Origin of the sequence: Desulfobacula toluolica Tol2 (assembly GCF_000307105.1) — a bacterium.
GTDB lineage: Bacteria > Desulfobacterota > Desulfobacteria > Desulfobacterales > Desulfobacteraceae > Desulfobacula > Desulfobacula toluolica.
In genome coordinates, this window is sequence record NC_018645.1 from 1880489 (window position 1) to 2111174 (window position 230686).

General features: G+C 41.2%; 223 protein-coding genes, 3 tRNA genes and 3 pseudogenes (2 of these 229 cut by a window edge). 127 read left to right on the forward strand and 102 right to left on the reverse strand.

What is annotated here, in order from left to right:
* Positions 1-966 carry the 5' portion of a bifunctional aminoglycoside phosphotransferase/ATP-binding protein gene (locus TOL2_RS08565; protein ID WP_014957098.1) on the reverse strand. Its footprint begins 669 nt before the window's first position, so only the first 966 of its 1635 coding nucleotides appear in the window; the start codon lies at positions 964-966; its stop codon lies off the left edge, out of view.
* 528 nt (positions 967-1494) lie between these two features.
* Here TOL2_RS08565 and idi point away from each other — a divergent pair.
* Positions 1495-2040, forward strand: coding sequence for an isopentenyl-diphosphate Delta-isomerase (gene idi / locus TOL2_RS08570; protein ID WP_014957099.1), 546 nt, complete (start codon positions 1495-1497; stop codon positions 2038-2040).
* Between the two features lie 75 nt (positions 2041-2115).
* Here the strand turns inward: idi and TOL2_RS08575 are convergent, their stop codons facing one another.
* Both TOL2_RS08575 and TOL2_RS08580 read right to left on the reverse strand, forming a co-directional pair.
* A complete protein-coding gene (locus TOL2_RS08575) occupies positions 2116-2775 on the reverse strand; it encodes a metallophosphoesterase family protein (RefSeq protein ID WP_014957100.1) in 660 nt (219 codons plus the stop codon).
* Between the two features lie 99 nt (positions 2776-2874).
* On the reverse strand, positions 2875-3834 hold the full coding sequence (locus tag TOL2_RS08580; protein ID WP_014957101.1) for a LysR family transcriptional regulator: 960 nt from the start codon (positions 3832-3834) through the stop codon (positions 2875-2877).
* Positions 3835-4131: 297 nt separating this feature from the next.
* Between TOL2_RS08580 and TOL2_RS08585 the strand changes: the two genes are divergently transcribed.
* From TOL2_RS08585 to TOL2_RS23575, 10 genes are all read left to right on the forward strand, one after another.
* The gene (locus tag TOL2_RS08585) at positions 4132-5973 is read left to right on the forward strand and encodes a PEP-utilizing enzyme (RefSeq protein ID WP_014957102.1); all 1842 of its coding nucleotides are present in this window, start codon (positions 4132-4134) and stop codon (positions 5971-5973) included.
* A gap of 9 nt (positions 5974-5982) precedes the next feature.
* A complete protein-coding gene (locus tag TOL2_RS08590) occupies positions 5983-7065 on the forward strand; it encodes a PEP/pyruvate-binding domain-containing protein (RefSeq protein WP_014957103.1) in 1083 nt (360 codons plus the stop codon).
* A 150-nt stretch (positions 7066-7215) separates the two neighbouring features.
* Entirely contained in the window at positions 7216-8622 is a 1407-nt protein-coding gene (ppcB, locus tag TOL2_RS08595) for a phenylphosphate carboxylase subunit beta (RefSeq protein WP_014957104.1), read from the forward strand.
* 163 nt (positions 8623-8785) lie between these two features.
* Positions 8786-10441, forward strand: a complete 1656-nt coding sequence (locus TOL2_RS08600) for an AMP-binding protein (protein WP_014957105.1) — start codon at positions 8786-8788, stop codon at positions 10439-10441.
* 80 nt (positions 10442-10521) lie between these two features.
* Complete coding sequence (locus TOL2_RS08605; protein WP_014957106.1) at positions 10522-11760, forward strand: Tm-1-like ATP-binding domain-containing protein; 1239 nt, start codon at positions 10522-10524, stop codon at positions 11758-11760.
* Complete coding sequence (locus TOL2_RS08610; RefSeq protein ID WP_014957107.1) at positions 11760-12362, forward strand: HD domain-containing protein; 603 nt, start codon at positions 11760-11762, stop codon at positions 12360-12362. The genes TOL2_RS08605 and TOL2_RS08610 overlap by 1 nt, the downstream gene beginning before the upstream one ends.
* Before the next feature lie 67 nt (positions 12363-12429).
* The gene (locus tag TOL2_RS08615) at positions 12430-13080 is read left to right on the forward strand and encodes a CBS domain-containing protein (RefSeq protein ID WP_014957108.1); all 651 of its coding nucleotides are present in this window, start codon (positions 12430-12432) and stop codon (positions 13078-13080) included.
* A gap of 38 nt (positions 13081-13118) precedes the next feature.
* Positions 13119-13760 carry a UbiX family flavin prenyltransferase gene (locus tag TOL2_RS08620; protein ID WP_014957109.1) on the forward strand — a complete coding sequence of 214 codons (642 nt, stop codon included), beginning with the start codon at positions 13119-13121 and terminating at the stop codon, positions 13758-13760.
* A gap of 64 nt (positions 13761-13824) precedes the next feature.
* Positions 13825-14139 (forward strand): TIGR04076 family protein, encoded by a 315-nt coding sequence (locus tag TOL2_RS08625; protein WP_041279379.1) that lies wholly within the window; start codon positions 13825-13827, stop codon positions 14137-14139.
* 12 nt (positions 14140-14151) lie between these two features.
* Positions 14152-14826 carry an HAD family hydrolase gene (locus tag TOL2_RS23575; protein WP_051012333.1) on the forward strand — a complete coding sequence of 225 codons (675 nt, stop codon included), beginning with the start codon at positions 14152-14154 and terminating at the stop codon, positions 14824-14826.
* Here the strand turns inward: TOL2_RS23575 and TOL2_RS08635 are convergent.
* From TOL2_RS08635 to TOL2_RS08665, 7 genes are all read right to left on the reverse strand, one after another.
* Positions 14797-17106 (reverse strand): xanthine dehydrogenase family protein molybdopterin-binding subunit, encoded by a 2310-nt coding sequence (locus TOL2_RS08635; protein ID WP_014957111.1) that lies wholly within the window; start codon positions 17104-17106, stop codon positions 14797-14799. The two genes, TOL2_RS23575 and TOL2_RS08635, sit on opposite strands and share 30 nt — an antisense overlap.
* Positions 17093-17575, reverse strand: coding sequence for a (2Fe-2S)-binding protein (locus TOL2_RS08640; RefSeq protein WP_014957112.1), 483 nt, complete (start codon positions 17573-17575; stop codon positions 17093-17095). The genes TOL2_RS08635 and TOL2_RS08640 overlap by 14 nt, the downstream gene beginning before the upstream one ends.
* Complete coding sequence (locus TOL2_RS08645) at positions 17566-18354, reverse strand: FAD binding domain-containing protein (protein WP_014957113.1); 789 nt, start codon at positions 18352-18354, stop codon at positions 17566-17568. The genes TOL2_RS08640 and TOL2_RS08645 overlap by 10 nt, the downstream gene beginning before the upstream one ends.
* Positions 18355-18454: 100 nt before the next feature.
* Positions 18455-19177, reverse strand: coding sequence for a GGDEF domain-containing protein (locus TOL2_RS08650; protein ID WP_014957114.1), 723 nt, complete (start codon positions 19175-19177; stop codon positions 18455-18457).
* Positions 19174-19572 (reverse strand): DUF1987 domain-containing protein, encoded by a 399-nt coding sequence (locus tag TOL2_RS08655; RefSeq protein WP_014957115.1) that lies wholly within the window; start codon positions 19570-19572, stop codon positions 19174-19176. Before TOL2_RS08655 ends, TOL2_RS08650 begins: the two co-directional genes overlap by 4 nt.
* A gap of 10 nt (positions 19573-19582) precedes the next feature.
* Positions 19583-20140 carry a SiaB family protein kinase gene (locus TOL2_RS08660; protein ID WP_014957116.1) on the reverse strand — a complete coding sequence of 186 codons (558 nt, stop codon included), beginning with the start codon at positions 20138-20140 and terminating at the stop codon, positions 19583-19585.
* Positions 20141-20151: 11 nt separating this feature from the next.
* Positions 20152-22227, reverse strand: a complete 2076-nt coding sequence (locus TOL2_RS08665; RefSeq protein ID WP_014957117.1) for a cache domain-containing protein — start codon at positions 22225-22227, stop codon at positions 20152-20154.
* Between the two features lie 278 nt (positions 22228-22505).
* Between TOL2_RS08665 and TOL2_RS08670 the strand changes: the two genes are divergently transcribed.
* Positions 22506-23537, forward strand: a complete 1032-nt coding sequence (locus tag TOL2_RS08670; protein WP_014957118.1) for an NAD(P)H-dependent glycerol-3-phosphate dehydrogenase — start codon at positions 22506-22508, stop codon at positions 23535-23537.
* 88 nt (positions 23538-23625) lie between these two features.
* Here the strand turns inward: TOL2_RS08670 and TOL2_RS08675 are convergent, their stop codons facing one another.
* Positions 23626-24243, reverse strand: coding sequence for a GAF domain-containing protein (locus TOL2_RS08675; RefSeq protein WP_014957119.1), 618 nt, complete (start codon positions 24241-24243; stop codon positions 23626-23628).
* Between the two features lie 205 nt (positions 24244-24448).
* Positions 24449-25729, reverse strand: coding sequence for a 3-deoxy-D-manno-octulosonic acid transferase (locus TOL2_RS08680; RefSeq protein WP_014957120.1), 1281 nt, complete (start codon positions 25727-25729; stop codon positions 24449-24451).
* 109 nt (positions 25730-25838) lie between these two features.
* On the opposite strand from TOL2_RS08680, the gene TOL2_RS08685 reads away from it, so the two are divergent.
* The 8 genes from TOL2_RS08685 to TOL2_RS08715 are packed head-to-tail and all read left to right on the forward strand — an operon-like array spanning position 25839 to position 31684.
* Positions 25839-27602, forward strand: a complete 1764-nt coding sequence (locus tag TOL2_RS08685) for an ABC transporter ATP-binding protein (protein ID WP_014957121.1) — start codon at positions 25839-25841, stop codon at positions 27600-27602.
* 11 nt (positions 27603-27613) lie between these two features.
* Positions 27614-27781, forward strand: a complete 168-nt coding sequence (locus TOL2_RS24085) for a Trm112 family protein (protein WP_014957122.1) — start codon at positions 27614-27616, stop codon at positions 27779-27781.
* Between the two features lie 3 nt (positions 27782-27784).
* Positions 27785-28333, forward strand: a complete 549-nt coding sequence (locus TOL2_RS08690) for a DUF4416 family protein (protein ID WP_014957123.1) — start codon at positions 27785-27787, stop codon at positions 28331-28333.
* Positions 28326-29207 (forward strand): YicC/YloC family endoribonuclease, encoded by an 882-nt coding sequence (locus TOL2_RS08695; protein WP_014957124.1) that lies wholly within the window; start codon positions 28326-28328, stop codon positions 29205-29207. Before TOL2_RS08690 ends, TOL2_RS08695 begins: the two co-directional genes overlap by 8 nt.
* 25 nt (positions 29208-29232) lie before the next feature.
* The gene (locus TOL2_RS08700; RefSeq protein WP_014957125.1) at positions 29233-29493 is read left to right on the forward strand and encodes a DUF370 domain-containing protein; all 261 of its coding nucleotides are present in this window, start codon (positions 29233-29235) and stop codon (positions 29491-29493) included.
* Between the two features lie 4 nt (positions 29494-29497).
* Positions 29498-30061 (forward strand): guanylate kinase, encoded by a 564-nt coding sequence (gene gmk / locus TOL2_RS08705; protein WP_014957126.1) that lies wholly within the window; start codon positions 29498-29500, stop codon positions 30059-30061.
* A gap of 3 nt (positions 30062-30064) precedes the next feature.
* Positions 30065-30808 carry a 23S rRNA (guanosine(2251)-2'-O)-methyltransferase RlmB gene (gene rlmB / locus TOL2_RS08710; protein ID WP_014957127.1) on the forward strand — a complete coding sequence of 248 codons (744 nt, stop codon included), beginning with the start codon at positions 30065-30067 and terminating at the stop codon, positions 30806-30808.
* Between the two features lie 27 nt (positions 30809-30835).
* Positions 30836-31684 (forward strand): ComF family protein, encoded by an 849-nt coding sequence (locus tag TOL2_RS08715; protein WP_014957128.1) that lies wholly within the window; start codon positions 30836-30838, stop codon positions 31682-31684.
* 146 nt (positions 31685-31830) lie between these two features.
* Here TOL2_RS08715 and TOL2_RS08720 read toward each other — a convergent pair whose 3' ends face one another.
* Entirely contained in the window at positions 31831-33066 is a 1236-nt protein-coding gene (locus TOL2_RS08720) for a hypothetical protein (protein ID WP_014957129.1), read from the reverse strand.
* 329 nt (positions 33067-33395) lie between these two features.
* Here TOL2_RS08720 and TOL2_RS25445 point away from each other — a divergent pair.
* The 3 genes and pseudogenes from TOL2_RS25445 to TOL2_RS08735 form a co-directional block, all read left to right on the forward strand.
* A pseudogene (locus tag TOL2_RS25445) lies at positions 33396-33611 on the forward strand (IS1-like element ISArch17 family transposase); the annotation flags it as partial.
* Positions 33612-33695: 84 nt separating this feature from the next.
* Entirely contained in the window at positions 33696-34085 is a 390-nt protein-coding gene (locus TOL2_RS25965; RefSeq protein WP_014957131.1) for a helix-turn-helix domain-containing protein, read from the forward strand.
* Positions 34086-34759: 674 nt separating this feature from the next.
* On the forward strand, positions 34760-36013 hold the full coding sequence (locus TOL2_RS08735; RefSeq protein WP_014957132.1) for a methyl-accepting chemotaxis protein: 1254 nt from the start codon (positions 34760-34762) through the stop codon (positions 36011-36013).
* Between the two features lie 274 nt (positions 36014-36287).
* Here the strand turns inward: TOL2_RS08735 and TOL2_RS08740 are convergent.
* Positions 36288-36361, reverse strand: a tRNA-Gln gene (locus tag TOL2_RS08740).
* 151 nt (positions 36362-36512) lie between these two features.
* On the opposite strand from TOL2_RS08740, the gene TOL2_RS08745 reads away from it, so the two are divergent.
* On the forward strand, positions 36513-36797 hold the full coding sequence (locus tag TOL2_RS08745; RefSeq protein ID WP_014957133.1) for an antibiotic biosynthesis monooxygenase family protein: 285 nt from the start codon (positions 36513-36515) through the stop codon (positions 36795-36797).
* Between the two features lie 15 nt (positions 36798-36812).
* Positions 36813-37643: an ATP-dependent sacrificial sulfur transferase LarE gene (gene larE / locus TOL2_RS08750; protein ID WP_014957134.1), complete on the forward strand. Its 831-nt coding sequence runs from the start codon at positions 36813-36815 to the stop codon at positions 37641-37643.
* Between the two features lie 296 nt (positions 37644-37939).
* Here the strand turns inward: larE and ndk are convergent, their stop codons facing one another.
* Positions 37940-38359: a nucleoside-diphosphate kinase gene (gene ndk, locus TOL2_RS08755; protein WP_014957135.1), complete on the reverse strand. Its 420-nt coding sequence runs from the start codon at positions 38357-38359 to the stop codon at positions 37940-37942.
* Between the two features lie 202 nt (positions 38360-38561).
* Here ndk and coaE point away from each other — a divergent pair, with 202 nt between their 5' ends.
* The 19 genes from coaE (at position 38562) to TOL2_RS08850 (ending at position 58504) form a co-directional block, all read left to right on the forward strand.
* Positions 38562-39176, forward strand: a complete 615-nt coding sequence (gene coaE / locus TOL2_RS08760) for a dephospho-CoA kinase (protein ID WP_014957136.1) — start codon at positions 38562-38564, stop codon at positions 39174-39176.
* Positions 39177-39340: 164 nt separating this feature from the next.
* The gene (gene rho / locus TOL2_RS08765; RefSeq protein ID WP_014957137.1) at positions 39341-40588 is read left to right on the forward strand and encodes a transcription termination factor Rho; all 1248 of its coding nucleotides are present in this window, start codon (positions 39341-39343) and stop codon (positions 40586-40588) included.
* Between the two features lie 54 nt (positions 40589-40642).
* Positions 40643-40861 (forward strand): 50S ribosomal protein L31, encoded by a 219-nt coding sequence (rpmE, locus tag TOL2_RS08770; protein WP_014957138.1) that lies wholly within the window; start codon positions 40643-40645, stop codon positions 40859-40861.
* An 86-nt stretch (positions 40862-40947) separates the two neighbouring features.
* A complete protein-coding gene (gene prfA, locus TOL2_RS08775) occupies positions 40948-42012 on the forward strand; it encodes a peptide chain release factor 1 (RefSeq protein ID WP_014957139.1) in 1065 nt (354 codons plus the stop codon).
* A 17-nt stretch (positions 42013-42029) separates the two neighbouring features.
* Positions 42030-42920 (forward strand): peptide chain release factor N(5)-glutamine methyltransferase, encoded by an 891-nt coding sequence (gene prmC / locus TOL2_RS08780; protein WP_014957140.1) that lies wholly within the window; start codon positions 42030-42032, stop codon positions 42918-42920.
* Positions 42921-43055: 135 nt separating this feature from the next.
* Positions 43056-43910 (forward strand): 30S ribosomal protein S2, encoded by an 855-nt coding sequence (gene rpsB / locus TOL2_RS08785; RefSeq protein ID WP_014957141.1) that lies wholly within the window; start codon positions 43056-43058, stop codon positions 43908-43910.
* Between the two features lie 19 nt (positions 43911-43929).
* Entirely contained in the window at positions 43930-44526 is a 597-nt protein-coding gene (gene tsf, locus TOL2_RS08790) for a translation elongation factor Ts (protein ID WP_014957142.1), read from the forward strand.
* A 4-nt stretch (positions 44527-44530) separates the two neighbouring features.
* Positions 44531-45256 carry a UMP kinase gene (gene pyrH, locus TOL2_RS08795; protein ID WP_014957143.1) on the forward strand — a complete coding sequence of 242 codons (726 nt, stop codon included), beginning with the start codon at positions 44531-44533 and terminating at the stop codon, positions 45254-45256.
* Between the two features lie 26 nt (positions 45257-45282).
* The gene (frr, locus tag TOL2_RS08800) at positions 45283-45840 is read left to right on the forward strand and encodes a ribosome recycling factor (RefSeq protein ID WP_014957144.1); all 558 of its coding nucleotides are present in this window, start codon (positions 45283-45285) and stop codon (positions 45838-45840) included.
* Entirely contained in the window at positions 45830-46591 is a 762-nt protein-coding gene (locus TOL2_RS08805; protein WP_014957145.1) for an isoprenyl transferase, read from the forward strand. The genes frr and TOL2_RS08805 overlap by 11 nt, the downstream gene beginning before the upstream one ends.
* Positions 46567-47382: a phosphatidate cytidylyltransferase gene (locus TOL2_RS08810; protein WP_014957146.1), complete on the forward strand. Its 816-nt coding sequence runs from the start codon at positions 46567-46569 to the stop codon at positions 47380-47382. Before TOL2_RS08805 ends, TOL2_RS08810 begins: the two co-directional genes overlap by 25 nt.
* A complete protein-coding gene (locus tag TOL2_RS08815; protein WP_014957147.1) occupies positions 47379-48527 on the forward strand; it encodes a 1-deoxy-D-xylulose-5-phosphate reductoisomerase in 1149 nt (382 codons plus the stop codon). The genes TOL2_RS08810 and TOL2_RS08815 overlap by 4 nt, the downstream gene beginning before the upstream one ends.
* 14 nt (positions 48528-48541) lie before the next feature.
* Positions 48542-49612 carry an RIP metalloprotease RseP gene (gene rseP / locus TOL2_RS08820; protein ID WP_014957148.1) on the forward strand — a complete coding sequence of 357 codons (1071 nt, stop codon included), beginning with the start codon at positions 48542-48544 and terminating at the stop codon, positions 49610-49612.
* Between the two features lies 1 nt (position 49613).
* Complete coding sequence (locus TOL2_RS08825; protein WP_014957149.1) at positions 49614-52622, forward strand: phosphoribosylformylglycinamidine synthase subunit PurL; 3009 nt, start codon at positions 49614-49616, stop codon at positions 52620-52622.
* On the forward strand, positions 52619-53443 hold the full coding sequence (locus tag TOL2_RS08830) for a phosphoribosylformylglycinamidine synthase subunit PurQ (RefSeq protein WP_014957150.1): 825 nt from the start codon (positions 52619-52621) through the stop codon (positions 53441-53443). Before TOL2_RS08825 ends, TOL2_RS08830 begins: the two co-directional genes overlap by 4 nt.
* Positions 53444-53605: 162 nt before the next feature.
* Positions 53606-53938: a hypothetical protein gene (locus TOL2_RS08835; protein ID WP_014957151.1), complete on the forward strand. Its 333-nt coding sequence runs from the start codon at positions 53606-53608 to the stop codon at positions 53936-53938.
* A 21-nt stretch (positions 53939-53959) separates the two neighbouring features.
* On the forward strand, positions 53960-55609 hold the full coding sequence (locus TOL2_RS08840) for a ribonuclease J (RefSeq protein WP_014957152.1): 1650 nt from the start codon (positions 53960-53962) through the stop codon (positions 55607-55609).
* The gene (locus TOL2_RS08845) at positions 55606-57900 is read left to right on the forward strand and encodes a DNA translocase FtsK (protein WP_014957153.1); all 2295 of its coding nucleotides are present in this window, start codon (positions 55606-55608) and stop codon (positions 57898-57900) included. Before TOL2_RS08840 ends, TOL2_RS08845 begins: the two co-directional genes overlap by 4 nt.
* Entirely contained in the window at positions 57887-58504 is a 618-nt protein-coding gene (locus TOL2_RS08850; protein WP_332370620.1) for a class I SAM-dependent methyltransferase, read from the forward strand. Before TOL2_RS08845 ends, TOL2_RS08850 begins: the two co-directional genes overlap by 14 nt.
* Positions 58505-58649: 145 nt before the next feature.
* On the opposite strand, the gene TOL2_RS08855 is transcribed toward TOL2_RS08850, so the two are convergent.
* Both TOL2_RS08855 and TOL2_RS08860 read right to left on the reverse strand, forming a co-directional pair.
* A tRNA-Phe gene (locus tag TOL2_RS08855) sits at positions 58650-58725 on the reverse strand.
* Between the two features lie 78 nt (positions 58726-58803).
* A complete protein-coding gene (locus TOL2_RS08860) occupies positions 58804-59538 on the reverse strand; it encodes a 16S rRNA (uracil(1498)-N(3))-methyltransferase (protein ID WP_014957155.1) in 735 nt (244 codons plus the stop codon).
* A gap of 171 nt (positions 59539-59709) precedes the next feature.
* On the opposite strand from TOL2_RS08860, the gene TOL2_RS08865 reads away from it, so the two are divergent.
* From TOL2_RS08865 to nadC, 3 genes are all read left to right on the forward strand, one after another.
* Entirely contained in the window at positions 59710-60222 is a 513-nt protein-coding gene (locus TOL2_RS08865) for a hypothetical protein (RefSeq protein ID WP_014957156.1), read from the forward strand.
* Positions 60223-60311: 89 nt separating this feature from the next.
* A complete protein-coding gene (locus tag TOL2_RS08870) occupies positions 60312-62969 on the forward strand; it encodes a valine--tRNA ligase (protein WP_014957157.1) in 2658 nt (885 codons plus the stop codon).
* Positions 62970-62975: 6 nt separating this feature from the next.
* Entirely contained in the window at positions 62976-63806 is an 831-nt protein-coding gene (gene nadC / locus TOL2_RS08875; protein WP_014957158.1) for a carboxylating nicotinate-nucleotide diphosphorylase, read from the forward strand.
* 72 nt (positions 63807-63878) lie between these two features.
* Here the strand turns inward: nadC and TOL2_RS08880 are convergent, their stop codons facing one another.
* On the reverse strand, positions 63879-64796 hold the full coding sequence (locus TOL2_RS08880) for a GGDEF domain-containing response regulator (RefSeq protein ID WP_014957159.1): 918 nt from the start codon (positions 64794-64796) through the stop codon (positions 63879-63881).
* Positions 64797-64925: 129 nt separating this feature from the next.
* Between TOL2_RS08880 and lepA the strand changes: the two genes are divergently transcribed.
* The 4 genes from lepA (at position 64926) to TOL2_RS08900 (ending at position 70207) form a co-directional block, all read left to right on the forward strand.
* A complete protein-coding gene (gene lepA, locus TOL2_RS08885; protein ID WP_014957160.1) occupies positions 64926-66728 on the forward strand; it encodes a translation elongation factor 4 in 1803 nt (600 codons plus the stop codon).
* A 116-nt stretch (positions 66729-66844) separates the two neighbouring features.
* Positions 66845-67213 (forward strand): hypothetical protein, encoded by a 369-nt coding sequence (locus TOL2_RS08890; protein WP_014957161.1) that lies wholly within the window; start codon positions 66845-66847, stop codon positions 67211-67213.
* 78 nt (positions 67214-67291) lie between these two features.
* Entirely contained in the window at positions 67292-68056 is a 765-nt protein-coding gene (locus TOL2_RS08895; protein WP_014957162.1) for an enoyl-CoA hydratase/isomerase family protein, read from the forward strand.
* Between the two features lie 18 nt (positions 68057-68074).
* Positions 68075-70207: an acetate--CoA ligase family protein gene (locus tag TOL2_RS08900; RefSeq protein WP_014957163.1), complete on the forward strand. Its 2133-nt coding sequence runs from the start codon at positions 68075-68077 to the stop codon at positions 70205-70207.
* Positions 70208-70319: 112 nt separating this feature from the next.
* Here TOL2_RS08900 and TOL2_RS08905 read toward each other — a convergent pair whose 3' ends face one another.
* From TOL2_RS08905 to TOL2_RS08920, 4 genes are all read right to left on the reverse strand, one after another.
* Positions 70320-70784: a Spy/CpxP family protein refolding chaperone gene (locus tag TOL2_RS08905; protein ID WP_014957164.1), complete on the reverse strand. Its 465-nt coding sequence runs from the start codon at positions 70782-70784 to the stop codon at positions 70320-70322.
* 1 nt (position 70785) lies between these two features.
* The gene (locus tag TOL2_RS25970; protein ID WP_014957165.1) at positions 70786-71202 is read right to left on the reverse strand and encodes an anti-sigma factor family protein; all 417 of its coding nucleotides are present in this window, start codon (positions 71200-71202) and stop codon (positions 70786-70788) included.
* A 15-nt stretch (positions 71203-71217) separates the two neighbouring features.
* The gene (locus TOL2_RS08915) at positions 71218-71769 is read right to left on the reverse strand and encodes an RNA polymerase sigma factor (RefSeq protein ID WP_014957166.1); all 552 of its coding nucleotides are present in this window, start codon (positions 71767-71769) and stop codon (positions 71218-71220) included.
* A gap of 88 nt (positions 71770-71857) precedes the next feature.
* Entirely contained in the window at positions 71858-73069 is a 1212-nt protein-coding gene (locus TOL2_RS08920; RefSeq protein WP_014957167.1) for a putative sulfate/molybdate transporter, read from the reverse strand.
* Positions 73070-73294: 225 nt separating this feature from the next.
* Between TOL2_RS08920 and TOL2_RS08925 the strand changes: the two genes are divergently transcribed.
* The gene (locus TOL2_RS08925; RefSeq protein WP_014957168.1) at positions 73295-74740 is read left to right on the forward strand and encodes a sensor domain-containing diguanylate cyclase; all 1446 of its coding nucleotides are present in this window, start codon (positions 73295-73297) and stop codon (positions 74738-74740) included.
* A 238-nt stretch (positions 74741-74978) separates the two neighbouring features.
* Here TOL2_RS08925 and TOL2_RS08930 read toward each other — a convergent pair whose 3' ends face one another.
* From TOL2_RS08930 to ilvD, 5 genes are read right to left on the reverse strand one after another with little or no spacing between them, the layout of a single operon-like run.
* Positions 74979-76523, reverse strand: a complete 1545-nt coding sequence (locus TOL2_RS08930; protein ID WP_014957169.1) for a 2-isopropylmalate synthase — start codon at positions 76521-76523, stop codon at positions 74979-74981.
* Between the two features lies 1 nt (position 76524).
* A complete protein-coding gene (gene cimA / locus TOL2_RS08935; RefSeq protein ID WP_014957170.1) occupies positions 76525-78120 on the reverse strand; it encodes a citramalate synthase in 1596 nt (531 codons plus the stop codon).
* Between the two features lie 50 nt (positions 78121-78170).
* The gene (gene ilvN, locus TOL2_RS08940; RefSeq protein ID WP_014957171.1) at positions 78171-78662 is read right to left on the reverse strand and encodes an acetolactate synthase small subunit; all 492 of its coding nucleotides are present in this window, start codon (positions 78660-78662) and stop codon (positions 78171-78173) included.
* Positions 78663-78689: 27 nt separating this feature from the next.
* A complete protein-coding gene (gene ilvB / locus TOL2_RS08945) occupies positions 78690-80381 on the reverse strand; it encodes a biosynthetic-type acetolactate synthase large subunit (RefSeq protein WP_014957172.1) in 1692 nt (563 codons plus the stop codon).
* A 9-nt stretch (positions 80382-80390) separates the two neighbouring features.
* Positions 80391-82067 carry a dihydroxy-acid dehydratase gene (ilvD, locus tag TOL2_RS08950; RefSeq protein ID WP_014957173.1) on the reverse strand — a complete coding sequence of 559 codons (1677 nt, stop codon included), beginning with the start codon at positions 82065-82067 and terminating at the stop codon, positions 80391-80393.
* Between the two features lie 803 nt (positions 82068-82870).
* Between ilvD and TOL2_RS08955 the strand changes: the two genes are divergently transcribed.
* A complete protein-coding gene (locus tag TOL2_RS08955) occupies positions 82871-85174 on the forward strand; it encodes a response regulator (RefSeq protein WP_051012335.1) in 2304 nt (767 codons plus the stop codon).
* Positions 85171-86319, forward strand: coding sequence for a response regulator (locus TOL2_RS23580; RefSeq protein WP_014957175.1), 1149 nt, complete (start codon positions 85171-85173; stop codon positions 86317-86319). The genes TOL2_RS08955 and TOL2_RS23580 overlap by 4 nt, the downstream gene beginning before the upstream one ends.
* Before the next feature lie 26 nt (positions 86320-86345).
* Here TOL2_RS23580 and larB read toward each other — a convergent pair whose 3' ends face one another.
* Positions 86346-87107 (reverse strand): nickel pincer cofactor biosynthesis protein LarB, encoded by a 762-nt coding sequence (gene larB, locus TOL2_RS08965; RefSeq protein ID WP_014957176.1) that lies wholly within the window; start codon positions 87105-87107, stop codon positions 86346-86348.
* A gap of 14 nt (positions 87108-87121) precedes the next feature.
* Entirely contained in the window at positions 87122-88297 is a 1176-nt protein-coding gene (locus TOL2_RS08970) for a ParM/StbA family protein (protein WP_014957177.1), read from the reverse strand.
* 281 nt (positions 88298-88578) lie between these two features.
* On the opposite strand from TOL2_RS08970, the gene cmoA reads away from it, so the two are divergent.
* The 9 genes from cmoA (at position 88579) to TOL2_RS09015 (ending at position 98006) form a co-directional block, all read left to right on the forward strand.
* On the forward strand, positions 88579-89307 hold the full coding sequence (cmoA, locus tag TOL2_RS08975; RefSeq protein WP_014957178.1) for a carboxy-S-adenosyl-L-methionine synthase CmoA: 729 nt from the start codon (positions 88579-88581) through the stop codon (positions 89305-89307).
* Between the two features lie 87 nt (positions 89308-89394).
* Positions 89395-90366 carry a tRNA 5-methoxyuridine(34)/uridine 5-oxyacetic acid(34) synthase CmoB gene (cmoB, locus tag TOL2_RS08980; protein ID WP_014957179.1) on the forward strand — a complete coding sequence of 324 codons (972 nt, stop codon included), beginning with the start codon at positions 89395-89397 and terminating at the stop codon, positions 90364-90366.
* Between the two features lie 138 nt (positions 90367-90504).
* On the forward strand, positions 90505-91731 hold the full coding sequence (locus TOL2_RS08985) for a BREX system ATP-binding domain-containing protein (protein ID WP_083863541.1): 1227 nt from the start codon (positions 90505-90507) through the stop codon (positions 91729-91731).
* Positions 91732-91797: 66 nt separating this feature from the next.
* Positions 91798-93063, forward strand: a complete 1266-nt coding sequence (locus tag TOL2_RS08990; protein ID WP_014957181.1) for a BREX system ATP-binding domain-containing protein — start codon at positions 91798-91800, stop codon at positions 93061-93063.
* Positions 93064-93189: 126 nt separating this feature from the next.
* The gene (locus tag TOL2_RS08995) at positions 93190-94470 is read left to right on the forward strand and encodes a DEAD/DEAH box helicase (protein WP_014957182.1); all 1281 of its coding nucleotides are present in this window, start codon (positions 93190-93192) and stop codon (positions 94468-94470) included.
* Positions 94404-95051: a hypothetical protein gene (locus TOL2_RS09000; protein ID WP_041279382.1), complete on the forward strand. Its 648-nt coding sequence runs from the start codon at positions 94404-94406 to the stop codon at positions 95049-95051. The genes TOL2_RS08995 and TOL2_RS09000 overlap by 67 nt, the downstream gene beginning before the upstream one ends.
* Positions 95052-95068: 17 nt before the next feature.
* Positions 95069-95506: a hypothetical protein gene (locus TOL2_RS09005; protein WP_014957184.1), complete on the forward strand. Its 438-nt coding sequence runs from the start codon at positions 95069-95071 to the stop codon at positions 95504-95506.
* On the forward strand, positions 95506-96981 hold the full coding sequence (locus tag TOL2_RS09010) for an AAA domain-containing protein (RefSeq protein ID WP_014957185.1): 1476 nt from the start codon (positions 95506-95508) through the stop codon (positions 96979-96981). Before TOL2_RS09005 ends, TOL2_RS09010 begins: the two co-directional genes overlap by 1 nt.
* Positions 96927-98006 (forward strand): DEAD/DEAH box helicase, encoded by a 1080-nt coding sequence (locus tag TOL2_RS09015; protein ID WP_041279383.1) that lies wholly within the window; start codon positions 96927-96929, stop codon positions 98004-98006. The genes TOL2_RS09010 and TOL2_RS09015 overlap by 55 nt, the downstream gene beginning before the upstream one ends.
* A gap of 398 nt (positions 98007-98404) precedes the next feature.
* Here TOL2_RS09015 and TOL2_RS09020 read toward each other — a convergent pair whose 3' ends face one another.
* The 9 genes from TOL2_RS09020 to TOL2_RS09060 form a co-directional block, all read right to left on the reverse strand.
* Positions 98405-98785: an Hsp20/alpha crystallin family protein gene (locus TOL2_RS09020; protein ID WP_014957187.1), complete on the reverse strand. Its 381-nt coding sequence runs from the start codon at positions 98783-98785 to the stop codon at positions 98405-98407.
* Between the two features lie 34 nt (positions 98786-98819).
* Positions 98820-99239: an Hsp20/alpha crystallin family protein gene (locus tag TOL2_RS09025; RefSeq protein ID WP_014957188.1), complete on the reverse strand. Its 420-nt coding sequence runs from the start codon at positions 99237-99239 to the stop codon at positions 98820-98822.
* 281 nt (positions 99240-99520) lie between these two features.
* Positions 99521-100084: an Hsp20/alpha crystallin family protein gene (locus tag TOL2_RS09030; protein WP_014957189.1), complete on the reverse strand. Its 564-nt coding sequence runs from the start codon at positions 100082-100084 to the stop codon at positions 99521-99523.
* Positions 100085-100189: 105 nt separating this feature from the next.
* A complete protein-coding gene (locus TOL2_RS09035; RefSeq protein WP_014957190.1) occupies positions 100190-100576 on the reverse strand; it encodes an Hsp20/alpha crystallin family protein in 387 nt (128 codons plus the stop codon).
* A gap of 38 nt (positions 100577-100614) precedes the next feature.
* Entirely contained in the window at positions 100615-101061 is a 447-nt protein-coding gene (locus TOL2_RS09040; RefSeq protein WP_014957191.1) for an Hsp20/alpha crystallin family protein, read from the reverse strand.
* 355 nt (positions 101062-101416) lie between these two features.
* Complete coding sequence (gene istB, locus TOL2_RS09045; RefSeq protein ID WP_014955877.1) at positions 101417-102151, reverse strand: IS21-like element helper ATPase IstB; 735 nt, start codon at positions 102149-102151, stop codon at positions 101417-101419.
* Complete coding sequence (gene istA, locus TOL2_RS09050) at positions 102144-103619, reverse strand: IS21 family transposase (RefSeq protein WP_014955878.1); 1476 nt, start codon at positions 103617-103619, stop codon at positions 102144-102146. Before istA ends, istB begins: the two co-directional genes overlap by 8 nt.
* Positions 103612-103809 carry a hypothetical protein gene (locus TOL2_RS25460; protein ID WP_014957192.1) on the reverse strand — a complete coding sequence of 66 codons (198 nt, stop codon included), beginning with the start codon at positions 103807-103809 and terminating at the stop codon, positions 103612-103614. Before TOL2_RS25460 ends, istA begins: the two co-directional genes overlap by 8 nt.
* Positions 103810-103912: 103 nt before the next feature.
* Complete coding sequence (locus tag TOL2_RS09060; RefSeq protein WP_014955879.1) at positions 103913-104470, reverse strand: hypothetical protein; 558 nt, start codon at positions 104468-104470, stop codon at positions 103913-103915.
* 342 nt (positions 104471-104812) lie between these two features.
* Here TOL2_RS09060 and TOL2_RS24825 point away from each other — a divergent pair, with 342 nt between their 5' ends.
* Positions 104813-104986 carry a hypothetical protein gene (locus TOL2_RS24825; protein WP_158406088.1) on the forward strand — a complete coding sequence of 58 codons (174 nt, stop codon included), beginning with the start codon at positions 104813-104815 and terminating at the stop codon, positions 104984-104986.
* A 229-nt stretch (positions 104987-105215) separates the two neighbouring features.
* Here TOL2_RS24825 and TOL2_RS09065 read toward each other — a convergent pair whose 3' ends face one another.
* Complete coding sequence (locus TOL2_RS09065) at positions 105216-106046, reverse strand: cytidylate kinase family protein (RefSeq protein WP_014957193.1); 831 nt, start codon at positions 106044-106046, stop codon at positions 105216-105218.
* Positions 106047-106655: 609 nt separating this feature from the next.
* Between TOL2_RS09065 and TOL2_RS09070 the strand changes: the two genes are divergently transcribed.
* The gene (locus TOL2_RS09070; protein ID WP_014957194.1) at positions 106656-107576 is read left to right on the forward strand and encodes a glycine cleavage system protein H; all 921 of its coding nucleotides are present in this window, start codon (positions 106656-106658) and stop codon (positions 107574-107576) included.
* Between the two features lie 14 nt (positions 107577-107590).
* On the opposite strand, the gene TOL2_RS09075 is transcribed toward TOL2_RS09070, so the two are convergent.
* From TOL2_RS09075 to TOL2_RS25975, 4 genes and pseudogenes are all read right to left on the reverse strand, one after another.
* A complete protein-coding gene (locus tag TOL2_RS09075; protein ID WP_014957195.1) occupies positions 107591-108118 on the reverse strand; it encodes an archaemetzincin family Zn-dependent metalloprotease in 528 nt (175 codons plus the stop codon).
* Positions 108115-109461, reverse strand: coding sequence for a sigma-54-dependent transcriptional regulator (locus tag TOL2_RS09080; RefSeq protein WP_014957196.1), 1347 nt, complete (start codon positions 109459-109461; stop codon positions 108115-108117). The genes TOL2_RS09075 and TOL2_RS09080 overlap by 4 nt, the downstream gene beginning before the upstream one ends.
* A gap of 2 nt (positions 109462-109463) precedes the next feature.
* Positions 109464-111032 (reverse strand): PAS domain-containing sensor histidine kinase, encoded by a 1569-nt coding sequence (locus TOL2_RS09085; protein ID WP_014957197.1) that lies wholly within the window; start codon positions 111030-111032, stop codon positions 109464-109466.
* A pseudogene (locus TOL2_RS25975) lies at positions 111022-111240 on the reverse strand (hypothetical protein); the annotation flags it as partial. The pseudogene TOL2_RS25975 and the gene TOL2_RS09085, both read right to left, overlap by 11 nt.
* A gap of 825 nt (positions 111241-112065) precedes the next feature.
* On the opposite strand from TOL2_RS25975, the gene TOL2_RS09095 reads away from it, so the two are divergent.
* Entirely contained in the window at positions 112066-112323 is a 258-nt protein-coding gene (locus TOL2_RS09095; RefSeq protein WP_014957198.1) for a hypothetical protein, read from the forward strand.
* Positions 112324-112346: 23 nt separating this feature from the next.
* Positions 112347-112961, forward strand: a complete 615-nt coding sequence (locus TOL2_RS09100; protein WP_014957199.1) for a pyridoxamine 5'-phosphate oxidase family protein — start codon at positions 112347-112349, stop codon at positions 112959-112961.
* A gap of 180 nt (positions 112962-113141) precedes the next feature.
* Here TOL2_RS09100 and TOL2_RS25770 read toward each other — a convergent pair whose 3' ends face one another.
* The 6 genes from TOL2_RS25770 to TOL2_RS09130 all read right to left on the reverse strand — a co-directional run bounded on the left by TOL2_RS25770 (position 113142) and on the right by TOL2_RS09130 (position 116761).
* Positions 113142-113687 (reverse strand): rhomboid family intramembrane serine protease, encoded by a 546-nt coding sequence (locus TOL2_RS25770; protein ID WP_041279385.1) that lies wholly within the window; start codon positions 113685-113687, stop codon positions 113142-113144.
* Between the two features lie 9 nt (positions 113688-113696).
* A complete protein-coding gene (locus TOL2_RS09110) occupies positions 113697-113912 on the reverse strand; it encodes a DUF3820 family protein (RefSeq protein WP_014957201.1) in 216 nt (71 codons plus the stop codon).
* Positions 113913-113993: 81 nt separating this feature from the next.
* On the reverse strand, positions 113994-114992 hold the full coding sequence (locus TOL2_RS09115) for a potassium channel family protein (protein ID WP_014957202.1): 999 nt from the start codon (positions 114990-114992) through the stop codon (positions 113994-113996).
* Positions 114993-115078: 86 nt separating this feature from the next.
* Positions 115079-115423: an antibiotic biosynthesis monooxygenase family protein gene (locus tag TOL2_RS09120; RefSeq protein WP_014957203.1), complete on the reverse strand. Its 345-nt coding sequence runs from the start codon at positions 115421-115423 to the stop codon at positions 115079-115081.
* A gap of 189 nt (positions 115424-115612) precedes the next feature.
* Positions 115613-116257 carry a DUF3786 domain-containing protein gene (locus TOL2_RS09125; protein ID WP_014957204.1) on the reverse strand — a complete coding sequence of 215 codons (645 nt, stop codon included), beginning with the start codon at positions 116255-116257 and terminating at the stop codon, positions 115613-115615.
* A 297-nt stretch (positions 116258-116554) separates the two neighbouring features.
* Positions 116555-116761: a dodecin family protein gene (locus TOL2_RS09130; RefSeq protein ID WP_014957205.1), complete on the reverse strand. Its 207-nt coding sequence runs from the start codon at positions 116759-116761 to the stop codon at positions 116555-116557.
* A 381-nt stretch (positions 116762-117142) separates the two neighbouring features.
* Between TOL2_RS09130 and TOL2_RS09135 the strand changes: the two genes are divergently transcribed.
* Positions 117143-118189: an HDOD domain-containing protein gene (locus TOL2_RS09135; protein ID WP_014957206.1), complete on the forward strand. Its 1047-nt coding sequence runs from the start codon at positions 117143-117145 to the stop codon at positions 118187-118189.
* Positions 118190-118225: 36 nt separating this feature from the next.
* On the opposite strand, the gene TOL2_RS09140 is transcribed toward TOL2_RS09135, so the two are convergent.
* The 4 genes from TOL2_RS09140 to TOL2_RS09155 form a co-directional block, all read right to left on the reverse strand.
* Positions 118226-118954 carry a zinc ribbon domain-containing protein gene (locus TOL2_RS09140; protein ID WP_014957207.1) on the reverse strand — a complete coding sequence of 243 codons (729 nt, stop codon included), beginning with the start codon at positions 118952-118954 and terminating at the stop codon, positions 118226-118228.
* Between the two features lie 42 nt (positions 118955-118996).
* Positions 118997-120199, reverse strand: a complete 1203-nt coding sequence (locus tag TOL2_RS09145) for a type IV pilus twitching motility protein PilT (RefSeq protein WP_014957208.1) — start codon at positions 120197-120199, stop codon at positions 118997-118999.
* A gap of 88 nt (positions 120200-120287) precedes the next feature.
* A complete protein-coding gene (locus TOL2_RS09150; RefSeq protein WP_014957209.1) occupies positions 120288-120530 on the reverse strand; it encodes a YheU family protein in 243 nt (80 codons plus the stop codon).
* A complete protein-coding gene (locus TOL2_RS09155; protein ID WP_014957210.1) occupies positions 120527-120787 on the reverse strand; it encodes a GIY-YIG nuclease family protein in 261 nt (86 codons plus the stop codon). Before TOL2_RS09155 ends, TOL2_RS09150 begins: the two co-directional genes overlap by 4 nt.
* A 201-nt stretch (positions 120788-120988) precedes the next feature.
* Between TOL2_RS09155 and recD2 the strand changes: the two genes are divergently transcribed.
* Positions 120989-123532, forward strand: a complete 2544-nt coding sequence (gene recD2, locus TOL2_RS09160) for an SF1B family DNA helicase RecD2 (protein ID WP_014957211.1) — start codon at positions 120989-120991, stop codon at positions 123530-123532.
* A 108-nt stretch (positions 123533-123640) separates the two neighbouring features.
* Here recD2 and TOL2_RS09165 read toward each other — a convergent pair whose 3' ends face one another.
* From TOL2_RS09165 to TOL2_RS09210, 10 genes are all read right to left on the reverse strand, one after another.
* Positions 123641-123952: a hypothetical protein gene (locus tag TOL2_RS09165; RefSeq protein WP_014957212.1), complete on the reverse strand. Its 312-nt coding sequence runs from the start codon at positions 123950-123952 to the stop codon at positions 123641-123643.
* 26 nt (positions 123953-123978) lie between these two features.
* Entirely contained in the window at positions 123979-124500 is a 522-nt protein-coding gene (locus tag TOL2_RS09170; protein ID WP_014957213.1) for a gamma carbonic anhydrase family protein, read from the reverse strand.
* A 15-nt stretch (positions 124501-124515) separates the two neighbouring features.
* The gene (locus tag TOL2_RS09175; RefSeq protein ID WP_014957214.1) at positions 124516-124959 is read right to left on the reverse strand and encodes an iron-sulfur cluster assembly scaffold protein; all 444 of its coding nucleotides are present in this window, start codon (positions 124957-124959) and stop codon (positions 124516-124518) included.
* A gap of 2 nt (positions 124960-124961) precedes the next feature.
* Positions 124962-125216 carry an FmdB family zinc ribbon protein gene (locus TOL2_RS09180; RefSeq protein WP_014957215.1) on the reverse strand — a complete coding sequence of 85 codons (255 nt, stop codon included), beginning with the start codon at positions 125214-125216 and terminating at the stop codon, positions 124962-124964.
* Positions 125217-125335: 119 nt separating this feature from the next.
* Positions 125336-125695 carry a NifB/NifX family molybdenum-iron cluster-binding protein gene (locus tag TOL2_RS09185; RefSeq protein WP_014957216.1) on the reverse strand — a complete coding sequence of 120 codons (360 nt, stop codon included), beginning with the start codon at positions 125693-125695 and terminating at the stop codon, positions 125336-125338.
* Positions 125696-125732: 37 nt separating this feature from the next.
* Positions 125733-126119 carry a NifB/NifX family molybdenum-iron cluster-binding protein gene (locus TOL2_RS09190; RefSeq protein WP_014957217.1) on the reverse strand — a complete coding sequence of 129 codons (387 nt, stop codon included), beginning with the start codon at positions 126117-126119 and terminating at the stop codon, positions 125733-125735.
* A gap of 30 nt (positions 126120-126149) precedes the next feature.
* Entirely contained in the window at positions 126150-127049 is a 900-nt protein-coding gene (locus TOL2_RS09195; protein ID WP_014957218.1) for a 4Fe-4S binding protein, read from the reverse strand.
* Positions 127046-127900 carry an ATP-binding protein gene (locus TOL2_RS09200; protein WP_014957219.1) on the reverse strand — a complete coding sequence of 285 codons (855 nt, stop codon included), beginning with the start codon at positions 127898-127900 and terminating at the stop codon, positions 127046-127048. Before TOL2_RS09200 ends, TOL2_RS09195 begins: the two co-directional genes overlap by 4 nt.
* A gap of 5 nt (positions 127901-127905) precedes the next feature.
* Positions 127906-128304, reverse strand: a complete 399-nt coding sequence (locus tag TOL2_RS09205; RefSeq protein WP_014957220.1) for a response regulator — start codon at positions 128302-128304, stop codon at positions 127906-127908.
* Positions 128305-128501: 197 nt separating this feature from the next.
* A complete protein-coding gene (locus TOL2_RS09210; protein WP_014957221.1) occupies positions 128502-128900 on the reverse strand; it encodes an iron-sulfur cluster assembly scaffold protein in 399 nt (132 codons plus the stop codon).
* Positions 128901-129435: 535 nt separating this feature from the next.
* On the opposite strand from TOL2_RS09210, the gene TOL2_RS09215 reads away from it, so the two are divergent.
* From TOL2_RS09215 to TOL2_RS09235, 5 genes are read left to right on the forward strand one after another with little or no spacing between them, the layout of a single operon-like run.
* Complete coding sequence (locus tag TOL2_RS09215) at positions 129436-130221, forward strand: ABC transporter ATP-binding protein (RefSeq protein ID WP_014957222.1); 786 nt, start codon at positions 129436-129438, stop codon at positions 130219-130221.
* 9 nt (positions 130222-130230) lie between these two features.
* Positions 130231-131004: an MlaE family lipid ABC transporter permease subunit gene (locus TOL2_RS09220; RefSeq protein WP_198408358.1), complete on the forward strand. Its 774-nt coding sequence runs from the start codon at positions 130231-130233 to the stop codon at positions 131002-131004.
* 17 nt (positions 131005-131021) lie between these two features.
* A complete protein-coding gene (gene mlaD / locus TOL2_RS09225) occupies positions 131022-131459 on the forward strand; it encodes an outer membrane lipid asymmetry maintenance protein MlaD (RefSeq protein ID WP_014957224.1) in 438 nt (145 codons plus the stop codon).
* A gap of 7 nt (positions 131460-131466) precedes the next feature.
* Complete coding sequence (locus TOL2_RS09230; protein ID WP_014957225.1) at positions 131467-131814, forward strand: STAS domain-containing protein; 348 nt, start codon at positions 131467-131469, stop codon at positions 131812-131814.
* A gap of 28 nt (positions 131815-131842) precedes the next feature.
* Positions 131843-132442 carry an MlaC/ttg2D family ABC transporter substrate-binding protein gene (locus tag TOL2_RS09235; RefSeq protein WP_014957226.1) on the forward strand — a complete coding sequence of 200 codons (600 nt, stop codon included), beginning with the start codon at positions 131843-131845 and terminating at the stop codon, positions 132440-132442.
* Positions 132443-132463: 21 nt separating this feature from the next.
* On the opposite strand, the gene TOL2_RS09240 is transcribed toward TOL2_RS09235, so the two are convergent.
* Together TOL2_RS09240 and TOL2_RS09245 are read right to left on the reverse strand one after the other, a co-directional pair.
* Positions 132464-132817 (reverse strand): HIT family protein, encoded by a 354-nt coding sequence (locus TOL2_RS09240; protein ID WP_041279918.1) that lies wholly within the window; start codon positions 132815-132817, stop codon positions 132464-132466.
* A 59-nt stretch (positions 132818-132876) separates the two neighbouring features.
* Entirely contained in the window at positions 132877-133878 is a 1002-nt protein-coding gene (locus TOL2_RS09245) for a PAS domain S-box protein (protein ID WP_041279387.1), read from the reverse strand.
* A 254-nt stretch (positions 133879-134132) separates the two neighbouring features.
* Between TOL2_RS09245 and TOL2_RS09250 the strand changes: the two genes are divergently transcribed.
* The 5 genes from TOL2_RS09250 (at position 134133) to TOL2_RS09270 (ending at position 138866) form a co-directional block, all read left to right on the forward strand.
* Positions 134133-135050: a TIGR01777 family oxidoreductase gene (locus tag TOL2_RS09250; RefSeq protein WP_014957229.1), complete on the forward strand. Its 918-nt coding sequence runs from the start codon at positions 134133-134135 to the stop codon at positions 135048-135050.
* Between the two features lie 158 nt (positions 135051-135208).
* Positions 135209-135670, forward strand: a complete 462-nt coding sequence (locus TOL2_RS09255) for a ferritin family protein (RefSeq protein ID WP_014957230.1) — start codon at positions 135209-135211, stop codon at positions 135668-135670.
* A gap of 293 nt (positions 135671-135963) precedes the next feature.
* Positions 135964-137331: a CoA-binding protein gene (locus TOL2_RS09260; protein ID WP_014957231.1), complete on the forward strand. Its 1368-nt coding sequence runs from the start codon at positions 135964-135966 to the stop codon at positions 137329-137331.
* Positions 137325-138005, forward strand: coding sequence for an acetate--CoA ligase family protein (locus TOL2_RS09265; RefSeq protein WP_014957232.1), 681 nt, complete (start codon positions 137325-137327; stop codon positions 138003-138005). The genes TOL2_RS09260 and TOL2_RS09265 overlap by 7 nt, the downstream gene beginning before the upstream one ends.
* Positions 138006-138074: 69 nt before the next feature.
* Positions 138075-138866 (forward strand): exodeoxyribonuclease III, encoded by a 792-nt coding sequence (locus TOL2_RS09270; RefSeq protein ID WP_014957233.1) that lies wholly within the window; start codon positions 138075-138077, stop codon positions 138864-138866.
* A gap of 13 nt (positions 138867-138879) precedes the next feature.
* Here the strand turns inward: TOL2_RS09270 and TOL2_RS09275 are convergent, their stop codons facing one another.
* From TOL2_RS09275 to TOL2_RS09290, 4 genes are all read right to left on the reverse strand, one after another.
* Positions 138880-139533 carry a rubredoxin-like domain-containing protein gene (locus TOL2_RS09275; RefSeq protein ID WP_014957234.1) on the reverse strand — a complete coding sequence of 218 codons (654 nt, stop codon included), beginning with the start codon at positions 139531-139533 and terminating at the stop codon, positions 138880-138882.
* A 124-nt stretch (positions 139534-139657) separates the two neighbouring features.
* Positions 139658-140836, reverse strand: coding sequence for a citrate/2-methylcitrate synthase (locus TOL2_RS09280; RefSeq protein ID WP_014957235.1), 1179 nt, complete (start codon positions 140834-140836; stop codon positions 139658-139660).
* Positions 140837-140853: 17 nt separating this feature from the next.
* A complete protein-coding gene (locus TOL2_RS09285) occupies positions 140854-141183 on the reverse strand; it encodes a ferredoxin-thioredoxin reductase catalytic domain-containing protein (protein WP_014957236.1) in 330 nt (109 codons plus the stop codon).
* Complete coding sequence (locus tag TOL2_RS09290; RefSeq protein ID WP_014957237.1) at positions 141173-141439, reverse strand: glutaredoxin family protein; 267 nt, start codon at positions 141437-141439, stop codon at positions 141173-141175. The genes TOL2_RS09285 and TOL2_RS09290 overlap by 11 nt, the downstream gene beginning before the upstream one ends.
* Before the next feature lie 390 nt (positions 141440-141829).
* Between TOL2_RS09290 and TOL2_RS09295 the strand changes: the two genes are divergently transcribed.
* The 5 genes from TOL2_RS09295 (at position 141830) to TOL2_RS09320 (ending at position 145235) form a co-directional block, all read left to right on the forward strand.
* Complete coding sequence (locus TOL2_RS09295; protein ID WP_014957238.1) at positions 141830-143020, forward strand: alpha-hydroxy-acid oxidizing protein; 1191 nt, start codon at positions 141830-141832, stop codon at positions 143018-143020.
* Positions 143005-143436: a flavodoxin domain-containing protein gene (locus TOL2_RS09300; RefSeq protein ID WP_014957239.1), complete on the forward strand. Its 432-nt coding sequence runs from the start codon at positions 143005-143007 to the stop codon at positions 143434-143436. Before TOL2_RS09295 ends, TOL2_RS09300 begins: the two co-directional genes overlap by 16 nt.
* A gap of 9 nt (positions 143437-143445) precedes the next feature.
* The gene (gene trxC, locus TOL2_RS09305) at positions 143446-143895 is read left to right on the forward strand and encodes a thioredoxin TrxC (RefSeq protein WP_014957240.1); all 450 of its coding nucleotides are present in this window, start codon (positions 143446-143448) and stop codon (positions 143893-143895) included.
* A gap of 633 nt (positions 143896-144528) precedes the next feature.
* Positions 144529-144735, forward strand: coding sequence for a hypothetical protein (locus tag TOL2_RS09315; protein WP_014957242.1), 207 nt, complete (start codon positions 144529-144531; stop codon positions 144733-144735).
* A 119-nt stretch (positions 144736-144854) separates the two neighbouring features.
* On the forward strand, positions 144855-145235 hold the full coding sequence (locus TOL2_RS09320) for a desulfoferrodoxin (protein WP_014957243.1): 381 nt from the start codon (positions 144855-144857) through the stop codon (positions 145233-145235).
* Between the two features lie 128 nt (positions 145236-145363).
* Here TOL2_RS09320 and TOL2_RS09325 read toward each other — a convergent pair whose 3' ends face one another.
* The 3 genes from TOL2_RS09325 to rd (TOL2_RS09335) all read right to left on the reverse strand — a co-directional run bounded on the left by TOL2_RS09325 (position 145364) and on the right by rd (TOL2_RS09335) (position 147329).
* Positions 145364-145831, reverse strand: a complete 468-nt coding sequence (locus TOL2_RS09325) for a ferritin-like domain-containing protein (RefSeq protein WP_014957244.1) — start codon at positions 145829-145831, stop codon at positions 145364-145366.
* 23 nt (positions 145832-145854) lie between these two features.
* Positions 145855-147051: an FprA family A-type flavoprotein gene (locus tag TOL2_RS09330; protein ID WP_014957245.1), complete on the reverse strand. Its 1197-nt coding sequence runs from the start codon at positions 147049-147051 to the stop codon at positions 145855-145857.
* A gap of 119 nt (positions 147052-147170) precedes the next feature.
* Entirely contained in the window at positions 147171-147329 is a 159-nt protein-coding gene (rd, locus tag TOL2_RS09335) for a rubredoxin (RefSeq protein ID WP_083863890.1), read from the reverse strand.
* A 209-nt stretch (positions 147330-147538) separates the two neighbouring features.
* On the opposite strand from rd (TOL2_RS09335), the gene TOL2_RS09340 reads away from it, so the two are divergent.
* From TOL2_RS09340 to TOL2_RS09370, 7 genes are all read left to right on the forward strand, one after another.
* Entirely contained in the window at positions 147539-148930 is a 1392-nt protein-coding gene (locus TOL2_RS09340; RefSeq protein ID WP_014957247.1) for a TIGR01777 family oxidoreductase, read from the forward strand.
* Between the two features lie 56 nt (positions 148931-148986).
* On the forward strand, positions 148987-150090 hold the full coding sequence (locus TOL2_RS09345) for a hypothetical protein (RefSeq protein WP_014957248.1): 1104 nt from the start codon (positions 148987-148989) through the stop codon (positions 150088-150090).
* The gene (locus TOL2_RS09350) at positions 150083-151072 is read left to right on the forward strand and encodes a DHH family phosphoesterase (protein ID WP_014957249.1); all 990 of its coding nucleotides are present in this window, start codon (positions 150083-150085) and stop codon (positions 151070-151072) included. Before TOL2_RS09345 ends, TOL2_RS09350 begins: the two co-directional genes overlap by 8 nt.
* Before the next feature lie 16 nt (positions 151073-151088).
* Positions 151089-151967: a PAS domain S-box protein gene (locus tag TOL2_RS23585; RefSeq protein ID WP_014957250.1), complete on the forward strand. Its 879-nt coding sequence runs from the start codon at positions 151089-151091 to the stop codon at positions 151965-151967.
* Between the two features lie 298 nt (positions 151968-152265).
* On the forward strand, positions 152266-153279 hold the full coding sequence (locus TOL2_RS09360) for a TRAP transporter substrate-binding protein (protein ID WP_014957251.1): 1014 nt from the start codon (positions 152266-152268) through the stop codon (positions 153277-153279).
* Between the two features lie 150 nt (positions 153280-153429).
* Positions 153430-154752, forward strand: coding sequence for a phenylacetate--CoA ligase family protein (locus tag TOL2_RS09365; RefSeq protein ID WP_014957252.1), 1323 nt, complete (start codon positions 153430-153432; stop codon positions 154750-154752).
* A 21-nt stretch (positions 154753-154773) separates the two neighbouring features.
* A complete protein-coding gene (locus TOL2_RS09370; protein WP_041279388.1) occupies positions 154774-154956 on the forward strand; it encodes a hypothetical protein in 183 nt (60 codons plus the stop codon).
* Positions 154957-155116: 160 nt separating this feature from the next.
* Here TOL2_RS09370 and TOL2_RS09375 read toward each other — a convergent pair whose 3' ends face one another.
* From TOL2_RS09375 to TOL2_RS09385, 3 genes and pseudogenes are all read right to left on the reverse strand, one after another.
* Positions 155117-157492, reverse strand: a complete 2376-nt coding sequence (locus tag TOL2_RS09375) for an HDOD domain-containing protein (RefSeq protein ID WP_014957253.1) — start codon at positions 157490-157492, stop codon at positions 155117-155119.
* Between the two features lie 441 nt (positions 157493-157933).
* Entirely contained in the window at positions 157934-159547 is a 1614-nt protein-coding gene (locus TOL2_RS09380) for a hypothetical protein (RefSeq protein ID WP_014957254.1), read from the reverse strand.
* Between the two features lie 389 nt (positions 159548-159936).
* Positions 159937-161397, reverse strand: a pseudogene (locus tag TOL2_RS09385) (ISNCY family transposase).
* Between the two features lie 672 nt (positions 161398-162069).
* Here TOL2_RS09385 and TOL2_RS24620 point away from each other — a divergent pair.
* Positions 162070-162366 (forward strand): hypothetical protein, encoded by a 297-nt coding sequence (locus TOL2_RS24620; RefSeq protein WP_148278085.1) that lies wholly within the window; start codon positions 162070-162072, stop codon positions 162364-162366.
* A 95-nt stretch (positions 162367-162461) separates the two neighbouring features.
* On the opposite strand, the gene TOL2_RS09395 is transcribed toward TOL2_RS24620, so the two are convergent.
* The 4 genes from TOL2_RS09395 to iorA form a co-directional block, all read right to left on the reverse strand.
* The gene (locus TOL2_RS09395) at positions 162462-163232 is read right to left on the reverse strand and encodes a CoA-transferase subunit beta (protein ID WP_014957257.1); all 771 of its coding nucleotides are present in this window, start codon (positions 163230-163232) and stop codon (positions 162462-162464) included.
* 14 nt (positions 163233-163246) lie between these two features.
* Complete coding sequence (locus TOL2_RS09400) at positions 163247-164239, reverse strand: CoA transferase subunit A (RefSeq protein ID WP_014957258.1); 993 nt, start codon at positions 164237-164239, stop codon at positions 163247-163249.
* A gap of 225 nt (positions 164240-164464) precedes the next feature.
* The gene (locus TOL2_RS09405; protein WP_014957259.1) at positions 164465-165064 is read right to left on the reverse strand and encodes an indolepyruvate oxidoreductase subunit beta; all 600 of its coding nucleotides are present in this window, start codon (positions 165062-165064) and stop codon (positions 164465-164467) included.
* 26 nt (positions 165065-165090) lie between these two features.
* Complete coding sequence (iorA, locus tag TOL2_RS09410) at positions 165091-166941, reverse strand: indolepyruvate ferredoxin oxidoreductase subunit alpha (RefSeq protein ID WP_014957260.1); 1851 nt, start codon at positions 166939-166941, stop codon at positions 165091-165093.
* 554 nt (positions 166942-167495) lie between these two features.
* Here iorA and TOL2_RS09415 point away from each other — a divergent pair.
* Positions 167496-167873 carry a cyclic nucleotide-binding domain-containing protein gene (locus tag TOL2_RS09415; protein WP_041279389.1) on the forward strand — a complete coding sequence of 126 codons (378 nt, stop codon included), beginning with the start codon at positions 167496-167498 and terminating at the stop codon, positions 167871-167873.
* Here TOL2_RS09415 and TOL2_RS09420 read toward each other — a convergent pair.
* The 8 genes from TOL2_RS09420 to TOL2_RS09455 all read right to left on the reverse strand — a co-directional run bounded on the left by TOL2_RS09420 (position 167824) and on the right by TOL2_RS09455 (position 175976).
* Positions 167824-168642 (reverse strand): DUF3786 domain-containing protein, encoded by an 819-nt coding sequence (locus TOL2_RS09420; protein WP_014957261.1) that lies wholly within the window; start codon positions 168640-168642, stop codon positions 167824-167826. The two genes, TOL2_RS09415 and TOL2_RS09420, sit on opposite strands and share 50 nt — an antisense overlap.
* A 211-nt stretch (positions 168643-168853) precedes the next feature.
* Positions 168854-169012, reverse strand: coding sequence for a rubredoxin (gene rd, locus TOL2_RS24095; RefSeq protein ID WP_083863545.1), 159 nt, complete (start codon positions 169010-169012; stop codon positions 168854-168856).
* 59 nt (positions 169013-169071) lie between these two features.
* Positions 169072-170100, reverse strand: coding sequence for a cytochrome d ubiquinol oxidase subunit II (gene cydB / locus TOL2_RS09425; protein ID WP_014957262.1), 1029 nt, complete (start codon positions 170098-170100; stop codon positions 169072-169074).
* 108 nt (positions 170101-170208) lie between these two features.
* Positions 170209-171522 (reverse strand): cytochrome ubiquinol oxidase subunit I, encoded by a 1314-nt coding sequence (locus tag TOL2_RS09430; RefSeq protein ID WP_014957263.1) that lies wholly within the window; start codon positions 171520-171522, stop codon positions 170209-170211.
* Positions 171523-172007: 485 nt separating this feature from the next.
* Positions 172008-172652, reverse strand: coding sequence for a cytochrome b/b6 domain-containing protein (locus TOL2_RS09440; protein ID WP_014957264.1), 645 nt, complete (start codon positions 172650-172652; stop codon positions 172008-172010).
* A complete protein-coding gene (locus TOL2_RS09445) occupies positions 172653-174284 on the reverse strand; it encodes a tetrathionate reductase family octaheme c-type cytochrome (RefSeq protein ID WP_014957265.1) in 1632 nt (543 codons plus the stop codon). It abuts the gene before it with no gap.
* Between the two features lie 173 nt (positions 174285-174457).
* The gene (locus tag TOL2_RS09450; protein ID WP_014957266.1) at positions 174458-174808 is read right to left on the reverse strand and encodes a hypothetical protein; all 351 of its coding nucleotides are present in this window, start codon (positions 174806-174808) and stop codon (positions 174458-174460) included.
* A 43-nt stretch (positions 174809-174851) separates the two neighbouring features.
* A complete protein-coding gene (locus TOL2_RS09455; protein ID WP_014957267.1) occupies positions 174852-175976 on the reverse strand; it encodes a rhodanese-like domain-containing protein in 1125 nt (374 codons plus the stop codon).
* Positions 175977-176244: 268 nt separating this feature from the next.
* On the opposite strand from TOL2_RS09455, the gene TOL2_RS09460 reads away from it, so the two are divergent.
* A complete protein-coding gene (locus TOL2_RS09460) occupies positions 176245-177648 on the forward strand; it encodes a sigma-54 interaction domain-containing protein (RefSeq protein WP_014957268.1) in 1404 nt (467 codons plus the stop codon).
* Between the two features lie 14 nt (positions 177649-177662).
* Here TOL2_RS09460 and TOL2_RS09465 read toward each other — a convergent pair whose 3' ends face one another.
* Complete coding sequence (locus TOL2_RS09465) at positions 177663-178022, reverse strand: DsrE family protein (RefSeq protein WP_014957269.1); 360 nt, start codon at positions 178020-178022, stop codon at positions 177663-177665.
* A 470-nt stretch (positions 178023-178492) separates the two neighbouring features.
* Between TOL2_RS09465 and TOL2_RS09470 the strand changes: the two genes are divergently transcribed.
* Genes TOL2_RS09470 through TOL2_RS09480 form a run of 3 tightly spaced genes read left to right on the forward strand, consistent with a single transcriptional unit; the run spans position 178493 to position 180462 of the window.
* A complete protein-coding gene (locus TOL2_RS09470) occupies positions 178493-179026 on the forward strand; it encodes a thioredoxin family protein (protein ID WP_148278087.1) in 534 nt (177 codons plus the stop codon).
* Positions 179027-179035: 9 nt separating this feature from the next.
* Complete coding sequence (locus tag TOL2_RS09475; RefSeq protein WP_014957271.1) at positions 179036-180016, forward strand: 4Fe-4S dicluster domain-containing protein; 981 nt, start codon at positions 179036-179038, stop codon at positions 180014-180016.
* Entirely contained in the window at positions 180016-180462 is a 447-nt protein-coding gene (locus TOL2_RS09480) for a hypothetical protein (RefSeq protein ID WP_014957272.1), read from the forward strand. The genes TOL2_RS09475 and TOL2_RS09480 overlap by 1 nt, the downstream gene beginning before the upstream one ends.
* 70 nt (positions 180463-180532) lie before the next feature.
* Here the strand turns inward: TOL2_RS09480 and TOL2_RS09485 are convergent, their stop codons facing one another.
* A complete protein-coding gene (locus tag TOL2_RS09485) occupies positions 180533-181006 on the reverse strand; it encodes a CYTH domain-containing protein (protein ID WP_014957273.1) in 474 nt (157 codons plus the stop codon).
* Between the two features lie 135 nt (positions 181007-181141).
* On the opposite strand from TOL2_RS09485, the gene TOL2_RS09490 reads away from it, so the two are divergent.
* The 3 genes from TOL2_RS09490 to TOL2_RS09500 all read left to right on the forward strand — a co-directional run bounded on the left by TOL2_RS09490 (position 181142) and on the right by TOL2_RS09500 (position 183417).
* On the forward strand, positions 181142-181951 hold the full coding sequence (locus TOL2_RS09490; protein WP_014957274.1) for an SAM hydrolase/SAM-dependent halogenase family protein: 810 nt from the start codon (positions 181142-181144) through the stop codon (positions 181949-181951).
* Positions 181952-182091: 140 nt separating this feature from the next.
* Entirely contained in the window at positions 182092-182838 is a 747-nt protein-coding gene (mtnP, locus tag TOL2_RS09495; RefSeq protein ID WP_014957275.1) for an S-methyl-5'-thioadenosine phosphorylase, read from the forward strand.
* A gap of 57 nt (positions 182839-182895) precedes the next feature.
* Entirely contained in the window at positions 182896-183417 is a 522-nt protein-coding gene (locus TOL2_RS09500; protein WP_014957276.1) for an adenine phosphoribosyltransferase, read from the forward strand.
* Positions 183418-183464: 47 nt separating this feature from the next.
* On the opposite strand, the gene TOL2_RS09505 is transcribed toward TOL2_RS09500, so the two are convergent.
* The 3 genes from TOL2_RS09505 to dctP form a co-directional block, all read right to left on the reverse strand.
* On the reverse strand, positions 183465-184772 hold the full coding sequence (locus TOL2_RS09505; RefSeq protein ID WP_014957277.1) for a TRAP transporter large permease: 1308 nt from the start codon (positions 184770-184772) through the stop codon (positions 183465-183467).
* A 74-nt stretch (positions 184773-184846) separates the two neighbouring features.
* Positions 184847-185359 (reverse strand): TRAP transporter small permease subunit, encoded by a 513-nt coding sequence (locus tag TOL2_RS09510; RefSeq protein ID WP_014957278.1) that lies wholly within the window; start codon positions 185357-185359, stop codon positions 184847-184849.
* 60 nt (positions 185360-185419) lie between these two features.
* Complete coding sequence (gene dctP / locus TOL2_RS09515; protein ID WP_014957279.1) at positions 185420-186484, reverse strand: TRAP transporter substrate-binding protein DctP; 1065 nt, start codon at positions 186482-186484, stop codon at positions 185420-185422.
* Between the two features lie 786 nt (positions 186485-187270).
* On the opposite strand from dctP, the gene hpf reads away from it, so the two are divergent.
* Positions 187271-187654 (forward strand): ribosome hibernation-promoting factor, HPF/YfiA family, encoded by a 384-nt coding sequence (gene hpf / locus TOL2_RS09520; RefSeq protein ID WP_014957281.1) that lies wholly within the window; start codon positions 187271-187273, stop codon positions 187652-187654.
* Between the two features lie 128 nt (positions 187655-187782).
* Here the strand turns inward: hpf and TOL2_RS09525 are convergent, their stop codons facing one another.
* Positions 187783-189783, reverse strand: coding sequence for an oxidoreductase (locus TOL2_RS09525; protein WP_014957282.1), 2001 nt, complete (start codon positions 189781-189783; stop codon positions 187783-187785).
* A gap of 370 nt (positions 189784-190153) precedes the next feature.
* On the opposite strand from TOL2_RS09525, the gene TOL2_RS09530 reads away from it, so the two are divergent.
* From TOL2_RS09530 to TOL2_RS09645, 24 genes are all read left to right on the forward strand, one after another.
* Positions 190154-191029, forward strand: a complete 876-nt coding sequence (locus tag TOL2_RS09530) for a methylenetetrahydrofolate reductase (RefSeq protein ID WP_014957283.1) — start codon at positions 190154-190156, stop codon at positions 191027-191029.
* A 69-nt stretch (positions 191030-191098) separates the two neighbouring features.
* Positions 191099-192373: a cation diffusion facilitator family transporter gene (locus TOL2_RS09535; protein WP_014957284.1), complete on the forward strand. Its 1275-nt coding sequence runs from the start codon at positions 191099-191101 to the stop codon at positions 192371-192373.
* Positions 192374-192507: 134 nt separating this feature from the next.
* Complete coding sequence (locus TOL2_RS09540) at positions 192508-193869, forward strand: sigma-54 interaction domain-containing protein (protein WP_014957285.1); 1362 nt, start codon at positions 192508-192510, stop codon at positions 193867-193869.
* A gap of 333 nt (positions 193870-194202) precedes the next feature.
* On the forward strand, positions 194203-194745 hold the full coding sequence (locus tag TOL2_RS09545; RefSeq protein WP_014957286.1) for a NifB/NifX family molybdenum-iron cluster-binding protein: 543 nt from the start codon (positions 194203-194205) through the stop codon (positions 194743-194745).
* A 186-nt stretch (positions 194746-194931) separates the two neighbouring features.
* A complete protein-coding gene (locus tag TOL2_RS09550; protein ID WP_158406091.1) occupies positions 194932-195384 on the forward strand; it encodes a NifB/NifX family molybdenum-iron cluster-binding protein in 453 nt (150 codons plus the stop codon).
* Between the two features lie 340 nt (positions 195385-195724).
* Entirely contained in the window at positions 195725-197371 is a 1647-nt protein-coding gene (locus tag TOL2_RS23590; protein WP_014957288.1) for a hybrid sensor histidine kinase/response regulator, read from the forward strand.
* A gap of 38 nt (positions 197372-197409) precedes the next feature.
* Positions 197410-200910: an NAD(P)-binding protein gene (locus TOL2_RS09570; protein ID WP_148278089.1), complete on the forward strand. Its 3501-nt coding sequence runs from the start codon at positions 197410-197412 to the stop codon at positions 200908-200910.
* 32 nt (positions 200911-200942) lie between these two features.
* Entirely contained in the window at positions 200943-201365 is a 423-nt protein-coding gene (locus TOL2_RS09575; protein WP_014957290.1) for a hydrogenase iron-sulfur subunit, read from the forward strand.
* 20 nt (positions 201366-201385) lie between these two features.
* Positions 201386-202543: a 4Fe-4S dicluster domain-containing protein gene (locus tag TOL2_RS09580; protein ID WP_041279924.1), complete on the forward strand. Its 1158-nt coding sequence runs from the start codon at positions 201386-201388 to the stop codon at positions 202541-202543.
* Between the two features lie 29 nt (positions 202544-202572).
* Positions 202573-206073 (forward strand): response regulator, encoded by a 3501-nt coding sequence (locus TOL2_RS09585; RefSeq protein WP_014957292.1) that lies wholly within the window; start codon positions 202573-202575, stop codon positions 206071-206073.
* 113 nt (positions 206074-206186) lie between these two features.
* Complete coding sequence (locus tag TOL2_RS09590; RefSeq protein ID WP_051012548.1) at positions 206187-206732, forward strand: 4Fe-4S dicluster domain-containing protein; 546 nt, start codon at positions 206187-206189, stop codon at positions 206730-206732.
* Position 206733: 1 nt separating this feature from the next.
* The gene (locus TOL2_RS09595; RefSeq protein ID WP_014957294.1) at positions 206734-207606 is read left to right on the forward strand and encodes a CoB--CoM heterodisulfide reductase iron-sulfur subunit B family protein; all 873 of its coding nucleotides are present in this window, start codon (positions 206734-206736) and stop codon (positions 207604-207606) included.
* Positions 207603-209912, forward strand: coding sequence for an ATP-binding protein (locus tag TOL2_RS09600; protein ID WP_014957295.1), 2310 nt, complete (start codon positions 207603-207605; stop codon positions 209910-209912). The genes TOL2_RS09595 and TOL2_RS09600 overlap by 4 nt, the downstream gene beginning before the upstream one ends.
* A gap of 6 nt (positions 209913-209918) precedes the next feature.
* Entirely contained in the window at positions 209919-211049 is a 1131-nt protein-coding gene (locus tag TOL2_RS09605; RefSeq protein ID WP_014957296.1) for a hybrid sensor histidine kinase/response regulator, read from the forward strand.
* 128 nt (positions 211050-211177) lie between these two features.
* Positions 211178-211342: a hypothetical protein gene (locus TOL2_RS24840; protein WP_158406092.1), complete on the forward strand. Its 165-nt coding sequence runs from the start codon at positions 211178-211180 to the stop codon at positions 211340-211342.
* 65 nt (positions 211343-211407) lie between these two features.
* A complete protein-coding gene (locus TOL2_RS09610) occupies positions 211408-214032 on the forward strand; it encodes a chemotaxis protein CheA (RefSeq protein WP_083863550.1) in 2625 nt (874 codons plus the stop codon).
* 144 nt (positions 214033-214176) lie between these two features.
* The gene (locus tag TOL2_RS09615) at positions 214177-214656 is read left to right on the forward strand and encodes a chemotaxis protein CheD (protein WP_014957298.1); all 480 of its coding nucleotides are present in this window, start codon (positions 214177-214179) and stop codon (positions 214654-214656) included.
* On the forward strand, positions 214653-215501 hold the full coding sequence (locus TOL2_RS09620) for an HDOD domain-containing protein (protein WP_014957299.1): 849 nt from the start codon (positions 214653-214655) through the stop codon (positions 215499-215501). The genes TOL2_RS09615 and TOL2_RS09620 overlap by 4 nt, the downstream gene beginning before the upstream one ends.
* Before the next feature lie 23 nt (positions 215502-215524).
* Positions 215525-215950, forward strand: coding sequence for a response regulator (locus tag TOL2_RS09625; protein ID WP_014957300.1), 426 nt, complete (start codon positions 215525-215527; stop codon positions 215948-215950).
* Entirely contained in the window at positions 215907-216356 is a 450-nt protein-coding gene (locus TOL2_RS09630) for a chemotaxis protein CheX (protein WP_041279393.1), read from the forward strand. Before TOL2_RS09625 ends, TOL2_RS09630 begins: the two co-directional genes overlap by 44 nt.
* Before the next feature lie 23 nt (positions 216357-216379).
* Positions 216380-217426 carry a protein-glutamate methylesterase/protein-glutamine glutaminase gene (locus TOL2_RS09635; protein WP_014957302.1) on the forward strand — a complete coding sequence of 349 codons (1047 nt, stop codon included), beginning with the start codon at positions 216380-216382 and terminating at the stop codon, positions 217424-217426.
* Positions 217427-218029: 603 nt separating this feature from the next.
* Positions 218030-219298 (forward strand): DEAD/DEAH box helicase, encoded by a 1269-nt coding sequence (locus TOL2_RS09640; RefSeq protein WP_014957303.1) that lies wholly within the window; start codon positions 218030-218032, stop codon positions 219296-219298.
* 139 nt (positions 219299-219437) lie between these two features.
* Positions 219438-219581, forward strand: coding sequence for a hypothetical protein (locus TOL2_RS25140; protein ID WP_173391121.1), 144 nt, complete (start codon positions 219438-219440; stop codon positions 219579-219581).
* A 740-nt stretch (positions 219582-220321) separates the two neighbouring features.
* Positions 220322-220780 carry a ferritin family protein gene (locus TOL2_RS09645; RefSeq protein WP_014957304.1) on the forward strand — a complete coding sequence of 153 codons (459 nt, stop codon included), beginning with the start codon at positions 220322-220324 and terminating at the stop codon, positions 220778-220780.
* A gap of 99 nt (positions 220781-220879) precedes the next feature.
* Here TOL2_RS09645 and TOL2_RS09650 read toward each other — a convergent pair whose 3' ends face one another.
* Entirely contained in the window at positions 220880-221113 is a 234-nt protein-coding gene (locus TOL2_RS09650) for a hypothetical protein (protein WP_041279394.1), read from the reverse strand.
* Between the two features lie 272 nt (positions 221114-221385).
* On the opposite strand from TOL2_RS09650, the gene TOL2_RS09655 reads away from it, so the two are divergent.
* Positions 221386-222993, forward strand: coding sequence for a protein adenylyltransferase SelO (locus TOL2_RS09655; RefSeq protein ID WP_014957305.1), 1608 nt, complete (start codon positions 221386-221388; stop codon positions 222991-222993).
* A gap of 144 nt (positions 222994-223137) precedes the next feature.
* Here the strand turns inward: TOL2_RS09655 and TOL2_RS09660 are convergent, their stop codons facing one another.
* The 8 genes from TOL2_RS09660 to TOL2_RS09695 form a co-directional block, all read right to left on the reverse strand.
* Positions 223138-223401, reverse strand: coding sequence for a nickel-binding protein (locus tag TOL2_RS09660; protein ID WP_014957306.1), 264 nt, complete (start codon positions 223399-223401; stop codon positions 223138-223140).
* 167 nt (positions 223402-223568) lie between these two features.
* The gene (locus TOL2_RS09665; RefSeq protein ID WP_014957307.1) at positions 223569-224615 is read right to left on the reverse strand and encodes a ChaN family lipoprotein; all 1047 of its coding nucleotides are present in this window, start codon (positions 224613-224615) and stop codon (positions 223569-223571) included.
* A gap of 69 nt (positions 224616-224684) precedes the next feature.
* Entirely contained in the window at positions 224685-225395 is a 711-nt protein-coding gene (locus TOL2_RS09670; protein WP_014957308.1) for a class I SAM-dependent methyltransferase, read from the reverse strand.
* On the reverse strand, positions 225382-226641 hold the full coding sequence (locus TOL2_RS09675) for a glycosyltransferase family 4 protein (protein WP_014957309.1): 1260 nt from the start codon (positions 226639-226641) through the stop codon (positions 225382-225384). The genes TOL2_RS09670 and TOL2_RS09675 overlap by 14 nt, the downstream gene beginning before the upstream one ends.
* A 10-nt stretch (positions 226642-226651) precedes the next feature.
* Positions 226652-226727: transfer RNA gene (locus TOL2_RS09680), tRNA-Arg, on the reverse strand.
* A gap of 27 nt (positions 226728-226754) precedes the next feature.
* Positions 226755-228107, reverse strand: coding sequence for a bifunctional folylpolyglutamate synthase/dihydrofolate synthase (locus TOL2_RS09685; protein ID WP_041279395.1), 1353 nt, complete (start codon positions 228105-228107; stop codon positions 226755-226757).
* Between the two features lie 66 nt (positions 228108-228173).
* Positions 228174-228383 carry a 30S ribosomal protein S21 gene (gene rpsU / locus TOL2_RS09690; protein WP_014957311.1) on the reverse strand — a complete coding sequence of 70 codons (210 nt, stop codon included), beginning with the start codon at positions 228381-228383 and terminating at the stop codon, positions 228174-228176.
* A 154-nt stretch (positions 228384-228537) separates the two neighbouring features.
* Positions 228538-229212 (reverse strand): adenylate kinase, encoded by a 675-nt coding sequence (locus tag TOL2_RS09695; protein WP_014957312.1) that lies wholly within the window; start codon positions 229210-229212, stop codon positions 228538-228540.
* 480 nt (positions 229213-229692) lie between these two features.
* Here TOL2_RS09695 and hcp point away from each other — a divergent pair, with 480 nt between their 5' ends.
* Positions 229693-230686, forward strand: the 5' portion of a protein-coding gene (hcp, locus tag TOL2_RS09700; RefSeq protein WP_014957313.1) for a hydroxylamine reductase. 677 nt of this gene lie beyond the right edge of the window; 994 of the gene's 1671 nt are visible here — the first part of the coding sequence; it begins with the start codon at positions 229693-229695; its stop codon lies off the right edge, out of view.

The window sequence follows — 230686 nt, forward strand, 5'->3', positions numbered from 1 at the left end:
ATGAACAAATTTTCTTTTTGCTTTCAGAAGATCGTGGGATTGCAGGAAAATACAATTGACTTTGCACCGTACCAAAGCCCTGTAACATTTATAAAAAGCAAGGATCAAAAATCCATTCAAGTCGTTTGTATGCCGGAGAAATTCATTTAAAAGGCAGTCTCCAAAGCCGGGTTCTTCATTAAAATCCAGATCCATCAAAAGAAAAGCCAGATCATTGATAACATCTATATGGCGCAGACGGTCATTGAATTCAATGCAGTCAATGATCTGAATACCGGTATCTGTAAAATAAATATGGTCGGTTCGAAGGTCTCCATGGCAATCACGGATCTTGCCTGCCTTTAGCCGACGGTTAAAATAAGATTGATGATTTTTTAAAAAGGACAGGGTTGCTCCCCGCACTGTTTCCCATATCTCTTTGTCTATAAAGATTCCGCAGCTGTCTTTTGTCTGTCTGAAATTTTCCCGGCAGGCATCATAAATATTTTCCCATCCTTCCCCTGTATGGAGCAATTCGCTTTTAGGTGTCTGAAAGTGGAATTGAGCAAGTATCCTGCCCAGTGAAACCAAATCCATTTTGTTGATTTCTCCGGCTTTGATCATATTATGCAATGATTTTGAATCACTTAGCTGACGCATTCTGACAGCGTATTCTATTGGCTCTCCTTTTCCTCCAAGATAAATAACACCATTTTTGCGGGTAATGGCTACCACATCCAGATAAATATCATTTGTCAGCCGGCGGTTTAAAAAAAATTCCCTGCAGCAATAATAACGGCGTTTTTCAAGACTGGAAAAATCCAGGAATCCAAGATCAAGGGGCTTTTTGATTTTGTATACATAATTTCCGGTTAAAAATATTTTTGAAATATGCGTGTCTTTTTGACGTATACCGGCAACAGGATGAGGGTAGAACGATGAATCTTCCATAGCCTGGAATACACGTTTTTGAATCTGCTTGTCCATAACGGCTCCTTTGAGTCTTTAATTCTTACAATAAAAGCCTGGAGATCTGTTTATGTATAATTAAGTTATGAGAATGATGAGAAGCAAGAATCATTCAAAAAGAGCAAATTTACAAATTTCAATAGGACATTAATCTGCACAAGTTAACTCATATAAGAAAATCTAAATTACTGTTACGGGTCAAAAGAGGGGGGGGCAAATACTGTGAATGAAATATCTGATATCAATACCTCATAATACTTTCATTTATAAGGTATGTCAACAATCGCAGGACAGGCACATCCGGCAGCTTTTATAATCGTCTTGATGCCGATTGTTAGATCATTCCATGCCGGAAAATTCCAGAATGAGAGGCATCCTGACCTCATAAGCAAATCTTATAGATTGCATCAGGTTATATAAATTGACATTACGGGTATCCATCCATATCATTTATTTACATTGTTTTGCCAACTTGTCATGAGGTTGAATTGTGAATATAAGGCTGTTTTTTAAATGTGTGACTTAAAAGCCGGCAGGAGATGAAATATGGAAAACTGCGAAGAATATGTGGTTATAGTGGATGAAGAGGACAAGCAAATAGGCATTGAGAGGAAACTTACGGTACATTCAAAAAACACACCTTTGCACCGGGCTTTTTCTCTTTTTTTGTTTAACTCCACAAAGGAACTTCTATTGCAGCAAAGAGCGAAAGATAAAAAAACATGGCCCCTGGTATGGTCAAATTCCTGTTGCGGCCACCCGTTGCCGGACGAATCCTACACAAGTGCCGTTATAAGGAGGACCCTCTATGAACTCGGGATAAAATTAAATGCCGTTGAAAAAATTTCAGACTACCGGTATTGTTTTTCCCGGGACGGCATCATGGAAAATGAAATTTGTCCTGTTTTTGTGGCATTTTATGATGGCAGTGTGGTGCCTAATCCCAAAGAAGTACAGGCTGTCAAGTGGATAAAATGGGAGGATTGGCTGAAAGAAACAGGCAAACACCCGAACAGGTATTCACCCTGGTGTGTCGAGGAAACCCTTATTTTAGCTGCAGATAGCAAATTTAACAGACTGCACGTTTTATAGATCTGCAAAAAATTGACGGTTTGTTTTTTTGCAGACTTGCCTGGTATGAAACAGGTGTTTACTATATTGCAGACGTCATGTTTTTACCATCCGAACGATAATATGCTTGTTCTCCGTATCATATATGGCATATTTTGATGCGTCAAAATTATCCCTTGAAAATCCGATACTGCCAACGTTCAAAAGAATTTTTTGATTTTCTTCCAAAGGGATGGTGCAGTTTTTTGTGATTCTTCTGCGATATACGATTTGGTCTTTGTAGGTGATCAATTTTAATTTGTGGGTATGGCCGGTGAAAAAAATCTGTTCTTTGGAATTGTTAAACAAAGATTTTAAATAGTAATCTGTGACATCATAAATATAGGTGGTTAATTTATCAGGTGGTGTGCCATGGACAAAATGACAATTTGCCAATTTTAAATAATCAGGGGTGTTTTCAAGGTATCGGACGGATCTGGTTGAAATTGCCGCAATATTATCCAGCAGGGGCTGTTTGATGGACTTGGGAAAAACTTCAAGATAATCCCTGTTAAACATGGCAAGTTCATGGTTGCCCCTAACTGAGATTACGTTTTTTTCCATTAACAATTTGATGGTTTCTTCGGGCTGATCGCCATACCCGATAATATCGCCTAAGCAGACATATTGATCAATTTGATAATTTTTCATATCTTTAAAAACCGTGGCCATTTTCGAATAGCAGGAGTGGACATCGGAAAAAACAGCTATTTTCATATTTCAACCTTTTTTTAAAAAAAATATATGTTGCTAAATATAATAAAACCTTATCATGAGAAGTAAATCCCGATGTTTTTTTTCAGGCATGCTTGCCATTTATTCATTCTGGGGATGCTCGGCAAGAATTTTTGCCATTATGGATCCTATACCTCCCCGGGGCGTTCCTTCAATAAAAGAATTTTTAAAAACATCGAAGAAAGCCTTTGCAGCAGGCGAAAGCGGTGTGTTTTTAATATAAGCAAAGCTGACATTAAGAAATATTCTGGTGTTCTTCAAGCTGCGTGAAATTAGTTTTTTTTCTTTTGTTTTATGATCAATAGCGGGTTTGACCAGAAAAGATATCCCATCCCCTCTTTCCACAAGATTCATGATAAATTCGGTATTATTGGATTCCATGAAGATATTGGGTGTGGCGTTGTGCTTTTTGTAAAGATCCATTATTTTTTTTCGGGTTCCGGAACCTTGCCCCCTCATGATAACCGGTTCCAGGGCAATATCATTAAATTCAATTTCTTTTTTTCGGTTCAACGGATGGTTTACAGGAAGAATAATGACGATTTCTTCCAGGCTGAAAGGAATAAATTGAATTTTTGGATCAGTGACTTCCATTTGTGCCACCACAACCACTTCATTTTCAAATTCCAGCAGGCTTTTGATCATGGTCATGGAGCTGCCTTCTTGAAGAATGATTTTTATTTTGGGATAGGCCCTGTGAAAAACTGAAATAATGGACGGCATGATATGTTTGGCATAGGCTTTGGTACAACCCAGTTCCAAAAGTCCCTGATTCAGTTCTTTTATCTGGCTCAGAATGTTTTCAACCTTATCCTCAATCTTGAAAATGCGTTCCGCCTGTTCAAACAATAATTCCCCCAGGTGGGTGAGAATAAGCCTCCTCCCTGTTTTTTTGAATAATTTCATATCATAAAAATTTTCAAATAATTTAATCTGGGCCGTTACAGCAGGTTGGGAAATAAAAAGTTTTTCAGCGGCAATAGTATGGCTTGAGTGCTTTGCAACATAATAAAACGCCCTCAATTGATTCAAATTGATCATGTGTCTCAATCCTCAACTTAGGTTGTTGCCTGGAAAAATATACTATAAGAAAATCTTATAAATGTCATAAGTTTATATGAATTGACACTTTTTTTGTCAACACATATTACTAAATACAACATACTTGCTATTTTTATTAAATTTGACTTGTTTTTAGATGTTGACGGCTTCTATCGTCATCCCACGCATCGCGTTTTATTTTTTGTAAGTATGAATTTAAGATTTCCAGATTTTATTTTAGTCGGTTTTGTTTTAGTCGGTTCTTTTTAACACTTAAAATTTTTTATGGAGGTAAAAATGGCTGATAAGAATTTTCCTAATCCCCACGAGATAGAAGCAATACCCGGCACGGAAGGGTGGGAGAGAATGTATCCGTATCATTATGTCTTTTCAACTAAAGACAAAGAAAGGGAAGCGTATGAGAACAATACGTTCTGGTTCAATGATGCACTTCACTACCCTGAACCCTTGTATCCCTTTGATATTATCTGGGATGAGGCATGGTTTCTGGCACTGTCACAATTTAATACCCGGATTTTCAGTGTTCCACCGGTTTATGGCGTAGATCATAGAATTATCAACGGAAATGTTTATATTTCTCCGGTACCTGTAACTGATCCTGAAGAGGTTCAAAAAAGAATCCCCATGTTCATGGAAAGAGCCGGATATTATTATGAAAATTGGGATGACCTCCATAATCAATGGGAAAATAAAATGAAGGGAATCATTTCAGAAATTGAAAATCTTGAAATTGCCTCCCTGCCGGACATGGAAGATATCTCGGTGGTTAAAAACGGACTTGGAACCTCAAGCGGGTATGAGTTGCTCAAGAACTATGACAAGCTTATAGATTTGGGCATCAGGTGCTGGCAGTATCATTTTGAGTTTTTAAACCTGGGATATGCCTCCTATGTCACATTTGTTGATTTTTGTACCAAAGCCTTTCCTGATATCCCCCTCCAAAAAGTCACCCAGATGGTCGCAGGAATTGATGTTATTTTGTACAGGCCTGATGATGAATTGAGAAAATTGGCTAAATTGGCGATTGAGCTGGGCATTGATTCTCAAATCGGAGGAGATACCAAGGATATTGACGATGTTATTTCGGAACTTCAGGGTTCTGAAAATGGTAAAAAATGGGTCGCTGCATGGGATGAAGCTAAATATCCATGGTTCAATATTTCAACAGGAACCGGATGGTATCATCAGGATGTTTCATGGAACGACAACCTGAATATCCCTTTAAGTTCCGTTAGAATATACATTGGCAAACTCAATGAGGGTAAATCCATAGACAGGCCCCTTGAACAAATAAAAATCGAACGTAAAAAACTTATTGTGGAATACAGAGGCTTGTTAAAAACAGATGAAGACCGGCAGACCTTTGATCAACTTCATGGTACGGCAGAACTGGTATTTCCCTATGTCGAGAATCATATGTTTTATGTGGAGCATTGGTTTCATTCCGTATTCTGGAACAAGATGAGGGCTGTTGCCGCCATCATGGCGGATAATAATTTTCTTGAGGGGCAAGAGGACATCTGGTACATGTCCCGCAGTGAAATAAAAGAAGCATTATGGGATCTGGTCACTGCCTGGGCAAGTGGTACAAAGGGATATGGTCCCTTGCACTGGCCTGAAGAGATCCAATGGCGAAAAGGGGTTTATCAAAAATTCAAGGAAAATATTCCAATCCCAGCAGTTGGCAAACCGCCTGAAACAATTGCAGAACCGTTTACCATTGTGCTTTGGGGAATTACCAATGAAAGCATGTCAGCATGGGCGAAGTTAAAAGAAATCGGTGATCCTGATAAAGTAAACGAGATGGAAGGTTTTGCAGGATCTCCGGGTGTTGCTGAAGGCATTGCAAGGGTATGCCGGTCAGTAGAAGATATCGGCGAACTCAAAGAGGGCGAAATCCTTGTAGCACCAACGACATCACCGTCCTGGGCACCGGTATTTCAAAAAATCAAAGCAGTTGTAACGGATGTGGGCGGCATCATGTGTCATGCCGCTATTGTTTGTCGTGAATACGGCATGCCCGCAGTTGTCGGAACCGGCCAGGGAACGACAATCATAAAATCCGGCATGAAAATCAAGGTAAATGGCGATACAGGCAAAATCCATATAGAAAGGTAGGATGATATCATGGAAAAGAGATCTGATTACGTCCGCTGGTTTGAAGAATGCGACTTGGAATTGATTCCCGTTGTGGGGGGTAAAAACGCAAGTCTGGGCGAGTTGCTAAAAGCCAAAATCCCTGTTCCTCCGGGCTTTGCAATCACTACAAAAGCCTATAAGCTTTTTCTTGAACAGGGAAAGATCAAACAGAAAATATTTAAGATTATAGATGGCATCAAAGCAGATGATGTGGACTCTGGCGAAACAGCCAGTAAAACCATCCGTGATCTCATTGAAAAGACACCGGTAAGTGACGACCTTCAGGATTATATCTGCGAATTTTACAGACTGCTTTCCAAAAAAAGCAACGTCCCTGCGGTTCCGGCTGCCGTCAGATCCAGCGCAACGGCTGAAGATCTCCCCGGTGCAAGCTTTGCCGGTCAGCAGGATACTTTTCTCTGGATAAGGGGGGCGGATGATATCCTCAAGCATGTAAAAAAATGCTGGTCAAGTCTTTTTACCTCCAGGGCCATTTACTATAGAACAAAAATGGGATTTCCTCATGAACAGGTGGAGATTTCCGTTGGTGTACAGAAAATGGCCAATGCATGGACAGCCGGTGTGATGTTTACCTTAAACCCTGCCACCGGAGACAGATCCACTGTTGCCATAGATGCAAATTGGGGATTTGGAGAGAGTGTTGTAAGTGGTGAATGCACGCCGGATAATTTTATCATTAATAAAATTACGGATGAAGTGATTAAAAAATCAATTTCCCATAAAACCATTGCATATACTCGTGATCCCAAAACACATTGCGTTGTAAAAACCAATGTTCCGGTGGAAAGAGCCGATATGCAATGCGTTGTTGATAAAGACGCCGTTTCGCTTGCCATCATTGGAAAACGAATTGAAAAACATTACGGCAAGGCCATGGATATTGAATGGGCCATTGATAAAGACACGCCCGGCAAAGCCAAAATACTGATTCTTCAAAGCCGGCCGGAAACCGTATGGAGTGACAAAAAAGCAAAACCGGTCATGAAAACAAGATCATCAGCTCTTGAGCATATTTGCGCAGGACTTGTTGCCGGCAGAAAAGTCAATTAATGATTGCATAAATTAATTTTGTTCAATTCCCGGTCCTTGATGTTTAAGTACCGGCTAAAAATATAACCCAGTGCGCATCGCGCCTGTAACCCTATGGTTGCGTCATGATTATTACATCATGGGGTTGCACCTGAAAAAGGAGAAAAATTTATGAAGGACATGAGAGATTTTGTAGCTGTTTGTGAAGAAAAAGGTCTTTTGAAACGGATTACAGCTGAAGTTGACACCCACCTGGAATTGTCCCATATTGCAAAATTAAATGAGGAAGCCCAGGGTCCTGCCCTGCTTTTTGAAAACGTTAAGGGTTTTGACTCACCTGTTATTACAAGTGCCGCCACAACTGTTGAACGCCTTGCTATTATTATGGGTGAGTCGGAAAAATCAAGCCTTACCGATCTGTATGGCGCATGGGCGGAAAAAGCAAAATCGCCGATCAAGCCAAAATATGTGGATAAAAGCCAGGCACCTTGCAAGGAAAATATCCTGATGGGCGATGATGTGGACCTCAATAAATTTCCGGTCCCACATTATTATCCTCTGGACGGCGGTAAATATTTTGGGACGGCTCATTTTATAATTACCAAAGATCCCGACTCAGGATGGGTTAACCTGGGCACCTATAGGAGTCAGCTTCTGGGTAAGGATAAGATCGGCACCCAGTTTATTAAAGGTAAACATGCCGATATTATGCTGAAAAAATACCAGGCATTGGGCGAACCCATGCCGGTGGCATCCATTGTAGGTTGCGATCCCATATTGTTTATCCTTGGCGCAGCAAGGGTCGGTGCTTTCACCAGTGAATATGATGTAGCCGGTGCCTTTCGCGGTGAGCCCGTGGAAATTGTCAAAGGCGAAGTGGTTGACCTGCCCATTCCAGCCCATGCGGAAATCGTGGTGGAAGGGTTTGTGGATGCGGAAAAATTCATGGAAGAGGGCCCGTTTGGCGAATATACCGGATATTATTCTGGTGTGGGCACTGATCCCAGAAATTTTATTGATGTCAAATGTATTACCTACAGGAACAACCCGATATTCTGGGGAACCACTGTCGGGCGTGCGGTAACGGATTCTCACATGGTTATGGCCCTGTCCTATGGTGCCACCTTGTGGCAGCAGCTCAATGAAATGAATATCCCTGGCTTGAAAGCAGCTTATTGCCCGCCGGAAGGAGCCGGAAGATTCCTTGCCATTATTTCCATGAAACAAATGTATCCGGGACATGTTGATCAGGTTCTTACCGCATCAATATCAACGGAAATGGGTGCTTATGGCCTTAAGACCGTGATAGTGGTGGACGAGGATATTGATCCATGGGATATTCCCAGGGTGATGTATGCCTTGAGTTTCAGGTTCCAGCCCAACCGTTCCCAGGTGATCAAACGGGGCCGTTCAACTCCGCTTGATCCTTCATTGCCCATTGAAGCAAGGGAGATTACAGGAAGACTTCTCATGGACGCCACTATTCCTTATGAATGGAAAGACAAACCAATTCCCATCGAACTTGATTCTGACATGGTTGTACAGGTGAAAGAAAGATGGTCAGAGCTTGGGTTATAGGAAAATACCATTGACTTACAGCTTGCGATAAATCTGTTGTGGCAGGCCGGAAGGCCTCAGATAATAAATAAATATTTCGGCCTGCCACATGGTTTTGCGAGCAGCTCTGAAATCGAATGATAATTGATATTGGAAAAAAATGCTACAAAGGAAAGGATGAATTGTGAAACCAATTCGATATACCAAAGAGATGACTGATGAATTCCTGGAGGATGGATACTGGACCCGGGAAACATTTTATGATTTCTGGGAAAAGAATGCCAGGGAGATACCGGATCAGGAAGCATTGGTGGATTCAAAATACCGGCTGACATGGAAACAGGCTGTGGAACTTGTGGATGCCATGGCCATATCCTGGGTTGAAATGGGGATTGAAAAACACTCCAGGGTGATCATTCAGTCTCCTAACAGCGTATACGGCTTTCTGGCAAGAATTGCATGTGAACGGGCAGGGCTGATTTCCCTGACGGTTTATCCGTATTTGAGAAAAAAAGAACTGACCTACATGGTTGACCGAACCAAGGCCTCGGCCGTGATTATTCTTGCCAACTATAACAAGTTCAACTACCTTGAAATGTACGAAGATCTTCAAAAGGATTTTCCCCATCTGAAAAATATATTTTTGTTTGATGACATGGTTCCTCAGGATGCACCAAAAGGAACGTTTTCATTGACCTCAATGGTTGAAAAAAGAGTTCTTTTGCCGGTGGACAAGTCAGTTCTTGTAAAAAGACGCTTTGACCCTGTTGGAAATATTGCCATTCTCACCACCACCTCCGGTACTACGGGTATCCCGAAATTGGTTGAATGGCCGCCTGCTCCCAGAATATGCACCTCAAAAGGCCGGGTGGATATCTGGAATCTGACCAAAGACGATATCACCATGGCCATTGCCCCTCATGCAGGCGGGGCTGCCGGAACTCTGACCTATTTTGCAGCGCCTATTGCGGGAGCCAAAACCGTTATGCTGGAAGAGTTTTCCCCGGATGCGGCATTGGCCCTGATTGAAAAAGAAAAAGCCACTGCCATTGGCGTGGTGCCGACCCATCTGATAAGGATGCTTGAGGCGGATGTGTCAAAGTATGATTTAAGCTCGTTGAGGTTTATCCGTTCCGCAGGCGGGTATCTGGCTCCCCAGGTGGCAGAGGAGGCAGAAAAAGCCTTTGGAGCCTCCATCACAAGTGATCTGGGCACCCAGGACATGGGGTCTGTTTCAGGCTGCAGGGTTGAAGATTCCAAAGATCTGAGACGGCGGACCGTGGGCAGAATGCTGCCAGGCAATAAGGTACGGCTGGCAGACAAAGAAAACAAGGAGAAAACAGTTCCCGATGGTGAACCCGGTATTCTGTATTTCAGGGGGCCTCATGCACCGGCCGGGTATTACCGCGACGAAGAACTCACCTCCACGGTATTTGACAAAGACGGCTGGACAACTACGGAAGATATTGTCAAGTTTGACCAGGGGTGTCTCTGGATACTGGGCCGTGCAAAGGATATGATCATCCGGGGCGGTCAAAATATTTATCCTGCCGAAGTGGAAGGCCTGCTCAACGATCATCCTGCCGTGGCATCGGTTGCCATTGTTGGGTATCCTGACAGGGAAATGGGAGAAAAATGCGCAGCCTATGTTATTCCGAAAAAAGGCGAGCAATTTGATTTTAAGACTATGGTCGATTATTTGAAATCCAAAGATATCGCCATGTTCAAACTCCCTGAACATCTTGAAATCGTGGATGAATTCCCGGCTGTTGGAGATTCCGGCAAGGTGAATAAAGAGACACTTAAAAAAGATATTCGCAAGAGATTGGGTTTAAATTAGGTTTATAATATTAGAACTGCAGTAATTGCAGGTTTTAATTGTATTGCACAATTACTGCAGTTCTATCAGAGGTTAAAAAAATGACAAACTCAAAAACCGTTTTAATTATATCTACCCTTGATACCAAAAGAGAAGAAACACGGTATTTGAAGTACAAGTTTAAGGAAATTAGTGTTTTACCTCTTTTAATGGATCTTTCCATGCGGGGAAAGGAAAAGTCCCATGCTGAATTGACTCCGTCCGATGTGGCGTCGGCAGGTGGAAGCACCATAGAACAAATTAATAATTCCAAAGAGCGGTCTACCATAACCAATATTATTATTGACGGGGCAACGAAAATTGCCAAGGATCTGTATGCGGCAGGAAAAATTCACGGAGTTATGGCCCTTGGCGGGTCAACCGGATCTTTGATGGCAACAGATGTCATGCGGGCATTGCCCTTTGGGATTCCAAAGCTTATGATCTCTTCAACAGCAGCGCTTCCCGGACTTTCCACAAAGTATATCGGTACAGGTGATATTTTATTGTTCCATTCAGTCATTGAAATATCCGGTGTGACGGATATGCTAGCCAATGTTATGGACAGGGCCTGTTATGCCATGAAAGGCATGATAAAGTATGTTAACAATTCCTTTGCAGGAAGCGACAAAAAAACCATTGCCATGACCATGCTGGGTCCTTGTGAACAATGCGCCAGTTCAGTCAGACAAGCCCTGGAAAAAGAAGGATACCAGGTCACCGGGTTTTCCGCAGCCGGTGTCGGGGACAGGGCCATGGAAAAGATGATTGCCGAAGGGTTTTTCCAGGGGGTCATTGACCTGGCACCGGGCGGTGTGGGAGAACATTATTTCGGGTATATGCGCGACGGCGGTCCTGATAGGCTGGAATCCGCCGGAAATAAGGGAATTCCCCAGATTATTTCCTTTTGCTCGGTTAATCACATGACCCCGTCCAGGTCAAAATATAAAAAAGAATTCCATGAACGGCGGAAATATGATCTGGATAAGTTTCGGACCTGGCTTCGTTTGTCTCCGGATGAACTCAAAGAGGTGGCCTGTGAATTTGCAAGAAAACTCAATGGTGCAAAAGCTCCTGTGAAGCTTCTGATCCCCACCCGGGGGTGGTCGTCGGTGGATTGCAAGGGCAATCCAACCTATGATCCGGAAGAAGATAAAATTTTTGTGGAAACATTGAAAGACGGTTTGAATTTTGGAAAAGCCGGTCTGGATTCCGGGATAGAAATTATTGAAGTGGATGCTAACATGGAAGATTCAGCGTTCAGTCAACAGGTAACTATGGCGGCATTGGAGCTTTTTTAATGGATGCATTGTTTGAACAGCGGCTGGTTGAAATGATTGAGCCAATATACCAAAAGGGCCGTGACGGAGACTGGGACCATGTTCAGCGTATGGTAAAATTTTGTAAATTCCTGCTGAAACATGAAGACGCAGATGAAAATATCGTGCTGCCGGCAGCATATCTCCATGATATCGGCTGGACTGCCATTGATTTTTCCGACTTTAACATCGCAACTCCCAAGGTTAAAGCCAAGGCATCAAGCGTTGCTTTGCATATGGAACAAGGTGCGTTCATTGCCGGTAAAATTTTGACGGATCTTGAATATGATCAAGCCAAGATCAAAGAGATACAGGATATCATTAAGGTTCATGATTTGCCGGAAACGGTTTTTAAAATGAACAATATTTGTGCAACCCTGGTCGTTGAAGCAGACCGGCTGGACAGATACGGCAAAACAGGTCTTGCCAGGTTTAAAACCATGTTTGGAAAAGATAAGCTTGAGGGACAATACTGGGAAGAAGCCAGGCAATTAAGGCTTGACGGTCTTAAAAAATGGTTTAGAACACGAACGGGAGTTGCTTTGTCTGAAAAACTGGCCATGGAGATGGGGTTGTTTGATTAGCAGAAGGGCCTTGCCTGTTTTTTTTGAGCAGGGGTTTAACAAAACCAAAATATAAGGAGAGATAAGGATGATTGTTAAAAACTGGATGTCCAAAAATCCTGATACAATGTCAAGTGATCTTTCAGCAAAAGAGGCCATGGATTTATTTGAAGAAAAACGGGTTCCTTTTATGTCAGTTGTCGATAACGGCAAGTTCAGAGGGCTTATTGCCAGGCGGGATTTAAGAGCGGCTGCTGCCTGGGCCATTGCCAGTCAGGATATTTATGAAATAGAATATTTTAACGAACGATTAAAAGTAAAAGATATCATGGTCAGAAAACCGGTCACGATTACTGTGGATGATTCTGTTGAAACCGCCCTTGAAAAGGGCAAGGCTTTCGGCAGAAGTTTTTTGCCGGTCATGGATAATGATACACTTGTGGGAACCCTTTCAAACAGGGATTTTTCCAATGCTTTGGGTCAGCTTTTGGGAACCTATGAGGGGCTGCACAGTGCTTCCATCGAGATAAGCGGTAATTCAAGGGACAGCATCAGAAAAATCCTGGAAGATATTTTTGCCATGGGACTTGAAATAAAGGGGTTATTTACCTTGAAAAATCCTGATTCCGGTAAAAAAAGACTTATCCTCCGGTTTCAGGCCAAATGCTTTAAAAGAATTATCTCGTTAATTAAAGAAAAAGGTTATAATTTGATAGAAGTTGTCAAACACGAACAATAATAAATAGTTTTTAACCGACAAACCCAAAGGAGTCATGTATGGCAAAACGATTAATTGTAGGGATAGCCGGGGCAAGTGGTGTGATTTATGGGGTCAGGATGCTGGAAGTCCTTAAAAATCAAGGCATTGAAACCCATCTGATTATTTCAGAGGCTGGAAAACTCAATATCAGGATAGAAACCGATTATGATGTGGATGACGTTCTTGCCATGGCTGATTTCACCTATACCAATAAAGATATTGCCGCATCTGTTGCAAGTGGGTCTTTTTTGACCATGGGCATGGTGGTTGCGCCCTGTACGGTTAAGACTTTGTCCGGAATCGCCAATTCCTATAATGAGAATCTTCTGATCCGGGCCGCAGATGTTCAGCTCAAAGAAAAACGCAAAGTTGCGCTGCTGTTCAGAGAAACCCCTTTGCATAAAGGACATTTAAGGCTTTTAACCCAGGCTGCGGACATGGGAGCCCATATTATTCCGCCTGTACCGGCATTTTATCATCATCCCAAAACCATTGATGATATTATCAACCAATCCGTGGGAAAAGTTTTGGATTACATTGGTATCGAACATGATCTGTTTCAACGCTGGGATAATTCAGAACTGGATAAACTTATGAACAACTCTGCAGCCGGTAAAAACAAGAACACCTGTGAGAAAAAGATGGTCGCCATAAAATAAAAAAGATATCAGGAGCAATCGAACCTGAACATACAGATAAAATTTATGATGAAGAAATAATCAAATGATTCAACATCCAAAATGCAGGATCACAGTCATAAAAAGATCGCTTAACCGAGATATTATTGACGCCTATGTGAAAGAAGAAATGAAAAGAATCAGTTTGTGCAGCAAGTTCAAGGAAGGGGACCAATTTTTGGTATATTCTGAATTTGACATGCCGGATAAATTTTGTCACTGGGCCTGGGCGGATATCAGACATGATATCATGGCTGTTGTTAACAGTGTCCGATTTCCCTGGTTCAAGGAAAAGGCAATGACCATATCCGGTTGTACAGACTGGCTTAAGCCGGTTCTGTTTAAAATTGAAAAATTATAGGAGAGAACCGCCATGTTTGAAGACCGGCAATTTGAACTTATACTGTTCGATCTTGAAGGCACTTTGGTGGATTTTCAATGGCACCTGAAGGATGCGGCAACAAAGCTCCTTCAGGTTCTGTTCAATGCCGGCATTGATCCTGCCCGATACGGAGAGTCTCCGGGATATGCCGGTCTTTACAATACTACCAGGGATATTACGGGTGACTGGGATATTCAAGAGGCTGAGCAATTGTTTGGGCAACTTGCCATGATTTATGATTTTTATGATCTGGATGCTTTGAGCAGATGGACCCCATACCCGGACGTACGGCCTGTACTGGAAAAGCTTTCAGCCTGCAAGTATCGTATGGGCGTGGTGAGCAACTGCGGGTATTATGCCGCAGAGACCGTCCTGGAACGTTTCGATCTGGCCGGATATTTTGAACTGGTTGTGTCAAGAAACGATGTTTTGTATTTAAAACCTTTTCCTGACGGATTGAATCTGGCCATAGAGAAGCTTTGCATGCCCGCTGACAAAACTCTGTTTGTCGGTGATTCGATCAACGATATTCTGGCTGCAAATAAAGTTCCCGTAACATCATGTTTTCTATCCGGCGGAGAAAGCCGGGTTACCGGTGAGGACAGTCTTACGGCAGATTTCCGGATATCGTCTTTTTCAGGGCTTGCCGATATCCTGGTCCACTGATTTGGTTTGTTCCAGATCCAGCATGCCCATTAAAATGTTTTCACAGGTCATGGGAAGGGTTCTCAAGTAAATCCCGGCGGCATTATGGATGGCGTGGGCAATGGCCGGTGACGGAGTGTTGATGACCACTTCCCCGATTGATTTGGCACCAAATGGGCCTGTTGGTTCATAGCTGCTTTCAAATTCAACCCGAATTTTTCCCACGTCCTGGCGGGAGGGTATTTTATATTGCATAAAAGAACTGGTGATCATTTTCCCTTTTGTGCTGCAGGCAATATCCTCATACAAGGCCATGCCGATTCCCTGGACAATGCCGCCTTCCGCCTGTATCCTGGCAAGGTTCGGGTTTATGGGGGTGCCGCAGTCAATCACTCCCACATAATCCACCACCTTTGTTTCCCCGGTTTCAAGATCCATTTCAATTTCCGCAAACCCTGCCATGAACGGCGGCGGAGAGACAGGGCTTGAATGGGATGCCCCGGCTGTAAGGCTGGTGTGATTGCCGACTGCTGTTTTTTGCGCCAGATCATCAAGGGTAATTATAGCTTGATCATTGAATATCTTGTTTCCGTCAAACTCCAGAGTTTCTGCCGTGGTTTTCAGCAAAGCGGCCGCCCTGGAAACAATTTTTTTCTTGAGTTTTTCACAGGCTTTAACCACTGCCGTGCCGGTCAAATATGTGGTGCTGGAAGCATAGGACCCGGTATCATATGGGGAGTGATCCGTGTCGACTTGGCTGACAATGATTTGTTCCATGGGGCATCCAAGGCATTGGGCAGCCATCTGAGCTAAGATGGTATCACATCCGGTACCCATGTCTGCGGCACCGATCATCAAGGTGTAAAATCCATCATCCTGAAGCCGGATCTGAGCCGATGCAGTATCAATATTGGCGATCCCGGAACCCTGCATGGTGATGGCGGCTCCCACTGCCCGGACTTTTGTGCTGCTGATTTTTCGGCACGGGTATTTTGTATGCCACCCGATCATTTCCCTGCCTTTTTTGATACAGGCTTCAAGAGCGCAGGAGTTGAGGGGTTCGCCATAATAGGCGCTCAGAGTATCTCCTTTGCGTAACAGGTTCTTCAACCTGAGATCCAGGGGGTCCATGTCAAGTTCGTCCGCCAGTTCGTTTATGGCTGACTCAAGGGCAAAGGTTCCCTGGGTGGCGCCGTATCCTCTGAAGGCTCCTGCGGGCAGGGTGTTGGTATACACCACCTGGTAGCTGAACTTAAATGCCCGGGCCCGGTTGTACAGCGCCATGGTCTTGTGGCCGGACAGGTTGACGGTTGTGGGGGCATGCTCCCCGTAGGCACCTGTATTGGAAAGGGTGTCGATGTGAATGGCCAGGATGTTGCCGTGGCGGTCCGCTCCCGCCCTTACCCGGATGATCATTTCGTGGCGGCTGGTGGAGGCGGTAAAAGATTCATGCCGGTCAAACACCATTTTGGCGGGTTTGCCGGTTTTTAATGTTACAATGGCCGGGAAAAGTTCGCTTATAACGGTCTGCTTGGCGCCAAACCCGCCCCCGATCCTGGGTTTGATTACCCGGACCTTTGCTTTTGGAATATCCAGGGCCTTTGCCGTAATCCTACGGACATGGAAAGGAATCTGGGTTGATGTGACAAGGGTCAGTCGTCCGGCATGATCCAGGTATGAATAGGTTCTGAAGGTTTCCATCATGGCCTGGCTATTAGGCTTAGTATGATAGACACGGTCCACCACACAGTCACATCTGGCAAATTCGGTTTCCACATCTGAGCTTTCAAATCCGCCTGCACAGCACAGGTTTCTTTTTCTATCATTGCCGATGTCAACATTCACATGATAGTTTTTTTCCGGGTGTATTATACTTTCATTGTCCAGGGCCTGTTTTAGATCAATCACCGGCTCAAACTGTTTATATGAAACCTTGATGGATTTTAACGCCCGGTTTACGGTCTTTTCATCTGTGCCGGCCACTATGGCTACAGGATCACCCACATACCGGACTGTTTTATCCAGGATCAGGCGGTCATAGGGGCTGGGTTCGGGATAGGACTGGCCTGCCGTGGTAAATCGTTTGCCCGGCACATCCTGCCAGGTGAGGATACAGTCTATTCCTTCCGTTTCCCGGGCTTTTTGTACATCAATGTCCAGAATTTCGGCAAAGGCATGGGGGCTTCTCAATACTTTGACCACCAGGCAGTTTTCCGGTGCCAGGTCATCTGTGTAAACGGGTTTGCCCGTTACCAGGGCAGCTGCATCAATTTTCTCAACCCCTTTGTTAACATATTTCATCGGCTTCTCCTTTTTTTTGCCCTTGTGATTGAAGGTAGGCTTCAACAGCTCTTAACTGCCCTTCATATCCTGAGCAGCGGCAAAGGTTCCCGGAAAGATATTGCAGAATGTCTTGCCTTGAAGGATTTTCAAGTTCGTTTTTCATTGCCAGGACATTCATGATCAAACCGGGAGCGCAAAATCCGCATTGTTCAACACCCTGGGCCGCCATGAACCGTCCGAATTCCAAGGCCTGGTCTTCCAGTCCCTCCAAGGTGGTCACCTGTCTGCCGTTTACCCTGGCGGCAAGGACAGCACAGGACAATACGGATACACCGTCCACCCACAAAGTACAAAGACCGCAATTGGCCGTATCACATCCGCATTTTACGCTTTTGAATCCCAGGCTCCTTACAAAATCAATGAGGAGAAGATCCGGGGCAATATCCTTGGTGAATTTTTTGTTGTTTATGTGGCATGTTATCTGCATATGGCTTGAATCCCCCTTTTAAGCAAAACTTTTGCCAGAATTTCCCGGTATGCTTTGCTTCCCCGCAGGTCATTTCCAAACGATAATTCTTTGACAACGGCATCACAGGCAGAGTTTATCTGTGCGTCATCAGGATGCCGGGACAATAACCCGGCTGATATTTGTGCCTGTCGGGCTTTGTCTGGTCTTGCACCCAGGGAAAGCCTCCATTGTTCGTTGCACCTGCCTGCGGCAACACAAAGAATCGGAAAATCAGTGGCACTCAGCCGTTGGCTCTGGTAACATGTTTCCCATGCCTGTTTTTTTATGCAAACCTTTACCAGGATATCTTTTTTCCGGGGCATCAGCAGAAATTCAGACAGGGGAACAATCCCTCCATGATACAAGTGGACATGGGTATCCGGGATCATCATGGCGGTTAATACATCTGAGAATCCAAATCGTGAATACACACTGCCGCCAATGGTTGCACAGTTTCTAAACTGGATGCCGACAATATGTCCCAATGCGTTTGAAAAAAGGGAACCAAACCATTTATGAAGCAGGGGGCTTGTCTCCGCCTGCCTGAGACTTGTCATGCATCCGATATCAATGCTTTCATCATTTTCAACGATCTTGTTCAGTCCCAGCCCTGACAGGTCAATGCCGGTGTGATAGGTCTTTTTGCCCATTTTCATCCAGAGCAGTCCACCCAGGATGACATTGTTTTTATCTTTCATAAGCAGATCATGACCTTGTTCAAGACTTTGAACCGATACATATTCTTTTAGTTCAAACATAATGATGCCCCTCCTTTAAAAAAAACGAATTAAATTGCGGTCGGGCATGATGCGACCGTGGACCGGCCGGGAAGAATGGCATGACTGCAGGGGCAAACAGCTATGAACATACCCTGTTGCGTCCGCTGCTTTTGGCCTTGTATAGCATGTCATCTGCCACTTTGATAAGGGTTTCAGGTGTGTGGCTGCTGCGCATCGGGGTTTGAATGGAGCTTATGCCTATGCTCACGGTTACATGATCGGCCACTTTTGATTCCACATGAGCAATATCCAGGGCTTCTACCTGTTGTCTCATGTTTTTGGCAACAATTTGAGCCCCTTCAATATTCGTGTCGGGTAAAACAGCTGCAAATTCTTCTCCACCGTATCGGGCAACAATATCCATGGGGCGTTTGCTTGCTGAAGACAACGCAGATGCCACCCGTTTTAAACAGGTGTCTCCTGAGGCATGCCCGTAGGTATCGTTAAATAGTTTAAAATAATCAATATCCACCATGATAATGGATAAGGCTGTTCCGTTTCTTTGAGCCTGCTTCCATTCTTTTTCATAGGCATTATCAAAACATCTGCGGTTGGGGATTCCAGTCAGCCCATCCAGTGATGAAAGTTGTTCCAGGCGGCCATTTAGTTCATTAAGATCACTTTGCATGATGTCAGACATTTTAACAAGGCGTCTGGTCTGCTTTAGTAATTTGTTGTAGTGTTTTACCATCAGCTTATATTCCGGCAGCATGCAGTTTTCGGAATAGGTTTCATCTTGAATCAGTTGCCTGGCTTGGGTAAGAATGTTGATTTCCCTTTGAAACAGGTCACTAAAACTCATATCGTTTGGCCGCTGTTCAAAACAACCAGATTAAACGGCAGGGTTTCCAAGTCTTCTTGAAATTCTTCTCCGCATTCTTCAGCGGTTTCATTTTCTTCCATATAGATCCAGTTGACATTGATTTTTTTGCCATTATCATAGGCTTCTTCAAGCATATCGAAAAAATTCATCAATGCTTTGGAACTGCTGCTGTTGAAATAACTGATATTTAAATTAACGGTTAAAACAGGAGTGTCCAGTTTTTTTGTTTCAGTGTTCAGCCATTCAAAAACCGGGGAAAAAAATTTAACTGCGTTTTCCGGATAGCACTCGCCTGTAATTTCCAGGGTATTGGATTCAATGTTATATTTCACAAAAGGAGATGATTTGGTAGCCTCAATATATAATGTATCCATATGGTTCTCCTTATATTACAGCTTTGATTGAAATAAAATCATGTTGTTTGTCAGTGCTGCCGGTCAGTGTATATTCAATGGGACGACTTGCTTTACGGGCGGTTTCAATCATTCCAAGGCCGGCACCTTTTCCGCCTTTGCGACGTTCAAGTTTGCGCTGCTCCTTGTAAAATATTTTAAGTTCGTTTTTGTCCATTCCTTTTAATTTGTCCAGCAGATCAACAATACGCCGGGTATCATCTTTATGAATATAATTACCGCTTGAAATATAAAATTTATCCTTGCCATCTCTGCCGACAACGATGATTCCATAACTTAGACATCCTTCTGTTTCTTGCTGGTCGCTGTCATCCTTTTCAGCAGAATAGTGGACAACATTCTGCATCTGTTCCACAAAGATTGAGAAAACATGCCTGGAGGCGGTTTGTGTCATGGCCTCCAGTTCCATCTTTTGTTTCAAGGCATCTCCTATGCCTTCAACAACACTCTGGGATGTAGGGCCGCTGAAGCAAAAAATAATTCCTTCTTTTTTCATGGTCTGATAAAATGGAAACATATCATTGATCATGTGTGAACTCCTTATTTATAAGTTAAGCCGATAACAGTAATGTCATCCCGTTGTTCCTCATTTCCCTGATATTGAGTTAGAATTTTTTTAAGGGCTTTTTTCTGGTCTGAGAAGCCGGATTGATGATGCTCGGAAATGAATTTGAGAAATCGCCGTCTGCCAAAGGGCAGGCCATGGGTTCCACCGGCTTGGCCAATTAAGCCGTCCGTGGTCATGTAAAGCTGTTTTCCCCTGTTCAGTTTAATTTTGTGTTCCTTAAAGTCAAATTTAATGTTTGAAGATTTATATCCAATACTTTGCTTGTCTCCCTTTATCTGTTGTATGCCGGTCTCTTCTTGAACAAAAAGGCCTATATTGGCTCCGGCAAATGTGAGTATATCCGTAGCCGTATCCACGGAGCAAAGGGCAATGTCCAGGCCGTCATCTGATTTAGCATCCTTGGAATGCTGGCCCAATGAAAATTGGATGATCCTGTTGAGTTCTTTGAGGATCGCTCCTGGACTTGCCGTACCCAGTTCCTGGACGACATGGTGGATTGCCATGCTCGCAATCATGGTCATGATTGCTCCTGGAACCCCATGCCCGGTACAGTCGATAATCGCAAAAACAAAGCCGTTACTATTATGCTTCAGCCAGAAGATGTCTCCACCGATGATATCCTTGGGCCGCCACAGTATGAAACTATCTGAAATTTCTTTTGGTTTGGTATCAGGCTGCGGTAAAATTGCCTTCTGAATAGTTCTGGCATACCGGATACTTTCCATGACCTGGCTGTTGGCATATTCCAGTTCTTTGTAATTTTCAGCCAGTTCCCGGGTTTTTTCTTTGACTTTTTGATCAAGAACTTCAACGTGATTGTCCAGTTTTTCCACCATTGCATCGAATTCACGGGCCAAAATACCGATTTCATCATTGCTGACAATGCCGCTTCTGATTTTTAAATCACCGCCTTGGATTTTTAAAACCGTTTTTGATAATTTTTCAATGGGGCTGACAAATTTTTTCAAACAATAAATTCCAATGAACAATGAAAGCAATAGGATTATTATGGTGATAAATGCTATTCGGGAAGTCAGGAAGCGAGATTGACTGTAAAGTTCATCAGTGTAAACGGAACTTGCAATATACCATTTAAAATGGCTGTTATACCGCACCCAACTGATTTTTTCATATACATAATTCCCGGGGTCTTCCGGGTGGTCCCAGGGGTATTCCATGTGAGATTCTTTAATGTCGACTTTTTCCATAAGCTCTTTTAGAATCGGTCTGCCTGTCCTGGGATTGCGCAATTCATTGAGTTTGGCAGTAGTAAGTTTTTCATCGGGGTGAATAATCAAGTGCATATCAGCATTGAAAATATACATATATCCTGATTTTCCGATTGTGACTTCTTGCATGACCGCCCGAAGATCATCAACCAGTTCTTTTTTTTGCCGGTCAATTTCCTGTAAAATGTCATCCATATAAACACCAGTGCCATACACCCAGTTCCAGGGGGGGAACAGGGTGGAATAGGTCAGTTTTTCCGAAGGGGAATTCTTTTCCAGGCGGTTCCACCAATAAGATGTAAAGCCTTCGCCGTTTTTTCGGGCAATATCCACCATTGGTGGTACAATAAGGTTTCCATACACATCTGTGATTTTAGAAAAGTCAGCATTATGAAGTTTTGGATCAGGATGAGAAATCAGCACGGAATCAAAATTTGATATCCACATATAATCCTTATTCCCATAGCGTATGGGCTGCATCTGCTTGATTGCACGCTGTTTGGCTTCGGCTTCGGATATTTCTCCGGCTTTTGCAGCCGAATATTGATTTTTAATGATATATCCTGCTGCAGAGGTAATATCCTTCATTTGACGTTTGCGTGACGTGATGGCAAAGTTTTTGTAAGATTTTATTTCCTTATGCTTGATTTCAACAAGATTATACACATGATCAAGCAAGGCTGTAGCATGGTTTTCCGCCATTTTATAGGTAATTTCCCGGGTAAGGGGGATCGTGTATAGGGCAATGGACATGGAACTGATTAGTATAATAACCAAAATCAGCAATGTTGCTTTGAACCAGAGTCTGGATTGAATCATCAATAGAATCCTTGGGTATGGTATATCAAATGCCGCTTCTTTAATTACTTACAAAGTAAACAGATATCTATTGAAATAATAAAATTCTGTCAAGATTAAATTTATTAAATACAATCCAGTGGCATCAGGTTGAGACGTTTGGTGATTCAGCAGAATAAAAGTTGATCAGAATAGTGATATGGTGTATAAACAACCATTTGTACTCATTTGGAAGATAATATCTTTGACATCAGTACCTTGTCGGGTCTGGAAGGGAAGTTTAACGCATGAGCAGGATGATGGATACGGCAACAACTAAGATAGGGGTTGTGGGTGCCGGAAGCTGGGGGACAGCCCTTGCAAAATTGCTTGCAGATAAAGGATTTGTTCTGGACCTCTGGGTGTTTGAACAGGAAGTAAGGGAACAGATTGAAACAGACAGGGAAAACAAGGTATTTCTTCCAGATATAAAACTGCCGGATAATATCATTCCAACCAATGATCTTGACATCGCTGTAAAAGATAAAAATCTTGTACTTGTGGTGGTTCCGTCTCATTGCATGCGGGATGTTGCAGGCCGGATAAAGGATTTTATAAACCCTGGGACCATTGTTGTGACTGCATCCAAGGGGATTGAGAATAAAACTCACCTGACCATGACTCAGATTCTTGAGGAAAAAATTGATTTTCTTTCCAAAGAGAATCTTGCTGTGCTGTCAGGACCAAGTTTTGCAAAAGAAGTTGCCAATAAAGTGCCTACGGTTGTGGCTGCCGCTTCAATCAGCCGTGATACTGCTGAATATGTCCAGAAAATATTTTCCTGTCCTACTTTCAGGGTCTATATTAATGACGACCCTATAGGCACTCAGATCGGCGGTGCCGTGAAAAATGTGCTGGCAATTGCCGCCGGTATCTGTGACGGTATGAGCATGGGGCTTAATCCAAGGGCTGCCTTGATTACCCGGGGGCTTACCGAGATGAACCGGCTGGGAACAAAACTGGGGGCTGATCCGTTGACACTTTCCGGGCTTGCCGGTGTAGGGGATTTGTTATTAACCTGTACTGGTGATTTGAGCCGGAACTATACCGTGGGCAAGCAGATCGGAGAAGGCAAAAAACTCGATGAGATTATTTCCGAAATGAGAATGGTGGCAGAAGGGGTTAAAACAACCCGGTCCGTATACAACCTGTCAAAGAAACTGGGGATTGATCTTCCCATATGCAATGAAGTGTATTCCGTCCTTTTTGAAGGCCGTTCCGTTGAAGAGACGGTTGAACGTCTGATGAACCGCTCTTTAAAACATGAATTGGACGGGGTTGTGGATGGTTGATTGTTAAGCATCCATCCGTTTGAAGGTCTTCAGGCAGCTTTAGCTTATCTAAATGCTGCCTGGGAGGCGCGTTCGTTCACTTAAAAAATTAATGTTCGCGTATTGATTTGTCCACGCTTTTGGGAACTCCTTCATATGGGGTCCATTTGTTTGTGCCGTATGTATCTTTTCCCCTCATGTTTTTAAGAATCTCAATACTGGTTTTATACCCTTTGTACATCCTGCACATATCCATGGCCATGCCGCAAATTAATGCAACGGCCTGAGCAAGGTTGATATCGTTAAAGGAAAATTCCCATGGGGTTTTTGTGTAAATACGAAGCGCACCAATGATTTTATCGTGGCTGATAATGGGAACTCCCAATAAAGAAGCTATCCCCTCTTTTTTTGCCTCCTCGGGATATTCGATTCTCGGATCATCCATTACATCATAAATGGCAATGGGAATGGCATCTTTTGCTTCCCTGATGGTCTGCATAAAATGGATCGGTCCCTTGGTCAGGTATTCTGTGCTTAATCCGGATGATGCGACAAGACCAAGTTCGCGGGTCTCCCGGTCGACAAGAAATACCGAGCAGCCTTTGGCATTGAATGCTGTTTTTACGCTCTCTGCAGTTGTCAAAGCCACTTCTTCCGGGTCCTTGCACTGGGAAATGGCGGTGGTTAAGCGGGTGATTGTGTCATACTGCATGGTATGATTTTCCATAACGGCCCCCTTTTATTTCGGATTATGAAACAACAGCGCCCTGATAAAGATCAGAGTGCCTGATAAACAAAAACCGGAGCATTGAAAAACAAGCGCAAAAGCAAATGAGAGTGTAAACAAATGAGTGGAAACAAACATTTCAGAAAATACCGGATTAATAAATAAGAACGGAGTGGTCTACTAATATTTCTAAATTATATACCAATCAAAAAAAATCGTCAAAGGCTTTTAAAATTTCATCACACACCTGCCCGGCACCGCCCTGGTGTGTTTTGATAAATTTTTGTGCCATGTGTTTGCAGGTTGATTGGGAGGAGGGGTTTTCAAGGGTTTTAAGAATGGTTTCAGCCACTGTTTTCCAATGGCTTTTTTTGATGACAATTCCTTGTTTGAAGATCTCGTCCGTTACCCAGGCAAAATCATCATAATGCGGGCCAATAACTGTGACTGCACCCTGCATGGCCGGTTCAAGGAAATTTTGTCCGCCCAGTGGTTTCAGGCTGCCGCCGACAAAGACAACCGATGCACAGCTATAGGCGGTTTTAAGTTCTCCAAAAGTATCCCATAAAATGATGCCTGGTTTGGCTGGAAAATCGGTTATCTCTGACCTTAAACAAAATTTTAAACCAGATGATTTTAAGTGCCTTTTACATGCGTCTATCCTGTGCATATGACGGGGAAAGACAGCTATAACCTGGTTGGGAAAGGCCTTTAAAATTGTTTTTATAATAAGGATAACCTCTTTTTCTTCCTGTTTTCTGATTGACGCAAGGATGGTCAGGGGAACGGTTTGGGGAAAAATATTTCTTATGCGTTTTTGGGTGGCGGATTCAAGGATATCCGTATCAATGGATTCAAACTTGATGTTGGACATGGTTTTAATTCGTTTTGTTTCAAAAATTTGTCCGTATTTTTGAGCATCTTGTCTGGAGGTTGACAGGATCACATCAGGTTCCAGGTGTTTCCATAAGATTTTTGTTTTCCGGTAATGGGTATAACTTTTTTGGGAAAGCCGTGCATTGATGATAAAAATTTTTGTTTTGTTTTGTTTCAGATAATAGAGCAGGGCAGGCCAGATTTCGGTTTCAAGCAATACCATGATACAGGGATTGATTTTTTTTACGGCTTTTTTAATGTTTTGGGGCATGTCAAATGGAAACCACTCGATTTTCAGATTAATACATGAACTGATTGTCTTTCGGGTTAACCTGGTTTTTAAAATGTCCATGCCCTGGGATGTTATTGAGGTTGCTAAAATCGTCAAGGGTGTCTGAGGGGTAAGTTTTTTGATGATTTGAACGGCAAGGTAGGCTTCGCCTGCGGAAGCGGCTTGAATCCAGATGTCAGCTCTTGAGTGGTGAAACGAGGTGATCCGTTTTTGAAATCCATGCTTGAGACGTTTGTTTCTTGCAAGAAAAGGAAGGCACAGTTTCCAGAGCATATTGTAAAGTTTAAAAAAATTGAGTATAAAGGCATTCTTTGTCATGGGGCGTATGCTCTCATGTTTTTTAAATATTAACAATACCCTTTTTAGTATTTAATTTGGGGCGTATTTAGCTGGGGCATATTAAATTGGTTATAGTAAATAAAGGTCTATGAAAAAGAAAAACTCGAAACTCACCAAATCAAGGCGGAAAGAAATTATTTCACTGGTTGTTGTCTACTGGAAAAGGCTTTTACTGGCAGCTCTATGTATGGTCATTGTGGCTGGTGCCAACGGTGCCATGGCTTTTCTGGTCAAACCGGTGATGGACGATATTTTTATTCGTCAAAACCGTGATATGCTCTTGCTCATTCCTGGGCTTGCCATCCTGGTTTTTTTTTTAAAAGGCGCGGGTTCCTATGGGTCGGAATATTTTATGAACTATATCGGAGAAAATATCATTCGATTTTTCAGGGATTCTTTGTATGAAAAGATCACCGACCTTCCCATCTCTTTTATTCACAAGGAAAAAACAGGGGCATTGATGTCCCGCATTACAAATGATGTAAACATCGTTAAAGGCATGGTTTCCACGGCTGTGATCAATGTTTTCAGGGATTTTTTTTCAGTGATTGCCTTTTTGTTTGTTATTTTTTACAGGGACTGGCAACTGGCATTGGGCGCATTTATCGTTTTGCCCTTGGCCTTTTATCCCATTGTTTTGTTTGGCCGCAGGGTTAGAAAGTTTTCTACCGGCACTCAGGAAACTATGGCGGATTTGAACTCGTTTTTGCATGAAACTTTTACCGGCAGCAAGATTATCAAGATTTTTAATCTTCAGGTTTTTGAAAAGAATCGGTTCAAAGAAAAAACCCGGGAACTTTTCAGGCTTGAGATGAAAAAAGTTGTTGCTAAAGCTCTGTCTTCTCCTGTTATGGAGTTTTTAGGAGGGCTTGGTATTGCTTTTATTATCTGGTTTGGCGGTATTCGGGTGATTAACGGCACTTCAACCCCTGGAACTTTTTTTTCTTTTCTCACGGCTGTGATGATGCTGTATGATCCTGTAAAAAAATTGTCCAAGCTGAACAATACCATACAAGAAGGGATTGCCTCTGCCACAAGAATATTTGATGTGTTGGAAGAACCGTCTGTTATCATGGAAAAAGAAAACCCTGAAATCCTTGAAGGTAGCTCTTTTGACGTTGAGTTTGATAATGTTGGTTTCTCTTATAACAAAAACGAAGCCTCGGCTTTAAATGATATCAATTTAAAAGTGGCACCAGGTGAGGTTCTGGCCCTTGTGGGAATGAGCGGAGGTGGAAAAACCAGCCTTGTCAATTTGGTTCCGCGGCTGTATGATGTCACAACGGGTTCGGTATTTATTGCGGGAAAAAATGTAAAAGATCTTTCAATCAAATCATTGCGGGATCATATTTCAATTGTGACCCAAGAACCAATCCTGTTTAATGAGTCGGTAAAAGATAATATCAGGTACGGCAAAATGGATGCCACGGACCTTGAAATTGAAAACGCTGCAAAGGCAGCCTTTGCCTATGATTTTATTCAAGGGTTTCCCAACGGGTTTGATACTGTTATAGGTGAGCTTGGCTCCCGGCTTTCAGGCGGGGAAAAACAAAGAATCTGTATTGCACGGGCCCTGATCAAGGATGCACCGATCCTTATTTTGGATGAAGCCACTTCCGCACTGGATTCAGAGGCGGAACAAGTTGTGCAAAAGGCTTTGGAAAATTTGATGAGGGGCAGAACATCATTTGTGATTGCACACAGGCTGTCCACCATTAACTATGCGTCAAGGGTTATTTTATTGAAAGACGGAGCCATAAAAGAACAAGGCACCCATGAGGAATTGATGGCCCTGAAAGGGGACTATTTTAAACTTCAAATCATGCAGGCTGCTAAAGGGTTGGAAAATTAAAGGAGAATATAATGGCTGTTTCCAGAGAATTATTGGAAATACTGGTTTGCCCCAAATGCAAGGGTGAAATCAGGTTAAATGATAAACAAGACGGGCTTATCTGTGATGCATGCAAACTTTTATACGAAATAAAAGATGATATACCCATCATGCTCATTGATGAAGCAAAGCCGCTGTAAAGGATGAGTATTCCCAAAAATCCTGACCCGGCAAAACTGGTTGTCGGCTGTATCATGAATGATAAAGCATCTGTTGAAACGCTTTATCCAATGCTTGAACAGGAATTCGGACCTGTGGACATGATCAGTCGCTGGCTTGATTTTGATTATACCGATTATTATTACAAAGAGATGGGGTCTCCTTTGTTTCGAAAGGTTTTTGTGTTTAAACAATTGATTGCCCAGGATGACCTGGCCCTGATCAAAGAAAAAACCAATAAAATTGAAACCCGATTCACAAGTTCCGGGCGGCGGGCTGTGAATATTGATCCTGGATATCTTGTTTCTTCGCGGTTTATACTGGCCACGGGAAAAGAATATTCCCACAGGATATATATCGGCCGGAAAATTTATGCAGACTTGACCTTGATGTATTCGAAAAAAGAGGGTTTTAAAACCCTGGACTGGACCTATCCTGATTATGCATCAAAAAACATGATTTTATTTTTATCAAAGGTCAGGGATAAATATCTGCTGGATTTAAAGGCAGACAAAGGAAAAAAAAATGATTAAAAGCATGACCGCTTTTTCCCAGGGTTCACATACATTTGGAACCATCACGGCCGATGTTACAATTCGGTCCTATAATTCACGACATCTTGATATCGCATTTTATTGCCCGGAATCCTGCCAGGTGTTTGAAGATAGTATCAAAAAAATTATTGCCAAAACCCATGACCGGGGAAGAATTGAGATTCGGCTGTCTGTTCAGGATGATGCCCAGGATCTGGATCAGTTTGAGGTGGACGGGGCCAAAGCCACATCCTATTACCAGGCTTTAAAAACAATAAAACACGATTTGAATCTTGCAGGTGATATCTCTGTGGACAATATTTTGACTGCCCGTAATGTTATTGTCCCTTCTAAAAAGGAGCAGGATTCAAAAAATCTTTGGAATGCGATAGAACCGTCCGTGGAAATGGCCAGTAATCATCTGGACATCATGCGTAAAACAGAAGGAAAAAACCTTTTGTCGGATTTGACTGCACGAATGGATTATATTGAAAAGAATTTAGCATTGATTGAAGCAGATGCCGCTACAATTCCACCGATTTATAAGCAACGGCTCATAGAGAGAATTTCCTGTCTGACCTCTGATACGGAAGGGCTGGATCCGGTCCGTATCGCTCAGGAGGCAGCCATTTTGGCTGATAAGAGTGATGTATCAGAAGAGATTGTTCGGCTTTACAGTCATATCAAACAATTCAGGGATATTCTGGATTCAGATGAAGCAGGCGGCAGAAAACTTAATTTTTTAATCCAGGAATTTAACAGGGAATTTAACACCATCGGCTCAAAGGCTGGAAATGCGTCCTTGTCCCATAAAGTAGTTGATCTGAAATCAGAGCTTGAAAAGATCAGGGAACAAGTACAGAATATTGAATAACTGCTATAAATATAAAGGTTAAATAATGGAGCCGCTCCTTTTAAATATTGGGTTTGGAAATACGATTGTGGCGGATAAAATCGTGGCAATTTTGTCTCCCAACTCCTCTCCCATGAAACGGGTCAAGGATGAAGCCAAAGAGGAAAAACGTCTGATTGACGTGACTCATGGCAGAAAAACCAGGGCAATTATTATTATGGAAAGCAATCATGTTATTTTGTCCTCAATTCAGCCCGAGACTGTTTCTCAGCGATTCGAATCCCTGGTAAAAAAGGAAGAAGAATAGAATCATGACGGGTATTGGAAAACTTTTTGTCATCTCCGCTCCATCAGGAGCCGGGAAAACCACATTAATCAGGCAGGTATTAAACCGGTTTAACAGTCTTTCTTATTCCGTTTCTCATACTACCCGGAATCCAAGAAAAAATGAACAGGACGGACGTGATTATTTCTTTATCAGTACAGAGGCATTTGAACAAAAAATTGATCAGGGCGACTTGCTTGAATGGGCAAAGGTTCATGATAATTATTACGGCACATCTATGGAAATTGTCAAAAAGACTCTGGACAAGGGCTTAAATCTTCTTCTGGATATTGATGTCCAGGGTGCAGGACAGATTATGGCATCAGACCTGGACCCGGTGACCATATTTATTATGCCGCCTTCCTTTGAAATTTTATCTCAGCGTCTTGAGTGCAGGGGAACGGATTCCAAAAACGTGATTTCCAGACGCCTTGAAAATGCAAAGTTTGAGATGGCTCAAAAAGACCGGTATCAGCATGTGGTAATTAACGATGATCTTGATGAAGCCATAGAAGCGCTTTGCTTGATTTTTGAAAAAGAGATGGCTTGAAATATGAAAGATAAAACTGATATTTTGTTTGGATTTCATTCCGTTTATGAGGCTTTAAAGGCTGGAAAAAGAAAATTTTATTCTATACTGATTTCAAAAAAAAGATCTCAGGGCAGAACTCAAAAGATTGAGGCTCTTGCCAGGGAAAAAAATATTCCTGTTGAAGCGGTTGAACCTGAACTTCTTGACAAGATAACCCTTTTTTCAAAGCACCAGGGTATGGTTGCCAAAACTTCTTTTTTTCCTGTCAAAAAAGCCACAGAAGTGGTTACCAAAATTAGTAAAAACAAGGAATCCTGTTTTATCCTGATCCTGGAAAATATTGAGGATCCCCATAACTTAGGGGCGTTGATCAGAACTGCACTGTGTGCAGGCGTCGATCATATCCTGATTCCCAAAGACCGGTCTTCCGGGCCGTCTTCAACTGTTTCCCGAAGTTCTGCAGGTGCCATGGAGCATGCCGATATTTATATGATCACCAATACAGCAGCCATTTTAAGAACCTTGAAAGAAAACAACGTATGGGTATTCGGTCTTGATGCCGACGGGGATAAGTCTTTGTTTGGTTCTGATATGGCCGGAAATATCGCCTTGGTTATCGGTGGTGAACACAAAGGGATCAGGCCGCTTGTGAAAAAAGAGTGCGATTTTTTATTGTCCATTCCCAATAAAGGAAATATAAATTCCCTGAATGCTTCTGTTGCAGGCGGCATTGCCATGTTTGAAGCCCTTCGCCAGCGAACCTGAAACTCAATAAAACAAGGAAAAGGTAATATGTTTAAAATTTTCAAGATCTGTTACAAGACCTGTTTCAAGGTCAGTGAAAAGATCTGTTCCAGAGCATATTACATATCAGTTGTAAAAAAAAGCATTCGGCTTTTTGGGCAGCTGCTGTATCCGTTAAAGTGTTTAAAATGTGGCGCTTATATTGATTCGGATGAGTTTGACCCGTATTCAATGGAGACCTGTTTTTGTGATAAGTGTATGGCAGAGGGATTTTACCCCATGGAAACACCTTTTTGTATTAAATGCGGGGTTAAATTCCCCTGGACTTTTGATGAAAATCATCTGTGTGAAGCTTGTTTAAAAACCCCTTTAATGCTTGAACAGGTAAGGGCGGTGGCAGAATATAAAGGCATTATAAAAGATGCGGTTCCGCTTTTTAAATATCATTCAAAACTGGCGGTTTCAAAAGTGTTTGAACATCTGATGTTTCAGGCTTTTTTGCGGTATTATGAATCTGCTGGGGTTGATTTGATCATGCCGGTGCCGCTGCATAAAAAAAAGCTGAAACAAAGAGGATTTAACCAGGCATTTTTTTTGATTCGAAATTTTGTAAAACAGTATCGGCAAAATTTTGATTGCCTGCCGTCATGGAAGATTGATACAAATTCGCTTGTCAGGTTCAAGCATACACCGTCACAGACAGAACTTGACATGGAACAACGCAAAATAAATTTGAAAAATGCATTTAAGGTTGTTGCTCCAACGACTATTGATAAAAAACATATCCTGTTAATAGATGATGTGTTTACCACTGGTGCAACCTGCAATGAAGCCGCAAAGGAATTGTTGAACCACGGGGCCGGAAAAGTGACGGCACTGGTTCTTGCCCGAACCTGATTCCAAGAAATACCGACAAAATAACAGCAATAACATTATTATCCCTGCCTTGAAAGAAAAGTCCAAAAGGATTGAAAAAAGTAAGTGGTAACGATATCTTTGGAATTTTCCACAATCTTTTTGAACTTGTCAGTCTTAAAGAGGGACTAATGACGGTAAACCATGGGACGGTCTTCAGCATCAATGTCAATGGCAATGGTATCGCCGGTTTTAAATCCAAGACGCAAGAAATCCTTGACCACCTGATCGTGGCGGTCAATGTTCCAATATGCCGACCAGAGGGGATTACGAACAGAGTCAATGCCATATGCGTCATGACTGCACAGGTTGAGTCTGAATTTATCTTTTGCAATCAATGTGTCTGCTTCAGACAGAAAAATATCAATCTTGTAAATGTTGTTGTGCAGGGCTTTTGACAGGGTGTTTTGAAGATCAGGCAAATCATCCAGATAGTGGTTGGCGATCTGGTAAAGTTCCCCTGTGTCCTGTATGGAAAATCCAATAACCGCAAATCGCTGGTGCCTCAGGGCAAAGGATTCAAGTTCCTTTTCATATGCCTTTATACCAGCGAGGATGTCGTTGATATCAGGCTTTGGACCTTTGTTCACCTGAATAAGGTTTTCGCATTGGCTGATTATATTGATATAAAAGGCCTTGTTATCCATTATATAAACCGGCCGCTCTCTGTAATTTTTTCGTTTTCGCATGCGTCTGACACCATCAAGCATGATGGAGCGTTCACTCTCTTTTTCTTCCAAGGTCTCAATATTTGAAATGTCTTTGGCCTGAACAACATGGATTTCTCCATCAGTTGAGACAATATATTCGATCTCGCAACTGAACCCCAGGTTTTTTTGTATGTCTATTGAAAGCTGCAAAAGCTTTCGGTCGTGGGGCACCTTGGTGATGTAAGGTTCCCTTTGGACTTTGCGCTCACGATCCCTGCAGTAACCAAATTCCCAGTGATTAACGATCATTTTTGCCATCACGCTGGATCCGTTGATAAAGGGCATTACAATGACACCCATTTCATTGATATTGATATCCGGTGCATGGTTAAATATCTGTTGTCGCTGTATGGAAAGTCGTTTCGACGTTTCTGCTATTTTAATCATCCTCTTTCTGGCATATTTTATTCCGGCAATATCCGCATATGTTTCAAGAGAATCAAAGGTGCCTCCCTTATAATTTGATTCCATTGGGTGGGCGCTTCTTGCAATAACCTTATAGCTTTCACGGTGTTTGTCTAAAAAAGAATTCAGTTGCGTAAAATCTTCGCTGTTGAATTTGTCTGCAGGCACATAAATAAAATCCGGGACATTAAATCCATTTTTTCGGAGTTTGTCTAGTAATTTCGCTTTTTCAGGTATAGTGTTTTTCATATTTAGTCTGGGCTTTTACAGCAGAGGTTATTTTTTTGATAAATAAAACCGACCGTTTTTATAAAATCAGCCGATCAATCATTCAGTTGACTCTTTTTAGTTAGCATATGTCAAAAACAAAAGCAATACTTGCGTTTGCCATTTTGCAATAGTCTTCACCCCGCAGCATATCACATTGTATTAAATTGAAATTATAGACAAAATACGGCACTGGTTCAGTTGAATAGATATTATATATTATTGAAAATATTCAATAAATAGCCTTGATGCATCATGATGAAGAGTGTGGGTAATACCATCTTCAATATTGATCCGACAAGGAGTAAATTATGACTCTGTTTGCATGTGAATGCCCCAATTATTCGTCTGAAAATATCCGATTTGACTATGGTTACGATATATTTTGTAGTGGGTATCGGCAAATGCTTCTTTGTATGTTCTGTGGATTATCATTTTCAGAGACAAAAAACACTTTCTTGGAAGGTATCAGAACTCCTGTCAGCATTATCTGGAAAATTTTAAATACACGAAATCCTCCTGTGTCAGGATAGATGTCGCCTCAATTAAAAATTAAATTTGGGGCATTGAGGTGATAAATATGGGATATCCTATCCAAATTAAAAGAAGCTGTGTTAAAAAAGGTGTTACAGGGAAACAAACCCCACCATGAAATTGCAAAAGAATTAGGTGTCGGCCGGTCTACAATCAGCAAATGGTTAAGAGAATACAAACAAAATGGAAGCATAAAATTGAAATCAAAAGAAAAACGCCCCAAAGACTGGACAGTCGAAGAACGTATTTCAGCAATAATTAAAACTGGTTCCATGACTACTGAAGAACGAACTGCCTGGTGCCGCAAAAATGGTATTTTTATCCATAATCTGGACCAGTGGAAAAAAGATGCCATATCAGCAATAATCCCTAAGCCGAATAAAGAACAAATTGAAGAACACAAAAATCTTAAAAAAGAAATCGCTGTCAGGGTTGAAAACAAGGACTCTCAGGCACATAAGAAATGATATAAAAGATCAAAGTACCAGACAACATGACTACTGCACCCTGAAACCTCAAACAACATTTCAGGGCCTATTCAACTAAACCAGTGCCATGTCCTCGTCAATCTTATCAAAAATATTGCGAATGGCAGACAAGAGGTCTTTTGTAACGATAGGTTTTATGAGAATTTTTTTAATTCTTCGTAGGTAAGATCTGTTGTCATCTTCATTGAATATCCATGGGGGTTATCTGTGTGCAATAATATTGAGTCTTCGCTTTTTGGCAGAGACTATTGTGACGTTTCAAATTTTTAAGAAATTGAAATGAATATTATCCCAATTTGAGCGAAGTATCAAATAATTAAATAATTGATTAATGCCACCTTGTGGTGTAAATTGTTTGTATTCAGCCTGCTTGGGTAGGAAAATCGGTAATTTTTCCACCTGAGAAAAGAGTTACAAAATTTGTAAAGTAATATAGAGGATTTCAGAAGTTTTAAATATCAAAGAAAAAGAGATTGAGGACACCCCGGCATTCGGCACTCAGCTGAATGCCGACTACATCCTGGGTATGGCAAAGATGAAGGGAGGGTAAAGATTCTTTTAAATATCGATAGGGCTTTAAGTCAGGAAGAGGTGACTTCATTTGATAAAAGTTTATAATTATTTTATTTTTTTTACAGCAAAGGAGGAAAATAATGTCATTACAAAAAAAAATCGGTTTAGGTTATCTTATTGTTGCTATCTTACTTTCATTTTCGCACTGGAACAATTGGGATCTTTATTTTTTTACTGCCCTTTTATTTGTCGTTGGCTTAGGGGTTATTTCAGTCCGTATGGCAGCAAAACACCAAAAGCGGATGCTTTTCCTTGAGGGAACTCTGGATGCGGTACAATTGCCGATTACGGTTACGGATATGGATATGAATTGGGTTTTCATCAATAAAGTAACAGAAAGCCTGCTTGCTATGCAGAACCTGGATAAAAAAAGCTGTATTGGGAAACATTGTTCCAACTGGAAAGCCGCCATATGCGGTACTGAAAAATGTGGCATAGCCAGCTTGCGTAATGGACAGCCTATGACAAATTATAATCAGGAATACCCGGATCAACCCAGCACATATATGCAAGTGGATACCTCCTATATCAAGGATGGTAACGGCAATCCCATGGGTCATGTTGAGATTGTTACCAATATAGACGCCGAGCATCGACTCCAGGCCATGATAGGAAATGTCGCTGCTTCCCTGGAAGAGTCATCGGCATCCCTGGAGGAATTATCTTCTGTGACCAAAAGCACGGCGGAAATGGCCACCAATGCGGATAGTCTCATGTCCGACACAAATGGGACAATGGGTAAAGCAAAAAATAATATGGCGGGTCTTACAGAAGCCATGGAGGATATTTCTAAATCCAGTGAGGAAACTTCTAAAATTATCAAAACAATTGATGAGATCGCTTTTCAAACCAATTTGCTTGCTTTAAATGCCGCCGTGGAAGCCGCCCGTGCCGGAGAGGCCGGAGCTGGATTTGCAGTGGTCGCTGATGAAGTAAGAAATTTGGCATTGCGGGCCGCCGAGGCTGCCAAGAGTACCGCAGAACTCATCGAAGGGACGGTGAAAAAAATCCAATCGGGACATGCCCTGGTTGAAACAAATAACACGGAATTTGTAGGAATGTCCGAGAAAATGGGTCGTGTAGCAAAAATGTTTAATGATATCACAAGCTCATCCCAGGAACAGGCTACGGGGATAGAACAACTCAATCAGGCTATTCGCAATATCGAAGGCACTATGCTTGATGCAAATGGTATCGCCTCTGAAAATTCTGAAAAAGCGCTGATTGCTGAATCCAACAAGCGCCTGGCCATAAAATCTAATGTCCGGTTGGGCACAGAAATTACCCCGGAAAATGTTATTCCCATGGAAACGGATTCTTTTAGCGATTATTAATTCCACCGCAACGATAGGGGGGGGCAAATTTTGAATGAATATAAAACGAAAATAATAATGGAGCATACAGATGCTGAAAATATCTCATAAAATAAAAATGAATATTATGGGATAAATTGGTCTGTTTGAAATAATGTGTGATTTTTTTTGAGAGAGGGAAGGACTATGTATTGCCCTGTTTTGCTGCGGTTAAATTGTGTGAAAAATAACATTATAGTTACACGGGAAACAAAAAAAGCTTTCAACGGAAACGCTGAAAGCCTTGGCTGTTTAATGGCTGGGTGATAAGGATTCGAACCTTAATTGACGGAGTCAGAGTCCGTAGTCCTGCCGTTGGACGATCACCCAGCAAATTTAATGTTGGGTTTATATATACCAAGCTTGTTGCTTAGTCAAGAATTATCTTGAGGATTGGTTTGTTAAAATTAGGTGGAAATGGTATATATGACAACAGGTGTTCCGTGTGTTTCCATAATAACATAATATTGGGGAGGTAAAGATGGCCGTTACAGTATTGATCAAAAGAAAAGTCGTGCCTGAAAACGAAAGCCTGCTGATAGAGTTATACCGGGAAATGAGAGGTAGTGCGTTAAATCAGGAAGGCTATATCGGGGCTGAGACCTTAAAACGGGTAGACCAGACAGGGGAGTTTCTCATCGTCAGCAAGTGGCGGCATATTGATGACTGGTCAAAATGGCTTGTCAGCAAAGAAAGAAGAGCTTATCAGAAACGGATTGATACCCTTACCAATGCTGAAACCAAATTTGAGATTTATGTTCATTAATTCGAGTAAAACCGGTTGCAAAATAAAATCAAGAAAATTGAAAAAAGATTAAAAAGACTGTCTGCTTTTGTTGTGGCGTTTTCAGGCGGTGTTGACAGTACCTTTCTTTTGGCATTGGCAAAAAAAATTGCTCCACAAAAATTGCTTGCCATCACGGTGTCATCACAATTCGTGCCGGAAAGGGAAATTGATTTTGCAAAGCAAATTGCCCGTTCAATAGGTGTTGAACATATCTGTATTGACGTGGATATTCTTGAAAATAAAGATGTGGTTTGCAATCCGGTTGACCGTTGTTACTATTGCAAAAAGCAAATGTTTTCGCTGATCAAAAAGATGGCTGAAAAGCAGAGCATTGAGTTTTTGCTTCATGGGGTAAACCAGGATGATCTAAAAGAGTTTCGGCCGGGGTTAAAGGCTGCAGGAGAGCTTGGCTTTCTTTCTCCCCTGGCCGATGCAAAGCTTACCAAATCTGATATCAGGCTTTTTTCAAAACACATGGGGCTTGAAACCTGGGACAAGCCTTCTCAATCATGTCTTGCAACGCGGATTCCCTATCATAAACCAATAAAAGATAGACATCTTATTATGGTGGATAAGGCAGAAGCATTTTTGCAGAATTTGGGATTTGCTCAGGTGCGGGTGAGATATAATGGGAAATCGGCCAGTATTGAAGTTGAACCCGACCTCATAGACAGAATATCAAATGTGCTTATTCGACAGAAGATATCAAAGAAATTTCGAGCCATAGGATTCAAGCAGGCTAATATTGATATTAATGCTTATATGCCGGGAAAGACGGATTATGAAATGTTCAATGGGCAAATCGGGTCGGATATTTATCTTTAGATTCTACCAGGTTTTTATTTAAAGATTTTAGTGTCGTTTTGGCAAAAAATAAGAAAAAATCTTTGATTTTTGCTTGTTAAGGCTAATGTTGAAGATGATGATATCGTACATGACGAATTTGAAGGATTTGTAAGAAAAAAAAGGGGTTAAAGCTGTATCACTGATTGTTTTGTGAGGAGGGTGGGGGTGCTGATACTGAAAGTGTTCTGGTCGCCTGATAAAAAACCGCAGCCTTAAAATTAAAATACGGACTGCGGCTATGCTTTTACGCAGATAGACATTATATCAATGCCGGGTTATCTTTTCTGGATCTCAAGGTCATTGAAAAAATATCCGATTTCAAAGGCGGCAGTTTCAGGCGCATCAGAACCATGGACAACATTTTTTTCTATGTCTGTTGCATAATCTTTTCTGATGGTGCCTTCTTCTGCTTCTTCAAAATTGGTAGCACCCATGAGTTTTCTGTTTTTTGCAATCACATCTTCTCCTTCAAGAACCATAACAACAATCGGCCCTGAAGTCATGAAATCCGTCAGACTGCCAAAAAAAGGGCGTTCTTTATGAACAGCATAAAATCCTTGGGCCTGTACTTTTGTGAGCTGAATCATTTTCATAGCAGCAATTTTTATGCCAGCAGTTTCAAACCTTTTAATTACTTCACCAATTACGTTTTTGGCAACCCCATCGGGTTTGATTATTGATAATGTTCTTTCCAAAATCTAAAATCCTTTCAATTATTATTATAAAAATAGGCTTGAAAACTACCACAAAACCGTATTATAGTCAACAAAGGCGAGTGGTGAATTATGGGTAGCGGGTTATGAGAAAAGCAGAACTGATAATTTAATTTTCACTGCTCAAATAATGTTCAAGCACTGCTCAAAACTCATTTTTCCCTATATTTGGTTTTAAATTTATATGAAAATTTTAAGGATTGCGGTTACAGGGTCGGCAGGCTCCGGAAAAAGTCTTGTGTGTCGGCGGTTTAAAGAAATCGGCTTGGTCACTTTGGATTGTGATGTGATTGCAAGGCAGGTTGTTGAGCCTGGGATGCAAGGGTTTACAAAAATAACACAATTGTTTGGTCAAGAAATAGTTTTAAAAGACGGCTCTTTAGACAGACCAAGGCTGCGAAATATAATTGTGAATGATCCAAAGATGCGAAAAAAAATGGAGGATATTTTGCATCCCCAAATCATTAAAGAAATGGTTGCCCAGATGAAAAATGCTGCATATACTGATAAAAAAGCGGTTGCAGTTGAAGTGCCGTTGTTGTTTGAATTGGGTATGGAGAAACAATTTGATGTTACAATTGTTGTCACGGCAAATGATCCGGACCTTGTGAAAAGAATTTCAGATAGGGATAAGGTGACATTGAAAGATGCTCAAAAAATGCTTGATCTTCAGATGCCTCAGGAAGAAAAAACGGTCAAGGCGGATTATGTTATCATAAACAAAGGAACAAGCTCCGAACTCTTTGAATCTGTTGATAATCTCTTTGAAGAAATTCAAAAAGAATTCTTGACAACATGAGTTTTTTGCCTTAATAGTTAAATTTTAGGAAACTTAATTTCAACCATCTGTCTGTTTTTTCCATGTCATTTTTGGCTTTCAGACTTCAAAAAGGCGCACTTCAATTACAACTTTTATACAATCTTAGCCTGTAAAAGATAATAAACAAAAATTTGGGAGAGGGAATGAACCTTGTAAAATTAAATAAGATGAAGATTAGTGAGCTTTCAAAGCTTGCTAAGGACTACAAAATCCAGGGGATTGGCGGGCTTAAAAAGCAGGAATTGATATTTGCTTTGCTTCAGGCAAACATTGAAGAAAGCGGTCAGATTTATGGTGAAGGAACACTGGAAATTCTCCCTGATGGTTTTGGTTTTTTAAGGGCTCCCGGATATAACTATCTTCCCGGTCCGGATGATATTTATGTTTCTCCTTCCCAAATAAGGCGGTTTAATTTGAGGACCGGTGATACTATTTCCGGTCAGGTTCGGCAACCTAAAGATTCCGAACGGTATTTTGCATTGTTGAAAGTGGAAGCCGTTAATTTTCAAAATCCAGAACTGGCTGCGGAAACCATTCTTTTTGATAATTTATTGCCTCTTTATCCTGATCGGAAAATGAATCTTGAGGCTGAATCAGATAATTATTCCATGCGTGTGATTGATATGATGTGCCCAATCGGCTTTGGTCAGCGCGGATTGATTGTATCACCGCCAAAAGCTGGAAAGACAATGTTGCTGCAGAATATTGCCAACAGCATGATCAAGGCCCATAAAGATATCATTCCGATGATTGTGCTGATTGATGAACGCCCGGAAGAAGTTACGGATATGGCACGTTCCGTTGATGCGGAAGTCGTCAGTTCAACCTTTGATGAACCTTCGGAACGACATGTTCAGGTGGCGGAGATGGTTATTGAAAAAGCCAAAAGAATTGTAGAGCAGGGCCATGACGTTGTGATTTTGCTTGACAGCATTACAAGGCTTGCCCGGGCATATAACTCAGTAATGCCGCCATCAGGTAAAATTTTGTCCGGCGGTGTTGATTCAAACGCCCTTGACAGGCCCAAAAGATTTTTCGGGGCTGCAAGAAATATCGAAGAAGGCGGCAGTTTGACTATTATCGCAACAGCTTTGGTGGATACCGGCAGTCGTATGGATGAAGTCATATTTGAAGAGTTTAAGGGTACGGGAAACATGGAGCTTGTGTTGGATCGAAAGCTTGCTGATAAAAGAGTTTTTCCTGCCATTGACATGAATAAATCCGGGACGAGAAAAGAAGAATTACTGCTTGATCCAATGGTTTTAAATAGGGTTTGGATTTTAAGAAAATTGTTGTCCAGTTTAAATTCTGTTGACAGTATGCAGTTTTTACTTGAAAAAATGGAAGGAACAAAGGATAATAAAGAGTTTCTTGAATTGATGAATTCATAGAGTGAGAATTAAATGAATGCCTGAAATAAGGCGTGGTAAGGAGTTTAAAGAGAAATGAAAAAAGACATACATCCAAAATACACACAATCAACAGCCTCCTGTGCTTGTGGTGCAAAATTTGAAGTCGGGTCAACAAAAGAAAATATTAAAGTGGAAATTTGTTCCAAGTGTCATCCTTTTTTTACAGGAAAACAAAAGCTGGTTGACTCTGCAGGAAGGATTGACCGCTTTAAAAAGAAATATGCAGGGTTTGACGTTACAAAACTTATTTAGCATATCCTGATAATCTGCAATCAAAAAGGGGACTTGATAAAAAGTACCCCTTTTGATTTTTTAAAACCCTTTGAGTTTTTAAAATTATGATAGAGAAATTAAGAGGCATAGAAGAAAGGTTTGTTAAACTTGAGCATCTTTTGAGTGATCCGGCCGTTATTAGTGACCAGAAAAAATATCAGGAGTATTTGATAGAACATGGGGAGCTTAATAAGATTGTTCCGTTGTTCAGAGAATATGAAGGGCTTTTGGAAGAACTGAAAGAGGCAAAGGAGCTTTTAAAGGATGATGATTCTGAGATAAGGGCCATGGCAAAAGAAGAAGTTCCGGATCTTGAGGCAAGAATAGGTGCGGCACACTCTCAGATCAATCTTCTTTTGATGCCCAAGGATCCCAGGGACAGTAAAAATGTCATTCTTGAAATTCGGGCTGGAACCGGAGGAGAAGAGGCGGGTATTTTTGCGGGTGACTTGTTCAGAATGTATTCAAGGTATGTTGAATCCAAAAACTGGGCCATGGAAATTATCGAGAAAAATGTCTCCGGTTCGGGCGGGTTCAAAGAAGTTGTCGCTCTGGTGAAGGGTAAAGGTGCTTTCAGCAGTTTTAAATATGAAAGCGGTACTCATCGTGTCCAGCGAGTACCTGAGACGGAAACCCAGGGCCGGGTACATACGTCTGCTGTGACTGTGGCCGTTCTTCCTGAGGCTGAAGATATTGATATTGATATTAATCCTGCCGATCTGAAAGTTGATGTGTTTCGGTCTTCAGGTCCTGGCGGACAGTCGGTCAACACCACGGATTCTGCGGTGAGGATTACCCATCTGCCTACTGGTGTGGTGGCCACCTGTCAGGATGAGAAATCCCAACACAAAAATAAGGTCAAGGCCATGAATGTTCTCAAGTCCCGTATTCTTGATGCCAAGGTAAGAGAAGAAGAGGGTAAGCGGGCGGCTGATAGAAAAGGACAAGTCGGTTCAGGTGATCGCAGCGGCAGGATAAGAACCTATAATTTTCCTCAGGGCAGGATGACAGACCATAGAATAGGTCTGACGCTTTATAAATTGGACAGCATTATGGAAGGCAGTATTCAGGAAATTATTGATGAACTTAAAACACACAATCAGGCACAGGCATTAAAGGAAATTGTCTAAAACAATGCAAAAAAACAATGCCTGACTGGACAATCATTAAAATTCTTTCCTGGACAGAATCCTATTTCAAGGAATACTCCATCGACAGTCCGCGGCTGACGGCCGAGATTCTGTTGTCCCATTGTCTTGGCATAAAGCGACTTGATCTTTATCTTCAGCATGATCGGCCGCTTCAGAAAAATGAGTTGTCCATTTTCAAAATTTTAATCAAAAGAAGAATACAAAACGAGCCGGTTGCTTATATCACAGGGAAAAAAGGTTTCTTTGAATCTGATTTTGAGGTGGAAAAAGGTGTTTTGATTCCCAGACCTGATACGGAAACCATTGTTGAAGAAGCATTAAAAATATTACTTTCAGATCCAAAAAATATTAATCCCAAAACCGTTCTTGAACTTGGAACAGGCTCTGGTGCGATTATTGTTTCTTTGGCAAAGGCAGCTCCCGGACATTCCTATTTTGCAAGCGATATTTCTGATACAGCACTTGAAATAGCTAAAAAAAATGCTGAAAAAATTGTCAAGGGCAAAGTCAGGTTTTTGGGAAGTGCCTGGTTTTCATCTCTGAAAAAAATACCCAGGTTTGATTTGATTGTTTCAAATCCGCCTTATATTCCGTCTGGAGATATTCAATATCTCCAGCCTGAAATAAGGAAGTTTGAACCCTTGCTTGCTCTTGACGGGGGTAGTGATGGACTTGACTGTTTTAGATCTATCCTATACGAAGCGCATCATTATCTTGTTCCCGGAGGGATAGTTTTGTTTGAAATGGGATTTGACCAGAAAAATGGGATTCAGGGTGTTTTTGAACGGTATCCTCAGTATGGATCTATTGATTTTATAAGGGATCTGGCAGGTCGTGACAGGGTTGTTTTGATAAAAAAAACAATTGATAAAAATAATAATTATTGATATATAAATTAGGATTTTTGTTGGATTTTAAGAAAACTCACACTCAGGGACTTGAAAATCAGGTGCTTTTAAAAAAGTCGAATTTCAGGGATGATCTGAGTGGTGGAAAAAACCATTAATTAATTTGGAGAACAAATGGCTTATATTACAATTAGAGAACTTTTGGAGGCTGGTGTTCATTTCGGCCATCAGACAAAGCGCTGGAACCCAAAGATGAAAAAGTATATCTTTGGCGCGAGAAATGGAATTTATATTATTGATCTGCAACAGACTGTAAAATTGTTCAAGCAAGCCCATGATTTCATTAAGGATGTAGCGGCCAACGGTCAGGACGTCCTGTTCGTCGGTACAAAAAAACAGGCATCCGAAGCAATCTATGAAGAAGCAAACCGTGCTGAACAGTTTTATGTTCAAAACAGATGGCTCGGCGGCATGTTGACCAATTTTCAGACAATAAAGAATAATATCACCCGATTTCATTTTTTAAATTCAATTGAAAATGACGGAACCCTTGAAAATTATCCCAAAAAAGAGCAGGGAAAAATGCTCAAAGAGAAAGGTAAACTTGAGTTTGCCATTGGTGGTATCAGCCATATGAAAAGATTGCCCGGCGCAATTTTTGTTATTGATCCCAAAAATGAAGCAATTGCAGTAAAAGAGGGTAAGCGGCTTGGGATTCCGGTTGTTGCTGTTGTTGATACAAATTGTGATCCTGATGATATTGATTATGTGATTCCTGGAAATGATGATGCCATCAGATCCATTCGTCTTTTTGCTTCCAGTATTGCAGATGCCTGTATAGAAGGAAGAGAGCTTTATGAAGAAAAACAAAGAGCTGAATCCGATAAGGATGATATAGAGGAAAAGATTGAATTTTCCGATGAAAAAGTGGCGATTGAAGTCGTTTCCGATGGGACAGATGGCCCTGTGGTTGAAAAGATTAAAAGACGAACCACACCGGTTGAAGAGATAAAAGAAGCTACTGAGTAAAGATAAGGAGTGAAATAAAATGGTGCAAATTTCCGCAGCAATGGTAAAAGAGCTTCGTGAGGCGACAGGTTCAGGTATAATGGATTGCAAAAAAGTCCTTGGCGAAGCAGAAGGTGATATGGAAAAGGCGATTGATCTTCTGAGAACAAAAGGCTTGGCTAAAGCCGCCAAAAGAGCAGGCCGCTCTACCTCTGAAGGTGTTATTTATTCTTATATTCATACTGGTGCTAAATTAGGTGTTCTTCTTGAGGTGAATTGTGAGTCTGATTTTGTCGCTAAAACAGAAGATTTTCAGGCGTTTGCAAAAAATATTGCCATGCATATTGCCGCATCAAATCCTGCCGGTTTGAATCCTGAGGATGTTGACGCTGCAATTATTGAAAAAGAGAGAGAAATTTACCGGGCACAAATGCTTGAAGAAGGTAAACCGGAAAATATTATTGACAAAATCGTTGATGGTAAAGTGGAAAAATTTTACAAGGATGTCTGTCTGATGAGTCAGCAGTATGTAAAAGATCCCCAGAAAACCATTACGGACGTGGTAAAAGAAACCATCGGTAAAATAGGTGAAAATATTCAGATTAAAAGATTTGCACGTTTCCAGATAGGAGAATAAAATCTTGAACAAAGAGCCGGAATTTGAACGGGTTTTAATCAAGTTAAGCGGTGAGGCCCTGATGGGAAATCAGGGCTTTGGCATTACCCCTGAAATGATTCATTATGTTGCAGAAGAAATTGCAAAAGTTTACCGCCTGAATGTGCAGATTTCCATTGTTGTAGGTGGGGGCAATATATTCAGGGGGGTTGCAGGAAGTTCGGCCGGTATGGATAGAACATCTGCCGATAATATGGGAATGCTGGCAACTGTTATAAACAGTCTGGCTCTTTGTGATGCTTTGGAAAAGTGTGATGTCCCAACACGGGTGCAGTCTGCCATCCCCATGGACAGGATTGCGGAACCGTTTATTCGTCTAAAAGCCATTCGACACCTTGAAAAGGGTCGAGTGGTTATCTTTGCCGCCGGCACTGGAAATCCTTATTTTACAACGGATACAGCTGCTGTGTTGAGGGCTCATGAAACTCATGCCCAGATTCTTTTTAAAGCCACCCAGGTAGATGGCGTTTATGATAAAGATCCGGTGGTACACGATGATGCTGTCATGTTCAGAGAATTATCTTATATGAGGGTTATTGAAAAACAGCTTCATGTCATGGATATGACTGCTATTTCTTTGGCCATGGAACATGATTTGCCATTGCAGGTTTTTGATCTCCATCAGGAAGGTAATATCTATAAAGCTGTAACGGGGCAGGAGGATATAGGGACTCGAATTTATAATAAATAGCTAACCACTATTGAGGACAGGTTGTTATGATAAATGAAGTGATCCAGGAAACCAGAGAAAGAATGGGCAAATCTGAAAAAGCCTTTGAAAAAGAGTTGTCAAAGGTGCGTACCGGAAGAGCCTCCCAGGCAATACTTGATGGTGTTAAAGTCGATTACTACGGCACCCAGACGCCTTTGCCGCAAATGGCAACCGTATCCATTCCTGAAAGCAGGCTGATTACCGTGAAGCCATGGGATGTCAGTGTCATAAATCAGGTTGAAAAAGCAATATTGAAAGCCAACCTAGGTCTTACACCCTCCAATGATGGCAAGTTAATCAGAATATCCATACCCCCTTTGACTGAAGAGCGAAGAAAAGAGATTGCCAAAAGCGCTTCCAAAATTTGTGAAGATTATAAAGTGGCGATTAGAAATATCCGCAGAGATTCAAATGAAATCCTGAAAGACCTTCAAAAAGAAGGGGATATTTCAGAGGATGACAGTTTTAAGGCTCAAAAGCTGGTTCAGGAAAGTACGGATCAATTTATTAAAAAGTTAGACGAAATTTTTGCCGGAAAAGAAAAGGAAATTCTTGAAGTCTGACTCAAAACAAAATGTAACTCCTGATCTTAAAGACTTGCCGGCCCATGTGGGAATTATCATGGATGGCAACGGCAGGTGGGCTAAAAAAAGGTTTATGAATCGTGTCAAAGGGCATGAGAGAGGGTCTCAAGTTGTTCGTTCCATCGTGACTTCCTGTATGGAATTGGGGATCGGAATACTTACCCTGTACGCATTTTCCACGGAAAACTGGGCAAGGCCGAAGTCTGAAGTAAAAGCATTAATGATGCTGCTGAAAAAATTCATTGTATCGGAAAGAGAAGCATTTTTAAAAAATAATATTCGTGTTCATGTGATTGGTCAAAAAGACAAGCTCCCTTTGGATGTTCAACAAGAAATTGACACAACAATGGAGTTGACAAAACATAATAACAAACTTCTTTTGAATCTTGCACTGAGCTATGGTTCAAGAGAAGAAATTACAACTGCTGTAAGGGAAATTGCAAAAAAAATCAACTCAAATGATTTGGAATTTTCTGATATTACACAGGATCTTATTTCAAATCATCTTTATACGAAAACAATGCCTGACCCTGATTTGATTATTCGCACCAGCGGGGAATATCGCTTGAGTAATTTTTTGTTATGGCAGGCGGCATATTCTGAAATTTATATTTCCGATACATTATGGCCGGATTTTTCCAGGGCTGAGTTTGTCGAAATTTTAAAAAATTTTCAAAACAGGGATCGACGGTTCGGAAAGGTATCATGCAGCACTTCAAACGCTGGGTAACTTCACTCATACTTGTCCCTGTCTTATTATTAATTCTCATCAAGGGCAGTACTCTTTTGTTCGCTGTTGTGGTTTCAGCTATTGCTGTGTTTGCCATCAGGGAATATTTAATAATTATTTTTGGCAATGAAAAAAATCCTGTTTCAAATACCATCAAGATCATTTCCTATACCGTTTCAATGACACTGGTTATCAGTGCCTGTTTAGGATCATGGGAAGTATTGTTCTTGATCCTTGCCATGAACCTGATGGCCTTATCCATTTTTGTTCTGTCACGGTTTGCCGTTACTCCCGGCATATTCGATGCCATTTCCAGGCAGGTTCTGGGGGTTGTTTATGTCCCGGTATCCTTGTCCCTGTTGATTTTTATTAAGGAATTGGAGGGGGGAACATTATGGATCATATGGCTTTTGATAGTTATTTTTGCCAATGATACAGGTGCATTTTACACGGGTACGTTTTTTGGAAAAAGAGCGCTTTGTCCTAACATAAGTCCTAATAAAACCATTGAAGGATCATTGGGTGGTGTTGCAGCCGCTATGGTTGCAGGTTTTATTTTCTGTAGAATATTTTTCAATGATTTTTCCCTTGCATTTTTCAGTCTGCCGGGAGCTTTTCTGCTTGCCGTTGCCGGACAAATTGGCGATTTGTTTGAATCCGCCATGAAACGTGCAGCTCATATTAAAGATTCAGGCAGGATTCTTCCCGGACACGGCGGGATGCTTGATCGAATAGACGGGTTGCTGCTGGGCATACCTGTTGTATATGTTTGCCTGGTGTTTGTTTTATGAAACGTCTGTCAATTTTAGGATCAACCGGTTCCATTGGTACAAGCGCACTGGATATTGTCAGGATGCATCCTGATCGCTTCCGGGTAAAAGCATTGACAGCTGCGAATAATATAGATTGTTTTGCAAAGCAAATTGATGAATTTGAACCGGAACTGGTTTCGGTTTTTGATGAAGCCAAAGCTCTGGAACTGTCAAGAGCGCTGACAGGAAAATGCAGACCTGAAATCTTGTTTGGTGAGGCCGGATATAGTGAAGCCGCATCATATCATGGTTCAGACATGGTTCTTCTGGCCATGGTTGGTGCAGCAGGTTTAAAGCCAGCTCTTTGCGCCATTGAGGCAAAAAAACAGATTGCCCTTGCCAACAAGGAGACTCTTGTCATGGCAGGTGAAATTGTCATGGCCAAAGCCATGGAAAATGGTGTTTCAATTCTGCCTGTGGACAGCGAACACAGTGCCATTTATCAATGCCTCAAGGGCAACCAGAAAAAAGATTTAAAAACCATATTTTTGACGGCTTCAGGCGGGCCTTTCAGGGAAAAACCATTTCAAGCATTCAAGGAAATTACCTTAAAAGACGCTCTGAATCACCCCACCTGGAATATGGGACATAAAATTACTATAGACTCTGCCACACTCATGAATAAAGGTCTTGAGATTATTGAGGCGGTTCATCTGTTTGATGTTACCCCTGATCAAATCCAGGTGCTTGTTCATCCCCAGAGTATTATCCATTCCATGGTCGGGTATAAAGACGGCAGTATTCTTGCACAAATGGGATGCCCGGATATGAAGGGGGCGATTGCTTATGCCTTGTCTGAACCTGATCGAATTGAACTGCAAATGGATTTTCCTGATTTTACAGCACTTCATTGCCTGGCATTTGAAAAACCTGATACCCAAAGGTTTCCCTCCCTTTTATTCGCAATTGAGGCCTGTCGGCAAAAAGGAACTTTGCCGGCTGTCATGAATGCCGCCAATGAAGTGGCGGTCAATGCCTTTCTTCAAAAACGCATCGGTTTTTTAGATATTTTTAAATTGATTTCCAAAACAATGGAACTTCATACCCGGATTGACAATCCCGATCTTTCAGGTATTATTGAAGCCGATGGTTGGGCACGGGACAAAGTGCAATCTCTGATATAAACAGTGAGGTCTTTATGGGGCATTCGGCTATAGCATTTATTATTGTTATTGGTATTCTTGTTTTTATCCACGAATTTGGACACTTTATTGCGGCCAGGCTTTGTGGTGTAGGTGTTGAGGTGTTTTCCCTGGGTTTTGGACCTAAAATTCTTAAAAAGAGATATGGCCGCACTCAGTATTGCCTGTCTGCAATACCTCTTGGCGGATATGTTAAAATGGTGGGAGAAGAGCCTGGAAGCGAAATTGATCCGGAAGATATCAACTCTTCTTTTACTCATAAATCTTTGTTGCAAAAAAGCATCATTGTTGCAGCAGGTCCGTTCTTTAATTTTTTTCTGGCTATTTTTATTTTTTTTATCCTTTACCAGTTTTCAGGTATTTACCTGGCAGAACCGGTCGTGGGTCAAGTTTTGGAAGATACGCCGGCTTTTACGGCAGGAATAAAACCGGGGGATGTGATCAAAGAGATCAACCAGGTTAAAATCGAATCTTTTGAAGATATTCCCAGGATTATAGCTACAGGTTATGGAAAACAATTGGATTTTATTGTTGAGCGTGACGCAAGACTTATTGAGCTTGTTATATCTCCTGTTCTTTCGCCAGGTAAAAATGTATTTGGTGAAGAAATTGAAAAATATATTATTGGTATTGTCGGCAGCGGGGAATCTTATCACAAGAAACTTAATCTTTTTCAGGCTTTGCAGCATTCCATCAAGGATACTTATGGGCTTGTGAAGTTAACCCTGCTGTCTGTTGTGAAAATGATCAATGGCAGTATTTCAGCAGATAACCTGGGCGGTCCTTTAATGATTGCTCAAATGGCCGGTGAGCAGGCAAAAGCAGGTATGATGAATTTTGCCTGGTTTATTGCCTTGCTGTCAGTAAATCTTGGTATCATCAATCTTTTTCCAATTCCCGTTTTGGACGGCGGCCATCTATTGTTTTTCGGCATTGAAGCTTTGACCGGCAAAGCCGTCAGTGATAGCTTGCGGGAAAAATTGATTAAATTCGGCGCAGCAGTGCTTGTGGCACTCATGGTTTTTGTTTTTTATAATGACATTGTAAGAATGTTCAATGGTGGATAATATGATTTGCTGTATTGAAATCGCTCTTAAAAAAGAGCTCAGGGATGCTGAAGCATCTTCTCTGATAAAAAAGGCCGCTTCCTATTTTGGAATTAATATTCAAGAGGCGCGATGCATTAATATCGTGACCATTGAATCAGATTTTGATCACGGGCAGCTTGGGCGTGTAAAAGACGAGATCTTTACCAATCCGGTAACCCAGGTGTCAAGTCTTACTCCTCTTGATATTGATTTTCACTGGTGTATCTGGGTCGGATTCAGGCCAGGGGTAAAAGATAACCCGGGTTCCACGGCAATGGAAGCCATAAAAGACCACCTGGGAAAAACCTTTGGACCTGATGAAGGTATTTATACATCAAAACGGTACTGCCTGAAAGGCGATACACTGGTTCGTGAGGATGTGGAAAAACTGGCTTCCGAGCTTTTGTCCAATAGTATCATTCAGCAATTTAAAGTTTTTTCCATGGATGAATGGGATAAAAAAATCGGTGCAGATGTCAAGCCTGCCAAGGTTATCCTTGACCACACACCCTGTTTTGAAGTTATCAGCATTGACTCTGATGAACAGCTTGCAAAGATTTCCGATGAGAGAAATCTTGCATTAAATCCAAGAGATATCCCGGTGATTCGCGAGTATTTTCTGGATCCGGATGTAATGGCATCCAGAAAAAAAGCAGGGCTTTCCAAGCCAACAGATGTGGAACTGGAATATATTTCACAGGCCAGAAGCGATCATTGCAATCATAACACCTTTCAGGGAATTTTCAGGTATACGGATGCATCCAATAACGAACAAGTTGTTGAAAACAGTCTGTTTAAAACCTATATCCAGGAACCGACCTTAAAGCTTAAAGATCAAAAAGAGTGGGTGGTTTCCGTATTATGGGATAATGCAGGGGTTGGCAGGTTTGATGCTGAAAATAATTATGTGGTCACCGGTGAAACCCATAATTCACCCTCCAATATGGAAGCCTACGGCGGTGCCATAACCGGTATCGTAGGGGTTTACCGAGATCCCATGGGAACCGGGCTTGGCTCCAAGCTGTTTATGGGCAGTTTCGGGTATTGTGTGGGAGACATAAATTATAACGGCCCCTTAAGGCCTCCTCTCCATCCCCGGCGTCTTCTGGACGGCGTTATCGAAGGGGTCAAAGACGGGGGAAATAAAAGCGGTGTTCCCACCACCTTTGGCCAGACACTATTTAATCCGGGGTACATGGGCAAAAGCCTGGTGTTTGTGACGGCGTTGGGAATCATGCCCAACCAGGTCAAGGGAAAGCCCAGCCATGAAAAGAAAACATCCCCTGGGGAACTCATTATTATGAGTGGCGGTCGGGTTGGAAAAGACGGCATTCACGGCGTAACAGCCTCTTCGGAAAGTTATTCGGAAAACACGCCTGCCGGTCATGTCCAGATCGGTGATCCTTATACCCAGAAGAAAATGCATGATTTTCTGCTGATCTGCCGGGATGAAGGCTTGATCCCGTTTATTACGGATAATGGCGGCGGCGGTTTATCTTCTTCTGTTGGTGAATCCGCAATGATCTCCAACGGGTGTGTAGTATGGCTGGATAAAGTTCCCTTGAAATACGAAGGGCTGGACATGTGGGAAATCTGGATTTCAGAATCCCAGGAAAGAATGACCATTGCCGTTAAACCCGAAGATCTGGACCGGTTTATGGAACTTTCAGCCGAACATGAAGTGGAAAGCACTGTGATCGGTGAATATACTGATACCGGCAAACTGCATATCAAATATAAGGACGAAACCTGTGCTTATGTGGATATGGATCTTCTGGACAAAGGGTTTCCCTCATGGGAATTTGATGCAGTCTGGCTTTCGCCTGAAACCAGAGGCTTGACAGAACCTGTGATCAGCTCTCCTTCTGATTTTAATTCATTGCTGCTCAGCATGCTTGAGCGGCCCAATATCAGCTCCAAAGAGTGGATTATCCGTCAATATGACCATGAAGTCCAGGGTGGTTCCGTGATCAAACCCCTTGTGGGGGTTAACCATAATATTCCATCCGATGCCAGCGTGACACGTCCGGTTCTGACCTCCCAGAAAGGCTTGGCGTTTTCCCAAAGTATTCTGCCGTGGTATTCAAAAATTGATGCCTACCATATGATGACCTGTACCATTGATGAAGCGGTGCGGCGTTTGATTGCCGTGGGTGGTAATTTTGAGCATATTGGCGGGCTGGATAATTTTTGCTGGCCCAACATACAATTTGATCCAAAGAAAAATCCCGATGGAAAGTTCAAGGCAGCGCAGCTGGTCAGGGCATGCAGGGCATTAAAAGAAGCTTGCGAAAAATATGAAATCCCGCTTCTTTCGGGCAAGGACAGCATGTATGTGGACGGCCACCTTGAAGGAGAATTTGGAGAGCGCATAAAAGTGTCAGCCCTGGAAACCGTTCAGTTTTCAGGCACATCGGTTATTGAGGATATCTCAAAATGCGTGTCCATGGAACCAAAGGTTTCCGGCGACCTTGTTTATGTGCTGGGCACAACAGCCAATGAACTCGGGGCATCTGAATATTATGAGGCGTTTGATGAAATTGGTCTGAATATCCCACATGTTGATTTTAATAAATTTAAAGTGGTCTACAGGGCAATGCAAAGTGCCATTGAAAATGAACTTGTGGCGTCTTGCCACGCCGTTGCAAGGGGCGGTCTTGGAGTTCATCTGTCATACCTGACACTGGCAGGAGGAATGGGCCTTGAGGTCAATTTGTCGGATCTTCCAATGGATGTGAGCCGTGGCGGACTTTTAAATGAAACCCTGTTGTTTTCAGAATCAGCAGGCAGATTTATTGTTACTATTGCCCCGGAAAACAAATCAATTTTTGAAAAATTATTCAAAGGCATGGCGGCAAATTGTATAGGCATGGTAACAAAAGATCATGATCATTTGAAAATTTTCGGCTTTGACAGCGAAACGCTGGTAGATCTAACAACAACACAACTTGATAAAGCATTTAACAAGACCTTTGGAGACATGATATGAAAAAGGTTAACGCACTTATATTAACAGGGTTTGGATTAAACTGTGATAATGAAACCGCCCATGTGTTTGAACTTGCCGGGGCTAAGTCTCATAGAGTTCATATCAATGCCCTGGTTTCCGGAAAAATTGCATTAAAAGATTTTCATATCCTTGCCTTTGGAGGTGGATTCTCCTGGGGGGATGACCATGGTGCCGGTGTGATTCAGGCCTTAAAGCTTAAAAATCACATTGGCAAAGATCTTTTGGATTTTGTGGATCAGGGAAAACTTATGATCGGTATTTGCAACGGATTCCAGGCCCTGGTCAACCTGGGGCTGCTGCCCGGACTTAACAAGGATTACACAAAAAGAAGCGTTTCCATTACATTCAATGATTGCGGGAATTTCAGGGACCAATGGGTCCATCTGGCTGCAAACAATCAAAGCCCCTGTGTTTTTACAAAGGGCATGGATACAGCCGATTATCCGGTTCGACATGGAGAGGGTAAATTTATTGCAGACCAGAAAGTGATTGACACTCTTTTGGCAAATCATCAGGTGGTGTTTCAATATGCCGACGCTCAAGGAGTTCCTGCAAAAGGCGAATTTCCTTTGAATCCAAATGGTTCTTTAGAAGATATTGCCGGCATCTGTGATCCGTCAGGGAAAATTTTCGGGTTGATGCCTCATCCTGAAGCATATAATCATTTTACCAATCATCCGGACTGGACGCGTCAGACCCAGCTGCTTAGACGGGAAGGCAAAACTCTTGGCCAAGAGATGACAATTGGTGTCAAATTGTTTAAAAACGGGGTTGATTATATCAAAGAGTCATTTTTTTAATATCTTAACTTGAGAAATTTCTCCGGCCATTTCAGGTTTGTTTCTGAAGGCCGGGGGAATTTCTCAGCCTTGAGCAAACGGCAGGCATTTTCAGTCTGATTCCTTAATTTATTACCAATACGGGTTGCATATCCCAATAGATATATGCTAATTAGGTTCGGTATGAAACAGTATTTAATAGATGGGTTGCGGCTTGCGGATTATCAAAAATTAAAATCCTATTTTGATGAATACTTGATATCTTCGCCTCTGGGCGGGATTTATTGGCTTGAATTGGATAAAAAATTATTAACCCCCATTCAAAAAGATCATGAAGGGTGTCATCCTCATGTGTTCGCTTTAGAATTGGGAGAGACTTCCCTGTCCTGTGAATTTTTGGTGAGAATTAAAAAAAATATAAAATGCGATTGCATGGATTATGCAACAAGAAAACAGCGCAATTGGCTCATTGATCAGGCTGATGCCATTCTTGAACAACTTGATATTTGTATTTAATCAACTTCTTAGGGTATTCAGATGCTTAAAATAATTCCACTCGGCGGTCTTGGCGAAATCGGTCTTAACATGATGGTGATTGAATACGATGATGTCATATTTATCATTGATGCCGGTCTGATGTTTCCGGAAGAATACATGCTCGGCATTGATATCGTTATCCCGGCCATGGATTATATAAGAGAAAATCGTGATAAAGTACAGGCCATCATCATTACCCATGCCCATGAAGATCATATCGGGGCGTTGCCTTATCTTTTAAGGGAAATCAGGCTCCCTGTATATGGCACAGCCTTTACCCTGGGGATCGTCAGGAACAAGCTGATTGAGTTTGATCTCAATAAATACATTGATTTGAATCTTGTCAATCCCGGAGAAACCCTTTCAATTGATCCTTTTGAAATAGAATTTATCCGTGTCAGCCACAGCACGGTTGAGGGTGTTGGTCTTGCTATTAAAACCCCTGAAGGTGTTGTGGTTCATACAGGTGATTTCAGGATCAATCATGATTCCGACAAAATGAAAAACACGGATATTTCAAGTTTTGCAAGATTTGGCGAAGAAGGTGTCCTTGCCCTTATGTCGGATTCCACCAATGTTGAGGTTGAAGGTTATACCATGTCTGAACAGGAAGTGGCAAAAAATCTTGAAGACTTGATCACTGTTGCCAAAGGCAGGGTTATTGTCGCCCTGTTTGCCTCAAATGTGTTCAGAATACAGCAGCTGGTGGATATAGCTATTCGCAATAATAGAAAGGTTGTTTTTCATGGTCGGAGCATGGAACAGATAGTTGCCGTGGCCACACAGCTTGGGCATATCCATTATCCCCCAAACACCATTCTTAATATAAAGCAGATTAGCAGACAAGAGGATGACGAAGTTCTCATCATCACCACCGGCAGTCAGGGAGAACCAATGTCTGCTTTGGTAAGGATGGCTTCAGGCATGCACAAGCACATTAATATTAAAAAAGGTGACAATGTGATTTTGTCATCCAAATACATCCCGGGAAATGAAAAGGCCATTGCAAATATTATCAATAAACTCTACCGCAGAGGCGCGGATGTGGTGTATTCAAAAATTGCAAAGATTCATACCTCGGGACATGCCCACCAGGAAGAGCTCAAATTGATGTTGAATCTGACCAAACCCAAATATTTCATACCGATTCATGGGGAATATCGTCATTTGGTCGTTCATGCCAGGCTTGCCGAAGGACTTGGACTGCCAAGAGAAAATGTCATTGTTGCCGAAGACGGCAAAATCATTGCCTTTGATAAGGACGGCGGCAGGATAGAAGGCAGTGTTCATACAGGTAGAATCCTTGTTGACGGTAAAGGTATAGGTGATGTTGGAAGAAGCGTTTTAAAGGAGAGGAGGGAACTTTCCGAAGGCGGCCTTGTTGTTGTCACCATGATCATTGATGAAGAAACAGGTGTTGTTCTTTACGGGCCGGAGTTGATTTCAAAAGGATTTGTTTTTGATTCAGCCACAGGATACCTTGTTGATGATGCACAGTGTGTTATACTTGAAATCGTTGAAGAGATAGAAGCCGGGTTTGAATCCCGTGTTGAGTTGATCAGAAAAAAATTAAAAAAAGCCTTGAAACAATATTTTGCTTTTACCATAAATCGCAGGCCTCTAATTGTGCCAATTATCATTGAAGTATGAAAAAAGAACTTTATGGTATATTTCTTTTTTTTCTCATTGTACTAACAGCGGTCAGTCTTTTTTCCTATAATGTTTCCGATCCTTGTGTGGGGAATCGTTTTTTTGACATTCCAGATCATATCCACAATGCCTTTGGTTTGTTAGGGGCACATCTTGCCGGTTTTTTTGTTTTTCTGTTCGGGTTGGGTGCATTCTGGATTCCTATTGTCCTGGGACTTGTCAGTGTCTGGTTATTAAAAGGGAAACCTGCAAATATCATCTGGCTGACCCTTCTGGGTGGCCTTTTTTTAATTGTCAGTACCGGCGGTCTGCTTTTCCTTTTTAAAGACAACTATGAGCTTTTAGGCACTCATGTCTCATCAGGTGGGGTTATCGGGATTACAATCACATCCTTTTTATTAAAATATGCCAATATTATCGGCAGTATTATTATTCTGATGTTTCTTATGATACTCGGCATTATTTTTGCTACAGGGATATCCATTATTTCTCTTGGTCTGTTTTTAAATCAGAAAATTATTGACCTTTTAAACGTTATGAAGACGGATTTTTATGAGGGAATAAATTTTTTTAATGAAAGGTATGTCAAATGGCAGGAAGACAGGGCGAAGGCTGAAAAACAGATTGACATCACCCCTGTTAGGGTGAAAAAGGATGTTCTTATTAAAATTCCTGAAAAGATCCAGCAAAAAGAATTTTTTCATGAACCTGAAAATGTTTTTGAGTCTGACATATGCGAGCCTGACATATTTGAACCAACCATATGTGATCCTAACATAGTGGAACTGGAAGAACAGGATTCATATTTTAAACCGGATGCTGATTTTGTTGATATTCGGGATAAAGCTGAATTTGATTTGCCCCGTATTTCATTTCTGGATGAAAAAAAGGCGGTTGAAAAAAATATTGATACAGACCTGCTCAAAGAGAAAAGTCATATCCTGGAACGCAAGTTAAAGGATTTTAACGTGTCCGGGGAGGTTGTTGAAATTCTTCCTGGCCCGGTTATCACAACTTTTGAATACAGGCCTGCCCCGGGAATAAAAATAAGTAAGATCGCAGGATTGTCAGATGATCTTGCCCTTGCCCTGAGTGCCATAAGTATAAGGATTGTCGCTCCTATCCCGGGCCGTGATGTGGTGGGCATAGAGATTCCCAACGATGAAAGAGAAGTCGTTAATTTAAGGGAATTGATCGCGTCAAAAGATTTTGTCAGTTCCCCCTCCATTCTGACCCTGGGGCTGGGAAAAGATATTCTGGGAAGGCCCATGGTCACAAAAATGGATTCCATGCCCCATCTGTTGATCGCCGGTGCCACAGGAACCGGTAAGAGTGTGGGATTGAATGCCATGATTATCAGTCTTTTGTACAAAGGCACACCAGATGATATTAAAATGATCATGATTGATCCCAAAAGGATTGAACTTTCCGTTTATAATGATATTCCCCATTTGATTTCTCCTGTGGTTACGGATATGAAAAAAGCAACCAATGCTCTTTTATGGGCGGTACGGGAGATGGAGCGTAGGTATGAGTTGCTGGAACAAACCGGGTTAAGAAATATTCTTCAGTATAACAGCATGGTGGCATCGAAAAAAAAGGGAAAGCTTGATAATTCTGAAACCCTGGATTTGTTTGAAAAGCTTCCTTATATTGTAGTGATCGTGGATGAACTGGCGGATCTCATGATGGTAGCTTCAAAAGACGTGGAATTTGCATTGACACGGCTGGCCCAGATGGCAAGGGCTGCCGGGATTCATCTGATTGTTGCAACTCAGAGACCCTCTGTTGATGTTCTCACGGGAAGTATTAAAGCCAATTTTCCCACACGGATTTCATTTCAGGTATCTTCCAGGGTTGATGCCAGGACAATTTTTGACGGCGGCGGATCTGAAAGTCTTCTGGGAAACGGGGATATGCTTTTCTGCCCGCCCGGTGCGGGAAGGCTTGTCAGGATTCAGGGTGCCTATCTTTCCGAACAAGAGATCGCCCGGGTGACTCAATTTCTAAAAGATCAGAAAGCCCCTGATTATATTGAAGATATTACACTGGGCGGCAATGATGATGAAAAAGAGTTTGACGAATCAGACTATGATGAAAAATATGATGAGGCTGTGGCCCTGGTGACCAAAACCCGCCAGGCGTCCATTTCCTTTGTTCAGCGCCGTCTTCGCATCGGGTATAACCGTGCGGCCCGGCTGGTTGAAATGATGGAGCATGAGGGGATTGTCGGCCCTCAGATGGGTTCAAAACCCAGGGATATACTGGTAAAAAGTTATGATGACGATTGATTTTGATGTGTGGGGCAGTATCAAGGGGTTTATGGATCGCGATGAAGCAGCAAGGCTTTATTGCATTGCGTTAAAAGCTTCTGAAAGCGGCCCTGTTCTTGAAATAGGAAGCTATTGCGGTAAATCCGCCTACGTTATAGGATCTGCATGTAAAAAAAATGATTCCATTCTTTATTCCATTGATCACCATGAGGGGTCGGAAGAGCAGCAGCCAAATGAAGAATATTTTGATCCTGATCTGTTTGACCCGCAAATATCAAGAATTAATACCTTTCCTTTTTTCCGGGAGACTATCCGCAGAAACGCTCTTGAACATACAGTGGTGCCCATTGTTGCAAAGTCAAGTACGGCAGGCAAAATGTGGAATACCCCAATTTCAATGCTGTTTATAGATGGCGGTCATTGTTTTGAGGCCGTAAATACGGACTATCTGACTTGGACCCCTCATATTAAGACCAATGGATTCTTGGTGATTCATGATATTTTCAAGAACCCTGAAAAAGGGGGGCAGGCCCCCCGGAAAATATATGAAACAGCCCTTGCATCAGGAAATTATGAAGCCCTTGAAATGATAAAAACCCTGGGTGTTTTAAGAAAAAAATAATGAAAATAAGCTAAAAATAAAAAATTTCAAGTATTTGTTTGGAGTTTCATCTAAGTGGGAATAAAGATGGGACAGTCGCTGAAATGCACAAAAAAAAAGCTTTCAATGAAAAACACCGAAAGCTTATTTGAATCTTGATTTGTTGTGGTGCCCAGGGACAGAATTGAACTGCCGACACGGGGATTTTCAGTCCCCTGCTCTACCGACTGAGCTACCTGGGCTCAAACAAGAAGGGATATATTCCTTTTGGCTGATTATGTCAAGGGGAAATATTAAAAAGTGTTTATTGTTTTGGGGTATCAGATATCCCCAAGGATGTGTTGGATGAGTGTACAGCTTGAAATAGCAGCTGTTTCAGCTCTTAAAATTCTGGGTCCAAGAGAATAAGATAAAAAGCCTTTTTTTTGAGCTGTTTCTATTTCCGTTTCCGATAATCCTCCTTCCGGGCCGATCAAAATAATGACATTAAGAGGTGAAGAATTTCTTGTCAAAGTGTCAAGTCTTTGAGTTGCTTTTTCCCAGAAGGCAATTTTTAAATCATAGGCCTCAGCATGATCTAACAGATTTTCAAAACTCAATGGCTTGAATATTTGTGGAAGCCTGCTTCTCCGGCACTGTTTTAAAGATTCTACTGCAATGGTTTCCCATCGCTGATGCCGGTTTTTTATCCTTTTTGCATCCGGGGTGGGAATGGACCGTTCACAAAAAAAAGGAATCCATTGATAGATACCCAACTGTGTCACATGCTTGATCACAAGATCCATTTTTTTGTCTTTCAGCATGCCGGAACAAAGTGTAATATGAAGGGCAGATTCTGTTGACGAGTCATGTTCGTCAATGATATCAACTTTTATATTACCCGGTGAGACGCTGGAAATAAGTGCCGTATAATCTTTGCCTGCTCCATTTGTAACTTCAATGGGGTCTCCCGGGTTCAGCCTGAGAACTTTAAAGATGTGTTTTGCATCCTGGCCCTGGATATTTGTTCTGCACGGTATACTGTCAATGTCTGGAATAATGAATTTTTGCATCATGGGATTTTTTAAAACAAAGATTTGATATTGTAAATAAATTTTTTGTTCTGCTGAGGCCAAAGTTTTGAGCTGTTTTAAATAGTTGACACTTTGATCCTGCTTTGATACTTTTTGATGTTTAAAAATACTGGACAGGGTATTGTTTTTAATATCTAATAAAGTGAGGCCTTTATGACGGATTATGATGATGATATGTTGGGTGATGATAAGACAGATGACAGTATTATCGAACTGACGGATATTGTTAAGTACGGTTCAGGCCATGCAACACAGGAAGATATTATACAGGAAGATATTATTGAATTGACCGATATGATTGAAAATGACGATACCGATTTTGGTCCGCATGGTGTTAAGGAAGACAGTCTTAAGCTTGAAGAAAATTTTGAGACAGAAGATGAATTTTTTTTTGATAAAGGCCTTGAACTTGAAATGGGTGATCCAACTGATGCTGATCCAACTGGCGATGATTCGTTGGAGCTTGAAAAAATTACAGAATCCACATCTGATTTAAATGTGAGTCAGGAACAGGTGGAGGCTGCGTTGGAGAGGATAATTGAAAAAAAAATTGCCGGCAAAATTGAAACCATTTTGTTTGATGCCATGGAAAAAGTAATTGAAAAAGAAATTGCCGGGATCAAGAAAAGTTTGCAAAAAGATCTTGATCAGATTGGAAACAATTAAGTTCAGGCAATTGATATATATAAAAAAAGGTTCTGGGGATTCATCAAGTGATCCCCTTTTTCATTAATATGGGTTTTAGGAGTTGATTTATGGGTTCCGGTTCTCTGGATAAAGGCTATGAGCCATCTGGTATTGAAGAAAAATGGTATAAATACTGGATTGATAATGGATTTTTTAAAGCTGAAGATACAAGCAATAAACCTGCCTTTTCAATCGTTATACCGCCGCCGAATGTCACGGGCGTACTTCACATGGGGCACGCTTTAAATAATGTTGTTCAGGATATTATGTGCAGATATAAAAGGCTTTCAGGGTATAATGTTCTCTGGATGCCCGGAACAGACCATGCCGGGATCGCAACCCAGAATGTTGTTGAAAGAGATCTTGCAGCAAAAGGGCAGACACGCGATCAGATTGGCCGGGAGGAATTTATCAAACAGGTCTGGAAATGGCGTGAAAAATCCGGTGGTGCCATTATCAACCAGCTCAAAAGACTGGGTGCTTCCTGTGACTGGGACCGGGAGCGCTTTACCATGGATGAGGGACTTTCAGATGCTGTCCGCAAGGTGTTTGTAAGGCTTTATAAAGAGGGGTTGATTTATGAGGGCCATTATATTATCAACTGGTGTCCTAGGTGCAAAACAGCTCTTGCAGATCTTGAAGTTGAGCATGAAGAAAAAGATTCTTACCTGTATTATATCAGATATCCTTTTGTGAATAAAAAACAAGGGCTTACAGTTGCAACCACACGGCCTGAAACCATGTTCGGTGATACGGCAGTAGCGGTAAACCCCAATGACGAGCGCTTTTGTGACCTTGAAGACAAAGAGGTCATACTTCCCTTGACGGACAGGACTATTCCAATTATCAAAGATGAGTATGTGGATACCGGGTTTGGAACAGGTGCCTTAAAAGTCACTCCTGCCCATGACCCCAATGATTTTAATCTGGGAGAAAAACACGGCCTTCAAAAGTTAAAAGTCATTGATGATGACGGATGCATGCTTGACGGGGCAGGTCGGTTTAAGGGCCTGGACAGGTTTGAGTGCCGGAAACAGGCGGTTGAAGCACTTAAAGAACAGGGCCTGCTGGCCAAGCAAGAGCCATTAAAACACAGTGTCGGACATTGCTATCGGTGCAAAACCGTTGTTGAACCGTCTATTTCCAAGCAATGGTTTGTAAAAGTGGCTCCTTTAGCCCAAAAAGCTTCGGATGCAGTCCGCAACGGACAAACCCGGATTATTCCGGAAACCTGGTCAAAAACCTATTTTGAATGGATGGATAATATCAGGGACTGGTGTATCTCACGGCAGATCTGGTGGGGTCATAGAATTCCCGTATGGAAATGTCCTGCATGTAAAGAGGTGATTGTTGAAGAACATGATCCGACCCAATGCCCGGCATGCGGATCAAAAGAAATTATTCAGGAAACTGATGTGCTGGATACCTGGTTTTCAAGTGCGCTCTGGCCGTTTTCAACCATGGGATGGCCAAATGATACAGAACTTTTAAAAACATTTTATCCTACCAATGTGCTTGTGACCGGTTTTGATATTCTCTTTTTCTGGGTTGCCAGGATGATGATGATGGGTCTTCATTTTATGGATGAGGTGCCGTTTGATGATGTCTATATCCATGCCCTTGTAAGGGATGAACATGGAAAAAAGATGAGCAAATCAGTCGGGAACGTTATTGATCCGTTAAAAGTGATTGATGAATATGGTGCAGATGCTTTTAGGTTTACTTTGGCGGTATTTGCGGCCCAGGGTCGTGATGTCAAGATGTCGGAATCAAGAGTGGAAGGATATCGGCATTTTGTCAACAAGCTTTGGAATGCATCACGATTTGCCCTCATGCATATTACGCCAAAAGATAGTCAGATAGACCCTAAAAAGCTTACTTTGTCTGAAAAATGGATACTTTCCCGATGTGCCTGCACCACTCTTGCAGTGAAGCAAGGCATTGAAAACTATCGGTTTAATGAGGCTGCATCAGCCGTATACAAGTTTGTATGGCATGAATTCTGCGACTGGTTTCTGGAAACAGCCAAACCCGCACTTTATGAAAAAGAAGGCGTCCAGAGAAGAGATTGTGCAAGAAGTGTTCTGGCAAAAGTTCTGGAAGATATTCTGGTCATACTTCATCCGTTTATGCCCTTTGTGACCGAAGAAATTTACAGCATCCTGCCGTCAACCACTGGCTCTGTCATGGCCGCAGATTATCCTTATGATGAAAAAACATATGACACCTTCAGGGATGAAACCGTTGAAAAAGATATGGATTTTATTTTTGGTTTGATTTCCGGTATCAGGAATATCAGGAGCGAAATGAATATTCAACCGTCCATGAAAATAAAAGTGCTGGGATATACAAACGATGAAAAAGAAAAAATAATTATCGCTGAAAATAAATCAATGATTGTGAATCTTGCCACACTTGAGAGTTTTTATTTTTGTGATGCGGATAATTTGCCGTCATCTTGTGCAACATCTGTTACCGGGGATACCACCTGTTTTGTTTCCTTGGAAGGGGTGATTGATTTTGACAAGGAAATCAAGCGGCTTGAAAAAGAACTTGAAAAAAATACCAAAGACCTTCTGGGTGTCCAGAAAAGACTTCACAATGAAAGCTTTCTTGAAAAGGCACCGGAAACTGTGGTTCAGAAAGTAAAGGCTCAATACACTGATTTTGAAGAAAAAAACAACAAGCTCAAGGAAAATCTTGAACGAATACAACAAATGAAATGATAGGGTATGAATACAACAGAAAACATAATCAAACTGGCTCTTTTTGAAGATTCAGGGCTTGGCGATATCACAACGGAATCAATTTTGTCGGAATCTTTTTTGGGCAAAGGCGTTATCGTTGCCAAAGAATCATTTGTTCTTGCTGGAATTGAGGTGGCCAAAAAGACATTCAAGCTGCTGGATAAGGATTGTGAGGTTTTTTCTTCGTTTTCAGATGGTTCCAACATAAAGCAAGGGGACATTGTGTTTAAAGCACAGGGCGATCTTGTTGCGCTTCTGAAAGGGGAGCGGGTGGCTTTGAATTTTTTGCAGCGCCTTTCAGGGATAGCAACCTTAACCCGTTCCTATGCGGACGAACTCAAATTTCCAAATGTCCGGCTGACTGACACAAGAAAAACAACCCCCGGGCTGCGTGGGCTTGAAAAAGAAGCGGTCAGGGCGGGAGGGGCTTATAATCACCGCATGTCCTTATACGATGGTGTTTTGATCAAGGATAATCATATCGCGGTTGCAGGCTCCATCAAGAGTGCAGTCTATGCTGTTAGAAACAGGATATCACATCTGATGAAAATTGAAGTTGAAGTGACCAATCTTGATGAAGTCAAAGAGGCTGTTGATGAGGGTGTTGATGTGATCATGCTGGATAATATGGATTATGACCAGATGTCGGCGGCAGTAAATTATATAAACGGAAGGGCAGTGGTAGAGGCCTCGGGAAATGTTTCTCTGGGAACATTAAATAAAATCGCCGCCACCGGGGTGGATGTGATTTCCTGTGGCGCACTTACACATCAGGCAAGGTCGGTGGATTTAAGTATGCGAATCAATACAGCTTAATTGTGTATTGGGTTGGTGCTGGGGGATGTAGGGTATTGTTTGTGCTGGTGCCTGGGGTGTCAGTCCGGCAGGCTAAGTGTTGTCAGGGTTTGAGACAATATAGGTTAATTTGTTCCGGCCGGTTTCCTTTGATCTATAGAGGGCTTTATCTGTTCGGCTGATAAAAGATCTGAAATCTTCTCCTTTCACAAGTTCTGTGGCACCAATACTGACGGTTATTGAGCGTTTAGTCCCAGGTTCAGGTTCAAATATTTGGGAGCAGATGTTGTCTTTTATTCTTGCTCCAACCATGCATGCTTTTTGAAGCCCGGTTTCCGGTAGCAGGATGGCAAACTCTTCTCCTCCATAACGATAAGCCGTATCCATGGATCGCATACAGGAATTGATGACTTTTCCAATTCTCATCAGCACTTTGTCGCCTTCAAGATGTCCCCAGGTATCGTTATAGGCTTTAAAAAAATCAATATCCAGAATAAGCAAAGACAAAGGGCGCGAGTATCTGTTATACCTGTTGATTTCAGTTTTAATTTGTGAAAAAAAGTGTCGAGAGTTATAAAGTTCGGTTAATGCATCGGTAATGGCAAGTTTTTCAAGTTCCTTTAAAAGCTTGTAGCGTTCTTTTTTGAATCCGGCTTCTCTTAAAACCCGTTTAATTCGCAAATCAAGTTCTGCCAGTCGAAATGGTTTGAAAATAAAGTCACTTGCACCTGCCTGAATCGCTTTTTCATATGAGTAATCAGCGCTGTAACCGGTCATTACCATGACATCCGTATCAAATGTTTTTTTTATTTTTCGCGTAAGTTCCAGTCCGTCCATGCCTTGCATCGTAATATCCGTCAGGATAATATCAGCTTTAAATGATTTGAGTATTTTCAACGCATTATAAGCATTTTCAGCGCTTTTAACTTTATAGTTGAAACACTTCAGGTGTGCTTCTACATAATCTTTAATGGCTTTATCATCATCAACTATAAGGATGGAATATGCCATGCGGTTTTCTCCATGGTTATCTCCTTCAATGAGAGCTTTTCTTGACACTTTTCAACTCAATTGATAAATGTAATATAATAAAATTTAACGGTATACATGGTATTTGTCAATTATTAGTTTGGAGCAAAATTGAAGTTAAACAAAAAGAATATTCGAAATTTCAGCATTATCGCTCATATCGACCATGGGAAATCTACCCTGTCGGATAGATTGATTCAGCTTTCCGGTATTATATCGGAAAGGGATATGAAAGAACAGATATTGGATTCCATGGACATTGAAAGGGAAAGGGGCATTACCATTAAAAGCCAGACTGTTTCTCTTCCTTATACAGCGCAGGATGGTAAAACATATCTGTTAAACTTGATAGATACCCCGGGACATGTGGACTTTTCATATGAGGTGTCAAGGGCTTTAGCATCATGTGAGGGGGCATTGATACTGGTTGATGCAAGCCAGGGAGTGGAGGCCCAGACATTGGCAAATCTATATCTTGCCATGGAGCATGATCTTGCAATCATACCGGTTATCAATAAAATAGATCTGCCGTCTGCTGAAATTGAGTGGGCAAAAGAACAGATAGAAGAGGATCTGGGACTGGATTCCGATGATGCCATTCTTGTTTCTGCAAAGACAGGTATTGGTGTTGATAAAATATTTGAGATCATTGTCAAAAAAATTCCACCGCCTGTTTCAGGAGATGCCGGTTTTTTCAAGGCCCTGGTATTTGATTCCCATTATGATGCCTTCCGGGGGACCATTGTTCATTTCAGGATTTTTGAAGGCAGCATTAAAAAAGGAGAGAAGATCCAGTTCATGTCCAACAATGCCCAGTATAAAGTTGAAGAGGTGGGATTGTTTCAGATTGTCCGGCAACCTCAAGATGAACTCATAGCAGGGCAGGTGGGGTATTTTATTGCCGGCATTAAAAATATCAGTGATGTGAAAATCGGTGATACCGTTACCATGGCTGACAAAAGGTGTGACAAAGCAATGGCGGGATTCAGAGAACCCACACCGGTTGTGTTTTCATCCATGTATCCGGTTGCATCTGACGATTATGAGGAACTCACCGAGGCGCTGGAGAAACTCAAGCTCAATGATGCATCCCTGATTTATGAGAAAGACAGCTCCGTTGCCCTTGGGTTTGGATACCGTTGTGGATTTTTAGGTCTTTTACACCTGGAGGTGGTCCAGGAAAGACTTGAAAGAGAGTATAATGTCTCACTTATTTTGACATCTCCTTCTGTTATGTATGAGATAACCTATACGGATGGTACAATAAAAATTATTGATAATCCGGTACAGTATCCTGATCCGGCTGAAATTTCCCGGGTTCGGGAACCGTTTATTAAGGCATCCATTATTGTGCCGGACAAATATATGGGCAATGTCATGCAGGTGTGTCACGAATTTCGAGGTGTCAGTAAAAATTATCAATACCTGACCTCCAACCGTATGGAAATGAAATTTGAGCTGCCCCTGGCCGAAGTGGTTTATGAGTTTTATGACCGGCTTAAAAGCGTCACCCAGGGATATGGGTCTTTTGATTATGAAATTGCCGGATATCAGGAGACAGATCTTGTAAAGCTTGATTTTATTATCAATGGTGAGCGGGTGGATGCCCTTTCCCAGTTGATACACCGGGATAAGGCAGAAGCCAGGGCCAGGACCGCCTGTAAAAAATTAAGAGAAGAAATTCCCCGGCAGCAGTTTAAAATACCCATTCAGGGTGCTATCGGAGGGAAAATTATTTCCCGGGAAACCATATCCGCATTCAGAAAAGATGTTACTGCCAAATGTTATGGCGGCGATATCTCAAGAAAGCGAAAACTTCTTGAAAAACAGAAAAAAGGCAAGAAACGAATGAAAATGGTAGGGTCTGTTGAGATTCCTCAATCTGCATTTTTGTCTGTCTTGAAAACCGATTAGTCTTCTTGAAAAAAAATAATCTTTCCTTGCGATCATCCCGCAAACACGTTAAAGATTGAACCTGATCCTGGTAAAACAGTCAGGATCGGGTTTAAACTTTTAACTGGAGACATATTATGAACAAAAACAGCGGACAGCCGGCAAGCCTGAATTTTCAAGTTGACAAAGACAACCTTTATCGTGAAGAATCCATCACGGATCTTAAAATCGCCAGTATACTGCGGATGATACCTGTCAATCTCGACGGATCGGACGACAACAGCCGGGAACCTATTTTCCTGGGAAGATCACAGCTTTCCACTCCCCAGGGACCCATCCCCATACAGGCCCGCCTGGAGGTCAAAACTCTTGAAGAGGCCATGGATGTCTTTCCCAAAGCCATGGAAGGTGAGACCCAAAAGGTCATGGAAAGTTTCAGGCAGATGCAGGCACAGCAGAAAAAAGATGAACAATCAAGAATTATTGTTCCGGGAAGGAATAATTGATTCTTTAAAATAATCTGTTAAAGGTATTTCATCCCTTCCTAAACTTGTATTTTAAAAAAATCTAAAAGGCGAATCCCCATGGACTATGAATGCATTATTTATGAAAAAAAAGATCAGGTCGGCTTGATTAAATTGAACAGGCCCAAAGTCCTCAATGCAATGAACCGGCAGCTTTGGATTGAGATGCAGGACGCCCTTGAAATCTCAAAACAGGACAATCAAATCAAAGCGTTGATTTTTACGGGTGAGGGCAGGGCGTTTTCCACTGGTGCAGACCTTAAGGATTCAAAAGACAGAAGCATTGAAGATTATCGAAGATATCTTGAGTCCCTTCAGGAGGCATCACGAAAAATAATACGTTTTGAAAAACCTACCATTGCAGCAATTAACGGGTATGCACTGGGCTCCGGGTATGAGCTTGCCCTGGCCTGTGATATCCGTATTGCTGCCAAAGAAGCTTTTATCGGTTCTCCCGAGGCAAAGGTGACCTCGTCTGTCACTGGCGGTGCTTTCAGGCTTGTGCAGGATCTTGTTGGGCCCGGCAAGGCAAGGGAACTTTTATTTACCGCAGAAAATATTACCGGTGAAGAGGCTCAGAGAATCGGACTGGTTAATAAAGTCGTTCCCCTTGAGACATTAATGGATGAAGCGTTTGCCATGGCAAAAAAAATTGTGGCAAATTCTGCGTTTTCTTTAAAACTCATTAAAAAGGGGTTCCTTATGGCCAGGGGAGAGTGCAGCCTTGAAGCATTGATGGATTATGAGATTGAAGCCTGCCTGGCCTGTGTTTCCACCAAAGACAGAGAACAGTCTTTAGATGATTTTGAGCAGAGAAAAAAATAATTAAAGGAAAATAATTTTATGTTGGATAAAGTACTCAATGCCAGATCAGTTGCCATCATAGGTGCCTCAAAAAATAAAACAAAACGCGGATACCAAGCCATTAAAACCCTTCTGGCCGATGGGTATGAAGGAGAAATTTATCCGGTGAACCCCAACGAGGACATGATTCTCGGGATTCGCTGCCATAAAGATATCACACTGATTAAAGATCCTGTTGATCTTGCCCTGATTACAACTCCTGCTCGGACAATTCCGGATATTTTAAGAAAGTGCGGTGAAAAGAAGGTCGCTGGTGCAGTCATCATTGCCGGTGGTTTCAGGGAACTTGGCCTCAAGGGCAAAGAACTTGAGCGCGAGGTTGTCGCTGTTGCAAAACAGACAGGCGTAAGATTGATCGGCCCCAATACTTCGGGTATGATAAATCTTAAATCAAATATGAATCTTGTGGGCATTCAGAATGCACCCAAGGGAAATATTGCCCTGCTCTGCCAGAGCGGAAACATGGCCCTGACACTTATAACAGAAGCTACCATTCGCAAGCAAGAGGGATTTACCTACTATGTGGGCGTTGGAAATGAATCAGATATCAAGTTTCATGAGTATCTTGAATTTTTAAGAAATGATCCTGATACAAAATCCATCCTTATGTATGTGGAAGGGATGAGCGAGGGCCGAAAATTCCTTCAGGAAGCTTATAAAACAAGCATTAAAAAACCGATTGTTCTTTTAAAAAGCGGCAGGTCTGCAACGGGTAAAAAATCAGCAGGATCACATACGGGGTCTCTTGCAGGTATGAGCGAAGTTGCAAAATCAGCCTATGAAAGGACCGGGATTGTTGTGATTGAAAATTCAGATGAGTTGTTTCCCGTAGCCACGACTCTTTCAAATCAGCCGCCCATTAATAATAAATCCATTGCAATTCTAGCCGATGGCGGGGGGCATGCCACCATTGCAGCCGATCTTTTAACGGATTACGGCATCCTTTTGCCTGAATTGTCTGATAAAACAAAAAATAATTTGAGAAAACTTCTTCCTGATGCCGCATCAGTTGTAAACCCCGTTGATGTGGCGGGTGGTACGGATGCAAATCCAGGACTTTTTGCAGATTGTGCCAAAATTATTTTAAAAGATCCCAGTGTGGGTGGGCTTCTGGTAGTCGGGTTGTTTGGCGGATACGGCATCCGGTTTGACGACAGCCTTGCCATAGGAGAAGAAGCTGCAGCTCATCGAATGGGGGCAATGGTAAGACGCAAAAATAAACCCATTATTGTGCATTCACTTTACAGTTCATACGAGTCCCATGCCCTGGATTTGCTGCGTCATTATGATATACCGGTTCATGATTCCCTGGATATTTCATGTAAGTGTGTTGCCTCTCTTTGTAAATACGGAAGTTATCTGAAATCCTATCATGCAAAAACCAACTTTGTGTTTAACTGGCGGTCAAAGGCAAAGCCTGAAGGTAATCAGATTATTAACAATGCCTTAAAAGAAGGTCGTCATGTGCTTTTAGAAAATGAGGCAAAAGAATTGATCAAGCTTCATGGTGCCCCCACATCAGTGGGGCAGGTGGCAAGGAGCGAAGATGAAGCATGGCAAATTGCAGAGAAAATCAAAGAGAATGTCGTATTAAAAATTGTTTCACCCGATATCCTGCATAAAAGTGATGCCTGTGGGGTGAAACTGAATTTGAAATCTGAACTTGAAGTGAGAAAAGCATATTGTCAGATTATTAAAAACGCTATTGCCTATAACTCGGAAGCGGACATTCGAGGGGTTCTTGTCTCTCCTATGGCTCAAAAAGGCCTTGAAATTATTATCGGCACTAAAATAGATGAGCAGTTCGGGCCGGTTATCATGTACGGGTTAGGTGGAATTATGGTTGAAATCATGAAAGATGTTACATTCTGGGTATTGCCTGTATCACCGACATCTTGTAAAAAAATGCTGGAAGATACGCGATCATCCATTCTTTTGGAAGGCGTAAGGGGTCAGAAAGGATATGATAAAAAATCATTAAGAAGGTTGATAGCCATGTGTTCTGAACTGATAGAGGCCTATCCTGAAATTGAAGAAATGGACTTGAATCCCATAATTTTATACGAAAAGGGCCTGGATGTTGTGGATGCCAGGATAATCCTTAAAAAATAATTTCCCAAATAAAAACAACAAATATAAGTTAAAAATAACCGGACAGCCAAGCAAGTTTTTGGTGACTGATAATATGTTTTTCATCAGCCTGCTGTCCGGCTTCTTTTTTTGATTATTTGCCTTTTATATCATGGATTCCCAGTCCGCCGGCGGAAAATTGGTCAACAATTATAGTGTAGAAATTTCTTTTCTGGGATGGAGAGAGAAGTTCTTTTTCTTCTAAAATATGCTCCACAACTTCATGCTCAAGTTCCGTCTGGAGTCGGATAATTTTTTTTGAGATTGATTGTATTTCCAGTTCGTTGCAAGGTTCCATAAACAGGGCTTCCGCCAGTTTGCTCCGCTGAATGTGGAGACACTTTCTGATGCCTGCGACTTTTGGTAAAAACACTTTGCGAATGGATTGGGCCTGTTTTCTTTGTTGCTGTGTAAGATCTGGAATTAAATCTAAATATCCGATAATTTTGTTTTTTTTCAAATGTTTGCGTTTTAAATGATTATACACGATGATTAAAATGGCTGATACAAGAATCAAGGCCGTTAAAAAGCCGGAAACATAATGTAAAAAAATGTGCATCTTAAGACCTCATATGACTTGGATTCATTATTTTGAAATATATATAGCCAAATGACTCGGGCGGAAAATCATTAAATTCTTCTATTGGGCGTGATTCCTTTTCGATTAGCGGGTTGAGCAATTCAAACAAGGTTTCAAAAAAAACAAGTAGAGGTGTGAAAATCCGGGATTTAAAAAAAGATTTTTTCACGGGAGAAGACACTTTGAAGACCGCTGAATCAATTTGTCTGATGAGCGCTGATGGCATTTTTTCCTGTGGCAGGTTTTGAATCATTTGATCTGTGTACTGAAAAGCCTCTAATTCTTTTTTGCACTCTTTGCATTGGATTAGATGCTGTATTATGTTTTTGTTCTGGATCAAATCCAGCTCTTTGTCCAAATGGGCTGATAATTTTTCCAAAATTTCCTGACATTTCATGATTCTGTTTCCTTGTTAAAATTTTAGATGTTTTTTCAAGCCTTTTCTGGCTCTGAAAATCAAAGACTCCACACTGGAAATTGAAAGGTTTAAAATGTCACTGATTTCCCTGTAAGAATACCCTTCATTCACCCTTAAAAGCAATGCTGCCCGTTGGTCTTCAGGAAGCCTTTTTAAACCTGCCATGATATCTTTTCTTGTTTCCCACTCCTTGATTTGATCTGGTTGACTTGTGTTTTGTGCGTTTTGATTTAATGCATCATAAAAGTGTTTGTAGCGTTTACGTCGTTTGATCTCATTGATCGAAAGGTTATACGCTATTTTAAATATCCAGGAGGATGCTTTTACGCCGGTCATTTTTTTGAATTTATGTACAGATGTGTAAATTCTTATAAACACTTCTTGTACGATATCTTCTGCTGTTGTACGGTCACCCAGGTATCTGAGTAAAAAATTAAAGAGTGCAGCTCCGTGTTTTTGAACCAGACGTTCGAACGCCTTTTGATCTCCTTTTCCTGCTGCCGTTATAAGCTCTGCGTCCTGATCTGTTTTGATCATATTATTCATTGACTATTGCAATAGTCTGTTTTGATTTTATCATATCGGGTCTTCCTTGTTTAAATAACTGGGGTTGCCGATATTATTATTTTTTATGTTAAACAGTCAATTTGTTTGATTTTAAGGCATAAGCTATGGCAATACCGACAATAAAAGCCGCTGCAAGATTTGAGGCCAGTGTTATGCCCAGCATCATTAAAGAAACAAACAGATCTTTGTGATTTTTTATGTCAATTATTGTCATTGACAGTTGACTGCCTGCAAACAGGAGCAACACTCCCAGTACCGACATGGGAATAAGGTATAAAATCGACAGCAGATGAGAGCCGAATACAACAGCTAAAATCAAAAAGATGGAGCCGATAATCATATTTGATCCGGCAGTACGTGCGCCGAACCGATAATGAGCTGCCAGCCCGCCGGCACCATGGCACAGCGGCATGCCGCCAAGGAAAAAACTCATAAAGTTTGCCAATGCCATGCTGATGCAAGCTGATTTATAAGTTACTTTTTTTGATTTATCGTCAAAATAGTCCTTGGACAGATCTGCATAGGCAATAACTGCATTCCCTAATGTCATTGGTATTTGAGGAAGAACCAGGGCAAGTAGAGCAAAGGTGAAGTCTGCCCGTGTGGGAAATTCAAAAGGAAAAAATTCAGAAAGATTGAGTCCGCCCATAAGATTATTAAATGCTTTGTAAATACCTTCGTGGGTTCCCCAGACGAGTCCTATAAAAATGCCGCCTGATACGATAAAAAGTCCGGCTGGTAATCGTTTGTTTTCCAGTAGCAACAGAGTAAGGAGTCCGCCGATAATCCCTATAACAATACCAACGGGCAGAGGCCCGAGATTCTGTACTGTAAGATAAGGTTCAACGGCCTGTCTCAGTATCTGGAATTTCGAGGTGCCAATGATAAACCTGACTCCCTGAGCCATCAAAAGAACACCCGTTGATAACTGTACCCCCCGGATGACCGGTTTGGGAACATATTTTCCTATAACCTTGATCGCATTGGTTCCCCCTATGATTAAAAGAAAGCATCCCACCCAAAATCCCGAGGCCGATATCTGGGAAGCACTCATCCCGGTTGCAATTGCGTAGGCTCCGATAACCTTCATTGGCTGAACAGGTACGGTGACTTTAAAATACAGTCCGGAAAGAATATAAAAAAGACCGACACTTAAAAATATGCCCATCGGATTCAGGCCGTTGATCATTGTCATGCCTATGGCCATTGGAAGTAGAGTGCCCAGATCTCCCAGAGAACCTGCAACTTCCATTCGGTTGAATTTGTACTGTGTCATCATCTGTTCACTCCTTTACCTTGCTTGTTTATAGTAATTCAGTGCTTAAATTAGGCTTTAAAATGTTAAACAACTCAAATATGAAAAACTTGCAAATTTTTTTTCTGGCTATTGTTAACAGACTATGGCAGCTTATAATATTTGTTTGATTTGGAATTAATGGTATAAAATTTTACATCATAAAAATGTCGGATAGTTAATTGTTTGCGTAATAATTAAGAGGAGTGGATGGAACAAAGAAAAAATAAATTGATGTTAATGATAAGCCTGCTGTTGATAATTGGATTTGGCGCAACAAGCCTGGCAAGTTATTTTGTTTCAAGGTCATCACTAAGAGATCAGATTGTCGGACGTGAACTTCCCTTAACCAGTGACAATATTTATTCGGAAATTCAAAGAGATCTTCTGCAGACTATTTTTATATCTTCTTTGATGGCAAATGACACCTTTCTTCGGGACTGGGTGATAAAAGGAGAAGAAGATGAACAACAAATTGTGCGCTATCTTCAAGAAATCCGGAACAAATACAATGCCGTTACAAGTTTTTTTGTTTCCGAACAGACACGGATATATTATCAGGCAAAGGGAATATTAAAAAAAGTACAAGAGAACCAGCAGCGGGACATCTGGTATTTCAGGGTAAGGGCTTTGACATCTGATTATGAAATTAATATTGATCCGGATATGGCCAACAATGATTCCATGACCATTTTTATTAATTTTAAGGTTTTTGATTATGATAAAAAATTTATCGGTGCAACCGGTGTGGGGCTTAAGGTAAGCGCAGTTAAAGAATTGATCAAAAAATATCAAAAAGATTATGACAGGCAGATATATTTTACAGATAAACAAGGCAATATAACGCTACATGGATCAAATTTGATAAATCCCGATAAACCGATTACAAGGATGAAAGAGATATCATCCATAGCAGATGAAATTTTATCAAAATCAAGTGGCTGCTTTAAATACAAAAGAGATGGAAAAACAGTTCATTTGAACACAAGATACATCCCTGAATTTGACTGGTACTTACTGGTTGAACAGACAGAAGAAAAAGCAATAAAACAGATTCTTCACACTCTTTTGATCAATCTTGCAATATGTGCGGTGATTACAAGTGTTGTGCTTGTTTTAACCAATTTGACCATTTCATCTTACCAGGGCCGTCTGGAAAAAATGGCAACAATTGACAAGTTGACAGGCATATACAACCGTCAGGCGTTTGATATGATTTTTCATCAGGTACTTCAGGACATCCAAAGGAAAAATTTCACACTGTCAATTATTTTGTTTGACATCGACCGGTTTAAAAATGTGAATGATCAATTCGGGCATCTGGCAGGAGATGCTGTAATTAAAAATATTGTAAAAATTTCCAATGCTGCCATAAGAAGATCAGATGTTTTATGCAGGTGGGGAGGTGAAGAATTTTTAATCCTTTTAAAAAAATGCAGCCTGGATGATGCTTATACAATTTCAGAAAAAATAAGGGATACTGTGGCAAAAACCTCTACAGTGTATGAGGATAAAAAAATTATCGCCACAATCAGTCTGGGGGTGGGTCAGTATCGTCCTTTTGAAAAGGAAGACATTTTTCTTTCCAGGGTTGACAAGCTTCTTTACAAAGCAAAACAAAACGGAAGAAACAGGTCTGAAAAAGAATTTTCATAAGGTGCAGGACAGGTATTTTGCCCTTGGTTGAAAGACGCCTTTATTTTGAACGCTAAAAAAAATACCACCGCTTTTATTCTGATGGTTTAAGCGTAAAAGCGGTGGTGAATCGTTTTATATGAAAGAATTTTTAACCTGCTGAAATTAAATATCTTTCATTATTTGTTGTGGCAGAGTGATATGCCATGGTCGTTATTAAAAAAAAATAGTGATTTCAGTTCTGGGTGTATGGGATAATTTAAAGGTTGTCGGGTTTTACAATTGGATGGCTTTTCAGGTATTCCAATCTGTTTAAACCGTTGATGTAAGCCAGGGCACTTGCCGTAATAATATCCGGGTCCGTGCCTTTTCCCAATGCCACGATTCCGTCTTCCTGCAGCCGCACAGTTACCTCACCCTGGGCATCCGTGCCTTCGGTCAACGCTGAAATGGTAAATCTTAAAAGCTCTGATGTGGTCCCGGTTAATTTTGATATGATATTGTATACCGCATCAATGGGACCGCTTCCCGCTGTCGCTCCCTGGACGGGACGGCCGTTGATGTTGAGCTTTACACTGGCTGTGGGAAAAACTGTGTTTCCAGATACAACATTGATATATTCCAGGGTAAAGACTTCAGAGCTTCTTAATACTCCTTCGTTGATCAAGGCTTCAATGTCCTCATCCTGGATGCTTTTTTTCTTGTCGGCCAGGTGTTTGAACTTTTCAAAAACTTTGTTCAGCTCTTCTTTTGAAAGATTGTATCCCATCTCCTGAATATGGGAATTAAGAGCATGACGTCCGGAATGTTTGCCCAACACCAGGCTGTTTTTGCTCAGGCCAATGGTTTCCGGTTTCATGATTTCATAGGTCATGGGGTTTTTCAATACACCGTCCTGGTGAATCCCGGCTTCATGGGCAAAGGCATTGGCCCCAACGATGGCGCGATTGGGCTGCACTAAAATTCCGGTTATCATGCTTACCAGGCGACTTGTGGGGTAAATTTTTGTGGTGTCAATGGATGTGGTCTGAGGGAAAAAATTGGGCCGTGTGTGCAGAGACATGACCACTTCTTCAAGCGAGGTGTTGCCGGCCCGTTCTCCAATACCGTTGATGGTGACTTCAACCTGCCTTGCACCGGCTTTTATGGCGGCAAGAGTATTGGCTGTGGCAAGTCCCAGATCATTATGGCAATGAACGCTCAACACAGCCTTGTCCATATTGGGAGTGTTTTGCATGACATGTTTGATAAGCTCACTGTATTCTTCCGGGATGGCGTAGCCCACCGTGTCAGGAAGGTTAATCGTTGTGGCGCCTGCATCAATTACCGCTTCAAACACTTTGCACAAAAATGCTGGATCAGACCGTGATCCGTCTTCTGCTGAAAACTCCACATTGTCCGTATAGGAGGCGGCAAGCTTTACAGATTCAACCGCCTGTTCCAGCACCTGTTCCGGCGTCATCTGGAGTTTGTATTTCATGTGCAGTTCAGAGGTTGCAATAAAGGTGTGGATTCTGGGGTGTGCTGCATTTTTAACGGCTTGCCATCCCCGGTTGATATCGTCTTTATTGGCCCTGCAAAGAGCTGCAATCTGGGCGGTTTTAAGGGTTTCAGCAATCGCTTTGACCGCTTCAAAGTCACCTTCTGATGCTGCCGGAAATCCTGCTTCAATAACGTTGACACCCAGTTTTTCAAGCTGGGTGGCAATACGCAGCTTTTCAGGCTGGTTCATGCTGGCTCCGGGTGATTGTTCGCCGTCCCTTAAAGTTGTGTCAAAAATTATTATCTGGTTGTCTGTTGTCATCTTATTTTGCCTTGTTTTGATCGTCTAATGAAAGTTTGTATTGAAAACTGTCAGCCAATGCCTGCCAGCTTGCTTCTATAATATCTTCTGAAACACCGATGGTTGAAAAAATGTTATTTTCATCCCGGGATTCAATAAGAACCCGGACCTTGGCATCAGTGCCGTCTTTTCCGTCAATGACCCGGACCTTGAAGTCCACCAGGCGCATGTCATTGATCTGGGGGAATATTTTGGTCAGTGCCTTTCTTAATGCATTGTCCAATGCGCTGACAGGCCCGTCTCCTTCTGCCGCAGTGATTTCGGTTTCCTTGTCCACCTTGATTTTGATCATGGCATGAGAACAGCAGGGTCGTTCCTTGTCTTTTTCAACAGTTACCCGGAAGGATTCAAGCTCAAAATATGGGACAAACTGTTCGGTGAGTTTTTCCATGATCAGTTTTAAAGAGGCTTCTGCCGCATCAAATTCAAACCCGTCATCTTCAAGCTCCTTGATGCTTGAAACAATCTGATGGCCGTTGACGCCGCTTTTGCCCATATTCATGCCCATCTCTTTTGCTTTGTATTCGATGTTGCTTTTGCCGGATTGCTCTGAAACAATTACCCTGCGCTTGTTTCCAACCAGTTCCGGGGCCATGTGTTCATAGGCCAGGGGATTTTTCATGATGGCGCTGACATGGACCCCGCCTTTGTGGGCAAAGGCACTTTTTCCCACAAATGGCCTTGAGTTGACCGGCGGGACATTGGCGGTTTCAGAGATAAACCTGGACAGGTTCAAAATCTTTGCAAGGTTTTCGCTGGAGATGCATTCCCGGTTCATTTTAAGGGCCAGTATGGGAATGACTGCGGTAAGGTCGGCATTGCCGCATCGTTCGCCATATCCGTTAATGGTGCCCTGAACCATGGTCGCACCTGCATGAACAGCATTAATGGAATTGGCAACCGCCATGGCGCAATCATTGTGGCAATGAATGCCGAAGATCAGGCCGGGTACGTCAATTTTCTTGAAATGATCGATTGTTGCCCGGGTTATGGTGTCAATTTCACAGGGCATGGACCCGCCGTTTGTGTCGCACAGCACAAGGCACCTTGTTCCGCCTTCAACCGCTGCTTCAAGTGTTTTCAAGGCATAGAGCGGGTTGGCCTTATATCCATCAAAGAAATGTTCCGCATCGTAGATGACCTCTTTGTCATGACTTAACAGATAAGCAACACTCTGCTTGATCATGGCAATATTTTCCTCTTTTGTGTTCTGCATTATGGATTCAACATGCAGGTCCCATGATTTTCCAAAAATTGTGATCGCAGGCGCTCCGCTATTTATTAATGCCTGAAGATTGCCATCCTGTTCACAGGTTTTGCCCTGGCGCCGGGTGGAACCAAAGGCTGTCACCTTGGCATTTTTAAATTCCATCTTTTTTGCCAGTTCAAAAAAATGCTGGGCACCGGGATTTGATCCCGGCCATCCCCCTTCAATATAGTGGATGCCTGCATCATCAAGTCTTCGTGCTATTTTTACCTTGTCTTCAGGAGAAAAAAAGATGTTTTCTCCCTGCATGCCATCTCTTAGCGTGGTATCGTATAAAAGTGCTTTTTCCATTGTTTGTCCTGTCTGGTGGTGTTTACCTGTTAATCACATTCTTAACTTGCTTACTTGCCATTCTCCCGTGCCAGGGCAATGGAGCCGGTAGAGGCGATTTCAATGATCCCCATAGGGTTTAATAAAGAGATGATTGCATCATGTTTTTCATTGTCCCCGGACACTTCTATGGTGTAATGGGACAGCCCCACATCAACAATCTTGCACCTGAAAATATCCACAATTCTCAAAATATCCGCTTTTTTTTCGGGCTGTGCATTGACCTTGATTAATGCCAGTTGGCGCTGGACATATTTTTTGTCTGTCAGGTCTGTTACCGTGATGACATTGATAAGCTTGTGCAGCTGTTTTTTTATCTGCTCAATAATATGTGGTTCACAATTGGTCACCATTGTAATTCTTGATACTTCGGGTTCGGCAGTGTTGGCCACACTCAAACTGTCAATGTTAAATCCGCGCCCTGAAAAAAGCCCTGCAATTCTTGAAAGAACGCCTGGTTCATCATCTACGAGGATAGAAAGTAAGTAGCTGTTTGTTTTCATGATAAATATCCTTTTTCAGATTTTAAATTAAACCAGGAGCATTTCCGTTATGCTGGCACCTGCGGGAACCATGGGGTAAACAGACTCTTCTCTGTCCACGGCAAATTCCATAATTACCGTTCCTTCGGTGTTCAGGCCTTTTTTGAGTGTGGATTCAACCTCATCAGGCCGGGTGCATCTTAATCCTTTTGCACCGTAGGCTTCGGCAAGTTTTACAAAATCAGGGGCATTTTCCATGTTTGTGGAAGAGTAAACCTTATCATAAAACAGTTCCTGCCATTGCCTTACCATACCCAGATATTGATTGTTCAGGATGACGATTTTAACATCTATTTTTGATTCAATGGCCGTCATCAGCTCCTGGATATTCATCTGGATGGAGCCGTCGCCTGCTATATCAACCACAAGCTTGTCCGGGCGGGCGGCTTTGGCTCCAATAGCGGCAGGCAGCCCGAATCCCATGACACCCAGTCCGCCGGATGTGATAAAATGGTTGGGCTTGTTAAAATGATAATATTGTGCTGCCCACATCTGGTTTTGCCCGACTTCAGTTGTAATTATGGCATCTCCCTTTGTCAGTTCATAGAGTTTTTCAATGACAAACTGGGGCTTGATCACCTCATCGCCCTGGTTGTATTTCAAGGGCATTGTGCTTTTCCACTCCTCGATCTGTGCAAGCCATTTGGGCCGGTTATTTTTAAACTCTTCCGGGTCCCGGCCTTCCATTAATTGAACAAGCTCTTTTAAGGCAGCCTTGCAGTCTCCCACTATGGGGCATTGAACTTCAATGTTTTTATGGATGGATGTGGGATCAATATCAATCTGGACAATCCTGGCATCAGGTGCAAATTTTTTAACATTTCCGGTAACCCTGTCATCAAACCGGACCCCTGCCGCAATCATGAGATCACAATTGCCAATGCTCATATTGGCCCTGTAAGTTCCGTGCATTCCCAGCATTCCCAACCACAGGGGATCAGATCCTGGAAATGCGCCCAGCCCCATCAAGGATGCCGTGACGGGGATATCCGTAATTTTTGCAAGGCGGGTAAGTTCCTCGGAAGACTCGGAAAGAATTACACCGCCACCGGCAAAAATAACCGGCCGTTTGGCCTGTTTGATCAGATCAACCACCTTGGAGAGCTGTTTTTTATTGGGTGTGTAATTGGGTTTGTAGGATTTTAAAGAAATCTCACAAGGTTCTTCAAACTCAATTTGGGTTCCCACAATATCTTTTGGCAGATCAATGAGGACCGGGCCGGGTCTGCCTGATCTTGCCAGGTGGAAGGCTTGTTTAACTGTTTCAGCCAGTTTTTCCACATTTTTTACAAGGTAGTTGTGTTTGGTACAGGGCCTTGTAATGCCCACTATATCCACTTCCTGGAATGCATCATTGCCGATCAGCGCCGTTGGAACCTGGCCTGTAAACACAACAAGGGGGATGGAATCCAAGTATGCAGACGCAATTCCCGTAACCGTGTTCGTAGCTCCGGGACCCGAGGTAACCAGGGCAACGCCAACTGATTTATTGGCTCTTGCATAGCCGTCTGCAGCATGGACAGCGCCTTGTTCGTGCCTGACCAGAATATGCCTAAGGCCGTTCTGCTTTGCCAGTGCATCATAGATATCAATGACAGCACCGCCGGGATATCCAAAGATTGTGTCAACCCCTTCTGCCTTAATCATTTTGATAAGAATCTGGGCACCTGTAAGTTTCATGTTTTTCTCCTATAATATGTCTTTGAATATGGCACCGTTGCCGGCCGAGCTAACCATTGCCGCATACCGGGCCATATAACCTGTTTTGATTTTAGGTTCAGGTTTTTTCCATCTGCTGAACCGGTCTGCAATCTCATTTTCCGAAACCAGAAGTTCAATGGTTTTTGCCGGGATATCTATTTTTATCTGGTCATTTTCTTGAATGATTGCAATGGTTCCTCCCTCTGCTGCTTCCGGTGAGATATGGCCGATGGATGCCCCTTTGGTTCCTCCTGAAAATCTGCCGTCGGTAATCAGGGCAACTGTGTCATCCAGTCCCATGCCTGCTATGGAAGAGGTGGGGGTCAGCATCTCACGCATGCCAGGACCACCGGCCGGCCCTTCATACCGGATGACAATGACATCCCCTTTGTTGATCTGGTTGTCGACAATAGCCTGGGTTGCGTCTTCTTCACAATCAAATACCCTTGCCGGTCCCTGGTGTTGGAGCATCTCGTCTAAAACCGCAGACTGCTTGACCACACAGCCTTCTTTGGCAAGATTGCCAAAGAGTACTGCTAACCCTCCTTCGCTGTGATAGGGGTTTTCAATCGGTCGTATCACCTGCTGGTCTTTTTTTACAACTGTTTCAAGGTTCTGGGCGACGGTTTTTCCTGTGGCTGTAAGACAGTCTGTATTGAGCATGGCATGGTCAAAAAGCTCTTTCATGACAGCAGGTATGCCACCGGCAAAATTCAAGTCTTCAATACGGTCCTGGCCTCCTGGGCTTAAAGAACACAAATGAGGAGTTTTTCTGCTGACCTCATTAATTAAGTTCAGATCTATATCAACATGGGCTTCATGGGCAAGCGCTTTTAAGTGAAGTACTGTGTTGGTGGAACATCCCAGGGCCATATCCACCACCAGTGCATTCATAAATGCCTCTTTGGTCAAGATTTTATCCGGCGTAATTGCTTTGTCAAGCAATTGCATGATCTGTATGCCGGTTTGTTTGGCCAGCCTGATTCTTTCAGACATGGGTTCGGGAATGGTTCCATTTCCAGGGAGGGCCATCCCAATGGCTTCGGTCAGGCAATTCATTGAGTTTGCCGTAAACATCCCGGCACATGATCCGCATGTGGGGCAGGCGGCATTTTCAATGGCGAAAAGTTGTTGTTCCGTCATTTTGCCGGATTGAACCGCCCCCACGGCTTCAAATACCGTGACAAGATCAATTTGCTGATTTTTATTATCCGGGTGTTTCCCTGCCAGCATGGGACCGCCACTGATAAATATGGCTGGAATATTCAATCGTGCAGCTGCCATGAGCATGCCGGGAATAATTTTGTCACAATTTGGAACCATGACAATGGCATCAAAAGGATGGGCTGTTGCCGTGACCTCTATGGAGTCTGCAATGAGTTCACGGGAGGCCAGTGAATAGTGCATGCCTTTATGGTTCATGGCAATACCGTCACACACACCAATGGTTGAAAACTCCATGGGAGTGCCGCCTGCCATACTGATGCCTGATTTTACAGCCTTTACAATATGGTCCAGGTGCATGTGTCCCGGAATCAATTCATTGGCTGAATTGGCAATACCGATAAGGGGCTGGCTAATTTCCCTGTCCGTATATCCCATGGCCTTGAACAGGCTCCTGTGGGGCGCTCTGGCTATACCTTTTGTTGCGATATGACTTCTCATGTTGTTTGTCTCCAAACCAAAAAAGCCGTTATCAGCCCTTTTGGGGCTGATAACGGCTTTTAAAGTTTATTTAAAGTTTATGCCACTAAGAGCCCCTTCGCCTGGAGGTGTTAATAATCACCCCCACGATAATAAGGACTAATAGTATGCTAAGAATATTTGTAATCATAATTTTTACTTTATTTAAATATAATTAACTATATATAAATTTTGTAAAAGTCAAGAATGTTTTTTTCTCTCTAAAGCTTTTTTATAAAAATCTTAAAAAAGTTATACAGAAATTTTCGATCTTTGTTTAAAGCAAATCTTAAATGAAATATCGGGTCTGCAAATGGCAGTTTATATGAAAGCTTTCAAAAATACAAAGAGCGAATTTCGTGCTTTGTTGTGGGCAAAATAAACAATAAACAACAGGTTTGCGCATGGCAGTTATTCTGAAAATAAATTTGACAATATAGAGCATGGTTCTATATAAGTCTGCTATGACAGTTTATGGTTCCATAAATCTAAAGGCTTTTTCTCTTGTTTTTTCAGGATTGCTTATCCTCCAGTCCGGTTTGTTTTTTAAGATTGGTGCTTTGTCTCTGGTTGCATTGAGCGGTTTTTTTTTGCTTATAAACATAGTCAATTTATATGCCTTGAAAAAAACAGGCACAACTTTTCGTTGTCATATATTGAATACTTCCTTTGTGTCTTATCTTGGCTGCCTTTGCTATAATACCGGTGGATTTTACAGTATCTCTATGGTTCTTTTGTTGTTTGTACCTTTACTTACAACTGTTTTCCAGGATAGGAAATTCAGAGTGCCGTATCTGATCGTTGCCGGTTTGATTTTCTTTTTGTTTTATTTTGATCAACGTTTGAATTTAAGCATCCTGGTCAGTGAACAATTTGTTAACATCAGCCTTTACCGGTTTTACAATTTTTTGGTCATTTCCGGCTGTTTTTTTGCTATTGTCATGGTCCGGGAAAGAAATTATGAGCAATTTGACATACTTCTTGATCAATCCAGGCAGGAGTGCCGCAGGATTTCTGAGAATGCCGATAAGGCAACGAAAATAAAAGATGAATTTTTAGCAAACATGAGTCATGAAATCAGGAATTCAATGAACGGCATCATCGGTATGATGCATGTTTTGCTTGATTCTGATCTGGATGAAGAACAACGTTCCTATTCCAAGATTGTTTATAACAGTGCCAGGGATTTATTAACCATTGTAAACGATATACTTGATTTATCAAAAATCAAAGCAGGCAAACTTGAACTGGATGTCAGGGATTTTGATCTTGATATTGCCATAAAAGATATGGTGTCCCTGCCTGAATTACAGGCCAGGCAGAAGGGCATTGATTTCTTATGTTTTATAGATTCCGATGTTCCTTGTCTTTTGCAAGGGGATATCGGCCGGATTCGTCAGGTGATTAATAATCTGACGGGAAATGCCATAAAGTTTACAGGTTCAGGAGAAGTCAGATTAAGTGTTACTTTACGAAGGGAAGATGAAACATCTGCAACCCTTTATTTTTCTGTGGAAGATACCGGTATAGGTATCAAGGATGATCAGTTGACAACCCTTTTTGAATCCTTTACCCAGGCAGATCTTTCCATCACCAAAACATACGGGGGCACTGGATTGGGATTGGCCATATCAAAATTGCTGGTTGAAAAAATGGGCGGTAAGATCGGTGCAGAAAGCATTGATATGATAGGGTCTACCTTCTGGTTTACACTGCCGCTAAAAAAACAAGTTGAAAAAGAAAAGACAGTTGATCTTTTTACCCGGAATGCTGAAGATTGCAGAATACTTGTCTTAAGTGACGGTTCAGTCCTTGGAAAGAGTTTTGAAAACAATTTGAATGAATTGAACATGGATTATGATCAGGCCTTTGATGATACAAAAGCCATGGAAATGCTCAGATGGGCAAAAGATGATAACAATCCTTTTCATATGGTGATCATGGAGGCCAAGGAATTTTATGAAAACGTGGAAGCATTGGGAAAAAAAATAAAGCAGGATGATCAATTAAAGAATACACGATTGATACTGCTGTCATCAATCGGGAAAAAAGGGGATGCCAGGCGGTTTGAAGAAATTGGCTTTTCGGCATTCTTGAGTGAACCGGTTGAAAAAAAACTTCTTCAAGATTGTATTAAAGCTGTTTTATCAAGGTCATACCCAGAAAAATCATACCCAGAAGATGCCGGGAAATTGCCGATAATGACCCGTTACAGTATCCTTGAAAGTAAAAAATATGTCAGGCAGATCTTGATTGTTGAAGATATGGAAACCAATCTTTTAACGGCAAAAGCATTGATTGGTAAATTGGGATATCAAACAGATGTCGCAAAAAACGGACTTGAGGCCATAAATAAACACAAAAACAACTCATATGATCTGATTTTAATGGATTGTCAGATGCCTGTGATGGATGGGTTTGAATCAACCCGGCAGATCAGGGAGAATGAGAAGATATTGAAAATGGACCATGTCCCGATTATCGCCATGACCGGAAATGTCTTTGAAAAAGACCGTCAAAAATGTTTTAAAGCAGGAATGGACGATTTTATTTCAAAACCGGTTGAACCTGATATTCTTTCACAAAAAATCAGGTCAAATTTAACGGACAGGTTACAGTTTGTAAAAAAAGATTGTCCTGAAAAATTTGAAGATGAATATGAGCAAGATGATGAGCCTATACAAAATAACGAACCTGGTAAAATTGATATCAAGACTGAAACAGTGCAATCGGATTTGTTGTCCAAGACAGACATGAAAATGGATATGTGTTTTAACAAGGATAAATTATCTGAACGATTTGGGGGCGATGAGGAGATCATCAAAGTTGTATTGGATTCTTTTCTACAGGAAGCCCCGGAGTTGATAGATGCTATCGACGATGCAATTGATCAAAATTATGCCGAGGGTGTAAGATTAAATTCACATGCTTTAAAAGGATCTGCCGCAAATGTTAACGCAGATTTGTTGAGAAATGCCGCTTTGGATATGGAAACCCATGCAAAGGTAGAAAATTTCAATGCATTTGCCTTAACGTTTGAGGCAATTCAAAATGAATACAAAAAGTTTATCAGGAAAACAAAATTATGATCGATATTGATAATATGTCAATCCTTGTTGTTGATGATATGAAAAGCATGCGATTAACCATTCGAAAAATGGTCAAAAATCTGGGTATTGGAACAAATTTAAAATTTGCTGAAAACGGAAAACAAGGTCTGGATATTTTAAAAAACGAACATTGTGATTTGGCTATCCTTGACTGGAATATGCCTGTCATGAATGGAATTGAGATGCTTGATAAAATTCGAAATGATAAAAAACTCAGGGATCTGCCGGTTATCATGGTAACGGCTGAAGCTGAGAGGGATATTGTTTCCGAAGTGGCTGAAACTGAAATTGACGGATACCTGCTTAAGCCGTTAACCCTTGAATCTTTAGATACGAAAATAAAAACAGTTGTGGAAAAAGCCAATAACCCGGACCCTGCAACTCTGCACCGCTTAAAGGCAAGAGATCTGGAAGAAAAAGAACAGTATGAAGCCGCCATTGAAGAGATTAAACTTGCTTTGTCTCATAAGCCGTCTGCCTCAAGACTCCTTCGCCAGTTAGGGTTGCTGCATTTTAAAATTGAGAAAAACGCCATAGCCGAAAAATGCCTTTTAAAGGCCGCATCTGTGAACAAGCAGGATGCAATTTCAAGGATTCATCTTGCTGATTATTATAGCCAAAACAAAGAACTTGAAAAAGCGGGTAAATATTGTCTTGAAGTTTTGTCATTGACGAACCAGTATAATGAACAGGCCTTTGATCTTGGTGAAAAATTGCTAAAAAAGGATTTCAGGCAGTTGTCTCTGAATATTTTTTCAAAATTCATTACCCGTTCAAAAAGACAAAGTGCGGCAAGGCAACAAGTTATTGATGTCTGTTTGTTCCATAATGAATTTGAGTATCCTCAAGAATTGCTTGAGCGTGTTATCAAAGATAATCCCTCCAATTATGAGATGATTTATAAGGCAGGGTTGATACACAAGCAGGTGGGTGAATGGGCAAAAGCTTTAAAGTGTTTCATGGAAGTTGACCGTCAAGCCAAGGGCCATATTGAAGCAAAATTTCAGATTGCAAAAATACATTGCATGAACAAAAAAATCTTTGTGGCAGATGACTATTTGAATCAAATTCTCAGGATAGATCCCAAAAATGAAGCGGCAATAGAGCTTAGAAAAAAAATTTAAGATTAATTTTCAGCACATAACGCGTATTATCCGGATACAGATACATGGTTAATGGATGAGGCCATAAATCCAGCTCCAAATCCATTGTCAATATTTACCACGGCAATATTTGAACTGCAGGAATTGAGCATCCCCAAGAGAGCTGTCATTCCACCAAAATTTGTACCATATCCGATGCTGGTTGGAACGGCAATGACAGGGGCCTTGACCATTCCTGCCACCACACTGGGAAGCGCTCCTTCCATTCCGGCAACAACAATGATGACTGCAGCTGCCATGATTTTTTCCTGGTGGGCAAAAAGACGGTGAATACCTGCGACACCAACATCAAAGATTGATTCCACCTCATTTCCCATGGCATGGGCGGTTAGCAAAGCCTCTTTTGCAACAGGAATATCAGATGTGCCGGCAGTCATGACCAGAATTTGACCACAGCCTGTTATTTTGGGTTCATTCTTTTTAAACCACATGAATTTTGCGTCTTCAAAATATTGGGTTCCTTTAATTTTTGAGCTTATTTTTTGAGCTTTTTCTTTTTTAAGCCGGGTCACAAGAACGATCTCTTCATGGATGATGATTTTTTTCATGATCTCAATAATTTGTTCACTTGTTTTTCCTTGTCCAAAAATCACTTCGGGAAAACCTTTTCTCAGGGACCTGTGATGATCAATCTGAGCAAAATCAATATTTTCAAAAGAGATGTTTTTCAGCTTGCTTTGGGCATCCTCAACAGATAGCGATCCTTTGGCTACAAGAGATAAAACTTTTGTTAAATCATTTTGGTTCATGGCAACCTGTGAATTTACCCCTGGCGTTTCAGCCAGGAAAGTCCTTTAGACTGATTATTGAGTTTTGCTTCATCCTGATATGGGGTTTTGTTTGTTTTGTCTTGATCCTCGGCAGGCGCTTGATTGTTTTGCTCTTCTTCCGTATTTTTTTGTTCTTTTGGGTTTTCTGCAATATATTTGGCATATCCCCACTTGTACCTGCCGAATTTGCAATATCCACGGACATTATTGAATCGGGCATCCCCATTGTTTTCCATTGGGATAACATTACCATCAATATTCGGGCTTAAATATTTTGCCAATTCTACACTTCCGCCGCCTGAAAGGAGAATGGAATCCATGTCCCAGTCATTTTCCCACAGCCGGTTGAGATCGGATGCAATGGCTGATGCGGCATGAGTGTAAACTCTTTTTTTGAGATTTGAGATATTATATTCTTTTCCCTTGATCTTGATCATTCCCGAATCAATAAATTTAAACATTCTATACAATTCAATATTCATGTTGCTTTCCTGCCTTAATTTGTTGGCGATTACGGAAAAGCACTTTGAAATACCGGTATCCATTGTAAGGGAACCTCTTTCAATATAGTGAAGGTGGTCAAAAATACTAAAATCCGTGGTCTTAAAACCAATATCCACAACGCCAAGCTTCTGGGTGGCAAGGTCCCGGTTTTTTATTTTTCCCTGTTTATCAAAAAGCATGTTGAAAATAGAGCCAATGGGTTGGGGAATGATATGAATTTTATCAATATTAATTCTTTTTTTTACATCCTCTCCATTTGTATTGTGAAGGGTTATGTCGTGAACCCCCAAGATCATCTCTTTTAATTTTTTGTGATCTCTTCTTAAATATCCAACAGGTAAGCCTGATACAACATGAAGGGGTGCTGATGTGTCGGTGCAGATACTTGCGGCTGTGATAGCGAGGATTTTAACAAACTCTTCAAGAAGTTTTTCCTGGTCAAGAGTGAATTCACGGATGTTTGACTGAAGTTCGGCATAATTGCCAAGAAAATAGGATTTGTTTTCCAGGGTAATATGCAGATTTGAAGTTGAAGAATCTTCACCCAATGAAGAACGGTAATGGATATCCGTGGCATCTCCGAGGATTGATTTGAATATGACGGAATTTTTGCCATTATATGCTTTTGTAAACCCAAACCCGACATCAATTCCAATAATTTCCATATTATTTTCCTCCTGAAGCTTTTAACTCCATTGTGGGATCACCATTGTGGGATCAATTGAAGACTTAACTTTCGAAAGTCGGCAAATTTAGGTGGGGTATGCTAAAAGCCCGTCTGCTAAGCTTAAAGTCCGAAAGTTGAGTTAAAGATTTAATTTCAGCTGCTAAATAGCATTATGAAATGAGTTGCGTCAAGGGATAATGAAATGGATTTCAGGTATTCTTGCACTTATTTGCAGAATATTATAAAACCTGTAAAAAAAATATTTTACAGGCAGCAAAAATGGCTAAAGACAAAGTATTTGCAGAAAAAAAAAATAAGGTTAAACCCTTTGAATTTAATAAAGAAGTGGCTGATGTGTTCGATGATATGCTGAACCGGTCAGTACCTTTGTATATGGAAAGCATTGAGCGGCAGTCCAAACTGACTGCTCAATATTATCAGGCGGGCAGCCGGATTTATGATCTTGGCTGTTCTCATGGAAATCTTGGGATTTTGATTTTGAATCAACTAAAGGAACGCCCCTTTTCAATGGTTGCTGTGGACAGTTCAAAACCCATGATTGAAAAGTATAAAAAACGTCTTGTATATCAGGGGAAAACCCGGCCGGTTGACCTTGTTTGCGGTTTTTTAGAAAATATTCATATTAAAAATGCCTCAGTGGTATTGATAAATCTGACCTTGCAGTTTCTTGATATGAAAAAACGAGATGCTCTTATCAAAAAAATTTATCAGGGGATGAATCCAAACGGCATTCTTCTTTTAACGGAAAAAACCGTTCATGAATCCAAACAATTAGATGATCTTCAAACAAGCTTTTATAAAACTTTCAAACTTGAAAACGGTTATTCAGAGCTTGAAATCAGTCAAAAAAGGGATGCACTTGAAAAAGTTCTCATCCCGGATACTATTGAAACCCATAAAAACAGAATTTTAAATGCAGGTTTTGCTCTATTTGATGTCTGGCTTAAATGGTTTAACTTTGCCTCAATGATTGCGATAAAAAAATAATCTGTCATATATTGCAGATATTAGTGGCAGGCTTGTTTTATTGGCTTATTTTTCAGATCACACATAACCATAAAGGTCACATATAAAATGGAAAATTTTCTTCAATATTATCATCACTTGAGATTAGATCAGCATTATAATGAGTTCAAAAGACTCATAAACGAAAAAAGAGCTTTTCTGGATCATGCCAAAGGTAATTTTTTAAAATTCAAACAGATTGTGGATGCCCTGCCGGACTTTCGTCCTTCAATCATAGATCTTGAAAATCAGGCCGTCACCATTGGTGATTCATCAGATCTTACACCGGATCAATACCATTTGCTGAATAACAGTGTTGAACAGCTGTGTCCATGGCGAAAGGGGCCGTTCAACCTTTTTGGTATCAAGATTGATTCTGAGTGGCAATCATGGATGAAGTGGGAAAGGCTTCAACCTCATATCGGCAGCCTTAAAGGGCGGCGAATTCTGGATATCGGGTCAAGCAACGGATATTACATGTTTAAAATGGCGGCTAAAAATCCATTAATGGTTTTGGGCGTGGAACCTCAAAGTACGTTTTATTTTCAATATCTTATTATGCAGAAGTTTTTAAGGCAAAAGAACGTGTTCTGTCTGCCCGTTACCCATGATCAACTCCCGAAAACAGACAATTATTTTGATACGGTGTTTTGCATGGGGGTGTTGTATCATCGAAAATCTCCTGTTCAAATGCTCAAGGATATTTGTGATTCAATGAGACCAGGCGGGGAACTGGTGCTTGAAAATCTTGTTATTGAGTCAAAACAAAATCTTTGTCTTTTTCCAAAAGACCGGTATGCAAAAATGCGAAACATTTTTTTTATTCCCGATCTTCTGGCAATGGAATCCTGGCTGCTGCGGGCGGGTTTTACAAACATCAGGTGTGTGGATATTACCAAAACCTGCGGGCAGGAGCAGAGAAAAACCAGGTGGATACAAACGGAAAGTTTAAAGGATTTTCTGGACCCGGATGATCCTGATAAAACCATAGAAGGATATCCTGCACCGGTTAGGGCTATTTTTCTGGCAACGGCAACTTAAAGCGACTTTAGATGTGGGAACCGGAGACTTTTTTTTAAAATCCAAAATATTGACAAAAAAATAAATTTTTGTAGAATACTGGGTTGCTTTTAATTCATAAAACATAAACCTGAAAAGGTAATAAAATAAAAAAAGGCAATATATGACGGAAAACACAAGTTTCTTTTTTTTACAGTAGGACGGCAAAACTGGCTTACCTTTATTGAGGATGATCTGGAAAATTATATCGGGCAGGGCGGCTCCAAAGTGAGGTTTGTCAACGGTGATTATGGTGATGGTAAAACCCATTTTATGTCGGTGATCCGGCATCTTGCCATGGAAAAGAAATTTGCAGTATCTTTTGTGGTCCTTACCCGGGAAGTTCCCATTCATAAATTTGAAACCGTTTACCAGACAATTGTCAGGCAGCTTCAGGGTGATTTTCAAGGAATCGGTATCAGGAACATGCTGGCGGCATGGCTGGAAAAACTGGATACAACAACGGTTCAGGGCAAAACGGATGACGCCCGGAAAAACAGGATGGCTTTGGCCGAAGAGTTCAGAAATATCCAGGGCATGGACATTAATTTTGCCAATGCCCTGGCCGCCCTTGTGAACAACAGGTTTGACCCTGAGTTTTTTGAAGATCAAGAAAAACAGGATGCCGACCATGAGGTGTTGCTTCACTGGTTTGAAGGGGGCAAGGTGACCAAACGCGAACTCAAGCCGTTTCAAATCTATGAGTTCCTCAATAAAACCAACAGCAAGCAGTTTATGAACTCTTTGATTTTGTTTTTGCGACATATCGGCCATCAGGGATTGATCCTGCTCATGGATGAGATGGAAACTGTTGTGGCACAAAGTGCTTCCATTCGTAATGCAGCTTATGAAAATGTTCGCTTGCTGATTGATAACAGTGAGTCTTCACAATATCTTCACATCTTTTTTTCCATTATTCCCGATGTGTTGATGTCGGAAAAAGGGTTTAAGTCTTATGATGCATTGTGGAGCCGTATCCGATCCATTGGTGAATCAGCAAAATTAAATTACAGGGGTGTGCTGGTGGATATCCATCAAACCCCGCTTAAGAACGAAGAGCTGGTTGAGCTTGGGGGGTGCCTGCGAACTTTGCATGGAATTTCCTACCGCTGGGAACCAAAGGAGATGGTAACTGATGAGCTGATGGAGCAGATCTGTTCCAACCAGAAGCGAATGGGGGTGATCAGCGAGGTTCGTTTGTTTATTAAACATTTGATTCACATCCTTGATATGGCTGAACAGGGACAGTCTCCTCAGGATTTGGATATGGACCGGGAGATGGTGGAAACCAGACGGAAAACGGAGGCTGAAAAAATTGAGCAAAAGCAGCCTTCCTGGGATAATTGACCAAAACCATAACCCAAAATCCAATACAAGAACCCAAAACCTAAAACCCAAACAGGACACACAAGAATGGATGATCTGGATTTTCAGGATCAGTTGAACACTTTGGATAATTTTGAACTTCGCAGGGCAGTGGAGCGGTTGCGTGAAGGTTTGTTTGATCCTCTGGGTGTGCGCTTGCTCACAACTGGTGAGGCACAACTTACCACTGCCTTTGATAAAGGCGTTAAAGCCATTGACAGTGACAAATTCTCCCATCTGTGTGTTTGCGGTGCATATGGACAAGGCAAATCCCACAGCCTCAATTATATTAAACAGCGGGCTTTGGATCAGAATTTTGTGGTCAGTTATGTGAATCTTGATCCAAGACAGGTGCCGTTTCATGATTTTAAGAGTGTTTACCGGGCATTGATGGGGGCCATGGAATTTCCCGAACCAGAAAAATCCTTTGTTTCTGTATGGAAAACCCGTGTTGCTCAATGGCTGGCCTTGCCGGAAAACAGCAAAAAAACTTTGTCAGATCTTATTCCACAGGAGATCCCCCACCGTTTCAGAGCAATTTTAGCTGCTATGGCCCGGAAAAATATGTCCTTGTCCTCCAAAAAAAGAAAATTTAAAAAACATGCTCGATTCAAACCAAGGGAATTTTCCTGGATACTGAAAAACGCCCTTATGGGAAAAAATATCCCTGCCTGGCGGTTGCGGTCTGTTTTTTATTATCGTGAGGTATCGTTTTATAAGGAGCATTCTTTGGTATGCAGTGAACAAGAACATTATCTGGCAATGGTTCAAGGCATGGCAAATTTGTTTCAAAAAATCGGGTTCAAGGGATGGGTGGTGTTGTTTGACGAAGGCGAATCCATTGTACAAACCCGTATTACCTGCCGCAGTAAAAGTTATGCGTTTCTTGATGAAATTTTTTATCCTGAATCAACCGCCTTGGGATTGTATCCTGTTTTTGCCTTTACCCCTGAATTTTTCACCCATATTGCAAACGAAGACTATGACCAGGTTAAAATCAAAAAAAATGCCGGCAATGAAATCTCTTTATCCCCTGAGGTTCCCTATTTTAAACAGAACTACGGCAGGGCCTGGGAAAAAATAAATATTCACACTTTGCAGGACTTGTCACCAAAAGAGTGGGAAACGCTGATTCATAAACTGATCTTAGTCCACGCAGGTGCCTATGGATGGAAACCTCCTGTTGCTTTGATGCAAAGCCAAATGAACCGGGAATTATCAGGACTGAAAGGTATTGAAGCACGTTTGAAACTCAAAATTCTGGTAAATCATCTTGATTTTGAGCAGCAGAGCCAGGTGATGGCCGTTGCTTGATAAAGTTTGTTAAGGATTGTTTTTGGGGCCTCCTGCTATTTGATCTACCCTGAATAACATGAAGATTTATGAAGGGATAAAATAATAATTATCTCTTTGCCTTCTTGATGGTGAAAGCGTTTTTTAATGTCAAACCCATTGCTGTTACAGCTTCCCAATACATTTCGAGCCTTTTATGGCGGTTTTCTTCGTTTGCACAAGGCACAGCAGGAAGCTGTCGGCCCTATCCTGAAGGGCAAAGATCTTGTGCTGCAGGCTGCCACGGGTTCCGGCAAAAGCGAGGCTGTACTGGCACCCTGTCTTGAGCGGGTGATTCAGTCAGGCAGGAAAACAGCGGTTTTATATATCATTCCCACCCGTGCCCTTGCCATGGATTTGAAAAGGCGGTTTGAATCCATTATCACGGAACGCCTGGGGCTGAACCTTGCCGTTCGAACCGGTGATATCAAGCGTGCCGGCGGAAAATCCCCTGACATCATGCTCACCACCCCCGAATCCCTGGACTTGATGCTGGGCAGTGCCAATTCAGATCTTAAAGCGTTTTTATTCCGTGTGAAAATTGTGATCATTGATGAAGTTCATTCTTTGATTCACCAGTACCGGAGGCGGCATCTGGTTTATCTTTTCACCCGCCTTGAACGTAAAACAGGTCTGCCCTTACAGAAAATCGCCATGTCCGCAACCATTTCCCGTGCGGACGATGTTATTGGATTTTTCGGATTTCAAGATTCTGTACAATCGGTCATGGCCAGTGTAAAACGAAAAATAAGGGCGCGCCTGCTGCATATAAAAAAAGAAAAAACCGAGATTCCGGCATTGCTCAATGATCTGTATGATACCTGGCAGTACCGCAAAATCCTGATTTTTGTCAACAGCCGGGTTGCCTGCGACAGGCTGTTTAGCATTGTCAACAAGACAGGAAAATTTCAAGGGGTGTCGGAACTTCACTATTCCAACCTCAAGCCTTTGGAACGAAAAAAGGCTGAAAAAAGATTCCGCAAAAGATCTCATGCTCTGTGCATTGCCACAAGCACACTGGAAATGGGTATTGATGTGGGGGATGTGGATGCCGTGCTGTTGTATCAGCCAACCGGTTCTGTTGCAGCGTTTCTTCAGCGCATTGGCCGGTCCAATCGTCGTGAACAGGAAATTAATTTCTGGGGGATTTGCTGTGGTGACTGTTCAGGGGATCAACTTGTGCGGTTTCTTGCCCTTCTTGAATTGTCCGGTAAGGGAAAAATAGAATTTCATAGTGACAGGACATTGCCCAGTGTGTTGAGCCAGCAGGTGATATCCTGTCTGTATGAAAAAAAAGGCTCTCACTTGAGGCTTTGCAATCTTTGTTTCCAGATCAGCACGAGATTCTGCCTTCTGTTTTCAAATCCCTTGAAAAAAAACGCTGGTTAAAACAGTCTCGACTCCAAGGCCTGTTTGGCGGCGGGTGGCAATACAGAAACCATTTGTTTGATTATAAAATCTGGGGAAATTTTCCAGAAGCGGAAACTCAATATAATCTTGAGGTCTCCGGCAAGGCCATTGCTGATATTCCCCAATCCATTGTTTCCCAGATGGATGTGGGAGATAAACTTTACCTTGCCGGAAGGTTGCTCAGGATTTTAAATATTGATATTGGCGAACAAAAAAAAGTGCTGGCACGGCCTTCCATGGGCAAGGAGGAAAAACAGCTTGCCTGGATCGGCCTGGGGCCTCCAGTGTCATATGAAGTTGCCAGGACAATGGGGCATATACTTAACGCTGGTGAAAGTAAAAGTAAAATTAAAGATGAAAACTGCCTTTTTTCCCGAACCAGAAAGCTTTTGCAACAAGAGTGGGAAAGAGGTGAAAAAAAGTGGTTCTGGAAAACGGCATTGAGGTTGTGCCCGGGAAAAAAGCTGTTTTTCGGTATTGCACTTTTCTGGGGTCGATTGCCAACCTGGTTCTGGAGTGGAGTATCCGGGAGAAGGTTACAGATGATGAGATATCTGTAACATCTGATGAGATTGGCGTGGAATGTTCTGACCGGATCAAATTTGAAGAGTTGAACCTGCCGGTTGATAAAAACGCGTTTCAAACCTGGGTAAAAAAGCATTTTAAAATACTCAGCTCTTTGATGCCTTTGAATCTGTTTTGTAAAACCCTGCCAAGGGAGCTGTTTTTACAGGAATTAACGGATTTTTTATTTGACCATCGGGTGGCACTCGCCTTTGCCCATTATCGTGACACTTCATCAAAAATTATTTCCGGTGATATGGCAGATCTTGTCTGTGATGTTCCTGTTCAGGATAACCAGTACCCTTGTGTCATTGATATCAAGGCTGGGGAGTCTTTATTGGAGATGGAAAAAACAAAAAGCAAGATTGCAGGCTTTGAAAGCCCGGTAGAGCTTTTTTGTTCGGATAACTGCCTGCAACCCTCAAGCCGGTTGAATTTCGTGTATGGATAATGCAAACCGATGAGGATCGAACAGCGGCATGGCAGGAGTTTGCCGATTTGATCTCAATTTTGTGGGAAAAGAGCATCGTCAATGGCAAAGGCCCTCATATGTTTTGTTTTGGTTCCCAATCCCGGCAGGATCTTCTGGACTGGGCACAGAGTGAAGAAGGAAAAAAAGCAAAATTTTTATGGCAGACCCAGCCAAACCCATGGACGGATCTGCGTCAGGTCTTTAAGTCACATTTTCATATGCCGGCTCCCGGAATTGTGTCTTTGTCTACACTTGGGCATGTGTTTGGGTGTACTCAGGAATTTGATTCGCCTCCAAGCTTGTTCCACAATCATGGAACCGATGGGTCAAGCGTGGCAGGACTTGAATCAATGGTCAAAGCCGATCTGTCTATTATGGTTGATTTGTATGCAAAGGCCTGTTTCTATCTGAAAAGCCAATGGGTAAAAGAATGGGAATTTTGTTTTGAAAAAGATAAAGACGCCGGGGTTATTCCATATCTTGAATTCATCAAAGAAGAGCAGCGGTTACAAGAAGATGATATATTAACCCTTCAGGAGTTGACGCTGCAGGAAAGAATGCTGAAATTTCGTGCCATTGGTCATTTGCGGTTTGATCATACACGGCTGAATCATGAAGGGCGTTTTCTGTATGTTTTTAAATTTTCACAGGAAACCTGTCCGTCAAAATTTCGGACAGGAGATTTTCTCAGGCTTGCTCCTCATGGTATCCAGGATATTCAAACCGGTTTTCCCGTTATCCTGGCTGAGGTTGATATGGGGGCAGGGCAGATATCCATTCTTTCCCGATCCGGTTTTGCCCGATCAGGTTTTGCCGGGTCCGGGCAAATTCAGTTAACTAAAAATTTTTTGTACTCCCTGGAAGAGGATACAAGTGACTGGAATCAGGACAAGCTGACCCATGTTGCAGCCACTGTTTTTAAGAAAAATCATCCCCATTATTTGCAGCAAATGCTTGCAGGACAGGCACTTGACCGGCAACCTTTGGCGTTATCATCCTGGCTGAAAAAATGGATTGCCAGTAATGACCATGGATTGAATTCTTCACAGCAACGCGCATTGGCGTTGCCGTTCCAATACCGGACCAGTCTGATACAAGGTCCGCCCGGAACCGGGAAAACCCATCTGCTTGGCTGGATTTTAATCGTCTTGATCCTGCAGGCCCATGAAGCTAAAAAGCCTCTTCGCATAGGTGTGAGTGCCTTGACTCACCAGGCTATTGATACTGTATTGAAAAAGGTGACAAAGCTTGTGAGCCAGTATCTGCCGGGCTGTTTTCCAGGTTGTTGTATAAAATGTGGTCAGTCAGGACAGCTTGTAAACACAGATGCCCATAAAAATCCTGATGAAAACTCATATGAAAACTCGTATGAAAATCGGGATGAAAAAAAGACAATAGCATGGAGGTGGAGTTTTCAGATGATGCAAATGATGTCCTGGGTCGACCCTGGTTGATTTTAGGTGCCACAGGCTATGGATTTTACAATCTTTTTAAGAGCAAAGATAATGGATTTCCCCCGGCCCTTGACTGGATTATCTTTGATGAAGCTTCCCAGGTGCCGGTGCCCCAGGCTCTTTTGAGTCTGATTTACAGCAGGGGCAATTTTTTGTTCCTGGGTGATGTTTGCCAGTTGCCTCCCATTGTACTGGGAAATTATGGGGAATATTCCAGAGAGCCTGCAGACCGGTTTTTCAACCGGTCTATCCTGTCAAATTTGCTGGATATCTATCCAAAACCGCACCGGCAAACCCTTGATGTTACTTACCGCATGAACAAAGAGATCTGTGTTTTTCCCGGCAAAATCTGGTATGACGGCATGCTGCACCCGGCCCCCGGCAATGCCCATACCCGGCTTGTTCTGGATAAGTCCTTATGCAGGGCCGATAACAATGACGTGCATAATCACAATCATAATAAAGATAACAATAACAGTCTGCAGCAGTTCTATGACAAAATCATAGATCCTGCAAAACCTGTTGTGCTGGTATTGACAGATCACCATGGCTGTTCCCAGAAATCAGATGTTGAAGCCGATTTAATGGCGGCCCTTGCCCACAGGTTAATGCAGTGTTATGGAGTGTCACCGGATCAAATGGCTTTGATTTCACCTCACAGGGCACAGAACAATGCCATTATCAAAAAACTTGGAGAAAAAATGCCTGAAAATTTACCGCTTCCCTGTGTGGATACGGTTGAACGGGTTCAAGGAGCAGAACGGGATATTATCATTTTCGGTATCACCTCTTCTGACCCTGATCATCTGCTAAGTGAGTTTCTAAACAGTCCCAACCGCTTGAATGTTGCCATGACCCGGGCAAAAAACAAATTGATCGTTATTGGAAGCCCGGCCTTTTTTTCTGTTATACCTGACTCGGAAGCTGTGCTGGAGAAAAATTATTGCTTTAAAAAACTAATGATTCACTGCCAAAAACAAAATGCTGTTTTTTATGATTTTGACCAAGGTTGTGCTTTGGGCTGAAAGGCAGATTTTGAAAATACAGTTGAAAAATGGCTTGAAACAAAATGTTTTTGTGAGATATAAAACATTGTTGTGGTGTAATGTGCCGCAAGGCAGTATCAATAATCTGTTTTAAAAACGGAACTATAAAGCTCTATATCAACAATTTGTTTGATGCAGATTATGAAAATCTCAGCGGGTATCCGGCCACGGATCGTACATACGGCATTGTTTTAAATTTTGATCTTTAGCGTTGCTGCGGTTACATCCCGCTATCTGTCGCCGTTTATATTTCAGACCTTCTCCCTGGATCGAGCAATACGTAAAAGATGAGGAGCCACCCGGAGAAAGCTCCCCACCTTAGATTAACCTTAATATTCTTTAAGGAGGATCAAGTGTCTCCGGGTGAGTTTGTATGATTAAGCGGTTTTTATTTCAATCTGTCTGGGTTTTGCTGCTTCAGATTTCGGTAGATGCAGCCTTAAAACACCATTTTTCAGCTCAGCTTCAACTTTTTCAACATTTATTGTCTGGGGAACGGAAAAATTTCTGACATACTCAACATCTGAGAACTCTTCATAGGTAGCTGTTCCTTTTGTGGTAAGATGCCTGACACCGGATATAGACAATGTCCCGTTATCAATATCAACTGAGATATCTTCTTTTACAACTCCCGGCATGTCTGCGTGGAGAAGAATTTCATTTTCGTTTTCATAAATATCAACTGCAGGGGTTGCTTCATAGCGTGTTTTTTTAACGTTTTTTTTATCTTGTTTTGTGATTTCATGGGCCTTATCCATGGCAAACCTCCTTTTTATGAATTAATTTTGGAGTTTAACTAATACTAATTTTCTTGGGTTTTGACGCCTCATGTTTGGGAAGAATAAGGTAAAGCACTCCGTTTTTTAATGTTGCTTCTACTTTTGTGGAGTCAACATCCGACGGCAGGGTAAAACTTCGGGAAAATGATCCGACCCCCCGTTCTGTTTTATGGGTTTTATACCCTTCTGGTGCATCAGATCCCCTGGTGCCGCTTATTTCAAGATAGTTTCCCTGGATCTTTACATTCAGATCTTCCTTTTCAAGTCCTGGAACTTCGGCCCTGATTTCAAAATTATCGCCGTTTTCATAAAGATTTGTCCGGGGAGAGGTTTCTTCTAAATCCCATCTGTAACCGTAAAGATTGTCCAGTTTCTTCTGGAGAAGATTCATGGACCCGAACAATCTGTCTATATCACTTAATCTTGTAAGCATAATTCTTCCTCCTTCTTTGATAGGCGTTTAAGTTGTTGCGGGAACCATTTGCAAAGTAGACTCGACTATTTATGAAAGATTTAAGGTGTCGTCCAATCTATCTGCAAGACCTTTGCTCCCACAAAATTATCTGTATTTGAGCCTAAATTAATTCTTGTTTTTTTCATGTCAACAGGGTTTTATTGTTTTTCATAAAATTTTTATTATTAGTAATAATAAATGGTCTCATGTTTACTTTGTTGCTTTTGTGTTGACTTGTGATTTTGTTTGATATCAGTCTGTTAACCGTCTTTGATTTCAATTTGTTTTGCGCGGCTTCCGACAATCTCCATTCTGGGTATAGTAATATTCAACACTCCGTTTTTAAAATCAGCTTTTACATTATCTTTGTTGGCATCTTCAGGCAGTGACAACGTGCGTTGAAAAGACCCATAGGATCTTTCGAGTCTGTAAAAGTTCTTGCTTTTTTCTTCTTTTTCCTGTTTCTTCTCGCCTCGGATTATTAATGTGTCATCAACAAGTTCAAGGCTAACATCCTTTTCGCTGACGCCTGGGATTTCTACAGAAACCGTGTATTCTTTCTGAGTTGAACCCAGATCGAGCCGGGGTTTTAGTAAGCTGCCGGTGATTCCCTCAAGCATCCGTGAGCCGGGCCTAAAGGGTGACAATCCAAATTGGCTGACAAAATTATCAAATAACCGATCCATTTCATCGTGAAAGATACTCAATGAGTTTGGTGAATAGCTGTTACTTGCTTTGTTGTTGTACTTTACAGGAATAGTATGGCCAATGTCGCCGTTTTCTTTTTTAAACCAATTCCATGGTGCTAATTTCTTAATATCCATTTTTCATCTCCTTTTATTGCTGCTTGTTTTCGCACAAGATGGCTGCAATGCTCCTGACTGGAAAGTTTCCGCAGCCATCTTGCGACAAGAGATGGTGTGGTAATTTTATGCGGCTTTTATCTCGATCATTTTGGGTTTGGCCGCCTCAGATTTGGGCATATGCAGTTTGAGAACACCGTCTTTGAGTTCTGCTTTCACCCTTTCAACATCAATGCTCGGGGGTACGGAAAAATTTCTGACATATTCAACATCAGAAAACTCCTCCCGGGTTGAAATCCCTTTGTTGTCACACCGTCGTAAACCTGAAAGATAAAGTGTTCCGTTATCAATATTTACGGAAACATCATTCTTTTTTACACCAGGCATATCTGCATGAAGAAGTATTTCATCATCATTTTCATAGATATCAACATATGGGATTTCAGTCCTTAATTCCCTGGTTTTTTCAATGTCTTTTGCTTGTTTTTTAGCAATATCTTTTCTGTCACTCATGATAACCTCCTAATCAATTTGATACTATTATTTATTGATTAATTGATGGTGATTTGTTTGGGATTGGCAACTTCTGATTTCGGCAGTGTAAGATAAAGGATGCCGTCTTTCAGAGTAGCTTCAACTTTATCTGCATTTACATCGTCAGGAAGGGTGAAACTTCGTGAGAAGGTGCTGCCGCATCTTTCTCTGCGATGGGTTTTATAGCCTTCCGGGGTATCCACAGAGCGTTTGCCACTGATTTCGAGGTAGTTTCCTTGGATTTTAATGTTCAGGTCATCTTTTGAAATTCCGGGGATTTCAGTCTGTACTTCAAAGTTGGCACCATTTTCCAGAAGGTTGGTTCTGGGTGAATTAGATGGCAATGTGAAGGCAGGCCCATAAAGACATGATCGGTCAAAATCATTGAAAAGTCTGTCCATTCTGCTCCGGAGCAGATCCATGGCTCCGAACATTCTGTCGATGTAATTCATTCTTGTAAACATAGCTGAGACTCCTTTTCTTTAATTCTTTTGTTTGTGAGGCTGAGTTTATCTCGACCTCCGCCTTGAATTTGAAACTAAAATAGACATAAAAAATAACATGTCAATATAATTTTTATTACGAATATAATTTTTATTGATAAAGTAATGAAAAATATTTGTTTCCCTTTTTAAAGGTACTCAGAGATGATGAAAGAGAAATTCTATGGCATGAGAAATCTTTGTCTGACAGTGCATTTTTTTATCATAAGCTGATTTATGTCAGCGGCGGCGTGAAAATGTCATAAATCTCCCGGTTTAAAAATGTAGCTGGATAAAAGACCGGGCAGCGATGACTTTGCCGACCGGTCTTTCCGGTTTATTCTTCTGTCACGTCTCTCATTCTATAACTTTTGCCTTCAATAACGACAGGCTCTGTGTGGTGAAGGAGCCGATCCAGAAGTGCTGATGTCAGTGTCATGTCATTATTGAAGATCTGGGGCCAGTCCTTGAACACCCTGTTTGTAGTGATGATCATGGCACCTTGTTCATAACGCTGACTGATAATCTGGAACAAAAGGTCTGCACCGATTTTGTCGATGGGCAAATAACCTAATTCGTCCATGATGAGCAGGGCTGGTTTGAGGTATTTTTTCAGTTCCTGTTTCAATTGACCGGCCTGCTGGGCTGCCACCAGATTATTCACGACATCTATAGCTGAAGCAAATAGAACCGTATGGCTTTTCAAGCATGCTTGATATCCTAAAGCCGTTGCAATATGGGTTTTGCCGACACCCACCGGGCCGATGAAAACGATATTGTTTTTTTGTTCAATAAATTTAAGACGGAACAGATTCTGGACCTGGGGCTGGTTTATTTTCCGGGGCCATGACCAGTTGAACTGATCCAATGTTTTGATCACCGGGAACTTTGCCATGCGGATTCGGCGCTGTCTTGTTTTGTCCCGGCGCAGCCTTGATTCCTGTTTGACAAGTTCAGATAAATATTTTATGTGGGTCCACTGTTTCTGTGCTGCCATGGTTGCAACGGATTCATAATTATCCCGGAGATAGGGTAATTTCAGGTGGGACAGATACTTTTCTAAATCAGGCATCTTGGTCTCCTATGGCGGTATAAATGTCAATGTCAGGGGCCTGGATTGTCAGATCCAACAAATCACTTTTATGGGTGAGGTAAAGGGCTCCGGGTTCCCTGGAGGGTCGGGAACGTTGTTCAAGGAGATTGGCGATATACTCGCAGGAAAATGCAGAAAATGAGAACGCATCTTCAATGGCCATGGCAACCTGCTCTCTGGAGTAGATTTCACTTAAGGCAACGATTTGCCGGACATGATGAGAGGCATTCAGACGCCTGTTCTGCAACTGCTTAAAATATTCCTGGGCTTTGTCAGACAGGCTTAAGAATCGCATATATATGACTTGGTCTTTGGCCTTCTTTCTTTGGTTCAAAAGGATTTTTGAGTGATCCGGATCTTCAACATCCTTTCTGCGATCATAGCTCCTGACATGGCGGCCCACCAGTTTATTGTCGTGGTAAAAACAAATACGGTCCGGGTACAGTTTTGCTGTCAATGCCACACCGGCTAACTGGGCAGGCACGGTGTAATAATTGGTGTCAATGGTCACCCGATACTGTTTTGAAGCCCGGACCTGCCTGATCACGCCGATATCATAGGGCTCAGCAGGCAGTGAATGAAGATGGGGCCGTTCTTCGGCATACATGTCACAGGGTTTTTTACCGGTCTCCCTGTGGCACCTGACATTGGCAACCGTATCAAGCCACTTTTTGCAAAGCGGTTCCATGATTTTAAAATCAGAGATTTCAAGGCCGTTGAGCAGATTCTTTTTGACATATCCCACTGCATTTTCCACTCGGCCTTTTTCATTGCCCTTTCGCACATTGCAGGGAATAATGGTAAAGCCATGATAATCCGCAAAATCAAGATACCTGGGATTAAATACAGGTGCTTTGCCAACGATCCTTTTTAAAACGGCGGATTTAAGATTGTCCACCATCACTTTTTCAGGCACCTTACCAAAAAATTCAAATGCGTTCTGGTGACATCCCAAAAAGTGCTCCATGGTTTGCGATACCGTAAATTCAACATACATCATTCGGCTGTGGCACATTACCATTACAAAAAGACTCAATCGCCTGGTCGTTGAACCCACCCGGACCGTGCCGTAAGATCCCCAGTCTACCTGGGCACATTCACCCGGGGCAAAGTACAATTTTAAATAGGCCTTGGTTTTGGGAGGCCGTACTTTTCTGACATAATCTTCAACAATGGTGATCCCGCCGGCAAACCCGTCTTCGGTTATCCGTTGAAAGACCTGCCGGGAACTGTAAGGATGCTTTTCAAGCATTTGTAAGATGGTGTTTTTAAACGGGTCCAATTTGCTTTTCCTCGGGCTTGATTTCCGGGGCTGATACCTTTTCTGGTTGGCCCATCTTGCAACGGTCCTTGGGTCCAGGTCGAGTGAATTTGAGATCTGGCTGTAGGTCAAACCGTCCCGGGTAAAATAATTTCTGATTTGAACATAGGTCTCGTAATCAATCATGGGTGCCCTCCGCTGCCACTTTCAATATATCCGAAAGTCGCATCATGGATTTGCATCGCCTTGTCTTTTTCGGGACTGGGTCAAGACCAAGGACCTGATAGATAGGTTTTTGCCAGGCTATCAGACCATGCCGGATCAAACCGAACCGTGCTCCATGCAAATCAGCTTGATCCATGGCTAACCTGCTCATAATGGCTTTGTCTCCATAAAAACTCAGGCCTTTACTGTCGGCCACACATACCAGGAATAGGTACAGAACCGATTGGACGTGCGTACATCGGTCAATGTATTTTTCACGTACCAGGCGATGATCGACCCAGCTGAAACTTTTGGGTACCTTCCGTATCCGGGACTTTAAAATCGGGGATTTTGCAATCATTTGAATCTCCTTCTATTTGGGGTTGTGAACATAAAATGTCCTGCCCGTATTTTTTCATACGAAGGAGAAAAGATGCTATGTCATCTTGTAACGTTGTTCCGGTAAAATGAGCAATTAATCCTATTAAAACAGTTGGTTGTCCCTGTAAGAGATCTTGTAACTCAAAATCGATGATATTGCTTTTGTTTTCAGTAGGTTGGATCGGTAAGAGATCTTGTAACGCATGTGGTTGCTTTGGTCGTTTGGAGTACCCCGGATGATTTTCCCTCCATTTTTGGACCCGTTCAACGTTTTCCGGACATCGAAAATAATCCTGATTTTCGGATTTGCTCAGCCATTTTTCCTGACTTGCTTTCTTACTGGCCTTACGACATTCAGGTTTAAAACAATATTGTTGAGATTTGTAATTTCTGGAGTCAGGCACAAACAATGTTCTGCAATTTTGGCATCTTTTCTTCAGAATACGCATCATCTACACATCGCCTCCAACATAAAATTCGCTGCTTATGAAAGCAAATTTTACGGGAAGAAGATGCTCTTACGGAAGGAAGAAAAATGAAGAAGATAAGAATTAAATTTTTAATTTTTAGGAGAAGAAAATTAAACGAAGAAAACACATCTTGAAACCGGGACACCAAGAACATTTTCAGGTCGGGCCTGACAGATTTAGGCTTGGCTATTAAAATCAGGGCTGAAAATGGCACTCTTGACACGATAAAATATGAAATTATTTTTTGAAAGATTTAAGGAATTGACATAAATAAGGCTGTGTCAATCCAAACCAAAAATTTAAATTATTGTTAAGGAGGAAACAATGTCTAATGACTTTTGCATGGACTGTGGAATGTTGTTATCTCCCTACACACGCATATGTTCTGTTTGTGGGTATGACAACAATTATAATGACTTTTCTGATATCGAACTGGATATGGATAAATTGATCAATGTGAATGATGATTTTGTACCTGAACATTATCCCGAATTTTAGCTGTCCTGAAAACAAAGAGATTCAGTAGGTGTCCTCAAAAAAAGATGTCTTTAAATGAGGACACCTTATTTTTCCTTTAATAATAAAAAATCCATCTTAAAATACAGATGCATTCTGTTTTTATTTTCAACTTTTATGTCAGGAGTTCTGCATTTAGATTTTTATCTCTGATTTTCGTGTTGTTTTGGCAAGAAAACCAGAAAACATCTTTGATTCTGGCTTGTCCAGGTTAAGTTACACTCAATTGATTGTCAACGGAATTGACACCATGACATAATTGAGCCAGTTTGAATATTTTATTTCGTTCTATTTCATCTGCAACAAAACCGGTAATTTTTATATCACCCAGTTTTTCGCATCCAATATTTAGATCAACATGCTCGGAGGATATTTCTTTTTTTATCGTTGCTTCGACCCTTTTTTCAAGAGACAGACGTTTAAGGTTATCTTTGTTATTTTCTGTTAAAGGCTGTGTTTTTTCAATTTTTTTTGCATAATCAAGAATCGTTGAGATAATGAGATCCGCGCCAAGTTTATAGTGATCAAAACAGCTGATTTGCCCTGTAAAAATAAGGTCATATGAATTCGTTTTTGAAATATCTTTTTTGAAAAGATACCGTATGAAATACTCACGCTCATGATCTTTTTTTGCAAGAAGTTTTTCAGCAAGGCTATGATTTACACGTTCTTTTTTTTCAAGATAAGAACATCTCACATTAAAAGGGGCCATAATTCGAATTTTTAACACATAGGGCTGATTCAGGATATACTGACCACCACGTCCCTTGATAACAATCTTGTCATGACTTGCTTCTTCAAAAAGGATAGCCTGTACGAGACAGTTGTAAACCTCTGGGTTTTTAAAAAAATGTTTAAAAAAACCAGGTTCTTTTTCATTCGCCAAATCGTGCAGTTCATCGGAAAAATTGCAATGAAAGTCTTTAACTTTATTGTTAATTATGAACTTATCAATAAGTTTGTAATTTAGTTTTTTTGCAATTTCTTGAGCAATCTCATCACCGAAACTATAGGGTTGCCGTGAAATAGTAATTATTGCCATTTTATAACTCCTTTTCAAGTAATTATCATATTTTTTTTACATTACCAGAAATCATTTATCGCGATAATTAAACCGGAATTGAAGAGGATAAGTCAGATAAGTCAATGAGTTAAGACTGCTTCCTACGCTACATCAAATGAGCCAATCGTCCATTAAGTTTAATACATTAGCATAACCGGGTCAACCTCCTTTGATCTCAAACAGCAATTTTCATTGGGGGGGAGGATCACAATCTGTGAAATTGAAATCCCTGTCGGCAGAGTTTGAAAAGACAGTCACCTTTTTAAAACCTGATAGAAAAATAAGCGCTAATTCTGTGTGAAAAGTCACTACACGTCTGTAACTTTTGGCAACATCGGCCAAGACCGCCTATCTATAGCCCATTTGAACTTATATCTTCAAAAACAGCGGACAGACATGTAGCAAAAAAATACATTGATATATCAATCATGCATGGCCGTTTGAAATCTTTTTATGTCTGAATGCAATATAATCCTTTGATTCTAATAGGATAACTTTTAGGTGTTCCATCTTTTTTTCTTGTGGTACCGGGTTTGCAATATCAATGAATAAAAGCATTTAACCATTAAATATAAAGGAGGAGTAAAAATGATACCCAAAAAACAAAAAAACATCGTCAAAGGGTTTCAAGTTGTTGAAAACGATTGTATCTGGATGAAATCGGGTATTGTCAGTTTCAAATTGTGCGATAATGCGTATGACTGCCGCACCTGTCCGTTTGATAAAGCCATGCAGAAAAAAATGAATGCAAAACGCCATATGAATTCCCAAAGAGACTTTTCAAGGTGGGCTCAAAATTTAGAAAATATTTACAAATCAACCACCCGTCCCTGCCGTCACTCGCTGACCGGTCGCGTCCATGCACTGAAAACCTGTCTTATGAACTATGAATGTTATCACTGCGCCTATGACCAGATGCTGGATGAGGAAGAGTTGACCGGGCTCCCCGCAAAACCGTCTTTGACACTGGCATCCGGGTATCGCCTGGCCGACGGCTATTACTATCACATGGGACATACCTGGGCGCGGTTCGAGCACGGCGGCCGGGTGACGGTCGGGTTTGATGATTTCATGGTCAAGCTTTTTGGCCCCCCTTCAAAAATTTTGATTCCCCCCATCGGCACTAATTTAAAAAAAGATCATGCCGGGTTGACATTTTCCCGCTCAGATAAGACGGCTACAGCCCTTTCACCTGTCACAGGGAATGTGCTGGCAGTTAACATCAAAGCAAAGGAACACCCGGAAATCGTCCATGAAGACCCTTACCATGAAGGCTGGCTTTGTATCCTTGAGCCAAACATGCCCAAACGAAATCATAAGGGACTTTTTTACGGAAAAGAAAGCCTTGAATGGACAGACCGCGAAAGCCAGAGGCTTTTACACCTGATCGAGCCTGAATACATGGACCTGGCTGCCACGGGCGGTGAACCGGTAGATGATATATACGGCAGTTTTCCTGAGATCGAATGGGAAATCCTTGTGAGGGAGTTTTTGAGAACCAAAAAATAACAAGGGCGATACGGTCAGGGTGTCATGCGTCTTTCGCAGTCCCGGCAAAGATAAAAGGGAATATTGTCCAAATCGTCAATGGCCCCGGTAAAGTGCATGACACATTTGTTTTCATTACAGTGGAAAAGATTGAACAGGTGTCCAAGTTCATGGAGTGCTACTTTAGCTGCCCTCTCATAACAAAGGGAAGGCGGCGGTAATGATCCGTCGGCGTTCTTATTCAGCCTGAACAGCGAAACTATGGCGAGATTGCCTCCCTGGACGGCCTGACCGTAAACATAATTGAAAATGGGAATAAAAATATCATGGGAAATCACTCCGACAATTTTAGAATAATCGCTAAAATCCAATGCATCGAGCTTGTTGATTATTATACCGGCATCATACTTGAGCCGCCTGTCATCAAAAGCGGACCTGGGAACGGGCTGCCGGGGCAGGACAATGGCCGGCCACTTGTAATAGGCCGTAACATTGGCTGCGATAACCTTTAACACGAACGCCGGGACCTCTCCCAGCGGCACCACCCCGATCTGTTTTTTCATGTACGTTTTTTTAAATTGTCCCGTTTAATGATTTTATGGAGCGTCACGCGGTTTATGCCAAGGATCTCTGCCGACCGGGTAATCTGCCAGTCCTGTTCATCCAGTATCCGAAGTATATGTTCTTTTTGTACAGCCTTTAATGTCTGTTCAATAGTTATGGCTGCCCGTGCCGGCTGCAGAAATGAAAAATCCCCGGCACCGAGAGTCCGGGATTTACTCAACACAACGGCGCGTTCAATGGCATTTTCCAGTTCCCTGACATTTCCCGGCCAGTCGTAAGATTTCAACAGCGTGATGGCATCCGGTTTGATCCTGTTCACATGTTTCGTTGTTTCATGGCTGTATTTTTCCATGAAATGCACCGTTAGAAGTTCAATATCATCTTTCCGCTCCCGCAAGGTTGGCAAATGGATTTTTATCACGTTAATGCGGTAATAGAAATCTTCCCTGAACACCCCGTCCATGATGCGGTTCTCAAGGTTTTGCCGGGTAGCTGAAATAAGGCGGAAATCAACCGCAACAGGTGTCTTGCTGCCAACGCTGAATATTTTTTTGTCCTCCAGTACCCGGAGTAGATCTATCTGCATTTTTGCACTGATATCACCGATTTCATCCAAAAACAGGGTGCCGCCGGAAACTATTTCCAGAAAGCCTTTTCTGGCATGTGTCGCCCCGGTAAACGCCCCTTTTTTATGCCCGAACAATTCACTTTCCATGAGCGTGTCCGGCAGTGCGCCGCAGTTGATGGCAATAAAGGGAAGCTCTGCCCTTGGGCTTTTGGCATGGATGGCTTTTGCCACCAGTTCTTTTCCCGTACCGGTTTCCCCGGTGATCAAAACGGACGAATCACTCTGCGCCACTTCCGGGATTAATGAATACAGTTTTTTCATGGGTGCTGACTGGCCGATGATGTTATCAAACCGGGTGATCTGTTCCAGATGTCCTTTTAAATAATAATAATCCGATGTGATTTTCTGCTGTCGGAAGATCCGTTCCATCACCAGTGACAGCTGGCGTGGCTTGAAAGGTTTAAGCAAATAGTCGCTGGCGCCGGTGCGCATCGCTTTTACCGCGCTTTCAATGGAACCGTAGGCGGTAATGATCACCACCATGATCTCCGGGTATTCCTCTTTTACTTTCTCAAGCAGTTCAAGGCCATCCATACCCGGCATTTTAATATCCACAAACATTACCTGAAAAGGCTTTTGTTCAAGTTTCTCCAGAGCTTCTAAACCGGAAGCGGCAGTATCCATTTCATGGCCGTATTTTTCAAACCATGTCAAAAGAGATTCCCGAACAATCAGCTCGTCATCCACAATCATGATTCTAATTTTATTATCCATGCTTATCCTCCGTCAGGATCATGGTCAACCGAAGATATTACAGGGAAAGTCAGTGTAAATGCAGAGCCTTCTCCCTCCCTGCTTTTGATTTTTATAGTCCCCTTATGGTTCTTGACCACGCCGTGCACAATGGACAGTCCCAGCCCCGTACCCTGGCCGACATCCTTTGTGGTAAAAAAAGGATCGAACAGGTTATCCCTTAACTTTTCCGGAATGCCGTACCCGGTGTCCCGGATTTCAACACAGGCGTTTTCCGATTCCTTATCCATCCAGGATGTAACAACCAGATCCCCACCGTCCAGCATTGATTCATTGGCATTAAAAATCAGGTTCAGGAAACACTGCTGAAGCTGGTTGATATCCCCTTCAAGAATTAGCGGAGCAGGGTACAGATCTGTTGCCAGTTTGATATTCCCGAGTTCCAGCTTATGCCGGGTAAGGGAGAGAACTGCATTTAAAACTTCGTTTAAATCGATATGCTTATGTTCCAGGCCGGATTCCCTGGCAAAGAAGAGCATCCCGGAAACGATACTCCCGCAACGCTCCAGTTCCGTTGACATGAGCGACAGATGGTCTTTGAATTTTTTTAAGTCATCATCCTCTGGGCGTCCGGCATTTAAAATATCCAGCATATAATCACAGAATGTTAAAATTCCCTGGATGGGGTTGTTGATTTCATGGGCACAGCTTGCCGCTAATTTGCCTAAAGAAATCATCCGGTCTTCCTGGATCATTTTCTGGATATCGGATTTGAATTCTTTAACCCGCTTGTTCCACCGGTCTGAGAACTCAGCCGTAATATCCCGCCAGAACTCGATAACCTGTATGACATCACCGTCGTCATTCTTAATTGGATAGGTGGTAAGGTTGCAGTACATCTTATGACCGTCCGGTCCTGGATGATCATGGATCACATGGGCATTTTTGCCGGTTCTTAACGTTTCAAGCATGGGGCATTTCACCCCGGGAAAAGCACTTGAACAAGGGGCCTTTATTCCGTGGGAAATTTCATGGCAATGGGCGCCGATAACTTGGTCCTTTGTTTTTTTTACCGTATTAAGATAGGCATCGTTGACATCGACAATGGTAAAATCCGTGTTTATGATGACAATTGCAGCCGTACTCTGCTGGATCAGTAAGTTGGAAAAGGTTTTTTCGGCAATAAGCTTCTTTTCAGTTGATTTCAGCCGCTGGTTCGTATCCAATAAGTTGCGCAGTATTCTGCTGATATTGTACTCAAGGACACCGACGCCCTTGGGTTTCAAACGGATGATCTCAAGCAGTACGTTCCGGCTACCCGTAAGCTCCAGGACACTGTCAAGGTGTTCGATATTCAGCAAATCATGGAGATCATCGGTCGTATAAATTCCCATTTTTTCGGCAAGCAGGATACCCTCTGCACGAGCATTCTTATCGCACACCCCCAGTATTTTGATATCGAAAAAGGGAAAAGGATCATTATGGATGAGTCCAAGGAAAAATCGGCAGGTCCGGCCGCCGCCCACAATGGCGATATTAAGTGAGAACGTGGCATTTTCATGATTCCCTGGGATATTGTTTTTAGTCTCCATTCGGCCACCCTCCAGTTTGATTATACTGCCCCGCAATTGAGACGACCTCTGCCTGGATTTCGTTTTTAAGCGATGCGGGTTCGATTACTCTGACATCGACCACACCATACTTCACTTTACCCTTGACGACCTCCTGAATATGGTCAACTGATAGATCGCGTTCCCGCAAGGTGACATCAAGCCCTTCTTTAGCATAAACGTCTCTTTCAACAGCGGTATACTATCCGGAAAATTGAAATTGATGATACCATTTTAACTGTATCGTAACAGGTTTCAGCTTTTCAGATGAGTTTGCCGGATATCTGCAAAAACTCAACATAGTTGCAGTGAAAAAAAATAGAAAATTTAGGATATTCATGAACTCTCCTGAGTTGTTGATTAATCCTTTTGAATTATGTCATAGTATATGATTTTAGATTCATTCAAACAACTTATTCTTCAAAAAATCATAACTTGCATCAATCTGGATGCTCAAGATACTCATGAATTCAAATAATATCCAGGATAAAAAAGGGTGCTGATCAAGGTATAGTTGGACTGGTTTTCAACAATTGTCAGGGCGTACACATTACCGGCATCATCGGTGATCGGCTTTGATTTCAAAATAGGCAGGAATGGCAGATGAAATGCGGGGGCTTCAGCGTCGAGGCCCGAGCGTGCCTTTTAATTTGTTATGTTGCCAGGTTTTTAAAAAAAAATCAAACCACAACAGAGACCGGACGGGAGCGCCGGTGTTTTTATAAAGGAGAATGAAAACAAAATTTTGTTCAGCCTTGATAAACATAAGGTGGAACAAATAATAAACCTGCTTTTAAAATTCGGCCCTGAGTCAGTCGAGAGAATCAAAAAATACCGGCAAGTTAAGGATGGAGGGTTAAATGAATAAAATCGGTATTGAATACCTGGATTACACATGGAACTCCACCCCACGACCGCAAACCTGAACTTTCGGCTATTAGTTTATTGTCTTGTGATAGGACTTCGGTTATGCCATATTCTTTGCGTGAAAGGAAATAATTGGAGATTTTAAATCATGTTGAAAAAGTTATTGAGTGTTGCAAAGAATATGGCAGATGATGTGGCCATCAAAAAAACAAAAGAAACTTTAATTAGGGCTGCAGAAGAAAATGGAATTGAAATAAACAAACTGCTCACCCCGGCTATTGAAGAAAAATTTGATGAGTTATTACATACTATTCTCAATGAGCATGGTTATGCTAAATTAGCAGCAATGGGTTTAATGACAAGTTTTAAAAAAATAAGGGTGATTGAAAGAGATCAGCAAACATAAAAAAAAATGCACAGGAAAATTACATGGTATTTGGAAAAAGACAAGCCATTTCAAAACTGGACGATGTCCTCAATACAAGCTGGAGACTTTTGCATAAAGGCGTTGAAAACTTCAAGCATCCGTTTTATCGACCAGTCCTTTCCACCATGAATGGTAACAAACCCGATGTGCGAACTGTCATTTTGAGGGGTTTTTCAGAAGAGGACAGGACTTTGATATGTCACTGTGATGCTCGAACTCCCAAGGTTTCACAGATCCAAGATAATCCCAATGTGAGCTGGTTATTTTATCATCCTGAAGAATGGCTGCAACTTCGCCTTTCAGGAAAAGCTGTGATCCATACTGATGATAAAATTGCTGAATCTCAATGGGAAAAGGTGCGCCTGACAAGTCGAATTAATTATTGTGCTGAAATCCCGCCAGGTTCGGTCACGGAGAAACCTACTTCAGGCCTGCCGAATTTTCTTCGTGATAAGACGTCTAAGCTGTTTGACTGTCCTGAAGCCCGTAAAAATTTTGCCGTCATTGTCTGCCGATTCGATCAAATGGACTGGCTGATGCTAAAATTGACGGGTCACCTCCGGGCGAGATTTCACTGGGAGAAAGATCACATTGACGCATCATGGATAATCCCTTGATCTTTTATGGCACAATTCACTTAAGCTTAATTTGCTTAAGTGAATATCGGGTTCTTCAGTAGGGTTTCGAACCTCCCGGCTTTGATATGGAAATTGCCCACTTTTTCTTTGAGATGGGTGCTGAGTTTTCTGGTGTCACCTTTAACATGATCAAAACAGGTTTCACATCATAGCTCTTATTCATTTTCTACAGCTTCGAACAAATCCATAACCCGCCCCAATAAATCCTCCGGCGAGGTGGCTGAATTGTGAGATCCTGTCTATTTTTAAAGTCGAAACCACTTCAGACCCAACAAAAAGCACTGCAATCACTATAAATGTCAAGGGTATCTCTTTGGATTTGATGTTTGAAAAAGAACTGAGCAAAATCAGCATGAATGCTATGCCGCTGCCACCTATAAGAGAATTTGAGAATAAAAAAGCGTTTAATAATGCTGTGGATATTGCTGTGATCAAGATCATCTCTAACAGCTTACCGGAACCGTATTTTTCTTCAAGCAAAGGGCCGACAAGAAGAATTATCATCAGATTTCCAATGAGATGATTCCAACCGACATGACCGGCAATATAAGACACTGATCTGAGATAAAAATACAGGTTTGAGAATGATAAATTGGCAGGGGAAGAAAGATATTGTGCTAAAATTTCATTGCTCAAAAACGTCAAAACACATATCGAGAATATCGCATAGGTCAAAATTACAGGTGCGTTGTATTTGATCTTCATCTGCAGTCCTTATCTAAAAAGATATTCAAGTCCATTAAGCTTGATTTCATAAACAGCCCGCAGCATCTCTCCAAGTTTTCCTTCTGGGAAACCTTTTTGTGAAAACCAGACCAAATACCGTTCCGGAAGATCTACTAAGCGCAACCCCTTATATTTGCCAAATGGCATTTTTGCAGTTGCAAGTGCAATGAATGCTTCTTTATCAGTTTGAATAAGTTTAGTCATTATAAAGTGGTTTCCCTAAAAAAAAGAGCTGTTATGGTTTGAGATAGAATGTCAACAATACAAAAACCGATAATAAAATAATTAACCGTGCAGGGCAAGCTCAAGTTGTTTGATGCTTTTTGCGCACCCCATAACCACAACTATATCTCCTTGTTCAAGTTTTGTGTCTGCTTTGGGGTTAAAAATCATGCGGTTTTCTTTGTTTTGTATGGCGATTATAATCAGATCCATGTCCTTTCGTATTCCGGAATCAATAAGTTTTACGCCTATCAGTTTTGATCCTGGTTTTACTAAGAGTTCTTCAATCTGAATATCGGTTGTGTCATCGGCAAAAGCCATTTCAAGAAACTTAATTACCGTGGGGCGAAGAATGGCATGGGCCATGCGCCTTGCGCCAATATCATAAGGCGATATGACCTTGTCCGCACCTGCTGCCAGCAATGTTTTTTTGGATAAATCTTGAGTTGCCCGTGCCACCACAAAAAGTTTGGGATTTAACTGCTTGGCAAGCAATACCAGAAAAACATTTTCCGCATCTGTTGCAACCACGCCTATTATTCCCACAGCTCTTTCAATCCCGGCTCTTATCAAAAGGTTCTCATTGGCAGCCTCGCCCATAAGATACAGGATGCCGTCTTCATTCATGGTTTCCACAAGATCATGATCGCGTTCTATCACCACCACATCAATGTATTTTTGAATAAGATATCGAGTCAGCAGCTTGCCGATTCTTCCATAGCCGCAGACAATGTAGTGCCCTTTAAGTTTTTTGATCTGATTGTCCAATTTATACCTCCCAAGTACAAGTCTGATTCGCCCTTCCACCAGGAATTTAATAATATCACTGATCAAATACAGGAAAAACCCGCCGCCGAGAAGAATAAGCAGAATTGTAAAAATGCGTCCCTTTTCACTGACTTGTCTCACCTCGCCGTATCCCACAGTAGCAAGGGTGATGATTGTCATATATAAAGAATCCATGAACCGCCAGTGTTCGATAACCATATATCCAACTATCCCTAGGATGATAAGTGTAAGAAAAAGTAGGATGGATGTGATGATTTGTTTTGGTCGATTCATTGTTTTACCACTGGAATCATTGCAATACCTTAAACAAACTTTTTATTAAATTTGTTTGGATGTTTTTAGACGGCAGGTATAAAATTTTACAATTGTTGATCCTGGAGTGGGAGTGGGAAACCCTGTTCGGCAGCCATCTTATATTTGCTGAAAACATATGGTTCGTAAATTGTCGGGTTGTCCTGAAGTTTACTGAGCCTGCCATCCAATTCCATTCTTTTTTTGCTGTTTCTCCAATTGTTCCAGTCTTCAAGTTTTTCCCATTTGCTGATCACCATCACTTTGTTTGTTTTTTCCGCACAAATAAGTGTTTCTCCTGAAATATATCCTTTTTGATCCATTGCATTGAAACGCAGATTTTTAAGATGTGCAAAAAAATCTTTTTCCTTTCCATCGGTTACGTCCCTTTTGATTATAACTTTTACAATCATGATTCCCCCTTTGACAGTGTTGTTTTAAAAAAAGAGTTGATTTTCTTCGTATTCAACCCAAAAATTTATGTCTTGTGGCTTGGAAAAGTATTTCCTTTTTAATAGTTGCTATGGGCAGACTTGGTATTTCGCCAGGTTTTGCCCTCAATAAATAATGAAAGTCACTATTGGGGTTACCCAGAACTTTCATTAAAAAGGCGATAGAAATTTGAGAATCAGTGGTTTTAAGTGAACATACAACTGGTAGCCCAGCATAGCAATGCACTCTGCGTCAAGGTAGGATTCCACGGTTCGTTCAAAAAGAATGGAACAGTCTGCCGGAAATCCTTCATCTGCATCATTGAACAGTAAGAGCATCGGAACTTTTGGCAGGGCATCAATCTGTATGGCCAGGTCATAATTGACGTCCAGACCCGTGGGGTATCCGTTCAATGCGGCCATGCATTGTTTTAGTTTTTCGGTATTCCCGGCAAATCGTTCAGCAATGGCCTTTTCTCCATTGTCCCGGAAATAGACGGTCAGGGGGCCGGCATCCTTGAGATCTTTGAAACTGACCCATTGCGGGTCATGGGGCAGTGTTACCGGGCACATCAGTAAATAACGAAACAAAATAATACAGATATCATAGATGGGTCTTTTCCCTGATGTGTCTTTGATTCCCTTTGATGAGATGTCATAGACTTTGTCAAAAAAAGTCAATTTTACGGATTTGCCCCATTGGTTTTCATGAATCTTCCCGCCCAGTTTTCTTGAAATGGAATTAAAGTCAAGGCATGCAATACGTTGAAGATAGTCGTTATAATGTTTTTCAAACATTTTGGATTTGGGTTCCATAGGATTGTTTTTTTAACCTTTTTAATAGCGATTTTGGGCTTTTTCCAGTTTTGAGTTTCGGTACATAATGGCAAATTGGGATGGATCAATCGTCATGACAATAAAATAAGTAAAAGGAATTTTAAAAAAAGAGACCGAATCCGGGACAGAATCGGTCTCTTAAAATCTATCAAAATAAATATTTTTCTGCGCCCGTTTCTTGTTTCCCTGTGTTAACGGATTTCAACCCATTGAAATTAAGTAAAATTAATCTTAAGATGAGATTTTCCATCTTGGCATTTGATTTTACTGTATTGATTATTCAAGTTTAAATGAAACTTTTAATTTGGTACGGTAACCAACAATTCTGTTATCCTCCAAACGCATATCCATCTTAACCACCTCTGCTACGCGTATGTCACGAACAGATTTGTCAACCGCTGCAACAGCAACCTTTGCGGCATCTTCCCAGGAAGTTTCAGAAAATCCTACGACTTCAATTAATTTGTAAACACTTTTTTCCATGACAATCTCCTTTCAAAAGTTAAAATGATCTTAAAAATGAGTTTGGTACAATCTTGGAATTGTGAGATAAATCATTGCACCTGTTTATTAATGATACAGATAACCAAACGGTTTGCAAGTTATTTTTTTTAAAGATGAAATAATCCTGTTTTCGGAATGATCAGACCATAGTTTTTATTAAAAGAAAATAACTTTTGAAATTTGGGGATATAAAATTAAAAGTTAAGGAAAAAGGGTTGAATGTTTACAGAATTATTTCCTGAAATTTGTTGACTTTTTTATTATTTAGCGGTTTGTTATAAGGTTGGGTTCGTAATCTGATTGGTATTATTTAAAAAATAGTGTCGGGTAGAGCGGTTTTTGAATAAAAAGGAAAAAAACATGAAAGCTCAAAATGAACTGCAGGGAGAAGAAACCATTGCAAATGCAATAACATTGAATATTTTAAATTCAAATTTTAAACTTCCTCCCATGCCGGCAAATGGTCCGAAGCTTATGGCTCTAATCCAGCAACCAATGGACAAAATAGATATTGATTCTTTTGCCAAACTCATTAACTCTGATCCGGGACTCTTTTCCATGATTCTTCAATTGGCAAATTCCATTTATTTCAAGGGGATTGATGAAATTTTCAGTTTGCGGGCCGCCATTACCCGTGTCGGGCTTCAAGAAGCGATTAATTCCGTTAATCTTTACTTTTTCCAGCGCATACTTCCAAAAATTCCTGAAATAGAGGGATTTTCAACCAAAGACTATTGGGCGTTTTCCTGGGCCTGTGCCACTGCCGCCAGGCGCCTTGGTCATCCTAATTTGAATATGAATGCCTTGCCGGGCGAACTTTATATTGCCGGATTGCTTCATGGTATTGGAAAATTAATTCTTGCCATCCATTATCCGGTTGAATTTTCAAAATGCATACAAAAAGCGGCTGAATTAGAGCAGCCGCTTCACACTATTGAACTGGATGAATTTGGTACCACAGATACCCTTATTGCATCTAAACTGATGACCATCTGGAATATTCCTTCCCGCATTTGTGCTGGTGTTGAATTTTATCAAGATCCTGGTTCTGCACCGGAAAAGTACAGGGATATTGCAGCATTGCTCCAGTCTGCCTGTTCTATAGCCGCAATGTCCGGTATTGGAACAAATGGTGATGGGTGTACAATGGGATTTGAATCAACTTGGATTGCAGGACAATCAGGATTGCTGTTTTCAAAAAAAGGAATCCGGGACAATATTGTCCAGGAAATATTGGTATCCCTGGAAAAGAAATCAGAGAGTATTACAGGCGTTATCCCCCCAAAAAGAGATGTTTTGCCGGATTCAAAAATACCAGTTGATAACCATAAGAATTCTTCTGTAAGAACACAGCCGAAAACAGATAACAAAGGATTGCTTGCCTGGATAAAGTCATGGTTCATTTGATATACGGCATTTTTTGATGAGACATGCTTGATTTTTTTAATTTTTTCCATGCTTTTTTAAAAGAGTGTTATAGGGTTTGAAGAGTGCCTCATAATCTGCGCTGCCCTTTTTCAATATAGTGGAAAGATATTCTGCCTCACTTGTATTTACCACAAGATTGGCACTGTTGGTCAGTGCCTCCAGATCAAAGAGCGTCTGAAATTCCGGTCCTATAAGGATGTAATAAATGGACCTGCGCTTTGACATGCTCAGCTGCATCATGAATTGATGAAAATCCTGTGTCTTTAAGGGTGATGCCTCATATTCGCTGTGGTAAACAACCACGGCAAAATCCCGGAATCTCATGCTGTTAACGGCCTCATCCACTGTTTTGGGAAAATAAAGCTGATATTTTTGTTCTTCAAGACTTTTGGTTACGGTCTGTTTTGTTTTGTCGTCCGGCATAAGAACCATGGCCGTGGGGATATTATTAACAATCTGATCCTCATTTAATTCTCCGCTGGAAAGCCATCCGATATCCTGTGGTTCTGGTGGGGCAACAGGAGTCCGGGGTGGGTGTTGTGTGCCGGTCTGTGCCGTGGCAGGTGTTTTTTTCCTTTCCACGGCAGATCCGTCCGGGCCAAGTTCTATAGATTTTTTACATTTGGGGCATCCAAATTTCAGGGTTCGTCCGGGTGCCAGTTTCTCAATGGCTGTAGCCAGTTTCTGTTTGTGGGCATCTGAAAAACGAAGAGGCTGGTTGCAATTGGGGCATTCTGAAATCATTTTTTTTCCTTTCACTCATTCCACTCAATCAAGCATGCGGGGTTAAGCCTGGTCATCGGCGTTGTCTGTTTTATTTTCTTCAGTGCTTTCATCATCCCGCCAGTCAATGGACAGTCCTTCAATGGCAGAGGTTTTTTCCCCTTTTTTCCTTTTTAAGATGTCCATTTCCTGGGACAGCACATTTCTTTGGGAACAATAGGCAAAGGCTGTCTCTTCTGAGATCAGGCCCTCCTGGAACAGCTCCAGGATATGCTGGTCAAATGCCTGCATGCCAAATGCCCGGGAATTGGTGATGACATCATTAATGGTCTTGCCTTCGGATTCACCGTTCAGGATGATATCATTGATTCTCAGGTTCATTCCGAGAATTTCCAGGGCTGCAACCCGTCCTCCGCCGATTTTGGGCAGAAGGCGCTGGCAGACGATATATCGAATGGTGTCCGCAAGCCTGTGGCGAATCTGGGGTTGCTCTTCCTGGTCAAACATGCCAAGGATACGATTAATGGTCTGTCCTGCATCAACCGTATGCAGGGTGGAAACCACCAGGTGACCTGTCTCGGCAGCGGAAAGGCCTATTTCCATGGTCTCCCTGTCCCGCATCTCCCCGACCAGGATGACCTTGGGAGCCTGACGAAGAGCCGCCCTAAGTCCAGTGGGAAAAGAATCATAATCGTTTCCCAACTCCCTCTGGTTAAAGGTTGCTTTTTTATGGGGATGTACAAATTCCACCGGGTCTTCAAGGGTTACCACATGAATGGATTTTTCTTCGTTGATCTGGTTGAGCAGTGCCGCCAGTGTGGTGGATTTTCCTGAACCTGTGGCACCGGTAACCAGTATAAGGCCGTTCTTTTCTTCGCCCATTTTATGAAAAATAGGGGGAAGTCCTAATTTTTCAATGCTGGGGATGGTGGTTTCAAGTTTTCTTAAGATCGTGGTCAGATGATTTTTTTGTTTGAAAATATTGACCCTGAACCTGGCTTTATTACCCAGCCAGTAGGACAGGTCACAGGAGCCCGTGGTAACCAGATCTTCAAGAAGCCGAGGATCGCCTCCAATTAGGTTTAAGGCAAACACTTCCGCCTGGAACGGGGTGAGTTCTGTTACTTCAGGGACAACGGGAACCGTTGTCAGCTCTCCTGAAGATTCCACCTGAAGACCTTTTCCCACTGTAATATTCAGATCGGATACATTGCTGAAGGTCTCCAGCATGCAGGTAATCCAATAATCAATTTCAGGTTGTTTCATTTTTTTTTCCCTTGGAAAGAATTAAAATCGGAAAGAATTAATAATTGTATGTTATTTTCATGGGTTGTGTTGTTTTTTAGAAAAAAAATTAATCTTTAAGTTTTTTTAAAACAGGGTCATCGCTTCTCAAAATCGTGCAGGTTTCAGAATCATGGTCAAAAACAATAACAGCTTTTTGGGTTTTGAGTTGGGCAAGCACCTGGGAAATTCTGGTTTCCAGGGGAACCTCAATTTCTCCATAATCCGTGCCGTCACGGGTGACAAACTCTTCAATAACGCCATGAAGCGTGTCAGGGTTCAACTGATCATATGGGATTTTAACAGCTTTCATTTTTCAGGGTTTCCACGTTTCAAAGCAGAAATTTTTTTTTCTGCCGGCAGTTTTTTGATTTGATATTCAAGTTTAAAAGCTTCCTTTTTTGTAAGATCATTTTTTACTGCAACAATGTTTACCGGAAGCCTGGACCTTGTATATTTTGATGCAGTGCCATTATTATGGTTTGATAATCTGTTATCAAGATCTTTTGTCACGCCGCAGTACAAAGAGTTGTCAGAACATTTTAATAAATAGACCTGCCAATTTTTCAATTTCCATCCTTATTTTTTTATATGAAAGTTTTCAAAAATTCAAACAGCGACTTTCCTGTTTTGTTGTGGGTAGACCAAGTTGACCAGATTATTGTATAAAAAGGCCGGGTCTGCCCATAGCAGTTATTAATATATTGAAAAAACCTTTTAGTTTAGTGTATCTAATGTCATTGTATGGATCTTGTCAAGGATTAGGATAAAATGAGACAGCAGGCAGTCAACCAGGCGGTCAACCAGACAGGTGTTATCACTGAGATCATCAAAGGGATTGTTGATAGGGTTACCTTTCACAATCCTGATAATGGATGGTCCATTCTCCGGGTATTGCCGTTTAATAATCCCCATGGACAGGAAACCGTTATTGTGCATCAAACAAAAGTATTTGCCGGTGCTACAATGGAATTTGAAGGGTTCTGGACGATTCACCCCAAATATGGCCGCCAGTTTCAGGCAACAGTTGCCAGGGAAAAAAAACCTGCCACAGCTGCTGCATTGGAAAAATATCTGGGTTCAGGGTTGATAAAAGGTGTCGGACCCAAAACCGCTAAAAAAATTGTCATGTATTTTGACAGACAAACTCTTGATATCTTTGAAGAAAATATAGAAAGACTCACTGAGGTTCCAGGCATTGCCCAAAAAAAACTGGATATGATCAGTCAGGCCTGGACAGAACACAAATCCATTAGGGAAGTGATGATGTTTCTACAGTCCCATGGCATCAGCACTTTGTTCGCGGTCAGGATCTATAAAAAGTACGGGGATGACGCAATAAAGATTGTTACTCAAGATCCTTACCGGCTGGCAAATGATTTTTACGGAATAGGTTTTTTTTCTGCAGACAAGGTGGCGTTGAGTATAGGGCTTGAACCTGACAGCCGGCAACGCATCATGGCCGGCATCAAGCATGCCCTGGCTGCAAGCAGGAATTTCGGGCATTGTTATTTGACGGCTTCCCAGATTGATGAGCAGGTTACAGCGTTACTGCAATTGGATCTGTCCCATAAACTGATGGAGCTGTTGCAAGATATGGAAAAAGAAACGCTTCTCATGGTCAGGGATCTTGTTTTGGAAAACGGCACCAGTGAACGATGCTATTATTCGAAATCTTTGTATTTTGATGAACTCTATGTTGCAAAAAGAATTGTTGATATTGGAAATCCACCACAGGTTGAAAAGGCAAGGGTTGAGCGTTGGATATCTGTGTACTGTGAAGCAAAAGATATCTGTTTGAGCCATGAGCAGGCAGAGTCGGTTTGCGGTGTTGTGCGTGAAAAATTTTCAATTCTTACAGGCGGGCCAGGGTGTGGTAAGACCACTGCCACCCTTGTCATTGTTAAATTAATCGAAGCCATGGGGTTAAATGTTATTCTGGCAGCACCGACCGGCAGAGCGGCCCAAAGAATGATGGATGTTATTGGAAAAGAGTCCAAAACAATCCACAGGCTGCTGGGATGGCAGGGCGGAAAATTTAAAAAAGATGAAAAAACACCGCTTAAAACAGATTTTCTTATTGTTGATGAATGTTCAATGCTGGATATCAATTTGACGGCATCATTGCTCAAGGCTGTTCCTGAAACCGCTCAGATTTTGTTCATTGGAGATTCCGACCAGTTGCCCTCAGTGGGTGCGGGAAATGTTTTAAAGGACATCATTTCATCAGGCAAGGTGCCGTGTTTTAAACTGACAAAAATATTTCGGCAGGCTCAATCGTCTTTGATCATCAAATATGCCCACCAGATCAATAAAGGTAAGATACCCTGGATTAAATCACCCTTTAAAAGTCCTGAAATCTGGCAGGATACAAGCGATTGCCTGTTTCTTGATTCGGAGGAGGCAACCAAAGAGCAGATCAATTTTATTGCACGGGTGAAACATTTTTATGGGTTAACACCTCCTGAATTGGAAAACAACCTGTCCGATCTGTCCAATCAATCCAATTTGTCCGGGGAATCCGCTGATGCCGACTTGTTTGAGTTTCGTGTCCAAGAACCTGTGATTCCCTATGAAACGGAAATAACCATCCCCAAAAAATTTGAGCATGTGGATCTGCAAAAAGTGTATGCAGCCCAAACCAGGAGTGAAGAACTGCTTATGGTTGTAAAAAAAGTTCATCCCTGGTCATCTCTGCATTACGGCATTTGTGCGGTTGATGTTGTTAAAAAGCTTTATCAGGAATGGATTCCCAAATATTATGGCAATTGTGAAATTCAGATCCTTTCTCCCATGACAAGAGGAAGCCTTGGGACAGTCAGTTTAAACAAACTGATTCAGGAAACTTCAAATCCATATGCTGAAGGCAAACGGCAGTTAAAGGTTGGAGAAAGAATTTTTAGAGCAGGAGACCGGGTTATTCACCGGCGCAACAATTATGATCTGGGGGTTTTTAATGGTGATATTGGCGTTATCACAGAGATTGACAATGTTGATTTAACATGCACGGTTTCTTTTTATCCTGATAACCGGCAGGTTCATTACAGGCAAAATGATATTATGGAGCTTGATCTGGCCTATGCCATAACCATACATAAATCCCAGGGCAGTGAATTTGAAATTGTTATTATCCCGATTGTGACACAGCATTTTAAAATGCTTTTTCGAAATTTGATTTATACAGGGATAACCAGGGCAAAAAAACTTGCCGTTTTTGTGGGTACGCGAAAAGCCCTGTCAATGGCTGTCAGAAATCATGATATCAGTCAAAGGCAAACAGCCTTGAAGCAATTGTTGATATCATTGAACCAGTGATCTAACGCAGCCATTCCCCACCCATTATTGTGCTTTGATCAGATTGTCGTAGAGCAAAAGCTCCAGGTCTTTTTTTTTGATCCCAAAACTAAATCATGATTTAACGTTCTATTTGTTTTTCCAAATCGGGTAAAGGGTTTTTTTGTCGATGCCCACATACATGTCTTTAAAATTTTTAGGTATGATCAGATCAGCTGTTTTTTCATCTTTTTTATCTGAATAGATCTTGTTACACTGGTTTCTGAGGTCTGAAAAATCAGCTTTTTCAAGGAAATATATTAAAGCACTGATTTTCTTTTCAAGGGGCATTCTTTCATTGTCAGTATCAGATATTTTAAAGCATTGCCTGACCATACGCTCATACTCTCTTTTGGATGCTGTTTCTATGCAGTGATGAGTTAAATTTAAAGGTATTTCCATTGTGATCTTTAAGTATTTAAGGGTATTTAAAGTTTTTCAAATTTTTCAGGGTATTCTTTGGCAAGGTCAACGTAGAGCTGTTTTCCATATGTCCAGAAATCCTTATGTTTTTGTTTGACATCTCCAATGATTTTAAAAGGGACGCCACCGGTGATTTTTTCGTCGGGAATGATGTTTCCTTTGGGTATGAGAGACCCTTCAGCAACAATGGCCCATGATCCGATGACCACATCAAATCCGATAATGGAGCCGATTCCTATTACGGCATGGGATTTTATGAGTTTACCGTGAATAATGGCCCCGTGCCCAACTGTAACACTTTCTTCCAGCTCAAGAACACCGTTGGGCCTGATGTGGAGAGTGCAGTTTTCTTCTATGGCACTTCCTGATCCAATGATAATTTTACCATAATCTCCCCGGACAACAGCCCCATGACCGATATAACAATTGTCACCAATGGTGACATCACCAATGACCCTTGCGGAATCGCTTACATATGAGTTCTTTCCAATTTGGGGGATTCTGTCACCATATCTATATAACGCCATGTGGTCTCCCTGGTTTTATGTTAAATGTTTTTTTTGAAGGCTTGACATATAATTGCTTAATGCTTCCTGGACGGTTCTTGCCGCAAGTCCTGCACAATGCAAATCTTTTTCAGGCAGCCTGCCTATTGTCTCTAAAACCATGTCTGCGGTTATATCCGTTATCTCATCCGGGTCTTTTCCCAACGTCAGTTCTGCTGCAAAGGAACCGCTGACTCCGCTTGAAGCACACCCGTCCGTAAAATAGGACGCATTGCAAACCCTGTTGTTTTCAAACTTTAAATAGATTTCCATGGTATCGCCGCATTCGCCTATTACCCTTGCCTGACCATCTGGATTCTCCATTCTTCCGTGAAATTTAGGGTTGCGCCACCGCTGGAATCCTTTTTCACCAAGGGATTGCTTTGCTTCCTCAAATATTTCATTTTGAAGATTGTCTAAAAAATCATCTAAGCTACTCATGATTAAAAACTCTTTCCACAACAGCTTCCAGGTCCAGCGCATCCTTGCGCCTGACCGGGTGCAGATCCACAGCATGCCGTATCTCCAGGGCCGGGCATGCTGTTTTTAACAGGGCCTGAGCTTGACGAATGGGCAGATAGCTGTTTTATCATGTTTGTGCTGCCGCATGATTTGCATGCGGGCATATCTTGTGTTTTGATGATGAGGATTTCATTGTTTTTTCCGCAATCCTCACATTTAAAATCATAAAGGGGCATTTGTCTCTCCTTTTTTAATGAATAAGCACGGGAAATAAAGAAAAGAAAAGCACCCTGGTCTTTGAATGGGCGGTTCTATGCTTTGGGTAGGTGCTTTTCTTTTCTAACCGAATAATTGTTTACCAGTGACCGTCTTTGTTGGCATCTTCGGCAAAAACAATATTGCCTTGCTTAAAGTTCTGTACCACATCAATGATCCGGCCGCTCTGATCATTTACTACTTTTACACCGGCTGTTTCAAGGGTTTTAAAGGCATTGGGGCCACAGAATCCTGTCAGCAATACCTCTGCTTCCTTTTCACTTACCATTGCTGCCGCTTGAATACCTGCTCCTTTGAATGAATTTTTGTTTTCATTGTTATCAAATGCTTCAAATTCAAGTGTTTCCGTATCTACTACGATAATGTACGCTGCTCTTCCGAATCTTGGATCAAGTTGGGCATCCAGCGTGTCTCCCTGTGACGTGACAGCTATTTTCATTATACTATTCTCCTTTATAAATTGATTGCGCTGTCTGCTACACCTGTCCGCCACCACCGCCACAAACCTGATCATTGTTGATTTCAGACAGCTTGCCTGCAATCAGGTCCATTACAACGGGTTTGATATCAGGACGTTGGTCGTCATGGAATACATCAATTCCTACCTGTCTGAAACCCATCAGGGGGCGCATTCCAATGCCGCCGACAATCAGTGCATTTACCCTGTTTTCAGACAAGAGGTTGACCGGCACCATGCAACCGCCCTGGGCATGTTCCTGATTCGGGAGGACTGATACTTTTTTGATTTCACCATCTTCCACGTCTACAAAGGTAAATACATCACAATGTCCGAAATGGCCTGCTCTTGTTCCGTCAAGTCCGCCCTGGCCATTTGAAGGGATTGCTATTCTTCCGTTTTTCATAATTTAATTGCTCCTTTTAAGTATTTATTTTTATAAATGTTGCAGTATATTGTTCACAGGTGTGTTGAATTGCGGCAAAGACACAATGGTGTCCCATATCTGCCGTACTTCAAGACTGGCTTGTGAGTTTTTGTCGTATTCAAAAATGGTTTTTGCCTGGATCATGGCTTGGGTAAATGTTTTGTCAAATGATATTTTGCCCACAACAGCAATGTTAGTCTCTTTGGCAAGATCTTCAATTCTTTTAGTTTGATCCGGATTCAGATCATATTTATTGATGCAGACCATGGCAGGTATGTTAAAATGTTTGGACAGTTGCCCGACCCTTTCCATGTCATGGAAACCTGAAACCGTTGGCTCGGCAATGATCAGTATGGCGGTTGCCTGGCTGATGGAGGCAATGACAGGACACCCGATGCCCGGAGGCCCGTCCGTTAAAATCAGATCAAGCTTGTTTTTTTCTGCGATTTTTTTTGCTTCCTGCCGGACAAGGGCAACCAGCTTTCCTGAATTTTCCTGGGCAATGCCAAGTCTTGCATGAACCATGGGACCAAAACGTGTGTCTGAAATATGCCATTGTCCGCAAATGACTTCTGGAAAATCAATGGCCTGTTCAGGGCAAAGGTCAACGCAAACTCCGCAGCCTTCGCATTCAATTGAATCAATTTCAAAGGTATCCTTGACCGCATCAAACCTGCACACCTCAAGACACCTGCCGCACTGTGTGCATTTGTCCTGATCGATCACTGCTTCATGGCCGCCTTTGAAATCTTCAGTTTTTTTAAAATCAGGACTTAATATCAGGTGAAGGTCTGCTGCATCAACATCAGCATCGCACAGAACCATGTTTTGTGCCAAAGAGGCAAAAGCTGATGTGATGCTTGTTTTTCCCGTACCGCCTTTTCCGCTTAAAATAACCAGCTCTTTCATTTGCTTTGTCCTCCTTTTTCAACCAATTGCACTATCTTCTCGAACAAGGCCTGAAATTTTTCTTTATACTCCGGCAGTTCGTCAACAACCATTTGACCTTTGGAATAGATCTGTGCAATTTTTTTATCAAAAGGAATTTCCATGAGTATGGGCAGGTTCTCCTTTTCTGCATATATTTTTACATCATCATTTCCCAAACCTGCCCGGTTGATGACAAGTCCGTGGGGGATACCAAGAATTTTAACCGTTTCAACGGCAAGCTTTAAGTCATGAAGACCAAAGGGTGTCGGTTCGGTTACCAGAAGGACAAAATCAGCTTTGTTCATTGCTGCAATTACCGGGCATGAGGTTCCGGGAGGCGCATCAATAAGGGTAACAAAGTCTGGGTCAGTATAGGATCTTACTTTTTTGATAATGGGCGGAGCCATGACCTGTCCGACATCCATGCGGCCGTGGATAAAAGAAATGCCTCTTGCTGATCCATGCTCAATTTCACCCAGAATCCGGTCTTTTTCAACAATTGCATTTTCAGGGCAGATCTCAAAACATCCGCCGCATGAATGGCACAGGTTGTCAAAGGTGAGGACATCTTTTTTTAAAACAGCAATGGCACCATATCTGCACATGTCCATGCATTTTTTACAAAAGGTGCATTTTTCAAGATCAATTTCAGGTATGGGAGCAATTACCGGTTCTTTTTTTTTCATGACAGGATTGAGAAAAAGATGTGCATTGGGTTCTTCAACATCGCAGTCAAGAAGTTGTACTTTATGTTCAATAGAAAGCGCAAGATTGGTTGATACGGTTGTTTTACCGGTTCCTCCCTTGCCGCTTGCAATACTGATAATCATCAGATTTATTCTCCTTTTGATTTGCTTGTACGGCTTGCAATTTGAGCAATGAGGTTCAGGTGATCCAAAAGCTTTTGGACATGTTCCTTATCCGGAACCAAAGGGAACTGCATCAGAACGCCTAATCCTTCATAGGCTTCATGAAACTCATCATGGGCCAGTTCGCTTAATACCACACAGTTCATCATGGCATTTTTAAAGAGGACTTTTTCGATCAGCTCTCTGCCTGTCATATCAGGCAGTTGTTCCTCCGTGATGAACAGGTCGATCTTTTTTTCTGTGAGTCTGGAAAGGGCTTCTTGTCCCTTGTCAGTCCATTCGGTTGTTATCTTATTGTCCGAAAAGGCTGTTTCAAGTTTTTCAAAGGCGTTTTTTTCCCGGCTTACCAACAGTATATGAATCATATATATTTTATCTCCCTTGATTTTTTTTGGTTCGGCTTTTATGAATTTGCAAGCCATGTGCCATGAAGGATGATAAAATGACTGATGGTTGATAAATGAATTATTTTAGTGGGTTGGAATGTTTTTGAGCTACTGGTTTGTTTTGGAAATAAAAAAAAATAGTCGCAGTTACGCGACTATTTGAATCGTTTTTTATATCAGGTTTTATCCTTTTTTAAGTCGGCCAGTGCAAGGTATAGCGCTCCCACTGCAAGCTCTGCGCAATGGAAGTGATCTTCAGGAAGGGTTTCTAAAAAATTGTCCACTTGTTCAGGTGAAATCTGCCATGCAGATTCAATTGTTTTGCCCTGGACAAATTTGGCAACCGTATTACAGCAGGCCGCTGTATTTATACAACCCTGAATATAAAAAGAGACGGATTCAATAATATCGTTTTTACAGATTAAGAAGAATTCTACGGTATCACCACAGTCTCCTGTTCTTTTTCCATATCCGTCAGGATTGGCAACTCTTTCAATCCTGTCTGTCCTTAATGCCATTTCTATATATTTTAAAGAGTGGTGGTTTAAAAAATTTGTATCATATTGACTCATCATTGCTAATTCCATTTTAAAAAAGATAAAAAACAGGTGTTATCCGCCCGGATTTCAATTATTGAAGCTTAGTATGTTTTGTGGAATCCGAATAACATCTGCTTCTAAATTAAGTCTTTAATTTAGTCAAATGTTTTTTTGTTTTTTTCATTAAAGATATAGCAAAGAGTATGCCAAATCCAGTACAGGGTTTCTGAATAATAATAACCGAATGGTTTTGGTTGTTTATGAAACACGATCGGAATAATAATTAATGGTGTTATTTTAAAATGTTGCGCAAATGCGACTTTTTATCGGGGAAAAGGATCTGTTTAAACCATCTTGACTTAAGGAGTAAGTTTAAATAAAGATATAAATTTTGATATGAAATAATGTCTGATGTTGTCATTAATCCTGAATTATCGTTGACACGGTGATTACGGTAAGTTACTTAATCAAGCTTTATTGGAATCAAATCTATTTCATTTTTTTGTTGTGGCAGGTCAGTCTGCTATGGCATTTATTAAAATTCATAAACAGATAAGTGATAAATCAATATATGATCAAAGTAGAAAATCTTGTAAAAAAATATGGTGGTATCACCGCTTTAAACCATATTAATTATCATTTTGAAAAAGGGAAAGTCACTGTCATTCTCGGGAGCAGCGGATCAGGGAAAAGCACCCTTTTAAGGCAGCTCACTGGGTTGGAAAAACCCGATTCAGGGTCTGTCTTTTTTGATGGTATGGATTTGACAACTTTGGGTAAAAAAAAAATATATGAAATCAGGAAAAAAATGGGCATGCTGTTTCAGGGATCAGCCCTTTTTAATTACCTGAATGTTTTTGAAAATATAGCATTTCCATTGCGTGAACATACAAAAATTGCCGATAATATTATCAAAATAATCGTGAACATGAAGCTGGAAATGGTTGGATTAAGGGGAGCGCAGAACCTTATGCCCTCCCAGTTGTCCGGAGGGATGACGAAACGGGCCGGGCTTGCCCGTGCCATTGTAATGGATCCCAAAATAATTTTTTATGATGAGCCCACATCCGGCCTTGATCCCATTTCAACAGGGGTGATTGATAAGCTGATAAAGGATCTTAATCAAACTTTGGATATTACAACCATTGTGGTTTCTCATGATATTGAGTCCTGTTTCAGGATTGCCGATAATATTATTATTCTTTTTCAAGGGGACATTATTGCACAAGGAACCGTGGAAGAGATAAAAAACAGTGAGGATTTAAGGGTGAAGCAATTTATCAATGGGGAGCCTGAAGGGCCTATCCCTTTTACCCGTGCGGATAAGGATTATCTGGATGAAATTTTGTTTGATTAAAGGAAAAATGTGAACTTGGAGATTGCAGCATTACTGGGACGTTTTACTTTAAATCGTCTTCAGATCTTTGGCAGGAGCGGGATTTTTTTGTTTGTGTCCATTTTTCAGGCATTTATTCCGCCGTTCCGGATATCCCGCCTGATCAAAGAAATTGAATTTATCGGATCAAAATCATTTTTGATCGTTTTTATTACAGCTCTTTTTACCGGTATGGTCCTGGGCATTCAGGGATATTATTCATTAAACCAGTTCGGATCAGAAGCCGCCCTTGGTATACTGGTTGCCCTTTCAATCATCAGGGAACTGGGGCCTGTGTTTTGTGCATTGATGGTGACAGGCAGGGCAGGATCTGCCATTGCCGCAGAAATCGGTATCATGAAAATTACGGATCAGTTTCCAGCTCTTGAGATGATGGCTGTTGATCCTTTGAAATATGTAATCAGTCCTAAGGTTCTTGCCGGGATTATCTGCCTGCCGCTTTTAACCGCTTTTTTTGACCTGGTCGGTATTGCCGGCGGATACCTTGTCGGAGTTAAACTGTTAGGGGTCAGCGAAGGCGCTTACCTGGGCAAGATGGTTACAGCCATAACATTTACGGATATTCACGGGGGAATTCTCAAGTCTTTGTGTTTCGGCCTTTTGATCACCTGGATATCTACTTTTATGGGTTTTGCGGCTGAACCAACCACGGAAGGCGTGAGTCGCGCAACCACCAACACAGTTGTTTTGACATCACTTTCAATTCTAGTTATGGATTATATCTTGACATCTTTACTACTATAGGATTTAACGTATTCATCATGTATGGACGGAAAACAGAAATTTCAGTGGGTATCTTTATGATGGTGGGCATTGCCTGTCTTGTATATTTATCCGTTAATCTGGGCAATGTTGATCTTTTCGGGTCTGACTCTTTTATGATTGACGCAAGATTTGGTTCCATAGAAGGCCTTGAGGTCAGTGCATCAGTTGAGATTGCCGGGGTGTCGGTGGGAAAAGTAAAAAGAATTACCCTTGAAGAAAATGAAGCCCTTGTACAAATGGAAATTAAAAACGGGACGAAAATCACGGATGATACAATTGCTTCCATTCGTACAAAAGGAGTTATAGGAGACAAGTTTGTCAAATTATCCCCGGGAGGATCTGATGATCTGTTGGGAGATAAAGATTCTTTGATGGATACTGAGTCTGCCATCAGCCTGGAAGAATTGGTCAGCAAATATATTTTTAAAAAGTAGCCAGACCGTGAATCTTAAAATTAACAGTGAAGAAAAAAATAACATCGGTGTCATTATCGTTGAGGGTGAAATTGACATGTTTACCTCTCCTGGTTTGCGTAATAAACTTTTGCCTTACTTTAAAGAAAAAATTAAAGGAATTATTGTCGATCTTTCAGGTGTTTTGTTCATGGACAGTTCCGGTATTGCAACACTTGTTGAGGGACTTCAATGGAGCAAGAAAAATAATAAGGATTTTATCTTGACAGGGTTGGGGAAAAATGTGCTGAATTCACTTTCCCTGACAAAACTGGATAATGTGTTTAACATAAAAAAAGATTTTGATGATGCATATAAAATTTTGTGTAAACGTTAAAAAGTTTTTTTGTTTTGGGAGGATTTAGATGAAACGATTTGGGCTGGTTGTTCTTGTTTTATTTGCTGTATGTGTCTTTATTCCGGTAAATAATGCAGTTGCATCTTCTGTTCAGGATCAGTTGAAAACCACCATTGATAATGTTATGCAAATATTGAGTGATCCGTCTCTTACTGGAGAAGAATCTACTGCAAAAAGAAGAGCATCCCTTCGAAAAGTTATCCATGAACGATTTTCTTTTGCTAAAATGTCACAATTGAGTCTTGCCAGACACTGGAATCAGAGAAGCGATGAGGAAAAAAAAGCCTTTATTGAACTGTTTGGGCAACTCCTTGAGGATACCTATGTTGCCAAAATAGAAGCCTATACCAGTGAAAAAGTGATCTATGTAAAAGAGTTTGTAAAAAAGAATAAAGCACAAGTGTCTACCAAAGTTGTTTCGGACACAGTTGAAATTCCCATTGATTATCGAATGTATCAAGCAAAGGATGGTTCCTGGATGGTCTATGACATGGTGATCGAAGGCGTAAGTCTGGTGGGAAATTATCGCTCCCAGTTTGATCAGATCCTGCGGAAAAATTCCTATGAGAAGCTGGTGGAAGAACTCAAAGAAAAAATGGGCAGTTGATGTTTTTTTCGATTTTTAGAATCAGTAGTTCATTTTGTCAGGAATAACACCACGGACTCCTCCTCTGGGATTTGGTGTATCATTGGTTCTTCTGGGAATAAGATGTATATGGGTGTGAAATATTGTCTGACCTGCGGTTTTACCGCAATTGACGCCAATATTAAAGCCGTTAACCGTTGTATCTGTTTTAAGGATCTTTTCTTTCAGTATTTCAATTAATTTATGGGAATCGCAAAGTTCCTGCCTGGTCATTTTAAAATAATCAAGACAATGTCGTTTGGGAATGACAAGCATATGGCCCCGGCTTACGGGTGACCGGTCCCTGATGGCAAAAACCGTTTTATTTTCAACAAGTATGTTTAATTGTTCTGTCATGCAAAATACACAATGTTTTTTTGTTGTTGTGTTGTTTTCTGATAAAACAGGTGAGCAGTTCATTTGATTCCCGATGATTTATTGATATCAAAAATATTTCCTTTTGTGTATTTTTTTGTTTCATAACGTGTGATATGGGTCAGTTTCTTTGTAATAGCCCCGAGTCGTTCCGCCTGGGATAACATGGCATTGACAAAGAGTCTGTTTGGATCATCATTTTTGATGTTTAATTTGAGAAGTTCCAGGTTCCCGATAATAATCTGCAAAGGCTGAGTCATTTCATTGCAGATTCCGCCAGCTGTTTCTATGGCGGCAAATACTTTTTCAGTTGTTTTTAAATCTGTAATGTCGTTGGCAAAGACACAAATTCTGTCCACTTGATTTGATTTGTTAAAAACCGGGTACAGCGTAACTTCATAATGTCTTTTGCGATGCTCTTTTTGATAAATGATGGGATTGTGAGTCTCAGTGACTTCATCCATAAGCAATTTGAGTTTTGAAAAATCAGGTTCATTGAAAAAAGCATTAAGATTTTTACCAATCATCTCCTGGGGACTGTTGTTAAACAGCAACGCTCCAGGTGTATTCAGGTTGATAATATTGCCTTCTATATCGGAGAGGTAAACCAGGCTTTTTGTGGCATTAATCATTGCCCTTATGGTACTCTCGCTTTTTTTCAGGATGTCTTGAGCCCGATTTTTTTCGGTGATGTCATGGACAATGGAATACAAGACCTTTTGATTATTAAATTCAACAGGTCCACTGTAAACTTCAACATCTCGGATCTCACCATTTTTTAACCGATGGTGAAAATTGAAATAACTGCGCTTTTCAAGTTTGCTGTTTTCCATTTCCTGTTTTAGTTCTTGTTCAGACAGGGTGTTGATTTTTGATATATTCATGCCTATCAGCTCTTTTTTTGAATACTGATAAAATTTAAGCGCCGCAGGATTGGCATCAATAATTGACCCGGATTCAGGGTCTATGATCAACATGATTGCATGGGAGTTTTTAAACAGGCTTTCACAAATGACATTTTTTTTTTGTCGGTCTGATGACATCTTTACCCGCCTTGAGAGTTTTATGTTCAATTTTTTTTTATCTGGATATAGCATAAAGAAAAAATCAATAAAAGGCCCATGCATATTTTATTTTACAGTTGTTAAGTGAAAAAGTGTGGTTATTTTTTCAACTTAACCTTTCAAAGATAAATAGCTTGATCACAAAAACGGACATTGGCTCACTAAATGTGACGGTTGACCGATATTTTTATCAAGCACAACATAACACACAATATAATAATGGATTAATTGTTATGAAAAAAATATTAATTACAGGTGCTTCCGGGTTTATCGGCAAAAGAGTTGCCCGGCTTTTTCTGTCAAAGGGATATTTTGTAACCGGTTTAGGTACATCTAAAGCCCATCTGTTTTCAAGAAAATCTCAAAGATTTGAACACAGGTTTGAATGGGTCAGTGCTGATACGACCATTGAAGGAAAATGGCAGGATCATGTTGCAGGATCGGATATTATTATTAATTTGGCCGGTCGAAATATTTTTCGGTATTGGACAAAAAAATACAAACAAGCTATTTATGATTCCCGTATTTTAACAACCCGGAATATTGTTAATGCCATTGAACCTGGAAAAACACACACTCTTTTGACAACTTCTGCCGTGGGGATTTATGGGGATCGCAAAGAAGACGTATTAACGGAGAAAACAGAGCCTGGAAGGGGATTTCTTTCAGATGTGTGTAAAGATTGGGAAAAAGAAGGCTTAAAAGCCCGACAAAAAGGAGTCCGCGTTTCAGTCATGCGACTGGGTGTTGTACTTGGGAATGAAGGGGCTTTGTCTTTGATGACTCCTGCATTCAAGTTGTTCGCAGGCGGTCCGTTAGGAGATGGCAGGCAATGGTTTCCATGGATACATATCAAGGATCTTGAAAAAGCCGTTGAATTTATCGTTGAAAATTCAGATATTGAGGGAACATTTAATTTTACAGGGCCGACACCAGTTCGCCAGAAGCATTTTGCCAAAGCCCTGGGGCGTGTTTTGCACAGGCCTGCGGTTATACCTGCACCGGCTTTTATGGTGAGGGTGGTGATGGGTCAGCTTGGCAAGGCTTTTTTGCAAAGTCAAAGAGCGGTTCCCAAGCATCTGGCAGAGGTTGGATATCCTTTTTTATTTGCGGATGTGTATACAGCGCTTAACGATATTTTGGGAAAATGAATTTTTAATTGAAAATTAGTCGGGTTATCATATATATTAGAGTATGTGGTATATATAGTTTAATTGATATGGTATGCAATTTGCATTTTAATCACTTTGTTATTATTTATTATTGAAAGTAAATATAATTAAAACCGCTAACACATGAGGAGAGTAACATGGAATTTGGATCGGTTGATGAAATATTAAGTTTTGCCATTGACAAGGAAAAAGAAGCAGTTGAATTTTATTTATCCCTGGCCAAAGAAGCAACCAGGGCATCTCTTAAAGAGACCTTTGAGAGATTTGCAAAAGAAGAAGAAAAACATGCTGCACTTCTTTCCGATATTTCAGGTAATAAAAAGAAAATGGATTCCTATGAGTTTAAGAAAATCACAGATCTTAAAATAAGTGATTACCTGGTTGAAACCGAGTATGAAGAAGGGATGCCAATGCCTGAGATTCTCAAAATTGCCATGAAACGAGAAGAAAAAGCGGTTAAGCTTTATTCAATGCTTTCCGATCAGTCAGACAATGAAGATGCAAAAAAGGTTTTTATGATTCTTGTGCAGGAAGAATCAAAACACAAACTTGCTTTAGAATCAATGTATGATGATTACCTGGCTGATCAGGATAATTAAATTATATCAGTAAAAAAGGTTTGACCGCAAAATTGTATCAACCCTTCTGCTGAATCTATTACAGGGTTTTAAAATGAATTTTGAGCAAATTGTATACAATATATGTGCTGTTATTTTTTTAACCCTGACACACTACCTGACATAACTAATTGAGCCGTTGTAAAAAATATTTTTTGCAACGGCTTTTATTCTTAAAATCAACCACCTGTGCATTGTATTTGTTTCAACGATTTTTTAAAAATGACGGCAGTTTTATCGCTGTAACTTAAGATTGCCTGAAAAAAAGGAAAAAAGTGGATTTAAAATATCTTTTCAGACCATCGACTATGGCGGTTATAGGAGTGTCGACATCCCAGGATAATCACCCGGCCAATGTGATATATAATAAAAATCATCTGCGTTATCCGGTAAAAACATTTCCTGTCAATCCAAAGGGGGGAATTTTAAATCGGAAAACACTTTATCAACAGGTTGACCATATCGAAGAAAACATTGATATGGCTGTTATTGCTGTCCGGGCACAGTTTGTTCCCAAGGTGATGGAACAATGTATTAAAAAGGGTGTCGGGGGGGCGGTAATCGTATCCGGCGGATTTGCAGAAGCCGGAAATTTGAGCTTACAGCAACGGGTGATTGATATTGCCAAAGAAGCATCTTTTCCTTTTATCGGTCCCAATTGCCTTGGAATTTATGCTCCTGATCATGTGGATACGTTTTTTTTGCCTGGTGAACGGATTATTCGTCCGGACAAAGGCAATATCGGTTTTGTCAGTCAGAGTGGAGGGGTGTTAGTAGATCAAATGGTTAAATTCGCAGGCCAGGGGATTGGTGTGTCGCTGGCAGTAAGCATCGGGAACAAAGCATGTGTCAGGGAAACAGACATGCTGGAGTGGTTTGAGCAGGACTTTGATACAAAGGTGATCGCTTTTTATGTCGAGGGTTTTGAAAAAAGGGAAGGGCGACATTTTATTAAAAAAGCCGAGCAATGTTCTAAACCTATTGTAATTTTAAAGGCTGGAAAGAGTCAAAAAGGTATTGAGGCGGTTTCCAGTCACACGGCTTCTCTGGCAGGAGACTACAGGGTTTTTTCCGAAATAATGAAACAGCATTGTGTGGCTGAGGCAGATAATGAATATGAGCTGACCTCCTTTTGTGAGGCATTAAGCTGTTATCCCAAAGGTATTAACGGCAATGTCGGCATTATCTCCCTGAGCGGCGGGCATGGCGTTCTGGCAGCGGATGCCTGTGATCTGTACGGACTGTCCATTCCCAGGATGGAACAGCAGACCATGGATGCCATTAAAGAGAAATTATCACCGGAAATCAGGAATATTGTTTCTCTTGCCAACCCCCTGGATCTTACCGGGAGTTCTGTGGACAGTGATATTTTGACTTCGGCAAGATATCTGTCAAGAGATAAAAATATTGAATGTATTTTGGCCTTGTTGATTCCTTATTCGCCGGGCGTTTCAGCAGATATTGGTGCAAAGCTCAGCCAGTTGGCAAGAAATGAAGGAAAACCTTTGATTGCCTATGTACCCAATGAAGATAAATATAAAATCATCATCGAAGGATTTGAACTTAATAATATTCCGGTGGCATCCTCTGTGGACGGGGCAGTCATGATGGCTAAGGCATTGAAAAGGTGCAGACCATGTTAACAAAAAACAGCAAAAAAATTATAGATAAAAGCAAATCCCTGGGATGGGTTCTGGAACCAGATGCAAAAGCCTTGATGAAGATGCGGGGGCTTGATATCCCGGATTTTGTTTTAACCAATTCCTTTGAGACTGCAGACAAGTTCATGAGAGAATCCGAATCTTTGGTTGTTGCAAAAGCGGTTTCAAAGAAAATCCTTCATAAGACAGAGGTTCAGGCCGTTGTTACGGGCATTTCTTCAAGCGATCATTTGAAAAAAGAAATGAAAAGACTGCAAAAACTTGACGGGTGTGAAATGATTCTTGTCGAACAGATGCTACAGGGGCTTGAGATTATTATTGGTGCAAAAAATGATTATCAGTTTGGTCCTGTTATTGTTTTTGGCATTGGCGGCACATCCGTTGAAATTTATAATGATACGGCCATCCGGATGGCACCGCTTAAACCCGGCGATGTCTATTCAATGGTAGAATCATTAAAAGCAAAAGATCTCATATCCGGATATCGTGGAGGGCATGGTGTGAATATGCAGGTTCTGACATATTTGATGGTTAATTTTTCTTATTTGATCATGGAGCTTGAAGAAGATATTGAATCCGTGGATTTGAATCCTGTGATTTGTACCAGGGACAGGTGTGTTATCGCTGATGCAAGAATTATATTGCCGTCATTTTGATGTAAGCGGGTTGTATTGGTACAAACTTGTACCATGAGACATGAAAGATAAAAAATACGGGAAACAACTATGTCTGATAAACAGCAGTTAAAAATAATTTCATGGAATGTAAACGGCCTTAGGGCAGTGATGAAAAAAGAGTTTGCAAGCAGTATTTGTGAGCTTGATCCCGATATTCTCCTGCTCCAGGAGACAAAGCTCCAGGAAAACCAGCGCACAGATGAGATGATCCGGTTGAATTCCTATGAATCTTTCTGGTCTTATTCAACCGTAAAAAAAGGGTACAGTGGTGTTGCAGCCTATTCAAAAATAGAACCAGAACAAGTTATCACATCATTTTCCAGGCCTGAATTTGATAATGAAGGCCGTGTCATTCAATTGGATTATAAGAAATTTATATTATTTAATATCTATTTTCCCAATGGTCAGATGAGTGATGAACGGCTTGAGTATAAACTTGCTTTTTATGACTGGTTTTTAGACTATGCAAATCAATTGAAAGACCAGGGAAAAAGCCTGATTATTACTGGGGACTTTAATACGGCCCACAATGAAATTGATTTGAAAAATCCTGGGCCCAATTCCAAACGATCCGGTTTTTTAAGGATTGAAAGGGATGTGCTGGATCATATGGTTGACATGGGGTATGTGGACACCTACAGATATTTTTATCCTGAAAAAGTCAAGTATTCATGGTGGTCTTACCGGTTTAATGCAAGAAAAAACAATGCGGGATGGCGTATTGATTATTTTTTTGTGACAAAAGACCTTATCGATAAAGGCTTGGTCAAGCAAGCCTTTATCGATAATACAGTTTTTGGATCAGATCATTGCCCAATTGGTATTGTAATAAATATCTGATGGGGATGTCCGGTTAATCTTTAAACACCAGTTTCCCACCAATATGTCCTGCAATGCCTACGGCAGCAAGCATAATGATGTTGATGAAAATAAATACCCAGGCTTTGGGTGAAGATAAGATATTGGGGTCTAAAAGATACCACACAAGACTTATAGTGCATGAAATTGTTGTCACTGTAGCGGCCAGAATTTTTAATTTAAAAATTGAGGTCATAGCTCCCTTATATTTTTTTTTCCACTCCAGTATGCCTGTGAAAATTACCAAAGGAAGGGCAAGGACAACAAAAACTATATTGATAAAAGCGGTTTTGGCAAAAAGCTCGAAACTGAAAAACCATGCCAACAGCCAGAGAATGACAGCAGCCGGCAGTATCCCGTTGGGTGCGTGTACGCTAATCGGGTGAGCATGATGTTTTACCAGCAAAAAAATGATTTTTTCAAACCATTTTTCAGGTGGTGGTGCTTGGTCTTTTTTGGTCACAGGTGTTTTGGGCCCCGTTTCTTTAAAGGGCTCTTTAACGGTTTTTTTTTGGGGGATTTTTTGAGGTATGGACGCCTCATCGATTTGCACAAACTTGCTTGCATCCACTCCGCAAATAGGGCATTTTTCAGGGGGCGTGTCTCCCCTGTGAATATACTTGCAAACACTGCACTGCCAAACTTTCATTTATATCATCCTTTACAATTGTTTTTTTTGATATGAAAGTCTTCAAAAAAAAATCACACTGAGACTTTCAATGTTTGTTTGGGGCAAATCTTAAATAAAATCCAGGATTTGCCCTTGGCCGTTATTAACGCTCATCCATATCCGTAAACAGACATTCATCCGGTCCGCAATAGTCCCCGATATATTCGGCTCCCGGCCTGTAAAGGGTTGGTTTAGGGGCTGCCATGGCAAATTGTTCTTCAATGACATGGGCTGACCATCCACTGACTCTTGAAACCGCAAAAACAGGTGTGAAAAGATCCATGGCAATGCCTATGGCATGGAAAAACGAGGCACTGTAGAAATCTACATTACAAAAGATTTGTTTTTGTTTTTTTGCCTTAAAGGCATCCTTGCCTTTTTTTTCAAGCTCCCTTGAAAGTTCATACCACAGGGGTTGATTGGCAATCTGTCCCGTCCTTTGGCTCATGGGAGCAAGTATGATCGCCCTGGGGTCGTCTGTCTGGTAAACTGCATGACCCAGCCCCATGATAAGCCCGCCTGAATTTAAAATATTTTGAATATACCCGTCGATTTTATCAACAGAGCCTATCTGCTTTAACATTTCCATCACCCTGACATTGGCACCGCCGTGAAGAGAACCGGAAAGAGAACCTATGGCAGCGGATATGGCAGCATAAATATGTGCCTTGGTGGATGCAACTTGTCGCGCTGTAAATGTTGAGGCATTAAAAGAGTGTTCTGCATGCAGCACAAGACTTGTATCAAAAAAACGGGCTGTTTCATCATCAGGTATCTCACCTTTGAGCATATATAGGAAATTTGCAGCATGGGATAAGTTGTTGTCCGGTGGAATAATTTCTTGTTTATTTCTTATCCGGTCCCATGCAGCCGTAATAATTGCCAGTCCTGAAATAAGATTTTCCGCACTGTAAAGAGTGTTTTCAATTCCGGGCTTTCCGACAGTTATATCATTTTGAACCAACAATGGTGTGGCCATTTGAAGGACATCCATGGGGTTTGTGTCTGCTGGAAGTATTTTGAGAAAAGAAAAAATATTTTCAGGAATGTTTCTTTTTTGTTTCAGGCTTTGCTGAAAGTCTTCTAACTCTGCTCTTTTGGGAAGCCTTTCGTACAACAAAAGAAAACAGACCTCTTCAAATGTTGCATTTTGGGCAAGATCTTCAATTAAAAATCCTCTATAGATCAGTTTTCCTTGTTTTCCCCGGACATCACAAATTTTTGAACTGGCCACGGCAACACCCCGAAGGCCAGTATTCATAACAGGCAAACATTCATCCATGATTATCTCCTTAAAGATTAAAATATTTTTTCAGGGGGTCTTCTTTCAGGAACATATGTTGACAAAATTTCATTATTATGAAGTGCCTGTGAAGTATAAAGACCGCAAAAACAAGCTCCGAATTCTTCCAGATCAGGCTCTCTGTAATCGCAAGGACAGATAATATCTTTGTCTTTTTCTTTGTCATTACAGGCAAGCCTGCAGGGGCAGGCCATATATCCATACCGGTTTTTATTTAAAAGAAGTGATTCAAGAAGCTCAAACACCAGATCTTTGTCTTTGTTAAAATAAATTCCTTTGGCTTCCTGGGATTTTTTCAATGCTTCATACAATTGTTCAACTTTCATTTTTAATTCCTAATGCCTCCTTGATTTGTTTTTCCTTATATCCGACAATGACGATTTCGTTGATTTTGATGGTGGGAAAAGAGCAGCGAGGATTGAGTTCTCTTATGTCAGCCAGAATTGCTTTGCGTTCTTCTCCTTCCAGGTCGTCCACCTCAATATACTCATATTCCACATTGCATTCGGAAAGAAGCTTTTTGGTTGATTTGCAATGGCTGCAGGTGCTTAATGCATATAAAGTTGTTTTATCCTTGGCCATTTGTTTCTCCTTTGATAATATATGTTTTAAAAAAAAACAATCTGTCCTGATTGATTTTAAGACAATAAACTTAAGATAATGGATTGTGCATAAATTATGCCGGTTTTGCAAGTTTAAAGTAACATCTGACCGCTTACTTTGGTTTGTTTGATTTTTGACCTGTGACTTTGCTGCGAACAAAGATTAGTCAAAAAAAATGTTGGAAAAATTTTAATATAAGATTGGCCCGGATTTTGCTTTGTCTTTTAGTAATCAGTCATTAGTGGTTATAGCGCTTTGTAGTGATTTTAATGGGTTTGTAAAAATAAACCGGTTTTTTGAATACGGGTTTGCTAAAATTAGAATGAATGATACCCTTGGCAGACTCTAAATCAAAAAAGGAGGAAATTAATGAATCAGTGGTATTGTTCTGTTTGTCATGAAATGTCTGATTATGAAGATAAACCCGTCATCTGTGAAATCTGTGATGCAGACCATCGAATGATTTTTAATATAAAAGAGGTTCCCCAATCCCTTGAGCAGGTAAGGGATCTGGCCAGGAAAAAACTCAAAGGAATCTGTGCAGGCTATCCTTCTTGTGACGGCAGTTTTGATAAAATATGCCAGAGGGAGGCTTATGGCAAGCCTATCGGGCTTGGCGGCATAGGACTCGGACGATCTTTCAGGGGAAATTCAGAAGCCCTTGAGAAAATCCAATTGAATATGTCAGTACTTGGAGATCATTTCGAGCCGGATACAACCTGTTCTTTTCTGGATGTGGATCTTGAATTTCCAGTGTTGGCATCCTCCACGGCCGGAGCCCAGAAATATAATGATGCTATGGATGAAACCCAGTTTTGTACATCTGTGTTAAGGGGATCAAAAGAAGCGGGCACTATTGGATTGCGGGGGGATACATGGTTTTATACACTTGATGACAATCCATCTCTGAATGCCATGAAAGCCTGTGAAGGATACGGCATTCCCATATTTAAACCAAGATCACAAGATGTCCTGAAAAAGCTGATTGAAAATGCTGAAGACTGTGGATGCAAAGCGTTTGGCATTGATCTGGACGGCTGCGGGTCAAGCATTATGGCGTTGCATGGGCAGCCGGTGTTCAAAAAGAGTGTCAAAGATATTGAAGAGCTGGTAAATTTTACAAATTTGCCTTTTATCGCCAAAGGTATCATGCTTCCTGACGAGGCTTTAATGTGTGCAGATGCAGGAGCCTCTGTTGTTGCCGTATCCAACCACGGGGGCAGGGTCCTGGATTCAACCCCTGGGGTTGCAACTATGTTGCCTTTGATAAGGGAAAAAGTGGGGGATTTGGTTACAATTACGGCCGACGGAGGGGTGAGAACAGGGTATGATGTATTAAAAATGCTTGCCCTGGGTGCAGATGCAGTGCTTTTGGGAAGAGATATCATAAGGGCGGCTGTGGGTGCCGGAACGTTGGGTGTGAAAATGCATTTTGAACATATTAAAAAAACATTGAAAAAAGCTATGTTTATGACTGGGATGAAAAATATAAAAATGATTGATTCAAAAATTTTATTTGATTATAACCAAAATAAGGAGGAGCAATGGGAAAAGTATTAATCGTTTATGCATCAAGGTCGGATGAGACAAAATCAATTGCTGAACTGATTGCTGAAGGGATTCGTATTTCAGGACACGAGGCTGAACTTAAAAGAACAAGCGATATTAAGAGTGAAGATGACCTCAAAGGGTATGACGGATATGCATTTGGATCTGCTACCTATCATGGTGAAATGATTACATCCATGAAACAGATTCTGTTTGTTGGTGAACGCGCAGAGCTTAAAGATAAGCCTGGCGGTGCCTTTGGTGCATATGGCTGGAGTGGGGAAGCGCCTGGAAGAATATTTGATACCATGGATCATATTTTTGGTATGAAAATGGTATCAGGTCCCTTGATGCTCAAAGCAAGCGGGGTTGAAGGGGGCATTCAGGCGGCTCAGGAATATGGAAAAAGCATTGCAAAAATGATTTAGGAAAAAATAATGACTGCTGATAAATTGATATTGGCGTGTTCAAATTGCGGCGCAAAAAACAGGGTTCCGGTATCGCGAATTAATGAAGCACCCAAATGCGGGAAATGTAAAGAATTTTTGCCTGTGGAAAGTTTAAGTCGGCCGGTCATTGTTATGGACAATACGTTTGACCGCGAAGTGATGTCTTCTTCAATGCCTGTGTTAGTGGATTGCTGGGCGCCTTGGTGTGGACCATGCAAGGCAATTGGCCCGGTCATGGATGAACTTGCGATAAAATACAGGGGCAGATTGAAAATCGCCAAGCTGAATGTGGATGAAAATCCCATGATTGGCTCAAGATATTCCATTTCAAGTATTCCGACCATGTTCCTGGTAAAAAATGGCCGGATTATTGACAAGTTGATTGGTGCCTTGCCAAAAGAACAATTGGAATCGCAGATTGCAAGAGTCCTTGGATAAAAAGAGTGAAGAATTTATTGGTTTGTTAAGCCGCCGGATGAATTTTGAATGTTTTTTTGTCCGCCTGGATATGGCTGTTTAAGGCCATTCCGGGCGGACTTTTTTTTGTGTTTCAAAAAATGGTGAGCCGGGATGGAAAATTAAAAAAATAAGGTCTTGAAAAAATATTTAAATTTCTGTTAGTATAAAAAATCAATTTTTTAAATCCAATTTTTTTTTATCATCACAGTCTTTGTTTAATATGGGACATAGTTGTATTGTCTGTTGTTGATAATTGATACGGTTGTTTGAGACATGACTGTTTCTTTTGTTTTTATTGACTGCCTTTTGTTTTTATCAGGCATAACGATTTGCTGAATAATTGCCACGGCAGACCTGGTTTTTTGTCTGGATTTTGCCACAACAAAACATAAATATCGCTGTTTGAATTTTTAAAGGCTTTATATGAAGGCTTTAAAAATATATTGGAGTCAGATTTTTTTTGCTTTTTATTGTGGCAGCTTGTCTGTAATGGCAGTTTATAAAAAGATAAGGAGGCGAACATAAATCTCCTTGTTTTGATTGACTGGTATGGTGTTTGCAGAGTTAATCGTAATATGAGGGTATAATAAAATATTTTAGGAGGGATCAAAGATGTCCAAATTAAAAGTTGGAAAAAAAAGGAAAAGTTTTGACTCGTCTATTTCCTATTTCGCTTTAAAATCCCAAGACGAAATTTATTATCAAATGGCCTCTATTTTTAAAGCAGTTACCAAAAATGAAGAACAACTGGCGGAAAATATTTGCAGTGGGATTTTAACCGGGAATAAATCTGAAATATTGCTGGAAAAATTTTTATAACTATCATATAAGATATTCTATATCTTGAGTTGTTATTTTTTTTCGTCGGTTTTTTTAGATCCAAAACTTCTTTTTTGGTTGATTATAATAATTATAAAACATGAGCAAGGAGAGATTCAATGGCTGAAAAACTTGGTATTTACAAATGCGGCAAATGTGGAAATATTGTACAGGTCCTTCATGGAGAAAAACCGCCCGTCATGTGTTGTGGTCAGGCAATGGACCGTCTGGTTGAGAATACAGTGGATGCAGCATTGGAAAAACATGTGCCCGTGATTGAAAAACTTGATGGCGGATACCTGGTAAAGGTGGGAAGTGTTGCTCATCCCATGGGCAATGATCACTGGATTGAGTGGATTGAGCTTGCATCAGAGGATAACACGTTTGTGCAAAGACAGATGCTGACACCTTCAAGTGCGCCTGAAGCTGAATTTAAAACTGATGCTGCAAAAGTTGTAGCAAGAGCCTATTGCAATCTTCATGGCCTTTGGAAATCCTAAGCGTGCTTTTAAAAATCAAGTGCGCTTTTGAAAATTTTAGAGCCGGGTTAAGCGGATAAATAAAACCCCCACTGTATGGATAGGGTATGATACAGTGGGGGGTTTTAAATTAATAAAACAAAACAATATTATTTGGTTAATTTTCCTGCAAGAAGTCTTATATGACTCATTTCCTCTTTAATAATCGCATCAATTTTTGATTGGCCCAGTTTTGCGGGGACCAGCTCTTTCATGCCAAGGTAAAATGCGATTGAATCTTTTTCTGCCTGAATAGCACTGTTTAATATGCCTTTAAAGCTGTTGTCAGGCTGATCTTTTTCAAAAAAGACCCGGATATCTGCGAGTGCTTTTAAATAAAGAACTGTCTCATCATCAGGATCAAAGGTTGTAGAAGTTTTTTCCTCGTCTTGCAAATCTTTTTGCATAGTGGCAAAGGTGGCTTCATGCTCATCTTCCATTTTTGCCAGCTCAAGGAGAAATTCTTTATGGTTTTCTTCTTTTATTTGTTTTGCAGCATCTCGATAAAATATTGCACCATTTTGTTCGATTTTTATAGCAATTTCAAAAATTTCATTTGCATTGAATTCGTTAGGCATTCTTTCCTCCAGAATCTCTTTTTTTAAGATAGTTTTTTCTTTAATTTTTTCGCTATTTTAATCCCCAGATCAAAACATCTGTTCAGATCATCTTCATTCGGAACATATTGAACTTTAACGCCCTCGTCAATAATATCCCACTTCATTTCAGAAAAATCCTTATTCAGTATTTTAACAGCTTCACCACTCCATCCGTAAGAACCAAATGCTGCTGCAATTTTATTCTGGGGCCGTAATCCTTTGACATATGTCATGACATCTGCAATTACCGGGAAAATACCGTTGTTCAGTGTCGGAGAGCCCACGGCAATAGCTCCGGCATCAATAATTTCCGTCATGATATCACTTCTGTGCCATTTGCGTGTGTTCATAAGCCTTACACTCACATCTTTTGACTCAATCCCATTGGTAATGGACCTTGCCATTTTGGCGGTACTTTCCCACATGGAATCAAAAATGACAACCACTTTTTTGGAAGGTTCCTGTCTGGACCATTTGTCATAAGCTTCAATGATTTTTGATGGATTTTCCCGCCAGATAATGCCGTGATCCGGACAGATCATATTGATTTTCAGGTTCATTTTTGCAACATCTTTTAAAAGTGCCTGAACCCTTGGTGAAAAGTGAAGCAGAATATTGGCATAATACTTTTTTGCGTGGGACATGATCGCATCTCCAATTTGATCATCAAAGAACATGTCTCCGCTATAGTGTTGTCCAAAGGCATCACTTGAAAAAAGGATGGCATCCTCCACAAGATATGTAAACATGCTGTCCGGCCAGTGAAGCATTCTTGTCTCAAGAAACGAAAATGTCCGGTTCCCTATTTTAAGTTCGTCGCCACTTCCCACAACCTGGAAATTAAAGTCGCGGTTAAAATGGCTTTTCAGGTTTTTCGCTCCCATTTTTGAACAATATAGCGGTTTGTTTTCTCCTATTTTATGCATCACTCTGGGGATGGCTCCGGAATGATCCATTTCCGTATGATTGCTGATCAGTATATCAATTTTCTTTGGGTCAATAATCTGGCTGATATTGGAAAGCAGTTCGTCGCAAAATTTTTCTTTTACAGTATCAATGAGAATATTTTTTTCACCCAGTACTAAAAATGCATTATAGGTTGTACCTTCATAGGTGGAGTAACCATGGAAATCCCGAATATCCCAGTCCCGGCATCCGACAGAATAGATCCCATCCGCTATTTCAATGGGTTTATACATTTATGTTTTGCCTCCTTTTTTTATATGAAAGTCTTTAAAAATCTAAACAGTGACTTTCAAGCTTTGTTGTGGGCAAACATGGTTGAAAGACCAAGGCTGCCCGTGGCATTTATTGAACTTTAATCTTTTTTCTTAAAATTTTCTTTTGAAGCGCCGCAAAGGGGGCATACCCATTCTTCGGGCAGATTTTCAAAAGAAGTTCCAGGTTCAATTCCATTGTCAGGATCGCCGTTTGCCGGGTCATATACATATCCACAAACACATTGATATTTATCCATTGTTTTTTGCTCCTCCAAATAATAATCAATTAAAATCAGCTGCTGAATTATTTCAGCACTCTTAAGTGTCATCGTCTTATTGCAAAATAATGCAAAGAGTGTGCCTTGAGTTTTTTAATTTTCCTTACTGATAAAAGGGTTTTAACAAGATTATTATTATAGTATAAGGTGCGTAAAATCAATGAATCATTTATCTTTTAGAGTAAAATATGAACCATGCTATTTATATAAAAACAACAAAAATTAATGCACCCGTCCAAAGGCTTTTTGCCTGGCATGAAAGAAACGGAGCTATTCTGAGGTTGACCCCTCCCTGGGCACCATTAAAAATGATCGCCCGCAGTGGTGATGGTGTTAAAAAAGGAGTAAAAGTAATTTTCAGGCTAAGTGTTTTTAAGATACCCATGGTCTGGGAAGCCGAACATTTCGATTATCAGGAAAACAAGGTGTTCAAAGACAGGCAGATAAAAGGGCCGTTTTCCAAATGGGAACATACCCACAGGTTTTATCCTGATGGTCTGCAAAGTTCCATCATGGAGGATAGGGTTGAATTTAAACTGCCGTTTGGCTGGTTAAGCAGGCCGTTTTACAGGGTGGCCAAAAAAGAGTTTGAAAGAATGTTTGCCTACCGGCACAGGGTTTTAAAATATGACCTGGAGCATCATGCCAATAGAAATGAAAATAAAATAGGAGACAAAAAGAAAAGAATTCTTGTTTCAGGTGCAAGCGGAACCATAGGAAGTATGCTGGTTCCTTTTTTGCAAACCTGTGGTCATGAGGTTGTCCGTCTGGTGCGAACAGATAAGGACTTGTCACCAGGCGAATATTTCTGGGATCCGTACAAGGGTATTCTTGACCTTGAAACTATCGGACACATTGATGCTGTTATCAATTTGAACGGGGTTGATATTTCCAGAGGAAGGTGGACGGACCGGCAAAAAAAACAGATTATTGACTCCAGGATAATTCCCACTCGCCTGCTTGTGGATAAAATGAAAAGTCTTGATCATAAACCCGAGGTTTTTATCTCTTCTTCGGCCATTGGATATTATGGTGAAGGAGGCGCTGCAATGTTAACAGAAGCCTCAAGTATGGGTAATTGTTTTATCTCAAAGGTTTGCAGGCAATGGGAAGATGCGTCCGCTGATGCACAAAAGGCCGGGATTCGAACTGTTCAACTCAGAATCGGTGTGGTACTTACGCCTTCCGGCGGCGCTTTGGCAAGAATGGAACTGCCGTTTAAGATTGGTTGCGGGGTCAGGCTTTCACGCGGTGGGCAATATATGAGCTGGATCAGTATGGATGATGCAGTGTCAGGAATTTTGCATATTTTAAACAATGATAAGATCCAAGGAAAAGTTAACCTTACTGCCCCAAATCCTGTTACCAACAAAGAATTTTCAAAAACATTGGCAAAAGTTTTTTCAAAACAAGTATTTTTTGTCATTCCAAGGTTTGTGGCCCTTGTTTTATGGGGGCAAATGGGAAAAGAAACCCTTTTGGCCAGCGCACGCGTGAAACCTGAAAAATTGTTGAAAAACGGGTTTTTATTTCAGCATAAAACACTTTTGGGGGCCTTAAAAGACACTCTTGGCAGATAAAATTTTTTCGATTTCATATAGCCTCATCACCAACACAATTATTAAGGTAGATCAACATGAGTATAAAATTAAAACTTCTTTTCTCTTTTTTAATGATCATTGCCCTTGTTTTCGGGTTTGTTCATATTTATTTTCCGGCAGATAATTATAGTTTTGAACGGCTTCATATTTTTCTTTTTAATCTTTGCACCGGGGGCACCATCCTCCTTTATTATACACAGGGCAAAGAGACGGTATCCAAAACAGTGTGGTTTTTTTTTTCAGGCTCGCTTATTTATGCGTTTTCAGCTTTTTTAAAACTCTATCCAATTACCATCCTTGTCTCCATTATACTGTTTGTTCTGGTGGAAAAAATCCGTACGGATAAATTTTCATTTTTGCCTTTTCTTTTTTTTAAGCCCGGAGAACCGGTCTCTGAAAAATTTCATCAGGCATCGCTGTTGTGTCTTTCCTGCGGGCTTGTTATTGCAACACTGGTTATTTTAAATAATGAATACTTTAATTTCGTGAATATGGAAAAATTGACCCTGAATACATTTTTTCTGGGATTTTCTTTTCCATTGTCTCTGATCTCTTTGTCAGTGGTTTTTTCAATGTTGAAAAAGATAGAAGCATCTTGGGTCAAGTTGCTTATGGAATTGTGTTTCTGGACCATTACTCTTGGTGTGATCATTTTTTTTGTTTTTATTTTATTTGAACGATTTATTCCCCAGGTTTTTGTGACGTCAGCACTTTTTGTGGCTGTTGTAACCGTATTTTACCTTTACTCGAAGTTTGCAGATAAAATTCAGCAAAAGCTTTTTTTAACATCCGGGATCGGATTTTTAATCTTTACCGCAATAACCGGCATTGCCTATATATTTTTGCAAATGTCTGAAGGGTATGACCCTTTAAAAACAAAATGGCTGATACATATGCATGTGTTTGCTTCCCTTTATGGCTGGAACCTGTGCGGATTGTCCGTTATTTGCAGGTTTGATGATTTTCCCATAAAATTGCATTCTGCAACGGTGATCTGTATTCACTGGTTGACTGCAGTAGTTCTTGCGCCTCTGGGTGTTTTTTACGGTTGGTTTGCAATTTTTGCCATTATTGGATATTCTTTTATAACGTTGACCCTGTTCTTTAGCAGCAATAAGAGGAAAACAGCAGATGAGTAACCGGGAAAAACTCAAACGGTTTTTTAACCTTTTCACAGGAAGTTCAAAAGTCCTTGTAGTTATCAATGCCGATCCAGATGCCATTGCCAGTGCCATGGTGATTAAACGATTGCTGTGGCGAAAGGTCAGTGAAGTTTGTATTGCCCATTTCAACAAGATAAGCCGGCCCGATAACCTTGCCATGATTGAATATACAGAACCGGGTCTTATGGTATTGGATGATATTCAAAAAGAAAATTTTAATGTTTTTGTGGTGGTGGACTCCCAGCCGGATCATAATGAACAATTTTCAGGGTTTTGTTTTGATGCTATTATTGATCACCATCCAATAAGTTTTGATGAGGCAGCCTATGTTGATATACGTCCTGAATACGGTGCCTGTTCCACTATTATGACCGAATATTTAAAATCAAAAAAAATAAAACCTTCTGCACGGCTTGCAGCAGCCCTGATGCTGGGAATTAAAACCGACACATCTGATTTTACCCGGCAGGCAAGCCTGAAAGATATTCGGGCTTTCCAATACCTGTATCAGTATGCAGATAATAATATTGTCACCAAAGTGGAAAGAGCAGCTTTTACCCAGGAGGATCTTGATTTTTTAGGCAGGGCCATAAGGGGCCGAAAAGTGATCAACAACCGGATTTTTTTTCATGCCGGCAATGTTTCCAAACCTGATGAACTGGTTGTTGTGGCAGACTTTTTTTTAACCATTTCAAAGGTTAACTGGAGCATTATTTCAGGTGTGTATGAAAAAAAACTGATAATTATCATTCGAAATGACGGGTTGAGAAAAGGGGCTGGAAATACTGTAAAAGAAGCGTTTTCCATGTTTGGGTCTGCTGGCGGGCACAAGACAATGGCAAGGGCTGAGCTTGATTTGAAACTGATCAGAAAAAAAATAGGATCAGTTGGTAAAAAAGAGCTGGGAGACTGGATAATATCGGTTATTGAAAAGACAGCCGGGAAAAAAATCGAATAACTTTAAAAATGGAACGATGATTTTACCAAAGCCTGACAGAGAAAAAGCCTTATCAAACAGCGAAAAGCGGTATCGAAAACTTGTTGAAACCATGGGGCACGGCTTGACAGAAGTCGATGAAAACCAGGTGGCTACATATGCCAACGAGATGCTCTGCCGGATGTGGGGACGCACGCAAAATGAGATCATAGGTTGGAAAGTTGATCAATTTCTAGATGACGAGAATAAAAAAATTCTTTTTGCGCAGCATGAAAAACGCCAAAAAGGGGAAAGCCACCCCTATGAAATTGTGTGGACCAGAAAAGACGGGTCTAAACTTCATGCCATTATGACCCCGACCCCTTATTTTGATGACAATGGTAAGTTTAAGGGCAGTTTTGCCATTGTTACCGATATTTCAAAGCATAAAAAAGAAAAGAATCTGCTGGAACTCAGGATTAAACAAAGAACCAGGGAGCTTGAAAATAAAACTAGAAACCTTGAAGAAGTGAATACTGCTTTACGGGTTCTGTTAAAGAAAAGAGAAGAAGATAAAACCGTGCTTGAAGAAAGAATGGTTTTAAATGTCAGGGAACTGATTATTCCCTATATTGAGCGAATGAGGGAAGACAATCTCAGTGACAGCCAGCAAGGGTGCCTGGATATCATGGAATCAACCCTGTATGATATTGTTTCCCCTTTTTTGCATAAATTTTCCCTGGAATTCTTAAATCTTACTCCATCTGAAATTCAGGTGGCAAATATGGTTAAATACGGAAAGAAAACCAAGGAAATAGCTCAGATTTTAAATTTATCCGGAAAAACCGTTGAGTTTTATCGCAAACGTATCAGGAAAAAAGTCGGCATTACCAATAAATCCATCAACCTTCAGACTTTTTTATCTTCCACTGAATAACTGCCACAGACAGACCTGGTGTTTCCCACGGGTTTGTTCGCAATAAATAATTAAGGTCACTATTGAGGTTATCAAAATTTTATATGACCTGGTATATTTTATACCTGTTTTACCCCTGTTATATACCTCTTGTGTGATGATTTTTTTCAGTATAGTTATGTATCATTAGCTGTTGGCACTGATTTGTTGCAACTGGATCTGACCGTCTTAAAAAAAATGCCAAAAAAATATGAAAGGAGGTGATGTAATCGTTCATCATAAGATCGTGTGACTACTTTTAACCAAGGAGATCGATAAAATGAAAAATTTTATGTGTTTTCGGATTGCCCTCATTGTGTTTTGTGCATTTTTCTTTAGTTCAATTCTTTATGCCAAACCCATTAAATTAACCTATTCCAATTTTTTTCCCCCCACCCATGTTCAAAGCAAACTGGCTCAAGGCTGGTGCGATGAAGTGAAAAAACGAACAGATGGAAAGGTGGTGGTTGAATATTATCCAGGAGGGACACTGAGCAAGTCTAAACAGGTTTATGACGGTGTGGTAGTTGGGCTTTCCGATGTGGGCTTGGCATTGTTTGCCTATACCCGGGGAAGATTTCCAGTTTTGGAAGCTGCTGATCTGCCCCTTGGGTATACCAGCGGTGTTCAGGCCACCAAAGTGGTAAATGAGCTGTACGATGAATTAAAGCCCAAAGAATTGTCCGATACCCGGGTTATGTATCTTCATGCTCATGGTGCAGGCCTTCTTCATACAAAGGGAAAGGCTGTTCGAACCATGGCGGATTTTCAAGGCATGAAACTTCGGGGCCATGGCACAAGTGCAATGGTAATCAATGCCCTTGGGGGTACTCCGGTCTCTCTTCCCATGCCCGAACTTTATTCAAGCCTTCAAAAAAATATTGTTCAAGGAGCCATGTATCCCATTGAAACAAACAAAGGCTGGCGAATGGGGGAAGTCACTGATTTCCTGACCATGAGTACTTCAATTGCATATACTTCATCATTTTATGTTGTTATGAACAAGAGAAAATGGAACTCAATCCCGGCAGATCTTCAGGAAATTATCAGTCAAATCAACAAAGAATGGATTGTAAAACACGGTCAGGCATGGGATGAAAGCGACAAGACAGGGCTGGCCTATTTTAAAAGCCTTGGGCATGAAGTGATTGAACTAAGTGATGCGGAATCTGAAAAATGGAAAAATGCCATTGAGCCGGTTATTGATCAATATGTTGAAAAGATGAATAAAAAAGGGTTTGACGGCAGAAAAATTGTTGATTTTGTAAAAAAAAGCATGGAAAAAAATCGTTAAGCCATAGAACATGTATCGCACATATCAGCAGTTAATAAAAAATTATTTGGTCGGAATGAAAAATATGAAATAGCAGGGGGATACGGTTTAAATGACCGCCTTAAAAAATCATGTTCCCGCTATTTAAAACCATTATGTAAGGAAAAGCAGATGAATCATCAGAAATATTGGAATCCGGTACTGGAGACAATGCCCCGGGAAAAACTTAAACAACTGCAATTTAAAAAATTTAAGCGAATATTGACCTGGGCCTATACCCATTCAAAATTTCACAGGGCACTCTATGATACAGCAGGGTTAACTCCTGATGATATCCGGTCCTTTGATGATATCAAGAAGATTCCAAAGGTTGAAAAATCCATGATGAGAGATATTCAGAAAAAAGATCCCTATCCCTATGGAGATGCCCTGTGTGTTCCATTGGAAGAGGTTTCAGCCTTTCGTCAGACCAGCGGCACCACAGGACAGCCGGTATATCAACCCGATACCCTGCAGGATTGGGACTGGTGGGCTGAATGCTGGGCCTTTATCCTGTGGTCACAGGGATATCGCGCAAAAGATCGTGTGTTTCTTCCTTTTGGGTATAATATTTTTGTTGCGTTCTGGGCAGCTCATTATGGGGCTGAAAAGTTGGGGTGTGAAGTGGTTCCCGGCGGGATACTGGATACCCAGGCCCGGATTTTGAAAATTCAGGAACTGAATGCCACCGCCATGATGGCCACCCCGACCTATGTGTTAAACATGGCTGATGTGGCAAAGAACAAGATGGGAATTGATTCCCGGGAATTGTCCATCAGCAAAATTACCTGTGCAGGAGAGCCGGGTGCCGGCATTCCCAGTACGAAAAAAAGAATGGAAGATGCCTGGGGTGCCAAGGTCTATGACCACTGCGGTGCAACTGAGATCGGTGCATGGGCATACGAGTGTGAGGATCAGCCCCACGGCATGCATGTGAATGAAGCCATGTTCCTTGTGGAAATTGAAGATATTGAAACAGGTCATATCATAGAAGAGCCTGGCCGGAGAGGAAAAATGATCATAACTGCCTTGGACAGAATTGCCCAGCCCTGTGTCCGGTTTGATTCCAAGGATGTGATTGAATGGGATTCGGAATCGTGTACCTGCGGCCGAACGTTTCGATTGATCAAAGGCGGTGTTCTGGGACGTTCCGATGACATTACAAAGGTCAAAGGGGTGCTGCTTTCACCGGCTGCCATAGAAGAGGTAGTCAGATCCATTGACGGCCTGGGCGACGAGTTTGAGGTTATAGTTGACAAACAGGGCGATGTGGACCGGATAAAGCTTAAAGTGGAGCTTTTGCCAGAGGTGACCAAGTTGAATGTGGAAAACACCCTGATTGATCAGCTCAGACTGAAAACAAATTTGAGGTATCGAATTGAATACTATGATTATGGCAGTCTGCCGCGGTATGAAGTTAAGGCAAAACGGTTTAAGGATCTGCGGAAAAAATAACAAATAAAAGGAATGACGGCCATGAAAAACTCGTCTGATATCAATGCAATTAACGATAAAATCCTCAAGGTAAAAGAGTTGCTGCTTGAACTTGAGGCACACGGAGAAAAGTTTCCTGCCCTGGCACGGAATTCAAAAAAAGCCCTGGTGAGCATAAAAATGCTTGAGTTGAATATTTCAGATATTGTATCACTTGAAGATTGAAGCTTGGGGGGTGAAATCCCATTGGTTGAAAGAATTGGCGGGAAGGATCATTATTGTTTTGAGTTAAATTTCTCCCCGCTTTTTTGATCGCAGCTTCTTTTTGATGGCAGGGCTTTAGCCTTGCCATTGAATTTGTTTAAAATAAAGGACTGCTTCCTGATCAAACGCCCATAAGGTAAAATCCAAGATTTTTTGCATAAGGGGGTGGATTATAGAAATCCGCATCAATATAATTGCCTTTTATTTTTATGACCATAATTCGTCTTTTTATAAGGGCCTTATTTATATTGTCCAGAGTGAATTGTATGTCCAGAAAATCATTGACTTGTATTCTATGTGATTTTGAAATTCTGAAACCAATGGACAGCATGGACAGTTTTTCCACTCTGATATGGCCGGACTCCCCTGTCTTCAGACGAATAAATCTTCCCCCTAATGATACGAGTTTGCCAAAGGTCTGTTTGTTTTTAATTTCAGGGAAGGCTTCAGTGTGATCCTGTTCCAGAATCGGATGCAGGCTGTCTTCAAAATTTTCAATCGTGTCTTCGTTTAAGAGAACTTTTGATTTGGACAGGAAATTACCCACAATATTTTTTAACTGCCCCGAATCTTTAGCACTCATAGTATGGGGAAAGATATCTATTTGTATTGGTGAGGTGTCCTTTTGGCAAATAGCCAGTGAAAAAGCGTCTGTGATTTTTTGTTTTGCTGCTTTTGTCCCATCCGCGTATGTCTGGGGCAAAAGCAGGATAAATGAGTCCTCGCCATAACGGAAAATTTCATCCTTTTGGCGTTTGATTTTGTTCAAAATCAAGGCTATTTTTTTCAGAATCTTATCTCCTGCAGACTGTCCCATTGTTTCATTGATTCGCCGGAATCTTTTGATTTTAATAATCAAAATGGAAAAAATGGTGCCATACCTTCGAAGGACTTTTTTTTCATTGCCGATGGCATGCTCAAAGCTCCACCGGTTTTTAAGGCCGGTCAATGAATCCTTTGTGGCAAGATTTGTCAGGGCCTGATTATAATAAGATCTTTCAATGGCAATGGCAGCATACTCAGCAATGGAGGATAAAATTTTCAAGTCCCCTGGGGTGAAAGGATCTTCATTAATTCGATTGATCAATTCAATAACACCAAAAATTTTTGTATCTGTTTTAAGCGGGGTTCCTATGATAGAATTGGTTTTAAATCCTGTATATTTATCCACCCGTACGCTGAACCGTTTATCTTGTGCAACATCTTTAATGATCAATGATTCTCCGGTTTCCATGATATGTCCTGCGACCCCTTCTCCTTTGGGAAGCTTTAGGCCTTGCAGCTTTTTTTTATTTGTTCCCACCACAACAGAAAAAACCATGTCCGAGGTTTTTTGATCTTTTAACAGTATAGACCAGTGCTGGGGTTGAAAAATAAGGCCGACCTGATACATGACGATATCGAGAACTTCTTTGATGCTTTTTGCTTTGGCAAGGGGTTTGCCAAGCTCAAGTACCATGTCGGATGGCATGCTTCCTGACTTTTTGGTTTGAGCCATATCCTGGGATTTTGTTAAGGGGTTTTCCTGGTAATAATATTTTGTATTTGCTTTTGAAAGTTTAAGATTGGCCCAGAGTAAGTTTTCCCTGAGCTGACTGATGGATGGGAAAACAAAATGATAAAATTTGGAAATATTTTCAACTTCCTTGTTCATTTGAAGAATGCATTTGATAATATCAATTTTGTCCGGACGTATTGTTTTTTCAACTTCAGGAGCAAGGACTGGTGGACGGATAAAATCAAAAGATCCGATTCCTTGTATCCAGCACAGCAAGTTTGCTAAAGAGACAATGGAAATCAACTGCATCTCTTCTTGGGTCAAGTCTTTATGTTCAAAGGGCTGGTGATGATATTTGACTGCGGTGACCAGTTTTTCAGGCAGTTCCCACAATGAACAGAAAAAAGCACCTACATCATCATGGCCTATCCCAATTGTGCTGCGTTCTTTTTCAATAACCAGATCTGTAGATAAGGATAGTTCGAGGATGAAGTCATTATAATCTTTTTTGCCTTTGATATCGAGAAATATTTTGCCTATATCATGAATAAGCCCTGCAATATAAGCTTCTTCAGGGTCAGCATATCCGGTTTCTTTGGCAATTTCCATACTTAATACGGCAACGCAAATACAATGCCGCCAGAAAAGGAGCCTGTCAAACTGTTTGGCATGGCCGAATTTGAACATTTTTTCAAAGACCGTCATCCCGATAGCCAGCCTTTTTATTTCATCCACGCCTAAAAACACAACAGCTTCAGAAAGGGATGTAACTTTTTTTCCAAGTCCGTACATGGCTGAGTTGACAATCTCAAGTACCCTGATGGAAATACTCGGATCTGTTTCCACAATTTTTGATATGTCTTGCAGAGAGGATGTTTTATCCCCGGAGATTTTGAGCAGCTTTGCAGCTACATATGGAAAGCTTGGCAATTTTTTATCATCTAACGTGAGATTTTTTTTTATATCTGACTCCGAAGGGAGATTTAATTTATCTTGCATTTTTGACATCCTAAAAAATATGACCCTTTGTTATAAGTATCTGTTTGTTTCTAAACAAAAATATTTTGCATACAATAATCAGTTTGCCTTTATTTTTCAACTTTTTATATAACTGCCACGGGCAGACCTGGGTTTTTGCTCATATTTGCCCACAACAAAAATTTAAAGTCTCTTTATGAATTTTTTAAGACTTTCACATAAAAGGACTTTTAACCTGTTGAAATCAGATCTCTTTAAGGTTGTGTTGCGGGTAAATTTCAAATAAAATGCCAGGTTTGCCCATGGCTGTTATAGAAAAAGGGAAATACACAAGTTAAGAGTTGGCTGGTTGCTGAAATTTATATCGTATTTGTAGCATTTCAAATGAGAAGATCTTCAGAAGGGTTTGCAAAGTTTGCGGGCTGGGCTTGGGGTCCGGCCCAACCCGCGGGGTTCAAGGATTTAAGCTTTTACCTTTGTAGCTTTTTTTGCCTTTGATTTGGCTTTTTTCTGGGCTTTTGCCGGAGTCTTCTTTTTTTTCGGTGTTGCTTTGATTGCTTTTTCTTCAAGGTCGTTTATCTTTTTTTCATAATCTTCCCGGATTTTTTTGATCTCGTCCTGAAGTTCCGATTCCCTGGTGTCAGCTTTTTCCTTTGCCGTCAGGATGGATTTTTCCACCTGAGTTTCAATTTCTTTTTGGTACGTCTCTTCCATATTTTGTTTGGTCTGGTCAAACTCTTTTGTGAGTTTGTCATTTTTGCTTAAAAGTTGTGTCTGTGTTTCTGTGAGTTCTGCAATTGTGTTGTTAAGATTTTTTTCAAGGATATCCCAGGCAGTCTGTTTTTCTGTATATTTACGATTTAACTTTTCCGAAATTTCTGCCATTTTTCCCTGGTATGTTAGTTCAAGGTCTTTAATACTTTTTTTGTGGTCTGCCTCAGCTTCACTTGCAGCGGCAGTGAGTTCTTTTTCTCTGTCAGTCAAGGCTATCAATTGATTTTGATGCTTTACCTCAAGTTCTTTTATATTTTTTTGATGCTTTGCTTCAAGTTCTTCTATGGCTTTCTGGTATTTTGTCTCAAGTTCTTCTGCGGTTTTTTTGTTTCTGATATCGGCCTCACTTGCAGTGGTTGTGAGTTTCTCTATTTTTATGTTCAAGGCTTGCAATTTGTTTTGATGATTTGTTTCAAGGTCTTCAATGATTTTTTTGTGGCTAATATCAGCTTCATTTGCAGCGGCAGTGAGTTCTTTTTCTCTGTCAGTCAAGGCTATCAATTGATTTTGATGCTTTACTTCAAGTTTTTCTATGGCTTGTTGATGTTTTGTCTCAAGCTCTTCTGTGTTTTTCCGGTTAAGAATATCAGCTTCTTTTGTCGCGGCAGCAACCATTTCTTCTGTTTTTTTGTTTAGATCTTCAATCTCTTTTTTATTTTTGGCTTCAAGATCGGCAATAATTTTATTGTGATGCTCTTCAACTTCCTTGGCTGCATCAGTCATCTCTTTTATTTTGGAATTCAAGGAGTCAATTTGTGTTTTCTGTTTTGAATTGAGGTCTGCAATGGCTTGTTTATTCTTTGATTCCGCTTCTTCTGCAATGCGGATCATTTCTTCTATTTTGCTTTTCAGTAACGAGTTTTCAGCTTCAAGTTTTTTTGTTACTTCACCTATGCTCAGTGCTTTTTGCCTGGGAAGTGAAAAAAGCTGACCTTCCAGCCTGGCCTGCCTTCTGAGTTGTCTTCTGGATTCAATTACCGGTTTAATGTTCCTGATTAAAACTTTTGAAATACCTTTAAGACAGTGCCATAACACTCCCATATCCTGGACGGTTAATAATTTTCGTGTTTCAGCATCCGGGTCTTCAGCCCGGGTGATTAAATTTTCCAAAACCAGTTGAAGCCGGTTTAATTCTGCACGAACCAGATGTTTGTCTTCACTTACATCCAGAGTGTTTTCACAACAAAAAGCATGCAGGATGGAATGGAACTGTTCATGATCCAGTCCTGATTTTACAGCTATTTGTTCAAACTGTGCTTTGATTTTTTTAATACTATCAGTGGATATTGCTTCTGAAGCCATAGAACCTCTCTCTTGTTTTTTATTTTCAACCCCAATATTTCAAATTTCAACCCCAATACTTCAAACTTAATTAACTGAAAAATTTAAAACATATGGAACCCAATGTAAACAACAAAATATGGCATCCTTTATTTTTCGGGAAACTCCGATAAAATTAAAGATTCTAAGCCAAAGAAACGACAAGTTCCATTGGGTTGCGGTATAGTTAGTGCCAGACCGGAAACCCGAGTTTCGGACTCCTCAGGCCAGCTAAATTTTCACCACTCCCTCACCCATGCTGATATAAATGGGTGGAACGAGTTCATTTCAATCGCTCTTTGACGATTTTACTTGATTTTGGACGCAACTCTCTTGTTGGTAATGCTTCTAATTTTCTATAACTGCTGAGTTTAAGCAGCTTTACGTCGTTGAGTCCGTTTCAACTCTTTCTGTTGTATATGATGCCCGATAATCTGGAAGTTCCGTGCCAAAACAGCGAGGCTGACATACCGTTTAAAACCGAGAGGGCCATGATCCGGGCACCGGTCTAATCCATGGTTTTCCAGTCCATTGATAGCGGATTCCACTGCTGAATGCTTTCTCTTGGATTGGACAAAAATCTCGGCTGTTTCTTCTTCACGCTCAATTTTGTTCAGTTTTCCTTTTTTCGGGAGTACCAGAACATCCAGCTTGTTTCTCAGTTCCTTTTTATTGGCGGGACTGTAAAAGCCTTTATCAAAACTGCATCTCCTGAGGTTGGGGAATTTATATCGTGCCGCATCGACCATGGCAACGGCCACCTTGTCATCGGTTTGTTTTTCCATCACATGATGGTGCAGGATAAAGCCGTATTGATCTTCCAGGATGCAAACCCGCAGTCCCAGTTCCTGGGGAACACCGGCTTTCCCCTTTGAAATCCATTCCGTATGGGGTTCAAAAATAGAAAAAATCTTGTCATTGTGCGGAATTTTTTCACCCTGAATAACACGCCGCCGAATCAGATCGACTTGGCGGATGGCATGGCCGATATAGTTTTTTAACTTTTCTATTTTGGCCAGGCACACCGGATCATATGAATCAATGTTTTCAATGGTCCAAATTGACTTTCGTATGAATTTTTCGGCAGATTCAATATACGTTTGATGAGCGTCAATGACCAGTTGAGCCTCCGGGCTTTCTTATTTTCATCTTTTGAAGTGGAATGTTTTAATCGCTGAGCCTGCCGATAAAGCTTTTTAAATGATCTGATATTATACTCGGATTGCCGCCACACACTCATTCCCAGGCTCTGACTGATAATTGCAGCAATTTGAATCATTTTCCGGACAGCATCAAAAAGCAGGTTGATGTCTGTGGGATAGTGAACATCGGTCTCAACAACGAATGAATCACATCGTCCCATAAACGTCTGGTCTTTTTTTTACCAGAAGTTTATGGCCTTCTTCGACAACCAAGGTGTTGATTTGATCAAGAATTTCAGGTGTCAAAAGCTTAACATTGTCCTTTAAAGTTTGAAGAGGGTATGTTTTATCATTATCCATCAATCCGTGACCGAGCATCTGTCTTATGGTTCGGTGATTGTTGACGATATCCTGGAGTTTATCATAATCCCAATTGCAGTTGAGTCGAATGGTACCCATGACAAGAATTTTCCACAACTCCATTCCAGGCTGGCCGTTTTTTGAATCCACATTCTCCAGGATCATCTTTTTGAAAATTTCGAAAACTTTCTGACGGAGTTCTTTATGGCAATAAATGTGCTGAAGTCCTAACAGAAGCTTGGGGATTTCATCCCTGGCTCTCATATCAATTTTAATCTGGTCAATAGGAGTTTGCCCGAATGTCATTTGGAACTCAAAAGTTTTACGCAAAATAACCTCGAAATTTTTTTGACCTTTGGCCATTTTTGTAGGGTGTGTCCCAGCTTTGACATTAGCAAAAATCAGACCAATCTTAAAATTCTTATAAATTCGTTAAAAAGGGCTTATATTCCTGAAAAATGGTTGCTATACATCACTCCAAGAGTAAAAAAGCGATCAAATTTTCATAAAATTCGATTTCAGGCTGATTTTGAACCTTCTTTTTTGAATGAGACGATCATATTATGTAAAAGGTGGGACACACCCTTTTTGTATGGATTGCCTATGAAGCAATATTATATAATCCTTTATGATTACAAGGATTTATTACAACTTAGTAATTCAGATAAGTAAAGCTTTTTTTAAGAAGTTAGTAATAATTTCAAACCGTTACAATCACTATGACCGCAGTAAAATTAAGCGATTCGAATTTTCGGTCAAGCACTAATTAATCAGGGGCTCATGGTTCACAGCCTCTGGACAAATTCATGCTGAACCTCATGCTGTATTAAGAAACATTGGTAACATACCCGTAAATAAATTTCACGCATGCTCACCGAAAGGACACCAAAGACCATTTCGGTTTTATGAAACGACCGAAGAACTCGGATTAAGGCAAAAGGATCGACCGGGCTGGGTTAAACCAAGATTAAAGCCATTTCTGAGAGAGATGTCGAAACTGTCGTGAAAGAACTTGAAGAACAATATGAAAAAAATCAAAATAACCGTTTGAAACGTCTAATAGGTTACATTAAGCGATTCTATGACTCATTAAATTACGAAAATTTTAAATCTATGGGCTATCCGATAGGGTCTGGAGAAATAGAGAGTGCCCATAAATCAGTTCCACAAAAAAGATTGAAAATTCCTGGGGCAACTTGGAGTCCGAATTCAATAAATCCAATGCTTGACTTGAGAATTTTGAGAGCCAATGATTGGTGGAATGAATTTTGGATGCAGGGTTGGTTTACACCCAATTGATTTGGAATAATCCAAAGGGAATAGCTTTGTTTGAAAAAACACAAAAAAAGGCCATGATCAATGACCACAGCCTGTCTTTTTATTAATACGGGTGATTATCGCCCGATAACATATCTGTTAGGGTCTACTTCCTCCCGGAGTATGCGAAGTTCAGTCTCAGTAGGGGGTTTAGTTTCAAGAATTTTGTTAGCTTTCAACAATTCAAATCCACAATTATCCTGGACATCTTTTTCCGAATATCCCTGATTTATTGAAATAATTCTCATTCTTTTTGATTCCGGTTCAAAATCCATTACCGCCATATTGGTGATCATTCTATAGGGGCCGCAGCCTTTTGGAAGGCCGGATTTTTCTCTTGAATCTCCTCCCGTAAGCCAGCCGGGGGTTGTTATGAAATCACATTTTTCAACAAATCGCCTGCTGTCCTGTACTGTTACCACCATGGTTCTCCAGCACAACGACGCAAAGTCATTAGCGCCTCCGCTTCCTGGAAGCCGAATTTTTGGTTTTTTACGGTCCAATCCGATTTGGGTTGAATTCATATTTCCGTACATATCAATCTGGGCACCGCCGAGGAACGTATAGTCTACTAAGCCTCTGGCGCATGTTTCCATAATGTCAGGCATGCCGGTTGCCATGACTCCTTTCCAAAACGTCCTTGAATCACCCACTGAAATAGGCATTTCAGGCATTAATGGGGCTACTCCACCAGCTTCAAAAACGATCATAATATTCGGGGCATGGGTTTTTTGCGCAAGCATGGTTGCCGCACAGGGTACGCCTGTTCCAACGCCTACGGAAACTCCGTCTTCTAATTCACGCGATGCTACACACACCATTAATTCCATTGTATTATATTCAGGCATTTTTTTTTCCCCCCTTATCCTTTATTTTCCGAAACGAGCAACTCTTTTTGCCTGAGTTTCCTCATTTTTTCCATCCCCCCGTTTTTTTGGAGATAATCAAAATGGGTCTCGCATTGGTAAATATTTTTATCCAGAAATTCCTTAAATGCCTCAGGATCTTTTTCCAACCGCATCCACTCTTGAATATGCTCCTCATCAGAAAAATATTCATAGGCCATATTGCCAGGATAGCTGCCATATGGAACCTCACAAACAGCATCGACCAGGTAATATGGGATTATTGTGCGGATGGGTTCTCTGCGAATATCATCGTTTGAAATGATTTTTTCAGTGGTGATAATCAATCTTTTAGCGGCTCTGGCAACATCCAGGTCTGATATGGTAATACCCTTTAGTTGGCAGTTTCCATAAACATCCGCTGCATGCACATGAATGGCTGCTACATCAGGGTACAAAGCAGGAACCGCCATATACGGTACTTCTGTAAACGGACATTCGATTGTCTTAGCTGCGCTGTATTTGTAGGTTTCCGTTCCCAATGAGGTTCGAATCGGTAAAAATGGCACACCCATTGCTGCAGCTTTGAAGCGGGCAGCAAGACCATAGTTGCTCCAATCCGTGACTTCCACTTCCCCGCTTTGCAGGTACTTTCGGGCATTGGGTGACAACCCCCTTGCTTCAAGTCCCACTACATACGATGCATCAAGTCGATTAAAGACTTTTCCGGCCGAGAGAATCTGAAAATCATGAGTTGCCGTATGTCCGGCAAATCCCATTTTTTTGCGTCCCTGCCTTAAAAGTTCATGACAAATTGCCGTTGGGATTCTATTGGCACCAAATCCACCAATGGCCAAATAGTCTTCATCATGCGTAAATTTTTCCACCGCATCTTTAACTGTCATAAGCTTGTTCGTCATTTTTCGGGATTTGGTTCTGAAAAATGCTCGGGCATTGTCCGGATCAGGGTCTGTAAAAAGTTGCCCCACCCCACTTTCCAATAATTCCATTTTCCATTTTCTCCTTATTTCTTGTTCACAAGATTCATGAAGTAATACATGTTAGTGTTTTGATTCTTTCTGCTGATGACTGCCATAATAGCTTAGGATTTGAGTATTGCCTCCTTTATAAAGAACAGCAATTATGGTGAGTTTTGTGTTTTTGTAATTATAGAATGGGGGAAATCGTTTACAGGCATAACGCACTGTTTTGATTTCCCCAAAGTTTCTATAATGTTAACTGCTATAATTTTGTGCAGCTTCATATCCCATTTCAAAAGCTTTAAGGTTCATGTCTAAAAACGCCTTCTTTGTTCTTCTTTTAATGGCTTCGATCACATCTTCCTTTGTGAACCCAAGCCCGCCTGACTGTACCAGGGCGCCTAAAAGAACAATGTTTACACTCATGGGGGTTCCGGCTTCTTTGGCAAGTTTCATTGCGTCAATGGCAACAAGGCTTGCGCATTTTTCTTTGAGCAGTTCCTTGGTCTTTTCAACTTCCGGGTAAACTCCTTTGCCGATGGATACGGTAAAAGGCGGCAGGGTTGCCGTATTTGTGATCACTTTTGTATTCTTGCTGCACCGGTTTAAGGCTCTCAATGTTTCAGCAGGTTCAAATCCCATCAGGATATCTGCCTCACCATCAGAAATAATTGAACTGGTTGCATCTCCAAAAACTATGGCTGATTCAACAACACCACCCCGCTGGGCCATCCCGTGTATTTCGCTCATTCTGACCGGCACGCCTGAAATCAGTGCCGCCTCACCCAACACCTTGGATGCCAAAAGGTTGCCCTGGCCTCCCACTGCTACCATGATTAATCTGGTTGTTTCCATTGTTTATATCATCCTCTTTTTAAAGGTTATTTTTTTAAAGGCGTGATCGCATTTTCAGGGCATATCTGGGCACAAACCGCACACCCTACACAGGTATCTGCATCAATTTTCACTTTTCCGTCTTCAAGATAGAAGGACGGACAGGCAATGGTGTTGATACAATCCTTGTGATCCACACATTTATCGGAAACTTTAAATGCTCTGGGTTTCAGCAATTTCAAGCTTTTTGCATACAAAGCACACGGTTCCTGGGATATAATAACGGAAACACCCTGGTATGCCAGAGCTTCCTTGATCGTTTCAATGCTCTTTTTTACCTTGAACGGTTTGACGATGGAAACATGCTCTACTCCCATGGCTCTCACCAGTTTTTCTATGTTTACCCGACCGAATCCGTCCAGGCCGAATCTTTCCATGTCCACACCAGGATGGGGCTGGTGTCCGGTCATGGCCGTGATATCATTTTCAAGGATGACCAGGGTAAAATTATGGTTGTTGAATACGGCATTGACAAGTCCTGTCATGCCTGAATGGAAAAAAGTGGAATCGCCTATAACCGAGACCACTTTCTGGTCCGTGGCCTGTCCGAATCCGCAGGAAGAGCTGACCGAAGAACCCATGCAGATCACAAAGTCACCCGTACTTAAAGGCGGCATAAACCCCAGGGTATAACATCCGATGTCATTGGGGCAAATGATATCCATATCTTTGGCTGCCTGCTGAATCTCATAAAATGTTGCTCTGTGTGAACACCCGGAGCAAAGATTTGGTGGACGCATGGGAATTTCAGGAACATTGTCGACAGACAATTTCTCTTTTGGTGTGTACTCAATACCAAAGTAATCAGCCATATTTTTTCTGACCATGGCAGGATCATATTCATAGAGGCGTGAGAACAATGCTTCTGATTTGCCACTAATGGGTATGATTATCCCGGCCTCCTGGGCAAAGGCTTTTACAGCTTCCTCCATGAAAGGTTCACCTTCTTCGATGATAAGGACTTTTTCGCAATCTGCCAGAAAATCTTTGATCTGTTTTTCCGGCATGGGGTTGGAAAATCCCAGGCGTAAAATTTTTGCATCGTTTTCAATACCAAGATCTTTTACGGCATCCTGAGCATAGTGATAGCTGACACCATTGGCAATAATACCAAATTTTCCAGATCCTTCAATCAAGTTAAACTCGGAGGTTTCAGCAATGCCTTTTGCTCTGTTCATCTTCTCAAGCACTTTGACATGAAGTTGCCTTGAGACCACCGGAACAGTAACGCATCGGCCCGGATCTTTTTCAAATCTGCCTTTGGTTTGCATTGGTTTTATATCACCAAAGGTCACATAGGCATTGGAATGGTTGATTCTGGTAGTGGTTCTTAACAGTACCGGCTGATTGAGTTCCTCTGAAAGTTCAAATGCATACTTGATCATCTCTTTTGCTTCAGGTACGGATGAGGGTTCAAGCATGGGCAGATTGCCGAATTTTGCATAATAACGGTTGTCCTGCTCATTCTGGCTTGAAAACATGGACGGATCATCAGCTGTCAGGATCACCATGCCGCCGGTCACACCGACATAGGCCAGAGTCATCAGAGGATCAGCCGCAACATTCAATCCCACATGTTTCATCATGCAAAAGGTGCGAAGTCCTGAATTGGCAGCAGCAGCCGCAACTTCAAGAGCGACTTTTTCATTGGTGCTGTATTCAAAATAGAGGTCTGATTCCTGAGACATCTGAAAAAGATTCAAAGAAATTTCAGAAGAAGGGGTGCCCGGATAAGTTGTGGCAAATGCCACACCCGCCTCAACAGCACCTCTTGCGATGGCTTCATTCCCCAGGAGCATGATTTTTTCACCCGGGCTGTCATTCAATAATTTGTGCATCTGTTCTCCTTAATTTAAGAGCTGTTTATAATCACTATGAATATAACTTTTCCACGTCTTCAATGGATAACGTCAATATCCAGTTTCCTGAGTTTCCTGTATCATCGCTCGCCCTGTTATCTTAAATAGGATTAAAATAACCTTTTCAACCGGTTGTATAAAGCTTCAGGGTGAACGATCGCGTATCCTTTGTTTTTAGACTAATCAAATCAGCATGTTTTTGTCAAGTATTAATTTTAATTTTATAAGGAAAAGTTTTAAATTTTCATAACTATCGAAACCATATATATGAATATTAACTTATTTTATAAGCAAATTACATAAAAAAACCTTATTTTAATTTAACTTACTATTTTTTCTGATATTAACAACAAGACCTGTTTTTATAGGTGTTTTGCTATACTTTTTATACACGCTGTGTTTTTGGCCATCCTTGCATTGATTTATCATTGTTGCCTGTTTTTACCGTTTTAAGACGTACGGTTGTGTGCTAAACCCTATAAGGTTTTATTTTTTATTCGGATTAAGGTGGAGTTTTTTAAAGTAGATTGGAAATGATTCTAAAAGAAATAGACCTTTTTAAAGGAATAGATTATGCAATAATGGAGCAGACAGCAGATATCTGTGTTGAAGAGATCTTTAAAAAGGATGACCGGATATTTGAAAAAGGAGATGTTGCCGACTGTCTTTATATTCTTGTGGAAGGAGACCTTAAACTGGTAGTTGAAAATGGAGCTTCTATGAATTTCAGCTTAACTGAACCCGGAACAATATTTGGATGGTCAAGCATGGCAGAGTCAGGAAAATACACATCTTCCGGTTCCGGGGTCTGTGCAACTGACTTGAAAGCCGTTAAGATTGATGTGAACAAATTTGATATTATTAAGTGTTGCCAAGCAGCATCTGACAAAGATGTTCGCTTAAAAACATAATTGATTCAATGTCAAGGTGTTCAATAATGGTTTCGTCAAATAAGAGTTTTATGTCTGCTTCAAATCCGTCCTCTTCGTCACGGAATAAAAGGATGACCGGGATTTTTGGAAATGCTGTAAACCGGAAGGCAAGATCACAGGATTCATATTGGGCAGTAATATCTTCTCCGCCTGAATTTTCACAAGCTTGTTTGAGTTCGGTTCTATGGGATGCAAATGCTTTTTTAAGCGGAATTTCCACATTCTTTTCCATGGAAACTATTTTTGATACGGTATTGGGAAATTCCTTAAAGCTTTTCATTTTCCCTGCCGGATGGGACGATCCTCCCTGGGCCATATGGATATAAACAAATGTCTGCTCATTGCGGGTCAATTCGTTGCCTGATGCATCCCGGACGCTGTCTTTGGTTATCAGGAGAATTTTATTGAAGCAGGGAAGGGTGATCTGATCCATATCGTCAACGGTTGTTACCTTTGCTCCAATCCGGGATGCAATATCTTTTAATTGCATTGAGACCACCCGTTGTTTTGCCCATTCAAGGGCCTCTTTTGCCATGTCTTTTTTCAGCCATTTACCTTCTTTATATTGTTGTTCAAGCTCTTTTTGGGCCGGCTTCAAGATTTCCAGGGCAATGTGCGGGCAGTTTTTTAACGGATATTTTTCAGATACCACCATTCCGGCAAACGCAAGGCATGTGGGGTATCCACACTCTTTACAATTTGTTTTCGGCAGGACTTTTACATAAAGATCCACAACAGAAAGTGCCATGGTTGTTTCCTCCTCTCTCAGATAAAATTTGGTAAAATTTAATACAAGAAGCCAGGAAGAAAAAAGTATTTTGTCTAAAAGACAATCTGTCTGGCGGTTATAATCAATTTTTATAATAAAATCCCGACAAATTCAATCTTGATTTTTAATTTTTGTTGTGGGCAAACCAGGACGCAATATCAGAATGCAATACCAGGTTTGCCCGTAGCAGTTACTCTTTTGAAAAATCTTCTTTCCCGGCACCGCAAATAGGGCAGACCCAGTCTTCGGGAAGCTCTTCAAACGTTGTTCCAGGATCAATACCGTTATCGGGATCTCCGTCTGCCGGATCATACACATAACCGCAAAGGTCACATACATACCTGTCCATAATACATTCTCCTTTTTAATAATTGATTAATCATATTACATTTATAATTAAGCATAGAATTAATATGCTTCATCCATATCAAGATCTTCCTGTGTGACAGGCTCCTTGAAAAAATGATAGGCCCAGGCCTGATAAATAATGACAATGGGAATAAATACCAGGACAACGCCCAGCATGATTTTTAATGTTAAGGGGCTTGATGATGCGTTGAATGCAGTTAATGAAAATGCTTTGTCCATGCTGGAGGGAAAAAGTGCAGGAAAAAGTCCGATAACTCCAAAGAATATCGCGCCCACAATCGTTAATGCTGATGCAAACCAGGCTTTAAAAAAAAGTTGTTTTTCAATGAAAAAACGGGTTGCAAATAGTGCAGCAACTGTTGCAAGGATCACAAGGAACATGGCAGGAGTTTTAAAATAATTTTCATAAAGACTGGTTGTAAAATAACTTGCGATCAGAAAAATTACGGCAACAGGAACCAGAAAGAGCCATATTTTTTTAGATACCAAAATGGATCTTTCCCTAAGCTCCCCCGTGGTTTTGATGTTGAGCCAGTTTGCACCATGCTGCAAAAATAACAGGACAAATAAAACACCCCCCAAAAGCCCGTAAGGGTTGAGCAACTTTAAGGTGTTGCCATGATAAATGCCATCGCCGTCAAAGGGGATACCCTGAAAAATATTGGCAAATGCAACTCCAAAAAGAAGAGCCGGTAAAAAACTGCCAAGGAAAATAAAAGTATCCCAGAGTTTTTTCCAGCCGTTACTTTCGATTTTTCCCCTGAATTCAAAGGCTACTCCCCTGAAAATTAGGGCAAATAAAATCAGCATCAAAGGGGTATAAAGGGAAGAAAACATTGTGGCATACACTTGGGGGAATGCTGCAAAGGTGACGCCCCCGGCAGTGATCAACCAGACTTCATTTCCGTCCCATAACGGGCCTATGGAATTGATCATGACTCTTTTGTCCCGGTCTGATTTGCCAAGAAAAGGATACAGTGTCCCGATTCCAAAATCAAACCCGTCCGTCATAAAAAATACAGCCCATAAGAGTCCCCACAAGTAAAACCAAGTATATTGAAGTAACATATTTAAACTCCTGTAATGTTTTGATATAAAAGTTTTAGCAAACCAAATCGCAACTTTCATTATTTGTTGTGGCAGATTCGGGTCAAATACCCAGTATGCCCTTGGCAGTTATTTGGTTGCAGCGGCCTCAGGGCCTTGTTTGGCATATTTGCTGATCAGATAAAAGCCCAGGGCCCCTAACATGCCATAGACGACAATAAAACCGATCAGGGAAAACAGAACCTGGTTTCCGGCAATTGGGGATACGGCATCTGATGTTTTAAGAACTCCATAAACTATCCAGGGCTGTCTGCCGACCTCTGAAACCACCCATCCCATTTCTATGGCAATATAGGGCAAGGGAATGGAAAACAGCATCCATTTCAGATATGTGGGGCTTTCCATGAGCTTGTCTCTTTTGAACCATCCGTAAATGGTCAGCAGGATCAACAGTGTGCCGATTCCCACCATTGTTCTGAATCCGATAAAAGTGGGCAGAACCGGCGGACGTTCATCTTTGGGAATGTCTTTGAGTCCGATAACGGTTGCATTAAAATCATGAAATCCTAAAAAGCTCAGGATGCCGGGGATTGAGCCAATCTCAATCAGATTTTTTTCCCGGCTTTCATCGGGTATGGCAAACAGAACAATGGGTGCCCGGGTCTGGGTTTCCCAGTGGGATTCCATGGCAGCCAGCTTGGCGGGTTGGGTTTTAGCAACGTTGACACCGTGAAAATCGCCAACCAAAGCCACTATGATTGAAGATGCAAGGCCAACAAAGAGAGCGATTTTGAAAGAACGGGTGAAAAGATCGATTTCCTGCTTTTTAAGCAGGTGATAGGCAGAAATTCCCATAATGAAAAACGAGCTGACCAGAAGGCCGGAAGGAAGAACATGTAAAATTTCAAGAATGCCGTGATAATTAAAAAGAACAGCAAAAAAATCAGTCAGTTCTGCTCTTCCGTTTCTGATGGTATAGCCAACCGGATTTTGCATGAATCCATTGGCCGTCAGTATCCATATGCCGGATAGGTTACCTGCTGCTGCAACAACCCACATAACGCCTGCATGGGCTTTGGCTGACATTTTTTTCCAGCCGAAAATCCAGATGCCTATGAATGTGGATTCAAGAAAAAATGCAACAGATGCCTCAATGGCTAAAAGTGAGCCAAATACATCTCCCACATACTCGGAATATCTTGACCAGTTGGTTCCAAACTGGAACTCAAGGGTGATGCCTGTGACAACACCTAAGGCAAAATTAATTAAAAAAAGTTTGCCCCAGAATTTTGTCATTCTCAAATAGACCTCTTCCCCGGTTCTTGCATACTTTGTTTCCATGTAGGCAATTATAACTGAAATTCCAAGGGTCAGGGGTACAAAAAGAAAATGGAACATGGTTGCTGCGGCAAATTGTAATCTTGATAGAAAAACCGGGTCCATACATTCCTCCAATTAATAGTTGTTTTGATTTGTTTAAAAAGCTTTTTTTATGTTTTTTCAAAAAATAGCAAATAATATGCCATACAAGAAAAACGAGGTTGAAATAAAATGTTTAAAAGATGAATATCAGAACATTAAATGATTTTCAGGCTTATGGCAAGGGCGTTTTAGATTATTGGATCAATTTTGTAGTTATCTTGGTTTCAGAGTGTCCCATAGTAAAAATTCAATCAAATCCGTATCAGGAAAGCAAGGGATTTGAAACAATAGTGTGTCGGCTGTTTTTTTTGAGACATAAGTAATTTGTATGCAATAAAGTTATGAATGTATAACTTTTTATATGAAAGTCTTGAAAAATTCAAGCGGCAATTTTTATGTTTTGTTGTGGCAGGCAATTTGTCAAGGCTGTTACTGCGTATTGTCAGGGAGGATGAGGGGGTTGGTTTAAGACGGCGGCAGGAATAGAGATTCCTGCCGCCGTCTTTTTATTTCTTTCGGGTGGCCTGGGTTTCCCAGTCGGCAATTTTTGTGGTCTCGTAAATCTCTTCCCATCCTGTTATCATACCTGCTATATGGCTGAAAATCGAATGGCCAGTGGTTGTCATATAAACATGAATGATTAAAAAATTTAATAGAAAAAGTGCAACCAACATGTGCATAACGGCCAGAATTTCCAGGGAAAGGGCACCTGACAGATCATTATACAGATAGTATAGTAATCCTGTTATCATCTGTACCGGCAGCAGCAGGGCGGAGATTCCCAGATATGCCAGCCGCTGCAGCGGGTTATGCTTTGCCCCTTTTGATTTTTGAACCGGATGGGGTTTTCCCTGAAAAATATCCCAGGCATAGTACCGGATGACCAGAAAAAGTCTTTTGGTTGTGGGAAGATATTGCTTCCATTCTCCTGTTGTCAGAAGCCAGAAAACAAAAAAGGCAAACATGATCAGCCAGGACAGGCCCGTAAAATTATGGACATTGACGGCTGTCTGAAAACCCATTAACTGGTATGTGCCGTGAATTTCAAGACCGGTAATAATCAGGCAGATGATCATCAGTGCCTGGAGCCAGTGCCACAACCGTTCAAACCGTGTGTAAAGATAAATTTTGATGATTTTTTTATCCGCCATTTAATCCTCCTTGCCGTTGCGTGTGAAAAACCGTCCCAGTCCATGGAGCAATACACCTGCCAAGGCGCCAAAAACGGAAATCCAGCCAATTGCATCAAAAAGATCGGATTTGTTTCGTCCCGGCAGATACAATCCTGTAATATTGGCAAGTCTGGAATCTTTTCTGGCATGGCATTGGGTGCAGTTTAATGCATTTTCTTTTGGTGCCACCATATGGGTGATGGGAAACGCATATGTGGTTTCCACATAATCAAATTCTCCGGAATAGGGAATGCCGATGGCTTTGTTGCCGTGTTCAATTGCATCATTCATGTCAAAGGTAGTCCAATATCCGTTTTTGCCTGAGAGCATAGGGGCCAGCATTTTTTTGTGGATTTTATCGTAGGGTTGCTTTCCCCTGTGGATTTTAAATGGAAAAATACGGGCTTCGGGATCATTTTTATCCCCCACCGGGTGGCTCACCTTTACGATTTGAGCCGGATCAATGATGTCATTGGCCGTGGTGCTGGTCAAAGAGCCGTTGAACCAGAAATATTCAGGCACTACATTTTTTTCCCATTTGAATTCGCCTTTAATGGATTTGTAAATCGCTTTTCCAAAAGGGCCTTTTTCCTCATAGGGTTTGCCGTCTTTAATTTTTCCAGCCTTGGACCAGTCCCACCACATCTTTGTTGGATTCACCCTTGCAAATGTTGGAATATGGCATGCCTGACAGGAAACTACATCTGTATGGTCATTCATTTTTGAATCGTTTTTATGAGGTTCGCTGCTATGGCAGGAGACACAGGTTATTTTGGGTGCCAGATCATCTTCGATAAGGCTTTTTCTTGTTTCAACGGCAGGGTTTGTATAGATCCGTCCGGCAATATGGTGGTCCACTGTTGTGTGGCACCTGGTGCAGGAAAAATCTTTACCGTCAACGCCCATATGTACATCCAGCATACGGTTGGGCTTGGTCAGGGAGGTGTCAAGGTCTCCATGCTTTACCCCGTCTCCGCCGCCGCCGGTAAAATGGCAGCTGCCGCAATTTTTTCGTGTGGGAAGCGTTACCTGGGTGGTTGCCTCTTTAACTTCCTGCTGAATGTCTTTTGCTATTTCTTGGGTTTCAGGATCATTGTCTTCTGAAAATGCCTTGATGTCTGAAAAAGCTTCTGTAAAATCAAATCCAGATGAATTATGGCATTTCAGGCAGTTGACCTCACCTTTTATTCCTTTTTTATTCCAGCTGGGATGGCATTTCAGACAGCCTTTATCTTCCATGGCATTGCCTGAAATACAAAAATTATTGACTGAGTACCCGGCCTTGCCGTAGCGTATATCGTTCTTGTCTTCCGACGCAAGCCATGACCAGTGAATGGATTTGTGAAACTGGGTTGCAGCTTCGGAATGACAGGACAAGCAGGCTTGAGTGATTTCTTCTCCAGTTGTGAAATCTTTGTTTAAAGCTTTGATTTTTTTATGGTCAATCGTACTCCACCTTTTACTGCCTTTAACCGCCTGTCTGGCCAGTTTTCTTCCTAATGCCTCTTCACCGCTTTGGGGTGGTGATGCAATTGCGGTTTGAAAGGAGTAAAGGAAAGTTATCGTTGCAATAAAAGCCAGGCAGCGCTTTATTAAATACCGGTTTTTCATTGGCAGCTCCATGAATTTTTAAACTTTTTTTGTAATAATAGGGGCGGGATAAAATCACCACCCTTTCTTGTTATTTCTTTTTTTATATGAAAGTCTTCAAAAATTCAAACAGTGACTTTCAATTTTTGTTGTGGGCAAACCAAAGTAAAAAATACCAAGTCTGCCCATGGCATTTACTGGCATTTTGCAGGTGTAGGTGAATCAGATGCATGATGATAGAAATATGAATAAATGTCAAGAATATCAGTGTCGGAAAGTGCTGCCCAGTTGTCCGTACACTTGAACTCGTCAAAGGTTTTATTTTCGAAAATATTTTTCCATTGCCCCATGGTTTTGTCTGCAGGGCTTATGCTGGGGGTTGCGGATTCAATCATGCCTGCTGCCGCACAGGCTTTGAATACTTTGCGATAAGTGTATTTGCCTTTTCTTTTGTTGCCGTCAGGGCCTTGATAGGCAAATGCCATGGAAAAAGAAACGATTGAAAAGATAAGAACCGTGATGGTAAGAATACTTTTTTTAAACATGATATATCTCCTTTGTAGATTTTATTTGTTTGTAGTTTCGACCTTATTTGGGTTTTTTAATCTCAACAATTCCATTACTTTTGAAATCAATTTCAGCTTCAACATAGAAAACGTCTTTTAAAGATTCTCTCACATCTTTTGTCATGTAAAATGCCTCGCCGCTTCTTGCGCCGGTTGAACATACAAAAACAATGGGTTTGTCATCAGGAAAATTTTTGATCTTAGATTCAAGATTTTCAACCGGAATATTAACTGCTGTCTTAAACGATCCTTTTGCAAATTCATCAGCATCTCTTACGTCAATGAGCATTATGGATTCAGGGTTTTTCGCGATAATGGATTTGAACCGTTCAATATCAATCGAACCTTCAATCTCCCCGGCTTTTACCTGAACAGTCTCATTGGATGCGCCATATGTTTTTTTCCATTCAGGATAGCCTTTGGCAAAGACAGAGACATTTGTGTATCCCATTTCAATCGCTTTTACGGCTGATTTATGGCTTAACCTGCATTTAAGGCCTCCGCAATAGAAAATAATCGGAGTGTTCGGATCTCTGGGCAGTTTTCCTTTAAGGGCATCAAATTTTGAAAAGGGAATATTTATTGCCGTAGGAATATGGCCCTTGACAAACTTGGTTTCCTGTGGTCTGGCATCTATGATTACGGTCTTGTTTTCAGTTATCTGTTGTGCCACATACCCGGCGCTTACGGAAGGATAATTTCCTTTAAGGCTTATCCATTCGGGATATCCTTTTGCATAGACTTTAACGTTTTTATATCCTGACTTTTGAGCTTTTTTAGCGGATTTGTGGCTGAGTTTGCATTTAAGCCCCTGGCAATAATAAATTAACAGGGCATTTTTGTCTTTTGGCAGAAGATCAGTTTTTTGGTCAAATTCTGAAAACGGGATGCTGACTGCACCTGGGATATGACCTTTTACATATTTCCCCTTATACGGTCTGGCGTCAATAATCATAACGTTTTCAGGCATTGGAACCGACATGTGTGCTTTTACAAATTGGGAATCAACGGTATCATGAAACATCCATGACATATCTTCTTTGGCTGTTTCACTGGTTTTGATCGAATTTGTTGCAGTACATCCTGTTAATAGAAAAATGCCTGTCACCAAGGTCAGAATAAAAATGTTTGCCTTGTTTTTTTTCATGGAATCTCCTTAAGGTCTTATCGGTTTAAGTTCGTGTTATGAATGTTACCATTTAAGTTTTTTTTGTTTCGTTTTAGTTTGTTTACATTAAAGCAATGCGTGTGCCGTAGTATAAAATATTCATTTATGATTGTTGTAACTGTTTAAATTAAAAGAATAATTGTGGGTAATATTTTTATTTTGCCGTGGGATATTAAGTGGCTTTATTGTAAATGTGTTAATTGTGTGTTAACTTTGTGATTAACACTGTTAATGTTGTGAGGATAACATGGATATTGGAAAACAATGGCGTCATATTATTGATTCGGTCCAGGACGGCATCATTATTGTTGATGAAAAAGGGTGTTTTGTTGCAGCGAACCAGACGGCCCAATGGATCACCGGTTATACTGAAGAAGAACTCAAAGGCCAATCCTGCCGGATTTTGAATTGCACGGGCTGTAAGATTATCGGAAAAGGCAAAGGGAAAAACTGGTGCGGACTTTTTTCCCAAGGCCTTATCAGGGAAAAAAAATGTTTGATTACCAACAGGCAGAACAGGACCATACCGATTATAAAGAGTGCAACCGTATTGTTTGATGATAAAAAAGAGATTATAGGTGCTGTTGAAACCCTTAAAGACATATCTGAAAATATTAATTATAAAAATGAACTGGCATCCATAAAAAGAATGTATCATATTGATGACGGATTTCATGGCATAGTTGGAAGAACACCGGTAATGCAGAGTCTTTATGAACTTATAGAGAGTGTGGCCTCACAGGACACGCCGGTAATGATTTTAGGGGAGAGCGGGACCGGCAAGGAGATGGTTGCCAAAGCCCTTCATGAAACCGGGGAAAGAGCATCAAAACCTTTTGTTAAAGTCAATTGTGCTGCTTTAAGTGAACATATTCTAGAAAGTGAATTGTTCGGCCATGTAAAGGGCGCATACACGGGTGCGGACAGTGACAGGGTAGGGCGGTTTGAAGCGGCCCACAAAGGAACTATTTTCCTGGATGAAATCGGGGATATTCCTCTTTCAGTCCAGGTAAAACTGCTCAGAGTTCTGGAAGAAAAAATGATTCAGCGGGTCGGTGCCAATAAATCCATTCAGATTGATGTCAGGATTATTACGGCTACAAATAAAAACCTTGAACAATTGATTAAAGACGGATTATTCAGGGAAGACCTGTTTTTCAGGATCAATGTTTTCCCGTTGACCTGTCCGCCTCTTCGTCACCGTAAAGATGATATTACGCTGATTATCCAGCATTTCATCAATTTTCATGCAGAAAAGACAGGGAAAAATATTTTGGGAATTACGCCGGAAGCCATGCGCTTGATGGTGGCATACCCCTGGCCCGGTAATATCAGGGAATTGAGAAACAGTATAGAGTATGCATTTGTTCTGGCAAGAGAGAAAAGCATCGGGCCGGAGCATTTGCCGGAAAAAATTATTAGCCATACATCTGGAGAAACCGGATCATTAAAATATTTGGCATCCAAAGATACGGTTTTCAATGATCCGACCTTTGAGGATACGATCAAGTTAGGGCAGTCTGAAAAAGAAAAGCTTCTTGATGCGCTTCGCCAGACAGACGGAAACCAGAGTCGTGCTGCAAAAATTTTAGGCGTCAGCCGGATAACCGTGTGGAAGCGCATCAAAAAGTATGGAATACAACTTAAATGATTTTTTTGAACAGCTTAAAGGCTTATGGTTGCGGCATCACAGGCAAGATCAATCAGTTCGGCTGCTGTTGCCATTCTGCAGGAATCTGCAAGGTCTTTTTCTTCAATAAACCTTGCTTTAGCACAGGGGGTACACACAAGAATCGGGACCCCATGGGCCTGAAGGTGCGCCATTGAATCATCGGCAGAGTCTCCTGTGGCGGCTTTCAGGTTTTCTGTAGCTCCTTCTCTGGCAAGATAAACAGCTTCATCCAGCAAGAAGACAGTGACGTTTTTTCCTTTTTTCTGGGCCAGGGCGGCAAGAAACAGTGCGCGGGTTGCGCGGTTCGGGTTGTCCGTGCCGCAGGCAAGTGTGATAAGAACATTGTCTGTCATGGGATTCTCCTTTGATAAATGTAAATAAAGAATTTTCTATGCGAGGTTATTATTTTATCATAAATTACCTTTAGTCATAAATGAACTTTAATTGTCTGTAAAGCACACAAAGTGGTACTTGACTTTTGAAATTCTGTAAATTGTGCTATTATTTTTGAACTGTTAACTTTTTGTTAATATACCGGGTTCAGTGTGCTGTTCACGGCAATAGGGCTGAAAAAGGTAATAATTGGCAAAACAACATAATATTGCAGGCACAAAGATCGCAGAAAATTATTTTGTAATGGAAAATAATTTTTGGCACATTTATTGCTAATACTAATATTTGTTGCTATATGCTAAATATAATATAAAAAATAGCCATGTGAAAATTATGCACTGTATAACAATACAATAAATATTAAAAATTGTAGAGAATAGTGGCCTGGCGATATGTGGTAAAATTGAATTCAAATTTGAAGGATTAAAACATGAAAAAAGAGAACATACTTGTTGTTGCTATTGTTTGTATTGCTGTTGCTGGTGTCTTTATGTACAACAACTCTAAATCAGGTAGCATGACGGGGTTTTTCCCTTCTAAAGTGTCTGGCAAAGCTGAATTGTCCGGCCAAAATGGGGATGGGTCAAATATTGCCTGGCAGGATTACAATCAAGGCATGGCCATGGCAAAAACACAGGGCAAACATGTTTTTTTATACTTTCATGCAGACTGGTGTACATATTGCCGGAAACTCAAGAAAACAACCTTTAAGGATGAGGCAGTGTTAAGCTATCTAAGGGATAATTTTATCAGTATTGCAGTTGATACTGATAAAAATCAGAAACTTTCCACACAATGGAAGGTCAAGGGACTGCCAACCCTATGGTTTCTTGAACCGGATAATTCAAAGATCAGCAGTATCCCGGGATATGTTGAAAAAAAACAGTTTTTAAACATTTTAAAATATATTCATACCAAAAGTTATAGCAAAATGACGTTCAATGAATTTGTCAAAACTCTATAGGAGCATGCAATGACCGCAAGGAAAATAAGGCCCAAGATTTCGCGCAGAGCATTTTTAAAGGGCTCAATTACGGTGGCTGGATCTGTGGCAGCGACCGCGAGCATTGCCAGGGCCGCCAGGTCCTTGTCCGGTGAAAAAAAAGAGCCTTTGGCAACCTTGATTGACATCAGCAAATGCATTGGGTGCGAAGAGTGTGTCTATGCATGCCGGCAAGCCAATGAAAACAAATACCCAAATCCTGAAAAACCATTTCCCAAAATGTTTCCTGACAGGGTTCTTGTGGAAGACTGGTCTGAAAGAAGAGATGTGACCGATCGTCTGACGCCCTACAACTGGCTTTTTATCCAGCATGCATCTGCCACTGTCAATGGTGAGCAAATTGAACTGACCATTCCTCGGAGATGTATGCATTGCGAAAATCCTCCCTGTGTCAAATTGTGTCCCTGGGGGGCCTTAAAACAGGAAGAAAACGGTCTTTCACGGATTGATTCAGACCTTTGCCTTGGCGGTTCAAAATGCAAAAAAGTCTGTCCCTGGGATGTGCCGCAAAGACAAACAGGTGTCGGGCTTTATCTTGATCTTTTGCCTGCCTTTGCCGGAAACGGGGTCATGTATAAATGTGACAGGTGTTACAATCGGCTTGAAAAGGGCGAAGTGCCGGCCTGTATAGAGGCTTGTCCGGAAGATGTTCAGACCATCGGGCCGAAAAGTGAAATTTTGAAAAAAGCACATGCCCTTGCAAGAGAGATGAACGGCTATATTTATGGTGAACACGAAAATGGTGGAACCCATACCATTTATGTTTCTCCTGTCCCTTTTGATCAATTAAACCAGACGATTGAAAAATCAAAAGGCAAACCCCATTTAAATAAAGTCAAGAATATGATGGCAAATGGAACCAACCTTGCCAAAGCCATGTTGATTGCGCCCATAGCCGGTGTTGCAGCCGCATTTGGAAAATTTTATCTGAGTGCAAAGGAGGATAAATAATGAAAGTTGCCAGAAAATTAAAACACTATATTTATGGTGTCACCCTTGTTTTTATTACCTTGTCCGGTTTTGGGCAGATGCCGATTTTCAAGCGATATTATATAGCGGACATTCCAGGGCTGGGTTGGCTGGCCCGGTTTTATGTGACGCATATGGTTCATTATATTGCCGCCATTGTATTGATTGCTCTTGCCACATATGTTGTATTTGATTTTATTTTCAAAAGATCAGGATTCAATCGAATTACCGGGTACGGTTACTTTAAAACAGGAATAATTGCAGGATTGATTGTCACCGGGGCCTTTATGGTGGTTAAAAATCTTCCCCATATTTATTTTGCGCACACCACAATTATTGCTTTGGATATTGTTCATTTAAGCCTTTGTGTGATGTTATTGATAGTGAGCTCATATACTTTGATCCTAAAAAAGAGGTGGGTAAGCTAAAATAATCTGAATTAAAAGATTCTTGGTTTGGTGGGGACCAATTTTCAAATCTGTTCTTTTTGTGTGAAGGCTATTTTATCTGCCAGGTTGAATAGGGATTTTTAATCAGGTTGGAATTAAAGTATCCCGAGTCATGAGTGACCTCTTTTCCAATCCAGTCGGGTTTTTCAAACACCTGATCAACAGAATCCAGCTCTATTTCAGCAACCACAAGTCCCTGGTTGTCTCCTGAAAATTGATCGATCACCCATTCAAAACCTTTGAATTCAACATGATACCGGGTCTTTTCGATCAAGGGTTCTTTGCAGAACAACTGGAGCATCTCTTTTGCATCCTGTTGCGGGACGGGATATTCATACTCTTTTCTGGCGGCATTGCAGGTTATACCCTTGATAGTCAAAAATGCCTTGTCTCCTGCAAGGCGAATTCTGACAACTCTTTCTTTTTCATTTACCATATACCCCTGGCGGATAAGGATTCCGTTGGTCAAAAGCGAGGATGGAAGATACTTTAAAAGAAATTTTTTTTCTATTTCAATGGCCATTGTTAACTCCCCTGTTAAATATAGTTAATTTTTTTTGTTTTTATAAAAACCGTTCAACTCCGTTCCGATTGTTGATATATGATATGGTGCTGTCATAATTTAAATATGCATTCAAATCAATGGGAGAGATTGAATTTGGCTAATATTGATAAAAAGCCCATCATTTTATTGACTGATTTTGGCCGTCAGGATTCATTTTCAGGGGTTTTAAAAGGGGTTATTGCCTCTGTCAGCCCGGAATCAAAAGTAATTGATCTGAGCCATGAGGTAAATCCCCAGGATATCCTGCACGGCTCTTTTTTATTGAGTACATCCTGTTCATATTTTCCCAGGGGAAGTGTGTTCTGTTGTATTGTTGATCCAGGTGTGGGCTCAAGCCGCAAAGGGATCTGTATTCAGACCCAAGATTATTATTTTGTGGGCCCGGATAACGGCTTGCTCTGGAAAGCCGCCAGTGACAATAAAATCAACCGCATTATTCATCTTGCCAACAAAGCTTTTTTTTTAGATTCAGTGTCAAGTACGTTTCACGGCAGGGATATCTTTGCGCCTGTGGCCGCCCATGTTTCAAAGGGGATTGAAGATATTTCAACTTTAGGCAAACCCCTTGAAAAATGTGTTGAATATCATTTTCCAAGAATAGACAAAACTGCCTTTTCAATGGAATTGACCGTTATTCATATTGATTGGTTTGGAAACGTGATCTTGAATCTTAAAGAAACAAAATTCAGACAATTTGTGCAGAACAAGCGGTATTGTCTTAAAATCAATGGTATCAGGATTGAAAAAACAGTGAGCAGTTATTCTTTTGCCCAAGAGGGTGAACTGTTTCTCATCGGATCATCTTCCGCTTATATGGAGATTGCTGTAAAAAATTCCAGTGCAGCACAACGGCTTGCGGTAAAACGTATGGATAAAGCAATGCTGGTTATTGTTGATCCATAATACTCAAATTTTCAGATATGGTTATTCTTATTCCATTCTTGATAAGTTAATCCAATTATGTTAGGCGCTTGTTATAAACAAAAAAGTAAAAGAAAAGATTAAAGTTTAAAACAGAAAGTTAAATTTGATAGGAGAAATAAATGTTTAAAATCGGCATTATCGGTGGATCAGGGCTTGATGATCCTGATATTTTAAAAGACCCGGAAAAACTTGATATCTCCACGGAATATGGAGTCCCTTCTTCCTTTTTGTTGTCCGGGAAGATAAATGATGTCGAGACTGTTATTCTCAGCCGCCATGGCCGGAATCACCAGTTCAGCCCCACCCAGGTAAACAACCGGGCCAATATCAAAGCGCTTCAGCAGGCAGGGGTTACCCATATTATTGCCACCACGGCCTGCGGCAGTTTGCGTGAACAAATAGACCGGGGGCACCTGGTTGTTTTGGATCAGTTTATTGATTTTACACGATTCAGGAAGAACACCTTTGCAGACTCATTTGAGAATGGTGCCGTTCATACCGCCATGGCTCATCCTTTTGATGAAGGATTGCGCAAAAAACTTTATGAAACCGCAAAAAAACTGGATTTAGAGGTTCATGACAAAGGATGCGTTGTTACCATCGAAGGGCCTAGGTTTTCTACGGTTGCGGAATCAAAGATGTTCAGAATCTGGGGAGCGGATGTGATCAATATGTCAACAGCCCCAGAAGCCATGCTGGCAAATGAAGCCGGTATCCCTTATGCTGCCGTTGCCATGTCAACGGATTATGACTGCTGGAAAGAGGATGAAGCGCCTGTTACCTGGGATGAGATCCTGGCCGTATTCAATCATAATGCCAATAATGTAAAAAAACTGCTTGTAACGGTTGTACAGGGATTAAAATAAGCAATAGTGAACATAATAATAGTGAAAAACATAATATTATAGTAAAGGAAAAAATAAATGGATGTTAAAACGACAATAAGAAGCATACCTGGATGGCCAATTGAAGGCGTTGTGTTCAGAGATCTGACTACATTGATGCAAAATCCTCAGGCCTATGGTCAATCGTGTGATATCTTGTATGAAAGGTACAAGGACCAGGATGTTGGAAAAATAGTCGGGATTGATGCCAGGGGGTTTGTCTTTGGTGCGGTTTTGGCCTATAAACTGGGGATCGGGTTTGTTCCGGTCAGAAAAAAAGGCAAGCTGCCCTGGAACACTATTGAGGAAACCTATACCCTGGAATACGGAGAAGATACTCTTGAAATTCATGAAGATGCTGTTGAAAAAGGAGAGAAAGTCGTCATTGTTGATGATTTGATTGCCACCGGCGGAACGATCGGAGCAACAGTTAAGCTGGTAAAAAAACTGGGCGCAGATATTGTTGAATGCGCCTTTGTTGTTGAACTGCCGGAGTTGAAAGGCAGAGAACAGATTCAAGGTTGCAATGTATTTGCCATCACGGAATTTGACGGCGAATAATGATAAGTTTCCGGGCAGGATAAATTTTTTTTCTGCCCGGTTGTTTTTTAAAACATGAGGCCGGGAAGAAACAAGGCAATTTGTGGAAAGGCGATCAACAGAGCCAGTATAAAAATATCGCAAAAAATAAAAGGGGCAATACCCTTGAAAACATCCGTTAAAGACACCTGGCCTTCTGCTGCGCTGGCCGCAACATAAACATTCATCCCTACGGGGGGTGTAACCAGTCCTATTTCCGTAACCTTTATCACGATAATAGCGAACCAGATCGGGTTGAAGCCAAGGTGGACAATTACGGGAAAGACAACCGGAAGTGTTATGCAAAGAATTGCAACGGCGTCAAGAAACATACCCAGAACAAAGTACATGATCAGAAAACCCAGCAAAATCATCGGCATGGGAATTGTAAGCTCACTCAGGTATGTGGCAAGGTTTACCGGTATTTGAGTGACACTGAGAAATCGTCCGAACACAATGGCCCCGATGATCACCAGAAAAATCATGCCATTGGTTCTCATGCAATCCATAAGCGCCCCCAACAGGTTGGCACCACGAAAGCCTTTGTAAATGAACACAATGATAAGAGCGCCGAAAGCGCCAATACCACCGGCCTCAGTGGCTGTGAACCACCCTGCAAAGATGCCGCCCAATACCAGGCCTACAAGAAAAAAGATAGGCCAGGTCTGTGCCAGAGATATCAGTTTTGTCCGCCTGTCAAAGCGTTCTGTTGTTATTGGTGCCAGATCTGGATTTCTTCGAACCCTGAAATAAATTAAGACGGCATAGGAAACAGCAGTAATAATCCCCGGGATAATGCCTGCCATAAAAAGTTGACCAATGGATTCTTCCGTGAAAATAGCATATATGATCAAAAGGCCGCTAGGGGGCATCATGGTGGAGAAAGTCCCTGCCGCAGCAATGCTACCGATGGCAAGTTCCTTATTGTAATTGCGTTTCAGCATTTCCGGAAGCGCTACTTTTGTGAAGACACCTGTCGCAGCAAGAGATGAGCCGCATGCAAGTCCGAAAAAGGCTGAGCCGAAAGTGCTTGCAATGGCAAGCCCTCCTCTTACCGTGCCGATCCATTTTACCATGGCATCGTAGGCGATAGCACCAAGTCCTCCATTGGCAGCCAATGCTCCCATAAGCAAGAACAGAGGCAAGGGGGTAAGATCATATGCAGATGCCACGGCAAACGGAGTTGTGCCCAGGATATTCAGTCCTCCCTGAATCCCTAAAAGCACGACACTGCCCAGTCCGCCGACCAAAATCAGGACTAATCCTACATGGAGACCGCTCAATATAAAAATGAGTAAAACAACAATTCCCAGGACACCGGTAAGAGTCGGATCCATACCTATAACTCCTTAGTAATCAATTTTAGTTGCATAGTGATCTGTCATGGCCGTTAGTTAAGAAAAAAGCTTCATTATAAATTTCTTTTTTTCGACGGTCTCATGGTTTGGCTCTCCGACCGCCTTTGAGTCCTTATGATACTCGCCAGGCTTACCATCAACTGAATAAAAAAGGCAAAATATCCTATGAAAGCAGCCGCCTTTGCGGGGTATACAGGCACTTGCACTTTTGCTCCGGGCAAAGTCTCTCGTATGCTCCAGGAACTTATCATGTCAAGGCCTACCTGCCATGTGATGACGGCAACCACACCTACGGCGGTTATATAAACGATGATATCCAGGAAGGTTTTAAATTTTTTGGGCAAACGGGCAGCTACAAGTTCAACCCTGACGTGTTTTTTTTCTTCCTCACATGGGGAAAATCCCAGGAAAATTGCCAGTGCCAGGAATATACCCTCAATCTCTATTGCGCCTTCAATTGAACTTCCCCAAAAAAGGCGGTTAGAGACTTCGGCAACAACCAGTAACATCATGGCACCGATAAGTATTCCTCCCGCTGATCCAAACATTTTATTCACTATTTTCATGGCTTGAGGAACCTCCTGTACCATATAAACCTTTTTGTATTTTAAATTTGTGACAGGCAGCTATTCCGTATACTTTCTGATGAGATTCTCCGTTCGTTCAAGCAGTTGTTCAGCACCTGAAACACCCTGTTCCCTGGCAGAGGTTATCCATTTTATTTTGCTTGGTCCTTGTGTGACTTCTGCCCAGTTCTTGATTTCTTCTTTGGATACTTGGAAAATATTACACCCGTTAGTCTTCATATTCTCGATGTATTCCTTTTCCAATTCCCGGATTTTTTCATCCTGAATCCGGCTATATTCTCTGCCGACCTCGGAAATGATTTTTTTTAAATCAGCCGACAGATTGTTCCAGGTATCTAAATTGATTGTTACCAGCCCTATTGAACCGACAAACTGTGGGATTAGCAACAAATGAGGATTTTTTCCGATTTCATATAACCGGTATTTGTAATAAGACGTCAGGGGCGTATAATTGGCATCCACAGCACCTTTTTGCATGGCTGAATATACTTCGGAACCTTTGAGAAAAACAATTTTGGCACCAAAATCACCCATATGCAAAGCATCATATCCTCCTGCACACCGAACCCGCTGGTTTTTGAGGTCTATCAGGGATTTGATGGGTTTTGATCCGCCCACGCTGTGCATGCCAAATACCCTAATTGCCACAACTTTCTGGTTCCATTGTTTCAGTTGCTTTTCCATCTCAGGAGAGTTGTCGTAAAGCTCCCAGAAAAAACTTCCCCGCCTGGCAGGGGATACCGGACCCTGAACAAAGGGTTCTGCCACTGTCCAGGTTTGTAATTCTTTTGGAAAGTAGGGAACAAAAAGATAACCCATATCAGCAGTGCCTCTCTGGATTCCTCTGAGAGTTTCTCTTGCTTTGATAAGCGTCCCGCCAAAGTACTGCTGAAAATTTACATCTTCTTTTGATCTTTTTGTAATCTCGTCCATCATCCAAATAGCGGTCTGCGCTCCCATTCCCCTTGGAGGATTGTAGCTTGCATAGCGAAGAGTTATCTTCTTTGCCATGGCAGAAGGGGCAAAAAATAAAATTAATGTTCCGATTATCAATGCTATGGCCATATTTCTATGGACATTGAAATGACTTTTTCCCCAGTTCATGTCTTTCTCCTTTTTCGGTTTTTCTTCTTTTAAGCATATGATTATTATTTTGAATAACCTGAAGGAAAATCAATAGCTTTATTTTAGTAATTGTGCTGATTCATTTGAATGTTTTATTTGTATTTAGTAATCAACCGACTGAAAAGCACTCTAATTAAAACATTTTTTGAGCGACATTCAAACACATGGGAATTTGGCTGTCAAGCAATAGCTGTTCTGGGAATACCTTCAAAAACACTCATTTCCCCGAATATTTCACCTGGATTAGCAAAAGTAGCAATGGGAGTACCATTTTGTACGGCATCAAAAACACCTTTACCAAATTTGCATTCAAGTTTTTTGCCATAAAAAATTCCTAAAGCCTTATTACATAGATTTGAAAGGTATTATATACGTCTTTTTTGTCTGATGTAAACACGACCTTGTCAAAAAGATGTAATTTGTTTTCAAATACAAGGTGTGTCCGTGTCCGTGTTCAGGTTGAATGATTTAAAAATATTCTTTAGTTTTGTTTTTTTGAGGCCTTTGAAGTGTTTTTATGTCTAAATTTTATTCCTATGGTTTTATTTTATTTTATTTGCAATACAAAATATTGTAGGTTCCATTTTTTTGAAATAGCCTGAAATGTTAAACGCATTAAGGTCTATTTCAGTTTTGGACCTTATACATGATCTTATAGAAGTGGAGTTGGCAGATAAATTTTTATACCTGATATCCGTTAACCGTCGTTGATAGTAATTTTGAGATGTGGTATCGTGAATAAAAATAATTTTTCAGGGAGATGCTATGAAAATAAGTGTTACTTTTAATAAGATTGATTCCTCAGATTCCTTAAAATCTTACGTTCAAAAAAAAATGGATAGATTTGATAAAATGCTTGATCATCCGGCAGAAGCTCATATTGTTCTATCCGTTGAAAAAATAAGACATATAGCTGAAATAAACCTCAATTGTGATAAATTAAGGATTCATGCAAAAGAAGAATCTGAAAGTATGTATTCATCCATTGATGCAATGGCAGACAAAATAAAACTACAGATCACAAAGCATAAAGAAAAAATAAGGCAGCATCTGTCTGGAAATAAACAGAGCATTAAAGATGATTCAACAGAATTTAATTCGCCGTCAAGTTCTTCTGATAGCGAGATGACTGACCAAATAAGCGAATAGACGCAATTATTGTTCAGGGAATTGTCAGACCTTTGCGGCAATTCCCTGAATAATACTGCAGGTTAACTATTGTCAGTTCAATAATATGTCTTTTTTGAATTGAAAATTTTAAATCATATCCTTAGAGGTCAGACGTCTAATCCCGCCTTATAACCTTGATGAACAGCATCAAATGCCAATGCGATCTGTCTGGCATCCCCGACAACTTTATAGTCCTTATTCAAGCATTTTAGTATTGATTCAAGAGGATTGTTCGGTGCAGAACCGGCAGCTACGACAACAGTATCAGCATCTATTTCATGCCTGTTGCCTGCTTTTTCAATTTTCAGACCTCTGGGTGTAATCTCTATAACTTTGCTGTCAGTCATGGTCTTTACATGATGTCTTTCAAGATCCTGCATCATAACCCACTTTGTTGATTTTCCTATATTTTTGCCCACCTTGTCCAACATTTCGATTAGAGTGATTTGTTTGGTGCCACAGGTTGCCATTTCAAATAGAGTCTCGGGGTCTTCAGCCCTGTTTACAAGAAGAAATTTTACTATTTCAGCCGATAAAGTCCCTTTTTCTGCAAGGAAAAGGGCGGTTTCAACCCCAACGGCACCGCCTCCTATAATGGCAATTTTTCTGCCGGTACAGACATTGTCCTGCAGAACATCCCATGACTTCACAACATGGGGAAGATTTATTCCTGGGATGGATGGAACAACAGGTTTGGCACCGGTTGCAAGAATGACGGTGTCTGGATTTTGTTTTTTGATCAGTTGTTCATCCACTTTTGTTTTTAAGGCAACAGGTATGTTTTTTACGGAAATCTGGGTTTCAAGATCTTTTGCAAGTTGTGCAAATTCTTCTCTTCCCGGAGGGGCGGCTGCCAGGTAAAGTTGTCCTCCAAGCCTGGTGCCGCTTTCATAAATGACAACATCATGGCCTCTTGAGTGTGCCGCAAGGGCGGCTGTCATTCCGGCAACACCGCCTCCTGCCACAAGAACCTTTTTGGGATAACTTATTTTTTTAACAGGTGTTGCCCCTTCATGGCCTGCTAATGGATTACACAGACATTCCACATGTTTTAGCTTAAAAAGATTGTCAAAACATCCTTGGGCGCAAGCAATGCAATGGATGATTTCATTTTCCCTGCCGTGTCTTGTTTTTTCAGGAAGCATTGGATCTGCAATAAGGCTGCGGCCCATGGCCACCATATCACAGAGACCGTCATCAAGCATCTGTCTTGCAGTTTTAGGGTCATTAATTCTGTGGCTGGCAATGACAGGTATGGTTACGTCTTGTTTGATTCCTCTTGCAAGATATGCAAACGCGCCCCTTGGAACAGATGCCACTATCTGGGGGACTCTTGCTTCGTGCCATCCCACATTGATGCAAAGAGCATCAGCAAGACCAAAGGAAAGAGCTTTTGCATATTCCATGATTTCATGCCTGGAATTTCCGCCTGGCATGAAATCATTGCCGTTCATCCTGACAATCAAGGGGAAGTCTTTCCCCACCGAATCCCTTACAGCTTGAACAACTTCAATTCCAAATCTCATCCTGTTTTTAAAACTGCCGCCATACCGGTCGGTCCGGTGATTGGTTAAAGGAGAAAGAAATTCACTGATTAAATATCCGGTTCCGCTTAATACTTCAACCGCATCAAAGCCTGCTGTTTTGACCCGTGATGCAGACTTGGCAAATGCTTTAACCGTTTTTTTTATCTCATTAACCGTCATTTCTTTTGGAATTTCTTTGGTCAGTCTTGAGGCAATGGGAGAAGGCGCTACCGGTTGTTTGCCTTTAAGAAAAGAGGAAAAGTTATATCTTCCTGCATGATTTATCTGGATTGCAGCAAGCGATCCGTTCTCTTTGATCGCTTTTGAAAGTCGTTTAAGACCTGGAATGAATTTATCGTTATGTGCGCCTATCGTTTGTGTATTGCCGGAAAGTTCATCAACTGTTGCATAACCCGTACAAATCATGCCGGCACCGCCTTTGGCCCTCAGGGCATAAAAATCAATAATCTGATCTGTAATTTTAAAATCTTGAGCCATTCCAAGGTGCATTGCAGGCAGATAGATCCTGTTTTTAATGTTGAGAGTATTGATTGTGATAGGTTCAAAGATGGGGTCTCTCATCGTACCTCCTATACCTGATGTTATTTTGTTTAACAGTTGTTTAACTATTTGAACGTCATAAATTTTTTTGTGTTTTAGTGTGTTTTTCAGTATCCAAATTTATTATGCATGATTCAGAGTCTAAAAGAAATGAAGTAATATAATGAATCAGGAAACAAAAAGGTGCAAAATTGCGATCCTTTTTTTATTTCGCTTTTATGGAAGTAAGATTTTTTTCTTATAAGTCGTTAAAATTTAAGTTGATTATTATCTTTTTTCGATTTGTTGCTTCGTGGCACACGGATTGCAAATATAATTGAAAATTTGGCTGTAATTTAGCAGAACGATTATAATATAAGATGATGATAAAAATATTTTCAAGGAGGTCACCATGCGTGTGAATGAGTTATATAAAAACAAACAACCGGTAATTTCAATGGAATTTTTTCCACCCAGAAATCAGGCAGCATCTGAGAAATTCGGCGGATTGATTGATACCCTGGCCGCGTACAATCCAGACTATATGTCCATTACCTTCGGGGCCGGAGGGTCTACACGGGATGGTTCGTATCAAACAGTTAAGGAATTGATTGTTGATAAAAAAATGCCCACGGTCGCGTATATTGCCGGGTATGGGCTTGGCCCGGATGACATCAGGGAGGTTCTGGATAGCTACAGGGAGTTGGGTGTTGAAACCATTTTTGTTATCAGGGGCGATCAACCAAAGACAGATGATGCAGCCCTTCACCCGGACAGCTTTTTGTATGCATCGGACCTTATCTCATTTATCAAGTCAAATTATGATTTTACACTTGGGTGTGCAGGATATCCGGAAGGTCATATTGAGGCAAAAAATTTGGATCAGGATATTCAATACCTGAAACAGAAAGTCGATAATGGTGCTGAGTATGTCGTGGCACAGTATTTTTATGATAATGATTATTTTTTCAATTATGTGGATAAATGTAAAGATCAAGGAATCAACGTTCCCATTATTCCCGGTATAATGCCGGTATATACGGTTAAAATGACACGGATGCTGTCAAAAATCTGTGGATCAGCCATTACAGACGAATTGGATCAAAAATTAAATTCTCTTGATTCTGAAGACAAGGAAGGAGCTGTTAAGCTGGGGATAGACTTTGCCGCGGAACAGTGCAGGGGACTTTTAAAACAAGGCGTTCCCGGACTTCATTTTTATACCATGGATCGAAGTAAATCCACAGGTGAGATTATTGCTCAATTAAAACAGGAAAATCTTTTATAAACTGCTGCGGCAGATCTGATATTTATATTGCCCGTATGGAATTGACCGGTTCAAAAGTGTTTTGACAAAATGGAAAATTCAAAGATTATTGATAAAAGGGAACAATTGAAAAAAGGGCAGCATATAGCCCTGTTATCAACGCTGCTCATACTCGCGTTAGCTTTGCTGAAAGCATTTGTCGGCTATCGGTTTAACTCTCCTCTTTTAGTTGCAGATGCATGGCACAGCGGTGCGGATATTTTGATCAACCTTTCATCTCTTTTCGGTCTTATCTTTGCGTCAAAGAAAAAATCCAGTAAATTTCCATACGGGCTTTACAGGGCGGAAACCCTTGCCTGTCTTTTGATAGGGATATTGATTGCCTTCATAGGTATTGATTTGTTTAAGGAAGGGTGGCACAAGCTTTTTATGATCAATTCCCGGAATGGTTTCCCCGTTTTTCCCATTGGGGCATCAATTGTCTCTTGTGTCGTTGCATCTGTTTTAGCCGTTAAGCAGCGGGCCATTGGAAAAGCCATTGGATCACAGGCCCTTTTGGCCACATCACAGGAAGCTTTTTTTGATATTTTTACATCCTTGTTTGTTCTTGTGGGAATTTTGTGTGTTTATGCACAGATTGCCTATGTGGAAGGTGCAGTTATTGTTTTGATAGCAGTATTGATCATGAAACTTGGTATAGAAACCGCATGGAAATCCATCATGGTTTTGATGGATGCCAACATGGATACGGATTTGAAGATGGAAATTGAGGAAAAATTGAACCAAATTCAGGGGGTTCAGGGGGTTTGCGACGTCAAAATACGGCAGTCCGGCCCTTTTAAAATCGTCAATTGCATCATTAAAACAACACCGTCCCTGGTATTGTATAAATCTCATGAACTGGCGGATATTGCAGAAAATATGCTGTTGACGAAATATGATAATATTGCATCTGTTTTTGTTCATGTTGAACCGGAAAAAGAGACAATTGAAACTGCGGTGATACCCGTTCAGGATAAAAACGGTCTTGATTCCATACTTCATAAGCATTTTGGACGGGCGCCTTATTTTATTATTTTAAATATTGGTCATGGTTTAATGGAGATTGAGTCCTATCTGGCTAATGATTTTCTTGATAAAAAAGGGCATGTCGGCGTTAATGTCGTAAAAGCAATTATTGATTACAAGATTAACCTTTTGTTTGTTTCAAGTATTGGTGAAATTTCATTTCATATGTTAAAAAATTCGTATGTTGATATCATTAAAATTGATAGAGAAATGAGCGTAAAAGAAATTATCAGCCTGTATAAGGAAAATAAACTTGATCCCATTACCCGACCTGATAAAGCCAAAATAAATTTTTAAAATATAAATTAAACGCAAAGATATCACAAAAATTCTTGATCCCTTTTGCGGTTTATGAAAAACTAATACCAATCTAAAACGGGTTCTCCGGTAACTTTTTATGGTGCAATGCCAATGAGGGGGAAATAATAATATTGGATACATTTACCCGGAACACGACAGAAACAATTCTTGAAAGCATATCTGACGGTGTTTTTACGGTTGACCATGAGTGGAAAATCATGTCCTTTAACCATGGGGCTGAAAAAATTACCGGCATATCACGAAAAGAAGCCATTGGTAAGCATTGCTGGAATGTGTTTCGATCAAACATGTGCCAGAACGAATGTGCACTAAAAAAAACCATGCAGGAAGGCCGATCATTTTTCAGCAGTTTTACATATATCATTAATTGTAAAAAAAAACGGATTCCCACAACGGTTTTTACCTCTTTGTTAAAAGATGAAAACGGGAATATTATCGGTGGCGTTGAGACTTTCAGGGACCACAGCCTTGTGGAGGAACTGCGAAAAAAATTGAATGGCAGCTTTCAAATGGGAGATATGATCAGTCAGGCCCAGTCAATGAGAAGCATATTTAAAATTTTACCGCAAATTTCTCAAAGTGACAGTACCGTGTTGATCATGGGAGAAACAGGTACGGGTAAAGAATTGATGGCAAAGGCGATTCACGATCTGAGTCCGAGAAAAGACGCTCCTTTTGTTGCGATTAATTGCAGCGCACTGCCGGATACTCTTCTGGAATCAGAATTGTTCGGTTATAAAGCCGGTGCGTTTACCCATGCAACAAAGGACAAACCAGGACAATTATCCATGGCAAATGAAGGGACGGTCTTGCTGGATGAAATTGGGGATACGAGTCCTTCGTTCCAGGTAAAGCTTCTTCGGGTTTTGGAGGAACAGGCGGTTTTACCTCTTGGGGCGGTTAAAAAAGAACAAATAAACATAAGGATCATTGCAGCCACAAATAAAAATCTGTCTCAAATGGTGGATGCAAATATTTTCAGGCAGGATCTGTTTTACCGCATCAATGTGGTGCAATTAAAACTGCCGCTGCTCAAGCAAAGAATGGAGGATATTCCTCTTCTTGTAGATCATTTTATTGCGGCCTTAAATAAAATCCAGGGAAAATTTGTCAGAGGGTTAAGTAAAACAGCTCTTGAAATTCTTATGGCCCATGATTATCCGGGCAATATACGGGAGCTGGAAAATATTATTGAGCATGCCTTTGTGCTGTGTTCCAAAGGGGAGATCACCCCGGATCATCTTCCGTCTTCGCTTACCCGGCAAGTCATGATGGAAATAGAAGACAGCACGTCACGGTTTCCCTTGAAAGCAGCAGAAATAAAAGTGATAAGAGCCTACTTGAGCAAAAATAATTATGACAGAAATGCCACGGCCAGGGATTTGGGGATACACAAAAGTACCCTGTTCAGGAAAATTGATAGGCTCGGGATCAAGCTGCCGAAAATTGATGGGCGATCCAAAAAAAAATAATTTCCCGGCATTCTGCACTGTTCAGTCTCTATACTGTTGCATTTTTGCATTTTGTTATCATCTGAAAAAATTCAATCCATAATATAGTTTTTGTAATTATCTGTGATTATAAGTATTTTTTTTATTTGGAAATATAATAACCTCTGGCATGTTCTTTGCGATAACTAAATTTGTAAGTTAGGTATAACTTAAATAATTAATTAAATAAAAAAGAAGGGTATGTCTCAATAACAGCCATGGCAGATCACTCTGCTACAAAGGATAATGAAAGATCTTTAATTTCAGTATGTTAAAGATTGTTTTGTGTAAGGAATATTAATAATGGAGAATGGTATGAAAATAGGTATCAGTTCAACAGGAAAAGATATGAATTCCCAGATCGATCCGAGATTTGGCAGATGTGCGTATTTTATGATTATCCGGATGGATGATATGAATATTGAAGTGTTTGAAAATGAGTATAAATCCCTTGGTGGGGGCGCTGGTATTCAGTCAGCGGGTTTCATGAACTCAAAGGGCGTGGAGGTTGTTTTGACCGGTAATTGCGGCCCTAACGCCATGGGTGTTTTTTCCGAAAGCCAAATAAAGGTTGTTACCGGGCAGGCGGGCTTAATCAAGGATGTTGTAGAAAAATTTAAAAATGGAGAATTGACCCCTTCGGTTAATCCAACGGTTGACGAAAAGGCCGGTGTGAAGGATATGGCAGGTCAGGGTAATGCGATGCCGCAAGGCCAGGGAAGAGGCATGGGTGGCGGAAGAGGAATCGGCTGTGGACGCGGTGGTGGCGGTCGAGGCATGGGCGGTGGAGGTGGACAAGGAATGGGCGGTGGTCGCGGAATGGGCGGTGGACGCGGTATGGGCGGCGGCAATCGTTAAAATTTATGGTAGAGTCTTAAAATTGCATTGTTACACAATTTTACTTTTTTGCAGAGGTTGAGTTTTTTTTAAGGACATGGATTAAATTTTATATAACTGATTATAATTAAATGAAAAATTTATTTTTAACCGTTTGGGGCATAGGTGGCATGCTCTTTGCGATACATCTTAATTTATATGAAAGTCTTGAAAAATCCAAACAGCGACTTTCAATCTTTGTTGTGGGCAAACCAAGGTGAAAGACCAAGTCTGCCGAGGCAGTTATTCAAGAAAGGAAAATTTAGGATGAAAGTTGCAATTACGGTTTGGGATGAGAAAATTTCCCCTGTTTTTGATTCTGCTCACAAGCTTTTAATTGCGGACATCAAAAATGAAAAAATAAAAAAAATGTCCTATCAATCATTTAACCCTCAATTTGAGGCTCGCCTTACAGAGGATTTAAGTCATTTTGGTATTGAAGTCCTGATCTGTGGGGCAATTTCAGAAATTCATTCTACATTGATTGAGGCTTGCGCCATTAAGCTGATCCCCTTTATCGGCGGCAATGTTAACCAGGTGCTTGAAGCTTATGCCAAAGGCAATCCTCTTGGTCCGTCTTTTTTAATGCCTGGATGCAGAGAGGACGATTCTATGGTATGAAAGGAGGATTCTTGCAAAATTCTGGTGCTGTCTCAATTGGTCAGGTTTTATCGGGTCAAGTTTTATCGGAGCAAATCCTATCGAATCAGGCTCTATTGGATAATGCTGTTAAGCTGCTATACTTGGTAACGTGGGTGCAAAGTGATCCGACCTATCAGTGCAATATTGCATCATTATAGGATTGCAATATTGCACTGATAGGCTTTGCTGGTAATTTTTCATGAGATGGTATGATTTTTTAACTCCTTAATAATTAAAGGAATCAATTGTGAAATTATAGTTCTATTTTTTTTGGCATGCTGTTTGCTCTCTTTAAAGATTACAAACAACAGGAGGTCCAATGAACCTGCCCGTAAACTGGAAGATACTTCTGATAGATGATGACGAAGATATCCGGGATGTTATGGAAATCATCCTGAAAGATGCCGGATATTCAGTTATTTGTGCTCCTGACGGGTATACGGGTCTCATGCTCACCACAAGAGAAGAACCCCAGATCGTTATCACGGACATTAAAATGCCCGGCTTGAACGGCCTTGAAGTCCTTGAAAAAATCAAAAAACTGAAACCGGAAACAGAAGTCATTATTACCACAGGGTTTGGCGATATTGAAAAAGCCGTCAAAGCTCTGCAATATGATGCGTCTGATTTTATTTCAAAGCCCATTGATGATGACGCTTTGCACAAGGCATTGAAGCGGGCCATGAAACGGTATGTTGATAAAAAACAATTGTCTGATTACACTACCCTGCTTGAAAATGAAAATTTAAAAACCAGCTCTGAGCTGGTAAAGAGTGTAAATTTTCAGAGCAGTCTCATTGAAAATTCAATGGACGGAATCCTTGGATGTAATGAAAACGATATCATTGTAACCTATAACCGGAGTATGGAAAAACTGCTGGGGTATCCCAAAGCCCTGGTATTAAACAAAATGAAAGTGATGTCGTTTTTCAAACCCCACCGGTTTTTAAAACTGAAACAAGATTTGTCCGGCAGTGATTTTGGTGGTAAGAACAGGTTGTTTGTCTATGAAACCTCCATGCTTTCAGTGGAACAAAAAGATATCCCTGTCCAGGTTTCAGGGTTTATTCTATCCCAGGAAACGGTCCCAAACAGCATGGTGCTTTTCATTAGTGATTTAAGGGATCTTAGAACCCTGGAGCAGGAAGTAACGGATCAGGCAAAACTGCTTCACCGGGAAAAAATGGTCTCTTTGGGACGGCTTGCTTCAAGCATGGTTCATGAAATCAACAATCCCTTGTCAGGAATCTTGAACTATATAAGGCTCATGATCCGTATCAGTAAAAAAGATTCTGACATAGGATCAGAGAGAGGCTTGAGCATGAAGTCTGGCCTTAAATCTGGCATGGAACCGGATCTGACACAAACCCGGTTGCAGGACAGGTTGCAGGAGCGGTTCAACAAGTTCAACTCCTATCTTGAAATCATAGAAGCCGAGACCCAGAGATGCTCGGATCTTGTGTCCGGCCTGTTGAAATTTTCAAGAAAAACAAAGCTGGAACAAACAAGTATTGATGTGGCTGAATTAATTCAACACAGTCTTTTATTGTGCAGACATAAGCTTGAGTTGAGCAATATCATTATACAAGAGAAATACGATACCGATGTCCCCCATATTTGCGGCGATTTTAATCAGCTTGAACAATGCATGATTAACCTGATCTTCAATGCCATTGACGCTATGGCAAATGGCGGGCGTCTGGAGATTAAAACAGGCTTTGATTCAAAAGAAAACCTTGTTTTTATTGCCATAAAAGACAATGGAAAGGGGATCTCAAAAGATGATATAAATTTTATTTTTGAACCTTTTTTTACCACAAAAAATGAAGGCTACGGGGTTGGCTTGGGGCTGTCTTTAACTTATGGAATTATTGAAAAACACAAAGGCACAATCGTTGTGGAAAGCACTCTGGAAAAAGGCTCTGAATTTGTAATTAAACTTCCCCCAAAGCAATCGGGTGTTTAAAGAACCGTAAAAAAATATCAACCATACTGGAGGTGTCCATGTTCAAGAAGCTTGCGCCCGGCTCCAACAAATTTGCATCTGAAAAACCGGAATTCGGCAAGACAGCTTTGTTGAGATTTCAACCCTGCAGGATAGGGTTTTACATTTGCCATTGCGGGTTGAACATTGCAAGCAAAGTGAATGTTGAAGCTGTCAGGGAATATGTCGAGACCCTTGAGGGAATAATTGTGTCCAGGGATTATAAATTCATGTGTTCGGAACCTGGTCAGGCCATGATTGAAAAGGACATCCGGGAACTGGGTCTGAACCGGGTGGTGGTGGCATCTTGCTCTCCGAGACTTCATGGAAAAACATTCATGGAAGCCTGCAGGCGGGCAGGGCTTAATCCATACTATTTTCAAATGTCTTCGGTAAGAGAACAGGTCTCCTGGGTGACCGAGGATGAATTGCTTGCCACCCAAAAAGCCATGCACCTGGTAACGGCTGCCATTCAACGGGTGAAATTTCATGATCATCTTGAAACAAAAACATCGGGCGTTAATCCAAATGTTGTAATCGTCGGTGGCGGCATTGCAGGTATGCAGGCGGCCATTGATGTCGGAAATTCAGGTCACAAGGCATATTTGATTGAAAAAGATACAACTATTGGCGGCCATATGCTTCAATTTGACAAAACCTTTCCAACTCTTGACTGTGCCGCCTGTATTGGGACTCCAAAAATGGTGGAAGTGGGGCAGAACCCGAATATTGAGCTGCTCAGTTTCAGTGAGGTCACCAACGTGTCTGGGTTTATCGGTAATTTTACAGTGGATGTCAGGCAAAAATCACGGTATATCAACCAAAATCTTTGTACTGGTTGCGGTGAATGTGCAAAGGTGTGCCCGGTTTTTATTCCCAATCCCTGGGACATGGGCATGGCTCAACGAAAAGCAATCGGCAGGGCCTTTCCCCAGGCCATACCCATCACCTATAATATTGAGAAAAAACAGACAGCCCCCTGCCGGTTAACCTGTCCTGCCGGGATAAATGTGCAGGGATATATTCAACTGGTTAAACAAAAAAAATATGATCAGGCGTTTCGTTTGATTATGGAAAAAGCCCCGTTTCCGGGCGTGCTGGGACGAGTATGCCCACATCCGTGCGAGGCTGAATGCCGGCGAAAATTTGTGGATGCACCCATAGCCATCAAAGAGCTGAAACGATTTGTAGCAGACAGGGCAAGCCTTGAAGATACATACATTCCTGAAATTTTGGACCGGGAAGAAAAAATTGCCGTGATCGGTGCCGGGCCTGCCGGGCTGACAGCTGCTTATTTTCTGCGCCTTAAAGGATACCGGGTAACTGTTTTTGAAAAACTGTCCGTTCCAGGAGGTATGCTCAAAACCGGTATCCCGGACTACAGGTTGCCGTCAGACGTGCTTGACGGAGAAATAAACACCATTCTCGCCCACGGTATCAACCTTGTTACAGATACTGCGTTTGGAAAGGATATTACTTTTGAAAGCCTGGAAAAAGAGGGGTTTGACGCACTGTTTTTAAGTTCAGGTGCCCATGAATCTCTCACACTTGGTCTGGAAGGGGAAGCTTCCGCAAAAGGCGTTATGGATGCCATCAGTTTTCTGCGGGATGTGAACTTGGGATGCAAGACAGACTGCGGCAAAAAAGTGATGATTGTTGGAGGCGGTAACGTGGCCATAGATGCTGCAAGGTGTGCAAAACGAACCGGCAACTGTGAAGTCACCATCATATACCGGCGGACAAGGCAGGAGATGCCGGCCTATGAAGAAGAAATTACAGGAGCTCTTGAGGAGAATATTGAGATTTTAACCCTGACAACACCTGCCAAAATTATAACCAGGGACGGCAGGGTTGCCGGTATTGAGTGCATTAAAAATAAACTGGGTGAAAAAGATGATTCAGGAAGACAAAGACCGGTAAATATCTTGGGGTCTGAATTTGTGATTGACTGCGACACCATCATCCCGGCCATTGGGCAGAAAACAGACCTGTCATGGGCAAACTCAATGCCCGGTCTTGAGATCACTTCCTTCAATCGTATAAAGACCCATCCCGACACTTTGCAGACATCTCTTGAAAATGTGTTTGCAGGTGGGGATATGGTTACGGGTCCTGCCACTGTCATTGAAGCCATTGCCCAGGGACGAAAGGCAGCCACAGGTATTGATAATTATATAAACAAGATTCAAACGCATAAGGATGACAATGATATTTACAATGGCAAAGAGACAGATCATGGTAATGATGCAAATCAAGCCGTGAAACTTGAAAATTATTCTGAAATTCCTTCAAACACAATGGTTGAAGAGAGGGTCTGTGTTCACTCTATTGATCCTGAACAAAGGGTTCTTTCCTATGAGGAAGTTGAGGCCACTTTGACGGAAGAGCAGGCCGTAAAGGAAGCGCAGCGGTGTTTGAACTGTGCCACCTGCTGTGAATGCATGGAATGTATGTCTGTTTGTGAGGCAAAGGCCATAGACCATTTTATGAAGGAAAAGACCGTGCAGTTGCAGGCAGGCAGCATTATTCTTGCCACAGGTTATGATACCCTGGAGCCAACCCCTATGAAACAATTCGGCTATGGCAGGTTTGCCAATGTGTTTTCAGCCCTTGAATTTGAGCGCTTAAGCAATGCCACCGGTCCTACCGGAGGTAAAATTTTGATGCGCGACAAAAACAATGAATTTGTAAAACCGCCTGAAAGCGTGGCAATTGTTCATTGTATAGGCAGCCGGGATGTGAATTTCCACGAATACTGCTCAAGGGTTTGCTGCATGTATGCCTTAAAATATACGCACCTGATCAAGGAAAAAGTAGGTCATGATACAAAGGTCTATGATTTTTATATTGATATGCGCTGTTTTGGTGAGGGATATGAAGAGTTTTACAAGCGGTGCCAGGAAGAGGGAACAATTTTTATCCGGGGCAAAGTGGCACAGATCACGGATAAACCCGACAAGCCGTCTGAACAGGGAAAGCTGATTGCCATTGCGGAAGATACCCTTTTGGGGGAACTTGTCAGAGTGCCCGTGGACATGATCATTCTTTGCACAGCCATCCAGGCAAGGCAAGATGCCGGGGATGTGGGAAGGGTGTTTGGCGTTAACCAGGGGGCGGATGGATTTTTTCTCGAAGAACATCCAAAGCTGGCTCCTTTGAATACGGCAACAGAAGGCGTGTTTCTTTGCGGATGCTGTCAAAAGCCCATGGACATACCCGATACCGTGTCCCAGGCATCGGGCGCTGCGGCAAAAGCATTGTCTCTTGCTGCAAAAGGCCGGGTTGATATTGCTCCTACAATTTCATTTATTGATCCTGATGTTTGTGTAGGGTGTAAAAGCTGTATCAGCCTGTGTCCTTATTCAGCCATTGAATTTGACGACCGAAGATTGGTGTCTGTTGTCAATGAAGCGGTATGTAAAGGATGCGGCAGTTGTTCCGGGGTTTGTCCCAGCGGTGCGGCACAAAGCCGCCATTTTACCAAAAAACAGATTTTCGCGGAAATCAGCGGAATTTTTTAAAGATATCAACCCACTGGCAAAAGGAGAATTAAATGGAAAATTTTCAACCGGTTATCATCGCTTTTGTCTGCAACTGGTGTACCTATACGGCTGCGGATCTTGCAGGGACATCCAGATTGTCCTATCCTGATAATATTCGCCTGATCCGGGTCATGTGTACGGGAATGGTTGATCCCCAATATGTTATCAAGGCTTTTCTTGAAGGAGCTGACGGGGTTTTAATCAGTGGGTGCCATCCGGGCGACTGCCACTATATCAACGGCAATTACAAGGCAAGACGCCGGATCAAGCTGTTGAAAGAAATTCTTGTGCGATTTGGAATTGAAAGGGACCGGCTGAGGCTGACATGGATAGGGGCAAGCGACGGCATTGAATTTTCTCAAGTCATGACGAAGCTCAATGATCAAATAATTGAAATGGGACCTTCTCAGACAAGGTTGAGCAAGGTCATATGATGGAAAGGAAAAAAACTGCCATGATATGCAAAATAGAGCGTGAGGATAACAGCCTGATCAAAGGATTGCAGTTGTTTTTCAAACGGCTTCTGGAAACCAGCAATATTGATGCTCTTTTTCTGCCGGTTCGCTTAGAAGGGTCAAGTTCCATTATGCCGTCTCTTGTGACCAGCCCGGATCAATTGGAGAATGCCATACCTTTAAGCCCTGCTTTTGCGCTTAATTCGGCAAGAATGGTATCTCGTCTTTCCTATAAGGCGTCCGGAAGAAAAACTGCCGTATTGCTACGGCCTTGTGAAATCCGGGCTTTTATTGAACTGGTAAAGCTCAAACAAGGCTCCCGGCAGGAGTTGATTCTTATGGGCATGGATTGCCCCAAAGCATTGACATCGTCTGACTGTGCAGCGTACATGAAAGGATCGCCTTTGACCGATGATGCCTATGTTGAGGCGGTGTTTTCAGGCAACAATGAAACCTCAGACAAAAATGAAACTATAGAAGGTTTTACATTCAGCAGTGCCTGTAACACCTGTGAGAATCCGTTTCCCATCAACAGTGACTTGAATATTCTTCTTCACGGTATTGATCTTTCAACGGGGGTGGTGGTGGAGTCAGACAGTGAAACGGGGCAAAAGATTCTGGAAAGCCTTGAAATGCCGGAGGTTGTACTGCCGGAGAAACGAGATCAGATCATGGCTCAGATAAAACAGGCCCGTTCAACAGCCAATCAGGCAATGATTTGCGACATCACCGATAAGACAGACAGTATCGTAAAACTCAATGCTTTTTTTGACCGGTGCATCAACTGCTATAACTGCCGGAACATGTGCCCGGTCTGCTATTGCAAAGAGTGCGTCTTTAATACGGATGTGTTTTATCATCAGCCGGTTCAATATCACCAGTGGGCTGAAAAAAAGGGGAGTATCAAAATGCCCACGGATACGGTTTTTTATCATCTCACCCGGATGGCCCATATGAGTCATGCCTGTGTGGGATGCGGTCAGTGTTCAAATGCATGCCCCAGCGATATCAATGTTTTTGAGCTGTTCAAGAGCGTGGCTCAACAAACCCAGGCAGCCTTTGAATATTCTCCCGGAACAGACGAAAATCAATTGCCTCCCTTATCGGTTTTTAATGAACAAGAGTTTGAGAGCATAGTTGGTGTGGCAAAAGAATAATCGGATATAATTTATTTTTTGGAGGTCAAATGAACAAGGCAATTGGCAGAACATTGGTTGCCGGCGCAGGGTTAAGCGGTATCAGATCTGCACTGGATCTGGCTGAAACAGGCTTCAAGGTTCTTCTCATTGACAAAGCAGACCACATCGGCGGCCTGTTGTGTCAGCTTGATTACCAGTTTCCCACATCCACATGCGGATATTGCCGGATGCTGCCCATGTTTGACAGGGACCGGTCTTCCCAGCATTGTTTGAGAAAAGGGCTTTTCCATGAAAATATTGAGATCCTTTTGTCCACGGAACTGATATCTGTTCAAGGGGAACCAGGGGATTTAAACGTTACCCTCAAACAAAACCCCTCTTTGATTGATTCGTCTTTATGCACGGGGTGCGGTGAATGCGAACGGGTTTGCCCGGTGTTGGTAAATGATCCGTTCAACGAGGGATTTACAAAACGAAAGGCTGTCTATCTGCCGACACCCCAGTCCTTTTCCAATGCTTACACCATTGATTATACGGCATGTACAAGGTGTGGCGAGTGCGAGAAAATTTGTTCTGCAGGGGCGATAAAATTTACAGAACAGGATAGGGAAAAATTTAAGATCCTGGTGGTGGATGATGAAAAAATTGTCCGGGATTCCATGAAAGAGTGGCTCAAGGAAGAGGGATTTTTCGTCAAAACAGCGGATTCAGGACAAAAAGCCCTTGACCTGATGGACGAACAGCTGTTTAACATGCTGCTTACCGATATCAAAATGCCTGGAATGGACGGGGTTGAATTGCTGGCCAGGGCAAAACAGAAAAATGAAGATCTGTGCGTTATTATGATGACGGCGTATGCCGCGGTTGATTCAGCCGTGGATGCCATGAAACAGGGGGCCCTTGATTATCTTACCAAACCCTTTGATCCGGATATATTGATTTCCATGGTGCTGAAAGTCTATCATGAGTTTGAAATTGCCGAAGGACGTGTTGAAAGGGTGGATGCGTTTATTCTTGCCGGGGGAACACAGTTTTTCAGGCCTGAACTGGGAAAAAATCCTTATGGTTATGGTGTTTTGCCGGGGGTGTTAACCGGTATGGAGTTTGAACGGCTCATCAGTGGAACCGGGCCTGAATTTGTTTCCGGCAGCAACAGGTTGATTCATCCAAAAACCGGCAAGCCTGTTCGAAAAATCGCCTGGTTCCAATGCGTTGGTTCCAGGGATGTCCAGGCTGGGGCACAGTTTTGTTCCAGTGTCTGCTGCATGATTTCCATAAAAGAGGCTATTCTTGCCAGAGAAAAATTTGGCCCGGATATTGAAACCACGATTTTTTATATGGATATGAGAACAATCGGCAAATCCTTTGATGAGTATAAGCGAACTGCTCAACAAGACAACCAGGTCAGGTTTGTCAGGGCAAGAATTCATTCTCTTTCTCAAAACCCCACCTTTTTTAAAAATTCTGTTGTTTCTCAAGATTCCGGTAAAATGGACGGCAATCTTGTGACCAGGTACGCAGACATTCAGGGAGTCATCCATGAAGAAGATTTTGATCTTGTGGTGCTGGCAACCGGACAAAGACCTGCCAGACAGATGACCGATTTTGCCATTCAAAACAACATTGAAACAAACACATGGGGATTTGTTGAAACCCTGCCTTTTTCAATGGTTGAGACATCAAGGCCGGGAATTTTATCCGGCGGATCTCTTTGCGGGTTAAAGGATATCGGCGAATCAGTCACCTGTGCATCGGCAGCAGCCTTTGGGGCATGCAAAATCATGCACGGTGCAGGGCGGCGGATAACACATGAAATACAGGCAGATGAACCAGCGATTCTGGCAAGGGAAAATCCAAGAATTTTAACGGTGCTGTGTTCTTGCAATACTGCATTTTCTCAAAAGCTTGACATTGAAACTCTGAAAGCCAGCCTGGAGCAAATTCCTGAAATGGATGCCGTTGAAATAATGGATAAGCTGTGCATGGATGAAGGAAAGGCAGCCTTGGCGGACAAGATCGAAAAAATTCATTCTAACAGGCTTGTTCTGGGAGCATGCCTTCCTTGTATTCAAAAACAAAAGATCAGGGAAATTGGTAAAATGTCAAAACTTCACCCAAGCCTTGTTGAAACTCTGGATATGGTTCCTGTTTTAAATCGGAATTTAAATTCTCAAGTTCGCAAGACAACACAATGTCTTGAAAGAGAGTTGAAAGTTTTGATATCAAGGGCCAGGTTTAAAAATCCCGTGCCGGTTGAGGAAGTTGAATCCAATCAAAATGCCCTGGTGATTGGCGGTGGTATTGCAGGTATCACAGCGGCATTGTCAATTGCAGATTGCGGGTATCATGTCGACCTGGTTGAAAAAAACGATACCCTTGGCGGGAATCTGTTGTGGATGGATAAGACTGTTGACGGTCTGGATATTCAGGCGTATCTGGCTGAAAAAGTCAAACAGCTTGAATCCCATGATCATGTTACGATTCATAAACAAACAAATATTGAAGGTTCTGGTGTTAACGGTTTTGCTGTTAACGATTATAGAGGGAGGGCCGGAGAATTTTCCACTGTTTTAAACAAAGACGATGACCGCAGTGAAACGATTTTTCACGGGGTGACCATTCTTGCCACAGGGGGAAACCAGGCCCCACTTGATTTGATGTCTAACGACCCGTCAAAAAATGTGTTGACCCAGAAAGAATTTGAAATCGCTGTTCACGACCGGGAAATTGATCCTGAAAATCTGGACAGTGTTGTGATGATACAGTGTTCCGGAACAAGGGATGAAAAGCAAAATTACTGCTCCAGGGTCTGTTGTATCAGGGCCTTGAAAAATGCGCTTTTTCTCAAAGAAAAGAATCCTGATGTCCAGGTCTTTATTTTTTACAGAGATATGATGAGTTATGGATTTTTTGAAGAATATTATACCCGGGCAAAAAATATTGGGGTGGTTTTTTTTCAGTATGATCCTGAAAACAAGCCTGTGACACAAACAAATAAAAGCGGGTGTCTTGTCAAAGCCCGTGATATCCTGCTGGATATGCCGGTTGAAATCCAGGCTGATTGCGTGATTCATGCCACTGGTATTTTGCCGGATCTTCCAAAGGTACTGGCAGATCAATATGGCGCAACAAGAGATGAATTTTATTTTTTCAAGGAAGCCGATCCAAAATTCAGGCCTGTGGACAGCATGAATTACAGGGTTTTTTCCTGTGGCTTGTCATTAAAACCTTGTACCATTGAAGAAGCAATTTCTTCAGCCCAGGCCTGTGCAGTAAGGGCCATGCGAATTCTCTCTCATGAGCGTCTGGTATCCGGGAAAACAGTTGCTACAACCCGTGCGGCAACCTGCAGCATGTGTGAAATGTGTGTGGATACCTGTCCCTATGGTGCAAGGTTTGTTGATGTTTTGGAGGAAAAAATAGGTATTGATCCTGGTGCCTGCCAGGGATGTGGTGTATGCGCGGCAGTTTGTCCAAGCGGTTCGGCAGTCCTGGAGGGGTTTGACGCCAGGCAGATGCTGGATGTCATTGATATGGCATTGTTGTGATATTATCGTAATATCCTGGGCAATTGTTAAGTTGCCGGATGAAAATTTCAGTGAACTGCCGGATAAAATATCAGGTAATGCAGGAATTAAACACTAAAAAAAGGGGAAAGGGTATGGGCCAGGAAAATAATGAACTGTTGTTGACACATATCGGGCCGATCAAGGAGATGATCCAGACATGCATTCAATGCGGAACCTGTACTGCGTCCTGCCCGAACACAAAATTTATGGACATGACTCCCAGGCATATGTGGCGTTTGCTGCTGACGGATCATGCTGACGTAATTTTTTCAAGCAAATCTTTTATCATGTGTTCATCCTGCTATTATTGCACCTTGAGATGCCCAAGGGGGCTTGAGTTGACTGCTGCCATGAGCCTGTTGAAACAGGCGGCGTTAAAATTAAAATTAAAGCGGTTCCGGCGCTCGTCTCTTTTTTATGAAGCTTTTTTAGACAGTGTTAAAAAACATGGCAGGGTCAAGGAGATGGAGTTTATGACCCACTATTTTATGTCAATGAAAAACCCCCTACTTCCGTTGGGCTATGCGGCTTTAGGGACAAGGCTGCTGGCTAAGGGTAAGATCCGGCCTGACTTTTCTTTTGGAGGCAAGGGAAAATTAACGGCATTGTTTGAAAAAACAGCACAACTGGAGGGATGAGATGAAATACTTATATTATCCTGGCTGTTCATTGGAAGGCACCTCTGTTGAATATCATATTTCCACTAAAGCATTAATGCAGGCTATGGACGCACAATTGGAGGAAATTGAGGATTGGACCTGCTGCGGGGCCACGGCAGCCGAGTCCGTAAGCCAGCTGTTGTCCTATGTGCTTCCGGCAAGGAATCTGGCCCTTGCTGAAAAAATGAACAGATCTAAACAGATTCTGGTGCCCTGCAGCGCCTGCTATCTGAATTTGAAAAAAACCGAAGAACAGATAAAAAAAGACAAGAATTTGCTGGGGCAAATTAATATGGTGCTTGCCGAAGAAGATCTTGTTTTAAATGGAGATGTAAACGTCCGGCACCTGCTGGATGTCCTGGCAAATGATGTGGATATCAAAAAAATCAAGCTGGCAGCTCAACAAAAAATGTCGGGTCTGAGTATTGCGCCTTATTACGGATGCCAGTGTTTGCGGCCATTTAATGTTTTTGATGATCCAGAAGATCCCCATTCCATGGATGCATTGATACGGGCAACCGGGGCGCAAATTTTTGAATGGGACATGGGTGGTCAATGTTGCGGCGCTTCCAATACCAGTACAAAGCCTGAAGCAGGATTGGCACTGGTGGGAAAAATTTTGCAGGCTGCAAAAGGGGCGGATGCGATATTAACCGTCTGCCCCATGTGCCAGATGAACCTTGAAGGCTATCAAAAAAAAATATCTCAACAACAAGGGAAAAATCTTGAAATTCCAGTTTTTTTCCTTCCGCAGTTTTTAGGGCTTGCCATGGGAAAAAGAAAAGAGGATACCCGGCTGGATTTAAATCTTTCCCATACAGGAGCTTTTGCAAAAAAAAGCTGTATGATATGAGTAATTTTACCCAATATTTAAGGCACAGCCTTGTTTCAAAGCTGATCATTATTGTCGGACTGACCGTTATTCTTTCCATATCTGCCTGGGCATACTTTAATATTAATAATATCCGGACCCAGATTATAAAAAATCTGATAGCCAGTACGGACAGGCTTGCCAATTCCATTAAACTCGGCACCCATTACGCTATGATGCTCAATTCAAGGGATGACATTACCCAGATTATTAATAATATCGCCACCCAGCCGGAAATAGAAAATATAAGGATATACAATAAAGAGGGTAAGATAAAATTTACCAACCAGGAAGACGAAATTGATAAAATGGTTGATATCAAGGAAGTGGCCTGTGATATCTGCCATAAACAGGACCCGCCGCCGGATCAGATCGGATTGCAGCAAAGGACGCGATTTTTTCGATCCGAAAAAGGCCACAGGCTTTTGGGCATTGTCCAGCCTATCTGCAATGAGCCAGGCTGCGCTACAGAGTGCCATTTTCATCCTGAGCATCAACAGATACTGGGCTCCCTTGATGTGGTCGTTTCTCTTGAACAGCAAGACCGCCAGATGTCGAAAATTGAAAAAGGGATCATAAGCCTCGCACTTTCAACAATTTTAATTATATCCGTGATTCTCTTTTTTTCCATTTTGCAATTTGTAAAAAAGCCGATTATCAAGCTTATTGAGGGGACAAGGAAGATTGCTGAAGGTAAATATGATGAAGATATTGATATAGGAAATGATTATGAAATCGGGCTTCTTGGCACAGCCATAAAAAAAATGGGTGCCCAGATAGGCCTTAACCAGGCTGAACTTAAAAAACAGAAAAACGAATACCAGTCACTTTTTGACACGGCACCGTGCATGATAACGGTCCAGGATAAAAATTACCGGTTGTTAAGGTGGAATAAGGTTTTCAAAGACAGGTTTGATCCAAAGCCTGGTTCCTGCTGTTATTATGCTTATAAAGGTCTGGAAGAAAAATGCCCTGATTGTCCGGTTGAAAAAACTTTTCTGGATGGAAAATCACATTATGGTGAAGCAGAAGGCATGGCTAAGGACGGTGAAAAAAATCATTGGATATTTATTACATCCCCTGTAACTGATACTGAAGGAAACGTTGTTGCCGCAATGGAGATGAGTATTGATATCACCCCAAGACGACGTCTGGAAAAAGAGCTCAAGAGATCTGAGGAAAAGTATCATGCAATATTTAACAATATTTCAAATCCCGTTTTTGTCGTCGATATCCAGACATTTGCCATCCTTGACTGTAATATTAAAGCAGTTGAAGTTTACGGGTATTCCAGAAGCATATTGTTAAACAAATTGTTTTCCGAGTTTTTTGTGGAATCTCAGGCAGCCGAATTGGTTAAAAAAATGAGGTCGGGCCGGGAGATAAACAAGGTGAAACACCTGGTTCAAAATAACCGGTTCATCTATGTTGACATGTGGGTTTCGCCTTCTAACTATTCGGGCCAAAAAGTGCTGCTTGTCACCATTAATGATATTACTCAGCGTCTTGAAACCGAACAGCACCTGATGCATGCAAGCAAAATGGCCACCCTGGGTGAAATGTCCACCGGGATTGCCCATGAATTGAATCAGCCATTGTCGGTGATTAAATCTTCCAGCAGTTTTTGTATGAAAAAAATGCGGAAAAATGAAATAATTGAAAAAGAGATTTTTAACAAGCTGATTTCAAAAATTGACAGCAATGTGGACCGGGCTGAAAAAATTATTCACCATATGCGGCAGTTTGCAAGAAAAACTGAAATCAAACTTGTCAGAACAAACATAAACAAGGTGCTTCAAAGAACATTTGAAATGTTTAACCAGCAACTTAAAATTCACGGTATTGATGTTATCTGGGATAAAAACGATGCATTGCCGGAAATACAGGCTAATCCCGACAGACTTGAACAGGTTTTTATTAATCTTGTGATGAATGCAAAAGATGCCATAGAAGAAAAATGGGAAAAACAGGGCACAAGGCCGGGGGATACCGACAAAATTACCATTATAACCAAAATACGGGATAACAGGGTTGTCATTGAAATACGTGACACGGGTATCGGAATTCAAAAAGAGGCGGCTGACAAGCTGTTCGAGCCTTTTTTCACCACCAAGGAAGTGGGAAAGGGAACGGGTTTGGGGTTGTCCATAAGTTATGGTATTATCAAAGAGTGTTCCGGCACAATCCAGGCAGAGCCGGGGAAGAACAAAGGTGCGGTTTTTATTATCTCTTTTCCCGTGCCGGACGGAGATGGAGATGATATCGTGTATGAAAGCCATAAAAGTTGAGGAAATATGATTGATAAAAGTCAGGTGTCCATATTGGTTGTTGATGATGAAGAAGATATCAGGGACGTTCTTGAAATTGCATTAATGGATATCGGATATACGGTATTGCTTGCAGAAAATGGCGAAAAGGCATTTGAGATATTCAAGTCCAAAAGACCGCAGATAGTTATTACAGATATTAAAATGCCGGTTATGGATGGTATTGAATTGTTAAGACAGATTAAAAGGGAAAATCCTGCAACCGAAGTGTTGATGATCACCGGGCACGGCGATATGGATTTGACCATTCGCAGCCTCAAGCACGAGGCCATGGATTTTATCACCAAGCCTGTAAATGTGGATATTCTTGAAATTGCCGTTGAAAAAGCTGTTGAAAAAATTGTCTCAGGTCAAAAGCTTTTGGAATACACTCAAAAACTTGAACTTCTCATCCTGGAAAAATCAAAGCTGGCCGATCATTTGTCTGGCCTGGGGCTTATGATGGGAACCATCTCTCACAATATCAAGGGATTGTTAACCAATCTTGACGGTGGAATTTATGTGGCTCGGTCCGGCCTGAAAAACAACAACAATAAAACAATTGAAGAAGGAATGGACTTGCTGGGGCAGTCAGTTGACCGGATAAAAAAGATGATCATGGATGTTTTATTGTATTCCAAGGAAAGAAAGCTTAACAGAAGCCTCATTGAGACCAAAGGGTTTGTCCGTCAGATTAAAAAAATGATGGAATTAAAACTGAAAGGAACAAATATAATCTTTAATTGCAATGATACTCATTGCCCTGAAACTATTTTCGTGGATGAGGAATTTATCATGGCCGCCCTGGTCAATATCCTGGATAATGCCATTGATGCCTGCCGGTCTGATATGCAGAAAAAAGATCATGCCATTGAGTTTGAAATATTAAAAAAAAAAGATCAATTGGTGATTCAAATTCATGATAATGGCTGTGGTATGGACAGTCAAACAAAAGAAAAAATATTTAACCTGTTTTTTTCCTCAAAAAGTACAAAAGGAACGGGATTTGGACTGTATATTTCAAATTCTATTATCAAACAGCATAGCGGCTCCATTCATGTGACGTCCATAAAGGAAAAAGAGACCCTGTTTAAAATTATCCTGCCCGATGAAATTTAAATTGTTTTGTAGTAATATATGTTGTACGCTAAGTCCCATTGAAATTGATCTGAACATCAAACATGTTCCGGTGTTTTTTTTGATTTGGGCAGCAGCTGGGCTATAACAAAAAATGTTGTGAGTTTCTAATGAGGTTTGAGAAAATTGCTTTTGAAATTAGAGAACAAAAAACAAATAAATCTGGGCTAACTGGTTTTAAACAAAAATTTACTGTGACATCCCTTTTTTTCGATATCTGTGCCAAATCTGAAGAAATTACTAAAAAAAATGAAAACCGCCAAATTTTCAAGTAAGCAGGTTATCTATTTTATGGTGATGATGGTTTTGGAGACTTTTAATCTTAGACATTGGAATTATTATGACTTATAAAATCATTGAAGATTTAGTTGAAAAACTTTCCTGTGATTTTGTCCTGGCAAATCCAGAAGAAGAGCCGGAAAGCTTATCCGGTTTGTTGCCGATTTTGAAACAAATTCATGGGAAATGTACGGAACTGTCTTTGGATGCCAAAGCAAAAGAGGTTTTAAAGGCAAGAAAAATTATAACGGCTGTTTTAAAAAATAATACCGGGGATGTTGAAAAAAAAATGACTGCTCTGGGTGAAGTGATATCCGGACTTTCATCGCCCATATCCGTTCCTGACAAAAATGATCAGGTTTTGGATCATACTGAAAATAGTTCATCTGATGAAATAGCAGATGCGCAGGTTTTGGATCGAATAGAAGAAAATTTGAAACAATTCGCTGATCTGATCAGCGGTTATTGTCCCGGAGAAATTCCTGACCTTGGGTTGATGCTTAATATACTGGATGAGCTTATTGCGGTTTCAAAACAAAAAAAAATTGTTATCTTGAATGAAGTCTCGGTTGCCTGCAAAAGGTATGTGGAATACATGACCCTGGAAGATGTTCATGATACAAAACCCATTGAAGAAGGCCTTTTGCTGCTCAAATCCGTCTTAAGCCATTTGAAAAGAGGGAAGGTGTTTGCGTTTGATTATTCTGATGTTCTGGCATTGTTAAATGTCAAGTTCGATAAAGAACAAGAAGTCAAAGAGACTGAGGAAATTGAGGAAGACCCTGAATTAGAAGAAACTGCAGCGGTAATAGAAGAGCCGGAATCGGAAGAAATTTTGGTTACAGAGGAAGAGCAGGAACCTGAAAAGATTATAGCGATTGAAGAAAAGCCTGAACCTGTGATCCAGACAGAACCGGAAAAAATATCAGACGATGATATGGAAATTCTTATAGATTTCGTATCTGAAGCTGAGGAAAACCTTGATACAATTGAAGTCAGTTTAATTGATCTGGAGCAGGACCCGACCAATAAGGATATTATCAATGATATCTTCCGTCCGTTTCATACCATTAAAGGCGTATCCGGCTTTTTGTCCCTGACAAAAATCAATAAGCTTTCCCACACCACGGAAAATCTTCTGGACAGTGCCCGCAGCGGAGATTTTGTGATTAATAATACGGCAACAGATGCCATATTGGAATCAGTAGATGCCTTGAAAAATCTCCTAGAAAGGGTAAAACAAGGTACTTCCACAGGATTCAAGCAGTCTGATGATGATATTAACATTAACCATTTGCGTGACAAACTCCAAAATCTTCAGACTACCCTGACAAAAGGCGGCAAAGAACCTCTGGGGGAGATTCTTGTCAGAAAAGGTGTTCTTAACAAGGAAAGTCTTGATCAATCCCTTGAGAATCAACAGGAATTTCCCGAGAAAAAACTCGGGGAAATACTGGTTGAAGAAAAAAAGGCTGCCCCTAAGCAGGTTGCCTCTGCCCTGATGGAACAAAATTTGTCCAAAAAACAGGTGGTCTCCCAGGTTAAAGTGAGTACTCAAAAACTGGATGATCTTGTGGATTATGCAGGAGAGCTTGTCATTGCCCAGTCAATGCTCAAACAGAAAACGTCAAATGATCCGTCATTGAGCCAGAATGTTGCACAGCTTGGTTTGATTGTAAGCAATATGCAGAATATTGCCATGTCCATGAGAATGATTCCGATTAAAGCCACTTTTATGAAAATGATACGCCTTGTCAGGGATTTGTCTCGGAAATCAGGCAAAGATGTGGCTTTAAATATGGTTGGTGAAGAAACAGAGATCGACAGAAATGTTGTGGATGCGTTGTATGAACCCATGGTACATATGATCAGAAACTCTGTTGATCACGGTATTGAAGCAAAAACAGATCGTCTTAAACTTGGAAAGTCTTCCCAGGGTCAGATTGTTTTGAGGGCTTATCATAAAGGCGGGCATATCATTATTGAAATCGAAGATGACGGCAAAGGGCTTGACAAGGACGGGATACTTGAAAAGGCTAAAAGCACGGGGCTTATTACAGGCAATGAACAGATGACGGATGCCCAGATCTATGATCTCATCCTTCAGCCCGGATTTTCTACTGCAAAGCAGATCACTGATGTCTCCGGCAGAGGGGTTGGCATGGATGTGGTCAAAGATGGAATTGAAAAATTCAGGGGACAGTTGCATATTGAATCATCAAAAGGTGCTGGAACTAAATTTACCATCAGCTTGCCGCTTACGCTTGCCATTATTGACGGAATGCTGGTAAGGGTTGATGATGAAAGATATGTCATTCCCACAATAGCCATACAAAAAGCTTTTAAACCGGAGAAAGAAGATTATTTTACCGTCAGGGGGAAAGGCGAAATGGTCAAGGACAGAGGTAATTTGATTCCCTTGATCCGTTTGAATGAAATTTACAACAGCAGCAGTCAAAAAAAAATCGTCTGGGACGGTCTTGTTGTTGTTGTTGAGTCAAAAGAAGAAAAAAGAGCATTGCTGATTGATGAACTTCTGGGCAAAGACGAATATGTAATCAAAAGTCTCGGCACCAATCTTGAGGATGTTGAAGGACTTGCCGGCGGAGCTATCCTGGCTGACGGGCGGGTAGGGCTTATTCTCGATATTCATGGTATTTTCAGCCTTGTGTCACATGCCAGATAATATAAGCCAGAGGAATTTTCATTATGCAACTTAGGTTTTTATCTCTGATTTTCGTGTTATTTGAGCAATAAAATCAGAAAGCTTATTTGGTTTCGACTTGTCCAGGTTAAGTTTTAAGCAATAAAAAAACGAAAGGGCCTCTATGTGAAAACGATTGTTGGTGTAGCTGATATGAAAGTTAGCAATAGCAGATCTGATTCTATCATTACTTATTCTCTTGGTTCCTGTATAGGTCTTGTCATATATGATCCTGTTGCTAAAGTTGGAGGTATTTTGCATTATATGCTACCGGAGTCTTCCATTGATGAAAAAAAAGCTGCTGCCAGACCTTATATGTTTGCTGATACAGGAATACCCAGGCTGTTTAAATTTGCTTATAAGCTGGGTGGGGTTAAACAGCGCATGAAAATATATGTTGCAGGAGGAGCGGAAATTCTTGATCAGAACGGATTTTTTAATATTGGCAAAAGAAATTATATGGCATTGAAAAAAATGTTTTTTAAAAACAAAGTCATGATCAACAAGCAGGATGTTGGCGGGAATGTAAACCGTACCGTCAGGATTGAAATCGCAACCGGCGACATATATGTAAAAACCTCCGGCTCAAAGGAGGTGAAAATATGAATTCAATCCAGGAATTATTAAAAGAGATCAAAAATTTAAAACCGATTCCAGCTGTTGCTAATCAGCTTCTGGCTGTTGTGGATAATCCTGACAGCTCAATGGAAGATATTGCCAATGTAATTCAATATGACCCTATTATAACGGCCAGTGTGTTAAAAATTTGCAATTCAGCGTTTTTCGGTCTTAAAAATCCGGCGGAATCCATCAAAGATGCTGTTAATATGCTGGGTACGGATCAAGTGATTGAACTTGTTGTAATGAAATCCGGGGCAGAAAGTCTTTCCGGGAAACAGGAAGGATATGGATTGGAAAATGGGGATATCTGGAAATATTCTGTTGCTTCTGCTGTTCTTGCAAAGCAGATAGCCGTTAAATTGTCTTTGGAAAACAAAAGCATGATATTTACGTCGGCCCTGATAAAGGATATCGGAAAAATTATTCTGGAAAAGTATGTAAGCCGTTCTGCAGAAAAAATTCAAAATCTTCTGAAAAACAAAAATTTCAGTTTTAGAGAAGCTGAAAAAAAGATACTGGGTATTGATCATGCCGAGCTGGGGGCCATGATCGCAAAAATGTGGAATTTCAGTCCTAAAATGGTTAAAATCATCCGGCATCATCACCTGGCTGATGAAACCATGATAAAAGACAAGGAAATTGCCGCTGTTTATCTTGCCGACTGCCTGTGTATGATGCTGGGAATAGGTGTGGGATCGGATGGGCTTGCATACCGGTTTAAAAATCAGGCCATGAAGGAACTGGGGATCTCAGCGGATGATATAGCCATGATTATTGCAGAATTTGGCTTTAACATGCAGGAAGTTGAAGAATTGTTACAGATTGTTTAACACTGGATAATAGGAAAAAAACAATGTCATACTCAATACTTATAGTGGATGATTCATTGCCCATGCGTTCTGTGATAAAAAGAACCTTTAAGGCTGCCGGCTATGTAAATTCTGAATTTCATGAAGCCGCCAACGGGAAAGATGCGCTTGAGCTTATGAAAAACGACTGGATTGATATTGTAATAACCGATTACAATATGCCGGTCATGAACGGCATGGAATTTATTAAAACAATTAAACAAGATGACCTTTTAAAGGATATTCCGGTTGTTGTTATTTCCACTGAGGGCAATGAAACAAAAATTAAAGAGTTTATGGACTGCGGTGCAGCCGGATATATCACCAAGCCCTTTACACCTGAAACAATAAGGGATTTACTAACTGATATCCTTGGAGAAATTAGCTATGATGAAGATTTTGATGACAGCGATGACGACTTCGATTTCTGAAGTAATGGAGACCATGTTTTATTTGCCTGTTGAATTTCCTGAAGAATCAACATTTATTCAAAGCGGAATGGATAAGTATAAACATAGTATGGCCTGCCGTCTGAATTTTTCCGGTGATTTTTCCGGACATTTTGTTCTTGTGATTCCCAAAAATCTTCTGGTTGACATGACTGAAAATTTTATGGGGGAATCCCGTGATAGCCTTGAGAAAGAACATCTTTTAGGTACATTGACGGAAACTTTGAACATGATCTGCGGCAATACATTGAGTAGAGTAGATTCAAAAGTTCCTTTTGAATTGAATATACCAAAAGTGATTGATGAATCTGAAATTCCGAAGTCCGAATTGTTTACTATAGTAGAGACCACTCCATCAATGATGGCAATTCATGTCTCACTGGACTGATTGACATACCAGGAGAATTATATATGCTCCATGACATAAAAGTACTGATTGTAGATGATTCTGCTGTTGTTAGAAAGGTATTTTCTGAGCAATTGTCTAAACAAAAAGGGATCACTGTTATAGGAACAGCACCTGATCCCTATGTTGCACGGGATAAAATAGTAAAACTGAAACCGGATGTGATTACCCTTGATATTGAGATGCCCCGCATGGACGGCATAACTTTTTTAAGGAAATTGATGAAGTATTATCCTCTTCCTGTTATTATAGTAAGTTCATTAACGACCAAGGGAAGCAAACTTGCTTTTGAAGCACTTTCTCTGGGGGCTCTTGAAGTTATATCAAAACCTAGTGCCGCTTATTCCGTAGGTGATATGAGCCTGCAGCTTGCCGAAAAAATCAGGGCGATCAGCAGGGTAAGAGTGCTGCCATCGACTGCAAAGAAAACAGAGAATGCGCCTTTGGGTGCCATTGAATCAAAGGCTCTTTCTGTTACGACCAATAAAATTGTTGCAATTGGTGCTTCCACCGGGGGCACGGAAGCCATCAAAAAGGTGTTGACCCGGCTGCCGCAAAATTTTCCCGGGATTGTGGTGGTACAGCACATGCCTGCCCGTTTTACAACATCATTTGCCGAGAGGCTGGATGAGTTGTGTCAGATGAACGTTGTTGAAGCAAAAAATGGTGATACCGTTATAAACGGAAGAGTTCTGATTGCGCCGGGCAATTATCATATGATATTTAAACGAAGCGGTGCCAGGTATTATGTGGAGATTAAAAAAGGCCCTCTTGTCCATTATCAGCGGCCTGCGGTGGATGTTTTGTTTAAATCCGTTGCCAGGTATGCCGGAGCCAATGCGCTGGGTATTATCCTGACTGGTATGGGCAAGGATGGCGCTGCCGGAATGCTGGACATGAAAAAAGCAGGTGCAATTAATATTGCCCAGGATGAAAAGTCAAGTGTGGTGTTTGGGATGCCCAAAGAGGCAATAAAAATTGGTGCTGTTGATCATGTTCATGATATCAATGCTATTGCAGGCAAAACAATTTCCCTTTTAGAACGATTATAAATTTCCAGGAAATTTATAATCGTTCGATCTGTTTGTGCTGTAATCCTCCAATCAGAATGCACCTCGGATTTTGGTTTGAAATACGATTTTTTCCAGTCCTGATGTATGATTTTTTATGCTGGTTGTTGTAATATCAGTGGTTTGTGGTTTGATTTAGTTTGAAATAGCGCTAAAAGTTATTTTTCAAGTTATTATTATTGAATCGTTCATTTGTCAGGCTCGAGCTTTTTTTATTCTGTTGCAATTCCCACATATTCATGTATACTGTATTTTTATATTTAGGTAGAATCAAATTTTCCTTCAAAGTTTTTCTCGTTAACCTCGTTGTTTTATAAAACATCGTTTGTTGCCGCCGAAGTTTCTGCTGATTCAATAAACAGGAGAAACGATGATGACATTTTATAGTGCAAATCCTTATCATGTCTTTACAGCTTTTAACTCGAGCGGTGATCTGCCGATTGTCTTTGGCAGCCTCAGTATAATCAATTCAATCATTTCTCATAAAACTAAATAAAAAAATAATAAACGGATTCTAATGAATCCGCAGATCTTCCAACCAGGAAAATGACCTGGTAGATCATTACGGAATACATAGGAGTATTAATGAGTTTTAAAAGTTTTAAGTTTGACCCTAAAATAGAAGCGGGTATTTCAGCCTGCGGCTATACAATTCCCACCCCGATCCAGAAAGAGGCTATTCCTCCAATACTTGACGGCAGAGATATTCTTGGTTTGGCCCAGACCGGGACTGGAAAGACTGCAGCTTTTGTGCTGCCCCTTCTTCAGCGACTGCTGGATGGTCCCAGAAAAAAAGTGCGGGCTTTGATTGTAGCACCCACAAGAGAGTTGGCAGAACAGATTCATGCAGATATCAGCAAAATGGCACAAAAGACCGGTTTGCGGAGTATTTCCATTTATGGTGGTGTTGGTAAGCATCCCCAGATCAAAGCGATCCGAAGCGGCGTGGAAATTATTGTTGCATGCCCGGGTCGATTGCTGGACCTCCTTAATGACCGGGCTTTTTCTTTGAAAGCTGTTGAAGCTCTGGTGCTTGATGAGGCAGACCATATGTTTGACAAAGGATTTCTACCTGATATCCGCAGGATTATTAAGCAGTTGCCCACGAAACGGCAATCTCTGGTTTTTTCTGCCACCATGCCTAAGGAAATCCGTCACTTGGCGGAAAATATATTGATAAATCCGGCAACTGTACAAATCAATCATACCCAGCCGGTTCTCGCAATTTCCCATGTCCTTTTTCAGGTTGCAAAAGAACAGAAGACCTCTTTGCTTAAAACAATTATTCAAAAAGAGGAAATGAAGAGTACACTGGTTTTTACCAGAACCAAACACAAGGCAAAGAGCCTGGCTCTGATATTGCAAAAAGCGGGCTATAAGGCAGCTTCAATTCAAGGCAATCTTTCCCAGGTTAAACGGCAGGAGGCACTGAACGGTTTTAAAAATGGTACATTCAAGATTCTGGTGGCCACCGATATTGCTGCCCGGGGTATTGATGTGAAGGGGATTTCCCATGTCATTAACTATGATGTACCGGACACGGCAGAGACATACACCCACCGTACGGGGCGTACAGGTCGGGCAGAACGAACCGGTCAGGCATTTATTTTTGCCGGTCAGGAAGACCGCAAAATAATTTCACTCATAGAGCGGAATCTGGGAAAAAAGATGAGTTGTAGGGAAACTCCTGGTTTTGCCTGGGATACCAAAGGGGCTGTTTCTGCAAAAAAGGGGAAACGCTTTTCACGACCAATGCCTATAGGAAAAAAATCTGCTTCAGGCGGGCGAGGCAGAAACCAACACAGCGGTGTTTTTTCTTTGGCGATCAGCAAAAGCAGGACAGCTCGTCCATAACAGATTTGTCTGAATACCAAGACTGCCAGTCGACGTATCAAGTGATGCTTCGGCAATATAACAAAGAGGTTCCCCTAATGGTCCTTTTTTTGTCGCAGTTTTTTTAGGTAAAACATAAAGTATTAATAAGGATTTGCCCATGTTTAAACCAAACTATTCATTTGAAAAACGCCAAAAAGAATTGGCAAAGAAAAAGAAAAAAGAAGAAAAAAGGCAACGCAAGTTGGAGAAACAAAAAACTGCTGTCGAGAAAAATGAGGACACATCTCTTTCTGAAGAGTAAATTGTTTTCTTAAAAAAAGTGTGATGCTAAAAATCGTAGGTTTTATCAATACATAACAGGCACTGGAAGATGCTCATTGGGCTGATTTCCATACAATTAAGGAGGCATATATGTCAAAGGGAAAAGATTCCAAAAAAGCCGTTAAAAAGAAACCGGAGAAAACCATGAAGGAAAAGAAAAAGGATAAACAAGAGAAAAAAAAGGGAAAAACAGGGCTTTCCTCATAGCCATAATCTTTGACCCATTGCGCGCTCTTTCTGCTTTATTCAAGGGTAGCTGAAGCGCGTTTTTTTTGTGATCAGGATATATCCCCTAACATTATCAATAGAATTTGTTGTTATTTAACATGTTTTGTTGTGGCAGAGTGATCTGCCATGGCCGTTATTCGGAAAATCAAGCTGTCCCGTCTTGAAGGTTGCAGCAGCAGTAAATCAGTATCGTCAAGAAAGCGTACCTGTTCAGCCAAGCGTCATAAAAACAAATCCATGAAAATACTTCTTGAATAAAACTTCCATTTGTGTAAAATAATTGCTGATTGAAATGAGCAATTATTCATTTTTAAAGTTTTTTTTTGGGAATTCTGAACATGATATGATACAGGTTGCTGCAGAACCCAAAATAGCTCTATTAAACCACTCATAACTGTATACTTTAAGTAGTCTTGGCTAATTGTGCATTTCATGACAGCCTGATCAGTTTAATCATTATTAAAATATTATGATAACTTATGGAGATAAACCATGGATTTAGAAAAATATAAACAGGTGATTTCAGATGCTATTAAAGGTGAAATTGAGGCGAAACATTTTTATGAAAAGGTTGCTAAGAGGATCAAGGATGCATATCTAAAAGAATTATTTGAGCAATTTTCCAGGGAAGAAGGAAAACATGAAACAATTTTGACCCGTGTGTTAAACGAAGAAAAAATGGACACTTCTTTTTTCGATTATGAAAAGGATTTCAAGGTATCTGAAACCATTGCAATGCCTGTTGTTAATGAGGAGATGGATCTTAAGAGTGCGGTTGGTATTGCCATGAAAAATGAAGAAATCGCCATGAAACAATATATGGCCCTTGCTGAAAATTGCGATGACGAACAATTAAAAAAGGTTTTTCTTGATCTTGCTGCCATGGAACGGAACCATAAGTTCAAAATGGAACAAAAATTTGTAGATGTCGCCTATCCCGAGGTTTGGTAAGACAAATAATTTGGTTGGTTGGGGCTTTCCCTGCAGTCTTCTGCTGGGAAAGCCGTAATTTTCAGGATAACACAGTTTCTCAAAGATAGATTTCAAGTCTTACAGAATTTCTTTGGGATCACACAATTTGTCGGCTTCGACAGATAGCCTTCCGCATCCGTTGCAGGTATATCTGATTTTTCCCAGCCTGGGTTTGCAGATATGTCTGGCATCCAGAGAAGACGCTCCGCAGTCTTCACAGGTATATGCTTTTTTGAGTTCAACAGGATCGCATAAATGTCCCTGGTCTTTTGCCACTTTGCCACAGGTTTTGCAGGTATGAAGATTTGTCATGGTCACCTCTCTTATTTGTTCATGGATTTAAAGATAGTTGAGGTTAAACTGTTTATAGTATTGTAACGAAATATTTGAATGTCAACCCTTGAATAATTCAAACAGAATTATCCAAGTCCAGTTTTTTTTGGGGGGAATCCCGGCAATTTTTTTAAAAAAAAGAACTCTGCCTTTTGTTATGGAAATCAATGATTATATTGTGAGGTACATCTTAAGATAACTTTGATCTGGCAGAACATAGCCTGACAGTTTTTAATACAAAAGGGGATGCCATGACACTTGAAAGAAAAGCCAATACCCTTGAAAATCTGATCTTTGACAATCGGTTTGTAAGAAATCTGCCATGTGATCCAAATACGGATAATACAAGACGACAGGTGACTGGTGCTTGTTATTCCCGGGTGAACCCCAAACCGGTTGTAGCCCCCGGTCTTGTCGCGTTTTCTTCTGAATCCGCTCAGTTGATGGATTTAACGGATGAGGCCTGTCAGTCAGAGCTTTTTACCCGGGTTTTTACCGGAAATCATCTACTGCCGGGTATGGACCCTTTTGCAATGTGCTACGGGGGGCATCAATTCGGTAACTGGGCAGGGCAACTGGGAGACGGACGGGCCATTAATCTGGGAGAAATTATTAATCAGCGGAATGAACGTTGGGTGCTGCAGTTAAAAGGGGCAGGTCCCACGCCTTATTCAAGAACTGCTGATGGACTGGCCGTGCTGAGATCATCCATCCGGGAATTTTTGTGCAGTGAGGCCATGTTTCACCTGGGAATTCCCACTACCCGAGCCCTGAGTCTGACCCTGACAGGTGAAGAAGTTGAGCGGGACATGTTCTATGACGGCCACCCCAAGCTTGAGCAAGGGGCGGTTGTCTGCCGCATGGCACCGTCTTTTATTCGGTTCGGCAATTTTCAGATTCTGGTGGCCCGGGGGGAAAACTGCCTTCTTAAGCGTCTTGTGGATTATACAATTGAAACGGATTTTCCCCACCTGATTTCAACGTCACAGTCGGTTTATGAACGTTGGTTCAGGGAGGTCTGTATGAGAACCATGGACATGATCATTCACTGGATGCGTGTGGGTTTTGTCCACGGAGTAATGAATACGGATAACATGTCCATTCTGGGTCTGACCATTGATTATGGTCCCTATGGCTGGCTGGAAGACTATAATCCCGGCTGGACTCCCAACACAACTGATTTGGCCGGTCGCCGCTACTGCTTTGGAAATCAGCCCCAAATAGCTTTGTGGAATCTGGCCCAGCTGGGCAATGCCGTTTTTCCCATGGTCAAGCGACATGAATCGCTCCAAGAGGCTCTGGATGAGGCACAGGCATACGTCCAGCAGGGCCAACTCGCTATGATGACACAAAAATTGGGATTTCAAAACTTTGAACCTGATATGGATATTGCCATTATCAAAGAGCTGCTTAAGATTCTTCAATTGGCGGAAACTGATTACACGATTTTTTTAAGGGGGCTGTCACATCTGGATACTGAAGATGGATTGGCAAAAACTTTAATCCCATCTTTTCTGGAGAATGCCTTTTATGATCCAGATCAGATTACTCCGGACTATATTGCTCGTTTGAATGCCTGGCTTGCGGTCTATCAGAAAAGGCTGGGCCTTAATCGGATTTCCAATGCAGATAAAAAACAGCAAATGGACCAGGTAAACCCCAAATATGTTTTGAGAAATTACCTTGCCCAGACCGCTATTGACAAGGCGGAGGATGGCGATTTTTCCATGGTGCGTGAACTGCTGGATGTGATGCGAAAGCCCTATGATGAGCAGCCTGGAAGGGAAATGTTTGCAGCAAAAAGGCCTGAATGGGCCAGGAACAGACCCGGTTGTTCAATGCTGTCTTGCAGTTCTTGATAACGAGTTGTGATAGTTGCTTTTCGGGTAGGCCCACCGATTTGATTGTCTGAATAAATTTGAATTTATTATGGATTGAAAAAAAGGTCTGCTTGTCGTGTAAAGCAGACCTTTTATGATGTTTTTGATTTTCAGGTTATCTGTTTAAAGCTTTAATTCTTGCACTTCCGTGATAAGATCATAAGCTGCTCCTGAGCCTTCCACCACCTTTCTGGCTGCTTCCGCATCCGGGGCATCGATAATGCCGAACCCTATTCCGTCAGAATTTACAAAGATGCCTTCCAATTTGACATCGGGATTTTCCGCAAGATTTTTTTCCATACTTGCCTTAAAGCCTGCCGCTTGTTCAGGGGTCAGTTCCGGGATTCTTGCTTTTTCTGTGTAATGAAACACTGCAACTTTTGCCATTCGTGTCCTCCTTAAAGTCTTTGTTTAAAAAAATAGAGATTCAGCTTATCTTTCGCAGGTAGCGAAAGTTTTCAATATTTTTTATAAGTTAATAAAAACAAATGGTCAAGAACTTTTCCGGCAATGATGCATAAAATGTTTTTCAGGTTTTGCCATGTAAAACAGTGTCATTTTGGCGGGTGATTTCTTTTGAAATTCTCAGAATGTTTTTTCATTTTTTGTAAAGATTTTTTAAATTCTTCACACGGGTCTGCATAGGAGACCCTCTGGGTAAACCAGAGATAATCTGCTGGCGGGACTTTTTCAAAGCCTTCCAGATCCAGGGGCTGAATATATTCAGATAGCCTTGACGGTGTTATATCGATTTCTTTTAAGTCAATGTTGATTTGCTGTATTGTTTTATCAATGGCCGTAACCCTGTTGATCACTCCCAGGCCATAGGCAGTATGTCCGCCACCGATAATAATAATTACGGGTCCATTGCGATGTTTATGAAGCCGTTTGATTGACAATGCCATTTTATCGTTTCTTGCTACCCATGTATCATATAGTCTTGATTGCATTGTCCCGTGACTCATCCCGCAGTGAACCTTTTTGAAAATGGAGAACATGTAATCTTTGTATGTCTTATCCGCCATTTGTGTTGAGAAGATCAGATCTTTTTCAATGGGGGTGATGCCGTTGATGCCTTTTCTGGTAATCCTTTTTTTTAAGGTGTTTGGCAGATCAATTCCAGCAACTTGAAGGTGTTTTTTTTGGGCAATTTGTAAGAGATCGTAATAAAATTTCCACATTTGATCTGAGTGGGTATCCCAGCTCAATTTTTTCCTCAGGTCTTTTTCAATGATAGCTTCTATTTTGTTTGAATGGGCCACTTTTCCAGCATCAACAAAATTGAGCAGATCCGGTGTGTTTTCCATGGAAAAAAATTCAAAGCCAATGGTGGGTTTTAATCCCTTTTCAATCAAAGCATTGATCACTTTATGCTGGATATGATGATGCGCAGGATTATCATGTTTTTCAGACAGGTATATCACATCATGAGCGCTGATATCCTTGATAAAAGATTTAAAATTCGTTTCTTCACCTGTCTGGGCATTTATTATTTTTCCGATTAACGGATCTTTTCTAATTGTTGGGTTGGCTACTGTGGCGCAGGATTGAAGGATGGGCAGGATAAGAAAAATCAGGAAAAAAATAAACAGTCGTTCCATTGTGGGTCTCCCTTATCGTAATGTTATTGATTGAATCGGACATCCATGATTATTGTATGGTATCAAACCTTATGCTTTTTTAAAATAGAGAACCAGACTTTTTCCAAGGACAGGATTGAGTAATTTATCAACAAATGCCGTGAATTTCGGTTTGTTCATCAAATCCCAGACAAGCAGCTCATGATAAAGGGTGACAAGTTTAGAATCTGTTCTGTTGGGTCCTATCAGGCATTTGAGCCACCAGAACGGGGCATGGATGCTGTGGGCATAATGGGAGGCAATATGCCGGACCCCAAAGGCTTCCATCTCCTTGATCAACGAATGTTTTTGATAAATTCTTACATGACCCATATCGGCGTTTACATACTCATCCGATAAAAACCAGCAAAGTTTTTCCGGAAAAAATCTTGGAACACTGACAGCCAGAATTTTTCCGGGTTTTAAAATCCTGACCAGTTCGGACATGGCACTTTGATCATCCGTGATATGCTCCAGAACTTCTGAACAGATGACAGTGTCAAAGCAGTTGTTTTTAAACGGCAGGCAGGTCACATCCATGCAGGACAGATAAACGCTTTTACAGCAAAGATCATCCAGGGCCCGATGAAAGGCGATTTTTTTTTTAGTCTCAACAAGAGTTTTAAATCCGACATCAGCCCCAACACAGAGGGTTCCTTGTTGCCGGCAGGCCTCGATGGTGTGGCGGCCTTCACCGCATCCAATATCCAGTATCCGGTCATTGGGATGAATATCAAGTTTGTTAAAATCAATGGTAATCATTTATAATTTCTTTGTAGGTGTCAACGGTTCTAACAGCGGTTTTTTCCCAGTTAAATTCTTTTAAAACTCGTTGATACCCTTTTTCGGCAAGTGTTTCGCGCTGAGATGGATCATCCAGCAGTTCTAAAATGGCTGTTTCCAATGCTTTTGCATCCCCAGGAGGAACCATTTTTGCCGCATCTCCAGCAACCTCTGGTAATGCACCTCCTGTGGTGCAGATTACCGGAATCCGGCAGGCCATGGCTTCTCCCACCGGCAGTCCAAATCCTTCATATAAAGATGGTACGACAGCAATAGAGGATTTGGCATACTCTTTGACAAATTGTTCGTTGTCAATGCGGCCGGTGAATTCGATATGCCTGTCCAGCTCAAGTTTTTTAACCAGGGTTTCAATGCCGCCTCCCTTTTGGGGATTACCGATGACAACCAACTTAACTGGGCGGGTTTTTAAAATGCCTTTTATGGCAAAAAGCAGATGAAAAAGCCCTTTTAAGGGAGTGTCTGCGCTATTGGTAACAATAATCCGATTGGGCTGTTTTTTTATTGTTTCCAAAGGATAAAAATTTTCTGTATCAATGCCGATAGGGATGGTTTTAAATTTTGATTCAGAAATATGGAATTCTTTTGCTATATCCTTTTTAGAGCTGTCTGAAACAGTTATAATGTGGGACAGTTTTCTTGCCACCCGTTTTTGCATGCTGATAAACCAATACCAGCGAAGTACCTTGAGTTTTTTTAGAAAAGATGTTGTGCTTTGAACCTCAAGCTTTCTATCTAAGGTAATTGGGTGGTGAATCGTTGCCGTGACAGGCATTCTTTTTGCCAGGGACAAAATTCCATAAGACAGGCATTGGTTGTCATGGATGATATCGTATTGTTTTTTTGTCTCATTAACGTGCCTTTTAACCCGCATCCCAAAGGTCAGGGGCTCAGGGTATCCCATGGTGGAAACATCAAGCCATTCAATCAGGTTGATGGGATCTTTGAGTTCGTCCAGGCTAGGGGTTCGGAAAAGGTCTTCAGGGTTATAAAGATCCAGTGTTTTAAGCATGGTAAGGGTTAACGTGTTACTTGACGTATTATGTGAATTAGTATTCAGCAGAGGATCAGGTGGTCCGGCAATAACCTCAACATCATGGCCGAGATCACAAAGGGCATGGCTCAAGTGACGGATATAAACCCCCTGGCCACCGCAGTGGGGGTTGCTTCGATAGCTGATAAGTCCTATTTTAAGGGGTGTGTTCATGGAAGTTGTATGGTGCGCCCGGCTGGAATCGAACCAGCGATCTTCAGCTTCGGAGGCTGACGCCTTATCCCCTGGGCTACGAGCGCAAACATCATATAATACTTGAATCTTTGCTAATGGTCAAGATCATGATTGAGCTTTTCCTGGTTAAACTTTGCTTGGTTAAATTTTTCTTTTGCTTCACCAGCCACATAGAGTGATCCGGCTATGCACACAGCGTCGTTTTCATTTGAAGTTTTAATGGCATGGGTAACCGCCTCTTTTACATCTTCAATGATTGTGACAGGGCTGTGGGTAAGTCGTTGGACAGCTTGTTTCAAAACGGATGGTTCAAGGCTTCTGTCTATTTTTGCCTTTGTGATGATAAAATTTTGGGCACAGGGTACAAGACTTTCAAGCATTTTTTCATAAGGCTTGTCATCAAGGATGCCAAGTACCAGTGTCAGTTTTCTGCCGTCCAGGTGTGACGATAAATATTTTCCAAGTACTTTTGCGGCGTGAAGGTTGTGGGCCCCGTCAAGAATGACAAGGGGTTTTTTCATGACATGCTCAAGTCGCCCCGGCCATTTGGCAATGGAAAGTCCTTCACAGACAAGAGCTTGGTTTAAATTGTATCGTTTATCACTGGTTTTTAACTTTTCAAAAACCAGCTCACACGCCGCAAGGGCAAGGCTTAAGTTTTCTTTCTGGTGATCCCCTGGCAAAGGCTTTATCAGTTTATTGAAACTGTTCTTCAACCCGGTGTAGGTATAGGTGTTTTTATTTGGATCTTTTCTTGCTGAAAAATCTTTTTTATAAATAAAAAGTTCAGATGATCTTTCGTTTGCAATCTGTTTGAGGACGTCAAGCCCTGAAGGCTGGAAAACCCCGGTGACAACCGGTATGTCCGGTTTGATAATGCCGCCTTTTTCCTTTGCAAGATCTTGAATGGTATTGCCCAGATAATCAGTGTGTTCAATTGACAGGTTGGTAATAACGCTGACCTGTGGGGTGATAACGTTGGTGGCATCAAATCTTCCACCCATTCCGGTTTCAATTACGGCCCAGTCAACATTTTCCTTTGAAAAGTGATAAAACCCCATTGCAGTCGCAATCTCAAAAAAAGTGGCTTTTCTTTCCCCGATATCTGCAGCATTGACGGCTTCATAGGCTTTTACAACCTGGTCATTTGAAATATGTTCCCCGTTTATGGCGATCCGCTCATTAAAATCAACCAGATGCGGTGACGTATAAATTCCTGTTTTAAACCCGGCTTTTTGTAAAATTGATGCAATATATGTGGCGGTGGAGCCTTTGCCATTGGTGCCAGCCACATGAATTATACGATAATTTTTTTGAGGATTGTTCAGCCGTTGTAAAATATTTAATATGGTGTCCAGTTCAAGTTTGATGCCAAAACGGCCAAGCTTGTATATTTTATCGAGGCATGCTTGATAAGCATTATTTTGGGAAGTTTTATTTTTCATTTTTTTAAACAAAAACCCGGTATAAAGTATTAAAGAAAATAATTTATACCGGGTGAATTTTAATTGTTACCTGGGTCTTCTGCGTGAGCGTGAAGCAGCAATTCTCTGTCTTCTCATTGCTTCTCGCATCTTACGCCGTCTAAATTGACATGGTTTCTCAAAATGTTTTTTCACTTTAAGACGTTTGAAGAGGCCATCGTTCTGGATTTTTTTCTTTAATATCCTTAACGCTCTTTCAACATCATTATCAATAACCGTGACTGTAATTTCCTTCAAAAAACATCGCCCCTTTCATAGTGTATTTAAATATCGAGATATTTATAACCCGACTATCTAACAAATACGCATATTAAAAGCAAGAAAAAAAAGCCTTTCCGCCTAAAGTTGTAAGGAGGGAAGGCTCTCTTTTATAAGATTTTATCAGCTGGTTTTAGAGTTTGGAGATCAACTCTTCTGTTACTTCAGGAAGCGCTTTTTCTCCGGCCAGTGTTATGTATTTTACAGCATCGTCTTTTGCCGCCACATCTTTGAAATAGTAAGAAGACGCCAGTGTGCCTGTTTCTGTGTCATAATAGATGGAATGACGTTTATCAATTGCAACTTCATCCTGGTCATCATCACGTTTGGTTAATGCACCGCCGCAAACCCGGCATTTGTCTCCATCCGGTTTGATGGCATCAATGAAAATATTGTTGGGGTGATTGTTATCATTTTCGCAAAGGCGACGACCCATGATTCTGTTTTTTGCAATCTGTTTGTCAAGCAGCATTTCAATTACATAATTGAGTTTGATACCGGCTTCTTCCAGGGATGCATGGAGTTTTTCAGCCTGAACTTTATTTCTTGGGAAACCGTCCAGAAGCCATCCGCCTTTGCAATCATCTTGTTTTATTCTGTCGAGAACCATTGGGATGGTAATTTCATCAGGAACCAGATCTCCTTTGTCGATATATTCTTTTGCTTTTTTACCCAGGTCTGTTCCGCCTTTGATATTTTCACGGAAAATGGCACCGGACTCAATGTGTGCAATATTGTATTTGTCTTTCAGGATAGCTCCCTGGGTTCCTTTACCACTTCCGTTTGGTCCAAAAAATAAAATGTTCATTCAAGACTCCTTAATATTTTATTATGAAAGTCTTTAAAAATTCAAATCAAGACTTTCGTGTTTTGTTTTGAGCAAACCAAGTTGAAATAACAAGTCTGCCCATGGTAGTTATTAAAATGTAAGTAAAATCGGCACAACTCCCCTAAATATAAGAGTCGTTTTTATTTGTCAAGGTTAAGAAAAACCTTTCACACATACGGTTAACAAATGATTCCGTAAAGGTCAACTGCCCGGCCCTTGTAGTCTCTATTACTTAATGATTTGTGTTTGATTCTGGATTTCTTTTTTATGTACTTTGAGGGCTGATTGTTGTAATATTTTAAATTATTTAGGCTCTTCTTCATCCGTGCGAAGACTCAATGCTGCCAATATTCAATTTATATTTATAGTTGGTTTACAAAATGAATCTTCATTAAAATTTAACACCCGTTGTTACCTTGGTTTTTATTTAATACATTTTTTAAAGAAGGAGGAGATAACATGTTTTGCCATCAATGCCAGGAGACCATGAAAAATACAGGATGCTCCATGAAACAGGGGATGTGCGGGAAAACCGCTGAAGTTGCAAATCTTCAGGACTTGTTTGTCTGGGGGCTAAAAGGTGTTTCCGTATGGGGAGTGAAAGCAAAAGAATTCGGCATCTACGATAATGAGGCCGGTTTTTTTATTGATAAGGGGCTTTTTTCCACCATTACCAATGCCAATTTTGACCGGGAAGATTTTATTGGGTTTATAAAAAAAGGAATTGATATCAGGGACCGCCTGAAAGATGAATTTTTAAAGGCTTATAAGCAAAAAAACGGTACAAATTTTTCTTTGCCTGTTCCCGAGTGTGCCACTTGGGTGCCGGCAGATGACAAGGATCTTCTGGCCAAAGCCGACAGTGGTGCCGGGGGCTGGCTTGAAATAGAAGATGAAGACGAACGTTCGTTAAAAGCCCTTGTTTTATATGGATTGAAAGGGATTTCCGCCTATGCCGAACATGCGTATCAGATTACAAAGTCCTGCCGGGAAATATTTGAATTTTTGATGGAAGCTCTTGCAACTTTGGTGGATGAAACCAAATCACAAGATGACCTGTTTGCCCTTGTTCTCAAAACCGGTGAAATGGGTGTAAAAACCATGGCCCTTTTGGATGACGCCAATACCACGGCTTATGGAAATCCTGAGATTACGCAGGTCAACATTGGTGTGGGTAAAAATCCGGGGATACTGGTCACCGGTCATGATCTGGTGGATCTTGAAGACCTGCTTGAACAGACCAAAGACCAGGGGATTGATGTGTATACCCATAGTGAAATGCTGCCGGCTCATTATTATCCGAAATTAAAACAATATTCTCATCTTTTTGGTAATTACGGCAATGCATGGTGGCTCCAGAAAGAAGAAATGGCAAAATTCAATGGGCCGGTGCTGTTTACCTCTAATTGTCTTGTGCCTACAAAGGCGGCTTATAAGGATAAATTGTTTACAA

Coding starts and splice junctions, on each gene's coding strand:
- TOL2_RS08665 (WP_014957117.1), bottom strand. CDS start 22,227: ATGATTCAATCCAGACTCTGGTTCAAAGCAACATTGCTGATTTTGGTT.
- idi (WP_014957099.1), top strand. CDS start 1,495: ATGGAAAACTGCGAAGAATATGTGGTTATAGTGGATGAAGAGGACAAG.
- TOL2_RS09065 (WP_014957193.1), bottom strand. CDS start 106,046: ATGGCAATAATTACTATTTCACGGCAACCCTATAGTTTCGGTGATGAG.
- TOL2_RS09375 (WP_014957253.1), bottom strand. CDS start 157,492: ATGCAAGATAAATTAAATCTCCCTTCGGAGTCAGATATAAAAAAAAAT.
- TOL2_RS08715 (WP_014957128.1), top strand. CDS start 30,836: ATGTTTAAAATTTTCAAGATCTGTTACAAGACCTGTTTCAAGGTCAGT.
- TOL2_RS09100 (WP_014957199.1), top strand. CDS start 112,347: ATGGTATTTGGAAAAAGACAAGCCATTTCAAAACTGGACGATGTCCTC.
- TOL2_RS09685 (WP_041279395.1), bottom strand. CDS start 228,107: ATGAAAAATAAAACTTCCCAAAATAATGCTTATCAAGCATGCCTCGAT.
- TOL2_RS09125 (WP_014957204.1), bottom strand. CDS start 116,257: ATGGAACCCAAATCCAAAATGTTTGAAAAACATTATAACGACTATCTT.
- TOL2_RS09630 (WP_041279393.1), top strand. CDS start 215,907: ATGATGAAGATTTTGATGACAGCGATGACGACTTCGATTTCTGAAGTA.
- TOL2_RS09345 (WP_014957248.1), top strand. CDS start 148,987: ATGAGTATAAAATTAAAACTTCTTTTCTCTTTTTTAATGATCATTGCC.
- TOL2_RS09215 (WP_014957222.1), top strand. CDS start 129,436: ATGATCAAAGTAGAAAATCTTGTAAAAAAATATGGTGGTATCACCGCT.
- TOL2_RS09165 (WP_014957212.1), bottom strand. CDS start 123,952: ATGGAAATACCTTTAAATTTAACTCATCACTGCATAGAAACAGCATCC.
- TOL2_RS09645 (WP_014957304.1), top strand. CDS start 220,322: ATGGATTTAGAAAAATATAAACAGGTGATTTCAGATGCTATTAAAGGT.
- nadC (WP_014957158.1), top strand. CDS start 62,976: ATGAATACAACAGAAAACATAATCAAACTGGCTCTTTTTGAAGATTCA.
- TOL2_RS08590 (WP_014957103.1), top strand. CDS start 5,983: ATGGAAAAGAGATCTGATTACGTCCGCTGGTTTGAAGAATGCGACTTG.
- TOL2_RS08995 (WP_014957182.1), top strand. CDS start 93,190: ATGTCAAACCCATTGCTGTTACAGCTTCCCAATACATTTCGAGCCTTT.
- TOL2_RS09600 (WP_014957295.1), top strand. CDS start 207,603: ATGAGTAATTTTACCCAATATTTAAGGCACAGCCTTGTTTCAAAGCTG.
- TOL2_RS24825 (WP_158406088.1), top strand. CDS start 104,813: ATGTCTAATGACTTTTGCATGGACTGTGGAATGTTGTTATCTCCCTAC.
- TOL2_RS08890 (WP_014957161.1), top strand. CDS start 66,845: ATGAACAAAAACAGCGGACAGCCGGCAAGCCTGAATTTTCAAGTTGAC.
- TOL2_RS23575 (WP_051012333.1), top strand. CDS start 14,152: ATGTTTGAAGACCGGCAATTTGAACTTATACTGTTCGATCTTGAAGGC.
- TOL2_RS09115 (WP_014957202.1), bottom strand. CDS start 114,992: ATGAATCGACCAAAACAAATCATCACATCCATCCTACTTTTTCTTACA.
- TOL2_RS09040 (WP_014957191.1), bottom strand. CDS start 101,061: ATGTTTACAAGAATGAATTACATCGACAGAATGTTCGGAGCCATGGAT.
- TOL2_RS09240 (WP_041279918.1), bottom strand. CDS start 132,817: ATGACAGAACAATTAAACATACTTGTTGAAAATAAAACGGTTTTTGCC.
- TOL2_RS08655 (WP_014957115.1), bottom strand. CDS start 19,572: ATGGATACATTATATATTGAGGCTACCAAATCATCTCCTTTTGTGAAA.
- TOL2_RS08850 (WP_332370620.1), top strand. CDS start 57,887: ATGATGACGATTGATTTTGATGTGTGGGGCAGTATCAAGGGGTTTATG.
- TOL2_RS08990 (WP_014957181.1), top strand. CDS start 91,798: ATGGATGATCTGGATTTTCAGGATCAGTTGAACACTTTGGATAATTTT.
- TOL2_RS09330 (WP_014957245.1), bottom strand. CDS start 147,051: ATGTATAAACCCATTGAAATAGCGGATGGGATCTATTCTGTCGGATGC.
- TOL2_RS09475 (WP_014957271.1), top strand. CDS start 179,036: ATGACCGCAAGGAAAATAAGGCCCAAGATTTCGCGCAGAGCATTTTTA.
- TOL2_RS09205 (WP_014957220.1), bottom strand. CDS start 128,304: ATGATTCATATACTGTTGGTAAGCCGGGAAAAAAACGCCTTTGAAAAA.
- TOL2_RS09580 (WP_041279924.1), top strand. CDS start 201,386: ATGATATGCAAAATAGAGCGTGAGGATAACAGCCTGATCAAAGGATTG.
- TOL2_RS08920 (WP_014957167.1), bottom strand. CDS start 73,069: ATGATGACACAGTACAAATTCAACCGAATGGAAGTTGCAGGTTCTCTG.
- TOL2_RS09590 (WP_051012548.1), top strand. CDS start 206,187: ATGGGCCAGGAAAATAATGAACTGTTGTTGACACATATCGGGCCGATC.
- TOL2_RS09405 (WP_014957259.1), bottom strand. CDS start 165,064: ATGGAAACAACCAGATTAATCATGGTAGCAGTGGGAGGCCAGGGCAAC.
- TOL2_RS09070 (WP_014957194.1), top strand. CDS start 106,656: ATGATACCCAAAAAACAAAAAAACATCGTCAAAGGGTTTCAAGTTGTT.
- TOL2_RS08625 (WP_041279379.1), top strand. CDS start 13,825: ATGATTCAACATCCAAAATGCAGGATCACAGTCATAAAAAGATCGCTT.
- TOL2_RS09545 (WP_014957286.1), top strand. CDS start 194,203: ATGAAAATAGGTATCAGTTCAACAGGAAAAGATATGAATTCCCAGATC.
- TOL2_RS08685 (WP_014957121.1), top strand. CDS start 25,839: ATGAAAAAGAAAAACTCGAAACTCACCAAATCAAGGCGGAAAGAAATT.
- gmk (WP_014957126.1), top strand. CDS start 29,498: ATGACGGGTATTGGAAAACTTTTTGTCATCTCCGCTCCATCAGGAGCC.
- TOL2_RS09350 (WP_014957249.1), top strand. CDS start 150,083: ATGAGTAACCGGGAAAAACTCAAACGGTTTTTTAACCTTTTCACAGGA.
- rlmB (WP_014957127.1), top strand. CDS start 30,065: ATGAAAGATAAAACTGATATTTTGTTTGGATTTCATTCCGTTTATGAG.
- TOL2_RS09015 (WP_041279383.1), top strand. CDS start 96,927: ATGGAGGTGGAGTTTTCAGATGATGCAAATGATGTCCTGGGTCGACCC.
- TOL2_RS09430 (WP_014957263.1), bottom strand. CDS start 171,522: ATGGACCCGGTTTTTCTATCAAGATTACAATTTGCCGCAGCAACCATG.
- TOL2_RS09470 (WP_148278087.1), top strand. CDS start 178,493: ATGAAAAAAGAGAACATACTTGTTGTTGCTATTGTTTGTATTGCTGTT.
- TOL2_RS09595 (WP_014957294.1), top strand. CDS start 206,734: ATGAAATACTTATATTATCCTGGCTGTTCATTGGAAGGCACCTCTGTT.
- TOL2_RS09270 (WP_014957233.1), top strand. CDS start 138,075: ATGTCTGATAAACAGCAGTTAAAAATAATTTCATGGAATGTAAACGGC.
- mtnP (WP_014957275.1), top strand. CDS start 182,092: ATGTTTAAAATCGGCATTATCGGTGGATCAGGGCTTGATGATCCTGAT.
- TOL2_RS25140 (WP_173391121.1), top strand. CDS start 219,438: ATGTTTAAACCAAACTATTCATTTGAAAAACGCCAAAAAGAATTGGCA.
- TOL2_RS08690 (WP_014957123.1), top strand. CDS start 27,785: ATGAGTATTCCCAAAAATCCTGACCCGGCAAAACTGGTTGTCGGCTGT.
- TOL2_RS09610 (WP_083863550.1), top strand. CDS start 211,408: ATGACTTATAAAATCATTGAAGATTTAGTTGAAAAACTTTCCTGTGAT.
- TOL2_RS08640 (WP_014957112.1), bottom strand. CDS start 17,575: ATGCAGATAACATGCCACATAAACAACAAAAAATTCACCAAGGATATT.
- TOL2_RS09285 (WP_014957236.1), bottom strand. CDS start 141,183: ATGAAAGTTGAACAATTGTATGAAGCATTGAAAAAATCCCAGGAAGCC.
- mlaD (WP_014957224.1), top strand. CDS start 131,022: ATGTATGGACGGAAAACAGAAATTTCAGTGGGTATCTTTATGATGGTG.
- TOL2_RS09620 (WP_014957299.1), top strand. CDS start 214,653: ATGAATTCAATCCAGGAATTATTAAAAGAGATCAAAAATTTAAAACCG.
- TOL2_RS08915 (WP_014957166.1), bottom strand. CDS start 71,769: ATGAATAATATGATCAAAACAGATCAGGACGCAGAGCTTATAACGGCA.
- TOL2_RS08605 (WP_014957106.1), top strand. CDS start 10,522: ATGACAAACTCAAAAACCGTTTTAATTATATCTACCCTTGATACCAAA.
- TOL2_RS24085 (WP_014957122.1), top strand. CDS start 27,614: ATGGCTGTTTCCAGAGAATTATTGGAAATACTGGTTTGCCCCAAATGC.
- TOL2_RS08650 (WP_014957114.1), bottom strand. CDS start 19,177: ATGAGTTTTAGTGACCTGTTTCAAAGGGAAATCAACATTCTTACCCAA.
- rseP (WP_014957148.1), top strand. CDS start 48,542: ATGGGGCATTCGGCTATAGCATTTATTATTGTTATTGGTATTCTTGTT.
- TOL2_RS09295 (WP_014957238.1), top strand. CDS start 141,830: ATGAATCAGTGGTATTGTTCTGTTTGTCATGAAATGTCTGATTATGAA.
- TOL2_RS09445 (WP_014957265.1), bottom strand. CDS start 174,284: ATGAAAAACCGGTATTTAATAAAGCGCTGCCTGGCTTTTATTGCAACG.
- coaE (WP_014957136.1), top strand. CDS start 38,562: ATGAAAATTTTAAGGATTGCGGTTACAGGGTCGGCAGGCTCCGGAAAA.
- TOL2_RS09400 (WP_014957258.1), bottom strand. CDS start 164,239: ATGGAATTATTGGAAAGTGGGGTGGGGCAACTTTTTACAGACCCTGAT.
- TOL2_RS09535 (WP_014957284.1), top strand. CDS start 191,099: ATGGAAAATTCAAAGATTATTGATAAAAGGGAACAATTGAAAAAAGGG.
- TOL2_RS09675 (WP_014957309.1), bottom strand. CDS start 226,641: ATGAACACACCCCTTAAAATAGGACTTATCAGCTATCGAAGCAACCCC.
- dctP (WP_014957279.1), bottom strand. CDS start 186,484: ATGAACTGGGGAAAAAGTCATTTCAATGTCCATAGAAATATGGCCATA.
- TOL2_RS09110 (WP_014957201.1), bottom strand. CDS start 113,912: ATGACTAAACTTATTCAAACTGATAAAGAAGCATTCATTGCACTTGCA.
- TOL2_RS09280 (WP_014957235.1), bottom strand. CDS start 140,836: ATGGATGAATGTTTGCCTGTTATGAATACTGGCCTTCGGGGTGTTGCC.
- TOL2_RS08745 (WP_014957133.1), top strand. CDS start 36,513: ATGGCCGTTACAGTATTGATCAAAAGAAAAGTCGTGCCTGAAAACGAA.
- TOL2_RS08585 (WP_014957102.1), top strand. CDS start 4,132: ATGGCTGATAAGAATTTTCCTAATCCCCACGAGATAGAAGCAATACCC.
- TOL2_RS09455 (WP_014957267.1), bottom strand. CDS start 175,976: ATGAAAAAAAACAAGGCAAACATTTTTATTCTGACCTTGGTGACAGGC.
- cmoB (WP_014957179.1), top strand. CDS start 89,395: ATGGAAAATTTTCTTCAATATTATCATCACTTGAGATTAGATCAGCAT.
- TOL2_RS08610 (WP_014957107.1), top strand. CDS start 11,760: ATGGATGCATTGTTTGAACAGCGGCTGGTTGAAATGATTGAGCCAATA.
- larB (WP_014957176.1), bottom strand. CDS start 87,107: ATGAACCAAAATGATTTAACAAAAGTTTTATCTCTTGTAGCCAAAGGA.
- TOL2_RS09340 (WP_014957247.1), top strand. CDS start 147,539: ATGAACCATGCTATTTATATAAAAACAACAAAAATTAATGCACCCGTC.
- TOL2_RS08670 (WP_014957118.1), top strand. CDS start 22,506: ATGGATACGGCAACAACTAAGATAGGGGTTGTGGGTGCCGGAAGCTGG.
- TOL2_RS09395 (WP_014957257.1), bottom strand. CDS start 163,232: ATGCCTGAATATAATACAATGGAATTAATGGTGTGTGTAGCATCGCGT.
- TOL2_RS08680 (WP_014957120.1), bottom strand. CDS start 25,729: ATGACAAAGAATGCCTTTATACTCAATTTTTTTAAACTTTACAATATG.
- TOL2_RS08905 (WP_014957164.1), bottom strand. CDS start 70,784: ATGCACATTTTTTTACATTATGTTTCCGGCTTTTTAACGGCCTTGATT.
- TOL2_RS08720 (WP_014957129.1), bottom strand. CDS start 33,066: ATGAAAAACACTATACCTGAAAAAGCGAAATTACTAGACAAACTCCGA.
- TOL2_RS09320 (WP_014957243.1), top strand. CDS start 144,855: ATGGCTGAAAAACTTGGTATTTACAAATGCGGCAAATGTGGAAATATT.
- ppcB (WP_014957104.1), top strand. CDS start 7,216: ATGAAGGACATGAGAGATTTTGTAGCTGTTTGTGAAGAAAAAGGTCTT.
- TOL2_RS09365 (WP_014957252.1), top strand. CDS start 153,430: ATGAATCATCAGAAATATTGGAATCCGGTACTGGAGACAATGCCCCGG.
- TOL2_RS09695 (WP_014957312.1), bottom strand. CDS start 229,212: ATGAACATTTTATTTTTTGGACCAAACGGAAGTGGTAAAGGAACCCAG.
- TOL2_RS09095 (WP_014957198.1), top strand. CDS start 112,066: ATGTTGAAAAAGTTATTGAGTGTTGCAAAGAATATGGCAGATGATGTG.
- rho (WP_014957137.1), top strand. CDS start 39,341: ATGAACCTTGTAAAATTAAATAAGATGAAGATTAGTGAGCTTTCAAAG.
- TOL2_RS09525 (WP_014957282.1), bottom strand. CDS start 189,783: ATGAGAGACCCCATCTTTGAACCTATCACAATCAATACTCTCAACATT.
- TOL2_RS08895 (WP_014957162.1), top strand. CDS start 67,292: ATGGACTATGAATGCATTATTTATGAAAAAAAAGATCAGGTCGGCTTG.
- TOL2_RS09140 (WP_014957207.1), bottom strand. CDS start 118,954: ATGATTTCAGAATGCCCCAATTGCAACCAGCCTCTTCGTTTTTCAGAT.
- TOL2_RS09120 (WP_014957203.1), bottom strand. CDS start 115,423: ATGATTGTAAAAGTTATAATCAAAAGGGACGTAACCGATGGAAAGGAA.
- TOL2_RS08645 (WP_014957113.1), bottom strand. CDS start 18,354: ATGTTTGAACTAAAAGAATATGTATCGGTTCAAAGTCTTGAACAAGGT.
- TOL2_RS09080 (WP_014957196.1), bottom strand. CDS start 109,461: ATGGATAATAAAATTAGAATCATGATTGTGGATGACGAGCTGATTGTT.
- TOL2_RS08700 (WP_014957125.1), top strand. CDS start 29,233: ATGGAGCCGCTCCTTTTAAATATTGGGTTTGGAAATACGATTGTGGCG.
- TOL2_RS08810 (WP_014957146.1), top strand. CDS start 46,567: ATGCAGCACTTCAAACGCTGGGTAACTTCACTCATACTTGTCCCTGTC.
- TOL2_RS09010 (WP_014957185.1), top strand. CDS start 95,506: ATGCAAACCGATGAGGATCGAACAGCGGCATGGCAGGAGTTTGCCGAT.
- TOL2_RS09265 (WP_014957232.1), top strand. CDS start 137,325: ATGTTAACAAAAAACAGCAAAAAAATTATAGATAAAAGCAAATCCCTG.
- rd (WP_083863545.1), bottom strand. CDS start 169,012: ATGGACAGGTATGTATGTGACCTTTGCGGTTATGTGTATGATCCGGCA.
- rd (WP_083863890.1), bottom strand. CDS start 147,329: ATGGATAAATATCAATGTGTTTGTGGATATGTATATGACCCGGCAAAC.
- prmC (WP_014957140.1), top strand. CDS start 42,030: ATGCCTGACTGGACAATCATTAAAATTCTTTCCTGGACAGAATCCTAT.
- TOL2_RS09060 (WP_014955879.1), bottom strand. CDS start 104,470: ATGATGCGTATTCTGAAGAAAAGATGCCAAAATTGCAGAACATTGTTT.
- TOL2_RS08575 (WP_014957100.1), bottom strand. CDS start 2,775: ATGAAAATAGCTGTTTTTTCCGATGTCCACTCCTGCTATTCGAAAATG.
- TOL2_RS23590 (WP_014957288.1), top strand. CDS start 195,725: ATGAACCTGCCCGTAAACTGGAAGATACTTCTGATAGATGATGACGAA.
- TOL2_RS09025 (WP_014957188.1), bottom strand. CDS start 99,239: ATGCTTACAAGATTAAGTGATATAGACAGATTGTTCGGGTCCATGAAT.
- rpsB (WP_014957141.1), top strand. CDS start 43,056: ATGGCTTATATTACAATTAGAGAACTTTTGGAGGCTGGTGTTCATTTC.
- TOL2_RS09075 (WP_014957195.1), bottom strand. CDS start 108,118: ATGAAAAAACAGATCGGGGTGGTGCCGCTGGGAGAGGTCCCGGCGTTC.
- TOL2_RS09200 (WP_014957219.1), bottom strand. CDS start 127,900: ATGATTATCAGTATTGCAAGCGGCAAGGGAGGAACCGGTAAAACAACC.
- TOL2_RS09245 (WP_041279387.1), bottom strand. CDS start 133,878: ATGTCATCAGACCGACAAAAAAAAAATGTCATTTGTGAAAGCCTGTTT.
- TOL2_RS09275 (WP_014957234.1), bottom strand. CDS start 139,533: ATGAAAGTTTGGCAGTGCAGTGTTTGCAAGTATATTCACAGGGGAGAC.
- TOL2_RS09420 (WP_014957261.1), bottom strand. CDS start 168,642: ATGGCACTTTCTGTTGTGGATCTTTATGTAAAAGTCCTGCCGAAAACA.
- TOL2_RS09465 (WP_014957269.1), bottom strand. CDS start 178,022: ATGACAGACAATGTTCTTATCACACTTGCCTGCGGCACGGACAACCCG.
- TOL2_RS09415 (WP_041279389.1), top strand. CDS start 167,496: ATGATTCTAAAAGAAATAGACCTTTTTAAAGGAATAGATTATGCAATA.
- TOL2_RS09175 (WP_014957214.1), bottom strand. CDS start 124,959: ATGAGTAGCTTAGATGATTTTTTAGACAATCTTCAAAATGAAATATTT.
- TOL2_RS09640 (WP_014957303.1), top strand. CDS start 218,030: ATGAGTTTTAAAAGTTTTAAGTTTGACCCTAAAATAGAAGCGGGTATT.
- TOL2_RS09670 (WP_014957308.1), bottom strand. CDS start 225,395: ATGATTACCATTGATTTTAACAAACTTGATATTCATCCCAATGACCGG.
- TOL2_RS09325 (WP_014957244.1), bottom strand. CDS start 145,831: ATGCCTAACGAATTCAATGCAAATGAAATTTTTGAAATTGCTATAAAA.
- TOL2_RS09170 (WP_014957213.1), bottom strand. CDS start 124,500: ATGGCGTTATATAGATATGGTGACAGAATCCCCCAAATTGGAAAGAAC.
- istA (WP_014955878.1), bottom strand. CDS start 103,619: ATGATTGATTACGAGACCTATGTTCAAATCAGAAATTATTTTACCCGG.
- TOL2_RS09440 (WP_014957264.1), bottom strand. CDS start 172,652: ATGGCGGATAAAAAAATCATCAAAATTTATCTTTACACACGGTTTGAA.
- TOL2_RS09450 (WP_014957266.1), bottom strand. CDS start 174,808: ATGTTTAAAAAAAGTATTCTTACCATCACGGTTCTTATCTTTTCAATC.
- TOL2_RS09380 (WP_014957254.1), bottom strand. CDS start 159,547: ATGGCTTCAGAAGCAATATCCACTGATAGTATTAAAAAAATCAAAGCA.
- TOL2_RS09570 (WP_148278089.1), top strand. CDS start 197,410: ATGTTCAAGAAGCTTGCGCCCGGCTCCAACAAATTTGCATCTGAAAAA.
- TOL2_RS09510 (WP_014957278.1), bottom strand. CDS start 185,359: ATGAAAATAGTGAATAAAATGTTTGGATCAGCGGGAGGAATACTTATC.
- TOL2_RS09530 (WP_014957283.1), top strand. CDS start 190,154: ATGCGTGTGAATGAGTTATATAAAAACAAACAACCGGTAATTTCAATG.
- cmoA (WP_014957178.1), top strand. CDS start 88,579: ATGGCTAAAGACAAAGTATTTGCAGAAAAAAAAAATAAGGTTAAACCC.
- TOL2_RS25770 (WP_041279385.1), bottom strand. CDS start 113,687: ATGAAGATCAAATACAACGCACCTGTAATTTTGACCTATGCGATATTC.
- TOL2_RS25460 (WP_014957192.1), bottom strand. CDS start 103,809: ATGAGCAGGTTAGCCATGGATCAAGCTGATTTGCATGGAGCACGGTTC.
- TOL2_RS09030 (WP_014957189.1), bottom strand. CDS start 100,084: ATGGATATTAAGAAATTAGCACCATGGAATTGGTTTAAAAAAGAAAAC.
- TOL2_RS09625 (WP_014957300.1), top strand. CDS start 215,525: ATGTCATACTCAATACTTATAGTGGATGATTCATTGCCCATGCGTTCT.
- TOL2_RS09370 (WP_041279388.1), top strand. CDS start 154,774: ATGAAAAACTCGTCTGATATCAATGCAATTAACGATAAAATCCTCAAG.
- TOL2_RS09190 (WP_014957217.1), bottom strand. CDS start 126,119: ATGAAAAACGGAAGAATAGCAATCCCTTCAAATGGCCAGGGCGGACTT.
- TOL2_RS09235 (WP_014957226.1), top strand. CDS start 131,843: ATGAAACGATTTGGGCTGGTTGTTCTTGTTTTATTTGCTGTATGTGTC.
- TOL2_RS09480 (WP_014957272.1), top strand. CDS start 180,016: ATGAAAGTTGCCAGAAAATTAAAACACTATATTTATGGTGTCACCCTT.
- TOL2_RS09085 (WP_014957197.1), bottom strand. CDS start 111,032: ATGGAGACTAAAAACAATATCCCAGGGAATCATGAAAATGCCACGTTC.
- TOL2_RS08830 (WP_014957150.1), top strand. CDS start 52,619: ATGAAAAAGGTTAACGCACTTATATTAACAGGGTTTGGATTAAACTGT.
- TOL2_RS24840 (WP_158406092.1), top strand. CDS start 211,178: ATGAGGTTTGAGAAAATTGCTTTTGAAATTAGAGAACAAAAAACAAAT.
- cimA (WP_014957170.1), bottom strand. CDS start 78,120: ATGGAAAAAGCACTTTTATACGATACCACGCTAAGAGATGGCATGCAG.
- TOL2_RS08970 (WP_014957177.1), bottom strand. CDS start 88,297: ATGGAAATTATTGGAATTGATGTCGGGTTTGGGTTTACAAAAGCATAT.
- TOL2_RS08620 (WP_014957109.1), top strand. CDS start 13,119: ATGGCAAAACGATTAATTGTAGGGATAGCCGGGGCAAGTGGTGTGATT.
- TOL2_RS09145 (WP_014957208.1), bottom strand. CDS start 120,199: ATGAAACAACCTGAAATTGATTATTGGATTACCTGCATGCTGGAGACC.
- TOL2_RS09300 (WP_014957239.1), top strand. CDS start 143,005: ATGGGAAAAGTATTAATCGTTTATGCATCAAGGTCGGATGAGACAAAA.
- ilvN (WP_014957171.1), bottom strand. CDS start 78,662: ATGAAAACAAACAGCTACTTACTTTCTATCCTCGTAGATGATGAACCA.
- hpf (WP_014957281.1), top strand. CDS start 187,271: ATGAAAATAAGTGTTACTTTTAATAAGATTGATTCCTCAGATTCCTTA.
- TOL2_RS09195 (WP_014957218.1), bottom strand. CDS start 127,049: ATGAAAGAGCTGGTTATTTTAAGCGGAAAAGGCGGTACGGGAAAAACA.
- TOL2_RS08845 (WP_014957153.1), top strand. CDS start 55,606: ATGAAAAAAGAACTTTATGGTATATTTCTTTTTTTTCTCATTGTACTA.
- TOL2_RS09660 (WP_014957306.1), bottom strand. CDS start 223,401: ATGGCAAAAGTTGCAGTGTTTCATTACACAGAAAAAGCAAGAATCCCG.
- TOL2_RS25970 (WP_014957165.1), bottom strand. CDS start 71,202: ATGAAATGTCAGGAAATTTTGGAAAAATTATCAGCCCATTTGGACAAA.
- TOL2_RS09130 (WP_014957205.1), bottom strand. CDS start 116,761: ATGGAAAAAAGTGTTTACAAATTAATTGAAGTCGTAGGATTTTCTGAA.
- TOL2_RS08635 (WP_014957111.1), bottom strand. CDS start 17,106: ATGAAATATGTTAACAAAGGGGTTGAGAAAATTGATGCAGCTGCCCTG.
- TOL2_RS09460 (WP_014957268.1), top strand. CDS start 176,245: ATGGATATTGGAAAACAATGGCGTCATATTATTGATTCGGTCCAGGAC.
- TOL2_RS09250 (WP_014957229.1), top strand. CDS start 134,133: ATGAAAAAAATATTAATTACAGGTGCTTCCGGGTTTATCGGCAAAAGA.
- TOL2_RS09210 (WP_014957221.1), bottom strand. CDS start 128,900: ATGATGAGTCAATATGATACAAATTTTTTAAACCACCACTCTTTAAAA.
- prfA (WP_014957139.1), top strand. CDS start 40,948: ATGATAGAGAAATTAAGAGGCATAGAAGAAAGGTTTGTTAAACTTGAG.
- TOL2_RS09485 (WP_014957273.1), bottom strand. CDS start 181,006: ATGGCCATTGAAATAGAAAAAAAATTTCTTTTAAAGTATCTTCCATCC.
- TOL2_RS08615 (WP_014957108.1), top strand. CDS start 12,430: ATGATTGTTAAAAACTGGATGTCCAAAAATCCTGATACAATGTCAAGT.
- TOL2_RS08735 (WP_014957132.1), top strand. CDS start 34,760: ATGTCATTACAAAAAAAAATCGGTTTAGGTTATCTTATTGTTGCTATC.
- frr (WP_014957144.1), top strand. CDS start 45,283: ATGATAAATGAAGTGATCCAGGAAACCAGAGAAAGAATGGGCAAATCT.
- TOL2_RS23585 (WP_014957250.1), top strand. CDS start 151,089: ATGATTTTACCAAAGCCTGACAGAGAAAAAGCCTTATCAAACAGCGAA.
- TOL2_RS09635 (WP_014957302.1), top strand. CDS start 216,380: ATGCTCCATGACATAAAAGTACTGATTGTAGATGATTCTGCTGTTGTT.
- TOL2_RS09585 (WP_014957292.1), top strand. CDS start 202,573: ATGAACAAGGCAATTGGCAGAACATTGGTTGCCGGCGCAGGGTTAAGC.
- TOL2_RS08580 (WP_014957101.1), bottom strand. CDS start 3,834: ATGATCAATTTGAATCAATTGAGGGCGTTTTATTATGTTGCAAAGCAC.
- TOL2_RS08865 (WP_014957156.1), top strand. CDS start 59,710: ATGACGGATTATGATGATGATATGTTGGGTGATGATAAGACAGATGAC.
- TOL2_RS09360 (WP_014957251.1), top strand. CDS start 152,266: ATGAAAAATTTTATGTGTTTTCGGATTGCCCTCATTGTGTTTTGTGCA.
- TOL2_RS08660 (WP_014957116.1), bottom strand. CDS start 20,140: ATGATCAATGATATGTTTCCATTTTATCAGACCATGAAAAAAGAAGGA.
- TOL2_RS09655 (WP_014957305.1), top strand. CDS start 221,386: ATGACACTTGAAAGAAAAGCCAATACCCTTGAAAATCTGATCTTTGAC.
- TOL2_RS08925 (WP_014957168.1), top strand. CDS start 73,295: ATGGAACAAAGAAAAAATAAATTGATGTTAATGATAAGCCTGCTGTTG.
- TOL2_RS08815 (WP_014957147.1), top strand. CDS start 47,379: ATGAAACGTCTGTCAATTTTAGGATCAACCGGTTCCATTGGTACAAGC.
- TOL2_RS09135 (WP_014957206.1), top strand. CDS start 117,143: ATGAAAGCTCAAAATGAACTGCAGGGAGAAGAAACCATTGCAAATGCA.
- TOL2_RS09505 (WP_014957277.1), bottom strand. CDS start 184,772: ATGGATCCGACTCTTACCGGTGTCCTGGGAATTGTTGTTTTACTCATT.
- TOL2_RS09500 (WP_014957276.1), top strand. CDS start 182,896: ATGGATGTTAAAACGACAATAAGAAGCATACCTGGATGGCCAATTGAA.
- TOL2_RS08930 (WP_014957169.1), bottom strand. CDS start 76,523: ATGACAACAGACAACCAGATAATAATTTTTGACACAACTTTAAGGGAC.
- ilvD (WP_014957173.1), bottom strand. CDS start 82,067: ATGAGAAGTCATATCGCAACAAAAGGTATAGCCAGAGCGCCCCACAGG.
- recD2 (WP_014957211.1), top strand. CDS start 120,989: ATGAGACAGCAGGCAGTCAACCAGGCGGTCAACCAGACAGGTGTTATC.
- TOL2_RS08675 (WP_014957119.1), bottom strand. CDS start 24,243: ATGGAAAATCATACCATGCAGTATGACACAATCACCCGCTTAACCACC.
- TOL2_RS09020 (WP_014957187.1), bottom strand. CDS start 98,785: ATGGATAAGGCCCATGAAATCACAAAACAAGATAAAAAAAACGTTAAA.
- TOL2_RS08840 (WP_014957152.1), top strand. CDS start 53,960: ATGCTTAAAATAATTCCACTCGGCGGTCTTGGCGAAATCGGTCTTAAC.
- TOL2_RS09315 (WP_014957242.1), top strand. CDS start 144,529: ATGTCCAAATTAAAAGTTGGAAAAAAAAGGAAAAGTTTTGACTCGTCT.
- TOL2_RS09035 (WP_014957190.1), bottom strand. CDS start 100,576: ATGAGTGACAGAAAAGATATTGCTAAAAAACAAGCAAAAGACATTGAA.
- TOL2_RS09180 (WP_014957215.1), bottom strand. CDS start 125,216: ATGCCCCTTTATGATTTTAAATGTGAGGATTGCGGAAAAAACAATGAA.
- TOL2_RS08860 (WP_014957155.1), bottom strand. CDS start 59,538: ATGATGCAAAAATTCATTATTCCAGACATTGACAGTATACCGTGCAGA.
- TOL2_RS08695 (WP_014957124.1), top strand. CDS start 28,326: ATGATTAAAAGCATGACCGCTTTTTCCCAGGGTTCACATACATTTGGA.
- tsf (WP_014957142.1), top strand. CDS start 43,930: ATGGTGCAAATTTCCGCAGCAATGGTAAAAGAGCTTCGTGAGGCGACA.
- TOL2_RS09605 (WP_014957296.1), top strand. CDS start 209,919: ATGATTGATAAAAGTCAGGTGTCCATATTGGTTGTTGATGATGAAGAA.
- iorA (WP_014957260.1), bottom strand. CDS start 166,941: ATGCACAAATTATTGAATGACAGCCCGGGTGAAAAAATCATGCTCCTG.
- istB (WP_014955877.1), bottom strand. CDS start 102,151: ATGCCTGATTTAGAAAAGTATCTGTCCCACCTGAAATTACCCTATCTC.
- TOL2_RS09150 (WP_014957209.1), bottom strand. CDS start 120,530: ATGAAAGCTGTTAAAATCCCATATGATCAGTTGAACCCTGACACGCTT.
- TOL2_RS09650 (WP_041279394.1), bottom strand. CDS start 221,113: ATGACAAATCTTCATACCTGCAAAACCTGTGGCAAAGTGGCAAAAGAC.
- TOL2_RS08880 (WP_014957159.1), bottom strand. CDS start 64,796: ATGGCATATTCCATCCTTATAGTTGATGATGATAAAGCCATTAAAGAT.
- TOL2_RS09290 (WP_014957237.1), bottom strand. CDS start 141,439: ATGGCCAAGGATAAAACAACTTTATATGCATTAAGCACCTGCAGCCAT.
- TOL2_RS09575 (WP_014957290.1), top strand. CDS start 200,943: ATGGAAAATTTTCAACCGGTTATCATCGCTTTTGTCTGCAACTGGTGT.
- trxC (WP_014957240.1), top strand. CDS start 143,446: ATGACTGCTGATAAATTGATATTGGCGTGTTCAAATTGCGGCGCAAAA.
- ilvB (WP_014957172.1), bottom strand. CDS start 80,381: ATGAAACTTACAGGTGCCCAGATTCTTATCAAAATGATTAAGGCAGAA.
- TOL2_RS08835 (WP_014957151.1), top strand. CDS start 53,606: ATGAAACAGTATTTAATAGATGGGTTGCGGCTTGCGGATTATCAAAAA.
- rpmE (WP_014957138.1), top strand. CDS start 40,643: ATGAAAAAAGACATACATCCAAAATACACACAATCAACAGCCTCCTGT.
- TOL2_RS08825 (WP_014957149.1), top strand. CDS start 49,614: ATGATTTGCTGTATTGAAATCGCTCTTAAAAAAGAGCTCAGGGATGCT.
- TOL2_RS08870 (WP_014957157.1), top strand. CDS start 60,312: ATGGGTTCCGGTTCTCTGGATAAAGGCTATGAGCCATCTGGTATTGAA.
- TOL2_RS23580 (WP_014957175.1), top strand. CDS start 85,171: ATGATCGATATTGATAATATGTCAATCCTTGTTGTTGATGATATGAAA.
- TOL2_RS08900 (WP_014957163.1), top strand. CDS start 68,075: ATGTTGGATAAAGTACTCAATGCCAGATCAGTTGCCATCATAGGTGCC.
- TOL2_RS09255 (WP_014957230.1), top strand. CDS start 135,209: ATGGAATTTGGATCGGTTGATGAAATATTAAGTTTTGCCATTGACAAG.
- TOL2_RS09665 (WP_014957307.1), bottom strand. CDS start 224,615: ATGGAACGACTGTTTATTTTTTTCCTGATTTTTCTTATCCTGCCCATC.
- TOL2_RS09185 (WP_014957216.1), bottom strand. CDS start 125,695: ATGAAAATAGCTGTCACGTCACAGGGAGACACGCTGGATGCCCAACTT.
- cydB (WP_014957262.1), bottom strand. CDS start 170,100: ATGTTACTTCAATATACTTGGTTTTACTTGTGGGGACTCTTATGGGCT.